The sequence below is a fragment of the Streptomyces sp. NBC_01216 genome (genome assembly GCF_035994945.1).
GTDB lineage: Bacteria > Actinomycetota > Actinomycetes > Streptomycetales > Streptomycetaceae > Streptomyces.
Map to the genome: position 1 here is coordinate 57,466 of NZ_CP108678.1, position 225,613 is coordinate 283,078.

At 71.3% G+C, this 225,613-nt stretch carries 233 protein-coding genes, 1 tRNA gene and 5 pseudogenes (1 of these 239 cut by a window edge); 174 read left to right on the forward strand and 65 right to left on the reverse strand.

Annotated elements, in window-relative coordinates; all coding sequences use genetic code 11:
* Positions 1–51: 51 nt before the first annotated feature.
* The 47 genes and pseudogenes from OG393_RS32680 to OG393_RS32905 all read left to right on the forward strand — a co-directional run bounded on the left by OG393_RS32680 (position 52) and on the right by OG393_RS32905 (position 37,798).
* On the forward strand, positions 52–741 hold the full coding sequence (locus OG393_RS32680) for a cell envelope biogenesis protein OmpA (RefSeq protein WP_327378682.1): 690 nt from the start codon (positions 52–54) through the stop codon (positions 739–741).
* 36 nt (positions 742–777) lie between these two features.
* The gene (locus OG393_RS32685; protein WP_327378683.1) at positions 778–1,257 is read left to right on the forward strand and encodes a hypothetical protein; all 480 of its coding nucleotides are present in this window, start codon (positions 778–780) and stop codon (positions 1,255–1,257) included.
* 80 nt (positions 1,258–1,337) lie between these two features.
* Positions 1,338–1,625 carry a hypothetical protein gene (locus OG393_RS32690; protein ID WP_327378684.1) on the forward strand — a complete coding sequence of 96 codons (288 nt, stop codon included), beginning with the start codon at positions 1,338–1,340 and terminating at the stop codon, positions 1,623–1,625.
* On the forward strand, positions 1,622–2,626 hold the full coding sequence (locus tag OG393_RS32695) for a hypothetical protein (RefSeq protein WP_327378685.1): 1,005 nt from the start codon (positions 1,622–1,624) through the stop codon (positions 2,624–2,626). The genes OG393_RS32690 and OG393_RS32695 overlap by 4 nt, the downstream gene beginning before the upstream one ends.
* 120 nt (positions 2,627–2,746) lie before the next feature.
* Positions 2,747–4,066 (forward strand): Eco57I restriction-modification methylase domain-containing protein, encoded by a 1,320-nt coding sequence (locus tag OG393_RS32700; protein ID WP_327378686.1) that lies wholly within the window; start codon positions 2,747–2,749, stop codon positions 4,064–4,066.
* A 68-nt stretch (positions 4,067–4,134) separates the two neighbouring features.
* Entirely contained in the window at positions 4,135–4,287 is a 153-nt protein-coding gene (locus OG393_RS32705) for a hypothetical protein (RefSeq protein WP_327378687.1), read from the forward strand.
* A complete protein-coding gene (locus tag OG393_RS32710; protein WP_327378688.1) occupies positions 4,284–4,622 on the forward strand; it encodes a DUF3263 domain-containing protein in 339 nt (112 codons plus the stop codon). The genes OG393_RS32705 and OG393_RS32710 overlap by 4 nt, the downstream gene beginning before the upstream one ends.
* A gap of 120 nt (positions 4,623–4,742) precedes the next feature.
* Entirely contained in the window at positions 4,743–5,012 is a 270-nt protein-coding gene (locus OG393_RS32715) for a hypothetical protein (protein ID WP_327378689.1), read from the forward strand.
* A 654-nt stretch (positions 5,013–5,666) separates the two neighbouring features.
* Positions 5,667–6,062, forward strand: coding sequence for a hypothetical protein (locus OG393_RS32720; protein ID WP_327378690.1), 396 nt, complete (start codon positions 5,667–5,669; stop codon positions 6,060–6,062).
* A 22-nt stretch (positions 6,063–6,084) separates the two neighbouring features.
* Positions 6,085–6,567: a hypothetical protein gene (locus OG393_RS32725; protein ID WP_327378691.1), complete on the forward strand. Its 483-nt coding sequence runs from the start codon at positions 6,085–6,087 to the stop codon at positions 6,565–6,567.
* 330 nt (positions 6,568–6,897) lie between these two features.
* Positions 6,898–7,128, forward strand: coding sequence for a hypothetical protein (locus OG393_RS32730; protein ID WP_327378692.1), 231 nt, complete (start codon positions 6,898–6,900; stop codon positions 7,126–7,128).
* Between the two features lie 128 nt (positions 7,129–7,256).
* A complete protein-coding gene (locus OG393_RS32735; RefSeq protein ID WP_327378693.1) occupies positions 7,257–7,970 on the forward strand; it encodes a hypothetical protein in 714 nt (237 codons plus the stop codon).
* 101 nt (positions 7,971–8,071) lie between these two features.
* Positions 8,072–8,965, forward strand: a complete 894-nt coding sequence (locus OG393_RS32740) for a hypothetical protein (protein WP_327378694.1) — start codon at positions 8,072–8,074, stop codon at positions 8,963–8,965.
* A 70-nt stretch (positions 8,966–9,035) separates the two neighbouring features.
* The gene (locus tag OG393_RS32745; RefSeq protein WP_327378695.1) at positions 9,036–10,019 is read left to right on the forward strand and encodes a DUF4007 family protein; all 984 of its coding nucleotides are present in this window, start codon (positions 9,036–9,038) and stop codon (positions 10,017–10,019) included.
* A complete protein-coding gene (locus OG393_RS32750; protein ID WP_327378696.1) occupies positions 10,009–10,395 on the forward strand; it encodes a hypothetical protein in 387 nt (128 codons plus the stop codon). The genes OG393_RS32745 and OG393_RS32750 overlap by 11 nt, the downstream gene beginning before the upstream one ends.
* Positions 10,392–11,195: a deazapurine DNA modification protein DpdA family protein gene (locus tag OG393_RS32755; RefSeq protein WP_327378697.1), complete on the forward strand. Its 804-nt coding sequence runs from the start codon at positions 10,392–10,394 to the stop codon at positions 11,193–11,195. The genes OG393_RS32750 and OG393_RS32755 overlap by 4 nt, the downstream gene beginning before the upstream one ends.
* Before the next feature lie 355 nt (positions 11,196–11,550).
* Positions 11,551–11,934: a hypothetical protein gene (locus OG393_RS32760; RefSeq protein ID WP_327378698.1), complete on the forward strand. Its 384-nt coding sequence runs from the start codon at positions 11,551–11,553 to the stop codon at positions 11,932–11,934.
* A gap of 290 nt (positions 11,935–12,224) precedes the next feature.
* A pseudogene (locus tag OG393_RS35570) lies at positions 12,225–12,473 on the forward strand (hypothetical protein); the annotation flags it as partial.
* Positions 12,474–12,564: 91 nt separating this feature from the next.
* Entirely contained in the window at positions 12,565–12,948 is a 384-nt protein-coding gene (locus tag OG393_RS32765) for a hypothetical protein (protein WP_327378699.1), read from the forward strand.
* Between the two features lie 79 nt (positions 12,949–13,027).
* On the forward strand, positions 13,028–13,453 hold the full coding sequence (locus OG393_RS32770; RefSeq protein ID WP_327378700.1) for a hypothetical protein: 426 nt from the start codon (positions 13,028–13,030) through the stop codon (positions 13,451–13,453).
* Between the two features lie 139 nt (positions 13,454–13,592).
* On the forward strand, positions 13,593–14,105 hold the full coding sequence (locus tag OG393_RS32775) for a hypothetical protein (RefSeq protein ID WP_327378701.1): 513 nt from the start codon (positions 13,593–13,595) through the stop codon (positions 14,103–14,105).
* Positions 14,106–14,385: 280 nt separating this feature from the next.
* On the forward strand, positions 14,386–14,946 hold the full coding sequence (locus OG393_RS32780) for a hypothetical protein (RefSeq protein ID WP_327378702.1): 561 nt from the start codon (positions 14,386–14,388) through the stop codon (positions 14,944–14,946).
* 172 nt (positions 14,947–15,118) lie between these two features.
* The gene (locus tag OG393_RS32785) at positions 15,119–15,382 is read left to right on the forward strand and encodes a hypothetical protein (RefSeq protein ID WP_327378703.1); all 264 of its coding nucleotides are present in this window, start codon (positions 15,119–15,121) and stop codon (positions 15,380–15,382) included.
* Positions 15,383–15,814: 432 nt separating this feature from the next.
* Positions 15,815–17,887 carry an NAD-dependent DNA ligase LigA gene (gene ligA / locus OG393_RS32790; RefSeq protein WP_327378704.1) on the forward strand — a complete coding sequence of 691 codons (2,073 nt, stop codon included), beginning with the start codon at positions 15,815–15,817 and terminating at the stop codon, positions 17,885–17,887.
* A gap of 80 nt (positions 17,888–17,967) precedes the next feature.
* Complete coding sequence (locus OG393_RS32795) at positions 17,968–18,345, forward strand: hypothetical protein (protein WP_327378705.1); 378 nt, start codon at positions 17,968–17,970, stop codon at positions 18,343–18,345.
* Positions 18,346–18,518: 173 nt separating this feature from the next.
* Positions 18,519–19,655: a hypothetical protein gene (locus OG393_RS32800; protein WP_327378706.1), complete on the forward strand. Its 1,137-nt coding sequence runs from the start codon at positions 18,519–18,521 to the stop codon at positions 19,653–19,655.
* An 81-nt stretch (positions 19,656–19,736) separates the two neighbouring features.
* The gene (locus OG393_RS32805; RefSeq protein WP_327378707.1) at positions 19,737–20,222 is read left to right on the forward strand and encodes a hypothetical protein; all 486 of its coding nucleotides are present in this window, start codon (positions 19,737–19,739) and stop codon (positions 20,220–20,222) included.
* Positions 20,219–20,467 carry a hypothetical protein gene (locus OG393_RS32810; RefSeq protein ID WP_327378708.1) on the forward strand — a complete coding sequence of 83 codons (249 nt, stop codon included), beginning with the start codon at positions 20,219–20,221 and terminating at the stop codon, positions 20,465–20,467. Before OG393_RS32805 ends, OG393_RS32810 begins: the two co-directional genes overlap by 4 nt.
* A complete protein-coding gene (locus OG393_RS32815; RefSeq protein ID WP_327378709.1) occupies positions 20,464–20,973 on the forward strand; it encodes a hypothetical protein in 510 nt (169 codons plus the stop codon). Before OG393_RS32810 ends, OG393_RS32815 begins: the two co-directional genes overlap by 4 nt.
* 56 nt (positions 20,974–21,029) lie before the next feature.
* Positions 21,030–21,278, forward strand: a complete 249-nt coding sequence (locus OG393_RS32820; RefSeq protein WP_327378710.1) for a hypothetical protein — start codon at positions 21,030–21,032, stop codon at positions 21,276–21,278.
* 467 nt (positions 21,279–21,745) lie between these two features.
* Positions 21,746–22,726: a hypothetical protein gene (locus tag OG393_RS32825; protein WP_327378711.1), complete on the forward strand. Its 981-nt coding sequence runs from the start codon at positions 21,746–21,748 to the stop codon at positions 22,724–22,726.
* 133 nt (positions 22,727–22,859) lie between these two features.
* On the forward strand, positions 22,860–23,582 hold the full coding sequence (locus OG393_RS32830; protein ID WP_327378713.1) for an HNH endonuclease family protein: 723 nt from the start codon (positions 22,860–22,862) through the stop codon (positions 23,580–23,582).
* Positions 23,579–24,619, forward strand: coding sequence for a hypothetical protein (locus tag OG393_RS32835; RefSeq protein ID WP_327378714.1), 1,041 nt, complete (start codon positions 23,579–23,581; stop codon positions 24,617–24,619). Before OG393_RS32830 ends, OG393_RS32835 begins: the two co-directional genes overlap by 4 nt.
* On the forward strand, positions 24,606–24,965 hold the full coding sequence (locus OG393_RS32840; protein WP_327378715.1) for a hypothetical protein: 360 nt from the start codon (positions 24,606–24,608) through the stop codon (positions 24,963–24,965). Before OG393_RS32835 ends, OG393_RS32840 begins: the two co-directional genes overlap by 14 nt.
* Before the next feature lie 489 nt (positions 24,966–25,454).
* Entirely contained in the window at positions 25,455–25,916 is a 462-nt protein-coding gene (locus OG393_RS32845; RefSeq protein WP_327378716.1) for a helix-turn-helix domain-containing protein, read from the forward strand.
* 244 nt (positions 25,917–26,160) lie between these two features.
* Entirely contained in the window at positions 26,161–26,736 is a 576-nt protein-coding gene (locus OG393_RS32850; RefSeq protein ID WP_327378717.1) for a hypothetical protein, read from the forward strand.
* Positions 26,730–27,689, forward strand: coding sequence for an ATP-binding protein (locus OG393_RS32855; RefSeq protein WP_327378718.1), 960 nt, complete (start codon positions 26,730–26,732; stop codon positions 27,687–27,689). Before OG393_RS32850 ends, OG393_RS32855 begins: the two co-directional genes overlap by 7 nt.
* Positions 27,690–27,707: 18 nt before the next feature.
* Positions 27,708–28,394 carry an SAF domain-containing protein gene (locus OG393_RS32860; protein WP_327378719.1) on the forward strand — a complete coding sequence of 229 codons (687 nt, stop codon included), beginning with the start codon at positions 27,708–27,710 and terminating at the stop codon, positions 28,392–28,394.
* Positions 28,394–29,215 carry a hypothetical protein gene (locus tag OG393_RS32865; protein ID WP_327378720.1) on the forward strand — a complete coding sequence of 274 codons (822 nt, stop codon included), beginning with the start codon at positions 28,394–28,396 and terminating at the stop codon, positions 29,213–29,215. Before OG393_RS32860 ends, OG393_RS32865 begins: the two co-directional genes overlap by 1 nt.
* Positions 29,212–30,777 (forward strand): CpaF family protein, encoded by a 1,566-nt coding sequence (locus tag OG393_RS32870; protein WP_327378721.1) that lies wholly within the window; start codon positions 29,212–29,214, stop codon positions 30,775–30,777. The genes OG393_RS32865 and OG393_RS32870 overlap by 4 nt, the downstream gene beginning before the upstream one ends.
* Positions 30,774–31,703: a type II secretion system F family protein gene (locus OG393_RS32875; RefSeq protein WP_327378722.1), complete on the forward strand. Its 930-nt coding sequence runs from the start codon at positions 30,774–30,776 to the stop codon at positions 31,701–31,703. Before OG393_RS32870 ends, OG393_RS32875 begins: the two co-directional genes overlap by 4 nt.
* Entirely contained in the window at positions 31,700–32,599 is a 900-nt protein-coding gene (locus tag OG393_RS32880; protein WP_327378723.1) for a type II secretion system F family protein, read from the forward strand. Before OG393_RS32875 ends, OG393_RS32880 begins: the two co-directional genes overlap by 4 nt.
* Before the next feature lie 27 nt (positions 32,600–32,626).
* Positions 32,627–32,824 (forward strand): hypothetical protein, encoded by a 198-nt coding sequence (locus tag OG393_RS32885; protein WP_327378724.1) that lies wholly within the window; start codon positions 32,627–32,629, stop codon positions 32,822–32,824.
* Positions 32,821–33,243: a TadE/TadG family type IV pilus assembly protein gene (locus OG393_RS32890; protein ID WP_327378725.1), complete on the forward strand. Its 423-nt coding sequence runs from the start codon at positions 32,821–32,823 to the stop codon at positions 33,241–33,243. Before OG393_RS32885 ends, OG393_RS32890 begins: the two co-directional genes overlap by 4 nt.
* Positions 33,240–33,677, forward strand: coding sequence for a TadE/TadG family type IV pilus assembly protein (locus tag OG393_RS32895; RefSeq protein WP_327378726.1), 438 nt, complete (start codon positions 33,240–33,242; stop codon positions 33,675–33,677). The genes OG393_RS32890 and OG393_RS32895 overlap by 4 nt, the downstream gene beginning before the upstream one ends.
* Positions 33,678–33,761: 84 nt before the next feature.
* Complete coding sequence (locus tag OG393_RS32900) at positions 33,762–34,133, forward strand: hypothetical protein (RefSeq protein ID WP_327378958.1); 372 nt, start codon at positions 33,762–33,764, stop codon at positions 34,131–34,133.
* Positions 34,134–34,138: 5 nt separating this feature from the next.
* On the forward strand, positions 34,139–37,798 hold the full coding sequence (locus tag OG393_RS32905; protein WP_327378727.1) for a LysM peptidoglycan-binding domain-containing protein: 3,660 nt from the start codon (positions 34,139–34,141) through the stop codon (positions 37,796–37,798).
* A gap of 75 nt (positions 37,799–37,873) precedes the next feature.
* Here OG393_RS32905 and OG393_RS32910 read toward each other — a convergent pair whose 3' ends face one another.
* Entirely contained in the window at positions 37,874–38,527 is a 654-nt protein-coding gene (locus OG393_RS32910) for a hypothetical protein (protein ID WP_327378728.1), read from the reverse strand.
* Positions 38,528–38,829: 302 nt separating this feature from the next.
* Between OG393_RS32910 and OG393_RS32915 the strand changes: the two genes are divergently transcribed.
* A complete protein-coding gene (locus OG393_RS32915; RefSeq protein ID WP_327378729.1) occupies positions 38,830–39,483 on the forward strand; it encodes a hypothetical protein in 654 nt (217 codons plus the stop codon).
* 317 nt (positions 39,484–39,800) lie between these two features.
* Positions 39,801–40,460: a hypothetical protein gene (locus OG393_RS32920; RefSeq protein ID WP_327378730.1), complete on the forward strand. Its 660-nt coding sequence runs from the start codon at positions 39,801–39,803 to the stop codon at positions 40,458–40,460.
* On the opposite strand, the gene OG393_RS32925 is transcribed toward OG393_RS32920, so the two are convergent.
* The 4 genes from OG393_RS32925 to OG393_RS32940 all read right to left on the reverse strand — a co-directional run bounded on the left by OG393_RS32925 (position 40,453) and on the right by OG393_RS32940 (position 42,357).
* On the reverse strand, positions 40,453–40,608 hold the full coding sequence (locus OG393_RS32925) for a hypothetical protein (RefSeq protein WP_327378731.1): 156 nt from the start codon (positions 40,606–40,608) through the stop codon (positions 40,453–40,455). The two genes, OG393_RS32920 and OG393_RS32925, sit on opposite strands and share 8 nt — an antisense overlap.
* 36 nt (positions 40,609–40,644) lie before the next feature.
* A complete protein-coding gene (locus tag OG393_RS32930; RefSeq protein WP_327378732.1) occupies positions 40,645–40,824 on the reverse strand; it encodes a hypothetical protein in 180 nt (59 codons plus the stop codon).
* Positions 40,825–40,888: 64 nt separating this feature from the next.
* Complete coding sequence (locus tag OG393_RS32935; RefSeq protein WP_327378733.1) at positions 40,889–41,584, reverse strand: GNAT family N-acetyltransferase; 696 nt, start codon at positions 41,582–41,584, stop codon at positions 40,889–40,891.
* A gap of 41 nt (positions 41,585–41,625) precedes the next feature.
* Positions 41,626–42,357 carry a hypothetical protein gene (locus OG393_RS32940; RefSeq protein ID WP_327378734.1) on the reverse strand — a complete coding sequence of 244 codons (732 nt, stop codon included), beginning with the start codon at positions 42,355–42,357 and terminating at the stop codon, positions 41,626–41,628.
* Between the two features lie 301 nt (positions 42,358–42,658).
* On the opposite strand from OG393_RS32940, the gene OG393_RS32945 reads away from it, so the two are divergent.
* From OG393_RS32945 to OG393_RS33025, 17 genes and pseudogenes are all read left to right on the forward strand, one after another.
* Positions 42,659–43,237 (forward strand): hypothetical protein, encoded by a 579-nt coding sequence (locus OG393_RS32945; protein WP_327378735.1) that lies wholly within the window; start codon positions 42,659–42,661, stop codon positions 43,235–43,237.
* The gene (locus OG393_RS32950) at positions 43,234–43,713 is read left to right on the forward strand and encodes a hypothetical protein (protein WP_327378736.1); all 480 of its coding nucleotides are present in this window, start codon (positions 43,234–43,236) and stop codon (positions 43,711–43,713) included. The genes OG393_RS32945 and OG393_RS32950 overlap by 4 nt, the downstream gene beginning before the upstream one ends.
* Before the next feature lie 32 nt (positions 43,714–43,745).
* On the forward strand, positions 43,746–44,381 hold the full coding sequence (locus tag OG393_RS32955) for a hypothetical protein (RefSeq protein ID WP_327378737.1): 636 nt from the start codon (positions 43,746–43,748) through the stop codon (positions 44,379–44,381).
* The gene (locus OG393_RS32960) at positions 44,378–44,569 is read left to right on the forward strand and encodes a hypothetical protein (protein WP_327378738.1); all 192 of its coding nucleotides are present in this window, start codon (positions 44,378–44,380) and stop codon (positions 44,567–44,569) included. Before OG393_RS32955 ends, OG393_RS32960 begins: the two co-directional genes overlap by 4 nt.
* Positions 44,566–45,204 carry a hypothetical protein gene (locus tag OG393_RS32965; protein ID WP_327378739.1) on the forward strand — a complete coding sequence of 213 codons (639 nt, stop codon included), beginning with the start codon at positions 44,566–44,568 and terminating at the stop codon, positions 45,202–45,204. The genes OG393_RS32960 and OG393_RS32965 overlap by 4 nt, the downstream gene beginning before the upstream one ends.
* 99 nt (positions 45,205–45,303) lie before the next feature.
* A complete protein-coding gene (locus tag OG393_RS32970) occupies positions 45,304–45,888 on the forward strand; it encodes a hypothetical protein (protein ID WP_327378740.1) in 585 nt (194 codons plus the stop codon).
* A 97-nt stretch (positions 45,889–45,985) separates the two neighbouring features.
* Complete coding sequence (locus OG393_RS32975) at positions 45,986–46,651, forward strand: hypothetical protein (RefSeq protein WP_327378741.1); 666 nt, start codon at positions 45,986–45,988, stop codon at positions 46,649–46,651.
* 414 nt (positions 46,652–47,065) lie between these two features.
* Positions 47,066–48,097 carry a hypothetical protein gene (locus OG393_RS32980; protein WP_327378742.1) on the forward strand — a complete coding sequence of 344 codons (1,032 nt, stop codon included), beginning with the start codon at positions 47,066–47,068 and terminating at the stop codon, positions 48,095–48,097.
* Positions 48,098–48,177: 80 nt separating this feature from the next.
* Positions 48,178–48,300 (forward strand): annotated as a pseudogene (locus tag OG393_RS32985) (AAA family ATPase); the annotation flags it as partial.
* A 483-nt stretch (positions 48,301–48,783) separates the two neighbouring features.
* A complete protein-coding gene (gene dndC / locus OG393_RS32990; RefSeq protein ID WP_327378959.1) occupies positions 48,784–50,331 on the forward strand; it encodes a DNA phosphorothioation system sulfurtransferase DndC in 1,548 nt (515 codons plus the stop codon).
* Complete coding sequence (locus OG393_RS32995; protein WP_327378743.1) at positions 50,328–50,720, forward strand: hypothetical protein; 393 nt, start codon at positions 50,328–50,330, stop codon at positions 50,718–50,720. The genes dndC and OG393_RS32995 overlap by 4 nt, the downstream gene beginning before the upstream one ends.
* 44 nt (positions 50,721–50,764) lie before the next feature.
* Positions 50,765–51,385 (forward strand): hypothetical protein, encoded by a 621-nt coding sequence (locus OG393_RS33000; RefSeq protein WP_327378744.1) that lies wholly within the window; start codon positions 50,765–50,767, stop codon positions 51,383–51,385.
* Between the two features lie 38 nt (positions 51,386–51,423).
* A complete protein-coding gene (locus OG393_RS33005) occupies positions 51,424–52,092 on the forward strand; it encodes a hypothetical protein (protein ID WP_327378745.1) in 669 nt (222 codons plus the stop codon).
* 147 nt (positions 52,093–52,239) lie between these two features.
* On the forward strand, positions 52,240–54,096 hold the full coding sequence (locus tag OG393_RS33010) for an RNB domain-containing ribonuclease (RefSeq protein WP_327378746.1): 1,857 nt from the start codon (positions 52,240–52,242) through the stop codon (positions 54,094–54,096).
* Positions 54,097–54,156: 60 nt separating this feature from the next.
* On the forward strand, positions 54,157–54,462 hold the full coding sequence (locus tag OG393_RS33015; RefSeq protein WP_327378747.1) for a hypothetical protein: 306 nt from the start codon (positions 54,157–54,159) through the stop codon (positions 54,460–54,462).
* Between the two features lie 140 nt (positions 54,463–54,602).
* Positions 54,603–55,019 (forward strand): hypothetical protein, encoded by a 417-nt coding sequence (locus OG393_RS33020; protein ID WP_327378748.1) that lies wholly within the window; start codon positions 54,603–54,605, stop codon positions 55,017–55,019.
* A gap of 60 nt (positions 55,020–55,079) precedes the next feature.
* Complete coding sequence (locus tag OG393_RS33025) at positions 55,080–55,379, forward strand: hypothetical protein (protein ID WP_250305234.1); 300 nt, start codon at positions 55,080–55,082, stop codon at positions 55,377–55,379.
* A gap of 32 nt (positions 55,380–55,411) precedes the next feature.
* On the opposite strand, the gene OG393_RS33030 is transcribed toward OG393_RS33025, so the two are convergent.
* Both OG393_RS33030 and OG393_RS33035 read right to left on the reverse strand, forming a co-directional pair.
* On the reverse strand, positions 55,412–56,002 hold the full coding sequence (locus tag OG393_RS33030; RefSeq protein WP_327378749.1) for a hypothetical protein: 591 nt from the start codon (positions 56,000–56,002) through the stop codon (positions 55,412–55,414).
* 282 nt (positions 56,003–56,284) lie between these two features.
* The gene (locus OG393_RS33035) at positions 56,285–57,178 is read right to left on the reverse strand and encodes a hypothetical protein (RefSeq protein WP_327378750.1); all 894 of its coding nucleotides are present in this window, start codon (positions 57,176–57,178) and stop codon (positions 56,285–56,287) included.
* A gap of 302 nt (positions 57,179–57,480) precedes the next feature.
* Between OG393_RS33035 and OG393_RS33040 the strand changes: the two genes are divergently transcribed.
* Together OG393_RS33040 and OG393_RS33045 are read left to right on the forward strand one after the other, a co-directional pair.
* Positions 57,481–58,056 (forward strand): hypothetical protein, encoded by a 576-nt coding sequence (locus OG393_RS33040; protein ID WP_327378751.1) that lies wholly within the window; start codon positions 57,481–57,483, stop codon positions 58,054–58,056.
* Between the two features lie 183 nt (positions 58,057–58,239).
* Positions 58,240–58,443: a helix-turn-helix domain-containing protein gene (locus tag OG393_RS33045; protein ID WP_327378752.1), complete on the forward strand. Its 204-nt coding sequence runs from the start codon at positions 58,240–58,242 to the stop codon at positions 58,441–58,443.
* Positions 58,444–58,692: 249 nt separating this feature from the next.
* On the opposite strand, the gene OG393_RS33050 is transcribed toward OG393_RS33045, so the two are convergent.
* Together OG393_RS33050 and OG393_RS33055 are read right to left on the reverse strand one after the other, a co-directional pair.
* Positions 58,693–60,183 carry a hypothetical protein gene (locus OG393_RS33050; RefSeq protein ID WP_327378753.1) on the reverse strand — a complete coding sequence of 497 codons (1,491 nt, stop codon included), beginning with the start codon at positions 60,181–60,183 and terminating at the stop codon, positions 58,693–58,695.
* A 49-nt stretch (positions 60,184–60,232) separates the two neighbouring features.
* On the reverse strand, positions 60,233–60,757 hold the full coding sequence (locus tag OG393_RS33055; RefSeq protein WP_327378754.1) for a hypothetical protein: 525 nt from the start codon (positions 60,755–60,757) through the stop codon (positions 60,233–60,235).
* A gap of 462 nt (positions 60,758–61,219) precedes the next feature.
* Here OG393_RS33055 and OG393_RS33060 point away from each other — a divergent pair, with 462 nt between their 5' ends.
* The 7 genes from OG393_RS33060 (at position 61,220) to OG393_RS33090 (ending at position 65,248) form a co-directional block, all read left to right on the forward strand.
* Complete coding sequence (locus OG393_RS33060; RefSeq protein ID WP_327378755.1) at positions 61,220–61,678, forward strand: hypothetical protein; 459 nt, start codon at positions 61,220–61,222, stop codon at positions 61,676–61,678.
* Positions 61,679–61,747: 69 nt separating this feature from the next.
* Positions 61,748–61,960: a hypothetical protein gene (locus tag OG393_RS33065; RefSeq protein WP_327378756.1), complete on the forward strand. Its 213-nt coding sequence runs from the start codon at positions 61,748–61,750 to the stop codon at positions 61,958–61,960.
* Between the two features lie 87 nt (positions 61,961–62,047).
* Positions 62,048–62,878, forward strand: a complete 831-nt coding sequence (locus OG393_RS33070) for a hypothetical protein (protein WP_327378757.1) — start codon at positions 62,048–62,050, stop codon at positions 62,876–62,878.
* 247 nt (positions 62,879–63,125) lie between these two features.
* Positions 63,126–63,680, forward strand: a complete 555-nt coding sequence (locus OG393_RS33075; protein ID WP_327378758.1) for a hypothetical protein — start codon at positions 63,126–63,128, stop codon at positions 63,678–63,680.
* Between the two features lie 64 nt (positions 63,681–63,744).
* Positions 63,745–64,374, forward strand: a complete 630-nt coding sequence (locus OG393_RS33080) for a hypothetical protein (protein ID WP_327378759.1) — start codon at positions 63,745–63,747, stop codon at positions 64,372–64,374.
* 242 nt (positions 64,375–64,616) lie between these two features.
* Positions 64,617–64,955, forward strand: a complete 339-nt coding sequence (locus tag OG393_RS33085) for a hypothetical protein (RefSeq protein ID WP_327378760.1) — start codon at positions 64,617–64,619, stop codon at positions 64,953–64,955.
* On the forward strand, positions 64,955–65,248 hold the full coding sequence (locus tag OG393_RS33090; RefSeq protein WP_327378761.1) for a hypothetical protein: 294 nt from the start codon (positions 64,955–64,957) through the stop codon (positions 65,246–65,248). Before OG393_RS33085 ends, OG393_RS33090 begins: the two co-directional genes overlap by 1 nt.
* A gap of 252 nt (positions 65,249–65,500) precedes the next feature.
* On the opposite strand, the gene OG393_RS33095 is transcribed toward OG393_RS33090, so the two are convergent.
* A complete protein-coding gene (locus tag OG393_RS33095; protein ID WP_327378762.1) occupies positions 65,501–66,406 on the reverse strand; it encodes a phosphotransferase in 906 nt (301 codons plus the stop codon).
* 33 nt (positions 66,407–66,439) lie between these two features.
* Positions 66,440–67,834, reverse strand: coding sequence for a helix-turn-helix domain-containing protein (locus tag OG393_RS33100; RefSeq protein ID WP_327378763.1), 1,395 nt, complete (start codon positions 67,832–67,834; stop codon positions 66,440–66,442).
* Positions 67,835–68,116: 282 nt separating this feature from the next.
* Here OG393_RS33100 and OG393_RS33105 point away from each other — a divergent pair, with 282 nt between their 5' ends.
* The 38 genes from OG393_RS33105 to OG393_RS33290 all read left to right on the forward strand — a co-directional run bounded on the left by OG393_RS33105 (position 68,117) and on the right by OG393_RS33290 (position 113,436).
* Positions 68,117–68,668 (forward strand): ATP-binding protein, encoded by a 552-nt coding sequence (locus OG393_RS33105; RefSeq protein ID WP_327378764.1) that lies wholly within the window; start codon positions 68,117–68,119, stop codon positions 68,666–68,668.
* Between the two features lie 40 nt (positions 68,669–68,708).
* The gene (locus OG393_RS33110) at positions 68,709–69,254 is read left to right on the forward strand and encodes an AAA family ATPase (RefSeq protein WP_327378765.1); all 546 of its coding nucleotides are present in this window, start codon (positions 68,709–68,711) and stop codon (positions 69,252–69,254) included.
* Between the two features lie 127 nt (positions 69,255–69,381).
* Entirely contained in the window at positions 69,382–69,519 is a 138-nt protein-coding gene (locus tag OG393_RS33115; protein ID WP_327378766.1) for a hypothetical protein, read from the forward strand.
* 239 nt (positions 69,520–69,758) lie between these two features.
* Positions 69,759–72,863, forward strand: a complete 3,105-nt coding sequence (locus OG393_RS33120) for a lantibiotic dehydratase (protein WP_327378767.1) — start codon at positions 69,759–69,761, stop codon at positions 72,861–72,863.
* Between the two features lie 194 nt (positions 72,864–73,057).
* Positions 73,058–74,896 (forward strand): glycoside hydrolase family 15 protein, encoded by a 1,839-nt coding sequence (locus OG393_RS33125; protein ID WP_442817446.1) that lies wholly within the window; start codon positions 73,058–73,060, stop codon positions 74,894–74,896.
* Positions 74,893–75,426 carry a hypothetical protein gene (locus tag OG393_RS33130; protein ID WP_327378769.1) on the forward strand — a complete coding sequence of 178 codons (534 nt, stop codon included), beginning with the start codon at positions 74,893–74,895 and terminating at the stop codon, positions 75,424–75,426. The genes OG393_RS33125 and OG393_RS33130 overlap by 4 nt, the downstream gene beginning before the upstream one ends.
* A complete protein-coding gene (locus OG393_RS33135; protein WP_327378770.1) occupies positions 75,426–76,748 on the forward strand; it encodes an ATP-binding protein in 1,323 nt (440 codons plus the stop codon). The genes OG393_RS33130 and OG393_RS33135 overlap by 1 nt, the downstream gene beginning before the upstream one ends.
* Positions 76,748–77,173, forward strand: a complete 426-nt coding sequence (locus tag OG393_RS33140) for a roadblock/LC7 domain-containing protein (RefSeq protein ID WP_327378771.1) — start codon at positions 76,748–76,750, stop codon at positions 77,171–77,173. Before OG393_RS33135 ends, OG393_RS33140 begins: the two co-directional genes overlap by 1 nt.
* A 23-nt stretch (positions 77,174–77,196) precedes the next feature.
* Complete coding sequence (locus OG393_RS33145) at positions 77,197–77,526, forward strand: DUF742 domain-containing protein (protein WP_327378772.1); 330 nt, start codon at positions 77,197–77,199, stop codon at positions 77,524–77,526.
* The gene (locus OG393_RS33150) at positions 77,504–78,106 is read left to right on the forward strand and encodes a GTP-binding protein (protein ID WP_327378773.1); all 603 of its coding nucleotides are present in this window, start codon (positions 77,504–77,506) and stop codon (positions 78,104–78,106) included. The genes OG393_RS33145 and OG393_RS33150 overlap by 23 nt, the downstream gene beginning before the upstream one ends.
* The gene (locus OG393_RS33155; protein WP_327378774.1) at positions 78,103–79,305 is read left to right on the forward strand and encodes a cytochrome P450; all 1,203 of its coding nucleotides are present in this window, start codon (positions 78,103–78,105) and stop codon (positions 79,303–79,305) included. Before OG393_RS33150 ends, OG393_RS33155 begins: the two co-directional genes overlap by 4 nt.
* A 15-nt stretch (positions 79,306–79,320) precedes the next feature.
* Positions 79,321–80,556, forward strand: coding sequence for a cytochrome P450 family protein (locus OG393_RS33160; RefSeq protein ID WP_327378775.1), 1,236 nt, complete (start codon positions 79,321–79,323; stop codon positions 80,554–80,556).
* Between the two features lie 23 nt (positions 80,557–80,579).
* Positions 80,580–81,089: a LuxR C-terminal-related transcriptional regulator gene (locus tag OG393_RS33165; protein WP_327378776.1), complete on the forward strand. Its 510-nt coding sequence runs from the start codon at positions 80,580–80,582 to the stop codon at positions 81,087–81,089.
* Positions 81,086–81,736, forward strand: a complete 651-nt coding sequence (locus tag OG393_RS33170; RefSeq protein ID WP_327378777.1) for a hypothetical protein — start codon at positions 81,086–81,088, stop codon at positions 81,734–81,736. The genes OG393_RS33165 and OG393_RS33170 overlap by 4 nt, the downstream gene beginning before the upstream one ends.
* Positions 81,733–82,308, forward strand: a complete 576-nt coding sequence (locus OG393_RS33175; protein WP_327378778.1) for a hypothetical protein — start codon at positions 81,733–81,735, stop codon at positions 82,306–82,308. Before OG393_RS33170 ends, OG393_RS33175 begins: the two co-directional genes overlap by 4 nt.
* Positions 82,305–83,594 carry an MFS transporter gene (locus OG393_RS33180; RefSeq protein ID WP_327378779.1) on the forward strand — a complete coding sequence of 430 codons (1,290 nt, stop codon included), beginning with the start codon at positions 82,305–82,307 and terminating at the stop codon, positions 83,592–83,594. Before OG393_RS33175 ends, OG393_RS33180 begins: the two co-directional genes overlap by 4 nt.
* A gap of 96 nt (positions 83,595–83,690) precedes the next feature.
* Positions 83,691–85,826, forward strand: a complete 2,136-nt coding sequence (locus tag OG393_RS33185) for a hypothetical protein (protein WP_327378780.1) — start codon at positions 83,691–83,693, stop codon at positions 85,824–85,826.
* A 370-nt stretch (positions 85,827–86,196) separates the two neighbouring features.
* Positions 86,197–86,370, forward strand: a complete 174-nt coding sequence (locus OG393_RS33190; RefSeq protein ID WP_079170879.1) for an FxLD family lanthipeptide — start codon at positions 86,197–86,199, stop codon at positions 86,368–86,370.
* An 88-nt stretch (positions 86,371–86,458) separates the two neighbouring features.
* On the forward strand, positions 86,459–89,542 hold the full coding sequence (locus OG393_RS33195) for a lantibiotic dehydratase (protein WP_442817444.1): 3,084 nt from the start codon (positions 86,459–86,461) through the stop codon (positions 89,540–89,542).
* Positions 89,539–90,804, forward strand: a complete 1,266-nt coding sequence (locus OG393_RS33200; protein WP_327378781.1) for a lanthionine synthetase C family protein — start codon at positions 89,539–89,541, stop codon at positions 90,802–90,804. Before OG393_RS33195 ends, OG393_RS33200 begins: the two co-directional genes overlap by 4 nt.
* A gap of 17 nt (positions 90,805–90,821) precedes the next feature.
* The gene (fxlM, locus tag OG393_RS33205; RefSeq protein WP_327378782.1) at positions 90,822–92,897 is read left to right on the forward strand and encodes a methyltransferase, FxLD system; all 2,076 of its coding nucleotides are present in this window, start codon (positions 90,822–90,824) and stop codon (positions 92,895–92,897) included.
* A gap of 76 nt (positions 92,898–92,973) precedes the next feature.
* Complete coding sequence (locus OG393_RS33210; RefSeq protein ID WP_327378783.1) at positions 92,974–94,131, forward strand: hypothetical protein; 1,158 nt, start codon at positions 92,974–92,976, stop codon at positions 94,129–94,131.
* Positions 94,128–94,997: an endonuclease/exonuclease/phosphatase family protein gene (locus OG393_RS33215; protein WP_327378784.1), complete on the forward strand. Its 870-nt coding sequence runs from the start codon at positions 94,128–94,130 to the stop codon at positions 94,995–94,997. Before OG393_RS33210 ends, OG393_RS33215 begins: the two co-directional genes overlap by 4 nt.
* Positions 94,998–95,209: 212 nt before the next feature.
* Positions 95,210–97,243 (forward strand): ATP-binding cassette domain-containing protein, encoded by a 2,034-nt coding sequence (locus tag OG393_RS33220; protein WP_442817445.1) that lies wholly within the window; start codon positions 95,210–95,212, stop codon positions 97,241–97,243.
* Positions 97,244–97,318: 75 nt separating this feature from the next.
* Entirely contained in the window at positions 97,319–98,788 is a 1,470-nt protein-coding gene (locus tag OG393_RS33225; RefSeq protein WP_327378785.1) for an NUDIX domain-containing protein, read from the forward strand.
* 76 nt (positions 98,789–98,864) lie between these two features.
* Positions 98,865–99,905 (forward strand): phosphotransferase enzyme family protein, encoded by a 1,041-nt coding sequence (locus OG393_RS33230; RefSeq protein WP_327378786.1) that lies wholly within the window; start codon positions 98,865–98,867, stop codon positions 99,903–99,905.
* Positions 99,889–101,295 (forward strand): MFS transporter, encoded by a 1,407-nt coding sequence (locus tag OG393_RS33235; RefSeq protein ID WP_327378787.1) that lies wholly within the window; start codon positions 99,889–99,891, stop codon positions 101,293–101,295. Before OG393_RS33230 ends, OG393_RS33235 begins: the two co-directional genes overlap by 17 nt.
* A gap of 360 nt (positions 101,296–101,655) precedes the next feature.
* Positions 101,656–102,867, forward strand: coding sequence for a methyltransferase (locus OG393_RS33240; RefSeq protein ID WP_327378788.1), 1,212 nt, complete (start codon positions 101,656–101,658; stop codon positions 102,865–102,867).
* Between the two features lie 59 nt (positions 102,868–102,926).
* Positions 102,927–103,460 (forward strand): HIT family protein, encoded by a 534-nt coding sequence (locus OG393_RS33245; RefSeq protein WP_327378789.1) that lies wholly within the window; start codon positions 102,927–102,929, stop codon positions 103,458–103,460.
* Positions 103,457–104,839 (forward strand): phosphotransferase, encoded by a 1,383-nt coding sequence (locus tag OG393_RS33250; RefSeq protein ID WP_327378790.1) that lies wholly within the window; start codon positions 103,457–103,459, stop codon positions 104,837–104,839. Before OG393_RS33245 ends, OG393_RS33250 begins: the two co-directional genes overlap by 4 nt.
* Positions 104,840–104,872: 33 nt before the next feature.
* Positions 104,873–107,245 (forward strand): methyltransferase, FxLD system, encoded by a 2,373-nt coding sequence (fxlM, locus tag OG393_RS33255; protein WP_327378791.1) that lies wholly within the window; start codon positions 104,873–104,875, stop codon positions 107,243–107,245.
* A gap of 65 nt (positions 107,246–107,310) precedes the next feature.
* Complete coding sequence (locus OG393_RS33260; protein WP_327378792.1) at positions 107,311–108,108, forward strand: hypothetical protein; 798 nt, start codon at positions 107,311–107,313, stop codon at positions 108,106–108,108.
* A gap of 27 nt (positions 108,109–108,135) precedes the next feature.
* Positions 108,136–108,930, forward strand: coding sequence for a PIG-L deacetylase family protein (locus tag OG393_RS33265; RefSeq protein ID WP_327378793.1), 795 nt, complete (start codon positions 108,136–108,138; stop codon positions 108,928–108,930).
* Between the two features lie 68 nt (positions 108,931–108,998).
* The gene (locus OG393_RS33270; RefSeq protein ID WP_327378794.1) at positions 108,999–109,613 is read left to right on the forward strand and encodes a GFA family protein; all 615 of its coding nucleotides are present in this window, start codon (positions 108,999–109,001) and stop codon (positions 109,611–109,613) included.
* A 183-nt stretch (positions 109,614–109,796) separates the two neighbouring features.
* Positions 109,797–110,852 (forward strand): NUDIX domain-containing protein, encoded by a 1,056-nt coding sequence (locus tag OG393_RS33275; protein WP_327378962.1) that lies wholly within the window; start codon positions 109,797–109,799, stop codon positions 110,850–110,852.
* A 271-nt stretch (positions 110,853–111,123) separates the two neighbouring features.
* Positions 111,124–111,756 (forward strand): M15 family metallopeptidase, encoded by a 633-nt coding sequence (locus OG393_RS33280; protein WP_327378795.1) that lies wholly within the window; start codon positions 111,124–111,126, stop codon positions 111,754–111,756.
* A gap of 52 nt (positions 111,757–111,808) precedes the next feature.
* Positions 111,809–112,768 (forward strand): endonuclease/exonuclease/phosphatase family protein, encoded by a 960-nt coding sequence (locus tag OG393_RS33285; protein WP_327378796.1) that lies wholly within the window; start codon positions 111,809–111,811, stop codon positions 112,766–112,768.
* On the forward strand, positions 112,768–113,436 hold the full coding sequence (locus OG393_RS33290) for a 2'-5' RNA ligase family protein (protein ID WP_327378797.1): 669 nt from the start codon (positions 112,768–112,770) through the stop codon (positions 113,434–113,436). Before OG393_RS33285 ends, OG393_RS33290 begins: the two co-directional genes overlap by 1 nt.
* Before the next feature lie 142 nt (positions 113,437–113,578).
* On the opposite strand, the gene OG393_RS33295 is transcribed toward OG393_RS33290, so the two are convergent.
* Positions 113,579–114,490: a hypothetical protein gene (locus OG393_RS33295; protein WP_327378798.1), complete on the reverse strand. Its 912-nt coding sequence runs from the start codon at positions 114,488–114,490 to the stop codon at positions 113,579–113,581.
* Positions 114,491–115,129: 639 nt separating this feature from the next.
* Between OG393_RS33295 and OG393_RS33300 the strand changes: the two genes are divergently transcribed.
* Positions 115,130–115,921: an IS5 family transposase gene (locus OG393_RS33300; protein ID WP_327378799.1), complete on the forward strand. Its 792-nt coding sequence runs from the start codon at positions 115,130–115,132 to the stop codon at positions 115,919–115,921.
* Here the strand turns inward: OG393_RS33300 and OG393_RS33305 are convergent.
* Positions 115,878–116,423 (reverse strand): hypothetical protein, encoded by a 546-nt coding sequence (locus OG393_RS33305; RefSeq protein WP_327378800.1) that lies wholly within the window; start codon positions 116,421–116,423, stop codon positions 115,878–115,880. The genes OG393_RS33300 and OG393_RS33305 overlap by 44 nt on opposite strands.
* Positions 116,424–116,539: 116 nt before the next feature.
* Here OG393_RS33305 and OG393_RS33310 point away from each other — a divergent pair.
* Both OG393_RS33310 and OG393_RS33315 read left to right on the forward strand, forming a co-directional pair.
* A pseudogene (locus OG393_RS33310) lies at positions 116,540–117,289 on the forward strand (hypothetical protein); the annotation flags it as partial.
* 8 nt (positions 117,290–117,297) lie between these two features.
* Positions 117,298–117,519: a hypothetical protein gene (locus OG393_RS33315; protein ID WP_327378801.1), complete on the forward strand. Its 222-nt coding sequence runs from the start codon at positions 117,298–117,300 to the stop codon at positions 117,517–117,519.
* Between the two features lie 137 nt (positions 117,520–117,656).
* Here the strand turns inward: OG393_RS33315 and OG393_RS33320 are convergent, their stop codons facing one another.
* Positions 117,657–117,953: a hypothetical protein gene (locus OG393_RS33320; protein WP_327378802.1), complete on the reverse strand. Its 297-nt coding sequence runs from the start codon at positions 117,951–117,953 to the stop codon at positions 117,657–117,659.
* Between the two features lie 333 nt (positions 117,954–118,286).
* Positions 118,287–118,766 (reverse strand): hypothetical protein, encoded by a 480-nt coding sequence (locus OG393_RS33325; RefSeq protein WP_327378803.1) that lies wholly within the window; start codon positions 118,764–118,766, stop codon positions 118,287–118,289.
* A gap of 116 nt (positions 118,767–118,882) precedes the next feature.
* Here OG393_RS33325 and OG393_RS33330 point away from each other — a divergent pair, with 116 nt between their 5' ends.
* The 3 genes from OG393_RS33330 to OG393_RS33340 all read left to right on the forward strand — a co-directional run bounded on the left by OG393_RS33330 (position 118,883) and on the right by OG393_RS33340 (position 123,457).
* A complete protein-coding gene (locus tag OG393_RS33330) occupies positions 118,883–121,060 on the forward strand; it encodes a hypothetical protein (protein ID WP_327378804.1) in 2,178 nt (725 codons plus the stop codon).
* 157 nt (positions 121,061–121,217) lie between these two features.
* The gene (locus OG393_RS33335; protein WP_327378805.1) at positions 121,218–122,375 is read left to right on the forward strand and encodes a hypothetical protein; all 1,158 of its coding nucleotides are present in this window, start codon (positions 121,218–121,220) and stop codon (positions 122,373–122,375) included.
* Positions 122,376–122,614: 239 nt separating this feature from the next.
* Positions 122,615–123,457, forward strand: a complete 843-nt coding sequence (locus OG393_RS33340) for a hypothetical protein (RefSeq protein WP_327378806.1) — start codon at positions 122,615–122,617, stop codon at positions 123,455–123,457.
* Between the two features lie 6 nt (positions 123,458–123,463).
* On the opposite strand, the gene OG393_RS33345 is transcribed toward OG393_RS33340, so the two are convergent.
* Positions 123,464–123,964 (reverse strand): hypothetical protein, encoded by a 501-nt coding sequence (locus OG393_RS33345; RefSeq protein WP_327378807.1) that lies wholly within the window; start codon positions 123,962–123,964, stop codon positions 123,464–123,466.
* A gap of 36 nt (positions 123,965–124,000) precedes the next feature.
* Between OG393_RS33345 and OG393_RS33350 the strand changes: the two genes are divergently transcribed.
* Positions 124,001–124,252 carry a hypothetical protein gene (locus tag OG393_RS33350; RefSeq protein ID WP_327378808.1) on the forward strand — a complete coding sequence of 84 codons (252 nt, stop codon included), beginning with the start codon at positions 124,001–124,003 and terminating at the stop codon, positions 124,250–124,252.
* A gap of 10 nt (positions 124,253–124,262) precedes the next feature.
* On the opposite strand, the gene OG393_RS33355 is transcribed toward OG393_RS33350, so the two are convergent.
* Entirely contained in the window at positions 124,263–124,892 is a 630-nt protein-coding gene (locus OG393_RS33355; RefSeq protein ID WP_327378809.1) for a 2'-5' RNA ligase family protein, read from the reverse strand.
* Here OG393_RS33355 and OG393_RS33360 point away from each other — a divergent pair.
* The 6 genes from OG393_RS33360 to OG393_RS33385 all read left to right on the forward strand — a co-directional run bounded on the left by OG393_RS33360 (position 124,891) and on the right by OG393_RS33385 (position 128,379).
* The gene (locus tag OG393_RS33360; RefSeq protein WP_327378810.1) at positions 124,891–125,034 is read left to right on the forward strand and encodes a hypothetical protein; all 144 of its coding nucleotides are present in this window, start codon (positions 124,891–124,893) and stop codon (positions 125,032–125,034) included. The two genes, OG393_RS33355 and OG393_RS33360, sit on opposite strands and share 2 nt — an antisense overlap.
* A gap of 78 nt (positions 125,035–125,112) precedes the next feature.
* Complete coding sequence (amcA, locus tag OG393_RS33365) at positions 125,113–125,223, forward strand: multiple cyclophane-containing RiPP AmcA (RefSeq protein WP_327378812.1); 111 nt, start codon at positions 125,113–125,115, stop codon at positions 125,221–125,223.
* A 76-nt stretch (positions 125,224–125,299) separates the two neighbouring features.
* Entirely contained in the window at positions 125,300–125,986 is a 687-nt protein-coding gene (locus OG393_RS33370; protein ID WP_327378813.1) for a pentapeptide repeat-containing protein, read from the forward strand.
* Between the two features lie 29 nt (positions 125,987–126,015).
* Positions 126,016–126,255: a hypothetical protein gene (locus OG393_RS33375; protein ID WP_327378814.1), complete on the forward strand. Its 240-nt coding sequence runs from the start codon at positions 126,016–126,018 to the stop codon at positions 126,253–126,255.
* Positions 126,252–127,415: an NUDIX hydrolase gene (locus tag OG393_RS33380; RefSeq protein WP_327378815.1), complete on the forward strand. Its 1,164-nt coding sequence runs from the start codon at positions 126,252–126,254 to the stop codon at positions 127,413–127,415. The genes OG393_RS33375 and OG393_RS33380 overlap by 4 nt, the downstream gene beginning before the upstream one ends.
* A gap of 100 nt (positions 127,416–127,515) precedes the next feature.
* Positions 127,516–128,379 (forward strand): hypothetical protein, encoded by an 864-nt coding sequence (locus OG393_RS33385; RefSeq protein ID WP_327378816.1) that lies wholly within the window; start codon positions 127,516–127,518, stop codon positions 128,377–128,379.
* Positions 128,380–128,441: 62 nt separating this feature from the next.
* On the opposite strand, the gene OG393_RS33390 is transcribed toward OG393_RS33385, so the two are convergent.
* Positions 128,442–128,960 carry a hypothetical protein gene (locus OG393_RS33390; RefSeq protein ID WP_327378817.1) on the reverse strand — a complete coding sequence of 173 codons (519 nt, stop codon included), beginning with the start codon at positions 128,958–128,960 and terminating at the stop codon, positions 128,442–128,444.
* 425 nt (positions 128,961–129,385) lie between these two features.
* Here OG393_RS33390 and OG393_RS33395 point away from each other — a divergent pair, with 425 nt between their 5' ends.
* The 8 genes from OG393_RS33395 to OG393_RS33430 all read left to right on the forward strand — a co-directional run bounded on the left by OG393_RS33395 (position 129,386) and on the right by OG393_RS33430 (position 138,047).
* Positions 129,386–130,231 (forward strand): hypothetical protein, encoded by an 846-nt coding sequence (locus OG393_RS33395; protein WP_327378818.1) that lies wholly within the window; start codon positions 129,386–129,388, stop codon positions 130,229–130,231.
* A complete protein-coding gene (locus tag OG393_RS33400) occupies positions 130,222–131,127 on the forward strand; it encodes a hypothetical protein (protein WP_327378819.1) in 906 nt (301 codons plus the stop codon). Before OG393_RS33395 ends, OG393_RS33400 begins: the two co-directional genes overlap by 10 nt.
* A 95-nt stretch (positions 131,128–131,222) precedes the next feature.
* Positions 131,223–132,014 (forward strand): hypothetical protein, encoded by a 792-nt coding sequence (locus OG393_RS33405; RefSeq protein ID WP_327378821.1) that lies wholly within the window; start codon positions 131,223–131,225, stop codon positions 132,012–132,014.
* Positions 132,011–132,811 (forward strand): AP endonuclease, encoded by an 801-nt coding sequence (locus OG393_RS33410; protein WP_327378822.1) that lies wholly within the window; start codon positions 132,011–132,013, stop codon positions 132,809–132,811. The genes OG393_RS33405 and OG393_RS33410 overlap by 4 nt, the downstream gene beginning before the upstream one ends.
* A 41-nt stretch (positions 132,812–132,852) precedes the next feature.
* Positions 132,853–133,887, forward strand: coding sequence for a phosphotransferase enzyme family protein (locus OG393_RS33415; protein ID WP_327378823.1), 1,035 nt, complete (start codon positions 132,853–132,855; stop codon positions 133,885–133,887).
* Between the two features lie 47 nt (positions 133,888–133,934).
* Positions 133,935–136,655 (forward strand): Gfo/Idh/MocA family oxidoreductase, encoded by a 2,721-nt coding sequence (locus tag OG393_RS33420; protein WP_327378824.1) that lies wholly within the window; start codon positions 133,935–133,937, stop codon positions 136,653–136,655.
* A gap of 56 nt (positions 136,656–136,711) precedes the next feature.
* Positions 136,712–137,887 (forward strand): hypothetical protein, encoded by a 1,176-nt coding sequence (locus OG393_RS33425; RefSeq protein WP_327378825.1) that lies wholly within the window; start codon positions 136,712–136,714, stop codon positions 137,885–137,887.
* Positions 137,868–138,047 carry a hypothetical protein gene (locus tag OG393_RS33430; RefSeq protein WP_327378826.1) on the forward strand — a complete coding sequence of 60 codons (180 nt, stop codon included), beginning with the start codon at positions 137,868–137,870 and terminating at the stop codon, positions 138,045–138,047. Before OG393_RS33425 ends, OG393_RS33430 begins: the two co-directional genes overlap by 20 nt.
* A 104-nt stretch (positions 138,048–138,151) precedes the next feature.
* Here the strand turns inward: OG393_RS33430 and gltX are convergent, their stop codons facing one another.
* Complete coding sequence (gene gltX, locus OG393_RS33435; protein WP_442817447.1) at positions 138,152–139,531, reverse strand: glutamate--tRNA ligase; 1,380 nt, start codon at positions 139,529–139,531, stop codon at positions 138,152–138,154.
* A 167-nt stretch (positions 139,532–139,698) separates the two neighbouring features.
* On the opposite strand from gltX, the gene OG393_RS33440 reads away from it, so the two are divergent.
* Positions 139,699–140,472, forward strand: a complete 774-nt coding sequence (locus OG393_RS33440; protein ID WP_327378828.1) for a class I SAM-dependent methyltransferase — start codon at positions 139,699–139,701, stop codon at positions 140,470–140,472.
* A gap of 73 nt (positions 140,473–140,545) precedes the next feature.
* Here the strand turns inward: OG393_RS33440 and OG393_RS33445 are convergent, their stop codons facing one another.
* From OG393_RS33445 to OG393_RS33480, 8 genes are all read right to left on the reverse strand, one after another.
* On the reverse strand, positions 140,546–140,977 hold the full coding sequence (locus OG393_RS33445) for an NUDIX domain-containing protein (RefSeq protein WP_327378829.1): 432 nt from the start codon (positions 140,975–140,977) through the stop codon (positions 140,546–140,548).
* 96 nt (positions 140,978–141,073) lie between these two features.
* A complete protein-coding gene (locus OG393_RS33450) occupies positions 141,074–141,802 on the reverse strand; it encodes a coenzyme F420-0:L-glutamate ligase (protein WP_327378830.1) in 729 nt (242 codons plus the stop codon).
* Between the two features lie 173 nt (positions 141,803–141,975).
* Positions 141,976–142,812 (reverse strand): SDR family oxidoreductase, encoded by an 837-nt coding sequence (locus tag OG393_RS33455; protein WP_327378831.1) that lies wholly within the window; start codon positions 142,810–142,812, stop codon positions 141,976–141,978.
* 132 nt (positions 142,813–142,944) lie between these two features.
* Positions 142,945–143,901, reverse strand: a complete 957-nt coding sequence (locus OG393_RS33460; protein ID WP_327378832.1) for a phosphotransferase family protein — start codon at positions 143,899–143,901, stop codon at positions 142,945–142,947.
* 100 nt (positions 143,902–144,001) lie between these two features.
* Complete coding sequence (locus tag OG393_RS33465; RefSeq protein WP_327378833.1) at positions 144,002–144,559, reverse strand: peptide deformylase; 558 nt, start codon at positions 144,557–144,559, stop codon at positions 144,002–144,004.
* A 264-nt stretch (positions 144,560–144,823) separates the two neighbouring features.
* Positions 144,824–145,294, reverse strand: coding sequence for an NUDIX domain-containing protein (locus OG393_RS33470; RefSeq protein ID WP_327378834.1), 471 nt, complete (start codon positions 145,292–145,294; stop codon positions 144,824–144,826).
* 93 nt (positions 145,295–145,387) lie between these two features.
* Positions 145,388–145,984 (reverse strand): AAA family ATPase, encoded by a 597-nt coding sequence (locus tag OG393_RS33475; RefSeq protein WP_327378835.1) that lies wholly within the window; start codon positions 145,982–145,984, stop codon positions 145,388–145,390.
* 375 nt (positions 145,985–146,359) lie between these two features.
* Positions 146,360–147,190 (reverse strand): class I SAM-dependent methyltransferase, encoded by an 831-nt coding sequence (locus OG393_RS33480; RefSeq protein WP_327378837.1) that lies wholly within the window; start codon positions 147,188–147,190, stop codon positions 146,360–146,362.
* A 137-nt stretch (positions 147,191–147,327) separates the two neighbouring features.
* Here OG393_RS33480 and OG393_RS33485 point away from each other — a divergent pair, with 137 nt between their 5' ends.
* The 3 genes and pseudogenes from OG393_RS33485 (at position 147,328) to OG393_RS33495 (ending at position 149,388) form a co-directional block, all read left to right on the forward strand.
* Positions 147,328–147,948: a nucleotidyltransferase domain-containing protein gene (locus tag OG393_RS33485; RefSeq protein WP_327378838.1), complete on the forward strand. Its 621-nt coding sequence runs from the start codon at positions 147,328–147,330 to the stop codon at positions 147,946–147,948.
* Positions 147,948–148,424, forward strand: coding sequence for an NUDIX domain-containing protein (locus OG393_RS33490; protein ID WP_327378839.1), 477 nt, complete (start codon positions 147,948–147,950; stop codon positions 148,422–148,424). Before OG393_RS33485 ends, OG393_RS33490 begins: the two co-directional genes overlap by 1 nt.
* Positions 148,425–148,550: 126 nt before the next feature.
* Positions 148,551–149,388 (forward strand): annotated as a pseudogene (locus OG393_RS33495) (TrmH family RNA methyltransferase).
* A gap of 7 nt (positions 149,389–149,395) precedes the next feature.
* Here OG393_RS33495 and OG393_RS33500 read toward each other — a convergent pair.
* Both OG393_RS33500 and OG393_RS33505 read right to left on the reverse strand, forming a co-directional pair.
* A complete protein-coding gene (locus OG393_RS33500; RefSeq protein WP_327378840.1) occupies positions 149,396–150,178 on the reverse strand; it encodes a glycosyltransferase family 4 protein in 783 nt (260 codons plus the stop codon).
* Positions 150,175–151,014 (reverse strand): transposase family protein, encoded by an 840-nt coding sequence (locus OG393_RS33505; protein ID WP_327378841.1) that lies wholly within the window; start codon positions 151,012–151,014, stop codon positions 150,175–150,177. Before OG393_RS33505 ends, OG393_RS33500 begins: the two co-directional genes overlap by 4 nt.
* Positions 151,015–151,310: 296 nt before the next feature.
* Here OG393_RS33505 and OG393_RS33510 point away from each other — a divergent pair, with 296 nt between their 5' ends.
* Positions 151,311–152,045 carry a 3-oxoacyl-ACP reductase family protein gene (locus tag OG393_RS33510; protein ID WP_327378842.1) on the forward strand — a complete coding sequence of 245 codons (735 nt, stop codon included), beginning with the start codon at positions 151,311–151,313 and terminating at the stop codon, positions 152,043–152,045.
* A gap of 223 nt (positions 152,046–152,268) precedes the next feature.
* Here the strand turns inward: OG393_RS33510 and OG393_RS33515 are convergent, their stop codons facing one another.
* The 5 genes from OG393_RS33515 to OG393_RS33535 all read right to left on the reverse strand — a co-directional run bounded on the left by OG393_RS33515 (position 152,269) and on the right by OG393_RS33535 (position 156,900).
* The gene (locus OG393_RS33515) at positions 152,269–152,517 is read right to left on the reverse strand and encodes a hypothetical protein (RefSeq protein ID WP_327378843.1); all 249 of its coding nucleotides are present in this window, start codon (positions 152,515–152,517) and stop codon (positions 152,269–152,271) included.
* Positions 152,518–153,124: 607 nt separating this feature from the next.
* The gene (locus tag OG393_RS33520; protein WP_442817448.1) at positions 153,125–153,856 is read right to left on the reverse strand and encodes a restriction endonuclease; all 732 of its coding nucleotides are present in this window, start codon (positions 153,854–153,856) and stop codon (positions 153,125–153,127) included.
* 263 nt (positions 153,857–154,119) lie between these two features.
* Complete coding sequence (locus tag OG393_RS33525) at positions 154,120–154,749, reverse strand: hypothetical protein (protein WP_327378845.1); 630 nt, start codon at positions 154,747–154,749, stop codon at positions 154,120–154,122.
* Between the two features lie 134 nt (positions 154,750–154,883).
* On the reverse strand, positions 154,884–155,219 hold the full coding sequence (locus OG393_RS33530) for an STAS domain-containing protein (protein ID WP_327378846.1): 336 nt from the start codon (positions 155,217–155,219) through the stop codon (positions 154,884–154,886).
* Positions 155,220–155,463: 244 nt separating this feature from the next.
* Positions 155,464–156,900, reverse strand: coding sequence for a hypothetical protein (locus OG393_RS33535; RefSeq protein WP_327378847.1), 1,437 nt, complete (start codon positions 156,898–156,900; stop codon positions 155,464–155,466).
* 204 nt (positions 156,901–157,104) lie between these two features.
* On the opposite strand from OG393_RS33535, the gene OG393_RS33540 reads away from it, so the two are divergent.
* From OG393_RS33540 to OG393_RS33550, 3 genes are read left to right on the forward strand one after another with little or no spacing between them, the layout of a single operon-like run.
* Positions 157,105–157,272 carry a hypothetical protein gene (locus tag OG393_RS33540; protein WP_327378848.1) on the forward strand — a complete coding sequence of 56 codons (168 nt, stop codon included), beginning with the start codon at positions 157,105–157,107 and terminating at the stop codon, positions 157,270–157,272.
* Positions 157,269–157,502: a hypothetical protein gene (locus tag OG393_RS33545; protein WP_327378849.1), complete on the forward strand. Its 234-nt coding sequence runs from the start codon at positions 157,269–157,271 to the stop codon at positions 157,500–157,502. The genes OG393_RS33540 and OG393_RS33545 overlap by 4 nt, the downstream gene beginning before the upstream one ends.
* Positions 157,503–157,533: 31 nt before the next feature.
* Positions 157,534–157,728 carry a hypothetical protein gene (locus OG393_RS33550; RefSeq protein WP_327378850.1) on the forward strand — a complete coding sequence of 65 codons (195 nt, stop codon included), beginning with the start codon at positions 157,534–157,536 and terminating at the stop codon, positions 157,726–157,728.
* Between the two features lie 415 nt (positions 157,729–158,143).
* Here OG393_RS33550 and OG393_RS33555 read toward each other — a convergent pair whose 3' ends face one another.
* Both OG393_RS33555 and OG393_RS33560 read right to left on the reverse strand, forming a co-directional pair.
* On the reverse strand, positions 158,144–158,344 hold the full coding sequence (locus tag OG393_RS33555) for a cold-shock protein (RefSeq protein ID WP_327378851.1): 201 nt from the start codon (positions 158,342–158,344) through the stop codon (positions 158,144–158,146).
* A gap of 215 nt (positions 158,345–158,559) precedes the next feature.
* Positions 158,560–159,438: a hypothetical protein gene (locus tag OG393_RS33560; protein WP_327378852.1), complete on the reverse strand. Its 879-nt coding sequence runs from the start codon at positions 159,436–159,438 to the stop codon at positions 158,560–158,562.
* Between the two features lie 205 nt (positions 159,439–159,643).
* Between OG393_RS33560 and OG393_RS33565 the strand changes: the two genes are divergently transcribed.
* Positions 159,644–159,961: a hypothetical protein gene (locus OG393_RS33565; protein WP_327378853.1), complete on the forward strand. Its 318-nt coding sequence runs from the start codon at positions 159,644–159,646 to the stop codon at positions 159,959–159,961.
* Between the two features lie 13 nt (positions 159,962–159,974).
* Here OG393_RS33565 and OG393_RS33570 read toward each other — a convergent pair whose 3' ends face one another.
* The 3 genes from OG393_RS33570 to OG393_RS33580 form a co-directional block, all read right to left on the reverse strand.
* Positions 159,975–161,276 (reverse strand): competence protein CoiA family protein, encoded by a 1,302-nt coding sequence (locus tag OG393_RS33570; protein ID WP_327378854.1) that lies wholly within the window; start codon positions 161,274–161,276, stop codon positions 159,975–159,977.
* 13 nt (positions 161,277–161,289) lie between these two features.
* On the reverse strand, positions 161,290–161,565 hold the full coding sequence (locus OG393_RS33575; RefSeq protein ID WP_327378855.1) for a hypothetical protein: 276 nt from the start codon (positions 161,563–161,565) through the stop codon (positions 161,290–161,292).
* Positions 161,566–161,660: 95 nt separating this feature from the next.
* Complete coding sequence (locus tag OG393_RS33580) at positions 161,661–161,981, reverse strand: DUF6087 family protein (RefSeq protein ID WP_327378856.1); 321 nt, start codon at positions 161,979–161,981, stop codon at positions 161,661–161,663.
* Positions 161,982–162,184: 203 nt separating this feature from the next.
* Between OG393_RS33580 and OG393_RS33585 the strand changes: the two genes are divergently transcribed.
* Positions 162,185–162,397, forward strand: coding sequence for a helix-turn-helix domain-containing protein (locus OG393_RS33585; protein WP_327378857.1), 213 nt, complete (start codon positions 162,185–162,187; stop codon positions 162,395–162,397).
* Between the two features lie 183 nt (positions 162,398–162,580).
* Positions 162,581–163,471: a restriction endonuclease gene (locus OG393_RS33590; RefSeq protein WP_327378858.1), complete on the forward strand. Its 891-nt coding sequence runs from the start codon at positions 162,581–162,583 to the stop codon at positions 163,469–163,471.
* On the opposite strand, the gene OG393_RS33595 is transcribed toward OG393_RS33590, so the two are convergent.
* From OG393_RS33595 to OG393_RS33605, 3 genes are all read right to left on the reverse strand, one after another.
* Complete coding sequence (locus tag OG393_RS33595; protein ID WP_327378859.1) at positions 163,447–164,763, reverse strand: UDP-glucose dehydrogenase family protein; 1,317 nt, start codon at positions 164,761–164,763, stop codon at positions 163,447–163,449. The genes OG393_RS33590 and OG393_RS33595 overlap by 25 nt on opposite strands.
* A gap of 61 nt (positions 164,764–164,824) precedes the next feature.
* Positions 164,825–165,265, reverse strand: coding sequence for an NUDIX domain-containing protein (locus tag OG393_RS33600; protein ID WP_327378860.1), 441 nt, complete (start codon positions 165,263–165,265; stop codon positions 164,825–164,827).
* 28 nt (positions 165,266–165,293) lie between these two features.
* A complete protein-coding gene (locus OG393_RS33605) occupies positions 165,294–167,060 on the reverse strand; it encodes an asparagine synthetase B family protein (RefSeq protein ID WP_327378861.1) in 1,767 nt (588 codons plus the stop codon).
* Between the two features lie 318 nt (positions 167,061–167,378).
* Between OG393_RS33605 and OG393_RS33610 the strand changes: the two genes are divergently transcribed.
* Positions 167,379–168,770 (forward strand): sporulation protein, encoded by a 1,392-nt coding sequence (locus OG393_RS33610; RefSeq protein WP_327378963.1) that lies wholly within the window; start codon positions 167,379–167,381, stop codon positions 168,768–168,770.
* 38 nt (positions 168,771–168,808) lie between these two features.
* Here the strand turns inward: OG393_RS33610 and OG393_RS33615 are convergent, their stop codons facing one another.
* On the reverse strand, positions 168,809–170,602 hold the full coding sequence (locus OG393_RS33615) for a hypothetical protein (protein WP_327378862.1): 1,794 nt from the start codon (positions 170,600–170,602) through the stop codon (positions 168,809–168,811).
* A gap of 579 nt (positions 170,603–171,181) precedes the next feature.
* Between OG393_RS33615 and OG393_RS33620 the strand changes: the two genes are divergently transcribed.
* The 11 genes from OG393_RS33620 to OG393_RS33670 all read left to right on the forward strand — a co-directional run bounded on the left by OG393_RS33620 (position 171,182) and on the right by OG393_RS33670 (position 183,178).
* Entirely contained in the window at positions 171,182–172,171 is a 990-nt protein-coding gene (locus OG393_RS33620; protein ID WP_327378863.1) for a DNA-binding protein, read from the forward strand.
* 85 nt (positions 172,172–172,256) lie between these two features.
* The gene (locus tag OG393_RS33625) at positions 172,257–173,504 is read left to right on the forward strand and encodes a helix-turn-helix domain-containing protein (RefSeq protein ID WP_327378864.1); all 1,248 of its coding nucleotides are present in this window, start codon (positions 172,257–172,259) and stop codon (positions 173,502–173,504) included.
* Between the two features lie 270 nt (positions 173,505–173,774).
* Positions 173,775–174,839: a radical SAM protein gene (locus OG393_RS33630; protein WP_327378865.1), complete on the forward strand. Its 1,065-nt coding sequence runs from the start codon at positions 173,775–173,777 to the stop codon at positions 174,837–174,839.
* The gene (locus tag OG393_RS33635; protein WP_327378866.1) at positions 174,839–176,002 is read left to right on the forward strand and encodes an enolase C-terminal domain-like protein; all 1,164 of its coding nucleotides are present in this window, start codon (positions 174,839–174,841) and stop codon (positions 176,000–176,002) included. The genes OG393_RS33630 and OG393_RS33635 overlap by 1 nt, the downstream gene beginning before the upstream one ends.
* A complete protein-coding gene (locus tag OG393_RS33640; RefSeq protein ID WP_327378867.1) occupies positions 175,999–176,706 on the forward strand; it encodes an HAD family hydrolase in 708 nt (235 codons plus the stop codon). Before OG393_RS33635 ends, OG393_RS33640 begins: the two co-directional genes overlap by 4 nt.
* Positions 176,706–177,869, forward strand: a complete 1,164-nt coding sequence (locus tag OG393_RS33645; protein WP_327378868.1) for a hypothetical protein — start codon at positions 176,706–176,708, stop codon at positions 177,867–177,869. The genes OG393_RS33640 and OG393_RS33645 overlap by 1 nt, the downstream gene beginning before the upstream one ends.
* On the forward strand, positions 177,866–180,025 hold the full coding sequence (locus OG393_RS33650) for a phosphoketolase (RefSeq protein WP_327378869.1): 2,160 nt from the start codon (positions 177,866–177,868) through the stop codon (positions 180,023–180,025). Before OG393_RS33645 ends, OG393_RS33650 begins: the two co-directional genes overlap by 4 nt.
* Positions 180,022–180,870 carry a phytanoyl-CoA dioxygenase family protein gene (locus OG393_RS33655; RefSeq protein WP_327378870.1) on the forward strand — a complete coding sequence of 283 codons (849 nt, stop codon included), beginning with the start codon at positions 180,022–180,024 and terminating at the stop codon, positions 180,868–180,870. Before OG393_RS33650 ends, OG393_RS33655 begins: the two co-directional genes overlap by 4 nt.
* Before the next feature lie 44 nt (positions 180,871–180,914).
* The gene (locus tag OG393_RS33660) at positions 180,915–181,715 is read left to right on the forward strand and encodes a class I SAM-dependent methyltransferase (RefSeq protein ID WP_327378871.1); all 801 of its coding nucleotides are present in this window, start codon (positions 180,915–180,917) and stop codon (positions 181,713–181,715) included.
* 33 nt (positions 181,716–181,748) lie between these two features.
* Positions 181,749–182,516, forward strand: a complete 768-nt coding sequence (locus OG393_RS33665) for a hypothetical protein (protein ID WP_327378872.1) — start codon at positions 181,749–181,751, stop codon at positions 182,514–182,516.
* A gap of 179 nt (positions 182,517–182,695) precedes the next feature.
* Complete coding sequence (locus OG393_RS33670; protein ID WP_327378873.1) at positions 182,696–183,178, forward strand: NUDIX hydrolase; 483 nt, start codon at positions 182,696–182,698, stop codon at positions 183,176–183,178.
* 134 nt (positions 183,179–183,312) lie between these two features.
* Here the strand turns inward: OG393_RS33670 and OG393_RS33675 are convergent.
* A pseudogene (locus OG393_RS33675) lies at positions 183,313–183,549 on the reverse strand (IS3-like element ISAar44 family transposase); the annotation flags it as partial.
* Between the two features lie 650 nt (positions 183,550–184,199).
* Between OG393_RS33675 and OG393_RS33680 the strand changes: the two are divergent.
* The 3 genes from OG393_RS33680 (at position 184,200) to OG393_RS33690 (ending at position 189,025) form a co-directional block, all read left to right on the forward strand.
* Positions 184,200–185,624 (forward strand): IS1380 family transposase, encoded by a 1,425-nt coding sequence (locus OG393_RS33680; RefSeq protein ID WP_327378874.1) that lies wholly within the window; start codon positions 184,200–184,202, stop codon positions 185,622–185,624.
* A gap of 218 nt (positions 185,625–185,842) precedes the next feature.
* Positions 185,843–187,105 (forward strand): group II intron reverse transcriptase/maturase, encoded by a 1,263-nt coding sequence (gene ltrA / locus OG393_RS33685; protein ID WP_327378875.1) that lies wholly within the window; start codon positions 185,843–185,845, stop codon positions 187,103–187,105.
* 294 nt (positions 187,106–187,399) lie between these two features.
* Complete coding sequence (locus OG393_RS33690; RefSeq protein WP_327378876.1) at positions 187,400–189,025, forward strand: IS4 family transposase; 1,626 nt, start codon at positions 187,400–187,402, stop codon at positions 189,023–189,025.
* Positions 189,026–189,045: 20 nt separating this feature from the next.
* Here the strand turns inward: OG393_RS33690 and OG393_RS33695 are convergent, their stop codons facing one another.
* From OG393_RS33695 to OG393_RS33705, 3 genes are all read right to left on the reverse strand, one after another.
* Positions 189,046–189,783, reverse strand: coding sequence for a DDE-type integrase/transposase/recombinase (locus OG393_RS33695; RefSeq protein ID WP_327378877.1), 738 nt, complete (start codon positions 189,781–189,783; stop codon positions 189,046–189,048).
* A 17-nt stretch (positions 189,784–189,800) separates the two neighbouring features.
* Positions 189,801–190,184 (reverse strand): hypothetical protein, encoded by a 384-nt coding sequence (locus OG393_RS33700; RefSeq protein ID WP_327378878.1) that lies wholly within the window; start codon positions 190,182–190,184, stop codon positions 189,801–189,803.
* 403 nt (positions 190,185–190,587) lie between these two features.
* Positions 190,588–191,091 carry an AAA family ATPase gene (locus OG393_RS33705; RefSeq protein ID WP_327378879.1) on the reverse strand — a complete coding sequence of 168 codons (504 nt, stop codon included), beginning with the start codon at positions 191,089–191,091 and terminating at the stop codon, positions 190,588–190,590.
* 238 nt (positions 191,092–191,329) lie between these two features.
* Between OG393_RS33705 and OG393_RS33710 the strand changes: the two genes are divergently transcribed.
* Together OG393_RS33710 and OG393_RS33715 are read left to right on the forward strand one after the other, a co-directional pair.
* Complete coding sequence (locus OG393_RS33710) at positions 191,330–191,911, forward strand: AAA family ATPase (protein ID WP_327378880.1); 582 nt, start codon at positions 191,330–191,332, stop codon at positions 191,909–191,911.
* A gap of 198 nt (positions 191,912–192,109) precedes the next feature.
* Positions 192,110–192,673, forward strand: coding sequence for a GNAT family N-acetyltransferase (locus OG393_RS33715; protein WP_327378964.1), 564 nt, complete (start codon positions 192,110–192,112; stop codon positions 192,671–192,673).
* Positions 192,674–192,822: 149 nt separating this feature from the next.
* On the opposite strand, the gene OG393_RS33720 is transcribed toward OG393_RS33715, so the two are convergent.
* From OG393_RS33720 to OG393_RS33775, 12 genes are all read right to left on the reverse strand, one after another.
* Positions 192,823–193,071, reverse strand: coding sequence for a hypothetical protein (locus OG393_RS33720; RefSeq protein ID WP_327378881.1), 249 nt, complete (start codon positions 193,069–193,071; stop codon positions 192,823–192,825).
* 23 nt (positions 193,072–193,094) lie between these two features.
* Positions 193,095–193,622: a GNAT family N-acetyltransferase gene (locus OG393_RS33725; protein WP_327378882.1), complete on the reverse strand. Its 528-nt coding sequence runs from the start codon at positions 193,620–193,622 to the stop codon at positions 193,095–193,097.
* Positions 193,623–194,172: 550 nt separating this feature from the next.
* Complete coding sequence (locus tag OG393_RS33730) at positions 194,173–194,364, reverse strand: hypothetical protein (RefSeq protein ID WP_327378883.1); 192 nt, start codon at positions 194,362–194,364, stop codon at positions 194,173–194,175.
* A 346-nt stretch (positions 194,365–194,710) separates the two neighbouring features.
* Positions 194,711–196,315, reverse strand: coding sequence for a hypothetical protein (locus OG393_RS33735; protein ID WP_327378884.1), 1,605 nt, complete (start codon positions 196,313–196,315; stop codon positions 194,711–194,713).
* Positions 196,312–197,373 carry a bifunctional DNA primase/polymerase gene (locus tag OG393_RS33740; RefSeq protein WP_327378885.1) on the reverse strand — a complete coding sequence of 354 codons (1,062 nt, stop codon included), beginning with the start codon at positions 197,371–197,373 and terminating at the stop codon, positions 196,312–196,314. The genes OG393_RS33735 and OG393_RS33740 overlap by 4 nt, the downstream gene beginning before the upstream one ends.
* Before the next feature lie 7 nt (positions 197,374–197,380).
* Positions 197,381–198,400, reverse strand: a complete 1,020-nt coding sequence (locus OG393_RS33745) for a hypothetical protein (RefSeq protein WP_327378886.1) — start codon at positions 198,398–198,400, stop codon at positions 197,381–197,383.
* Positions 198,397–200,886, reverse strand: coding sequence for a hypothetical protein (locus OG393_RS33750; RefSeq protein WP_327378887.1), 2,490 nt, complete (start codon positions 200,884–200,886; stop codon positions 198,397–198,399). The genes OG393_RS33745 and OG393_RS33750 overlap by 4 nt, the downstream gene beginning before the upstream one ends.
* A 380-nt stretch (positions 200,887–201,266) precedes the next feature.
* Positions 201,267–201,722 (reverse strand): hypothetical protein, encoded by a 456-nt coding sequence (locus OG393_RS33755; RefSeq protein ID WP_327378888.1) that lies wholly within the window; start codon positions 201,720–201,722, stop codon positions 201,267–201,269.
* Positions 201,723–202,122: 400 nt separating this feature from the next.
* Positions 202,123–203,397, reverse strand: a complete 1,275-nt coding sequence (locus OG393_RS33760; protein WP_327378889.1) for a hypothetical protein — start codon at positions 203,395–203,397, stop codon at positions 202,123–202,125.
* 29 nt (positions 203,398–203,426) lie between these two features.
* Positions 203,427–204,272, reverse strand: a complete 846-nt coding sequence (locus OG393_RS33765; RefSeq protein WP_327378890.1) for a ParA family protein — start codon at positions 204,270–204,272, stop codon at positions 203,427–203,429.
* 1,963 nt (positions 204,273–206,235) lie between these two features.
* Positions 206,236–206,376 (reverse strand): hypothetical protein, encoded by a 141-nt coding sequence (locus OG393_RS33770; RefSeq protein WP_327378891.1) that lies wholly within the window; start codon positions 206,374–206,376, stop codon positions 206,236–206,238.
* Between the two features lie 244 nt (positions 206,377–206,620).
* Positions 206,621–207,340 (reverse strand): prepilin peptidase, encoded by a 720-nt coding sequence (locus OG393_RS33775; RefSeq protein WP_327378892.1) that lies wholly within the window; start codon positions 207,338–207,340, stop codon positions 206,621–206,623.
* A gap of 390 nt (positions 207,341–207,730) precedes the next feature.
* Here OG393_RS33775 and OG393_RS33780 point away from each other — a divergent pair, with 390 nt between their 5' ends.
* Both OG393_RS33780 and OG393_RS33785 read left to right on the forward strand, forming a co-directional pair.
* Positions 207,731–209,245, forward strand: coding sequence for a DUF2637 domain-containing protein (locus OG393_RS33780; RefSeq protein WP_327378893.1), 1,515 nt, complete (start codon positions 207,731–207,733; stop codon positions 209,243–209,245).
* A gap of 185 nt (positions 209,246–209,430) precedes the next feature.
* The gene (locus OG393_RS33785; RefSeq protein ID WP_327378894.1) at positions 209,431–210,381 is read left to right on the forward strand and encodes a hypothetical protein; all 951 of its coding nucleotides are present in this window, start codon (positions 209,431–209,433) and stop codon (positions 210,379–210,381) included.
* Positions 210,382–210,423: 42 nt separating this feature from the next.
* Here OG393_RS33785 and OG393_RS33790 read toward each other — a convergent pair whose 3' ends face one another.
* On the reverse strand, positions 210,424–211,632 hold the full coding sequence (locus tag OG393_RS33790; protein WP_327378895.1) for a hypothetical protein: 1,209 nt from the start codon (positions 211,630–211,632) through the stop codon (positions 210,424–210,426).
* A gap of 72 nt (positions 211,633–211,704) precedes the next feature.
* A complete protein-coding gene (locus OG393_RS33795) occupies positions 211,705–211,860 on the reverse strand; it encodes a hypothetical protein (protein WP_327378896.1) in 156 nt (51 codons plus the stop codon).
* A 180-nt stretch (positions 211,861–212,040) separates the two neighbouring features.
* Here OG393_RS33795 and OG393_RS33800 point away from each other — a divergent pair.
* The 5 genes from OG393_RS33800 (at position 212,041) to OG393_RS33820 (ending at position 216,495) form a co-directional block, all read left to right on the forward strand.
* Positions 212,041–212,114 (forward strand) — tRNA-Met (locus OG393_RS33800).
* A 133-nt stretch (positions 212,115–212,247) separates the two neighbouring features.
* Positions 212,248–213,078 carry a hypothetical protein gene (locus OG393_RS33805; RefSeq protein ID WP_327378897.1) on the forward strand — a complete coding sequence of 277 codons (831 nt, stop codon included), beginning with the start codon at positions 212,248–212,250 and terminating at the stop codon, positions 213,076–213,078.
* A gap of 124 nt (positions 213,079–213,202) precedes the next feature.
* On the forward strand, positions 213,203–213,382 hold the full coding sequence (locus OG393_RS33810) for a tyrosinase family protein (protein ID WP_327378898.1): 180 nt from the start codon (positions 213,203–213,205) through the stop codon (positions 213,380–213,382).
* Between the two features lie 236 nt (positions 213,383–213,618).
* A complete protein-coding gene (locus OG393_RS33815) occupies positions 213,619–215,748 on the forward strand; it encodes a hypothetical protein (RefSeq protein WP_327378899.1) in 2,130 nt (709 codons plus the stop codon).
* A 303-nt stretch (positions 215,749–216,051) separates the two neighbouring features.
* Entirely contained in the window at positions 216,052–216,495 is a 444-nt protein-coding gene (locus tag OG393_RS33820) for a hypothetical protein (RefSeq protein ID WP_250305373.1), read from the forward strand.
* A gap of 103 nt (positions 216,496–216,598) precedes the next feature.
* Here OG393_RS33820 and OG393_RS33825 read toward each other — a convergent pair whose 3' ends face one another.
* Complete coding sequence (locus OG393_RS33825) at positions 216,599–218,122, reverse strand: serine/threonine-protein kinase (protein ID WP_327378900.1); 1,524 nt, start codon at positions 218,120–218,122, stop codon at positions 216,599–216,601.
* A gap of 191 nt (positions 218,123–218,313) precedes the next feature.
* Positions 218,314–219,012 (reverse strand): hypothetical protein, encoded by a 699-nt coding sequence (locus OG393_RS33830; protein ID WP_327378901.1) that lies wholly within the window; start codon positions 219,010–219,012, stop codon positions 218,314–218,316.
* Positions 219,013–219,346: 334 nt separating this feature from the next.
* Here OG393_RS33830 and OG393_RS33835 point away from each other — a divergent pair, with 334 nt between their 5' ends.
* The 4 genes from OG393_RS33835 (at position 219,347) to OG393_RS33850 (ending at position 223,627) form a co-directional block, all read left to right on the forward strand.
* A complete protein-coding gene (locus OG393_RS33835; protein WP_327378902.1) occupies positions 219,347–220,378 on the forward strand; it encodes a hypothetical protein in 1,032 nt (343 codons plus the stop codon).
* A gap of 714 nt (positions 220,379–221,092) precedes the next feature.
* Entirely contained in the window at positions 221,093–221,563 is a 471-nt protein-coding gene (locus tag OG393_RS33840; RefSeq protein ID WP_327378903.1) for a hypothetical protein, read from the forward strand.
* Positions 221,564–221,889: 326 nt separating this feature from the next.
* A complete protein-coding gene (locus OG393_RS33845) occupies positions 221,890–222,675 on the forward strand; it encodes an aminoglycoside phosphotransferase (RefSeq protein WP_327378904.1) in 786 nt (261 codons plus the stop codon).
* A gap of 151 nt (positions 222,676–222,826) precedes the next feature.
* Entirely contained in the window at positions 222,827–223,627 is an 801-nt protein-coding gene (locus tag OG393_RS33850) for an SGNH/GDSL hydrolase family protein (protein ID WP_327378905.1), read from the forward strand.
* A 114-nt stretch (positions 223,628–223,741) separates the two neighbouring features.
* Here OG393_RS33850 and OG393_RS33855 read toward each other — a convergent pair whose 3' ends face one another.
* Positions 223,742–224,047, reverse strand: a complete 306-nt coding sequence (locus OG393_RS33855; protein ID WP_327378906.1) for a DUF6087 family protein — start codon at positions 224,045–224,047, stop codon at positions 223,742–223,744.
* A gap of 216 nt (positions 224,048–224,263) precedes the next feature.
* Between OG393_RS33855 and hemC the strand changes: the two genes are divergently transcribed.
* A complete protein-coding gene (gene hemC / locus OG393_RS33860; protein ID WP_327378907.1) occupies positions 224,264–225,205 on the forward strand; it encodes a hydroxymethylbilane synthase in 942 nt (313 codons plus the stop codon).
* Between the two features lie 75 nt (positions 225,206–225,280).
* Here hemC and OG393_RS33865 read toward each other — a convergent pair whose 3' ends face one another.
* Positions 225,281–225,613: the end of a carbon-nitrogen hydrolase family protein gene (locus tag OG393_RS33865; protein ID WP_327378908.1), read on the reverse strand. It continues 561 nt past the right edge of the window; the window shows 333 of its 894 coding nt (coding positions 562–894); its start codon lies beyond the right edge, outside the window; it ends in the stop codon at positions 225,281–225,283.

A 225,613-nucleotide genomic window follows, 5' to 3' on the forward strand; every position in this document is an offset into this window, starting at 1 on the left:
CACTGCCACTGATCGGCAGCTCCAGCCCCGCGCCAGCGTGAAGGAATCCTCATGCCCAGCACCATCGTCGAAGCCTCCTCGCAACACCCTGCCTCGCCGTCGTGCCCGGCCTCGGGCGGGCGCGCGGTCCAGGCTGCGGGCACGTCGGTGCCCGTCCGGTGCCGCTCCCGGCCGCTTGTGGGCGGACTCGTCGTCCCGTGGATCTCCTACCAGCACGGCGGACACTCCGCCTTCGGCACCATCGACGCCGTCAGGGCCCAGCAGGCACTGACCGAGCGCCTGTGCCAGGTCTGCGGAGAAGAGCTGGAGGAGCGCTTCTGCCTGGCGGTGCGACCGATGGACGTCCGGGTCGGCTTCGCGTCCGAACCCGCCCTCCACCCGGAGTGCCTGGCGTACAGCAAGCTGCGGTGCCCCATGCTCAACGGGAGCGCCGCGACGTACCGCACGAGTTCCTCGCTGGCCAGGCATCCGGCGGGGCGTCCGTGCGACGATCCCGGCTGTCCTTGCCTGGAGGTTGCACCCGACCAGGGCCGCTCCGCCCGTTCCGGCCGCCCCGCCGACGACTTCGACGCCTGGATGATCGACTCCGCCCACTACCGGATCAAGACGGCCTCGGATCGGCCGAACGTGCTGCTCGGGGTGGACCTGGCGGTGCCGGTCCTCCGCGTCCGCACCATCCGGAGAAACCCCCGGCCCGAACTGGACCGGCTCCGGGCCCTGATCAGCGCCCTGGGCCTGTAGCACCGCGCCCGCCCCGAGAACCCGGAGACACCTCCCATGACCACGACCTCCCACGAACCCCCGACGCCGAGGGCCGTCCAGCACCTCAAGACCGCGTGCGCCGATCCGAACGGCCGGCTGCCCGACAAGATCAGCAAGAAAATCCTCCACGCGCTGCTGACCGACGAGTACGCCTACCGCCCAGACCGCGACGGCTACCGCCTCTCGGTCAAGGACGCGCTCGCCGAGACTGCGGGGCCGGTCTTCATCACGGTGGAGGGCCGCAGAGCCGTCCTGAGCACACCGCAGCTGTACGCCCTGACCCGCCACGTGGAACCGAGCGGCCGCCTAGCGCCGAACGTGACCTGGCAGACGGCAAGCTCCCTTGCCGACCTCGGACTCGCCGAATACCGCGACGCGAACGGGAACCCCAAGCCGACCGACGGCGACACGGGCGTCTCCGGTGCGGTCCACTACCCCTTCCGCACTGCCCTCGGGCAGCAGGTCGCTGAGCTTCCGGAGCAGCCTGCCCGCTGACCCATCCGCACACGGCGCCCGGCCACCGCCGGGCCGGGCGCCGCCCCCCACCCGCCAGCCACCTCCAGGAGGTACCGATCGTGTTCGGCCCTTGCCCGAAGTGCGATGACACCACCCCCTCCATCGCCGCCACGGCATGGATCAACATCGTCGACGCCGACAGCCCCAGCGCAACGCGCATGGAGATCACCGACATCCAGACCGACGAGGTCCAGCATCACTGCGCGAACTGCGGCCACGTGCTCCCGCTGCGCGAACAGCCCGACGCAGACCTGGTCACCTCACTGTTCATCAGTCTGTTCGAGGCCCACGGTCTCGACCCCGCCCGGATCGGCAAGCTGATCCTCTCCGAGGAGATGAGCGCGTGAGCATCGAGGACAGCGCTGAAGCCGCCGAGCACATGCGCGCCGACCTCGCCGACTTCTTCGGCAAGCCCGTCCGCGGCCTGCCCGTGGCCCTCGACTTCATCCAGGCCATGCACCTGAGCCGGACCAGCAAGGACATCGGGGATAACCGGCGGGCCGTCGAACTCCACCGGGAGCGGGTGCTCCAGATGTCCAAGAACCTCGGTCAGGCCCAGGTGTGGGTCGCCTCGCCGTCCCTCACCACGGCCGTGACCGACCACGAGCTGGTCACCAGCCCCGACGGCTACCTCCTGGAGAGCACCGACGAGGCACCCGCGCCGGTCGGCGTCGTGCACTTCCCCGTCCCGATCACCGCCGCCTCCGAGCTCCCCATCCACGGCCTGGCCTGGGAATCCGAAGGGAGCGGGGACCAGCTCCAGTTGTCCGTGACCGCGCTCACCAGCACACCCGACCTGTACGAGGCCCTCCCCCCGCCTCTGCTCCCCTCCCACTGGGCCCGCAGCCCCTACAGCCCCAACGCCATGGTCCTGGCCGTCCCCGAGGTCAGTACGAAGATCCAGAGCTACGGACACCACCCCCACTGGGGCGCGGCACCGGCGTCCATCCTGGTCGGCCTGCTCCTCGCGTTCTGGTCGCTCCGGCCCGCGTTCGAGCACGACGAGCAGACCGTGACGCAGAAGACCGGCCAGGGCCGCAAGCGCCGCGTGAAGTTCCGGCCGGTCCGCGTGATCCGCGAGGCCGCGACCCGCTTCACCGGCGAGCACGTACTGGCCGAGCACGACCGCAGGTGGGCCGACGAGACGCTGCGCTGGAGCGTCGACGCCCGGTGGAGCTGGCGCTGCCCGAACCCCCGCGACCACAAGGCCATCGTCGAAGCCGGAGGGACCTGTCCCAAGGTCAAGGTCCGGGTCAAGGCACACGTCAACGGTCCCAAGGGCCGAGGCCTCGACACCCGCCGTACCGCCCGGATCAGCACGATCAGCACCAGAGCAGCCGGAGCGTGAGGAGTCCCGTCTCAGGGCCTGCCGCGTGAACGGCCTCTCCCAACATCGACTTGAACAGCCCGGAGGCGGTCTCCGCGCGCCATCCGGCGCGGAGACCGCCTCCGAGCGAAAGGAACTTCCGTGTCTTCTTCCGCAGCACTCTCCCCCCGGGCCTGCGAGCGCCTGATCGCCGATCTCACCGGCGAGGTCGGCGCCAAGGCCGCAGTCTCCTGGGCCCACGCGGCCGCCTTGGTCGAGCACGCCACCGCGCACGGCCTCGTCGCCGCGCTGCGCCAGGGCGACGACGGCCCTGATCACACCAGGCACGCCCTGGGCGCGCTGGCCGGCTCGCACCCGGCGCTCGAACCGCTCACCGACCCGCAGGTCCTCCCCCTCTGGGAGAACCCGATCAGCCCGGCCGGCTGGAAGCTGATCGCCCGGCTGTGGAGCGGCGCACCGATCCGTGACGACGGTCACCGCATCGACGGGTACCGCCTGGGAGACGCCTACCAGGCGCTGTCGGCCGACGCCCGGAAGTCGAGGGCGCTGTGCCAGACCCCTCCCTGGGTCGCGGAGCTGCTGCTCGACCTCTCCTTCGAGTCGGCGCTCGACGACGTCGGCGCCGACCGCGTCCGGATGATCGATCCCGCCTGCGGGACCGGGCACATCCTGGTATCCGCCCTCCACCGTGTCCGGGCCTACCGGCCGCGGGGGAGGGCCCCGTACGCCGGGGCCACGGTCGAGCGTTCCCTGGAGCGTGGCCTCCAGGCCGTGCACGGCGTCGAGCTCGACCCCTACGCGGCCGCTCTGACGCGGTACCGGCTCCTCGCGGCGACCGCCGGCATCCTGGGCGGCCCCATCGCGGCCGTGCCCGCCGGCTGGCCCGTGCAGGTCGCCGCGGCCGACGCGCTGCTCGACACCGACGAGCCGCTGCTCCAGCCGGGCCGCTACCACGCGGTGGTGGGCAACCCGCCCTACATCACGGTCCGCGACGCCCGGGTGCGCGAGCAGATCCGGCGCGCCTACCCGCAGGTGTGCAGCGGCAAGTACAGCCTCGCGCTGCCCTTCACCGCCCTGATGACCAACCTGGCCCGGCCGGCCGGAACGATCGCGCAGCTCACGGCCAACTCGTTCATGAAGCGCGAGTTCGGCAAGAAGTACATCGAGGAGTACCTCTCCCGCCTGGACCTGACCTGGGTGATCGACACATCGGGGGCGTACATCCCTGGTCATGGGACGCCCACGCTGATCATGGTCCACCGGGCAAGGCCGCCGCAGGGGGAGACCGTGATCGCCATCCGCGGCAACCGTGGCGAGCCCGGGGTGCCGGAGGACCCGTCCCAAGGTCTGGTGTGGAGAGCGATCGAGGAAGCGGTCCACCAGCGACTGGCACTCGACCGTCTGCGCCAGGGACTCGAAACACACCTCGGGAGAGGTGAATCCACCTCCGATATTGCTTAACGCTACGAGTTCATTTATAGTTTGAACGTGCGCCGCAGCGGCCCACCTTTCCAGTGGAGTGATCCCCCTTGAGCAAGAACACCGCGAACATCGTGCTGGACGCCCTCCGCTACCTCGCCTGGATGACCGCCGCGGCGATGCTCATCTACAGCCAGGCCGAACTGATGTGCCTGGCCGTCGTGGTGGCCATCGGCCTCGGCGAGTGGCAGAGCACCCATTGAGCACGTCACCGGACACCGTCCCCCCGCCCCCGGCAGCGCCGGGAGGCGCGAACGGCGGCAGGCCCGAGACCGAGGGTGCCCGCACGGCCAGACTGGCCCTTGGCGAGCGCGACGCCGCCCTCCTGGACTTCGAGTACCGATACTGGCCCAGGTCGACCGCCGTCGCCCCAGGACCGAAGGAAGCGGCGATCCGAGCGGACCTCGGTATCTCTCCGACGCGCTACTACCAGCTGCTCAACGGGCTGCTGGACAGCGAAGCAGCCCTCGCCCGCCACCCCGTGATGGTCAATCGCCTCCGGGCCGTGCGAGAGAGCAAGCGGATCGCCCGGCAGTAGCACGGCCATATCGGCCGCGCCCGACCCCCGCGACGCCGCCCGGGCGGGATGCCCCGCCGGGGCAGGCCCCTCCCCTCCCCTCCCTCACCCCACCAGCACCTTTCGAAGGAACGAAGTCACATGAGCCTGACCATTCCGCCGGCGATTGTCGGCCGCGGAGCGATACGCATCGAGCTGGACCGTGGGATCCACCCGGCCACCCGCAAGCCGCTGCTGGAGCCGGGCACCACTACGCCGACCTCCCGCTGCGGGGCGTGCGCCTTCCTGGTGGAACGGGTGGCCGGAGACGGCAGGGCGCGCATGAAGTGCGCCATCAAGGTTCAGCGTCGGCGAGGCCCGGACATCAAGCCGGATTTCCCGGCGTGCGTCGAGTTCCGCACCGCCGCGTAGCGGCAACTGCCCGGCGGGGCGCAGCCGCGCCCCGCCCGCTCCCCCAACGTCAAGAGGTGCCTTCATGTCGAGCGTCAACTCCACCCCGACCGCCGGGCGCGTTCGCGCGTTCCCTCCTTCACACCTCCTGGGCGGGGGCCACTGATGGCGGCCGAGCTCACCCTCTCTCGCGGTGAGCCTTGCATCGGATGCGGCGCGCAGGTCGGTACGGAGCACGCCGCCGGCTGCCGGGAGAGCCACTGCCCGCAGACCGGCCTCCCTCAGGCCATCTGCTCTGGCCGGCACGGCCACAGTGGCGGCGGCGTGTGGGCCGGCCTCGTTCCCGGCGAGGGCGCCGCAGTGAGCTTCGGCTGGTTCGCCGAGCTCCGCCCCGGCGAGGGGTGGGTGCCAGTTGAGCCCCGGCCCGACGCCGTGGACTACGGGGCCGACTACATGCCGGACCTCAACAGGGTCTTTTCGCAGGCCCGCTGGAGCCCTGCAGCCCAGAAGTGGGTGCCCCCGCGACCTTCGGCGAGCTGAGGGAGTGGGTCAAAGCGCACCACCGATCAGACATTGCTTAATTCTATGAATATAGATAGTGTGGAGGCACGCCAGCGGTTACCCGACGGGCCGGCCGCTGGTGACCACCCACCCCAACACCCACGGGAGACCACGATGACCTCCGCCGCCAGCAAGCGAGCCGCCCAGATCCACGACCGCCTCTCCGGCCGGGCCCAGCGGGCACGGGAGGACCAGAAGAAGAAGCTGGCCGAACACTGGGACCGGTACAAGGGCATGGACCCGGGCATCATCAGCGCGCCGGGCCTGTTCAAGGGCCTGGAGCTGCGCCAGCAGCTCATCGAGATGTGGTCCGAGGTCGTCGGCCAGTGCGCACTCAGGCACGCCTCGCTGGTCTTCCAGGACGCGATCGCCAGGGCGGAGGCGACGGTCGACAGGGGAGTGACGGGCGGCATGGGAACCCACGTGTCCAACGCCCGGCAGGAGATGTACGTCGAGGCGTGCCAGTACTTCCGCGAGGAGGCGGAGGGCATCTACAAGGCGCTGACCTGAACCCACCCGCTGTCCCCATCGCTTGACCTGGACCGACCACACCACGAACACGGAGGACGCCATGGGCGCCATCGAGAACCACACAGCCCTGATGTACGGGTACCGCCTGGGGGGTCCGGCCGACGGCTGGGCCGGACTGGCGAGCGACCTGACCTGGTACAGCGCCGATAGGGAATCCTGGCTGATGCCTCGGGTTTCGTGGGCAACGGAGGCCATGCGCGAGGAGAACCACAGCGACCACTTCGCCGGAGCGGCCGAGGAGTGCTTGGCGGCTTTCGGGCTGGGCGAACTGCTGCTGCGGACGTACTCGATCGGCCCGGACGACGAGGGTCACATCCTCGCCGCCACCGTCCGCGAGGCCGACGGGAAGCCGCTCCCCCTGGACGTCGCGGTGATGAGCGCCGTCTCGCAGTACGACGAGCCCCTGGCGCGGGCGCTGTCCGTGCTGGAGTTGCGTCCGCACGCCATGAAGCCGGAGTGGATCATGGCGAGCTACTACGCATAGCCCACCTCACCTCAGGTTCGGGGGCTGCCGCCGGGCCCCGAGCCCCAGGCGGGGCCCGCCGGCCACAGCCCGCAGGTCCCGCCCACGACTCACTTTGAAGGGAAACATGGACGACACGAAGTCCGACCGAACGCCGCGGCCCCGGGCCCGGCGGTTCGCCCTCCCGGGCAACAGTGACCTGCCGAACCGCCGCACGCACTTCACCTGGCATCTGGAAGAGGTGCGGCTGCCGCCCGCCCCCGGACCCCCCCGAGCCAAGGAGCTGAGGGCCTCGGACCGGCCTTCGGACGCCAGCCGGGCGCAGGGGTGCGCACCGGAAGGAGGCGCCTGATGGGCAAGTCCGCGCTGCGGCGCACGAAGGTGTCCGCCACCCGTAAGCGCGCCTGTCTCGACAAGCGCCCGTACACGTCGCCGGAGTCGGCACAGGAAGCCGCGGATCGGCTGGCGCGCAAGTTTCCCTGGAAGCACCCCAAGGTCGCCTATGAGTGCCAGTACAGCGGGCGGCAGCCGCATTGGCACATCGGCCGCCCGTTCGACATCCCTCGGAGGCGGCGGCGTTGAGCAACCTTCGAGTTGCTTAAGTCTATGACACTAGGTATTATTTGAGCATCGGTCGACCAGTCGCTCTCGCCCCCAAGGGCCTGCTCCTGGCTCGGCGCTCTCTGCTCCTCCGCGAACGGACCACCCCGATGACTTCACGACACGTCCTGGTCTGCCTGCCCCCGCAGGCCGCCGAATCCGCTTACGCCCTCGCCGCCCGAGCGCTGTGCGCTGTCGAGGAAGCCGACGACGACGACTCCGCCAGCTACCTGATCTCCGAAGGCCGGTACGCCAGCCACTTTCCGCTGGTCGCCGGAGCGCCCGACGACGACCCTCGCCTCGTACGGTCCGCGGCAGGAGAGCCCGGCCGGTGCGCAGGCGGCGTCCTCAGCCTCCTCGACCTCGCAGCTCTACGGGACCAGCGTGCGGCGAAGGCGGCCGACCTCTACGACGCCTGGGAGCACGCCACCGAAGGGATGCCCCCCGCCCAGCCGTGGGCCATGTTCGCGGAACAGTGGGGCAGCCACTCCCCCCGAGCGCACATCGCCTTCCGTGACCAGCCCCGACTCAAGGCCCTGGCCAAGATCAAGGGCGGGCTGGGCCAGGCGGGCCCGCGGCAGCGGCGCGGGGAGGTGGCGCTGATCAGCCTGGACCGGGCCGGGTTCATCGCGAGGGCACGCCGCCGGGCGGTCCCCGGCCACATCCTCCTCGAACTCGACGGCACATGGACCGCAGACCCGGCCGACCTGAACTCGGACGACGACGCCGAGACGGGCAGCACCGCGTACCACGACCACGCGAACGCCTACATCGACGCCCTGCCCGCCGACTTCCTGGTCGTCGGCATCGACTGCCGCCGCTGACGTCCGGCCCGCCGGAGACGGCCCGTCGCCGCCGGGCGGACAGCCCGGCGGCGCCGTTCCGTGAGACTCCACCTCCAGCAAAGCCCGCAACAAGGAGACCCGTGTCCTGGGACCTCATCCCCGGCGAGCACATCGACCGCGCCGCCCTCCACGCCCGCTTCGGCGGCCGGATCCACTCCCGCATCAGCCCGTCGAAGCAGAGCCCGAACGTCCACCTGTTCATCACACCGGACGCCGAAGCCAGTTGTCTCGATGGCTGGACCGGCACTCATCTGCACTTCGGCGGGGAGGGCGGACTCGACGGCACCGACCAGACGCTCTCGCAGGGAAACCGCTCCGTCGTCGAACACGAGCAGGACGGCCGGGCACTGCGCGTGTTCCTCCAGCTCCACGGACGACCGGCCCAGTACCTGGGCCAGTACCGGCTGGACCCCGAGGTGCCGGTCGTCTACGCCGATGCTCCCTTCGACGCACGGCGGCCCCAGCAAGTCAGACGGGCCATCGTCTTCCGGCTGCTGCCGCTGAACGGCACCCCGACGGGCCTGGGCACCGCCGACCCCATCGCAGAACTGAACACCGTCCGCCAGATCGGCCCCGGCACCGTCATGAGGGCCGCCAATCCCAGCCCGGCCGAGGAGGCCGCAGGCAGGCTGCTGCGGGCATACGAGAGCTACGCCCGGTGGGCGTACCAGGCGAAGCTGTCCAGCTTCCGAGTCAAGGTGGCCGGGGCCTTCGCCGAACTCCACGTCGACCTGTACGACCTCACCCGCAACGAGCTCGTGGTGGCCCGCGCGACAGCAGCTCGCCCTGTCGTGCGGGAAGCCATCGGAGAACTGCACGACCTGGCCCGCTACTTCGACGCGGAGCCGCGCCGGGTCCTTCTGCTCCCCTCGGCTCCCGACAAGGACCTGACCGAGCTGCTGCACCGCCAGCAGGTAAGCGCCGTCTGGCCCTCCGGCCCCAGGGCGTTCGCCCGCTCCGAGGTCCCTGCCTGAACCCTGACCATCCGGGTGCCCTGCCGCCGAGCGGCAGGGCACCGTCCACGACAAGGAGAACACCGTCCCGATGACGGATCACCCGCCGCTGGCCGGCTGCGTGCCGGCATTCGGCCGCCACCGGACCTACCCCCCGAGGCAGGGGTGGCTCCTGAAGGTCCACCACGCCGTCCAGGACGACCCGCTGGTCTTCCGCCACCCCGACGCGCCCGTCGTCCTCGGCGTCGGCTCCAGCATGGTGGCGAGCATGCGATTCTGGGCCGGCGCCTTCGGCCTCGTCGAAGAGGACACCGCAGGAAGCGGAGCGGTGACGCCGACCGCCCGCGGACACTGGCTGCTCGACGAAGCCGGCGCCGACACGTACCTGGAAGAGCCGGCCAGCCTGTGGCTGCTCCACTGGTGGCTGCTCAACGGCGCGCCCTGCCTCGTCCCGACCTGGCACTACCTGTTCGCGCGCGCCGGACTCTCCACCTTCACCCGCGCCGAGCTGCGCACCCAGGTCCGCGGAGCAGCCGAGCGCAGCGGCTGGAAGACTCCGGCGGACGACACCGTCGGCCGCGACATCGCCTGCATCGCGACGATGTACGCCCCGCAGGTCGCTTCCTCCGACCAGCCGCGCGCCGGCCTCGAGGACATCCTCACCAACCCGTTCCGCGACCTCAACCTGCTCTCCACCGCTGCCCCGGGGGAGCATCACCGCGGCGACCGCACTCACGTGCTCAGCCTGAACCGCGGGGCCGGACGGCTCGCTCCCGCCGCCGTCCTGGCGTACGCCTGCCTCGACTACGTGGCTCGCCGCTGCGCACCGGCTCCCGGAAGCATCACCATCTCGCGGCTGGCCAACGAACCCGGCAGCCCCGGCCGGATGCTGCTCATCGACACCCGATCGCTCCACAAAGCCCTCGAACGGGCGGCGCGCCGGCACCCGGCACTGTCGGTCGTGGAGTCCGCGGCGGGAGAGGCCCTGCTCGCCTACGCGGCGCCCCCTGCGGAGCTGGCCGACGAGGTCCTGGCCGCCGCCTACCGCCGCCCGGAGGGCCCCGGTGACCACTGAGCTCTCCCGGCCGAGCACCGTCGCCGGTGTGCACCAGCCGTTCCCAGCTCCGGTCTACCGGTTCGAGTACGAGCAGCTGCTCGCCGCCGGTGCCCTGGTCGACCGGGCCGGTCGGCCGGTGAGCGGCGCTCCCTGTCCGACCTGCGACTGGCTGGTGGACACCTTCACCTGCCCCGGCTCCCTGCCCTGCCCGCGCTGTTCGGTCACGGCCGAGCAGCGGTGCATCCGGCCGAGCGGCCACGCGGCAGACCGGTTCCACACCGGCCGGGTGCGCGCTGCCGAGGCCGAGGACCGGGCCCGCGAGGACGCCGGCGACCCGACCCTGCTCGCGCCCTGGCCCGAGCATCCGACACCCGACGAACGGCTCCTGCCATGACTGCCCCCGCCATCACGCCGACCCCCGTCAGGTTCCACCTGGGCGTCCACCAGCCCGCCTGGATGGAGCACCTCGACTTCCCCCTGTTCGTCTCCAACCGGCGGCTGATGAACCGCAAGTCCCTCCCCCGGGCCGCCGGCCCCTGGGCCTTGGACAGCGGGGCGTTCAGCGAGGTCGACCTCTACGGCCGGTGGAAGACCACCGCCAAGCAGTACGCCGCCGCCGTCAACCGCTACCACGACGAGATCGGCAACCTCGAGTGGTGCAGTCCCATGGACTGGGTCTGCGAGCCCTGGATGCTGCCCAAGACCGGCCTCACCATCGAGGAGCACCTGAGGCGCACCGTCGACTCCGTCGTCGAACTGCGCTCCCTGGGCATCAAGACCCGCGTCATCCCGGTCCTGCAGGGCTGGCTGCGCCCCCACTACCTCCGGTGCGCAGAGATGTACGCCGACGCCGGCATCGACCTCCTGGCCGAGCCGCTGGTGGGCGTCGGCAGCATGTGCCGGCGCCAGAACCACTGGCGGGCCTCCCTCCTCCTGGACGAGCTCGCCCGCCTCGGCGGGCGCGGGGCGCCGCTCGTACCGCTGCACGCGTTCGGCTTCAAGATCCAGGGCCTGACGCTGTCCCGCTCGCTGGCGTCGGCTGACTCGATGGCCTGGAGCTCGGCCGGCCGCAGGGAGCGCGGGTGCAGCCCGACCCACAAGACGGAGAGCAACTGCATGTCGTACGCGCTCTGGTGGAGGAACCACCTGATGGAGCGGCTGGAGGACGCGGGGGTGCCGGCGTGCGCGGCGTGACGCCTACCACGGCGGAGATGCGCGGCATCCTCGCCGGCCGGCCGCAGGGCTGGACCCAGCGCTGGCGGTACGGCCTGCCCAGCTGGCGGCACGTCAGTGAGGGCGGCTTCCGGCGCGAGCGGTACAGTCGTCACCGAGATCCCGGAAGCGCTCGCCCGGTCGTTCATCGAGCGCCACCACTACCTGGCCGGCTGGCCGGTTATCTTCATGATGATCTTTCCAGCAGCCACATCAGCCACATGCATGCTGAGCTGGCTGAATCATCGGTATCCAAGGGGTGTTCGGCATCACAGGCACGTTTGTCACGTCATTCCGCGCGGAACGGGCGACGCTGACCCAGGACAGGACAGGATGGGTGATCGTCGGAGCCGACGACTACGCCCTTCACCGTGAGCGATCGCTCTTCCTCGCAGGGCTGCGAGATGCCGGCCGGGCCTACAACACGGAGAGGACCTACGCCGGGCGAGCGGCGCTGTACCTGTCGTACTGCACGTTCCACCGTCTGGAGTGGGCGCAGATCACGGTGTGGCAGCTCGCACGCTTCCTGCACTGGCTGGTGGAGGAGCCGCTGCCGTCACGAGCCCGCAACGGGGGCGGGCCGGAACGTTTCCGCGATGAGAACACCGCGAACGCGATCATGAGTACGGTCTGCGAGTTCCTGAGCTTCGGCGTACGCATGAAGTGGGTCGATCCCGAACTCGCCGGGCAGCTGACCGAGCCCCGCTTTAATGCCAGGTGATCGGGTCGTACTGATCCACTGGCGGGGACCAGACCAGAGACCTGTCGAGGGCGGGATCAGCCGGGTCAAGGATCCAGGTTGTCCGACCCGAGGGGGACTGCTCATGTGCTCGGACGAAGACGACGAGGTTTCGCGACTTGCCGTGGACGCTCTCCTCCATGCTCATAGAGGTCATCCTTCCACGTAGCGGGAGTTCAAAGACGGGTGTGGACGTGTTGAGCGCTCGGTTGCCTCGTGCCTGATGTGACTGCAAGTAAGTCACGGCTCTGACCAGCCTCAGAGCTTGACACATGCAGATAAGGCCGGCGGCCCTCCACCGCTATGGCCTGTGGGACCACGAGCCGCCGCAGGGCGAGGAAGGCCCCGGCCCCGAAGGCGCCGCCCTGGTCGGCGTTCTCGTGCTGGGCTGCCCCATGAACGAACGTGTCCTCACCAGGGCCTTTCCCCGCGTGGTCCCGTACGACGAGAGCGCGGAGATCTCGCGCCTGGCCCTCACCGACGACGTGGCCGCCAACGGCGAGAGCTTCTTCATCTCGGCCGCGATGAAGAAGGCCGCCGAGCGTGGCATCCGGGGGGGTGGTGAGCTTCTCCGACCCGGTGCCCAGGTCACGGCGCACCCCGAACGGAGACATGATCATCTCCAACGGGCACCTCGGCATCGTGTACCAGAGCTGCAACTTCCGGTTCACCGGACGCGGGACGCGGCGAACGCACACGCTGCTGCCGGACGGCACCGTCCTGACAGCTCGGTCCCGGGCCAAGCTGACCAGCCGCGAGCCCGAGCCCGGGGCCGCAGGGGTGGAAAGCCGGCTGGTCGCCCTCGGAGCACCGCCCCGCACGGCCGGCGAATCCCCGGCGCAGTGGCTGCCCAGAGCCCTGGAGCAGCTCGGAGCGCGCCCAGTACCTCACCCCGGCAACTTCCGGTACGTCCTAGCTGTGGGCCGTACACGGGCGGAGCGGTCGCGCACCGTCATCGCGCTGAAGGCAGTGCCCTATCCGAAGAACATTGCTTAATTCCACGAGTGTGCGTATAGTAGAGGTCGCGGCGGGCGAGACGCTCCGCCGATCCGGCCTCTTCGCCTCCAGGAGTGACATGTCGTACATAGCCGCCACCGCGTCCGCTCTCGCCCCGGGATACCCCGTGAGCTTCAAGGTGTACGGCGACCACCCCGTTCAGGACTACATCGCCGAAGGGACGGTCACCGCGATCAAGCGGATCGCCTTCGTGGCGACCGAGGTGTCCCTGGACAACGGCCGCACGTACCAGCTGCCGGTCACTCGTCGGGTGCGCGTGTATGCCGCCTTCCTCAAGGACGGGTACGCGAGCGAGGTGGCGAACTCCGGTCCTGCCATCGACTGGCTCGCCGACGTGGCGCAAGTCTGGACAGAGAGCCTGACCGACCAGCTCAAGGCGCAGCTCAAGTCCAACACCGAGGCCTTTTTCGCGTCCTGGTGGCCCGGGCGTGACCGGCTCATCGCCGAACTGCGGGCTCGGGCTGCGCAACAGCGGACTCGGTGAACAGCGCCCGCCAGACCCGCAACACCGCTTCTCGTAGTCCCCTCCGCCGACCGCCGGGCAGCGCTCCGGGCGGTCGGCGGCGCCAGCACGGCCCTGTTGCGCGCCTGCCGCAGCGCCCCACCCGACTTGGAGCCCAACGATGCCCAAGGCCCTGTCCGACTCTGCGCGTTACGCCCAGGACGCCGTACTCCGCGCCGCCGAAGACGATCTGAAGCGCGCCTTCAGCGCCTTGGCGACCGCACCCAAGGCCCTTCGGCCGGACCTCGGCGCCACGGCTCCTCAGGTCCTTCCGGCGGAGCTCGTCGCCGCGCTGCGCGCTGCCTTCCCCGTGCCCCGGGGCCCTGCCCGCGATGTGTACCCCCAGGTTCCGGAGGAGCTGCGCGTGGACCTCCGCGACGCTCTGATCGAGTTCTTTGCGGACCGCCCGGAGTGCCCGCTGCCGAGCTCGGTCACGTTCATCGTGACCAACGACTATGACGACGGGCCAGCGTGGAACGCCTACGGCGCGACGCTCCGCTACGGCCCCCACCTCGCGGTCGAGGCCCCCGACTTCGATCGGACGTTCGTGGCAGACGCCCTGATCGAGATCGGCGATGACGAGCAGCCGTACGGGACGCCGAGCCCCGTCCTCTTCGTGCCGCTGCCCGCCTGAACCAACGCTCTGGGGCCGTGCGCTCCGCACGGCCCCGGCCATCGCTCCGAGAGGTAGACCGATGACTCCCACCACGGAGATCGCAGTCGACGTCCCCCGCGACGCCGCGCCCCCGTCTCCCGCAGGTGAACCCGATCCCGCACCGGCCGCTACGCCGTGCCCGGACTGTGACGGGAACGAGGGGTGTTGGACATGCTCCACGTGTGCGGACTGCGACGGAAACCAGGACTGCACCACGTGCGGGGGATCCCAGCGCTGCACCCGCTGCCAGGAAACGATCATGGATGACAATCGCGCCGAGAACGGCGACGGCAAGGAGTGCCACTACTGCTTCAACCGGCCCCGGCCCCCTGCTCCCGCCCGGCCGCCGGGCGCCGCACCGGAGTGGCGCAGCCCGCTCACCCGGGCGATGCTCACCAAGGAGCACCTTGAGCCATTGCTGCCGCAGCTGACCCGAAACGAGCTGTACGAGCTCGGTAGCTGGCTGCGTGACGCTGCGCACGAACGGGTCAAGCAGGAGCTGCTCCAGGTGTTGCGGGCCATGTGCGCCAGCTGCCCCGACCAGGCCGGCACCAGGGCGACCAGCGTCGAGTTCGTGACCTACTCGGACGCCCCGGACGGCATGTACTGGGACGAGGAGGTGTGGCTCCTGGGAGCGGATGGTCAGGCATGGCGGTACGAGGAGGGCCCCCCGGAGCAGCACGACGACTCGTCCACCGCGTTGGAGGGCCGGTTCCGGGACCTCCTTGGGGTCTACTCCCGCTTCGACCGGCCGAAGCTCAACGCGAACCTCACCGTTAACCTCTCCAGCGGCGCCTTCGAGGTCACGCCCCCGCCGTAGGCGCAGAGGCGGCCCGTTCGCCCGTGGGCGGAACAGACGTACGCGGGCCCGCTGTCTTCGGGCACCCGGCGCACCGGCATCCGGCTGGTGCGCCGAAGGTCGCCGGCACTCTTCCCGCACCGCCGCGCCGGCCGGAGCCGCGCAGGGCGTCCGCGCATGATCGGAACTCCGCATGACTGCACAAGTGGTGGTCTTCATCGCCTCCAGGAACACACCCACCACCCACCGGCGGGTGCTCTGGCGGGTGAGTGAAGCGGACGCACGCAGGATCTGCTCCGACGAGCGGACCTCGGGCCGCAACCACATGCTCTGCTGGACGGCCCATTCCATCGACGATCCCGAGATCAACCGCTACGTACGCGACAGCGGCGCGTACGCGCAGGTGCTGGCCGACCACGACGTCACGGTCCTCCGCTCGCTCGAAGTCCTTGAGTAGCCGGGCAGGAACCAGCGCTGAAAGCCAGATCGCCGGCCGGTCGCCTGACGGGGCCCGGGATCACCGACGAGTCGCCGGCGGCCTCCAGCGGTCGCCGGTGGCTGCACCACGCCCTCCGGCCCGCCCCGCTGCCAGTCTCCGTCGCCGCCGGCCAGCGCCAGGCCCGGGCGGCCCGGGGAGGCTGCTGCGCGCCGGCACGGGAGACCTGCGGCAGTTCGCCGCGGCTCGGCCACCCACTTCGGGCACACGGAGGATTCGACGATCAAACCGATATTGCTTAATCCTATGAATCGACGTATGGTTTGAACGTGCCGCTCGATGCGGCCCCGCCCCCCGCTCCCGGCTCCACCGCGCGCCCGCAGTGGAGCCGGGCAGCACCGCTCCGACGGAGGAGCGGTCGCAGCAGCCACCACCGGCAAGAAGGACAAGAACGTGCCGAACACCTTGGCCCCCATCACCGACGAGGACTCCTACCTCCGCGCCCTGGACCAGGCCCGCCGCGCCGCGGCGGCGTACTACGGCGGCGGCGACTCGCAGATGGACGACGCCTCCTACGACCACCTCATGGGCGCCATCGCCTCCTACGAGCAGGAGCATCCGGACCAGCGCGCGGCCGAGTCGCCCACCACCCTGGTGGCCGCCGGGGCGCTGCCCGAGGGATCGGTCGCACACACGACCCCCATGCTCTCCCTCGACAACGTCTTCGACTCCGAGGAACTGGCCCGCTGGGTCCAGTCCCTGGGCAAGCGGCTGGGCAGCGAACCGCGCGGGCTCCACGCCGGCCCGAAGATCGACGGGCTGGCGGTGGCGGCGCACTACCACGAGGGCAAGCTCGTCCAGCTCGTCACCCGGGGCACCGGCTCGACCGGGGAGGACGTCTCCCACGCCATCGGCACCATCGACGGCTTGCCGGTCGAGCTGGACATGCCGGTCTCGGTCGAGGTCCGTGGTGAAGTGGTCCTGCTCCAGTCCCGCTTCGAGGAGGCGAACCGCATCCGCGTCACCCACGGCGAGGACCCCTTCTCCAACCCCCGCAACGCCGCCTCGGGCTCGCTCCGCGCGACCGGCCGGCAGTACACCATCCCCCTCAGCTTCTACGGATACGGGCTTCTGCCCGCAGTCGACGGCGAGGCGGGCGGGCTGATCCGCGAGGAGATGACCCACACCGAGCTGATGAAGGTCCTGGGCAGCCTCGGGGTCCAGACCGTGGACGACACCCCGGTCGGCACGCTGACCTCGCCGCTCATCAGGGACATCCAGGAGTACGTCGAGAAGGTCGCCGCGCGGCGAGCAGACCTGCCGGTCGGGATCGACGGCATCGTCATCAAGGCCGACCACCCGCAGGACCAGGCCGCCGCGGGCTCCGGCTCGCGCGCGCCCCGGTGGGCGGTCGCATTCAAGTTGCCCGCGTTGGAGGTGATTTCGACGCTCACCGGGGTTACCTGGACCACCGGGCGCACGGGCAACATCGCGCCGCGCGGCGAGGTCCTGCCGGTCGCGATCGAGGGCGTGACGGTGCAGTTCGCGACGCTCCACAACCCCGGCATGATCGCCCGGTTGGGGCTGCGCCTCGGTGACCGCGTCGTACTCCGCAGGGCCGGCGACGTGATCCCGCAGATCCTCGCTCCCGTCACCTCGGCGCGCACCGGCCAGGAGAAGCCGATCGAGCTGCCCACGGTCTGCCCGGGCTGCGGCGGCGAGATCGACAAGAGCCAGGAGCGTTGGAGGTGTCTGAAGGGCCGCGCGTGCAACCTCGCGGCGTCCATCACCTACGCCGTGCAGCGCGATGTCCTGGACGTCCAGGGGATCGGACCGAAGGTCGTCGCGCAGCTGGTCGCGCAGGAAGCGGTGCAGGATGTCGCCGACCTGTTCACCCTCGCGCTGGGGCAGCTCACTGCGGCGACCGGCAGCGAGAAGACGGCCGTCAAGATCCTGGACCGCCTCGCCGCGGCGAAGCGGCAGCCCCTCGCCCGGGTGTTCTGCGCCCTGGGGGTCCGGGGAACCGGGCGCAGCATGTCCCGACGGGTCGCCGACTTCTTTGGCACGATGGCCGCCATCCAGGCGGCGTCGGCCGCCGAACTGCGCCAGGTGGAGGGGATCGGCGCGGAGAAGTCGGCCTGGGTGCTGGCCGAGCTGGCGGAGCTGGAGCCGGTGATCGCCAAGCTCGCGGCAGCGGGCGTCTATCTCGGCGAGCCCAAGGGCAGCGCCCCGGCGGCCGACGCCTCCGGCTCCGGCCAGGGCGTGGGAGCGGCGCTGCCGCTGGCCGGGAAGACGATCGTGGTGACAGGCTCCATGACCGGCCGCCTCGAACCGCTGTCGCGCACCGGCATGAACGAGCTGATCGAGAAGGCGGGAGGCCGGTCCGGGTCCAGCGTCTCGAAGAAGAGCACCAGCCTGGTCGTCGCCGGAGACAAGGCCGGCTCGAAGAAGGAGAAGGCGGAGCAGCTGGGCATCCCCGTCATCGGGCCGGACGAGTTCGCGCAGATGGTCAGCGCCTACCTGTAACCGCGAGGTGGGGGCCGGGCGCGGCCCGGCCCCCACCCGCCCCCGGCACCAGCCGGCACCCTGACCGCAACGGAGGACACATGAAGAAGACCTCGATCGGCACCGCCCGGCACCTGCACCCTGTGGGAACTCCCGGCGACCTGTGCCGCTGGCACAACCGCGCAGCGCTCGCCACGACGGTGGCCGCCATCGCCCGCCGCCACGGCCTGGACGCGAGCGCCGGCGACGAGGAGCTGGCGGCCTGTGCGGCGGAGGCCAAGGCGGCGCCGCTGAAGGCGCCCTTGTCGGCGGACACCCTGGCGGCGATCCGCTCGGCCCTCGGGTCGGCGCTGGGTCCCGGCAGTGCACCGGCGGCCGTGGCGGAGGCGGTGTTCGGTGCGCTGCCGGACCGGCCGATCCGCCTGGCTGCGAAGGACGGGCAGGAGTTCTTCCTGGTGCCCATCCCCGTCACGCCGTGATTGCTTAAGTCTATGAATTGAGCTAGAGTCGGAACATCTTCGGTGCGAACGGGTCCCCGACCCGACGCAGCCCACCGGTCGCCGCGCACCGGTTCCTCCCCCGGCGGACCGCCTTCCAGCGGTCCACCGGGACGCCCCGGCCTGTAGGGCCCGTAGCCACAGGGATGGCCAAGATGAACCGCCGACACTCCCGCGCGCTCAAGAGCCGCGACATCAGCGAGGTCTTCGTCGAAGCACTGACCGAGCGGGAGAGCGCGCTGCGCGGCAATCACCTGTGGCTCGCCCCCAAGCTCGACCAGCTCTCCACCGGACGGCCGGTCACCCTCCGACACACAGCGCCGCCCGGCCTGACGCTCTCCGAGCAGGCCGACCTGATCGACGTGGCCAGCCACGTGGGGATCTTCCGCATGTGGGCCCGGCGGGGCAGGGTCACCTACGACCTCAACCAGCACCTGGCAGCAGAGTTGTACCGCTCGACCTCCGAGACGCTGCCCGGCAGCATCTTCCGCCAGCTCCCGCACATCAACCCGCTCGTCGTCCTGCCCGAACCCTGGCCGGTCCGTTACAAGGAGTCGGACGGCCTGGTCCGCGGCTTCTACCTCTTCGGCTTCAACCAGACTCCCGAGCAGCAGACCTACACCGACGAGGAGATCGAAGGACTCGGTCTGCTCTTCGTGATCGACCTCCTCGACGAGGAGACCTGGGAGGTGCGTGGCCAGACGTACATACGGATGAACATCCCCACCGGGATGGAGAAGTTCACCGTGGCCCAGGCCGTGGACTTCGCCGCCGCGAGGGCGGAGGCGCACTGGAGCCGGACCCGCGACAAGGCCGCCGCGTATACCCTGTTCGAGGAGCTGCTGCGCCCCGCGCTGAGCGTCCTGATCTACCTGTGCTGCGACAACCGGGACCTGGCCGAGCCGCCCGTCGTCAAGCCGTCGAAGAAGAAGCGCCGGGCGGTCAACAAGAGCCGCGACCCGTTCTTCGTCGAGATCGGCTGGCGTGTCGGCCCCGCCTTGCACGCTGCCCGCCGGGCGACGGGCCGCGTGCTGGACGGCGACGGCATCCCCTCCGGCGTCCAGCAGGCCCCCCACCAGCGGTGCGGCCACTTCCGCCGGTTCCGGATCGGCAAGGCGCGCCAGGGCGAGACCACCCGCTGGGTAATGCCCTACTGGGTCCGCCTGGACCTCCTCCCCGAGGACGCCGACCCGATCACCACCGTGGTCCCCGTGGACGAACAGCGCCACGACCCGCTCCGCACGCGGGGGCCGAAAAAGCGCCAGCACCCGGACACCGCTCTCGCGGCCTGAACCACCTCCGGGGCGGTGCGCAGGACCGGCACCGCCCCGCCACCTGACCTCTGATCCACTCACTCGATACGGAGAATCGCCATGTCCGACCGCTCACCGATGCAGCTGTTCGTCTACGCCGTCCACGAGGACGAGGAGGCCGCCGTGCTCAGGGCCATCTCCGACGAGGCCCTGGGCCTCGAATGGGGAGACACCGAGGAGCCGGAGCCCGCCCGGCTGGTGCTCGGCGCGTGCTACGGCATCCACGAGACCCCGCTCGGTAGCTCGGACGACCTTGCGACAGCCCTCCAGGAGCAGGCCCCCACCGCCGTCTTCAAGCTCTGGCAGGACCCCCACTGGTCTGGCGCGGACGGTCACCTCGTCGCCCACGTGCCCGGAGTCGGCACCTACGAGACCGGCTGCACCGCAGAGGGAGCGCCCCACACCGACGTCGCGGACCTCATCAAGCAGCTGTCCGCCGTTCCCGCAGGAACGACGGTCCAGGACTGGCTGGCCGGCGCCGGAGACCAGGTCCTCGGCGTCACCGTGCTCGCCGCGCTGGAGCCGTACGAGAAGAGCCGCCGATGAGCCCCGAGTCCTTCACCGGACCGGCGGCAACCACCCCGGCCGAGCAGCTGACGGCCCTGGCGATCATCTGGGACGACTACCCGCTCCTCGACTCCGGCGACCCCGCCAAGCGCGACCTCGAACTGGTCCACACCGGGTGTGGAGAGCGCCTGTGCGACGCGGAGTCCGGCGATGTGCTGCCCACGCTGATCGGCATGGTCACCGACCACCACACGGTGTGCGCCGGACGGCGGGCCGAGCGATGAGCAGCCCGGCCCCCACACTTCTCCAGCCCTGGCAGGCTTGCGAGTTCGAGTCGTTTCTGCGCACCGCCCTCGACGAGAGTCCGAGAAGCCAGGGGCAGGTCGCCACCTTCGCCGAGACCGGCTGCGCCCACAGCCGGTTCGGGCTGCGGCTGACCCTCCCCACCGGTGCCGAGGTCTACCTCCAGATCGTGGCCGCCCGTCCTCCGGACGGGCGGGCCGAACCGCAGGGGGTGCCACCGCCGCGATTGCGCGCCGCCGCGCTGCCGGCCGTCGGCAAGACGCCGCTCACCGCCGTCGAGCATTACCTGGTCGGCGTGCTGACCGCGCGGCAGGACCCGTTCATTCGCCGGGTCGAGCCGCTCAGCGCGGCGAACGGGGCGATCCCCTTCGGTCTGAACGTCACCTTCCACTGCGGCGCGGCCGTTTGCTGCTACGTCGCCTACGTCGTACCCGCCGGCTACAGCAGGCCGCTCGGCGGCCCGTACCCCGCCCTTCACCAGGTCTGAACCGGCCAGCCACAACGGCAGGACGGCCACCCCTCCCACCCCTGAAAGGATTCCACATGAGCACCATCGACCGCGAGACCGTGCGTGAGCGGGCCCGGCACCTCAACGCCCGGGTGGCGGACTACCGCCTGGCCCTCCTCGGCGGCGACCCGGCCACGATCGAGAGCGCCCGTGCCGAAGGGCAGCGCGCCGCGCACGCCCTGTTCGACGCGCAGCTTGAGGCCGGGTTCATCACCGCCGAGCAGCACCGCCGACGCACCGCCGATCTGAGCAGCGAGTACCCCGGAACGGAGGCGCAGGCGTGACCCTCCAGCCGTTCCCCCTGGCTCTCGCCGCTATCGAGGCGTTCACCGAACACGTAAGCCGCCAGCGACAAGGGCGAGGCCATCGCGGCGTGGGCGAAACGCGCTTCCGAGCTCTCCCGGGCCGCCGCCGACGCGGCGGCGGAGTATGCCGACGAGTCGTACCGCCTGGGCCAGATCACCACCGGCCTCCTGGCCGACCGGCTGATCGAGGCGGAAGCCTTCCACTCCGGGAACCAGCGGATCGTCCGCAAGGTGCTGGCCGGCGTCGCCCGGGCCCGCGAGGGCGCGGGCAGCCCGCCGTGAGCTGGCCCGCGGAGCCGAGGAAGTACACGGAGTCTTGGAAGCACATCCCCGGCCCGCACGGTCCCCCGGACCCCGTGCAGCGGTGCTGAGGTTCGACCGCCAGCTGTTTTGGCATGATCCCCGTTCAGGAGCGCGATCCCGCGCCGTGACCGAGGGGAAGAATCATGCGCAGCACACGGGGATGGGCCGCCGTTGTCGTGACGGCCATCGCGACGCTGTCGGCGGGGTGCGCCGGTTCCACGTCGGGGGCCGCTCCCGGCGCGGCGTCCGCTCCGGCCACCGTCGCCGCCACGCCGGCCGGGCTCCCCGCCGGGATCACCGAGCTGGGACGTGCCGTCCCCGTCGCGGCGCAGGGCTGGACCTTGGAGGTGGAACCCTTCAAGGAGGCCGGCAGCACGTCCGGCGAGGTACCGGCCGACTGGACCGTCCTTCGCACCACGGCGAAGTTCACCAACACCAGCGACCGGATCACCCTGCTGCCGGACACCGCGCTGACCGTGCGCTACGGACCGCTGGGGCGCCAGGCCGTCCCGGTCAAGGACCGGAGCCTCCCGGGGCTCCCCGCGCACGACGCTGGGGTGAAGGTCGCGCCGGGCGCTTCCTACACCGCCGAGATCGGGGTGGCCGTGCCCCCGCAGGGCCTGGGCCAGCGGGTCACCGTCACCGCCGAGGCCACCCAGGAGGGGATGGCGGAGGCGGACGACCTCTTCTTCGAGGGCGCCCTGCCCGGAAGCGCCGCCTCGGCGTCCGGCTCTCCCGAGCCCATCGGCACGGCGTCGGCGTCGCCCGGCCTTCTCCTGCCTTTCGGCGCCTGGTCGCCGGCGGGCCTGCGGCTCTCCCCGATCACGCTCGGGCCGGACACCGGCGGCAAGCGGACGGCGACGGCCGACCTGACCGTCACCAACGGCGATCCCCGGCCGCGGCCGGGCCTGGGGATCACCCTGCGGGTGATGACCGGCGCCGGCCTGACCGACGCCGCGACCGTCACCCCGAGCCTGAACTACCCCGACGCCCCGATCGCGCCCTCGCGCTCGGCCACCGTCACCGTACGGTTCACCCTCCCCTCAGCCGCTGTCCCCGGCCCGGTCACGGTCGAGGCCACCGACCGCGGCGACCGGATCACCTTCAGCAGCACCCTCGGCTGACGTCGAGGGGCGGCGCCGGAGCAGGGCGCGCCGAACTTCTCGTCACCGGCGGGGCGGGAATGGTCACACGGATGCGCCGCGCGGCACCTCTATGGGATGACGCGCACCTCCGACCAGTCAGGAGCACCACTCCATGCCCCACCCGCTTCGCGCTGCGGCCATCGGCGTCGCCCTCGCTGCGGCAGCCACGCTCACCGCCTGCACCCCCGTCGACACCGTGAAGTCGGCGCCCGAGGCCGCGGCCGGGCCCATGCTGTCGGCCACCGCCGCCCTCCAGGAGCTCGACCGGCTCCCCGTCAAGGGCAGAGCCCCTCAGACCGGGTACAGCCGCGACCAGTTCGGTCCGACCTGGAGCGACAACAGCACCGCGCCGGGAAGCCACAACGGCTGCTCGACCCGCAACGACATCCTCGCCCGCGATCTGACCGACGTCGTGCGGCAGGGCCCGTGCACCGTCGTCTCCGGCACGCTCCACGACCCGTACACCGCGCGCACCATCTCCTTCACCCGAGGCGTCAAGACGTCGTTGGCCGTCCAGATCGACCACATCGTGCCCCTGAGCCTCAGCTGGCAGACCGGCGCGCAGCAGCTGAGTGCGGCCGAGCGGCTCAACCTCGCAAGCGACCCGCTCAACCTGGTGGCGGTCGACGGCCCGACGAACGCGGCGAAGGGGGACGGCGACGCCGCCACCTGGCTTCCGCCGAACAAGCTGATCCGCTGCGGCTACGCGCAGCGCCAGATCGCAGTGAAGGCGAAGTACAGGCTCTGGCTGACCCCGCCGGAGAAGGACGCGCTGCGCCGCGCCCTGGGCAGCTGCCCCGGGCCGGCCCTGCCGGGTGAGGGGGCGTCCAAGTGATAGGCGAGTTCCGGGACGGGCTCCGGCCGCTCCCCTACGGCGGTGACGTGGACCGCTGGCACCGCGAAACGGTCCACGCCCTGCAGTACCACCTCGCCGCGTCGGGCGAGAGCCGGGCTGGCGCCGCGGCCTTCGAGTCCGCCGTCGGCGCGGTGCGGCCGGTGGAGCGGACGGAGTGGGGCTGGGTCCGGTGGGGGTACCCACTGGACTCGGAGGCGCGGTTCGAGGACGCCTTCCCCGCCGAAGTCGGAGTGGTCGCCCCGGCCGCGGGGGCGCGGTGGAAGCCGCTGCTCGCCCGCACGGTGTGGGGACGGCGGCCGGCGCCGTTCCTGCGCAGGATCGGCGGCACCGAGCTGCCAGCCGCGGTGAGCGTGGGGCGTTTGGCCGTGGTCGTGGCCGCGGTCCTGCTGCTGCCCCCCGTGCTGGGTGACCGCCTTTCCGCAGGCGCGGCCCTGATCGTGGCCGCGGCGGCAGGTGTCGCGCTGGCCTGGGGCGGGCCGGGCCTCACCGCGATCGTCACCCGCCGCCATGTGCGGGTCGTGGATGCCACTGCCCCTCGGGCGGAGTACATCCACCGGCTCCTGGCCCTGCATCAGGAGGTGGCCGCGGCGGCAGCAGCGTCGGGCGTGCCCGAGCTCCGGCGCGCGGCCGAGGCCGGACACCGGTTCCTGTGGGATGCCGCCGGCCTGGTGCTGGCCGCCGGCGAGGACAGCGCGGGCCTCGACGTCGTCGAGGGCTACGAGGCCGCCTACCGGCGGCTGGGCGTGGCGGCTGCTGCGGCTCTGGGCGAGCACGAGTGTCTGGAGCACCGGCTGGCGGACCTGGACGACGCCGGGCCCGGGGCCGAGGCGCCGGGTGCCTACCTCGGCAGTCGGCGGTCCCGGCTCATCGAGGACGCCGCGCCAGCGGAGCTCCTCGACGAACTCGCCGCCGGGCTGGACGAGCTGGCCGCCGGCCTGCGGGATGCCCAGCAGGCCGTCGCGCGCACAGCCGATGGGACGCCTCGCACCGGGGAGCAGCGCCATGGCGGCCGGTAAGCGGTGGGCCGCGGCGGCGACCGCGCGCGAGGGAGCGCGCGATCCTCTGGTGGCCGAGCGGGCGCGTCTGGCCGCGGCGTCGTTCGCCCAGGGTGTGGTGTGGGCCGTTCTGACGGTGAGCTTGCTGGGGACGGTGGTGACGGCTCCCTACCTTCCGAGCCCCTGGGGCCGGCCGGTGTTGCTGCTCGCCCTCCTGGGCGGCCTGGTGTCCGGACTGGTCACGCTCTACCGCCTGTTCATCGGCTTCCTGGCACTGCTCACGCTCGGCCGGGTCGCCGTTCCCGGCCGACTGGGCACACGCTCGAAGTCCGCTGCGGAGGCGTCGAAGCCGCAAGAAGGGTCGTGATCTCCGCCACAGGCGGCGCGGGACGCCTCGGCGGCATTCAGTTCCTTGCCCGGCAACCGGGTGGGCCCTTCGGCGTGGCTGAAAATAGGGGGTAGATGGGTGCCCCACCGACCACTGTCGGACAGATGGCCAGGTCAGCGCCACGCTGGAACAGATCGGGCATAAGCGACAAAACGCAAGATCATCGTCAGAATAGATCTTGACGGCCGGAAAAGGCCGTGCAAGATTCGTATAAGTTACCGGTCAGATTCAGTCACGGGGCGAGCACTATCCGCACACGTACGTGCGGTCGCGGGGAGGGGGGTCGTGTGCATTTCAACGGAATGCTGACTCCCTATCAAATTCGGGGCGCAAGCCAATCCGAAGAAGTGCGGACGTACTTGGCGGCCGGGCAGCGTGCATCCGCTACGTCATCGACGGCTTCCCGCACGGGCGAGACCAGCCCGTCCGGCGAGGAATACCTCGAGATCCCCGTCGAGACGGAGCTACGTGGCGAACCGCGGAGTATCAGCTTTCAGCGCCACGGCCCTGCGCCGACTGCGCACCACGGCCTCCCTGTCGCAGGACGACCTGGCGGCCATGGCCCGCACGCGCGGCGCACGGGTGGCCGGCACCCACATCTGCCTGTACGAACAGGGCCGACGAAAGCCCCAGTTGCCGACGGCCCAGGCCCTAGCCGACAGCCTGAGAGTGCCACTGGACGCGCTCTTGTCGACCGGCAGGTCGGACGATGTGCAGAGGCTGCGGCTGTTGGCCGGCTGGAGCCAGAGCGCGCTAGCGCACCGGCTGGGCATCGCCCAGGCCCGGTGGTCGCGGATCGAGCGGGGCCTTTCCTCGCTCGACGAGTCCAAGGTCCGGCTGGCCGCCGAACTGCTGAAGGTCACGGTCGAGCAGCTGTTGCGCTCGCTGGACGCCGCCACCGGCAGCCGGCCGCCGCGCGGCCGTCGCTAAAAGCATGTGACGTCTCTGCAGCGGGCAATTTCGGCTCCTTATCCATTTGATCACCCACTCCCATGCGGAGCGCCACGTCCGTCCGCCGCCCGCCCTTGGCATCCATTACGGGTGCTGCCAGCGGAAATTCGCGTGACGTCCAGCAGCGCCGCCGCATAGCCCCACCGTCTGCCTCCCCGAGCCCCTTCAAAGGCCCCGGGAACCCACGCCACCCATCTACTGACCGCGACTCACACACGGGGATATGCCAGTGACATTCACCACCAGGACTCGAATACGTACTGCTGGCCTGACCGTCGCGATGATCACCGCCGCGGCCTCTTCGCTCACCGCCTGCAGCGAGGGGGCGCCGGCCAAGCCGACGGCCACCTCGAGTCCGTCTCAGTCCCCCACGGCGGACCCGCAGGCTGCGGCCAAGGCCGAGGTGCTGGCCGTCTACCGCAGCTACTGGGATGCGCAGATCAAGGCGTACGCGAAGGCCAGCCCCGTCGACACGGGCCTGGACAAGTACGCCTTCGACAAGGCCCTCGGCAAGACCGAGTCCGAACTCGTCGCACTCAGGATCGGCGGAAACGTCCTCAAGGGTGAGCCGAAGATCTCTCCGGACGTCACGGCGGTCAGCCTGGACGAGTCGCCGAAGAAGGCCACGATCACCGACTGCGTCGACGTCACGAACTGGAAGATGTTCAAGGAGAAGACCGGGGACGAGGTGAAGCTGCCCAAGGAGCGGCTCACCCGGTTCGTCACCACCGTCTCCGCGCGGACCGTCGGCGACAAGTGGATGATCGTCGAGACCCAGCAGCAGGAACGCACATGCTGACCCGCAAAGCCGCAGCCGTCGTATCCGCGCTCGCAGGCATCGTCTACCTGCTCCTTCCCTCCCAGGCTTGGGCCGATGGAGGCGGCACCGACGTCGGCGGGTGCAACATCACCTGGATCTGCACCGGCGTCGAAGTCCCCGGACACCCCGGTGGTGGCGGCGGAGGCGGTGGAGGCGGCGGCGGTGGTGGAGGCGGCGGCGGCAAGGGCGACGGCAAGACCTGCGAGACCGGCGCGAAGGAACGCCCAGGAAGCCCCGGCTGGGAGTGCTACATCCCCGGCGTAGGGACCTGGAGTGAGTTCTACGGCTGCTGGATCCGGAAGCTGGACCCGCAGCCGCCGAAGTCCGACCCCGTCTGGCAGGGCAACACCACCGGCGCCATCTACGGCTTCGCGTGCATGGCTCAGGTCCATGGCCGCCCCACCCCGGCCGACGGCTTCGCCCGCTGGTCCGCGACGGATCCGCTCGGGCAGACCGGCCCCTCCGCCGCGGAGCTGGCTCAGCGCGCGCTGAGCATGATGCGACTGGACGGCGCCAAGGTCGGCAGCGCACCCCCGGCCGGGGCCAAGGGCCTCATCGGCATGCCGGTGTGGCTGTGGACCGCCCAGACGCCCAACACCTGGGGGCCGCTCTCGACCACCGCGTCGGCCGGCGGTCTGTCGGTGACGGCGACCGCGCACGTCAAGTCCATCACTTGGGGCATGGGCGACGGCACATCCGTGACCTGCACCAAGCCCGGCACTCCGTACGAGAAGTCCTACGGCAAGCAGGAGTCCCCGGACTGCGGCCACACCTACACCAAGGTGCCCGACGGCGGCTCCTACAAGATCACCGCGACGAGCGCGTGGGTGATCGAGTGGACCGCCACCAACGGTGAGACGGGCACGCTGCCGAACGAGACACGCAACGCTGGAACCGCGATCAACATCGGCGAGCTCCAGGTCGTCAACTAACGAGGAAATCCAGTAACCATGGCGACGACGTTCGCGAACAAGAAGACCGCCGAGACGGCACCCGCAGCAGCGGGGCCGCTGCCGATATCGCAGGACGCTCCGCGCCGCCGACGGCGGCCGGTCGTCGTCGGCGCCGGCCTGGCGCTGGCCGCGGTCGGCGCGCTTCTCGCCGTGTGGCAGGTCGACGAGGCCGGCAACCGCGTGCCGGTGATCGCGCTGGCCCACGACGTCAAGGCGGGTGAGACCGTCAAGAAGACCGACCTGGTCGTGGCGCAGGTCGCTCCCGACGCCGCGCTCGCGCCGGTGCCCGTCAGCCGCAGCAGCGACATCGTCGGCAAGACCGCGGCCGCCGACCTGCCCAAGGGAAGCCTCGTCACCGACGCCTCGGTGCACGAGGGCACGCCGGTCGCCAAGGGCCGCGACACCGTGGGCATCCTGGCCAAGCCCGGACAGCTCCCGGCGCAGCGGCTGCGCACCGGCGACGAGGTCACCCTCGTCCACACGCCGCAGGACGACGCCCAGGCGGCGAAGTCAGGTTCGCAGAAGGCCCCCGACAGCATCAGCGCCGTCGTCGTGGGTCTCTCGTCCCCCGACGCGAACGGGGCGGTCGTCGTGGACGTTGCCGTCGCGGGAACGGACAGCCCGCCCCTGGCCACCTGGACGGCCAGGGGCGCGGTGACCATCGTGCTGAAGGCGGCCAGCTGATGTCGGTCATCGCGCTGGTCTCCGGCAAGTCCGCCGGCGTCACCTGCTCCGCGCTCGCCCTCGCCCTGTCCTCGCCGAAGCCGTCCCTGCTGGTGGAGGCCGACCCGGCGGGCGGCACCATCCGTGCGGGATACCTCGGCGGAGAAGGCAACGCCTCCACCGGTCTGCACCGCCTGGCGGCCGCGGACCGCCAGGGCACGCTCGCCAGGGAGTTCAGCCAGCACTTCGTGAGCCTGGACCGCGACAACACCGGTCAGCGGCTGCTCCTTCCGGGGCTGACCGACCCCACCCAGGCCGCCTCGCTCAGCCGCACCTGGGAGCCGATCTCCCGGCTGCTCGGCGTGATGGACCAGACCGGCCACGACGTGATCATCGACGCCGGCCGCATCCTGACCGAGTCCGAGACCCGGCTGTCCACGACCCGCTACCCGACACCGCTGCTCCACCGCGCCGACGCCGTGCTCATGGTGGTGCGCACCACACAGGCCTCCATCGCGGCGGCGGCGCCGGCCATGCGGGTTCTGCGGGAGGAACTGGCGCATCACGGAACGGGGTCCGACGCGCTCGGCCTGCTGCTGATCGAGGAGGGATCCTTCAACTCCAGCCAGGTCCAGCAGCATCTGCAAGCCCCCGTGGTCGGCATGCTCGCGTGGGACGCCGACAGCGCCGATGTCCTCACCCACGGGGCGTACAAGAAGCTGCCGAAGTCGCTGCTGCGCTCCGCCCGGCCGGCCCATCAAACCATCAACGAGCTGGTGACCAGGCGCCGCGTCCAGCTGCAGCCGGCCGCGCTGCCGACCTTTGCCGGGAGGGCATCATGACCGACACCCGGCCGGAGTCCCCGGCCACCGACTACACCGCCCTGTTCACCCAGGCCCTCGGCGAGCACCCCGCACCGGGTGCGCCGGCCCTTCGGCCGGTCCCTGCCCAGGTGTCGCCGGCCAGCGTGCCCAAGAGCGTCGTCGGCGTCCCCGATACGTCGACCCCGGTCACACTGCCGGTCGGTCACGAGGTGCTGGCCGAGCTGCGTTCCCGCGCCAGCATGAAGATCGGCGAGGCCGCGGGCGCCGACGCCTCCATGACCGAGGAGGACCGCCGGCAGCGCGGCCAGTCGATCATCGTGCAGGTCGTCTCGGAGTGGGCGACGAAGTACGCGGCCAGCGGCCAGGATCTGACCGCTCAGCAGGAGCGCGCTGTCCGCGAGGCCGTTTTCGACGAGCTGTTCCGCGCCGGCCGTCTCCAGCCGCTGCTGGACGACCGGCACGTCGAGAACATCATCATCTACGGCGACAAGGTCCGCGTGGACTACGCCGACCGCCCGACGCGGACCTGGGACCCGATCGCGAAGACCGACCGCGATCTGATCAGCCTCATCAACCACCTCGCCCGGATGCAGGGGCAGGGCGAGCGCGCGCTGACGCCCGCCACCCCGAACCTGAACCTCCGGCTGGCCGACGGCTCCCGCCTTGCGGCCTCGGCATACGTCACGCCAAGGCCGAGCATCGTCATCCGACGCCACCGCACCCGCAACCAAGGCCTGGACGACCTGGTGCGCTGGGGCACGATCGACGCCTCGCTCGCACACTTCCTGAAGGCCGCAGTCAAGGGCCGCAAGAACGTCATCGTGGTCGGCTCCCAGGGCGTTGGAAAAACGTCTCTGCTGCGGGCCATGGCCCGTGAGATCCCGAGCAAGGAACGCGTGGGCACCCTGGAGTCGGAGTACGAGCTCTACCTCCACGAGGACCCCGACGGTCCGGAAGTCGTCGCCTACGAGGGGCGCGAGTCCAACGGCGAGCGCGGTCCGGACGGCAAGCTCCAGGGCGAGCTGACCCTGTCCGACCTGTTCCCGCAGCTGCTGCGTATGTCGCTGCGGCGCGTGATCGTCGGCGAGGTCCGCTCGAAGGAAGTCGTGCCGATGCTGCACGCCATGAACGAGGGCGAGGGCGGGTCGATGGCCACGCTCCACGCCCGCAGCCCGCAGCTGTCGATCGAGCGTCTGGCCACCCTGTGTCTGGAGGCCGGCATCGGCATGACCGAGGCCCTGGCCTACCGGCTCATCGCCCAGGCCGTCGACCTCGTCGTGTATGTGCGCCTGGTCGACGAGACCGAACTCGTGGGACCTGGCGGCCAGCACGGACGCAAGCACCGCTTCGTGTCCCACGTCATGGAGATCACCGGCATCGGTGAGGGCGGCCGACCCTCGCACCAGATGGTCTTCGCCCCGCGCGAGCAGGACGGACGGCGCGAGCCGCGGGCCGTGCCGCACGGCAACATTTCCCAGGCCTGCCTGGATGACCTGGTGCGGGCCGGGCTGGACCGCAGCATCCTGCAGCGGCCGTGGGGCAGCTGGGGCGCGCCGCTGGAGACGGTGGTGCCGCTGTGACGCTCACCCTCAGCTCTCTGCTCGCTGCGTTCGGCGGGCTGGCCGCCGTCGGTGGTCTCGTCCTGGCAGTTGCCGGGGGCGTCGGCTGGGCGCCGTCGGCCACGGTGCGGCGCCGCAGCCGTCTGGAGCGCAAGGTCCGTGCGCTGTTCGTCAAGGACGCCCGCACTCCTACCTCCTGGTGGGCGCGGGGCCAGGCCCGGATGGCCGGAGCCGTTGTGGCGGGCCTGGGCGTGTGGCTGTTCACCGGCTGGCTGACCGGTGGGCTCGTCACGGTCGCTGTCGTGCTCGGTCTGCCGTGGCTGCTCAACACCTCCGGCAGCGGCAAGTCGCAGATCGACAAGCTCGAAGCGATCGAGGAGTGGGTGCGGCGCATGTCCGACATTCACACCGTCGGCGTGAGCCTGGAGGCCACCATCCAGCGCAGCCTGGAGACCGTCCCGAAGGCGATCCGCGAGGAGGTCCAGCTTCTCGTCTCGCGGCAGCAGGCCGGCTGGGTGCCTCAGGACGCCTACCGGGCCTTCGCCGACGACCTCAACGACGCCATGGTCGACGAGGTCGTCGCCCTGCTGATCCTGCACGTCGAGGACCGCGGTAGCGGCCTGAGCAAGGCCATGCGCGAGCTCGCCGACGCTCTTCAACACGAGGTCCTCGCGCGCCGCGAGGTCGAAGCCGACCGGCAGAAGCCGCGCACCAACGACCGCTGGGTGACCATTTTCTGCCTCGGGATCTTCGGCATCACGGCGTTCTCCGGCAGCTACGTCGAGCCCTACAACACCCTCACTGGGCAGTTCGTCCTCGTCTTCGTGGCGGTCGCGTTCGTCCTGGTCAAGATCTGGATGCGTCGCATGGCGATTCTCGAGCCCGCGCCCCGGTTCCTGTCCCCTGCCGACCGCTCCGGCGGCCAGATCACCGAGGAGGCGTCGTGATCTTCTCCCCGTACGCCGTCGTCGGCGGCGCCGTCGCGGGCCTGGGCCTGGTGATCGCCGCGCGCGGCATCCTGCCCGGCCGGCCCGACCTCGGCGACGTCCTGTCCCGGATGGATGCCACCCGGCTGGAGAACCTGGACCGCAACCGCGCCAGCCAGCCCAACACGCTGATGGAGAAGGCGGGCGCGCTCCTGCTGCGCACCGCCGGAGAAGGTACCCTGCGCCTGCCCCGCCAGCAGCTGGAACTCGTGGGCCGCTCCCCCGCCGCCCACCTGGGCCGCAAGATCGGCCTCGCCCTCTACGGACTGCTGCTGCCCGTCCTGGCGGTGAGCCTGGCCAACCTGGCCGGCTACCCGTTCCCCTTCGCGGTCCCGGCGATCGCCGGCCTCGGTCTCGCGGTCGTCTTCTGGCTCCTGCCCGACCTCCAGCTCAAGCAGCAGGCGGTGGAGGCGAAGGAGGACTTCCGGCACGCGGTCAAGGCATACCTCAGGCTCGTCCAGCTGGAGCGTGCCGCGGACGCGGCCCCCACCCAGGCCCTGAAGAAGGCCGCCGAGGTCGGCGAGGGCTGGGTCTTCGCGAAGATCCGCGACACCATCACCCGCGCCGAGCTGGAAGGCATCAGCCCGTGGGAGGGCCTCAAGCGCCTGTCCATCGAGCTCGACGTCCCCGAACTCGGCGCACCGGCCGACATCATCGCGATCGCCGGCGAGGAGGGCGCGGCCGTCGGCGACACCCTCGGCGCGCAGGCCAAGTCGCTCTCCGGCGCCCTGGTCACCTCCGCGAAGGCCCAGGCGAACATGGCCAGCGAAAAGATGGTCATGCCCGTCGCGATGCTCGTCCTGATCATGACCGTCTACATCGGCTACCCCGCACTCTCGCGGATCATGGCCAGCTAACTCCCGCACAAGACAAGGAATCTCACGATGGGAACTGACCCCAACTTCGCGTTCATCAAGGCCTTCTTCGGGGCCCAGGTCGACCGGCTGCGCAACGCACGCGACGACCGCGGCGCCATATCCATCGAGACGATGATGATCGTGGCGGGCCTCGTGGTCGTCGCCGCCATCGCCGCCGGCGTCATCCTCACCAAGGTCAACGAGAAGGCGAAAGAGATCAAGTGACACGCCTCCGCAGGGCTGTCGGCCGTTGGTCCCGCGCGTTCGCCGAGCGCGACGCGCGGGACCGCGGAGCCGTCTCCCTGGAGATGCTGATCGTCTTCCCCGTCGTGCTGCTGGTGATCCTGCTGGTCGTGCACGTCGGGCTGTGGTGGCATGCCCGCAATGTGGCGATGTCGGCCGCCCAGCTGGGTGTGGAGTCGGCCCGCGTTCGCGGGGCATCCGCCGGCACCGGTACCGCCGAGGCCCGCGACTTCCTCTCCCGAGCCGGCGGCAGCATCTCCGGCCTGTCGGTCAGCGGCAGCAAGGGTGCGACGGTGCGTGTCCGGGTCACCGGCTACGTCGACACGATGATCCCCGGCCTCAAGCTCAAGATCGACCAGCACGCGGACGCGGCCACCGAGCGCATCACGGAGGCCCGGTGACCATCACCCGACGGCTCAAGGACGACCGCGGCGCGCTGTCGCTGGAGGCGGTCATCCTGTTCCCCGTCCTCATCCTGGTGCTGCTGCTGGTCGTCGCGTTCGGCCGCATCGGGTCCGCCGGCAACGCGGTCGACACCGCCGCCCGCAACGCCGCGCGCGCCGCCTCGCTGGAACGCAGCGGCGGCTCGGCCAGCAACGCGGGGTCGCAGGTGGCGCGCAGCGTCCTGGGCCAGCAGGGGCTGGAGTGCACCTCCACATCCGTGTCCATCTCCACGGGCGGGTTCTCCGCCGCGATCGGCGAGCCGGCCTCGACCACGGCCACGGTGACGTGCACGGTCCGGCTCTCCGACATCGGACTGCCCGGCTTGCCCGGTTCCAAGACTCTGACCAGCAGCTTTACCTCGTCGATCGACTCCTACCGCCAGCGCGGCTGACAGGACCACCGCATGACTCCCGCCCGACCCCCTCTCGTCGCCCGGATCCGCCGCGCCCTGCGCGACGGCCACGACCGCGGCGCGATGAGCCTGTTCGTCCTCGTCACCGTCGTGGCGCTCTTCCTCGTGGCCGCCCTGGTCTACGACGGCGCCGGCAGGCTCCGGGCGCTCACCCACGCCGAGGGCGTCGCCCATGAGGCGGCGCGGGCCGGCGGGCAGGCCGTCGACGCGGGCAAGGCGATCTCCGGCCAAGGCATCACCGTCGACCGCAACGCGGCTGTTGCCGCCGCGCGCACCTACCTCAGCCGCGCGGGAGTCAGCGGCACGGTGAGCGTGAGCGAGGACGGCGCGTCCCTGGAAGTGGACGTGACGGGGTCGTATCGGGCCGTGTTCCTCGGCGGGGCCAGCGGCACGGTCACCGGCCACGGCAGCGCCAATCTCGTCTACCGGGGGTGACGGTCATGAACAACCGCAGCATCGCATCCAGGCTCGTCCGCGCGCTCTTCGCCCTGGTAGCTCTGATCGCCCTCCTGGTCGGCGTGCCCGCCGTCCTGCTCGGCATCGGAGTCCTACCCGACCATCTCCCGGGCTTCGACGAGATCACCACGGCGCTCACCAGCCCCGACTCCGGTCAGCTGTTCCTGGGTGCCGTCACCCTCATCGGCTGGTACGGCTACCTCAGCTTCGTGATCTCGGTCGTCCTGGAGACGGGCGCCGCGCTGCGCCACGTCCGGGCGCCGCGGATCCGCATGCTGGGCGGGTCCCAGCAGCTCGCCGGCGCGCTCGTCGGCGGCATCCTCGTGCTGCTGCCGACGGGTACCGCGATGGCCACGCCCGCCAGCGCTGCCCCTGCCACCGTGGCCACGGCCAGCGCGGTCGCCGACACCCACGCCACGGCGGCCCCCGCGGCCAAGGCCTCCTCTGCTTCTTCGGCCTGGGACGGCCCCGTCCACCATGTGCAGGACGGCGACACCCTCTGGGACATCGCGGAGAAGCGCCTGGGTGCCGGCATCGAGTGGCACCGGATCATCGACGTCAACGCCGGCGTACACCAAGCGGACGGCTCCCTCGTCACCGCCGACACCACCGTCCTGCAACCGGGCTGGATCCTGCGGCTTCCCGCGGATGCCTCGCCGATCCCGACCGCCGATCAGGGCGGAACCCAGGCGCAGACTGCCGGATCCAAGGCCGCGGCCGAAACCCACACCGTGCGCGCGGGCGAGACCCTCACCGGCATCGCCCAGGACGAGCTCGGTGACGCCGATGCCTACCCGAAGATCGTCGAGGCGAACAAGGGCGTGGAGCAGGCCGACGGGCGTACCCTCGGCGACCCCGACGAGATCTACCCCGGCTGGAAGCTGCAGCTCCCCACCACAGCCGGCGCCGACCACAGCGACCCGAGCAACTCGAAGCCGGAAGAGGCGCAGCCGCCGCACGAGCAGTCCGCCGAGCAGGGCAAGGACGAGGCGCGGCCCGGCGCAGAGCAGACGCAGCCGCCCGCCCAGGACAAGCCGGGCCCGGAGGCCGAGCAGGGCGGGAAGGGCGACACAGCCCAGACCCCCGGTGGCCTGGGCGCGGATAAGGACCGGCCGGGCGGTGGGCTGCCGACTGCCCGTCCGGACGCCCCGGCCGAGCAGTCCCAGACCCCCGTCGCAACACCGTCCGACGATGCCGACGACTCCTCCGTCGCGTCGGTGGCCTTGGCCGCCACCAGCCTGTTCGCCGCCGCCGTCCTGGGTGTCCTCGGCGGTCGGCGCGCGCTCCAGCAGCGCCGCCGGCGCCCGCGGCGGCGCATCCCGATGCCGCAGCAGGCCACTGCCACGGCCGACCTGGAGAAGCAGCTGCGGGTCGCCTCCGACCCCGAGGGCCTCGACCTGGTCGACTTCGCCCTGCGCACCCTGGCGGCCAACTGCGCCAAGGCCGGGCAGCCGCTCCCGCCGCTGGAGGCCGTCCGCGTCACCGCCAAGGGCCTGGAGCTGTACCTGTCGGCGCCGACCCCGCAGATCGCGCCGTTCACCGAGATGGAGGAAGGCCCGGACCGCTGGTGGTGCCCGGCCCGCGGCGCCCAGCTCCTGGACGAGGACCAGGCCCGCGACACCATGCCCCCTTACCCGGCGCTCGTCAGCCTCGGGGAGACCACCGACGGCGAACCGGTGCTCGTCAACCTCGAGTCCGTCGGCGCGCTGCGCCTGACCGGCACCGGCGCCGACATCCGCGCCGTCATGCTGGGCATAGCCGTTGAGCTGGCGTCCTCCGGCCTTTCCGACGACACCACGCTGCTCCTGGCCGGCCTCGGTGAGGAGCTCGCCGGCGTCTTCCCCATCCGTGTCGAGTACCAGGAGGATCTGGCGCAGGCCCTGCCGGAGCTGCGCGCCCACGACGCCCTGCAGCGCCGGGCTCTGGAAGCAGGCGACCTCGACGATCTCGCTCAGGCCCGCCTGTCCGAGGACGGCGGCGACACCTGGATCCCCAAGGTGCTGATCGCCCCCACCGCGCCCAGCGGCGACGAGGCGGAGGCCCTGGCCGATCTGCTGTCCTCACGGCCCCGCACCGCGACCGCGATCGTCACCGAGGCCGGTGACGAACTCGAGGTCGCCGGCGCGTGGACGCTTCCGGCAGCGCCCGGCAGTCTGGTGCAGCTGCCCGGCCTGGATCTGACCGTCACCCTGCAGAGGCTGGAGGAGGAGGCGTACCTGCCGCTGATTCAGCTGCTGACCACGGCTGCCCGCACCGACGACGTCGCCGCCCCCGCCTGGACCCACGCGCCCGACGGCACCGCCGTGGTGAACGGCCCGAGCCCGGTCCCGCAGCGGGGCGACTCCGCCCTCGCGCAGGACACAACGGAGCCCGACGCCGACGACGAGGGCACCGAGGTGGAGGATGCCGACGGGCAGCAGCCCGCAGCGCCGCCGGTCGCCCCGATCGTGCGTGCGGTCAGCTCGGTCAGCTTCGCCTCCGTCACCGCAGTGCCCGATCTCGGCCTCGGCGCCCTGGCTCCCTCGGTCACCGGCGCGGGCGGCAGCGACCTCGTGGAGGAGCTCGAAGCCGAAACCGCACAGGAGGGGGAGGCGTTGCCCAAGGAGCTCTTCGACGAGACGCTCCAGGAGGTTCTCGACGAACGCGACACGGAGGACCCCGAGGAGGAGGCGACGGCCGAGCCGCAGGAGCCCGAGGACCTGGACGAGCTCGCCGGCGAACAGCCGCAGGAGGAATCCGCCCTCGCCCCGGCCGCCCTCGGACGTCCGGAGGCCCGCCCGGCCAATCCCGCAGCCGCGGCCCCCGCACGGCCGGCCGCCCGGGTCACCGCTGTCACCTCTGGCGTGCTGGCCGCTCTGAACACACCGCCGGACCCGCCGTCCGCCCCGCAGATCCGCGTCCTTGGACCCGTCGACGTGATCAGCACCCTCGGCAAGGTCGAGTCGTACCGCCGCAACGCGCTGACCGAAATCGCTGCCTGGCTCGTCCTGCACCCGGGCAAGTCCCGCCACGAGCTCGACGAGGCGATCTGGCCCGGCCAGCGGATACTCGCCGACACCCGCAACACGGCGATCTCCAAGCTGCGGGCCTGGCTCGGCCGTGACCCGCTCCTTGCAGCCGACGATCCCTCCGGCGCCTACCTGCCGACGATCAGGGGCGGCGTCTACCGTTTCAACGACCAGGTCACCAGCGACTGGCAGGAGTTCCAGGCGTATTACCGGGAAGGGATGCACTACTCCGGCACGGAGGCCGACACCGCGCTGGCCAACGCGCTGGCGCTCGTCCGCGGCCGCCCGTTCAGCGACATCAACCAGTCCAAGTACGCCTGGGCCGAGTACGACATCCAGGAGATGATCTCGGCCGTGGTCGACGTCTCGCACGAGCTCGCCACCCGGCGCATGGCGGTACGCGACTACCGTGCCGCGCTCGCAGCGGCCTCCCGGGGACTGGTCTGCGACACGATGAGCGAGCTCCTCTACCGGGACCTGTTCACCGTCTACAGCGAGACCGGTGACCGCCAGGGGATGGAGCGGACGGCTCATCAGCTGACGCGCATCGAAATCGAAAGCGGGTCCGATTCCGCGCCCGAGACGGTGGCCCTGATCAATGCGCTGTTGGACGCGAACCGCATCGCGTCCGCCTGACCGGGCATGCGAAAGGGGCCTGTCCGCACCGGACTTCCGGTACGGACAGGCCCCCGACGTTTCGACCCGCTTCGTTCAGCCGTCGGCCGCGAGGCCGAGCGCGGCCACCAGGGCCTGTTCGAGGAGGGGCAGGAAGTCCTCTTGGCAGGTCCCGAGCGTGAGAGGCCGCTCGGACGGAGTGACCAGGTCCCAGCCGTGAGGCTGGAGACGAACCACGAGACAGGGCTTCGGAAACTGGTCGCCGAAGCGCATCGGCCCGGTCCGGGGCGCCATGACGAGCACGTGCAGACCGGCCAGCGGCACGCCCTGCGATCGCACGGCGCGCACCGCCGCACCGATGCGGTCAAGCTCCCGGGCCACCGCCGCTGTCTCTTCCGGGGTGGACGAGCGCTCCACCCGCCAGCCGATGTTGACGGGATCCTTGCCGGGCCTGAAGTCCGGCCAGCTCAGAGAGGGATGCACGCTCTGCATCCACGCGCCCATCGCGGTCCGTGCATGGCGCTCGTCCCGTCCGCGGCCTCGCTCCGACCACCAGCCGAGAACGCCCTCCGCTCCCCCGGCTGCCAGAGCCGCGGCACTCTGGGCCGCCACGACCCGCTCTTCCAAATCCGTGACCTCGCGCTCCAGGGCCGTCACCCGGCCGCGCACGGTCTCGAGCTCGGCGCGCGCGGTGGCGAGTCGCTCACCAAGGCGCACCGGGTCGTCGATCGTGCCCGTTGGACCAGCCATCTGCTACTGCCTCTTCTCTTGAGTCGGGTGCCAGCACCTCCTGACGCAGAGCACTGGACCCGGTCGCATTTCGTCCGGATTCCGGGCTCGGCGCGGACTGTTCACCAGGAAGGCCATGCCGGTCGGCCTCTGCTCGGCGGGTGGGGCCCCAGGCAGGGCGACAACTCAACACTAGATCAACTCCTAGAGTTAAGAAATCCCCTTGTTTCTGCTGCATCTACGAGAAGAGCCGGGCCGAATGGAGGCGCCGTCGACGCCGCCCGGCCGTGGATGCGCGTCGCCGCTCTGGGAGGATCGGCGGCGTGGAAGAGATGCGAGCCCGTCCCGGGTGGAAGCAAGTCCCGATGCCGCCGGCCGTGGCCAGCCTGCCCCGCGACAGCCGGGGATATCCGGTGGGCTGGACGACGCTCTGGGAGCCCCGCGACGCTCCGGGCCGGTCGTCGGTAATCCGCAGCCCCGAGGAGGGCGCGGTGCTGTGGTGCTACTGCGCGACCGGCACCGGGACTCCGCTGCTGGGGCAGATGTGCCCCCGGCGTCAGCGCACGGCGATGGCCCGGCGGCGCTGCCAGCTGTGCGGTACGTCGATCGACCGGGACGCGAAGGTGGTCTTCATCGCCGGCGAGTCGGAGGGGACGGCCGCCCAGCTCGTACGAGAACCACCGCTGCACGCGGCGTGCGCCGCCTACGCCGCTCGCGTCTGCCCCTACCTGGTGGTCGGGAACCGTGCAGGGGCGCTGCGCGTCGCCGAGGCAGCGTCCTACCAGCTGTTCGAGGAGCGGGTCCGGCCCGACAGCCTGGATCCGCAGGCGGACATGCTCAGGGAGGTGTTCCCCCTCGGAAGCCGCGCGGCGCTGCGGTTCGGCGCGCTGGAGAACCTGTTGGCGGCTCCCGCGGGCACCTGGGTTCCCTTCGCGACGTGGTTCGCCGGCCTTCCCCCTTCATCTTCTCAGGGCTGACCCTGCGCCTTCCCGGCCGCACGGTCACAGATCGCGCCAGTCGGAACGGGCCTTGTCCCAGACGTGCCCGAGCCACCACACGACCCGGCCGGGTTCGACCGTTCGACCTGGCAGCCGCAGTCCAACGAACCCGACTCCTGGCGCAGTTCAGCGCCCTGGGCGTCTGAGCCGCGGGCTGTTGTGGAGGACGCTGCGGCCGGCGCGTGTCCTTCGACATACTGATCTTGCCCGTCAGGTGACGGGATTCTCCCCGCGTGCGCGGGGATGCGGGGCCGCCGCCGTGGCGGTTCCGAGCACATCCCTGCCCTGGAGGAGCCATGCCCCGACGTACCGAACCGACCGCGCTGGACGTCCACGCCGCGTGGAACATCACCCTCGACCTCGACCGCCAGGGCGATATCGTCCCCGACAACAGCAGTCGGGGCCTGGAGGCCGAGGTCTTCGTACGGACCCGCGTCATGCCGCACGGCTTCGAAGGGGTGGAGCGCGGCGCGGCCCGGCTGCTCGAAGTGGTCGGGGGCGTCGTTTTCGGCATCGAGCCGCCGCTGCTGGCCGTGAAGCCGCTGGAGTTCTACACCGACCCGATCGTGGGCTCCTCCGTCACCGCTGGGAGCCCCAAGTTCGTGCCGGACCGGCGGGAGGAGTGCGCCGAGCTGGTGCGCGACCTGGTGGCCGCCTCGGTGCCAGGGCAGGCCGGTCCGTCGCCGCTGGAGGTCTGGGACGACTGGGCGGCCACCTACTCGCGGACGGCCCTGACCCCCGCATCCGGTACGTACTGCTGCGCGCCGTCCTGGTGCTCGCCGCGCTCGGCGACACCGCGACCGGCGCGAAGGGCTTCACGCAGACGGTCGTGGACAACAAGCTCGCCGCGCAGTTCCCGCTCCAGTCGTAGGGGAGTCGCTAGGGTGGCCAGGCCGCCGTGGCCTCCGGCTGGGAAGTCGTCTTCGGGCGCGAACACTGTCGATACCCCTAGATAACCGTCGCACCGTCGCAGGCGCCCGACTCGGCGTCGCCGCTCGGGTAGCGGGGGGAGGCGGGGATCCGGTGCCGGGCGCAGAAGTCGGTCCAGGCGCGGAGGAGCTCGGAGTCGTAGGTCTCGGCGGTGGCGCAGCGGAAGCGGGGCATGGGGCTGTCCTCGGCGGGTGGTTGGGCGGCGGGTGCTCAGTCGCGGTCAGCGGTCCCGGCTTGCCGCAGCCCGGGTTCGGCGGGCGGTTTACAGAAGGAGGGTGAGCACGGTACTTCCCGTACGCGGTAGCGGTGCCAGGCGACGCGGTGGTCGCACAGGATGCGCTTCGTCTCGCCGTGGATGCAGCGTTCGGCGATGTGCAGGTGGGGCGGCAACGGGGGGCTCCTGCCGGCGGGCCGGGCCGGCTGGGTAGGCCGGGCCCGGCGGTCGGTCGTCTCGTCAGTACTGGAGGCGGGTGCCGTCGAACACGGCATCGGCGGGGAGGGATGCGCCGGGCAGCAGGCCGGTGATGACCCGGTGGGGAGCGCCGGGGACGTCGGCGAGCCGAACCGCCGGGTGCAGCGGCTTGGCCGACATGCGGGTGTCGTCGGTGGTCATACCAATGAGGCGCTGCTGCGGGAGGTGGACCAGGAGGGCGTCGCCGATGGTGTAGCCGTGGTGGCGGTAGAAGCCGTCCAGGGCGGGCTCGTGGTCGACCGTCACCAGGCCGTACCCGGCTCGCGTGAACCGCTGCTCGGCAGCGCCGATCAGGGCGGCGGCCACGCCCCGGCGGCGGTGGTCGGGGTGGACTGCCACGCCGTTGATGATGCCCAGGCTGCGGACCATGTGGTCCAACAGGGGAAGGCTGTCGATGCCGGGGTGGGTGAACAGCCAGCGCGGCGGGCCGCCGAACAGCGCGCCGATGAAGGTACCGGTCTCGTTGTCCTCGGCGACCAGGGCCAGATTCCGGTCGTGGGAGAGGGGCGGCACGGGCGGCGAGGCCAGGACGACCCGCGCGAGGCCGAAGGGGTCGGGGTCGAGAGGGTCGGCGAGGGCGATCACCGGCATGAAGGCCTCGGTGTCGGCGGGGCGGGCCTCGCGCACCGTGAAGGCGGCGTTGCTGGTGGAGGGTCGGGAGCCGGGAAGCGGTGCCATGGCAAGGGTCTCCTGAGAAGTGAGAGGGATGGTCGTCGCGGTCAGCGGGAGGCGCGGCGGTCCAGGGCGCGCAGCACGTCGGAGAGCGTGCCGTCGGAGACGGTGTGCATCGGATCGCGGGTGGTGCCGCGCTGGGGGTCGTAGGCGTAGACCCGGGCCTTCGCGCCGAACGAGCGCATCAAGGTGTGGGCCGTCTCCAGGAGTTGCGCCTCGTCGGGCAGGCTGCCGAAGTCCGGTTCGGTGTGCAGAACGGCGAAGCGGCGCCGGTCCGCGAACGGGAACTCGCCCCGGTGCATCCGGCCCGGAACGAAGCCCCACTGCTCGTGGAAGTTGTCCCAGTAGGCATGGACGGCGGCGGCGGGGTGGCCCTGATAGGGCTCGCGGGTGATGGTCGCGCCGGGCTCGCCGAGCAGCCAGGTGATGCGGTGGGGCTTGTCCCACATGGCGCCGCTGTCCATGAAGAGGCTGTCGTTGGGGGCCGTGGCCGTCCAGACCTCCGGCTCGGTCCACTCCCCGCCGTCCGCACCGGGAAGTTCCTTGGGGCCCACCCCGGCGACGACCGCCGTACTCGTTCCATCGCCGTTGTCGCGCAGCCAGGCGTACTCGCCGGCGGTGGCGGTGAACCCGGACCCGGGGCTCCACTGCGGGGCATCGGAGAACGCCGCTTCGGGGAAGGAGAGCACGACTGTGACGCGGCCGCGGCGGTCGAATCGACGGGGGTTCCAGGTCTGGTTGATGGCGGCCTCTATGTGGCGGCGCAGGCTTCGCTTCATGTGCGGTAACTCCTCGGCTGGAACAGGGCGCGGCAAGGGACGAGTGGACGCGCGCCGGTAAGGGCGGGCCAGGCCGAGAAAGGTCATCGGCGGCCGATCAGCTGCCGCCTCGTTCGGCGACACCCACACAGTAACCCAGATTCATGGACTTAAGCAATAGTCCAAGGCTCTTGACCTTCATTAATCTCACTCATAGAGTTAGGCAATCATGCTGGGCGCCTTCGCCCCGCACTCGCGGCACGCCGCCGGACCTCCGCGCAGGCACCGCCGTCCCGGTACACACCCCTGAGGACTCCTCTTCATGCTCTCCGCGCACCCCTGGGACCACACCCAGGCCGTCACCTCGCTCGCAGCCCCGACCGGCGCAGGCGACCGGCACCGCTGGCAGGTCGCCGACACCGGCCGCACCTTCGCTGTCCACGGCTCCCACGCCTTCCCCGACCACCCCATGTACGACATCTACGAGACGACCGACGGCGCCCCGCCTCTCCCAGCCGCCCGCCTCGCGCAGCTCCACTCGCTCATGCGGGCCCGACTGCTGATCGCCAAGCTGACGCGCCCCGCCTTCACCACGGATTGGACGGTGTGGGAGACCGCCCTCGTCATCGGCGAGGGCATCGACCTGGCCACCGCCCCCGTACACCAGCGCGGATCCTGGACGTTCACCTTCGACTACGCCCTGGACACCGAACGCCAGGGCTACCGGTACGAGGCACAAGGCCCCCTCCTCGAAGCGGCGTTCCAGGCCGCCGCCGACTTCTTCCACGACAACGAGGTGACCGACCCCGAGGCCAACGAGGACGGCATCCTCGGCATCGTCCTGGCCTCCTACACCCGCCGGTGCCCTCTGCCCACCCGGACGGCCGGAGCGCGGCTGTGACGACCTACTGGCGGCGGATGGACCGCACCGCCATGACTGGCTCCCTGGTGAACTGGCCGACCCGCCTCGACAGCTACGGAGGCTGCGGCACCAGCGTCTACGCCGTGTGGCCGGAGGCGGCCGACGAACCGATGCTGGTCTGCTCCCGCGGCCTGCTGTTGCACGCCCTTCTGCATGAAGAGCCCATCGGCGACCCCGGCCCGTGGGCCGCCGCCTTCCCCGACCTCGACGACAACGACTTCGAGGCCGCCGAGCGCTCGACCGGCCTCCTGGCCGCCCTCCTGCTGGGCACCACGGGCGCGAGCTGGGCACTGCGCGAACCGGACGCCGACCCGGCCACGCCGATCGCCGAGTGCTTCGCGGGCTTCTGGACCGCCGGCGAGCAGGACCTCACCGCCGCAGGCCGCGCGGTCGTGGACGCCCTCATCCAGTCCTACGGCCGTCCCCCGGTGTTCCTGACCGTCCAGGACACCTAACCCTCCCCCAACGCCCCATCGGAGAAGCGAACATGCCACAGCACCCCACCCCCGAGACCGACCCCGTCACGGCACTCGCCGCCGACCTGATCGGCATCAGCGCCTCGTTCACCCCCCTCGAAGTGGAGGGCCTCGTGCGCACCGCAGCCGAAGCCGTCCACGGCGACCCGGACGATCTCAGCACCCTCCAGCTTGAGCTGGCCGCCCGCGCCCACGCCCTGATGGCCGAAGAGGCCGAGGAAACCACCGACACCGCCGAGGAGACACCAGCCGCCGCCTATACCCGGATGCTCGCCCTCCAGAATCGGCTGCGCGCCGAGGCCGAGGCCGCCGCCGAGGAGTTCACCGCGCTCCTGCGCATCCTGCTTCCCCACGCCGCGCACGTGGTGCTGCAGGTCCGCGGCAACGACACCTTCAGGATGGACCGCGCGGTCACCGCCAACGGGACGACCGTCCACGACTTCGACGACCCGCTCCCCGACCTGCCCGAGGACCTGGCCCGCGCCTGGGGCAAGGACCCGCGCTTCGAGCTGGACCTCGACCACATCGTGGGCGAGCTCCAGGCCGCCGGAGCGACCTTCGGCGATCTGCCCGAGACGGCCCGCGACCTGGACGTCGACGACCGGTACGAGTACCTACCCTCCATCGACCTGGAAACCGTCGCATGACGAGACCGCCCCTCCCGCCCCCGCCGTCGGCGCACCACCCACCAGCCCTGCTCCGTCAGCCGCAGCATCGTGACCCCGAGCTGGGCCGCGTGCTGCTTCACACCTCCTTCTTCCGCCGCTTCCCCTCCGTGGGCAGCGCTTCGCGTTCCCGTTCCACCACCGCCTTGCGAGAGGACCAACTGCTGTGACCCGACTGATCAACACCGGAAGTCACGCCCGCCGCCTGCTCAGCCAGGAGGCCCGCGTCGCCCTCGGGGCCGCCCTGGTCGCGCTTGAACACAACTTCCACGAGTCCGTCGCCTGGGGCAGCCTGCCGATCACCTGGATGCAGATCCGCCTTCCGCATCCGGAGACGATCGGTCCACAGCCCGCCAGCCAAGCGGTCGCGGTCGAAGACATGGACGTCCCGGCCTGGGCCCACGACGGCGGGCCGAAATTCCAGGGCGCGATGGAGGAGTACGGGCAGGCACTGCTCGACGACTCCGCAGGTCTGGGCCCCGACTCCCGGACCGACCCGATGGGCCCGGTCGTAGGACTGCTCGCCCTCGCCGAACGATGGGCGCTCGACCAGGACGAAGTCATCGAAGGCGTGGACGTCATGGACACTCCCGCGGCCCGGCAGCAGCGCAACCTGACCGCGGTGCTGGCCGACGGCACGATCCTGGCCATCACCCGCACCGCGGGCGAGCCGACGACGCACCGCTCGCAGAACCACATCTCCCGGTGCCCCCGTGGCCGCACCCTGGCCCCCGCGCTGTGGCTGATGGGGCAGGGCACGGGCGTCTTCCCGCTGGAGATGCCCCCGCCGGTGAAGCGCGTGTAGATCAGCCGTGCGGCCCGGGGCGCTGGAACTCCCCGGGCCGCACGGCGAAGTCCGGGGATTGTCTGGTGCCGGGCTTGTCCGAGCGGCGACAATGACGGCATGCGTTTCGACCTGACCGATCTGCTGCACGCGACCGCCGAGGTCCTGGACGCAGCCGGCCCGCTGGAGCCCCTGCGGCTCGCGCTCGCCGGCCGGGACGTGCAGGTCACCTTCGCGGAGTTCACCATGATGGCGGACCAGCGCAGCAGCATCGACCGGCTGGCCGCGGCGACCGGGGCCGACCCGGTGCTGTCCGAGCTCGGCGCGAACGCCTACACCTACACCCTGACCGCGGACCTGCCCGGCGGGATGGTGCTGGTCGCGGGGACGCACCCGACCCTGAACCGGTCCCGGCCCGAACGCTCGACCTCCACCGCCGCCACCGCGGCGCTCCTGCGGACCCTTCTGCCCTGGGCGCAGACCCTCTCCAGCCTGCCGGTCTCGGTCAGCGGACTGGAGGTCACCGACACCGCGCACCGGTTAGCGGTGCAGCTGCTCGTCGACGGCGCCGACGACCCCAAGGCGGCGATGGTCGCGGCCTCGACGGGGGTCACCGCGCTGCGGACCGCCCCCGCCGTCCCCTTCGGGATCGACGGCCGCGGACGCCTGCCGTCCGGGCAACCGGTGCTCATCAGCGTCATGTAGAGGAGGGCCGACCACCCACCACACGGAAGTGTGCACCTGAGTGGACACTCGGCAGAGCCGTGTGTACCTTCGTGCTCACTTACCGTGAACAGGCGAGGTGGCTGTGCCCGTACCCTTCGACCAAGTCCTGCCCGCCGGGGACATCCCCGACCTCGAGGACGCCCCGCTGTGGCGCGACACGCGGGGCCAGCCCCTGCACAGCCAATGGGGCGGCGCGACCTACGAGGTCCGCAACCACCTCGACGGCTGCATCGTGGTGTGCCGCACCGCCGAGCCGACGGCGACCAACTACCCGCTGTCACAGGAGGCCGAGTACGCCTTCCACCGCGCCCTGGCCGACACCGTGTTCGCCGACGCGGCGATCAGCAAAGGCTGGGACGCTGACAACCGGGCGGCGGCCGGCGCGGAGCCCGGCGGGAGCCGGTGGGCCGCGGCCTGGGTCAGCAACGGCGTGCCGGGCTTCACCGAGCACGACACCTGGGACGGAGCCCACCGCGCTGCGGCCGAGCGGCTGGACGAGATGGCCGACGGCCTCGTCCTGACCGGGGACACCCTCACCGCGCAGATCGCCAGCGCCCACCTGAGGCGCTGCGCGAACCAGGTCCGGGACGTGGTGCTGACCGCCGAGCTGGGCGACGCGGTCCGCCTGGGCAAGGCATGGATGAAGGAGGAGCGGCTCGTCAAGCAGATCGCCGCCGGCCTGGACATCAACCGGCGCTTCCTCTACCGGGTGTTCGACGGCACGGAATGGCGCCGGCGGTGACCAGGCCGCCCCGGCCCCCTGCCCGTCCGGCCTCAACACCGGCCGGCCGCGCGCGCCGGCAGCAGGCAGACCGCGCCGCGCTGGACCGGTTCCTGTACGGCATGCCGTACGCCGATCTGCTCGCCCACGGCCCCAAGCTGCCCCTGAACACCGCCTGGCGGCACCTGCTGCACCGCACCGGCGCGGTGGACGCCGTCCGGGCGGCGTGCGGCGGATGGGCCCCGGCCGTCGACGCCCCGGAGTCGGAGCAGACGATCACCGCGCTGGTCCCCCGCACGGGCCCCCGCGCCGACACCGTCGTCGACGTGGTCGCCGTGGCCGGCGCCACCATCGCCGGCACGCGGCGCCGCGACGAGACCTTCGCCCGTAGACGACGAACGGTGGGCCGGAGGCCACGGCGCCCTGCGCGACCTGGTGCCCGCCGACATCGGCGCGGTGCGCAGCCGGCTCGCCCCTCCCGGCTCCCTCCTCGCCCACCACGGCCTGGCGACCCCTCCCCAATTCCAGGACGCACGCCTGCTGCGCGTCTCGGCCGGCCTGGCCGCGTACAGCTCGGTGCCGCACTTCGTCCCCGGCCCGCTCGCCGAGGACGCCGCGACCACCGCGCTGATGGACGCGCCGAACCGCGCGGAACTGACGCTGCCCGCCCCGTCGGTGCTGCTGTTCCACGACGGCGTGCCGTTCGACGCGGTGGCCAGCGACAGCGACCTGGTCGAGGCCGCCAGTGAAGGGCGCCTGCCACTGGGCGATGCGCCGGTGGTGATGGGCGGCGTGCTCACCGCCCGCGAGGACGGGCGCCTGGACGAGGGGCTGGGCTGGCTTCTCACTGCGGCCACCGACCGGCGCACCGGCGTCCCCCTCTACTCTCTGGTGCCGGTGCCCTACGGCGCCCATCCGGCCGGGCGCGCCCTGTACGGCTACGCGGCGCTGCTCGCGTTCGAGAACTGGCGGCCGCCGCCGAAGCTGCCCCGGCGGGACGGGTCGGGCCGCCGGGACAGGGAGATCAAGAAGCTCGCGCGGACCAGGCAGGCCCGCGACGGCGCCTTCCACGGCGTCCACCTTCTCGACTACACGCCCCCTCCGGAGGAGCCGACCCCGCGGACGCGCCCTGCCGCAGGGGCGGGCGAGCTCGCGGCCGGCACCTGGCGGCGCGCCCACGTCCGCCCGCGCGTGCGCTACGGGATCCGCGACGAAAACGGGCGCAAGGTCGGGCCGGTCTACAAGGAGAACGCGGTGCTCGGAGTGACCTACGAGTACCGCCACCGGTGGGTGGCGCGAACCCGGATCAGGCCGGACCTGCCGCTGGCGGACCGGGAGACGGTGTACGCGGTTGGGCGGCCCCGGTTGGAGGGCGTGAGCCCCGGCCGCGCGAAGCCAGCCCGAGTCCGCCCGTCCGGCGATGGGCGCGGCCACCGGGTTGCCAGGCAGGGCGCAACAGATCCATGAGTTGCTTAACTCAATGAGTCCGATTATGGTTGTGATCGCCGGGCCGGTTGCAGTCCGGCCGCCCCGAATCGGGAGTCTCCTTGATCACCAGCCTTGCGATAGACGGCTTCAAGTCGTTCCAGGACTTCGAGGTCGAGCTCCCCTCGGGGCCGCTCACCGTGCTGACCGGCCCCGCCAGCACCGGCAAGACCAACCTCTTCGACGCCCTCACCCTGGTCTCCCGGACCCTGATGGACGGCTTCGAGGCGGCCACCGCCTCCAGCCCCCGGCTGGCCGCCGATGCCCTCCTGCTCCAGAGCGAGCGCGAAGGGCAGCCCCGGACCGCGCAGACGATGCGGATCACGGTGCAGGCCCTGATGCCCGGCGTGAGCGGACCGGTCTCGGCGGAGCTGCGCGCACTCCGGGCCTGCGACGGCCGCACGGCCGCGCGCACCGGGGCGGCGCAGCACCTGATCCCGCTGGACGATTCGGCGGAGCTGATGGACACGCTCCGGGAGCAGGCCCGGCACTGGCAGGCGCTATCCGACGGTACGGGCGACACACGGCGATGCTGCGGCGGCTCGGCCCGGAGGCGGCGACCCGGCTGGATGCGGACCTCGCGGCCCTGGTGCCCGGCCCGGCGCCCGGCCCGCTCACCTCCGCCGGCGCAGACCCGGCCACCACTCCCACGCACTGAAAGGTCAGCCATGCCTCCGCCCGTCCTGGTGCCCGGCCTCGGCCCCACACGCCGCAGCCCGTTCGGAGACCTCACCCCCCACCGGTACCTGGAGCTGCTCCTTGAGGAGATCCGGGAGTTGTACCGGGCCGACCAGGTGCCCTGGGTGGTCGGCTACAGCGGAGGCAAGGACAGCACCCTGGTCACCGCCCTCATCTGGTGGGCCCTGGCCTCGCTGCCCCCGGAGGAGCGAACGAAGACCGTCCACGTGATCTCCACCGACACCCTGGTGGAGAACCCCCTGGTGGCCGCGTGGGTGGGCCGCTCCCTCGACGCGATGAGCGAGGCCGCCGCCGCCCAGCAGCTGCCGATCGAGGTGCACCGGCTCACCCCGGCCGTGGAGGACAGCTTCTGGACGTGCCTGATCGGGCGCGGGTACGCAGCGCCGCGGCCGAAGTTCAGATGGTGCACCGAGCGGCTCAAGATCAAGCCGTCGACCCGGTTCATCCGCTCCGTCGTCGCCGCCCACGGCGAGGCGATCCTCGTGCTGGGCATCCGCAAGGCGGAGAGCGCGGCACGGGCCAAGTCCATGACCCGCCACGAAAAGGGCCGCGTGCGCGAGCGGCTCTCGCCCAACGGCGACCTGCCGAACTCGCTGGTCTACAGCCCGATCGAGGCCCTGACCAACGACGAGGTGTGGATCTTGTTGATGCAGTACGACAACCCGTGGGGGCACAGCCACAAGGACCTGCTCGGCCTCTACCAGGGAGCAAGCCCGGACTCCGAGTGCCCGCTGGTCGTCGACACCACCACCCCCTCGTGCGGCGACAGCCGGTTCGGGTGCTGGACGTGCACGATGGTCAGCCAGGACAAGTCCCTCAAGGCGATGATCGCCAACGACGACGACAACGTGTGGATGCGCCCGCTGCTGGAACTACGCAACGCGCTCGACATCGACGACGACCGGCACTTGAGGGACTACCGCAGGTCGAACGGGACGCTCATGCTCTTCCACGGCCGGCTGGTGCACGGCCCCTACACCCAGGCCGCCCGGGAGGACTGGCTGCGCCGGCTGCTGCGCGCCCAGCACCAGATCCGCACCCGCGGGCCCGAGTACGTGCGCGACCTGGCCCTCATCAGCGTGGAGGAGCTGCACGCGATCCGGCACGAGTGGGTTGTCGTCAAGCACGAGGTCGAGGACCTCCTCCCGGCCATCTACCAGGAGGAGACAGGCGAGCCCTTCCCCGGCCCGGCCGTCCTGGACGGCGGTTTCGGCTTCGACGCCTACGCCATGGCCGTACTGCGGGAGGTCTGCGACGGCGACGAGAGCCAGTACCAGGGAGTCCGCGCGCTGCTCGGGGTGGAGCGCCGCTTCCGCACCGCCGGGCGCCGCGCCGGGTACTTCGAGGCCCTGGAGAAGACCGTCACCAAGTACATGTTCACCGACGAGGACGACGCCCTCCAGTACGCGATCGCCCGCGAGCGGATCCGCTCCGGCCTCTACGATCAGAGCGGTCCCGAGCCCCCGGGCGCAGGCGGGGACGACGACAACCCGTACGGATCGAAGGAGAGTTCGTGACCGAGCAGCCGCCAGCCGCACCGCACCCCGACCACCGGGGCCTGCCCGCGCTGTACATGGCCGAGCTCGCCGTGCACCGGGAGCGCTGGCAGCTGATCGTCGTCGCACCGGGCCCCGAGGTCGTCATCGACGCGGTCGACCTCGGGCCGGCCGAAACCCTCGCCGTCGCCGACCCGGACGGCCCCGGGCGCCACCTGATCGTCCCGAGCCCGGAGCCCCAGCCTGTTCCGCCGCTCACGGACGCGATCGGGCTGCTCCCCTCGGTGGGCTACACCGTCGACCCGGCGGCCGGGGCCGACCCGGCCAAGCTCCACGGCTGGACCCAGGTCACCCACACCATCTGGACCGCCCCTTGCCATCCGGCCGCGCCCCCGGCGCAGCGACTGTAGCGACCGGGCCCCCGAAGACCTTCGACGAGCAGGAGAGCGACGGCATGACGACCGCCGAGCCCGACCCGACCTGCCCGGACTGCGCCGAGCAGCTGGAGTACGACACCGCCAACGCCGTCTTCGTCTGCGGCAACGGGCAGTGCGCGTTCCTTGGGATGGAGAAGCCGGTGTGGAGCGCGCTGGAGGAGGCCGGGATGCTGCTTGCCCCGGTCACCGGGCTGCCCCGGCCGACGCGCCAGGGCCTGCCGGTGCCCTGGGTGACCCCGTGGAGCGCGGCACGGGTGTGGTGGCGCGCCATGGACTCCCGGCTCCTGGCCCGCGCCCACAACGAGTGGCGCTGCCAGGTGTGCGGAGACCTCCTCCCCGAGCAGGCGTGGGTGCTGGCCACGCCCTCCGGCGTGGTGCTGCAGGCCGCGCTGCACCAGGTGTGCAGGGATCTGGCGCGGGCGTCCTGCCCGCACCTGTCCGGCCCGGCCACCCGCAGCAGCGCCTACCTCGTCACCCGCGCCGAGCTGACCTGCGACGGCCGGCCCCTGCTCCAGGCCCCGCTCTCCGACCCGTACTTGCTCCAGCAGTGGGAACTGGCCGCGCACGCGGTACACCCCGAGCACGACGACGCCCCTTCCGACCCGGCGGCCCGGGCCGCGGCCGCGGCGCCGGCCTGACGCCCGCCCCGGGCAATCCGACCATGCAGGAGAGCACGATGAACGAACGGTCGCCCGATGCGGCCGGCCGCGACCGGCCCGGCCCCGCCGCGGGACCCACCGGACCCGCCCCGGCAGCCGACGGCCTCCTGGTACCCGCCGAGACCACCTTGATCCGCTACCTCCGGCAGCGCGCCGCAGAGGTCGACCCGACTTCCGAGCCGGTCCTGGACAGGTGGAGGTACCTCTCCCCTTTCCACCTGGTCCTCGACGTCGGCCGGCTCTTCACCCCGGCCCCGCTCCCACCCGGAGCCGGCCCGCTCATGGTGACCTTCTGCTACACCAACGCCGCTCAGACGATCGAGGACCAGGAGGACCCGGCCCTGGTGTACGTCGAGGGGTTCGCCAGCTGCACTGTCGACAGCACCGTCCACCACGCCCCCCACGCCTGGGCCACCGGCGGCACCCACGCCATCGACCCGACCTGGCCCGCCGATTCCGGCTGCGCCTACCTCGGCATCCCCTTTGCGGACCCCGAGATGTGGCCGCACCCCCTGTACGGCGACGGAATCCTCCGGCAGCACGCCACCCTGCTGCCGATCCTGCGCGACGGGCTGCCCGCGGACGCCATCGCCGACATCGGCCGACCGCTCCCGCACCCGATACGCCCGGCATTCACCCGCCGCGCCGAATCCGCGGGGCCGCTCAGCCCCGCCCCCTCCGTCTGATCCCCGACCTCCGCATCCGCCGTCCGTCCGCCGAGAGCCGAATCCCCGACGCAGACAACTCCGTTGGACACGATGCGAAAGACGGACTGCCCCGACCGGGGCACCCTCACCGCCGAACCCACTTTCGTTCAGGAAGGACCCGAACCGTTGTCCCACCTTCTGCCCGCCGAGCCCCCCGTCCTCTCCGCACGGGCCCCTGCCGTCATGATCGACCGCCCCGGCTCCGTCGACCGCGACGACGCCATCGGTGTCGAGCGCGTCGACGACGGCTGGCGCCTGACCGTCTACGTCGCCGACGTGGCCTCCGGCGTCGCGCCGGGCACTACGGTCGACAAGGAAGCCTTCACGCGCCGCGAGTCGGCGTACGGGGGCTGGCGCGGCACCCAGAAGATGCTGCCCCGGCCGGTGGAGGCCCGGCTGACCCTGGCCGAGGGGAGGCCGTGCGCCGCGATCGCGATCCGCGTGCACGTCCTCCCGGACGGGGAGGTCGGGCGCGTCGACGTCGAGCGCGCGACGGTGAGCGGCCTGGTGGCCCTGAGTCACTCCCAGGCCGCCGAGGCGGTCCGCGACCGCGCGCATCCCCTCCACGAGGTCCTGCGTGAGGCGGCGGCGGTGAGCGAGGTCCTGCTCGCCCGCCGGCGCCGGCAGGGGGCGCTTGCCCTGTACGACCTCCTCAGCGGGTGGGCGACCAGCGAGGACGGCGTCGTGGTCCGGCTCGCCTCCTTCGAGCGGACCATCGGCTACAAGATCGTCCAGGAGTGCATGATCGCCGCGAACACCGCGCTGGCTTCCTGGGCCGCGGAACGCGACCTCCCGCTGCTGTTCCGCAACCACTCCGCCGCCCGGGTCACCGCCCCGCGCCAGACCCTGCTGGACGATCTCGACCTGGCCTTCACCGACGGGTCCGCCGCCCGGCTGGAGGCACTGCGCGAACGCACCCTGATGACCCTCAGAGCCGCGGAGTACGCACCGTTCATGGGCGGCCACTGGGGCCTGAACCTGCCCGGCTACGTCCACGCCACCTCACCCCTGCGGCGCTACGCCGACCTGGTCGTGCAGCGGGTCATCTCCAGCCACCTGGACGGCGACGACTCCCCCTACGGAGAGGACGCCCTGCTCGCGATCGCCGAGTCGCTGAACACCGGCGCCCGCCAGGACCGCGACGCCGAACGGGACTCACGCAAGTCCGCTGCGCACTCCGCCGCCCGCCGCGGTGCCGCAGCGACGGAGGCCGACTACACCGGCCTCGACGCACAGGCCTTCCACGCCCTGCTCAAGCGCGGCTGCAAGGAGGACATCGCCGGTGCGCCCCTGGTCGCCGAGACGGCCCGGCGGGCCGCCGGCGGACAGCTCACCTCGCTGGAGCTCCAGATGGTGCTGCTCGTCGCCGGCGGGCCCAACTGGGAGACGGGGCGCAGCGCCTGCCTGAACGCCATCGCGGCCGCGCCCGAGACGGCCGTGTCCATCCTGTCCGTCCACGCGCAGGTCAACGGCCTGCCACCGGTCGAGTTCACAGTCCAGACCTTCGGCCAGGCCCCCACCACCGTCTTCGCCGCGCAGGCGTCGTGGCCGACGGGCGACAGCCCCGTTGAAGGAGCCCGACGGTCCGCGTCGACGAAGAAGGCGGCCCGGCACCAGGCGGCACTCAGCCTGCTCGCCGTGCTCGCCGACCTGCCCGACCCCTCCCTCGACCTCGTGCAGCCCGCCCCCGAGACCCCGCAGCTCCCGGCACCCGAATTCGGCGCCGAAGCGGCAGAGGGCCGCTCGCCCATCTCGGTCCTCAACGAGTACCAGCAGACCAAGGTCATCAGCGGCCTGAAGTTCACCATGAGCGCCGAGGGCCCCAGCCACCTTCCGACGTTCACCTGCACCGCCCAGGCCACCCACGGCGGCGAGACCGTCCTCGCCTCCGCGTCGGCCTCGACCAAGGCGGCGGCCAAGACGGCAGCGGCGGCCCGTCTGCTGGAGCGGGTCGACGCAGCGCGGGCCGAGCACGCCGGTTGATGCGTTGATGCCGGGCCCGGTACTGCGCGGGCCGGGCCCGTGCGCGAGGGGAGGCGGGACATGACGGCAACGGCCGTAGCAGATCCGTGGCCGCTCGTGGTCCGGGTGACCGGCGGCCGGATCAACCACCGGGCCCGTCCCCGTGCGACCCGAGCAGGCCGGCCGACCGGGTGGCTCGACCTCGCCTGCGGTGGCAGCTGCCTGGCCAGCGCGATGGACAACGACCTGCGGGAGACCGAGTGCGCCCGGTGCGCCGAGCGGGCCGGGCGGGACCGCGCCCCCGAGCGGTGGCAGACCGCTACCGCCGAGCGTCGTGCGCAGCAGGCGGCGGACCGCGGCCAACACCCGCTGCCGTTCCCGGTATGACGACGAGACAGCCGTCAATCTTCCGCGCGATCCCCGACAGGGGCGGGGCCTCGGAACCGGCCCGGCGGCCGGGCTCCAGACCGTACGATGGGCCACAGCCAGCCGGTGACTTGTGACCGGCACGATTCCTAGGAGGCACGGTGACCGCGCAGCCGTCAGCCGTTGGCAGGGACTACCTTTCGCCCGACGGGCGCCAGGGTGTCCTGGCGGGCCTGGAATCCGCCACCGTCGCAGAGCTGCGCGCGGGCACGCCGGTCCACCTCGACCTCGCCCGGTTCGATGTCTGCCCGAGGCCGCTGGCCCTCCTCGACGGGGACTGGATGGCAGCCAACCCCGACATGGGCCTGATGGCGATCGGCCCCGTGCTCGAGCTCACCGGGCCGGAGTTCGACGAGCTCGCCGCCGGCCGCGTCGTGGAGCGGGAGGTCGACGGGACTGCGCTGTGGGAAGCGTTCCCCGTACGGATCGCCCAGGCCGAGACCACCGGCGAGCTTCAGGAGCGCTTCGCCGCGCTCGACGAGGGACGCGTCGACTCACAGGCCGGCCAGCAGCTCTAGGCCGTGGCGTGATGTCAACGTGCACACTGACGGTTTCCCGTTCGACCGAAGGACTGAGCCGTGCCCGACCGACCTGAGATTGTCTGCATCTGCGGCTCTATCAAGTTCATGGACGAGATGCGTGCGGTCAACCGTGATCTGACCCTCGCAGGTGTCATCGTCCTCGCGCCAGGCGAAGCGGACGAGGCGATCACCGACGAGCAGAAGACCGCGCTGGGCGTCCTCCACCTGCGCAAGATCGACCTCGCCGACCGGGTCAGGGTCGTCAACCCCGGCGGATATGTCGGCGAGTCCACGAGCAGGGAGGTCGCATATGCCCACGCCACCGGCAAGCCTGTCTCGTACACCGATCCCGTCTGACCAGTAGACGCTTCGTGAGGCCGAGGGCGGGTTCAGCAGCCGTGTGATTCCAGGATCTGCCGGGCCTTCGCATCGGTGGGGGTCAACGCGTGCAGCCCGCCGCGGACAGCGTGGTCCAGCACCAGCGGCGGGTAGGTCCTGTCCAGCGGGGTGACCGTCATCTGGCCCGGGGCCTGGTTGTCGTAGGTGATCTGCGAGGACTTCGGGAACTCCCGGTCGCTGCCGTACGGGGTGTTGTGCAGGCACTGGCCCGGACCGCCCAGCTCCCGGTGGTAGCGCTCCATCTGGTCGGGGAACACGTACGCGGCGGCCTTCGGAGCCGCCGCACCCACGCAGCACAGCACCACGGTGGCGAGGATGATGTGCCACCAGTGCGCGCCGAAGCGGCGGAAGATCGCCCTGGCCGCGAAGAACACCCCGTACGTCGAGACGACCGTCACGGCGCACACCACGGCGAGGGACACGTTGCGGTGGTTGTGGAACAGCTGGGACTCGAGCACGAAGTACCCGGCGGAGACCATGGCGACCCACATCGTGCCCACCGCGATCCCGCCTGCCGGCGCGGTGTAGTTCGGCTTGCCGTGCGCGTCGGCCGAGACCTGGATTCGCGAGCTGAAGGTCACTTCTCCCCCTGGGCCCGGCCAGGCCGGCTCCTCTGCTTCTGCTGGTCGTTGCACCTTACGGCACCGCACCGTCAGGCCCGGCCGGAATCCCGAAGCTGGGCGGTCCACCGTTGTACACCCCTCCAGGACGCAGCGTGTAGTGCCCGGCGGGAGCTGCCGGCCGCCGTCGGCGGTGGGGTGGGGGTGGGAGGCGCCTGTGGAGCGCGGCACTGGGCGGTCCGGGCACGGGCGCGGCCCGCGCGCCGGCACGAGCCGGTGGGCGGGCCGCGGCGGGGGCGTGGGTCAGGTCTCGCGGGCGCTGAGGATCAGTGCCCGTTCGCGTACGAGGTCGCCGTGGACTGCGGGGTCGGTGTCCACCGGCAGGGTCTCCATCGCCTTGCCGATGGAGACCAGGGCTTCGTCGAAACGGCGCAGGCGGCGCAGCGCCGCGGCCTGGCGGAAGAGCGCGACGGAGTCCGGGCCTTGGTTGAAGGGCGGTCGGTCGAGGAGGTCGAGAATCCGGTGGGGCTGGCCGGGGAGGTCGTGGCCGAGCCACAGGCCGTGCAGCAGCGCGTGGGCGACCTTGGGATGGTTCCCGGACTCCTCCAGCAGCGGGTCGATGAGGTCGAGCGCGGCCGGATCGGAGCGGCCGAGGAGGGCGAAGGCGTGCAGGGACCGGCTGAACGGGTCCAGGTCCGTGGTCCGGCCGCGGCGGGCGAACAGGTCGGTCAGCGCCTGGCAGCGGAAGTCGTAGCGCAGGCCGAGGCCGTACAGGTGCAGCCGGGTCCGCGCGGTGAGCGGCGGCGCGGCGCCCAGGGCCTGCTCGGCCGTCAGGTGGGCGAGCGCGCTGCTTCCGGCCCGGCGGCCCTGCCAGGCGAGGTCGGTGAGAAGCTCGGCGGACTCCTCCCAGGAGGGGCGGATCACCTCCGCCCAGCGCTCCGCGCGGGCTGTCCACGGCCGATCGAGGTGGTCCGCGATGTCGTAGCCGGCGATCTCCAGTACCGCGCCCCGGGTGAGCGAGGTGAACGCGGCCCGCTCGAGGACGGGGCGGATGTTGGGCGAGCGCAGCAGCCGCCGGGCGGCTTCCCTGCGGGCCCAGCCCGAGTAGGCGGGCAGCCGGGAGTAGGCGATCACGGCCGCGACGGCGTCGTCGAGCCAGTCCTCGGAGCTGGGAAGGTCGAGCACGGTGTCGGTCATGGAAGGGCCCTTCGTCCGGTGGGTGAGGAGCGGTACGCCCACTAGAGGTGTGAGAAGGGCCTGCGGTGTGACCAGCTGTCCGCGGCCCGGCGGTGGACGGGCCCTGGGCGGTGTCGGTACCGATCGCTATGCTCGGCTCAGCGCACCTCGCTGTGCGCGCCGGCCCGGGCCCACCCCCAGGATTTCGGTGAATCGTGCTGCCGCGCGGGGGTGAGCGACGACCGGTGCCTTCTTCCGAACCGCACCCTGGCCTGCTCGTGGTGGGACGAACCGCAGCGCCAGGACGCGACGAAGGAGAAGCGGTGGCCCCGTCCTCGCCCAACACCAGCAACCACCAGCGCATCGCCCGCGCGCTGAACAGCTCGACCATCTGCGGCTACCAGAGGGCCCTCCAGCGTGTGAAGGCCGCGGCCGACGCGGGCCGGCTGCCCGCCAGGCTCGGCCAGGCGGGCCGTGAAGAAGCCGTGCGGATGCTCACCGAGAGCCACCCCCAGCCCACCCCGGCCCCGACCACCGCGGCGAGCGCTCCGCCAGTGGACACGCAGCCCTCCGCCACGGTGCTCGGGCTGGTCCGCGGGGGCCTGGACAAGACGGTCGCCGTGAGCGACGTCGGTACGTTGGCCCGGCAGGGCCACCAGGTGCTGCCGGTCGACCTGGGCGACCTGTCACCCACCGAACTGCTGCTCACGGTGCACGGGGCGATGGAGGGGCGCCGGGCCTTGCAGCAGAAGGAGCGGGTCGTCGAGGCCATGCGCGCGGAGCGGGACCGGAAGCTGAACCCGTTCCTGCTCCCCGCTGTACCGGAAGGTCTGCGCGAGCAGGTGGAACGGCTGGCGGCGCAGACCCGGCAGAAGCCGCGGAGCGGCGGGCCGCAGTGAACCGCCGCCGACCGGGCCAGCCTTGATGAAAACGTGGCTGAGAACTCGGTGGCTCCTGCTGGCATGTGTCCCGCTCGCTCGGGGAAGCATCAGCCCATGCCTCGGAGCAGCAACGACAAGGTGCCGTGTTCCTATGTGGTAGCTGGTCAGTGGCCGAGAGCTGTCCTGGCGGACGATGCGCCGGTGAGTGCCGCGTATGGGCAGGCAATGGCCTCGAACCTGGCCGAGGCCATGAAGATCAGGGGATTTGGTCTCCGCCGGCTCGGTGAGGAGGCGGGTGTCGCCCACACCACCATCGGCCGAGTGCTCCGCGGCGAGGTACTGCCCGATGTCGGCACACTGGCACGCCTGGAATGCGTACTCGACACACAGATCTGGCCTGCCTGATCGCACTGTCCACCCAGCAAGGCCGACCACTGCTCAGTTGGCCGGACAGCTACGTTTCCCCGAACTTCCCCACCGCGTTTCCCTCAGCGACCTGCGGATGCGGTAGGGCTTGAACAGCGGAAACAGAGTTTTCATCAAGGCCCGGCCGGGCACCCTCAGGACTTCCGCAGGGTGCTCTTGCCGGTCCGCAGAACGGCCCCGGCGCGGTGGCCGGGGCCGGGGGGCGGGAGCGGGCCGGTCGAGGCCGGGCTATGCGCCGGTGGCGGCCCGCTTGACTCCCCCGCGTCGGCCGAGGCCGTAGACGACCCGGTAGACGTCGGGCATGTCGAGCTGCCCGCTGGTACGGCGGCTCATCACCCCGGCGTCGATCAGCTCCTCCAGCAGCTGCGGGAGGCTGGCGGGGCTGCGCGGGCCGGTCCGGGACCGGCCGGTGCCGCTCCCGGCCTCCCGCGCCGATTCCTGGAGCCGCTCGGCCAGGCTGCTCTGCTGCCACAGGCCGAAGACGTCCTCCTCCCAGATCGGGACCTGCTGCCCGGCCAGCGGCTCCATGGCGAGGCGGACCCACGGCAGCGCCTGGTGAAGCTCCGTGGCCCGCGCCCCGCAGCGCACGCTGCGACGTAGATCGCCGTGGTGCAGCGGCCGGTCGTGTCCGGGGTGGTTGCGGCCGGTGTCCTCAAGGGCGGTGGCCAGCGCGGTGAGAAACGGACGCGGGGTGATCGCTCCCAGCGCGTCCTGAAGGTGGTTGGGCAGGCAGTTGTAGGTGTAGCCCGTGCGGGCGTTGGCGCCCATGAACCGGCCGGCGAGGGTGGTGAAGAACTCCTCCTGCGTCTTCGGGTCGCCGCTCAGCCCGCAGGGCGCGAGGTACCGGCCGTCCTGGCTCTGCTCCCAGGTGGGCCAGGCCGCGCGGAAGGCGGCGGCCTGCGCGCTGTCATGGTTGCCCAGGAGGTGGATGAACAGGCCGTACAAGTCGGTCCTGCCGATGCGGCCGAGGTAGTCGGACCGGCCCCAGGAGAGGTCGGCGGCACGGCCGGTCAGGAACCCGCGGTCCGGGCGCGGGACACCGGCCAGGGCTCCGTCCAGCATGTCCGGGCGGATGAAGACCTTCGCGCGCAGCCGGGTGGTGCGGCGGGAGAGGGTGACGGCGAGGTTGAGCACGCCGGAGGCGAGGTGCTCGGCCAGCGCGCGGTCGGGGTGGAGCTGGTCCAGGGCGTCGAACAGGACGAGCCGTACGGTGTCGGTGGTCCGCGCGGAGGCTTCGACCTCGGCCAGGGACCGCTCGGTGGCCCCGGGGTTGCGGGTCAGCCAGTCGACGCGCTCGGTCCAGGTGGTGAGGGCGGCAAGGTCCGGCACGCCGAGCGCGGTCAGCGCGACGGCACTCCACAGGACGGTCGGCTGCACACCCCACCCCGTCAGGGCACGCAGCTCCCCTGCGGTCGGCTGGCCGGTGTCCGGGCGCGCCCCGAACGCGGTGACCGCCTCCGTCCGCGCCAGTCTGGGCATGCGGTACTCCCGCGCGGCGATGGTGCGCAGCTGCGGATCCGTCAGGGCCCTGGCCCAGAACGTCTTGCCCTCGCCCGGCCCTCCGCGGACGACGATGCTCTCCAGGTACAGAGCCGGGCGGTGGACGCCCGGGGTGTACATCAGCGGAGCCGGGAGGGTGAGGGCGTCGGTGGCGAGCGCGGCCGAGAGCGCGTCGTGCAGCAGTGTCCGGAGTTCTACGATCGGGAGAGTGAGGGACATCGGGGCCTTCCAAGGTGGGTTCCGTGGGTCGGTAATCGTTCCGTTCCGGTCACCACCAGTGCCGGAACAAGAAGTCGCCGCGCGGGATTTCGCCGCGACGGATGAGATCGGCCAGAACCAGTTTCAGCGACGGAGAGAAAGCGCGATCGGCGAAGAATCGGTCCTCGAACACGGCGTTCTCAAGGTCTTGCGTTTCAGGCGGGTTCGCCTCGACAGTGGCTGGCGTGTTCTCGTCAGCGATGCGGATGCTCAGCCAGTAGTCCAGCTCAGTCATGCCGGTCTTGACGACGCTCTCGCGGGTACGGGAGTCCCAGCCCAGATACACCTCGGTGTCGTCGAGGCCTCCGAGCGCCTCCTGGTAGTCCTCGTCGGAGGTGAGTTCGTACCGCTTCACGCTGTCATTGCGGATGTGCTCGTCGTCCCGCTGACATCCGCGCAGCGAGCTGTACGGCTTGCCGTAGACGCGCTCGGCAATGGCTCCGATCGGGATGTGGCCGTTCTCGGCGGTCGCACAATCAGCGTGTGGCTCCAGCACGTAGATGCTGTAGGGCGTGTATTCGGGTACATCGGGCATGACGGATCTTCCTCATGGGTGGTGAGTGTGTGATTGCCGGGAGGAGCGCGTGCAACTCGGGAGCTGCTCCTCCCCAAACATAAGGCAACTCATAGAGTTAAGCAATATGCGTGACGCCCCGGCCCCGCCCTTACCCTCGGCGACCGCCCTGCGCGCCGGGAAGACGCCGGCAGCCAACGCCGCGCCGGACACTGCGACCGCAGCGCCCGTACGCGCCCGCCGCCGCCGACCGAGCGCAGCGCCACCGGCCAAACGGGAGGTCGGCCGCACAACGTGCCGCCGGCTGGGCGCGGCGGGGGCGCGAGGGGAGGTGGGTCTCGACATCGAGAACATTGCTTAACTCCACGAGTTTCTGTATTGTTTGAGATGTCGCCGGGTGAACAAGTGCCCCCATCCGGGCCCGGGCCGTGCGACTCCCGCCCCTCCGCTGCGCCTTCTGGCCGCCCACTTCTGGAGGCATCCGTGCCCGAGACCGTCCGCCGACCGGCTCACGCTGGCCGGACCCCATCCAGCCGCTGGTGGCGCTGGAGCATCCTGTGCGCCGCGCCCAGCGCCGCTGTCGCCCTCGGCAGCTCCTGGCTCTACGAGCCGCACACCGCCGCCGACGCCCTGATGGCCGCCACCCTCTCCAGCGTCGCGGTCTACGTGTTCGCCACCACCATGCCGCTGCGCCGCCGCACCACCACCTACCCGGTGCGCCGGGCCACCCTGGCCGTCGTGGAAGCGGACCCCGACCCCGAGGGCGGCAGCCCCAGCGACACCTACGAGCTGCGGGTCTACGGCGTCAGCGTGCTGGTACGGCTGCGTCGGCACTGGAAGGGCGAGCACCTGGTCCCGTACGTGCACATCGACCACGAGGCCGACCGGCCACGGCTCCTGCTCGTCGAGGTCGACAACAAGGGTGAGGCCGAACACCGCTGAACCCGACCCGCCACCGCGCCCGCGGCCGGGCCGCCCGCAGCGCCCGGCCGCCCCACCGAAGGAGCAGACGTGCAGCCCGAGTTCACCGCCGGAGAGCGCATCAAGGTCGTCCTGTGCACCGGCGAACACGACCCCGTCCCCGCCGGGGCGACCGGCACCGTCACCCACTGGGATCCCCACCCGCTCCTCCGGCAGCTCGGCGTCGCCTGGGACGCCCCGCACGACCACCGCCGCCTGATGCTGACCCTCACCGACGACGGCGACCGCGTCACCCGCATCTGACCCGCCCCGCTGCTGGGCGGCCCGAGGCCGCCCGGCAGCACCCCGCCCGTCCGTCCGTTCACCCCGAACCCCTTGAGAGACGCTCCCATGCCCGCGAACACCCCCGCCCCCGTAACCCTTGCCGAGGTCCGCGCCGCGATCGCCCTCGAGTCCGAGTACGTCGTCCACTTCCGCGACGGAAACACCTGGGTCCGGCCCGAGTCCGCCGAGCACCGCCAGCTCCACGGCGTCGACGTCTGGCACACCGTACGGCGCGGTCCCCGCTACGAAGCCGCGGTGCACCTCTTCGAGGAGGGCGTCCTCACCCTCACCAGCCCCAGCGCGGCCATGCGGTTCATCCCGACCGCGACCTACGAGGCGCGCTTCTGCTCGGCCGAGGACTGCGAGGAATCCACCGCGGACGGCGAAGGGTGGGAGGGGCTGTGCGGCAACTGCGCCGACCGCGACGAAGCCGAACGCGAAGCAGAGACCGAGGCGGCCGACGCCGGCACCCCGCCGGGGCCGGCCGCGCTCCCGCCCTACACCACCGCCGATCTTCGCCACGCCGCCGCCACCGTCCACCACATGTTCCTGCTCGCCCTCGACTCCCAGTCCGGCGTCGGCGAGAGCCTCTGCGACCAGCCGATCCCCCACACCGCAGACACCGACGAGCCGCGCACCTGGCAGTCCCTCGGCGACGAGGCGGCCAGCACCGCCTACCGCGCTGTGGGGCAGCTCCTCGACAAAGCACCTGACCTCGCCGGATGGGCCATCGGGCTGGCCACCGACGACCTGGTCCCCGAGCCCGAGCCCCTCACCCGGTGGAAGGACGACCAAGCCACCGTCCGCGTCCACCTCGCCTTCGCGGACCACGTCCCCGCCGACCGGCGCGCCGCGATCTACGACGCGCTGCGCCTGGTCCTGCGTTCCGACCTCTGACCCCCGCCGGCCCGCGGCCACCCTCACACCCCGGACCCCGACCCCCGTGAACACACCCGAGCACCGTGCCCCACTCCCCGGCGACCCGCTCCCGCGAGACCAGTTACCCGTCCCGCGCTCCCACCGCCGCTGCCCAGCTCCACCAGAGCACCGAAGACGAGCACGGGAAGGGAGCGGCAACGGCGCCCCGGCGCTCCCGCCGCCCCCGCCCCGCCACCACCCCGCACCCACCGCCCTGGAGGCCTCCGTGACCACCCCCCATCCCCTGCCGGACCAGTGGGCGATCAACGTCAACCCCGTCGCCAACCTGGCGATCCTCACCCTCCTCGACGCCGACGGGACCCACCGCGAAATCGGCTTCCACCCCCTCACCGCACCCGGAACCGCGCAGCGCGCCATCCGCGCGCTGGACGAGATCACCGACCCCGAACTCCGCGCCAGCGCACAGAAGCTGATCGACAGCTTCTACCAGCGCACCGCCCAGGCCAAGGCCAACGCCGACGCCTTCGGCACCGCCGTCCCCGACCAGCAGCACCTCTTCGACCGGCTGCGCTCCGAACTCCCGGGCACCCCGGTCGACCTCGGCATCGACGACGAGGCGCTGACCATCGTCCTCACGCTCACCGCCGCAGGGCCCACCGCCGGAGCACTGCTCACCCTGATCAACCGCTGGCCCGGCACCACCTCCCCCACGGGCCTGGCGTACGGCGTCACCCAGGACCTCACCGACGGCACGCTGACCGTGACCTTCGACCAGCCGCACGCCGAGAAGGTCCTCACCTGGTACCGCGAACAGCCCTGACCCCCCGCAGGCCCCGACCGTCAGCCCCGTACGAACACCACCAGCACTCGAAGGAAGCACCACCATGGAGAACTGGGAGAGGCGCACCGTCCTCATGCCCGCCACCCCCCTCGGCCTGTGCGAGGACAAGATGGCCGACGCCATGGCCACCGCCCTGGCCGCCATCGAACAGCGCGAGGGAGAACGCCGCGGGTGGGACAGACCCGCACGGCTGTTCACCATCCACCTGGCCGACCTCGACACCCGCTCGATCGAACTGCGCGTGGTCCCGGGCCGGCTCTGGGGCGCGCAGGTCCGCAGCCCGGCCGACGCGATCGCCCGCACCGCGCGGCACCTGCCCGCCGTACCGCCCGCGGTGGAGCACCGCTCGTACGCCGACGCCCCCGTGGCCGGCATCGCCGCGATGTTCGAAGGCTGGGGCCGGCCCGCCGACCGGGAGCCGACCGAGTACGAGCAGAGCTCGATCGCGCAGGGCCGGCGCGTCAACCACCTCGCCCCCGACCGGATCGAGGCCCGCCTCGTCTACGCCGTGGACATCAACCAGGAGGAGTTCTACGTCCGACGCCGCCGCGGCCACCAGCCCCAAGTGGTCTCCACCGCCCAGCACGACCAGACCACGGTAGGCGCCGGGCTCGTCCCTCTCGGCCTTGGCCGGATCGCCCACGCGCTCCGCGAGGGGCACCCCGTCTTCTGACTCCCCTCCCGGCTGCTCCGGCTCCACGCCCGGAGCAGCCGGGACCACTGGCGCAGATAGGCAGATCAAACCCCCCCAGGTGGAGATTGCTTAAGCCTACGAGTTTGGGTAAGGTGTACTCGTACCGGCCGTGATCCACCCGGCCCTCCCTCGGTGTAGATCGGCCCGGCGCGCCCCATCGCCCGGCCAGCATCCGCCGGACCCCACCCGCCCTCTCGCCGGGCCGACAGAGAAGAGCGATCATGCAGTCTTGGGAGAAGCGCACCGTCCTCATGCCGAGCAAGCCCCTGGGCCTCTTCCAGGACGACCTAGCCGACGCCATGGCCACGGCGCTGCACGCCATCGAGGCGAGGGAAGGAGAACGGCGCGGGTGGGATCGACCTGCCCGCCTGTTCACCGTGCACCTGGAAAGTGTCGACGCGCGCTCGATCGAGCTGCGCATGATCCCCACCCGGTCATGGAACGGCCGGGACATCAACCCCGCCGACGCGCTCACCAACGTCGCCAGAAACCTCCCCCACCCCCGGCTGACCTACGGCGGCGCGAGTACGCCGACTCCCCCGTGGCGGGCGCTGCGCTGATGTTCGAAGGCTGGGGACGCCCCAACGACCGCGAGCTCACCGAGTACGAGCAGCGGGCCGCAGAACTGGGACTGAGGGCCAACCACCTCGCGCCGGACCGCATCGAAACACGGTGCGTCTACGGCGTGGACATCAACCAGCAGCAGTTCCACGTCTTCCGTGCCCGAGGCGAAGAGGCACGGGTGTACTCCAACTCCGAACCTGACGGAGGCTCGACCAAGGGATCCGGGCTAATCCCGCACGCCCTGAACCGGATCGTCCACGCACTCCGGGAAGGTCACCAGCTGTTCTAAACGACCTGGGCCAAAGTCGTCACGTCGTGGCCGTAGGTCGAGCAGAAGGAATCGCATTCGGCGGGAGTGACCGCACCGGTCGTCCACGTCCGTACAGTCGTGGACACCAGGTCCCACCCGGGCGGTCCGGTAGAGAGCGGCTCCAGATCCATCGGCAGCCGCCTGCCCTGCTCAAGCCGCGCGACGTGCGGATCGACAGGGCGAGGAGCACCGCATCCCCCAGCCTGCGGTGCCCGCACGTACGGCTTGGGGTCAGAGAATGCTCCAGCCGAGGAGCTGGTCTTGGCGGCGAAGCCCATCCACCCGGCGTTGGACCTCTTCCAAACTGCTGGGGGCGTGGTGGACCTTCCGCGCATTTGTCGTGATCATGCGCAGCTCACGGATCGCCGCCAGGGTGTTGTATCCGGGCCAGCGCGTGACGTCCCACCCGTACGCGTCGGCGAAGGCCTTGTAGTGCTGTTCTCCGTGACCGAAACGTCGGCAGTGAACCTCTATGGTGATCAAGTCCCATTCTGGCTGTCCGAGCGCCACCGTGTCCCAGTCGCACAGCACCGCCTCACCATCGCCCACGTGCAGGGCATTGCGGTGCTGTGGGTCTCCCTGGATCACGCCCTCCGGGAGTTCGAACTCCACGGCACTCAGATCGGACTCGAGTTGCGCAGCGTGCTCACCCAAGAACGACAGCGCCTCCGAGGGCAGGCAGGTGATCGCAGCAAGAGACCGGCGGATCGCCCCTAGGTTGTCGTGGACGGGCAGGGAAACGGGTGGGGTCGCCAGAGTGTGGAGTGCGTAGAGAGGCTTGGCGAGCTGGGCTGCGGCGAGAGGTTGAGCCGGCTGGGGCAGGTACTGCCAGAAGGTGATGGCGTGCTGGTCGATGACGACGGGCTGGTCGACCGAGTGCAGGGGAACGGTGGGGAAGCCGGCGTCCATGAGCCAGCGGACGAACTGGACGGTACGTGCCACGTCGTCGACGCGCGATCCGCGTCGGGCGATCTTGACGACGACCTGCTCCCTCTCAAGGAGAATGACCGCGTTCGTGTGCCCGCGGAGCAGGCGGGCGTCGGAGGAGTCGAGGCCGACGGCCGTACACCCTCGCTCCAGGACCTGGTACATCTCGGACTCGTCGTACCCGCCGGGGGCCGGCGCAGCTTGTGTCATGAGGTCCAGGCTCGCCGACGTGTACGGCCGCTGTCACATCTGTCCGGGAGGAAGCGCGAGGATCTCACGCAACTCGCGTGCTGCGCGACCTGACTCCGCGCCCGGCGGCAGAGCCCCGATGACCTCTCTTGCCCGTTCTTCTACGATTGGCGTGCGGTGCTCCGGAACGATTCGTAGGAACGTACTGGCTGCCAACTGGCAGGCCTCGGTCGGGCTGCCGTCGTGTGCAAGGCAGAGGGCCGACTCAAGACTGAGCAAGGCCGGATCGATGCCGGTCTTCGAGGGGTAAAGGCGGAGGGCCGCCTCCTGGACGCGACGTGCCTGGCTCGTTTTCCCGAGAGCCGTCAGGGTGCCGCTCTCGTAGAGCCTGAAGCGCCGCTCGGGGAAGCCGAAGGCATCGTTGTCGGCTGAGGCTCCGGCTCCGCTCTGCTCGAACGCAGCGGTGGCGATCCTAAGTGCTGCCTCGGCTCCTTCTGCATCTCCCAGTTTGGCCAGTGCGCGTGCTTCGGCTGCCGAGGCGAAGGCAGCCGTCGCGCTGGCACGTCCGCGGCTGATGATCCGGGCCTGCCGGGTCAGGGCGACCGCCTCCTCCAAGGGTCCGTAGTAGAATGGGAGCATCGCAGCTTGCGCCCGCACCCGGGCGCGAAGTTCGGTGTTGCCGCTGTCGTCAGCGGCGTTCCGCGCCGTGGCGTACCAGGTCCGGGACCGGTACAAGTGACCGAGCTTCATGAGGGCGTCGGCGACCAAGGTGGCAAGCATGGCGGTCAGCTCGGACAGCCGGACCTGGACGGCGGCCGGCTGCCTTTGCGCCGCAAGGTCCTCGACCTCCGCGAGTTGGTCCAAGAGTACTTTGATCATGGGCGCCGGAGCCGTGTATACGTACTGCTCTCGTGTCCAGAGCACCTGTTCGTCGAGCATGTCGAGCTGGGTCGAGCTGATGGTGCCAGCCGCCAGGGTCCGGTCCACCGAGCGTCGGGCGGCGTCGACTTGCTGTTCCAACGCGTCGCCGGTGAAGGGCGCCCGCACTACATTGGGCGAGGGCAGGAGGCGCCCCGTCATGACCAGGGCGGCTGATTGCGACGGCACCGCGGCCTCCGCGCTCGTGAACCCCAGATCCTCGGGTGCGCAGTAGCCGTAGAACTCGCACAGGAGCCTGAGGGTTGCCGGGCGCGGTTGGCGGCCCTTCTCCCAGTGTCCTAGCTGGTCGCCGTCCACCCGCGGGGCGTCGGCACGTCCGGCGCTGACCTCGTTCAAGCCCTGGGCTGCCTCCTGCAGCGTCAACCCGCGGGCAAGGCGCTGGGCCCGTAGGAGAGAGACCGCGCAGTGGGTATGAATGACGTGGGCGATCTCGCCGTGTGACGCACCCCGCCGGGTGGCCTCTTGTCGTAACCGCTTGGCACAGGACGGGCCGTGCGGCGTGCGGTCCATCAGCACCTCCTCAGCCCGGATCGATTTCTGAAATCGTAGTGACGAGCCGTCGACTACGCGTCAAAACCAGTGACTTCTTCACTGATCAGTGACCAGATCAGTTACTTCAGGTATCCGGGGTCACTGATCAGTCAACCGTCGCGGTTGCCCTTCGCCAGCCTCAGGCGAATCCTGCTGATCTCGGAAGCCCGACAAGCCGTCCGTTGGCCGGAGGACCTGACGCCCCGGCAGGCGGACTCACGGCGGGCACCACCCGTCATGCGGCCTCGGAGCCGATGGCGGGTGGCGCCCGCCCACCAGAACCGGGAGGTGGACGCGTTGACATCCTTGAAGAGCTGGGAATTCCTGGCGGTGCTGGCACACGGCGATGGGATTGAGCGAGTCGCCGTCGAGATCGAGAGCCGGGAAAGCAACGTCGGTCAGGCCCGCCGCTTCGTTCGGCGCCAGCTCGAGCTCTGGGGTCTGCCCGAGGATGACGACCTCGTCGACCGAGTGCTGTTGGTCATCAGCGAGCTGGTCACCAACGCAGTCGTGCACGGTCGAACCCGACCGCCGGAGGAGACCGAGTGCGTGGGGGTCACGCTCGCCTTCAAGCGGGGCTTCGCCCTCGGGGTCATGGTGACGGACAACTCCGGCAACATTCCGAAGGTGACGATCCGCCCGTCCCCCTCTGCCGTCTGCGGGCGCGGTCTGGTTCTCGTCAACGCAGAGTCCGATGGCTGGACCGCGGCCCCTCGCGGCGGCCAGCAGGGTGTCAGCGGGAAGGCGGTGTGGGCCTTCTTCCAGTGCCCGCAGCCGGCTGCCCTGCCCGAGCTGCTGCCCCAGTCGGCGTGACCGGGAGCGGACGTGGATTCGAGTGCTCACAGGAGAGTGCATGATCGTCGCCTTAGGCGGCCGACCCTTCACCGGCAAGTCCACCCTCGCCCGTGCCTTGGCGGAGGCCTTGCCGGGGGTCTTGCTCGACACGGCCGCACTGCGGAAGGTCCTCTTCCCCAACCTGGTCGCGGCTCCTCCGGAACTGAACGACTGGTTGTACGAAGGAGTGCTGAAGGCGGCGTCGTGGAACCTCGACACGGCGCCAGGGACGATCATCGTGCTCGACGGGCGCCCCCTCACTCGGAACCGAGACGTTCTGTCTCTGCGCCGATTCGCTTCGAGCCTTGGCCACGTACTGCACATCGTCGAGTGCGTATGCCCCGACGAGGTGGCGTCGGCGAGGGCCAGATCGGCAGCAGCCGGCGTTCCGGATCCGCTACCCAGACCGAAGGATGCCGGCACGGATCCCATCCCGGAGCCGAAGGTCGTGGTGGATACCTGCCAGCCGCTGGAGCGGTGCGTATCGACCACCCTCGGCGCTGTGTCCAGCCCATCGAGGAGCGGGGCGGACTCCACTTTGCCGGAGTCCACGCACCCGACATGACCAGGCCTTTGACAGCTGTTCACAGCTGTGAGCAAACGTCCATTTCGAACCGCTTACAGTCGTCGTCCCCTCAGGGCGCCGCTGGTGTTGCCGGCCGGCGATGTTCCGCACGAAGTAGGGCGAGGCGATGGGACTGACGGCGGACGCAACGATTCTGCTGGTGGTCGTCGTGGGCGGGATGGGCGTTCTGGTGATCGTCGGGCCGCAGTGGAAGCGGTCACGGCCCGACGAACCAGAGCACGACGCAGAGGCAGGCGAGAAATGATCAACAATCGCCCTCCGGCCCGACAGGCGGACGATCTCCGGCTTCAACACGCGGAGCGGGCAACCAACGACGGGCGCGAGACCGGGTCGCTTCTCCGGCGGATCGAAGTCTGTGACGCGGTCGTGCCCGACACGGCCGACGCGCTCGACAGGTTCTTCCTCACGGGCCGCAGGTCGACCGTCTGAGAAGCGGGGCCGGACGGCGGCACGGTAGCCAGAGTTCACGACAAAGGGAGAGGCATGAGCACCGCCAGCAACAGACTGCGCTTCGTGAGCGCACCGCCCGCCTTGCTGCGGGCCGTCTGCCATCCGAGCGGGCGCTTTGCCCTGCCGCCGGTCCCTTCCGCGAGCGGCACACCGGACGAGGCCCAGGCCTGGATCCAGCAGGCGTGGGTGCTGACGGAGCTCCGCGACATGGTCCAGCACGCCAGCCCCGACCTGGCCCGGAGCCTCGACGCTCTCACCGCACAGGGCGGGGTCGATCCGGATCGGATCCGCGGCATGCTGCTGGCACTCGCGGCCTACTGCCAGCGCGCCGTGAACCGCCCTGTGCCCTTCGGGCTGTTTACAGGGGTGCTGGAGGCCAGTTTCGGCACCGCGCCGGTGGCCCAGTGGGGCGAGGAGCACCAGGCCGTGGCGCGGGCGGGATCGCAGTGGCTCACGGACATCATTGGCCGGTTGGAAGCGATGCCGCGCGTTCGTGAGCGGCTGTGGCTGGTGTCGTCGAATGTGGCTGCGCGCCGCGGCGGCCGGCTGGTCGTCCCCTGGCAGCAGCGGCGCCTGGACGTGAAGGGGACCGAGGTGCACGAGGTCTCGTTGCGTCTGGAGCCGGAGGTACGGGTGCTGACCGACCTCGCCGCCTCCCCCGTCCCCTACAGCGATCTGCTCCACAAGATCCGGGCCGAGTTCCCCGAGCACTCCGAGTCGGCCGTGAGGGGACTGCTCGACGAGCTGGTCGCCCGGCGAGTGCTGATCACCTCTCTGCAGCCATCGGCTATGGAGATCGACGCCCTGGGGTACGTGCTCCGCGAGCTCGCCCGCGTGGACGCTGACCGCCTCCCCGAGGCCGCCGATCTCGTGGGCGCGCTGGCCAGCATCCACCGGCTCATGGCCGCCCACAACCAGACTGCCGGCCAGGCCCAAGGCCCCCTGCGAGCCCAGATCCGGGAACGGATGGCCCCGCACGTACCAGGCGACGACCAACCCGTCGCGCTCGACGTCCTGCTGGACGGGACGGTCGTCCTGCCTCACGAGGTGGCGCGAGAGGCGGAGAAGGCCGCCGAGATGCTCGCCCGGATCAGCCCGGAACCCGACGGACACGAGGCCTGGACGGATTACTGCCGGCGGTTCCTGGACCACTACGGCCCCGGCATGCTGGTGCCCCTGCTCGAGCTGACCGGCCCCACCGGGTTAGGACTGCCGGACGGCTACCACACCACACCAACGGCCGGCACCGCCTGGCACCGCATGTGCCCGCGCGATGCCGTCCTCCTGGCCACCGCCCAGCACGCGACGCTCACCGGGGAAGACATCGTCCTCGACGACGAGCTGGCCGAACGGATCGCGGTCGGCACGCCGGACGCCACGGACCTGCCCCGGCACCTGGAACTCCTCTTCGAAGTCCACAGCCCCTCCCTAGACGCCCTCACCTCCGGCACCTTCACGCTCGCCGTCCGCGCCGCCTCGCGAGGGTGGGGCTATTTGAGCGGGGGACGATTCGCCGCGCTGCTCGCGACCCGGCCCTCCAGCCCCCTGCTGGACGAGCTGACCAACCGGCCGACCAGCACGGACGGCGCGCTGACCGCCCAGCTGTCCTTCCCGGGCCTTGCCCCCTCCGGAGTCCACATCACCCGCACCCCGCGGCTGATGCCCGCTGTCATCGCGCTGTCGGAGTACCGGGAGCCGGCCGACGACCTGATCGAGCTGTCCGACCTGGCAGTCATGTGCGACGGGCAGGCCCTCCACCTCGTCTCTCGCTCTCGCCAGCAGGTCATCGAGGCAGGCACCCCGCACCCGCTCCAGATCGAGTGCCAGACCCCGGCCCTCGTCCGCTTCCTGGACGAGCTCGTCCGCGGCCAGGCCGTACGGATGACCGGCCCCGTGGGGACGCTGCGCCCCATGCACTGGGGAGCCGCCCGTCACCTGCCGGTCCTGCCCCGCGTCGTCACGGGGCGGAGCGTGCTGAGCCCCGCGATGTGGCGACTCAACTCCTGGGACCTGCCCGGCCCCCGGGCCTCGATGGCACAGTGGGAGGACGCCATGGAGATCCTCCGCGAGCAACGCGGGATCCCCGACCGGGTGCTCGCGGAGCGCTTCGACCAGCGTCTGTCCCTCGACCTCACCCGCCCCGGCGACCTCGCGCTGCTCCGCGAGCAGACCTCCGACCAGCAGTTCGGCCCCCTCCACCTCGTCGAGGCTCCCGCGCGCGATGCCCACGGCTGGGCCGGACGTCCAGTCGAGGTGGTCACGCTCCTGCGCGCGGCCGGCCCGCCCCGGCCCGCGCCGGACCTCAGCATGGTCATCGGCCTCTGCCCCCGGGCGCACGCCATCGGCGCCTCCCGGTACGTCCAGGCACAGCTTCACGGACCGATCCAGGGCCGGAGGGATCTGCTCGCCGACCACCTGCCCGCGCTCCTGGCGGACCTTGGCGACGTGGCGTGGTGGGTTCGCCCGCAGAATGGGCTCGCCCCGTACCTGGAGCTGACCGTGCGGGTCGACGACCCGGAGACGACCGGGGCAGCCGCAGGCCACATCGGTGCCTGGGCCGCCCCGCTCATGGGGTCCGGTGCGCTGCGCGACCTTATCCTCGTGCCCTACCGCCCGCACCCCGGCCGGTGGGGCGACGGACCGCTGCTGGAGGCCGCGGAGGCAGTGATGGCGGCGGACTCCGCCGTCAGCGTCCACCAGGCGGCGGTGTCCCCTGGGGCCGGAGCCGACCTCCGAGCGGAGGCGGTCGTCGGGCTTCTCGGCATCGTGGAGGGATTCCTCGGAGGCCGGGAAGCCGGACACACCTGGTGGGTCGGCCGGCCGAAGGACAGTACGGGCGGCCGCCTTCCGCGGGACGTCCAGCAGGACATCGGCGGCCTGGTGGAAGCCGGGCCCGACAGCGCGGCGGTACCGTACTGGGCCGCACGGCGGGACGCGCTCGCCGCCTACGCCGAGCTCGTCCGCGTCGACGACAGCATCGACGCCGACCGCGTGCTGGACGAACTCCTCCACGAACACTGTCTGCGGACGTCCGGGCCGGACTCCCGTTTCGAGGTCATCGCCCGGCGCCTGGCCCGCGCGCACGCCATGACCGCCTTGGCGACGAAGTCGCGTCCCACGAAGGCCCCGCCGCCGTAGGGCCTCTCGCCCTGCTTTCTGCTGATGAACGCGGCCAAGCCGCCCATACACCGTGCCCACCCGCAACCGCCCGGTCTCCTCCGGGCCCGTAGAGATCGGACACCATGGAAAGCCGCCTCATGTCTCCGCACCAAGCCCTGCCTCTCGGGGCAGCGGTTGCCGGTGCGCTGATCCCGACCCCCAGGAACGCTCTGGTGCGGCCCCGGCGAGTGAGACGGATCGAGGACCACGGCTTCATCGGGAACATGCGGACGGCCGCCTTGGTCGACCGTGACGGCGCCATCGACTGGATGGGCCTGCCCCGCTTCGACTCCCCGGCCCACTTCACGAGCCTGCTCGGGACCGAGACGCATGGGTTGTGGCGCATCGGCCCGGCCGGTGCGGACGGTGCCGCGCCCGCAGCCGCGGATCGGCGGCGCTACCTGGACGGCACGCTGATCCTGGAGTCCACCTGGATCACCCCGACGGGCACGGTCCAGGTTCTCGACTTCATGCCGGCCACCGATGGGGCGCCGCAGCTGGTCCGCATCGTGCGCGGCGTCAGCGGCCGGGTGCCGATGCGGTCTCTCCTGCGGGCGCGCCCCGGGTACGGAATCCGCGTGCCGCGGATCGAGGTCGACGGCAGCCGCGCGAGCGCCGACCTCGGCGACGGCCGGCTCTGGCTCGACACCGCCGCCCCCACTCGTGAGGCCGACGGTGACCTGTCGTCGGAGTTCACCGTGTCCGCGGGCGAGCGCGTCGCCTTCACCCTGTCCTGGGAGCAGGGCCAGGACGCCCCGCCGCCGCTGCCGGACGCGACCGGGCTGATGAAGGCGACCGCGGACTTCTGGAAGGACTGGATCTCCCAGTCCACCTACACCGGGCCCCACCGGGGAGCCGTCGAGCGGTCCCTCATCACGCTCAAGGCCCTCACCTACGCGCTGACCGGCGCCATCGTGGCCGCGCCGACGACGTCGCTGCCCGAAGAGATCGGCGGCGTGCGGAACTGGGACTACACCTTCTGCTGGCTGCGCGACTCCGCCCTCATCGTGGAGCAGTTCGTGGACTGCGGCTTCGTGCAGGAGGCCAGGGACTGGATCGCCTGGCTCCGGATGGTCATCGGGGACCACCCCGAGAACTTGCAGGTCATGTACGGGGTAGGCGGCGAGCGCGACCTGCCCGAGACCGTGCTCCACTGGCTGCCCGGCTTCGAGAACTCGGCCCCGGTCCGAATCGGGAACGGCGCCGTCAAGCAGCTGCAGTTGGACATCTACGGCGAGGTCGTCAGCGCCCTGTACGCGGCGCAGCAGCGCGACCCGAGCCTGACGGCGGTTGTCGCGCCGCTGATCACGGACCTGGTGGGCTGCCTGGAGACGTGCTGGGAGGAGCCGGACGAGGGGGTGTGGGAGGTTCGCGGCCCGCGCCGGCAGTTCGTCCACTCCAAGGTCATGGCCTGGACCGGCTTCGACCGGGCGGTGCGGCTCATCGAATCCGGGGCCTGCCAGGGTCCGGTGGAGCGGTGGCGGGAGATCCGGGACACGATCCACGAGCAGGTCTGTCACGACGGGTACGACGAGCAGCGGAACACCTTCACGCAGTCGTACGGCTCGTCGGCACTGGACGCCTCCCTGCTGCAGCTGGCCATCACCGGCTTCCTGGCCCCGGACGACAAGCGGCTCATCGGCACGATCGAGGCGATCCAGCAGGAGCTGTCCATCAAGGGCGGGTTCCTGCTGCGCTACCACACCGAGGGCGAGGCGCCGGGTGTCGACGGCCTGCCCGGTGACGAGGGCGCCTTCCTCATCTGCTCGGGTTGGCTGGTCACCGCTCTCGCTCTCATCGGGCGCGTCGACGAGGCCGAGATCCTCCAGGACGGGCTGCTGCGGGCCCGCAACGACCTCGGCCTGCTCGCCGAGGAGTGGGACCCCGTCAACGAGCGGCAGCTGGGGAATTTCCCGCAGGGCTTCTCGCATGTGGCGCTCCTCCAGTCCGAGCTGGCCTTGGAGGCCGCGCGGTGTGGCCGGGAGCTGGTCGGAGCGGGGGCCGGGCGATGAGGGCGGCGGCCGTCCGCCCGGCCGGGTTCGCGGCTGCTGGCCCCGGGGCCGTGTCGCCCTCGTACGGGGCCTGCCCCAGCACGCAGGAGATCACCGTCGACGACCTGTTCCCCCTGGTAGCGGCGGGTGAGCCGTGCGAGGCGGTGATCGGGGAGCACTTCGACACCCTGACGATGCCTCGCCGCGCCGCGCTGGAAGTCATCAGCCGCTTCGAGGGGTTCCGGCCTCACCCGGTGGGCGCCGCCGTGGCCCGCGCGCTCACCGACGAATGGGTCCTCATCCTCCCGCCCGGCTCCGGCTACGGCATGCACTGGAGCTGGCCGGCCGAGCACCGCGACGAGGGCCTCCTCGAGGTCCCGCCGCGCACGGCCGGACCGGACGAGGACCTGCGCTGGGCCCGCTTCGGCAACGCGCAGGGACGGGTCTTCAGCGCCCCGTTCCTCCTGATGGCCACCTTGTGTCCGCCGCACGCGACCCGCCCTCCGTACTTCCTACCTGCCCGAGACGACCGCACGCCCGTGGGGATCTGATGAGCACTCTGATAGAAGCCGCAGCGGTCGCCGTGCCGTCGGCGCTGGCCCTGGCCGGCGGCGGCGCGGTCTGGCACTTGCGGGGGTCCCTGCGCGCGGAGCGCCGCCGGTCCGACAGGTTGCAGCGGCATGCCGAGAACCTGACCCGGCAGTTGCGGGCCGCCGAGCTGATCCTGGGGCAGGTGGCCGACGAGGTGGTGCCTGCGGTCCAGGCGGCCGTCGTGAGGCCTGGCGCCGGACAAGGCGTCGACCTCGCGCTGCCGGAAGCCCTGACGGGCACCGTGATCGCCGACCGGGTGCGATTCGTCGTCGATTCGGTGGCCGCGGCGATGCGGCAGGTGCAGTACGACGCGGAGACCGCCACCGGTGCTCAGGTGTCCCAGGTCAAGCAGGACGCCGAGGCAGCGGCCGCCGAAGCCCAGCGTGCTGCCGAGGAGGCCGCCCAGGCGGCGGTCCGCAGCTTCGCCGCGTCCATGGTGGTGATCGCGTCGAAGGTGAGCCGGCAGATCAGCGAGGGTGTGCGCCGGCACGCGGGCGGGGAGGCGTACGAGACGCTCGTCACCATCGACCGTCTTGTCCAGCAGTTGCTGCTGGTGGCGCAGAACTACGTGATTCTCGGCGGGGGGAAGTTGTCGAGGCGCTGGCCGGCCACCACGTTCACCGACGTGGTCCAGGCGGCGATGGGCCACCTGGAGGGGTTCGAGCGGATCAAGCACGAGGAGTCCGATGTCGCCCTGACCAGCCGGGTGGTCGGGCCGGCCGTCCACACGATCGCGGTGCTCCTCGACAACGCGCTGAAGTACTCGCCCTCGTCGGCCTCCGTAGACGTGCGCCTGCTCAACGGGCACCACGGCCTCACGGTACGAATCGACGACGCCGGCCTGCAGATGAACTGCGAGGCCGTCATGGCCGCCCGCCAGACCCTGAACGGTCAGAAGACCGCGCCGGTCACCCAGCACGGGGCCCACCCGCGCACCGGGTTCGCGGTGGCCGCGGTCCTGGCCCGCGGGTACGGCTTCAGCGTGGACCTGGAGGCCCCCAACGCCTACCGGGGCACGAGCGTCCAGATCTTCTTCCCCAGCCACCTGCTCACCCACGTCCCCGAAGAGCAGGCCGCCAGCGCGCAGACCGCCCCGCCGGTGCCCGCGCCGACGACCACGTCTACCGGCCTGACCGTCCGCCAGCGCGGCGCGGCCCTCACACCGCGGCAGCCCGCCGCCAGCGCCGAGCACGCCCGGCCGGGCCGCGCGAGCGTGGTCGCCGCCTGGGCCACCGGCACCGAGCGCGCCCGCCAGAACCCTGACACCCCCGAAGGAGCCTGATGTTCACCGACACGCACGCCAACACGCTCGGCTGGCTGCTCGACGAACGGCTCGCCACCCTCGACGGAGTCCACTGCGCTGTCCTGCTCACCACCGACGGCATGCTGCACTCCCGGACGTCCTCCATCGCTCACGACCAGGCCGAGCGGCACGCGGCCATCGCCGCCAGCCTGCGCGGCGCCGCCCGCACCTACGGCGAGGAGTTCCGCGGCGGCGGGCTGCGTCAGCTCCTGCTGGAGCTGCACGAGTACGTCTGCCTGATCACGCAGGCCGGCCCGAACGCGCTCCTGCTGGTGCAGTCCACCGGCCCGGACGTGGATCTCGCCGCGATCGCCCATCAGATGGGCGAGCTCGCGGTGAGCGTCGGTGGCCGGATGGCCGTGGAGGCCCGGACGCCGGTGCGGGACGCGCAGGCCGCGGGGTGAGCGGGCCGCGGCGGGACCCGGACATGGTGCGGCCCTTCGTACGGACCGGAGGGCGTGACCGCCCCAGCCGGCCGGACGTGCGCCTGGAGTCCCTGGTCCTCGCCGCGACGGGCCCGGCCGACGGGCTGCGCCTGGACCACCGCCGGGTCCTGGCCCTGGCCCAGGGCGTACGGGGCGGCCTGGCGGTGGCCGAGATCGCCGCCGTCCTTCAACTTCCGCCGTCCACCGTCCTGATCCTCGTCTGCGACCTGATGGACAGCGGCCACCTGAGCAGCCCCGTCAACGCCCGCGACGACCAGCCCGACATCGACATCCTCAGGGAGGTGCTCCATGGTCTACGAACCAAGGTCTGAGATCCGACCCACCACCGCGGTGCACTCCGCGAAGATCGTTGTCGCGGGCGGCTTCGGCGTGGGCAAGACCACCTTCGTCGGGTCCGTGTCCGAAGTGCCGCCCCTGCACATGGACGAGCCGCTCACCCAGGCCGGCGCCAAAGTGGACGACCTCGCCGGCGCCCCGGAGAAGAAGACGACCACCGTCGGCGTCGACTTCGGCCGCATCCACATCAGCGCGACTCGGGTGCTGTACCTGTTCGGGACGCCGGGCCAGACCCGGTTCCGGCCGCTGTGGCAGAGCCTGACCGAGGGCGCCCTGGGTGCCCTGGTCCTCGCCGACACGCGCAACCTCGATGCCTCCCACGAACACCTGGCTCTCCTGGAAGAGCACGCCGTCCCCTACGCCGTGGCGATCAACCGGTTCGACGGCGCCCCCGCGTATCCGCCCGAGGAGATACGCCAGGCCCTCGCCCTGGACGCGGACACCCCGCTGACCGAATGCGACGCCCGCGTGGGCCGCTCCGGCTACCTGGCCCTGATCGAGCTCGTCACCTACCTGACCTCCCGCCACCTCCACTCCCTGGAGCGCCGCCCGTGACCACCGCCCCCGGCACCGCCCCGCCGCCGACCCGTATCGCGCTCTACGAGGCCGAGTTCGCCGCCGACCCGCACGCCGCCTACGCGGCGATGCGCCTGGCGTACGGGCCGCTCGTACCCGTCGACCTGGCGCCCGGCGTGCCCGCGACCCTGGTCATCGGCTACGACCAGGCCCGCCGCATCCTCAACGACGAGCTGCGCTTCCCCGCCGACCCCCGGGTGTGGGAGCAGGCGGTTCCCGACACCTGTCCCGTGCGGCCGATGATGGAGTACCGCCCCAACGCGCTGCGTTCGGCCGGCCCCGCGCACTCCCGCTACCGGGCGGCGAACGCCTCCGCCCTCGACGCCGTCGACCAGCACCGACTGCACTCCCTCGTCCAACGGGTCGTCGCCGAGACGATCGCCGAGTTCCGCCCTGTCGGCCGTGCCGATCTGCTGGCGCAGTTCGCGTGGCCGCTGGCGTTCCGGATCCTGAGCGCGCTGCTGGGCTGCCCGGACGAGCTCGGCCTGCGCATCGCGAACGGCATGGCCAAGATCTTCGACGGCGTGAACGCGGCGGCCGGCAACCAGATGCTGGCCCAGGCCGTGTCCGAGCTCGTCGCCCTGCGCCGCAGCCAGCCCGCCGAGGACATCACCTCCCGGCTCATCGCCGACCCGGCCCGGCTCGACGACACCGAGATGGCACACCAGCTCGTCACCCTGTACGGCGCCGGCATCGAACCCCTGACCAACCTGATCACCAACACCCTGTTGAAGATCCTCACCGACGAGGACTTCTCCGCGACCGTGCACTCCGCCGGCGCCTCCGTGCGCGAAGTGCTGGACACCGTGCTCTACCACGACCCGCCGCTGGCCAACTACTGCATCACCTACCCGCCGCAGCCCGTCCGTCTCGACGGCATCCTGCTGCCCGCCCACCAGCCGGTCGTCATCTCCATGGCCGCGTGCAACAACGACCCCGCCCTGGAAGGAGGCGGGTCCGGCGACCGGGCCCACCTGTCGTGGAGCACCGGCCCGCACGCCTGCCCGGCACGCTCCCTGGCCTACCTCATCGCCGAAACGGCCGTCACCGACCTGCTCGACGCGCTGCCCGAAATGGACCTCGACTGCCTTGTTGGCGAGCTGACCTGGCGCCCCGGCCCGTTCCACCGCGCGCTGACCCGGCTCCCGGTCCGCTTCCCCGCTCCCGCCGCAGCCTGAAGGAGAAGTTCTCCCATGCCCCAGCCCGCCACCCCGATCGTCCTCGACCCCACCGGCGCCGACCACCACGGCGAGCACAAGCGCCTCCGCGGCCACGGCGCCGCGGTCCGCGTCGACATCCTCGGCGTGACCGCCTGGTCGATCACCGACCCCGCCCTGCTCAAGAGCCTGCTGAAGAACCCCGACGTCTCCAAGGACGCCCGAGCCCACTGGCCCGGCTACCAGGAGGCGATACAGACCTGGCCGCTCGCGCTGTGGGTCGCCGTCAAGAACATGTTCACCGCGCACGGCGACGACCACCGGCGGCTGCGGCGCATGATCGCCCCCGCCTTCTCCGCGCGCCGCATCGACGCCCTGGCCCCCGTCGTCGAGACCATCGTGGAGGCGATCCTCGACGACCTCGACGCCCTGCCCACCGGACAGAGCGTCGACCTGCGCGAGCACCTGGCCTACCCGCTTCCGATCGCGGTCATCGGCCACCTCATGGGCGTCCCCGCCGACCAGCGTGCCCACTTCCGCAGCGTCGTCGACGGCGTCTTCGACACCACCCTCACCGCCGACCAGGCCGCCACCAACACCACGAACCTGTACGAGGTCCTGGACCAGCTCATCGCCACCAAGCGCGCCGACCCCGGCGACGACATGACCTCCCTGCTCATCAGGGCCCGCGACGACGACGGAGACGGGCGCGGCCTGTCCGACGCCGAACTCCGCGACACCCTCCTGCTGATGATCAGCGCCGGATACGAGACCACCGCCAACGTGATCGACCAGGCCATCAGCCTCCTGCTGACCCACCCCGAACAGCTCGACCAGATCCGCGCCGGCCACGCCGACTGGGCGGACGTCGTCGAGGAGACCCTGCGCCTGGAACCGGCCGTCAAGCACCTCCCGATGCGCTACGCCGTCAACGACATCGTGCTGCCCGACGGCCAGACCATCGCCAAGGGCGAGGCGATCCTCGCCTCCTACGCCGCGGCCAACCGGCACCCCGACTGGCACGGCGAGACCGCCGACGCCTTCGACATCCGCCGACCCGCCAAGGACCACCTCGCCTTCGGGCACGGCGTGCACTTCTGCCTCGGCGCCCCGCTCGCCCGACTGGAGCTCGCCACCAGCCTGCGCAAGCTCTTCACCCGCTTCCCCCACCTCGAACTCGCCGTCCCCGCCGACCATCTCAAGCCGCTCAGCTCCCTGATCAGCAACGGCCACGAGCAGCTGCCCGTCCGCCTCCGCCCGTTCGCGGCCTGACCATCACCCGACCAGGAATCCAGATGACCACCACCGTCGCCGCCCCGATCACTCCGCTCACCCGGGCTCAGAAGCGGGTCGCCACCCACCTCGTGTGCGGGCTCACCAACCCGGAGATCGCGGGCGAGGAACACCTGTCCGGCGACACCGTGAGCTCCCACGTCCGGGTGATGCGCGAGAGCCTGCACTGCCCTCCGCGCTCCTCCCGCGCGGTTCTCGCCCACGCCCTCCTCAGCCACCAGCAGGTGCCCCCGCCCCCGCCCTCGCTGCTGCGCCGCGCCTTCGAGCCGGACGCAGACGACCAACTGCTCATCCGCGCCATCGCCGAGCACTCCCGGCCGGACGACATCGCCCGCGCAGCACGCATCCCGGCCGGCGAACTCCGCACCCGGACCGACGGCCTCGTGCGCAGGGCGGGCGCCAGCAACGCCGCGCACCTCATCGGACTGGCCCACACCCACGCCATCCTCGGCGGCGAAGGATCCACCGCCGCTGAGCAGCCCCCGGCACAGCCCGCCGGAGCGGCGCGATGAACACCACCGCCCCCGCCGGCACGGCGGCCGACCGCGACGGCCGGGCGACGTGGGCGTACGAGATGCGGCCGATCGTGACGGCCGCCGACCGCGAGGCGGCCGCCGTTCTCGTCCAGGACCGCGGCCTGTGGCTCGCCCGGCGCGGTCACGACGCGCCCGCCCTCCACGTCGCCGCGTTCCGGGACCACCGTACGGAGGCGGTCGGCCTGTACGAGGACGACGGCGGGGACGAAGTCCTCGTCGGCTGCCTCCTCCTGCACCGGGAGCCGGATCTGCGGTCGTGGGCCGTCGACGACCCGGCTCCGGCCCTGAAGGTCTCATTGGCCTACACCGCGCCGGGCCGCACCGACCGTGTCGGATGGCTGATGACGCTGTGGCTCGCCGCCTACGCGGCCCGTACCGGCATCGACTGGGTGTACGCCGAGGCACCGAGTTGGAGCACCGGGCCGGACGGAAGCGGCGGCCGGCTCCTGGAGTATCTGCGCGACCTCGGCTGGCACGTCCTCGGCTCCGGTCGTACCCCGGACGGTCACCGGGTCGCGCGGATCCGCCTGCCTGCCGCTGCCTCGCCCGGTCTGGCTGCGCTGATCCACTCCACTGTCCCCGCCGTGACGCGACGCGGGCCCGAGGAGGACAGCGAGCGATGAGCACACTCACCCAGGCTCCCGTTCTCGTGCCGCCCCCAGGCCGCGTCCTGCCACCGCGAGCGCGGGTGCTCCGCCCGGCCCCGGCCGCGGCCCCGCCGCTGAAGGACCCTCACGCACTCGCCGCCTGGCGGGACAACATCAACCGGACTGCCCTCGCGCGCTCCGGCGAGGCCCTCTCCGTCGTGCTGTACGCGCTGACCGGACCCGGCGAAGACCCGCACACCGACCTCGCCGCCGCCCAGCACTACGCCGAACGGCACCGGCTTCTCGTCGTGGACCGGATCGTCGACACCCTGGCCCGCGACGACCAGGCGAGCACCGACCAGCCGGAGCTCCGGCGCGGCTACGCCCGCACCTTGCACCTCTTGGGCGACCCGGCCTCCCCCGTGCGCGGGCTCGTCACTACCAGCCAGACCGCGGTCACCCGCGTCGGCCGCCTCTACGAAGCCCAGCTGGACAGGTACGCCGCACTCCGCGCCGCCCTCTTCCTCGTCCGTGCCGAGACCGAGATCTCAGCGATGCCGTCAACCACCCTCCTCCCTCTTCCTCAGGCCCTCGGAGGCGCACTGTGACGACGGCCTCCGACACCGCCGCCAACCTCGCGGCACCGGGCGGAAGCTCGACCGCCCGGCAGGCCTTAGCCGCGCTCCTGGTCGGTGAGGGCACCAGCTACGCGGGGACCGCCGTCCACCAGGTGGCCCTGCCCGCCCTCGCCGTCCTGCAACTCCAGGCCACCCCCGGCCAGATCGCGCTCCTGGCCTTCGCCGCGAAGCTCCCGGCGCTGGTCGCCTCGCTGCCGGCGGGCGTCGTTCTGGACCGGTACCCGATACGCACCGTGCTGCTCGTCACCGACCTCGCCGCGGCCACCGTCGTTTTGGCGATACCCGCCGCTGCCGTTCTCGGCCAGCTCACGATGCCCGCCCTCTACGCCGTGGCCCTCACCCTGGGCACTCTCTCCGTCCTCCACAGCGCCGCCGCGATGGCGGCGCTGCCCCGACTCGCCGGACCCGGGCAGCTGCACCAGGCCCATGCACGGCTCACCGCGGCGATCACCGTCGCCGGAACCGCCGGGGCAGCGCTGGGGACCCTGCTCGTCGCGGCAGTCGGGCCCGCCCGGGCGATCCTCGCGAACGCGGCGTCCTTCCTCGTCTCCGCGTGGTGCGCGACCCGCACCCGCGTCCTGCCCGTCCCCACGGCACGGGGCAAGAAGCCGCCGATGGCCGGCGAGATCCGCGACGGTCTCCTCCACAGCGCCCGCCACCCCCTGCTGAGCCCCCTGCTCCTGGCCTTGGCCGGTACCGGCTTCGGCACCGGTCTGACCAGCACGTACCTGGCGTACTACCTGCTCACCACGGCGCAAGTCGGCGCGACGGGCCTCGGCATGATCATGGCGGCGAGCAGCTTTGGGGGCTTGACCGGAGCACTGCTCGCGCCCCGCCTCGTCCGCTGCCACGGCCCGGGCGTCGTGCTCAGCATCGGATTGACGGTCTACGCCCTCACCCACGCGGCACCACTCTTCGCCGGACCTGGGCTCGTGTGGCTGGTGGCCCTCGCCGCCGCCGGGTGCGCGCAGCACGCCGCGGCGTGCGCCGTGGGCACCACTCAGCGCTCCGTGCAGCAGTCCGTCAGCCCGCCCCATCTCGGCGCCCGGACCTTGCAGACCTCCTTCTGGGTCGTCGCCGGCAGCGAGACCCTCGCCGCTGGCGCCGCCGGTCCCCTGGCCACTCTCACCAGCGTGCCCACCACCATGCTGACCGGCCTCGTCCTGCTGGTCCTGTCGTCCTGGGTGCTGTGGCGCTCGCCCGTAGGCCGCTTGACCGTCATGCCCACGCCCGTGAACGCGAGGACCGGAGGCTGACCTTCCACGCTGCTCGCGGCACCGGGCCGCGGCCGCCCGCGCGCGGCGAGAGCGAGATCTGACCTCCCACCGGACACGACGAAAGGCTTCTCGGTGATGACCGAGCCGACCCCCGGGGCCCCGCGCCCGCCCACGACGGTGACCAACACGATCGCGGACTCCGGCCTGCACACGGCCGTTCAGGCCGGCACGATCGGCTCGGTCCATCTCCACCAGCCCCAGAACACCCCGCCGATCCCCCGCCAGGTGCGGCCGGTCCCGGCTTCGTGGACCGATCGCGAGCGGGAACTGACCGGGATCACCGCGTGGATCACGGCGCAGCCCGACTACGTCGTACCGGTCGTCCTCATCCACGGGCCCATCGGTGTCGGCAAGACGTCCTTCGCGGAGCGGCTGGTCCACAGCCTGACCAACCACTACCCCGGCGGCCAGCTCCATGCCGACCTCGGGGGCGCGGGAGGGCCGGCCCGCGTGAGCGACGTCCTGGGCCGCCTCTTGCGCGCCGTGCAGCCCGGTCCGCTGCCCGCCGGCGAGGAGCTCGCCAACTGGTGGAGGTCGGCGACCGCCGCCCGGTCACCGGTCTGCCTGCTGCTGGACGGCGTCACCCACGCCGACCAGATCCGCGCCCTGACGCCCGGCGGTGCGGGCCACCTCGTAGTGGCCACGAGCCACCGTCCGCTCCCGGAGCTCTCCGCCGAGGGCGCCGCCCTCCTCGCCCTCGGCCCGTTCGACCACGGCGCCGCCCGCGCCTACCTGTCCCGCTGCCTGGGCCCCGACCGGCTCCACCAGGAGCCTGAGGCGGTCACCAGGCTCATCGCCCTCACCGCCGGCCTGCCCGCAGGTCTCGCCCTGAGCGTCACCCAGCTCACCCGCAACCCCACCCGCCCTCTGTCCGCCGTCGTCGGCGCCCTCGACGCCAGCCGGGCCCGGACCGCCGCCACCACCACCAGCCCTGGAGCCCTCGTGTCCGCCGCGCTCGACACCGCGTACTCCGACCTCGACCGCACCGCCGCCCGCCTCTACCGCAAGGGCGCGTTCCTGCCCGGCGACACGATCGACAGCCACCTCGCCGCCGCCATCACCGAGCGGACCCCCGCCGAAGCCAGTGCCGACCTCGCCGACCTCACCGCCTCGGGTCTGCTCGTCCGGGACACCGACCACCCCGTCCGCGGACCCGTCTTCAGGTACCCGGGCCCCGCCTTGGCCCACGCCCGCGAGCACGCCGCCCGGGAGGAGACCGACGGCGCCGACACCGAAGCTCGAGTCCGCGCCACCGACTGGTACCTCGCCACCGCGACCGCGGCCGAGCGGCTGCTGACCCCCAGCCACCGGCACCTCGACCGCACCTACGTCTACCCTCCCCAGCACCCCGCGGAGTTCGCCGACCGGCAGGCCGCCCGGTCCTGGCTCGACGCCCAGTCCGCCGACCTCATGGCCACCATCCGCTCGGCGTACGCCGCCGGCCGGTACGGGGCGGTGTGGCAGCTCGTCCACGCCATGTGGCCCTGGTGGCGCGCCGCCAGGGTGTACGACCTGTGGATCGAGGCGCACCGCCTCGGCCTGGAAGCCGCCCACCTCTACAACAACGCGCTCGCCGAGCAGGAGATGCGCAGCGCCCTCGGCGTCGGCCTGCGCGGCATCCACCGTTTCGACGAAGCGATCGGGTGCTTCACCGAGGTCCTCGCCGGGGCCCGTACTCGGGAGGACGCTCGAGGCGAGGCACAGGCGCTCCACGAACTGGGCGCGACCAACTTCGAGGTTGGCCGGGCCGAAGAGTCCGTCGGCTACCTGGAGCAGGCCCGCACCCTGCGCGAGCGCCGGGAGGACCGCCGCGGCGTCGCCCTCACCGACATCCTCCTCGCCCAGGTCCACCTCGGCCGCGGCAACGCCTCGACGGCCATCGCCGTCCTCGACGCCGCCCGCGCCGCCCTCATCGAGGTCGCCGACCCGCACGACGCGGCCCGCGCCCTGGCCTGGCTCGGCCGAGCGCACTCCCTGGCCGGTCATCACGAGGAAGCCGACAGGGCGGGGCGAAGGGCGCATGGGGAGTTCGTCGAGCACGGCGCCCCGCAGTGGACCGCACGCAGCCTGGAGATGCTCGGCCAGACCGCGGCGGCTGCCGGGCGGGCGGAGGACGCGGTCTCCCTCTACACCCAGGCTCTGGAGCAGTACAGCGGCCTCAGCACCGTGGACGCGGAGCGCGTCCGCCGCCAACTGGAGGTGAGCCAGTGAACTGCGGAGTCGCGAAGTTCGCACGCCCCTTCGACTGGAGCGGACGGCAATGCGGCCATCCGGCCCATCCGGGAGCTCATCGCACTGGCCGGCCGGTTGTACGGGGTCGTCTACGGCCTGCTGGCCGAGTCCGGCGCGGCCTTCCGCACTCTGGCGGCGACCAGCGGTCCAAGCGTCACCGGACCGCGCGCTCAGCCTTCCTGCCCCCGGACCACCTGCCCTGGTGAAACCGGAAAAGCTTCCCGCCGCATTTTCGCGTCGGGTTGGCCAGAACCCGGCGGACGGAGCCAGCCCTCCGGCTACGCTCCGGCCGCCAGCCTCTGGCAGCGCCACCAAGTCAGCAACACTCGTTCATCAACAAGGAGTTGACATGACGCGCAACATCGCGCAGAGCACCACCCAGGTCCAGGAGCCCGTGGCCCAGGAGGACGGCTTCACCCTGAACGTCGGCCTGCTGGAGGTCTCCGACGCCGCCGGGCTGACCAACCTGACCGACGACAACTGCGGCACCACCTGCGGCGCCTGCACCACCAACGTCGCCTGACCTGGCCCATCCGGCCTGCTGGCCGGGGCCGCCACACCGATGGTGCGGCGGCCCCGGCCGCCTTCCCACCCGGCTCAAGGAGGCATTCGTGACTGCACCACCGGCATTCCGGGCCGGCGCGACCGCCCTCGTGCGCGCCGTCGCTCGACCGGCCCAGGTCGAGGCTCCCTTCCCGGACTTCGACGACCGCCCCCTCCCCGACGCCGGTCAGGAAGACATCACCGCCAGCCGTCTCGCGTGGGTGCGCGCCGTCTGGAGCAACGCCGCCCTGGTCGAGGCCGTGCGGCACGCCAGCCCGGACCTGGGAGCCCAGGTCAAGACTCTGTGCGAATCCCCGGCTCCCTCCGGGCGCGACGTGCGGCGCGTCGGGCTCTCCCTGGTCCGTTACCTGCTTCGGGCAGGGCACCGGGCCACGCCGTTCGGTCTGTTCGCCGGCGTGACCACGGCCGCCTTCGGTGACAGGACGGCCGCCGTCTGGGGCGAGGACCATGTGGTTGTCGCGCGGGCCGGCGCTGAGTGGCTGTCCCGGCTGGTCGAGCAACTGGAGGGGAGCGGAGAGCTGCTGCCGTGGCTGTCCGTCATGGTGAACAGCACGGCCTTCGTACGGGACGGGAACCTGATCGTCCCGTACCAGGACGACGGGCGACGGGCGGTGGAGGCGTCGGTCGAACTGTCCGCCCCGGTGCGCAGTGTCCTTGCCGCGGCGGGGACACCGATCCGGTTCGAGGACCTGGCCGGGAAGCTGGGGGCGGAGTTTCCCGGCGTGGTGCCCGAGCGGGTCCACGGACTGCTGGCAGGGCTGATCCGGCGTCGCGTGCTGATCACAAACCTCCAGGCGCCGGCCACCGAGACCGACGCCCTCGGCTACGTCCTCGCCCAGCTCGACGCGGCCCGGGCCGGCGCCCTCGTCCCGCTCGCCGGAACGGTCAGAGAGCTCCGCGCCATCCGTGCGGGACTGCACCAGTGCGCCTCGGCGGATGACCGGGAGGCGGTGGCCGCCCGGATGCGGCGACTGGTGCCGGGCCTTCACCGCCACCCCTTGGCGCTCGACCTCCGCCTCGATGCACACCTCCGGCTCCCCGGCGAAGTGGCGCGCGAGGTCGAGCGGGCCGCCACCATCCTCACCCGGCTCAGTGCCCGCCCGTACGGGGGCCGCGGGCTGGGCGAGTATCACCAGCGGTTCTATGAGCGGTACGGCATCGGCACGATGGTGCCCCTCCTCGACGTCGTCGCCGACAGCGGCATCGGCTACCCCGACGGCTACCCCGGGGCCCCGGCCGGCGCCCACCGACGGCGGATCTCCCCCCGGGACGACGCCCTGGTCCGCCTCGCCCAGACCGCCGCGCTCGACGGGCACGACGAGATCGTGCTCACCGACGAGATGGTGGACGCGCTGGACGTGGGACCGAAGGAACCGCGGGTGCCGCCGCACCTGGAGCTCGGCGTGCGGCTGCACGCGGCGAGCATCGACGAGATACAGCGCGGCCGGTTCACCGTGGAGGTCACAAGCGTGTCCCGTGGCGCCGGGGTGAGCACGGGCCGCTTCGCCAGCGTCCTGGATCCCGCCGCGCGGGAGACGCTGTGCGCGGAGCTGGCCGACCTGCCCACCGCCGATTTCGGCACCGACCCCGCCCAGCTCTCCTTCCCTCCGCTACTGCCCGACACCGCGCACGTCACCCGAACCCCCCGCATCCTGCCGCTGCTGATCAGCCTGCAAGAGCACCGGCCGTCCGCCCCAGACGTGCTCACTCCTGCCGACCTCGCGGTGGCCTGCGACGGCCGCCGGATGTACCTGGCCGCCCCGGGTCTCGGCCGTCGCATCGAGGCCGTGGGCATGCACGCGCTCAACCTCACCGAGCACACCCCGCCGCTGGCCCGGCTGCTCACCGAGCTCTCGCGCGGCCAGTGCGCCCAGGTGACCACCTTCGACTGGGGAGTTGCCGCGACGGCGCCGTTCCTCCCGCGCCTGCGCTACGGCCGCATCGTGCTCTCCCCGGCCCGGTGGCGGGTGGAAGCGGCCGACCTGCCCGGCCGGGACCGGCCCACGGCAGAGTGGAACCTCGCGCTCTCCGAGTGGCGCATCCGCCGACGCCTGCCGCAGCATGTGCAGCTCGTCCAGGGCGACCGGCTACTCCCCCTCGACCTCGACCAGGCCGCCCCCCGCAGTCTGCTGCGCCGGCAGCTCGACCGCGCCTCCTTTGTGGTGCTCACCGAGGCGCCGGGGCCGCAGGCGTACGGCTGGAGCCAGGGCCGGGCCCACGACATCATCGTCCCCCTCAAGGCGACCCGGTCCGCCGAGTGGCCGCCGCTGCCCCAGCCGGCCCCGGCCCGCACCCTCGCGCGGGCCCAGACGCAGATGCCGGGCATGTCCTCGGTGCTGCTGGCCGCCCTGTACGGGGACCTGCGCCGCCAGGACGCCGTGCTGACCCGGCACCTCCCCGACCTCCTTGGCCGGCTCGGCTCTCCCCCGTGGTGGTTCATCCGCTTCCGCGACCCCGACCAGCACCTTCGCCTGCGCATCGCTCTGGCGGACCCCGACAGCTTCGCGGACGCCGCCCGCACGGTGAGCGCGTGGGCCGACGAACTCCGCACGGACGGGCTGCTGGCGGACCTGCGCTACCCCACCTCCTACCGGGAGATGGGCCGCTGGGGCTCCGGGAGTGCGTGGGACGCCGCCGAGGAGGTGTTCCGGGCCGACTCGCGGGCCGTCGTCACCCAGCTCTCCCAGCCCCGGCGCCCGCAGCAGCGCACACTGGTGGCCGCCCACACCTTCGCGATCACCTCGGCGTTCCTCGGCAGCCCGCAGGCCGGCGCGCGCTGGCTGATCGACCACATCCCGCACCGGGCGCCGAAGCCGATCCCAAGGCCGCAGTTCACCGAGGCCGTCCGCCTGGCCGACCCGCGCGACAACTGGGCTGCACTCCGTGCGGTCCCCGGCGGCGAGGCGATCGCCGCGGGCTGGGCCGACCGTAGCGCCGCGCTTGCCGCCTACCGCGAGCACCTGCCGGGCCCGGACACCGAAGGCATCGCCCTGGACGACGTCCTGACCTCCCTGCTGCACACCCACTTCGTACGGCACGTCGCGGTCAACTTCCCCGAGGAGGAGATCTGCCTCCACCTCGCCCGCGCCGCCGCCCTGGCCTTCAACGCCCGCCCCGGGAGGACCCGGTGAACCACGACACCGCCCTCGGCCTGTCCGCGGGCATCGCCGACCGGCTCGCCCACCCCGACACCGCGCCCGCCACGGTGAGCACAGATACCGTCCGGCAGCACCTTGCTCTCGGGCCGATCGGCATCGCTCTGCTGCACATCGAGCGGGCCGCAGCCGGCCTCGGGCCCTGGCAGCGCGCCCACGACTGGCTCGCGGCCGCCACCCGCCGGCCGTTCACCAGCGGCGCCGACAGCCACCCCTTCTACGGCGCCCCCGCGCTCGCGCACGTCCTGGCCTGCGCCGCCGAAGGTCTCCCCGGCGCCTACGCACGCGACCTCGCCCTGCTGGACCGGCAGGTCCTCGACGACGTCCAACGCCGCCTGGACGCCGCGCACCGCCGGATCGACACCGGGCAGCTCCCGGTGCTCGCCGAGTTCGACGCGATCCGCGGGTTGACCGGCTTCGGCGGCTACCTCCTGCGCCGCGACCCGGCGGGCCCGGCCCTGCGATCGGTTCTCGACTACTGCGTACGCCTGACCGAACCGATCACCCATGAAGGGGACACCCTGCCGGGGTGGTGGACGCTCACCGGGCCTTCCGGGCGGCCGGACGACCGTTTCCCCGGCGGCCACGGCAACTCCGGCATGGCCCACGGCATCGGCTCCGTCCTGGCCCTGCTCGCGCTCTGCGCCCGCCGCGGCACCGCGGTCAGTGGCCACCGCCAGGCTCTGCGCACCATCCTGGCCTGGCTCGACCGCTGGGAGACGACCAGCGCGCAGGACCGGACCTGGCCGTACTGGGTCATCCGCGACGAGCTGCGCACCGGTCGGCTCGCGCCCGCCGGTCCCCGGCGTCCCTCGTGGTGTTACGGCACCGCCGGCGTGGCGCGCGCCCAGCAGCTTGCCGCCCTCGCGCTCGGCGATCCCGCCCGCCGAGCGGTCGCCGAGAACGCCCTCCTGGACGCTCTCACCGACCCCGAGCAGTTGTGGGCCACCACGGACTTTGGCCTGTGCCACGGCTTTGCCGGGCTCGCTCACCTCACCGTCCGTACCGCCGCCGACGCCGCGCCCGAGACTGCGAACCGGCTCCGTGCCGTTCTGCCCGACCTGCTGGCCACCCTGCTGCCGCTCGGCTCGAAACCCGAGGACGCGGGCGCGGCACTCGTCGATGGCCCCGGCGGCGCCGGGCTCCTTGACGGCGCCGCCGGTATCGGGCTCGGCCTCCTCGCCGCTTCCGGTACCGCCCCGCCCCGGACCCGCTGGGACTCCTTCCTGCTCGTCTGACTTCCGAGAGGACCTTGATGCCCGCCGACCACTGGCAGCAGCACCAGATCACCTTCCCCGACCGGCAGACCGCGCGCGCCGCCATCGCCGACCGTCTCGCCCCTGTACTGCGCGAGGCGGAAGCCGACCGGCAGCTCAGCGGCTGGTGGTTCATGAACAAGCAGCCCTGGCCGCTGCGGTACCTGGCCGACCACCCCGCTCCGGCCGTATCGGCGCTGCTGGACGACCTGGTCGCGGACGGCGTCGCGTCCTCCTGGACGACCGGGATCTACGAGCCGGAGACGGATACCTTCGGTGGCCGGCCCGCCATGGCGGCCGCGCACGACCTCTTCCACGAGGACAGCCGCCACCTCCTCGCCTACCAGGTAGGCCCCGGCCACCTGGACCGTCCGGAGATGGCCGTCCTGCTGCTGAGCAGCATGATGCGCGCCGCGAACCTCGACTGGTTCGAGCAGGGCGACGTGTGGAGCAAGGCCGCCGCCCTGCGCCCCGGCACCCCGGTTCCCGGCTTGTCCGAGACCCTGCTGCCGGCGATGCGGAAGCTGATGACCACCGAGGCACGCAGCCTGTGCCGGGCGGGCGGGCCGCTGGACGGCCACACGCAGTGGATCGCCGCCTTCGAACGGGCGGGCACGGCCCTCGCCCACCTCGCCGCGCGGGGCGAACTGACCCGCGGTCTGCGCGCCGTCATCACCCACCACGTGATCTTCCACGCCAACCGGGCCGGCCTGCCGGCCGCAGACCAGCACACCCTGTTCCACATCGCACGAGAGGCAGTCATGGGATCGAGTGACAACACCGCGTCCACCAAGGCCAACACCCCCGCCGCCGATAGCGTCAGCGCGGTGAACACCGACACGCTCACCACACCCGAAGCCGACGCCGAGCGCCTCCGCAACGCGCTGGTCGACCAGATCAAGACCGAAGGCCACGCCCGCACCCCCGCCGTCGAGGATGCCCTGCGCACCGTCCCGAGGCACCGGTTCGTCCCCGACGCGCCGCTCACCGACGCCTACGCCAACGCGCCGGTGAACATCAAGTACGACACCGACGGCACCTCGATCTCCTGCGCCTCCCAGCCCAGCGTCGTCGCCCTCATGCTCGACCAGCTCCAGGCCCAGCCCGGCGAGCGCATCCTCGAACTCGGTGCCGGCACCGGCTACAACGCTGCCCTGATCGGCCACCTCGTCGGCCCCGACGGACACGTCACCACCATCGACGTCGACGACGACCTCGTCGAAGGCGCCCGCGCCCACCTCGCCGACACCGGCTTCACCAACGTCCAGGCACTCACTCGCGACGGCGCCCTCGGCCACGCCGAAGGCGCACCCTACGACCGGATCATCGCCACCGTCGGCGCACACGGCATCCCGCCCGCCTGGCTCGAACAGCTCGCCCCTGGCGGCCGGCTCGTCACCCCTCAGCGCCTCAAGGGCAGCGTCTCGCGCTCCATCGTCTACCAAGAGCGCGACGGCCGCTGGATCTCGTCCGGCTCGCAGATGAACACCTTCATGCCGCTGCGGCGCGGCATCGCCGACGACGACCGCCGCGTCATCCCCCTCTCCACGCAGAGCACCGTGCGCCTCCAGGCTCCCGCCGGGCAACAGATCGACGCCGAAGCCCTCGCCGGCGTCCTGGAACAGCCGCGGACCGAGCAGTGGACCGGGATGAAGGTCCGCGCCATGGAGAGCCCGGAGTGGATGGAGCTCTTCGTCTCCTGCTCGCTGCCCTCCGGCCTGATCCGCATGCTGTTCCCCCAGACCGCCAAGGGCACCGTGCTCACCGAGGACCCCTACCCCTCCTCCACGGCCGCCGTGGACAAGGGCGCGCTCACCTACCTCACCCGGCGCCTGCTGGACGAGAAGACACCCGAGGGCGGCAAGCTCTGGGAGTTCGGCGTCGTCGGCCATGGCCCCGGCAGCGAGGAACTCGCTTCCCAGGTCGCCGACGCCATCCGCACCTGGGACCGCGAGTACCGCGGCCGGGAAGCCGCCTTCGAGCTCCTGCCGCTCGACGCGCCCCCCGTCGACCAGCCACCCGGCACGTTCGTCCTCGACACCCCGCTCAACCGCGTCCTCGTCACCTGGCAGTAGCCCCCCGGCGCGGGGCCGCCGCCGATCGGCGGCGGCCCCGCGCCTCCCCTCGCCGTTCCCTCCCCGGGAGTCCCACATGGACCCGTACGCCTCCATAGTCCGGCGCTTCCCCCTCGTCTCCCGCTTCCGCCCCGCCTGCCTGCCGCTCCCGCAACGCGTCCGCGCCCTGGTCGAACTCTCCGCCACGGCCCAGACGAAGGCGGACCAGGGCCTGGCGTCCGCGGTCTACAACCAGGCCGCGCTCCTCGCCTCCGACCTCGGCCTGCCCGACCTCGCCCGCCAGTGGTGCCACCAGCACGCCGCCGCCTACCTCCACGCCACCCCCCTCCCCGGCATGACCGCGATCCGAGCCCTCGAACCCGTCGTCAACCTCGCCCGCCTCCAGATCCGCGCCGGCAACACCGACGACGGCCGCCACCGCCTCCTGAACCTCTACGACGCCGTCAGCAACGCCGTCCCCGCCGAGTTCGAAGGCGTCCGCATCCCCGCAAAGCTGACCACCAGCGACACCGACCGCGACGAGGTACGCGCCTGGCTGTGGCGGGTGATCCTCGCCGACGGCACCCGCACCCTGACCACCGCCGGCCGCTGGACCGAGGCCCTGGCCCACATCGAGAAACACCACGGCCTCGGACTGCGAATGCTGGACGGCCGGCAGGTCGCCGTACTCGCCGCCCTCCACGGCGACCCCGACCACGCCACCGGCCTCGTCGCCCAGACGACACCCGGCGAACCCTGGGAGAACGCCGTCACCACCTGCCTGGCCGTGATGTGCCGCCAAGCCACCCACCGCCCCGTCGACGACCTGCTCCCCGAGCTGGTGAACAGCTACGTGCAGCGCGAACCCGATATCGGTACGACCGTCTTCGACACACGCCTCGGACTGACCGTCCTGGACCTCCTCAACCAGTCCGACAGCCCCTCAGCACACCTCGTCGCCGAGGAACTGCACCGCCGGACCATGGCCGCGACCGACGGCTACGCCGCCCGCGAGTGCCTGGCCAACCCCCGGTTCACCGCCCTCGTCTCCTCCGGGGAAAGGAACGCCGCCCGCGACCTGGTCCACGCGTGCGGGCTGGACGACGGAGGACTCCCTCAGACCTTGGCCGCCAGGTTGGTCCATGCGCTTCGGGCCAGCAGCGGAGTGATCCGTGAAAGCGTGGCGTCCTTACGACCCGTTCAGCAGATGCCCCAGAGCGAGGCGTTGCTCGACGAGAAGGGCGCCGCCCGATGAGCGCCCCCACCGAGCAGCTCTCCCTGATCGCCCCGGAAGAACCCCCGCACGCCCCGGCCGACGACGCCGTACGGATGCTGCTGTTCAACGCCGAGCACGCCTCCCCGGAACGCTCCCGCCGTCAGGCCGCCTGGGTCGCCGCCCAGGAGGACGCGGACATCGCCGTCTTCACCGAGGTGTCTTCCACGCAGGGGGGTGCCGCTCTCGTCACCGCGCTGGGCGAGCGCGGGTACGCCACCGTGATCGCCCAGCAGCTGGCGGAAGCCGACTACCGCACGGTCATCGCCTGCCGCACCGCCGCCGCCCACCCGGTTCAGAGCCCCGTCGCCGTCACACCCCATCGCGCCCCGGCCGCCCGCGTCACGATCGGCGGCCACGACATCGGCGTCCTCGGCCTGTACGTGCCCTCCCGCGGCCCGAAGGACCAGCGCAACGTCGCCAAGCGCGCCTTCCAGGAGGCGGTCACCGAGAGCCTGCCGCAGCTACGCGCCGCCTTTCCGGACATGCCCATCATCGTGGCCGGGGACCTCAACGTCATCGAGCGCGGCCACCAGCCCCCGCACAAGGTATTCGGCGAGTGGGAGTACTCCTTCTACGACTCCTTCCAGGCCGCCGGCCTCACCGACGCCTACCGGCATCTCCACCCCGACAAGGTCGCCCACTCCTGGTACGGACGCAGCGGTAACGGCTTCCGCTTCGACCACCTCTTCATCTCCACACCCCACGCCGACCGCCTCCTCGCCTGCGACTACCACCAGGAAGCCCACGAAGAGGGGCTGACCGACCACGCGGTCATGACACTGGGCCTGGGGCTGCAGTCCACCCCAAGCGGACAGGGTGAAGCCCCAGCTACGAGCTCTGGCTGACCGCCAACCGCCGCAACGCCCGAACGTCGGCGTTTCGGCCAACCGCCCCCGAGCCGCGTGCCCTTACGCGGCAAGGGTCGGTGCACCGCGCACCTTCGGAAACCCGCTGAATCACAGGGTGCACAACCCGTCCGAAAGGAACAGGTGCTCGAAATCGCGCGGCGTCGTTGAACACGGCGACGCCACCACCACGTCCACGAGGGGGGAATACATTGACGCCAGTCGAACCAGACAGCGACAAGACCGCGAGCGGCCCGAAGGCCGAAGCCACGGACAACATCTCGGACGCCGAGCGTGAGCTGTACGGCGGCCGGCTGCGCTACGACCAGTCCTACGTCCGCCACGAAGGCCCACTGACCCGGCTGAAGTTCGGACACATGGCGGCCGCGCTGCCGCACATGGTCGGCATGGTGCTGCGCACCGGCTGGAAGGCGGACCGGCGCGCCCTGATGGGAGTCGTTGCGGCCGAGCTCGGGCAGGGCGTGACGGCCGGGTGGGGGCTGGTGGCGGTCAACGGCGTCCTCGCGCAGTTGTTCGCCGACGGTCCGACTGTGGACAAGCTCCGCGACGCTCTTCCGTCTCTGGTGGCACTCGCGATCGCGGCGGTGGCCGGCGCCGTCCTGACGGCATGGTCGACGGCCATGTCCGGCCGGCTGGAGCCGCAGGTGGAGCGGGCAGTCTCCGCCCGCTACTACACAGCCGTCACCGGTGTGGAGGTGGAGGCGACCGAGCGGCCGGAGGTCCAGCGGATCCTAGAGGCGGGGAAGTTCGGCACGGACTCGGCCCGCAGCATGCTGCGGCTGTCGGTCGGCGTCGGCAATGTGGTGATCGGCATGGCGGCAGCCGCGGTCGTGCTCGCGGCGCTGCACCCTGTGCTGCTGCCGATGCTGCTGGCGATCGCCCTTCCCAAGGGGTGGGGCGCGGTCCGCTCCGCGCGCCGGGACTACCTCTCCCGGATGAACTGGGTCGACCACCGCAGGGCGATCGCGTCCCTGCTGGCCTACCTCACCCGCCCGCACGCCGCCGGTGAGCTCCGCGTGCACGCCGCCGGCACGAAGCTGCTGTCCAGCTACGAGGAGATGTCCAGGCAGATGGAGGCGGAGCAGCGGCGCCTGGCCCGGGCCCAGGCATCGACGGACCTGGTCGCGGGAGCGTTCGCCGGCGTGGCGTCGCTGGCCTGCTACGGCGTGCTGTGGTGGTTGCTGTCGACCGGCGGTCTCCCGCTCGCCGTCGGCGGGACCGCGGTGATCGCCATCCGTACCTCGACGGCGCGGCTCACATCGCTGGTACAGCAGGTCAACCGGCTGTACGAGGAGCTGCTGTTCCTCACCGACACTGAGGACGCCATCGCAGTGGCGGGCGAGAACGCGATCCCGCTCACCGGCACGCCACTGCCCGTGCCGGTCCGGGAGGTGATGACGGAGGCGGTCTCGTTCACCTATCCGGGCGCCGACGGCCCCTCCCTGAAGGACGTAAGCGTGCGCGTGCCGCGGGGAAAAGTGACGGCCCTGGTGGGCGCGAACGGGTCAGGGAAGACCACACTCACCAAGGTGCTGGCCGGGCTATTGCTGCCCTCCGACGGGGACGTGTGGTGGGTGGGCGAGTCGGGCGAGCGGGTCGAGCTGCGTGAGGCGGACCGCACCCAGATCTTCGCTGAAGTCGGTGTGCTGGCGCAGGACTTCCCGCGTTGGGAGATGACGGCGGCCGCGAACGTAGCCATCGGGATCGGCGACCGTCCCCGGGACATGGACCGCGTCCGCAAGGCCGCCGGCGAGGCGGGCGTGCTCGAGCTGGTCGAGGGCCTGCCGCACGGCTGGGACTCGATCGTCTTCAAGGGCTACGAGCGCGGTGTCCAGCTCTCGGGAGGCCAGTGGCAGAAGCTGGGATCCGCTCGAACAAGGTACCGACAGGCGCCGTTCCTGCTGGTCGACGAGCCGACCAGCGCCCTGGATCCCCACGCGGAAATCGCCGCGTTCGAGGGGCTGTGGTCCCTGGCCGAGGAGGGGCACGCGGTCGTGCTCGTCACCCACCGGCTCGCAGCCACCATGCACGCCGACCACATCTACGTCCTCGATCAGGGGTGTGTCGTCGAGGACGGCACCCACGAAGACCTGATGTCCCGCAAGGGCGGCCTGTACCAGGGGATGTTCACCGCCCAGGCCGCGCAGTACGGGCTCGCGCCCACGGCCGACCCGGTTCCCCGGCCCCGGGGCACCCAGCCGTCCAGCCACGAGACGGCGAGCTGACCCACCGGAGCACCTTCCCCCCAGTCCGACCCGCCACCCCGCCCCCCCCACCACACCGAAGGCGAGACACCGCCCATGCCACCCAGCTCCACCGCGATCCGCAAGACCATCGAGGCGTACCTCGGCCGGCACTCTGGCGAGCGTGCCGCCCTGGGCGGCCTTCTTGCCGCTCTGGACCGGCCCGTCGACGCGACCGCCCGGACGACGCTGCCCGGGCACGTCACGTGCAGTGCCGTCGTCATCGACCGGCAGGGCCGGGTCCTGCACATCCGGCACCGGGCCACCGGCGGCCTCGTACTCACCCCCGGCGGCCACATCGAGCCCCGCGACCGCACACTGCTCGCCGCGGCACTGCGCGAGGTGTCGGAGGAAGCCGGGATCGCGCCGGGCTCCCTGTGCCTGACCCGGCAACTGCTCGGGTCTCCGATCGACATCGACGTCCACGACATCGACGCCAACCCGGCGAACGGGGAACCGGCCCACCGCCACTACGACTTCCGCTACGCCTTCTACCTCGCCGGCGAGGAGCCGCCCACAATCGCGCTACAGGACGAGGAGGTGTCCGACGCTCAGTGGCTCCCCCAGCCGGAGGTCACCTCGCCGACACTGCGCGCAAAGCTCCTCGCGGCACGGCTGAACGGCCAGCCCGAGCCGGTGAACGCTTCCGCGCTCATCCATGACGGGGCTGGCCGCTACCTGCTCCATCTGCGCGACCACAAGCCCGGCCTCATTTGGCAGTCGGGCGCGTTCGCTCTTCTCGGAGGCGGCCGCACGCACGATGACCAGAGCCTGAAGGACACGCTGCTGCGAGAGCTGTCCGAGGAGGCCCCCGACCTCCGCCTGGAGGGCCTGGAGCCGTACGCCGTGGAGGCGGCCACCAGCGTCGACGGCCTCAGCGTCCCGGTCCAGGTCTTCGCGGGCCGGTGGCGTGACAACCCCGACCGGCTCCGGCTGCATGAGGGCGTGTTGCTGAGGTGGTTCACCTTGGACGTTCTGGACCGGCTGCGTCTGAGCCCGGCGACGCGGGACTTGATTCGCCGGCACGCGGCCGAGAACGCGTCGGACGGCGGGCCGACTGTGGTCCCTGTTCCGTGGGCTGGGGGCAGTCGGACCGTGCTGAACGGTGTCGGTGTCCACCTCCATCTGGAGGACGACGAGGGCCGGGTGCTCCTGGGTTTGCGCCATCCCGACTCGGCGTACGCGGGAAACACGTGGCACTACCTGGCGGGGAAATGCGAACAGGAGTCCGCAGTCGCGTGCCTGGTGCGGGAGGCGCGGGAGGAAGCGGGGCTGGTGATCGAGCCTGAGGACGTGGATCTCGCGCACGTCGTCCACGTCGTCGACTCCCCGGATGGGCAGCCGTTGATGCAGCTCGTGTTCCGTGCCCGCCGCTGGAAGGGAGAGCCGAAGGTCCTCGAGGGCGACAAGTGCCTGACCTGGCAGTGGTTTCCGAACCATGAGCTCCCGGAGCGGCTCGTCCCCTACACCCGGACGGCCCTGGCCGGAATCGCCGAAGGCCGTATCTACTCCCAGTTGGGCTGGTGAACGGCGTGCGCACTTCTACCGGGAGCGGGGGGCGAGCCCTGTCCGTCCGCAGGTCGGCACCGTCGGGGGTGCCGGGATGAGCGCCGAGTCCGACGTCATGGTCGTGGCCGGGATCCTGGCGCTGCTGTACCGGATCACGCCGGCCGCGGTCAGCGAGGGCCCCGCGGGAACGGCGACCCGCAACTACGTGGCCGGGGACCGTGCGGACAGGCGGTGGTTCGTGAAGGCGTACCCCCGTGGGACCGACATGGAGGCGGAGCGGAAGGCCCTGGCCCTGGGCGAGTCGGCCAGGGCGGCCGGGGTTCCGGTGCCGGCCGTGCGGCGGACGGTGACGGGCGAAGTGATCGCGTCGGCGGGCGGGCTGTCGGTATCCGTGACGGAGTACGTCGCAGACGCGGAGACAGCCGAGGGCGGGCTGTCCGGCGGCCGGTGGGATGCCGTCGGCGAGGCCGTCGGCTGTCTCCACCGAGCCCTGGCCCGCCACCCCGTCGGACCACCGCGCCCGGTAGCGGCCCGCGAGGTGTGCGACGTCGCACGAGCCGGGCGGCGGCTGAGGGAACTCCTCGCCCGCTGGGCCGCCGTGCCGCCTGCTCCGGGAGAATTCGCCTCCTGGTGCGCCCAGACCACGCAACAGCGGCTTGCCGCCCTTCCCGACGCGGCGGCCCGCCTGGAAAAGCTGCCGGCCACGCTGACAGCGCAGATCGTGCACGGGGACCTCGCCTCCCCCAACCTGCTGCTGCGTGGCGAGGAGGTCGCCGCAGTGATCGACTTCCGGCCCCCGGGGCATCGCAGCGCCGCCTGGGAGCTCGGCCGGATCGTGCTGGACCCGCGCACCGTACTGGCCCGCCCGGACGAATGGATCCCCGGCCTGGCCCGCGCCGTTGACGCCTACCGGGCGGCGAACCCGGAGCTTGCTGCCGAAGACCTCCTCGCCGTGCCGCGCGTCGCCGCCGGGTACCTGGCCTGCTCAGGCTTTCCCCTGTCCGAGCCGCTGGACGACCCCGCCTCGGTCACCCCGGCGCTGGAGGCGTACGGGCGCGCCCGGCACGAGGCCGCGTGCGTGCTGTGGGAGCGCCTGGACGAAGCCGAGGAGGTGCTCCGTGACGTCCTGCGTTGAGCCCCCCGCCCCACCCGCCTCTTCCTCTGGTGACTCCCTGTGGCGGCACCGGGACTTCCGCCGGTACCTGACCGGCCAGACCGCGAGCGTGGCCGGCAGCTCGATCACCCAGATGGCGCTGCCGGTGCTGGCCGTGCTCCACCTGGACGCCACCACCGCCCAGGTCGCGTGGCTAGCGTTGCTCGGACAGCTTCCGCCCGCGCTGCTCGCCCTGCACGCCGGCGCGCTCGCCGACCGGTACTCCAAGCGCCGGCAGATGATCACCGGTGACCTGGTCAGCGCCGCCGTGCTCTCCACGGTGCCGGTGGCGGCCGCGCTGGGCACGCTGACTCTGACGCAACTCATGATCGTCGCCGTGGTCCAGGGCGCGGCGAGCGTGCTGCACGACGCGGCGGCCATCAGCCTCCTTCCCAGCCTCGTCGACCGGTCCTTGATCCAGCGGAGCAACAGTCGCGTGGGCGCGTTGTTCGCGGTCGCCGCGACCGCCGGAAGCCACCTCGGCGCCACGCTGACCGCGGTGCTCGGCCCCGCCCGGGCCCTGCTCGGCGACGTCGTCTCCTTCCTGATCAGCGCCGGATGCACCGCCCGCATCCAGGCCCGCGAACCCGCCCCGCATCGCCCGGAAGCCCGCCGGCTGCGCGAGGAGATCGGCGAGGGCCTGCGGTACGTGCACGGTGACGAGCGGCTGCGGACCCTGACACTGGTCAACGCCAGCACCTCCTTCGCGCTCGGGCTGCTCAATACCCTGTGGGCCCTGTACCTGCTGCGGACGCTCGCGGTGAGCGCGACCGCCTTCGGTGTGCTTCTCGGCCTGGGCGCGCTGGGCGCGGCCGCCGGGGCACTGACCGCCCCGTCGCTCGCCCGCCGGTGGGGCCCGGGGCCGATGATGCTGACCGCGCTCGCGATCACCCCGCTGACCCAGATCCCGATACTGCTCGCCTCCCCCGGACGCGGCTGGCAGATCACGATCGGAGCGGCGCTGTTCCTGCAGCTCGCCTGCGCCGGCGCCGCGGGCACTACCCAGCGCTCGATTCGTCAGATCATCACCACGGCCGGAATGCAGGCGCGGATGCAGGCCGTGAGCACGTGGCTGACGGCCAGCGCCCGCCCCCTGGCCGCGCTGCTCGCTGGCGGCCTGGGCACGTGGATCGGAGTGCGGCCCACCCTGACCGCCGGGACCATCCTGCTTCTCGTGCCGCTCGTAGTCCTCGCCCGCTCCCCGCTGCGCGCACTGCGACACATGCCGGACCAGCCGCCCGCCGCGCCCCGGACCAGCAGCGAGCCCGTACCCTCGCCGCCCTTCCCGCGGACGGCCCCGCCGGCCGTGCCCACGCCCGCACATACGGAAGACGCCCCTCACGGCCACTCGCCCGGAGGAGACGCCACGTGAACAAGGTGCCGAACACGGCGGCGGTGCCGCTTGCCGTGCCCGCCCGAGCCCCTGGAGTGCACTGGGCGCAGCGACCCCGCCCAGTTCGCCGCGCCCTTCCTGGCCCCGCAGCCCCCCGGCGACACCTTTGGGGCCGGGGACGCCCGGCCGGGCTCGAAGAGAGCGTAGAGCTGTGCCCCGGGCGGCTGACCGGCCCGCGCGTATGGGCGCCGCGATCCACGGAGGGGTCTGCTACGTGATGCGCGATCCGATACAGCGTCCCCTGGTGCTCTCGCACGCCGGTCTCGCCCCCAGCACTGCTGTGGGCCACGCCGGTCCGCCGCCTCACCACCATGCCGACTTCCGTGAAGGACTCCGCTCATGCCTCTCGACCTCCGTGAAACGACGAGCCGTCGGCGCGCCGACATGGCCGACCGGCTCACTGCCGACGGCGTCCTGACCGACAAGCTGCTGCGCGACGCGCTGCTTCGCTTGCCGCGCGAGGCCCTGCTCCCGCACGCGTACGTCCGGGTCAGCGGCCCGGGTGCGGACCCGATCGACTGGCGCCTCCTCGACGGCTCCCACCCCGACGACCAGGAGGAGTGGCTCGACCTCATCCACAGCGACGAGTCGATCCTGCTCCAGCGCGACGGTGAACCCCTCGACGCACTCCCCCACGGCCCGGTGACCGGGGGACACATGACGTCCATGTCCACCTACACCCCCGCCACCGTCGAAGCCCTCCAAGCCGTGGGACTCGGCCCCGGCCACTGGTATCTGGAGCTCGGCCCCGGCCCCGGCGTCTCTTTGGCGCTCGCCGCCGCCGTTACCGGCCCCGGACTCGCCACCGGCGTGGAGCGGGACGGACACATGACGGCCTTCGCCCAGCGGAACCTGGACCGGCTCGGTGTCGGCGCGACCGTTGTCGAGGGCGATGCGCTCGAAGGGCACGAGCCGCGGGCGCCGTACGACCGGATCCACTCGGGGATCGGCGTTCCCTGCGTCCCGGCGCCGTGGGTAGAGCAGCTCGCACCAGGTGGCCGGTTGCTGACCACGCTCGCGACCCGTACGCCGAGCTGGCCCGGGCAACTCCTGGTCACCCGTACCCCGGCCGGCACGGTCGAGGCGGTCCTGCGGGGTCGGCCACGCGGGTACCGGCCCGTGCTCGGCTACCGGTGGCTCAGTGCCCTGGGTCACCGCGCCCGCATCAAAGCCGACCCCGGCAGGGCACGACCGACCCGGCTCGCCCCGCCGCCGGACGACGCCTACGGATTCTGGCTCGCCGCCGCCTATCTCGCGCCCGGTCTGGTCCGGGACTTCCAGGCCGAGAGCATGACCATCGTCGCGCCTGACGACGACTCCTGGGCCGTCGCCGGCCCCGGCGACGGGACTGTTCGCGTCTGCGGGCCGCGTGATGTGTGGGCTGAGCTCGAGGAGCTCCACGCCCGCTGGGAGGAAGCCGGCCGGCCGGAGTCGTACACCGTGGACCTCACCGCTGGCACCGGGGCCCAGACCGTCACGTCCGGTGCGGGGCCGAAGGCGCTGACCTGGACGCTCCCGGCCCTCGCCGGTATTCCCCGGCCGAGGCCGTGACCTCGCCCGCGCGAAACGCCCTTACCCCGCCCCCCAGCCGCTCAGCGAACGGAGTACGGATGCCCCAGCATCACCACCCCCTTCCTCCCCAAGCCGACAGTTCCCCCGTGCTGGCCGGCTGGCCCGAGGACTTCCCCCGCCACCGCTCCGGCGACGGGTGCCCCATGTGTGCGAACGACTACGCCTCGGCCGACATCGGCTGGGGCGTGCTGCTTCGCCGCGGTGAGGTGGCCAACGCCTATCTGTGGCGCAGCGGGTGCGTTCGCGGCTACTGCGTGCTCATCCACCGCGGCGCCCCGCACGTCGCCGAGCCCACCGACCTGCCGGGAGCCGACGCCGCCGCCTACTGGCGCGACACCCTCGCGCTCGGCAAGGCCCTGACGGCCTTCTACGAGCCGGTGAAACTGAACTACTCCACCCTCGGCAACGTCGTACCCCACCTGCACAGCCATATCTGCCCCCGGTACGCCGGTGACACCGATCCGGCCCCGGGCGGGCCTCTGCCGTGGGAGTTCCTCGACGGCGGACGCCAGGACGAGGCACAGTTGCTGGCCGACGCCGCAGCGCTGCGGACCCTGTTGGGGGACGCATGACCGGCGGCCAGCGGCACACCGAGCCGCTCGACGTTCACCTGATCGCCGTTCGCGACGGCGCGGCCGGGCCCGAGGTGCTGCTGTCCCGGCGGGCCGGAGACGTGTACGCGGCGGGATGCTGGCATCTGGTCAGCGGGCACCTGGACGGCCCGTGGGAGGACGTGGTCACGGCCCTGGTGCGCGAGACCCGGGAAGAGGCCAGCGTCATCGTCGATCCTGCCGACGTCCGCGCGGCCGTCACCGTGCACCACCGCTCCCCCGCCGGCGGCGCCCGCCTCGGGGTGTTCTTCGAGGTGAAGCGCTGGGACGGCATCCCGCAGGTCATGGAACATCGGGTCTGCGACGCCATGGAGTGGTTCCCGTTCGACAACCTGCCGGAGCCGATGGTCGCGTACTGCCGGGCCGGGCTGGACGCCTACCGGGCCGGCGCGCGGATGGCCGTGCACTTCCAGGAGCCCGGCGACCCGATCGCTTACACCCCGGACGCCGACCGCACGGTCCTGGTCCCCGAACCCGGCAGCCCCGGCGCGATCCCGGAGGAGGAGGTGCGTGCCTTCGCCGAGCGGGCGGTGGGCCGGATCACCACCTGGACGGACGCGTCCTGGGCGCGTGAGGAGAGCCGCGTATGGCGGGCGCGCGGCGCCCAGGGCGGCACCTGGTACGTCAAGATCCACCAGAATGGCCGCTTTCACCAGCGCGAAGTCGCCGCACTCCGGGGCTGGGTCGCTGGCCTTGGCGAGGCCGCGCCCCGCCTGGTGGCCGCGGATGCGGATCTGCGGGCCGTCGTGCTCACCGTGGTGGGAGGCCGTTCCCTGCATGGCGCCACGTACTCGCCCGAGCAGCAGCGCCGGATCTTTCACCGCATCGGGCAGCTCGCAGCCGCCATCCACACCAGCGCCCCACCACGCCCGGCCGCCGGCACCCTGCCGCTGGGGAAGCTGGAGCGGCACCTGGACGGCGCCCGCATCCACCTCTCGCCCGGGGATGAGGACTTCATCCGCGCTATCGCCGAGAAGGCCACCGGCTTGCCCGCCTTGGAGGCGGTCCCCACCCATGGGGATCTCCAGCCCCGCAACCTGCGATGGGACGAAGACGCCGATGCGCTCTACGTGATCGATTTCGAGCGGTCGGAGGAAGGCCCAGCCATCAGGGACTTCGTGCGGCTCTCCGATGTCTGGCACGGCCGCCCCGACCTCCTTCACGCCGTAATGGACGGCTACGGCCGCCCCTTCACCCCAGAGGAGGAGGCCCAGCTCACTGCCCTGTCCGTCCTCGATTCCGTCTCCGGCATCGCCTACGGCACAGCCCACGGCGATCCCGAGCTCGTGGAGCGCGGCCGGCGCACCCTGGCCCGGCTCCGCGCCGCCCAACGCCCCTGACCCCCACCTCTACTACGCACGAGGAGCAGCACGTTGACGTATACCACCCGCGACCAGTGGGAAGAGCACTTCAGCGAGGGCAAGGACTTCCGGCAGCTCGGTGAGCGCGAGCGGGAACTCCTCGCCGAGCACACCCCCGTCCCCGACGGCGGCGGCCGAGCGCTCGACGTGGGCTGCGGCACCGGGGAGCTGGCCGCCTACCTCGCCTCGCTCGGCTACACCGTGGACGCATGCGACTTCACGGACAGCGCGATCGCCCGGGCCCGTATGGAGCATGCCGACGTCGAGGGCGTGCACTGGCTGCACCTGGACATCGAGCACGCCTACCCCGCCCCGCTGCACAACGAAAAGTACGACCTGATCACGCTCCGCCTGATGTACCCGTTCGTGCAGGACAGGAGTCGCGTCCTTCACGGGCTGGGTGAGCGGCTGCGCGACGGCGGCGCTCTCGTCATCATCACCCCGGTGGCGGAGACCACGCCCGAAGAGCGGCGCGGCATCGCCCTGGACGAGGACGAGATCGCCGTGCTCGCCGTCGGATGGGAGACTGTGGAGCGGCTGGACGCGGACGGCCTGGCCTTCCTGGTCCTGCGCGGACCCTGCCACACCGACACGAAGGCCGTCGAGAAGCGGCCGACCACCGCCCATGCCCTCACCGGCGCCCTCGCGGTCGTCACCGACGACGCCGGCCGGGTCCTGCTCGGCCGGTCCCGCCGCGGCATGCTCGAACTGCCCGGCGGTAAAACCCGCGGCCCGGAGGACTTCGCCGCCGCGGCCGTCCGCGAACTCGGCGAAGAGACCGGCCTGCTCGCCGAGGAGGCGGACGCGCACGTGGTGTCGATGCTGGTCGACGACAGCCACGGCATCCCTCGGCTCACGGCCGTCGTACGTGTCACCAGCTGGTCCGGCCAGCTCGCCAACCCCGAACTTGACAAGTTCGCTCGCTGGGAGTTCCACGATCTGCACGCTCTGGCCTGCGTCGGGGACGTGTTCGTCCCTGCCGCGGCGGCGCTGGATGCCGTGTGGCCCGGGATCATTCCCGACCTGCCGCCCGTGGTCTCCTACCCCCTCGCCATCGAGCAGCCGCCCGTGCCGGGTGAGCCTGCCGAGGCAGTCCGGCTGCGACAGGCGATGGCCCAGACGGTGATCGACGGCGGCTGGGCCCCATCCGAGCCGGTCCAGCAGGCGCTGCGGACCGTGCCCCGCCACCGTTTCGCCCCGGAGGTGAACCTCGAGGCCGCGTACGACGGCGGCGACCGCGCCGTCATCACCCGCCGCGACGAGACCGGCACGGCGATCAGCTCGGTGTCCGCGGCCTGGCTCCAGGCCGACATGATCGAGCACCTCCACCTCAAGCCGGGCGCGATCGTGTTCGAGGCAGGCTCCGGCGGCTACAACGCCGAGCTGATCGCCCACGTCACCGCCCCCGACGGTCGTGTGGTCACCGTCGACATCGACCCGTGGGTCGTACGCCGCACCCGCGCCTTCCTCACGGAGGCCGGCAGCGGCCGCGTCACCGCAGTCGAAGCCGACGCCGCCCTCGGCGCTCCCGCGCACCTCGTGCCCCGCGGCGGCTTCGACGGCAGCATGATCACCTACAGCTGCTGGGACATCGCCCCGGCCTGGCGCCAGCAGCTGGCTGAAGGCGGGCACCTGGTCCTGCCGCTGGAGATCGGCGGCTACAGCAGGGCAGTCACCTTCGAGCGGCGCGGCCAGGTGCTGCACGCCCGCCACTTCACCTACTGCGGATTCGTCCGCGACCAGGGACAGCAGGCCCGCAGCATCCCGGTCGTGTCCCTCCTCGACGGCGGGCTGACGCTCCGCTTCGAGCACGGCACCGCCGCCAAGACGGCGGGCCTGGAGGAGGCACTGCGCGGGCCGCGGCATGAGCTCGCCACCGGCGTGACGATGGGGGCGAACTCGTACTTCGGCTCCCTGCAGCTGTACGCGGCCACCACCCTGCCCGCCTTCTGCAGGCTGGCCGCTCACCAGGACCCAGCCGAAGGGGTGACCGTCATCGGGAAGGGCCGTGACGCGCCCGCGATCGTCGGCGACGCCTCGCTCGCCTACGTCACCCACGTCCAGACCCAGGACGGTGAACACCCCGACGGAAAGCAGTGGGAGTGGATCGTCCACGCCTTCGGCGAGCAGGGCCCTGAGCTCGCCGAGCGACTTGTGGCCACGGTCCGGGCCTGGGACCGCCACGTGCGCGCCGAGGACAACGACCAGCATGCCGATCCCGTCCTGACCGTCTACCCGGCCGGGACGCCCGACGATCTGCTCCCCGCCGGGGATGTCTTGGACAAGGAGCACTGCCGCCTGGTGTTCCGGTGGCCTGGGCGTGACGCCCTGCCGCCCCGCCCCGTTGGGCGCCTGGGGGCCGGCGTCGTGGCAGAGGGGGTGTGACGGTGGAACCGGCGGTACGCGAGGCAGTGTTCACCGCGCCAACGGAGCGCGGTGACCGTGAACGGATGAGGCGCGCGCACGCGACCGCCGCTCTTCAGTTCCAGGTGTCCGGCTCAGGGCCGGACGTGTGGGGGTGGCAGGGCCGCACCCTGGGACGCCGGGCCGGGAACTGTTGGCTGCGGGTGGTCTCCGCCGCGCCGGACAAGGCCGGCGGACGGCTGTGGGAGGGCACGGCGGCTGCGGACACGCTCGTGCCCAGGTCGGTACCGCGGCCGCGGCTTCGCGGCGTTCTCGATTGGACCGCGTCGGACGCCGCTTACCGGGCCGAGCTCACCGAGTACGTGCCTGTCCCAGCGGTCACCAGCGGCAGTCCCGCCCTCTCCCGGGACATCGCACTGCCCGACGCCTGGTGGTCGGATCTGAAGACCGCGCTCGCCACGCTCGCGGCAGTGCCCACCGACCGGGAATCCGTACGGCAGGGCTGGGTCGACCGGAACTTCCGCCGCTTCCTCGGCATCGACCCGGTGCGGGTCCGTGAGACGACGACCGGGCACGCCGACCTGCACTGGGCGAACGTCACCGGCGTACCCCTGGTCCTGCTCGACTGGGAAAACTGGGGGCGCCTACCTGTCGGCTACGACATCGGCCTTCTGCACGCGTACACGCTCGCCGCGCCCGCGACCGCCGCCCGCATCCGGCAGGAGTTCGCCCACGTGCTGAGCACAGATGCCGGCCGGACCGGCGAACTGGTAGCGCTCGCCCAGCTCCTCCAGGCCTGTGCCCGAGGCGTCCACCCCACCCTTGCCCCACTCATCGCCCGCCGGGTCGAGCACCTCACCGGCACCCCCGTACCCGCTCCCTGACCACCCCGCCCCTGCCCGGAGGCCCCTGTGACGCAATCGAGCACACCCTCCCTCCTCGGAGTCTTCGCACACCCGGACGACGAATCCCTCCTCGCCGGCGGAGTCCTCGCCCAGCACGCCGCCGCCGGCGCTCGCACCGCGGTCGTCACCGCCACCTGGACGGCCAGCAGCCATCGCGCCCCCGAACTCGCGGCCGCCTTGAACGCCTTGGGCGCCGGCACGCCGCGGCTGCTCGGCTACGCCGATGCGCGCAACCCCGACTCGGCACCCGGTGGTGCCGTACGCCTCGTCGATGCGCCCCTCGACGAGGCTGTCGGCCGCCTCGTCGCGCACATCAGGCACTTCCAGCCCGATCTCGTCGTCGGACACGATGCCTTGGGTCAGCTGACCGGGCACCCGGACCACCGGCGCACCCACCAGATCACGCTCCTCGCCGTCGAAGCCGCGGGCCTGCCGCACCTGTATCCGGAGGCCGGCGAGCCGTGGCAGCCCGCCGCCTTCTACGCGGCCACCCATCCTCAGTCCGGGATCGCCGACCTCGGTCCGCTGCTCAGCGGGGTCGGGAAGACCCTGCTGTCCATGCCCGACGAGTACGTGAGCGCCACCGTGGACGTGACGGCCTGGCTCGACCGCAAATGGGCTGCGATCAGCTCACACCGCAGCCAGCTCCACGGCGAGCGGCCGCTTCCCGCGCTGTTGTCCCGTGCCGACCCCGGGCGACGAGACCGCATCCTCGCCACCGAGTACTTCACCCGTCTCGGCCTCCCGCGCGGCGGCCAGGTCGCCTCAGCACTCACGGCCAGTCCACCGGGCCCACGGTGAACCCGCTTCACGTCACGACCCAACCAGTGGTATCGGCCGGGGCCGATGAAAGACGGACAAGGAGTCCCATGCCCAGTTCAACCCACCATTCCGGCCAGACAGACCCTCCCGCCACCCCGAGCAGCCCGCCGCCGGGGAACACGAACCCGGCCGTCGATGCATCCGGCACAGCCGTCGCGCTCAGGACCGGACACTGCCCAACTTGCCCAGAATGCCAGGGAGATCACCTCGTGAACGCCACCCCAGCCGCCGACACCCAGGGAGCCGATACATCTGGGGAGCGCACCGGCGGCTGTCTCTGCGGTCGCATCCGCTTCACCACTCGGGGTCCAGCAGTTTTTGCCCACGCCTGTGCCTGTCCCCACTGTCAAAAGCTCGGCGGCACACCCGTGATGTGGTGGGTGGGCTTCGAGACGGTCACCTGGACAGGTGAGGGCGGCGAGCCGACCTGGTACGAGACCTTCGAAGGCGAGGCGAAACGCGGCTTCTGCCCGACCTGCGGCAGCCGCATCGCGGCGATCGACAGCGACATCCCGGAGATCGGCATCAACGTCACCGCTCTCGACGACACCAGCGGCCCAGACCTCGTGCCGATCCACGCGTCCTTCCGCGACGAGGCAGTGCCTTGGATGACCATCGTCCTCGCTCCCGAACCGCCCGCTTCGCAGCCCGCCTCGCCATGACGTCTTCACACCGCCGACGGCACGCCTTCGCAGCCGGTGGACCCGGCCACTCGTACACGACAACGACGCCGATCTCACCGCGCAGGACAGCGAGGCGGCAACTGCCCCCGCAGCAGCCCGAGCCCACGACCTGATCGGAATGAGATGACGACGACCTCACCTGACGAACCACCCAGCGTGGCGATGAACGAAGAGGCATACGGAGCCCTGCGCGCCTCGCACGCCCTGTGGGCCGGCACCTCTGTGCTGATCACCGACCGGCGAGGACGGGTCCTGCTTCAGAGCGTGACCTACCGGCCCACCCGTCTGCTAACCGGGGGCGCCGTCGACAAGGGCGAGTCCCCCGCTCAGGGCGCCACCCGCGAGATGGAAGAAGAGCTCGGCGTCCTGGCGCCCGTCACCTGCGGGCTGGCCGTCGACTGGGTCTCCCCCACCGGCCGCACCACGCCGCCCGCCATGCGGTTCCCCGGCGAGCTCTTGCACGTCTTCGACGGCGGCGTCTGGGACGAGGACCAGATCGCGGCGATCCGGCCCCGCCCGGGCGAGATCGACGGCATCGACTTCGTCGAGCCCGCTGAGCTGCCCGCTCTGATGTCTCCCGGCGACGCCCGACGGGCCCTGTCCGCGCTCCGCGCCCGCATCAACGGCGGCGGCCCCGCATTCCTGGAGGACGGGCTCCCCATCGCCCCCACCGTCCTGGACCGGGTCGGCGTTCTGCGTACCGCCCGAGCCCGCCACCACTTCCCCTTCCACCACGCCCGCCGCGTCCCCGACGGCCTCGCGGTCCGCCAGTCCTGGGCCTGGGCCTTCGCCCCGGACGGGCGCGTCCTCGTGCTCCTCGAACCGGACACCGGCGCAGCGTGCCTGCCCGGCGGCACTCCAGAACCCGAGGACCGCGCAGACCCCGAGACCACGTTGATCCGTGAAGCGCGCGAGGAGGCCGCCGCCGAGCTGACCGGCATCCGGTACCTCGGATACCTGTCCGACCCCGGCGACCCCTGCGCGCGCGTGCGCTACGCCGCCGCCCTCACGAGCCTCGGCTCCACCACCGCTGACCCAGCGACCGGTCGCACCTACGTCCGGATCCTGGCCACCCCGGAGCAGGCCGTGGAGTTCTTCGACTGGGGGCTACCCGCGGCCGAGCAGCTCCAGGCGGTCCACCAGGCCCGCGTCATCCTCGGCATTCCCCGGGCCGGGCGCCAGCCCGTCACCGAGGTCAGCGCCCCGATCGCCTGGTAGCCCAGCACCACCCGAAGCGAAACCAGCTGAATCGAGGAACCCCCATTCCCGACACCGTTCCTTCCGCCGACCGGCCATCTGCACCCCGGCGCCCGCTCAGGAAGAGGCGGCGCCACCGGGGCACCGTTCCTGGCCGGCGCGGGCGACTGCACTACCGCGCCGCCGAGCGTGGAGACACGCCCCACCAGCCGCGCGGGTCCGCGCGCTGCCGACGAATCAAGGAGCCCTGTTGAACACGAACCCGCGGGATACCGGCAGTCCCCTCATCTTGATGAGCGACCCGCGCGTGGCCGCCATCCCCGTCGTGGACTGCGGCGAGCCGCTCGTCGACGTTCGCGGGACGACCCTGCTGGTTGACGAGCGCAGGTCCGACCCGGCGGGCGCTTTCGCACATCTTCGCCAGGGAGTTCTCGACCGGCTCCTTCACGCCCAGTCGCTCCTGCCCGCCGGCCTGCGCCTGCTGTTTGTCGAGGGCTACCGCCCGCCCGACCTACAACAGCGCTACTTCGAGGAGTACGCGGACGAGCTCCGTGTAGCCAACCCGGCCTGGACACAGGACCAGGTGCACGAGGCCGCCAGCCGGTACGTGTCCCCGCCGCAGATCGCACCGCACAGCGCCGGCGCCGCCGTTGACCTCACCCTCGTGAACGCCGACGGAACCGAGCTGGACATGGGCACACGGGTGAACGCCAGCCCGGAGGAGTCCGACGGCGCCTGCTACATGCACGCGGCCTCGATCAGCAGCCACGCCCGGACGAACCGGGCCACTCTCGCCGCCGCCCTGTCTGCCGCCGGCCTCGTGAACTACGCAACCGAGTTCTGGCACTGGAGTCACGGCGACCGGTACTGGGCCCTGATGACCAACCAGCCGGCGGCCCTGTACGGGCCGCGCACCCTTCCGTGACCGGGCCGCGTTTGCCCGCGGTCACAGCCCCTCGAGCAAGGAGAAGTCGAAGGTGTCACGCTCTATACGGTTTGCCAACCTCAACGCCTACAAACTCGGGCACAGCCTGATCGGCGGCGACTCGTGGAATGCCCGGGTCAACACCATCCGGGAGATCGCCCCGGACGTCCTCGCGCTTCAGGAAGTGGTGGTGGACGAGACCCGGCCGCCGTCGGAATGGGCGGTCGAGGCGTCCGCCGTCGTCCAACAGCTGGCCGCCGAGTGCGGCCTGAGCGCGGCCACCGTCCGCGCCGACGGGACGCCGGGCCCGACGGCCATGGCCAGCAACGTCCACCGTGGCTGGTACACGGCGCTGCTATGGAACCCGGAGACTGTGGAGCCGGCACCGGGAGGGTTTCGGCCGCTGGGTGCTCCGGACTTCTGGCACGGGTACACCACCTGTGCGTTCGACGTCGGCGCCGCCGAGCCGGTCATCGTCGGCTCGTACCACGGGGACCCGTTCCGCGGTGACCTCCGCCGGCACGAGGCCTTCCGCGTCAAGAGCGTCTTCCGTACGACCGGGGGCGCCAAGCCGGGCCTGCTGCTCGGCGACTTCAACGCTCTGTCTGCGGCGAAGGTCCCCGGCTCGGACGGCGAGCGGTACTACGACGCGGAGCCGTATCTCGACCACGACCACGACGACCTGGAGTACCAGCTCCTCGACAGGACGATCGGCGGCGAGCAGCTGGCCGATCGCCGGCAGACCGAGGTCCTGCTGCGCCGCGGGTTCATGGTGGATGCCGCCGCTCACCTGGGGGTGCCGTGGCAGCCGACCGTCGGGCACTGGGAGGACGGGCGGGGGGACCCGGACCCGTGGGGCCCGCGCCGTATCGACCTGGTGCTCGCCACCCGGCCCGTGGCGCCCGCGCTCGTCGACTACACCACGCACAGCAGCCCGGCCGCCAGGGATGCCTCGGACCATCTGCCGGTGATCTGCACGATCGACCCGTCCAAGATCAGTGAGGAGCGGTGATGCGCCGGTTCATGGGGCCTACCCGGCTCTGGGGCAGCGAGGACGGACCGGACGAGGACTGGATCAAACCGCACGTCCTGTGGCTCCCACAGGACCAGCCGCAGGTCATGGCCTACTTCGCCCGGATACGGGAGGTCGTGTCCCGCTTCCCGGACGTGATCACGCCGATCGCGGACGAGGACCTGCACATGACGATCCAGTCCGTGCGCCAGCTCAACACCGACGGCATCCGGGTGGACGACGCGCAGCTTGCCGCAGCGGCCCGCTCGGTCCAGGCGGAGCTGGACCAGATGGCCCCGTTCGACATCGAGATCGGGCCGGCCCGGGCGTCGGGCTCGGCCGCGATCGTGGAGATCTGGCCCGAAGAAGGCCCGGCGGAGCTCAACCGCCGCGTGCGCGCGAGGTTGGAGGCGGCCGGGATGGTCCTGCCACCCGTCGAGGAGTACTTCTGGCCACACATGTCCGGGGGCTACGGCGCGCGCGACAGCGATACCCCGGAACTGGCCGCACGCTCAGACCAGTTCGCCTCCGCCATCGGCAAGGGCATCCGCCCGGGCCTCCGCACGTCGGCGACCGTGAGGGCGGTGTGGCTGGTGTGGGAGCGGCAGCGGCCTGAGCTGAACACCTACACCTTCTCGCGCGAGCACGCGTTGTACCTGAGGGGGTGACTCCGACAGCCGGTCGCGGTGTCGCTCGCTCCCGGGGAGCGGGCGGCACCGACCGTGCGCACCGTACCGGGCCTTGAGAAGGCTGTTCGCCGGAGCCACGCCGCCCTATGCCTTGGGCGCTGATGCCATGCGACGCCCGTCTTCACCTGCCGATCAGGTAGCGGACGCCCTGGTTGTCGTCGGGGTTGGTCCACAGGCTGTTACCGAACACGGCCTTCGCCTTCGCCGTCTCGCCAAGACGCCGCCACGTCAGTCCCAGGCCGTGCAACGCCCGGTGGAAGGGTCGGTTGTCCAGTTCGCCCCAGGCCAGCACGCCGTGGAACGCCGGCGGCAGCGACAGCTCCGCAACGGCGACGGCCGTTTGGTAGAAGCCCAAGGCCTCGGACAGCGCGGAGTCGTCGGACCCGCCGCGCTCGAACGCGTGGCTGCCCAGATGAGCCCAGCAGTCGACCTGCCGCAGGTCCTCGCGCACGGCCTCGAGCAGCGCCTCGCGGTAGGCGGTGTCGTTCCCCGTGCGCTCCCGCAGGTCGAGTGCGCGGTCCACGGGTGGAGAGCCTTCCCCGACATACGGGTCGGGCATCCGGTAGTACGGGCGCGGTCCGGCCTCACGCACCGCGCGCCACCAAGTCCAGGACGGCTTGTCGCCGTGATCGGCCGCGGAGGAGGGGCGAGCGCCCCACCCGCTCTCTGAGCGCGGGTCGTAGTCCTCGCCGCCGAAGGCGGGGCCGGCTGGAGTGATACCGGCGCGCTGGATGCGTTCGAGGATCCGGCGGGTGTCGCACCGCTCGTAGCGGTCGGTGATCTCGGACAAGTACACGTATCCCCGCCGGCGGTCATCCTGTCCGTCCTGCACAGGCGGCGGCACTACACGGCGCAAGCTGTCGAGCAGGCCGGACAGCACCTCCTCGGCCTGCTTCCCGGTCAACGGCCACGACAGCCCGGACACGCGCACCGCGTGAAACACGGGAGACCAGAGCGCGTCCTCGTCCAAGCCGCTGCGCTTGGCCAGTATCGTTCGCAGCTCGCTCTCGCTCACCGAAGTAGTGGCTGGCACAACGACCTCCTCGCTTGTTCGTGGTGTGCAATGAGCGGGTGATTCACCGGGAGCGTGCCCACCTGCCATTGCCCGAACGACCGTAGCGGCCCAGGCTCCTGGCCAGGGGCGAATCTGTCACCTTCACGCTCCCGAGCAGGACCTTGTGCGCGCGTCATGGGACGGGCCGAGGGCGCAAGAGGTTGGCCAGCGGTTCACGGTGGAGGTGGCGGCCTGCGCCACCAACGGCGCAGTACAGTGGTGGACTTAGCGTGCTGCGATTGGGACTTGGTACGTTCAGGCGTATGACGCTGCGCTCGGTGGATCTGCGTAAAGAGCCTGTGGAAGCCGTGCTGGACCGTGTCGAGCGGTCGCTGGGGGTGCGCCTGGCTCAGTAGCTGTTGTCGTTCCGATCTTGAGGGGTGGGCGTCGAACGGGAGTCTCGATCGGGTGATCGCGGCTGGCCGTGGGCATGAAAGCAGGGCCTCTTGGTAGCTCGGGGTTGCGAAGCCGACCGAGATCCAGGAGACCCTGTTGCCGCAGTTGTACGTGCTCATGCCGGTGGAGTTCAACTCGGCTGCTCCGTCGTGTGATTGTGTCGCTCACCGGTTCGGGAATGCGGCCGATCACCCGGAACGTGTTCGGCGGTATCCCTCGGACATGACGGACGAGGAGTGGGCCGTGGTCCGGCCGCTGCTGCCGGTGCCGGGCTGGCTGCGGGGCCGGGGCGGGCAGCCGGAGGCGTACTGCCACCGGGCGATACTGGACGCGGTCCGCTATCTCGTGGACAACGGGATCAAGTGGCGGGCGATGCCGGCCGACTTCCCGCCGTGGGACCGGGTCTACGCGTTCTTCCGCCGATGGCGCGACCATGCCCTGGTCAAGGAGTTCCACGACCGGCTTCGCGGCCGGGTCCGCCAGGAGGCGGGCCGGGATGCGGAGCCGACGGCAGGTGTGATCGACTCGCAGTCCGTCAAGGCGGACGCGGTCGTCGGCGCCGACAGCCGCGGCTTCGACGGCGGCAAGCTGATCAACGGACGCAAGCGGCACGTCGTGGTCGACACCCTCGGCCTGCTGCTTGGAGTGATGGTCACCGCGGCGGACATCGGTGACCGCGCCGCCGCGAAGGTGCTGCTCGCCAAGGTGGCCGACGCGCAATACCGGCTGGAACTCGTCTGGGCCGACGGCGGCTACACCGGCAGCCTCGTCGAGCACTGCCTGGCCACGCTCGCCCTGGTCCTCGCGATCGTCAAACGCAGCGACGACACGCGCGGCTTCGTGGTCCTGCCCAAGCGGTGGATCGTCGAGCGCCTCTTCGCCCACCTGATGCGCACCCGCCGCCTGGCGCGCGACTACGAACGCTCCACCAACAGCGCCGAGGCGATGATCTACTGGTCGATGACAATGATCATGACCCGTCGCCTGGCCCGGTCGCATCCTGCGCGAGCGTGAACCGGCCCGGCTGACGCTCGGCCAGCCAGCCCCGCGCGACCAGGCGTTTCGCCTTCGACCGCAACGCCTCCACCTTCGACGGCACGGTGTCCAGGCCGAACAAGACGGCCATCTCCTGGCAGGTCAGCGGCCCTTGATGGAGGCGATGCCGGTCCGAGAGGGCCTGCAGGATGCGCTGGTAGTCCATCGACAGCACCGACGCGTCCAGCCCCTCGCGCCACACCGGCACCTGCGACTTCGGCTTCGCTGCCATTGACGCCGGTGCTGCCTCCTCGGCCTGCCCCTGGGCCGGCATCGCCCGTTCGGTCCGGGCGTGATCTCCGGTCCCGTCCACCGGACCCAGCACCTCGCCGACCCGCGATCGGGCGATGACCCACTCCTTCCAGTCCCGCTCGGCCGCGGCCAGCTCGGCCTGGACGCGGTCGGCCTCCTCCCGCAGCTCGTCCACACGACGACGGGCACCCAACTCACGCTGTTCGAGCAACCCCACGACCGACGGCATCCACGGCCTCCCCAGGAACGATGACACGACAGGCCACCACTCCCACGGGAGCACCGAACCTATGCCTGACCAGCGAAAACACCGGTCTCAGGTTCGGTACGACAACACCTACTCACGACACTGTGGTGCGTAAGCGCCGGTCGGTGGGAGCGCGTACGGACCGCGGTACGTGGGTGCGTGTCGAGCGGCGAGGGCTCGACCGGATCGGGGTCCAGGGCGGGGACGGTACCTCGTCCGCGGAGGCCCTGTCCGGGATCGCGAAGCCTCCCTGGTTCGCCGGCGTGGTGTGGCGGGACGAGACGGAGCCGGTGATGTGGCGGGCGGACGAGACGGAGCTGCTGCCGGCGGCGCCGGTGGGCAGTGCCGTGGTGGCGAAGGACCCGCAGCTGCCCGAGGAGTGGTGGGCCGCGATGAACGCCTCCCTGGATGCCCTCGGTGCGCAGCGCACCAACCGGATCGCGACTCCGGACACCGAGACCATCACGCCGGAACTCGTCACGGAGACGATCCACGGCGTCTTCCCCGGCGTCGACGCGGCCCTGGGCGAATGGCGTCCGGCACACGCCGATTTCAACTGGGCGAATACGACAGCGCCGGCATTCTGCATGTTCGACTGGGAGGACTGGGGCATGGCCCCCCGCGGCCTGGACGCGGCGAGCCTGTGGGGTGCCTCTCTCGCCGTCCCCGCCCTCGCTGACCGAGTCCGCAGCGAGCGGCGTGACGATCTGGAGAGCCGGGACGGCAAGCTGATGACGCTGTTCGTCGCGGCGAAGATCCTCGGTCCCTACGCCGACCCTGACGACTTCCGGCTGGAGGCCGCCCGGGAGACGGCGGAGCGAGTGGTGAAGGAACTTCAGACGCGCTGACGACGGGCTTGGAGGAGCTGCCGGACCATCTGGTCATCAACCTCGTACGACAGGGCGCCAACCAGCTCGTGCAGGTGGTCGACGTTGTCCGTCCCGACCGCGATCGCGTCGACCGGGGGGCAGGCGAAAGGGAGAGGTTGGCGGTCTCACCTGCCGTCGGCGGCCGATCCGGCTCGGTCGTCGACGGCACGGAACGCGTGGCCGAGGCCCTCGACTCCAGCTCCTCGTGAAAGGCGAGTGGTGTAGTCGGTCCCACGCCCGGCGCGGAAGGCCAGGGGGCTCGCCACCGCGCTGCCGCGTCCAGGTCTGGGCTCGGCAGCGCGGTGAGGCCGCTAAGCCGGCGGATCCACCGGGGCCGGGCGGCCGGTCAGCGGTCCGTCCACGGTGTGGTGATGTGGCCGACCAGCTCGTACCACTGCTCGATCGTGATGACGAGCGTCTGCTCGCGATGCGAGGACATGCGCAGGGAGATCTCCTCGCCGCCGGGCAGCAGGGCGAACTCGACGTGGTCCTCCTCCCGGGTCCCGACGGGGTAGTACCAGTCGAGGCCGTCGGTGTCCTTCACCGTGGCGACGGTGCGGACCTCCACGGCTGCGGCCAGCGCCTCCAAGGCGGCCTTCGGGATCCGCAACTCCGCCTTCTCGGGCCCGGGTATCTCCGGCACGATGAACACTCCCTCTCCCGGCTCGGGTTCTGGCGCGTCACGCCGCCGACCTGCGCTGTGCAGTCTCGCAGACCGCGGCATTCGCCGACCGGTGGCTGCTGGCCTGGGGCCGGACGACCAGCCCACGGAACGGCCAGAGCAGGCTCAGGCACTCGCCGAGGCGCTACTCCGGCACGATCAGGACCACACCGCAGCGAGCGCGGCACTGAGCAGCGTGCCCGACGCTTGGGCTTCTCGTTCCTATGCGCATGAGCAGTACGCCCTCTGGAGGGCCACGGCCTGACGCTCCGGTCGCCGAGTCACCGAGTCCCCTGGCATAGCGCCTCGGTCGGCTCAGGCCGTCGCTGGCGTGGCCGATCCGGTGGCGCGCAGGTGCTCGATGGCGCGCGCGGCGAGCCCTGCCCCGTTGTCGGCGTCGTAGCCGGTGATGTCGACCGCGTCGTCGTCGAAAACCAGCTTGAGCGAGTGCCCCCACAGGTAGTCGATGGTCAGGGTGCCGTCGAGCTCGATGTACAGGGTGTCGCGGGTCGGGGCCTCGCGGATGCTCCGCGTCTTCGCGGCGTCGATGAACACCTGGGCGTCGGCAGGGGTGACGGTTTCCAGCGCAAAGGGCGCCAGCTGACCTGCTGCTCCGAAAGGCTTCGTGTGATTGTGCAGCACGGCCAGCGCGTCGGCTCGCTCCAGGCCGGCGATGTTGATCCGCGTCCTCGATCCGACGGTCTGGCTGGATGAATCCGGCATCGATCCCCACATCTCAAGGCGGTTGGCTTCATGGACTCTAATGGAGCCGCGTGGCCGCGCCGCCTGGTTCACGCCAACTTCGCAGGCCGCCCGGCTGGCGACCGTCCTCGCCTCTGCGTAGGGCGGCGGACCACGGCACTAGGGTGACGTCGAGGACACGTAGCGCGAAGAGGGAGACGGGGTCGGCAATGGGGGCACACGAGCACGGGCCGGTGGAACTCCCCGGGGGCCCGGTGGACACCGAGGGGCGGGCGGTCAACGAGCCGCTGCTCGCGGCGTTGACGGGAGCAGCGGTGGGCGGCTGCACGGAGTGTGTGCAGCGGCTGCTGGAGGAGGTCGCGGCCGACCCGGCGTGTGTGGCGCGCCTGGTGGAGGTGACCCGGCTGACCGCGATCCGCACGAACGGTGGCGAGCTCCCCGGATATATGACCGACGACGGTGATCCGTCCGGCCCGGCCGTACCGGAGTTCAAGCGTCTGGTGCGCGCTGTGACCGCCGCCGAGCCGGTGACCGTGGTGTGCGAGCAGATGACGAGTGCCGAGCGGCGCGCGGCGGCCGGCACCGCCATCGAGATGCTTGTGGGGCAGCTGACGGTCGCGAACTCGTTCGGACTCGATGACAGCGAGACCCTGGCCGAGATGTGCTGCGCGGTCGCCGCCATGCTGGTCGAGTGGTGGTTCTCCAAGGCGCCCCTGGCCCGCCGGGAGTTCACCGAGGCGTGGAAGAAGCACGCCTTCGGCCATCGGGAGGCAGGGCTGCCGGGCGACGGCACGAACGCGCTGGCGCTGCTGCTGGGCGCGCTCCTGCACCACCAGGCCCGTCAGGACCAGGTGGTCGTCGAGGACTTGAGGCCGCTGGTATTCACCCGCGTCCTGCCCACGCTGGAGAGCCCAGAGCAGGCCGGAGCCGTGCTGGCCGCGTTCGTCGCACCGCCCCACACCGACACAGTCACCGTGCCGATCAAGCGCTACGCCCGCGGCAACCCGGAGTTCCTCGTCGAACTGTGCCGCTACCTTCGCTCCGCGATCGCCGTGCACGTGAAGGACTGCCCGCACGGTCTGCGTGAGAGTGGCCACGCCTGCACCCTGGCGCACCGCGGGCCCGCCCTGGGCCAGGACGCGGGCCCGCAGGTCGCCACACCGACGCCGGAGGAGGGCATGCGGGTCGCCCTGCCCTGGATCGGCTTCCACGAGGACGAGCCGGCCGAAGACGCGCCCGCTGGCCACGACGCCCGCCACGTGTGGCAGATCAACGTCGACCGGATCGTGCTGAAGCGGTGGGACGCGGACGCCGCGCACTGGAACGAGGCGATTTCCGAGGACTCCTCGATCAGCGAGCCGAACTACCGCCACGAAGTCGGCCTGGAACCCTTGTGCTGCCCGTCCTGCGGCAGCCACGGCCCGTTTCTCGCCGAAGGCTCCTGGGGCGATCCACTGACGCTGCACTGCCGCTGCGGTGTGACCACGATGTCGCCGCTCGACGCCGGCCCTGACGACCTGGGCCGGCGTCTGCTGAAGCGGCTGATCTTGTGCGAGGCGGATCCTGCCTACGCGGCCCGCCGACTGCTCGCGCCCCTGGCGGAGTACCGGGAGCGCGAGCGGAGGAATCGGGAGAGCAGCTGGTACCGCGGCCCGGACGAGGAAGCCGTGACGATGGCCAGGACGGTCGACCAGGACAGCGATGACCTCGTGACGACCCTGACCGACGCGCTCAAGCCCCGCCTGCCCAAGCGACACGAGGGAGGCACCCTCACCCTGCTGCTCCTGCAGATCCTGGAGGCTCTGTCCGCCCCCGTCGTCCGCGACAGTCCAGATGGCCAGCACCTCGCCGAAGCCGTACGCGACTTGCTGTCCGATCTGAAAGAGGAGAGCGACCGGTGGGCCCCGACCCGGGCGCCGGTCGTGGACCGTCTGCGGACCTGGCAGGCCGAAGGCGGCCCGCAGCTGTGGCAGGACGCCTGGGTGCGCACCCTGGAGATGGCCCAGCGCTACTTCGCCCGCAACCGGGTCGGCGACGGCAAGATCGTTGACGGCTGCGCCAGCGTGACCCTCGCCCAGTACCTCCTGGCGGGCGAAGCCGGATGCGGCGTCGACCAGGTCACATCGGACGACGTACGCGGTCTGATGCGGCCGGGCGAAGGGCAAGAAGCGGACCGGGATCCCGCACCGATCACGCACCGGTGGGCCGAAGGCCTCCGGGCACTGGGCCACGACCTCGATGCCGCCGACGACCCGGTCGCCAGGCTCTGGCAGCACCTGAAGGCCGACGGGCCCACCGGCATGTTCGACGAGCAGCGGGAACCCGCCCTGATCGTCGGCTTGGATCTTCTCCTTGGCGAGCGGTCCTTCTACCGCGTTCACCTCTGACACGCCCGGTGGACGCCCGTGCCGCCGCGGACGCCTGGGACGCCGGACATCGGCGTCCACCCGAAAGCAGCCCGCCCCGGTCTAGCCGAACGCGCTGGCAAGTTCGGGGAGTTCATCTTCTAGGATCACGTACCGACCGACCGTCAGGAGCCAGCCCATGCCCCCTCGCGCACCGGCCCCCGATACGTGGGACGCCGCCGTCCGGCGGGCCGCCGACGTGACCGCCGCGCACAGCATCGGCGGCATGGACGAGAACTGCTGGGACGATGTCGCGATCCGTGGCATTCTCGCCATCACGCTCTACGCCCTGCACCAGCGCGATGGACACCCCGTCGACGCCGTCCGCTGGCAGCAGGTGCTGTGGCAGCTGCGCGACGACCAGCGGGTGACCGAGCTGGCGACCTCCGTACTGCCCGGTGCCGGGCACGATCTGGCCCGCACCGCGGCTCCCGGTGATCCGGTGGCCGACTGCTGGATGTGGCTGACCCGGACCTGGAACCCCCACGCCCCCAGGATTCCCGTCGCGGAGAAGCGGCAAGCCGTCCCGGCGGCGACCGTGCCGTCGGACCTGGCGAAGCTGCCGCAGGCCCCGGAGCTCCGGTGGGGCGGTATGACGCGAGGGATCGGGCGGGGCCTGCCCGACCCCGCGCTTGAGGTCTGCACGGACTGGGCGGCGGACGTCGTGCAGCGGGCGATCACCGCCGACGCCTACGGTCACCACCGCCATGACCGCGTCGCGGTTATCGCTGGGGCGCACGCCGGCCGCCGCGGGTACGTCGTCGAAACCGGCTGGCACTTCGACGACGCCACCGAGACCGTCCAGGGCCCGGCCGGCTTCGTGCTCGACCTCGACGACGTGGAGGGCACCATCCGCGCCGACGCCGACGCCGTGACGGGCTCCTCGGACCGTAACTGGCCGCGCCGCCCCGCTGGCTGCCTCAAGGACGCGCCTCCCCCGGATCTGCATGACCCACTCCCTCCGGCGAAGAACAGCGCCGAGGACCTCGCGGACATCCTCGCCCGGGCGGCCGACCCCGGCATCGTGCCCGAGCCCCTCCGAGCGAAGATCGCCGCCGCGTACGCGGACCATCACCTGGAGCTGGACCGACAGGCCCGGCCCGCCCCCGGCCGGGTCAGCTGGCAGGTCCTGCACCACTGGTACCAGCTGACCGAGCACTACGCGGACGACCAGCGCGTCGACCTGTACGAGGTCGTCGTCACCCGGCACCTCCACGATCCCGAACCCGCCCACCACCTCGCCCTGAGCGAGGACGACCTGCCGGACCTGATCGCGCGCTGCACCGCCAGGGAGTGAGCCCGACCGGCCTCCCGGTCGTACGGCTGTGCGCTACGTTGGGCGCGGCGCAGGACATGCACGCGCCGAGACCGCCCGGCGCCGCGCCCACGCCGCACCGCCCGGACAGGGTCGAAGGCTCGCCGGATACGGTCCGGCACCCGGACCGGTGTCCGGCGAGGGCCCATGATGCTTCGCTCTGACCAGACACGGACTTCAGGGCGGGACGGCGTGGGCACCCCGCCCGCTGGGAGTCGGTCATGACCAAGCGCGGAAGCAACGACCGCAAGGCCAAGGCACGCCGCATTGCCAAGGCACGCGGCATCCGAGTCACCGAGGCGCACAGCCTCCTGCTCCAGGCCAAGAACCGAAACGACCCCCCGCCGGCCGACGCCCCGGCCGGGAAGCCGGCGGCCACCGGTGAGACGCACGAGCTGAGGATCCACCGCACGGCCGCCGACGGCACGGCGGAAGTCCTCGACGGCGACGCCGCCGCCCGCGCGGTGTGGTCGGACGGCACCGGCGCCCTGACGGCCGGATGCCGGTGTGGCTGGGTCAACCCCCATGCCGGGCCTCGGTTCCCGGGCCTGCCCGCTCCCCACGGCGTGGAGCCCAACGAGCAGAAGCACTGGCGGTGGTACCAGCTGGTGGCCTGGGCCGAGCACGCCGGCGACGCGGAAGGGGAGCCGTCCTCGGACGAGTTCGTCCAGGACCCCAGCGTCACGGTCAACGACGTGACCCGCCAGGTGATCTTCGACCTGCGGCTGCTCCTGCACCACGCCCAGCACGACCGCGAGGCCGTGGCCACCGCCTACGAGTCGATCGAGACCCTGCTGCGGAACGCGCGAGTGAGCGTCGCCCACGAGCGAGCGCGAAGTTCCGTCCACCAGCCGGATGCCGACCGGGCGGAGCAGGACGGGGCCGCGGTGGTGTCCGGGCAGATCCCGGTGAGCCTCAGCGTCCTCCTTCGGCGTACGGATTCGGGGCGCAGCGGCGGGTACTGGGAGCTGCTCGCCGTCGAGTTCGCTGCCGCGGAACTGCGCCGCCTGGTCCTGCAAGAGAGCCGGCGCCCGGTGCCGACCGTTTCCGATGGGCCGGCGTGATGGCGGTCAGGCCGTGGCGGGCAGACGGCGAGCATAGAGGTCGTGTCCGGTGACCGCAGCCAGCTGCGGTTCCAGGGCGGCCAGCCGCTCGGTGAGCGCGGCGGAGCGCTGACGGGCCGTCTCGTAGCGCGTCCAGGCCCGTACGCGGTCCGGGTCGGGGAACTCGCGGTCCAGGGCGAGGACGGCGTCGTCGGCGCCCGGCCGCGCCGTCTCGGCGCAATGGGCGGCCCAGCTCTCGTGGAGCAGGGACACCTCGGCGCAGGCGCGGTTCGCCTCGAAGGCCGGGAAGGTCAGCTGGTGGGTCGGGCCGAGGACGTTGAGCAGCGTGGTGAGCGCGGCCTCGATGTGGACGCTGTGCTCGACGGTCGCGCCGACGACGCTGTCCGGCTCGGCGGCGGTGGGCCGGGCGGGGCTGCGGGTGGCGAGTACCAGCTGGGCCTGCCACACAGCGCTACGGATCTGCTCCTCGAGCGCCCTCGTGCTGCGCCGCTTCACGTTCCACCGCATCCGCGGCCCCCTCCCGGTCGTTGCCTGGTGATCGCCGTGGCCACTCTGCCAGCCCGTCCGGTGCGGTACCAGCGGCCGTTTCCGTCATCCCGCGAGGTGCCGAGGCTGGGCACGGGATCCACCGCCCTGTTCACACTGGTCGCTCAGGTTCCGGCGGCGATCCTGGCGCGCATGCTGGGCATCCACGGCGCGGTAGCCGTGCAGTGGCGGCAGGCCAGCGGCGGGGACTGGGCGGCATACGCGGCCGACGTCGCCGGCCGACCGGTACCCTCACGCCCGGCGGACTGAGCGGCGATCCTCAGCTGCCGCCGCTGAGCGGGATCGTCGCGACGTGGTCCCACGTGATCGTCTTGGCCTGCGCGTCCGCGGTGACGTCCACGAGGTGAACGGCGTCCACCCGCATCGGGGCGTGTCCCGGGCGAACTCCGTTGCGCAGCTTCCTCTGCACGTGGTCGGAGTCGCATTCCTCGGCCGCGTATCCGAGCGTGAGGTGCGGGACCTTGGCGGGATAGCCCGTCGCGTTGGGCCCGCGCATCGTCTGGATCGCGGCGCGGACGGTGGTGTGGAGGTCGTTGAGGGGCTCGTCGGGATGGACGTCGGCGATCACTCCGGTCGCGTACGACTCAAGCGATCCGATCATGATGTCGAACGGCTCGACGTCCGCGAGGCGCTTGCCCAGCTCCGCTACGAGGGCGTCGCGTTCGGCCAGTGTGATCTCTGCTCCCACGCGGTCGGTGATCTGGTCGACGGTGATGTGAAGCCAGCGGTCCTCCACGCAGGTGATCGGAAACTCCCGCAAGACCGCCCGTCCCCGGGCGACAAGCGCCGCCAGCTCGCGGTCCTGATCGTGTGGGGTGAGATACACGTGGAGCAGGGTCTCGCCCTCTGGCCACACGTCCTGGGCATGCTGGAACACGAACGGCTTCATGACCATGCACCGTAGCCTCTCGCCCCTGAACGCGCGCCGCTTGTGGCCGAGTTGGACCACCGTGACCAGGGCCTGCCGGGTCTCCCGGCAGGCCCTGGTCACGGCCCTGTCCACGCTCGCAACCAAGGAGGCTGTTGTATGAAGATCCTGGACCGACTCGCCACATCCGGCACCCCCGTCGTGATGGAGTTGATAGCCACGCACGACGCCCCGCCCCCCGGTGATCGTTGAAGGAGCGTGGGACAACCGGCCCACGTGGGACAACTGGGCGAAGAACCCGGCTTCCTTCGACAACCGCCCGACCTGGGACAACTGGAACAAGAGGAAGTGAGTCGTCCCCGCTGCTGGCACGCCCCTGGGCGTGCCAGCAGCGGGGACGACCGAGCCGCTGTGCTGAAAGGCTGTTGATGGACACCCGCACGATCCGCCGTACGAGCGTCACGCTCCCTGCCCTGAACGAGCCGGGCCTCTACCTCTCCAGCGTCACCTCGCTGGAGGGCGGCCGTGGCCGGGTGGCGGAGTTCCACTACGCCGACGCCGACCTGCGGGACCTCAACCTGGCCGACACCCACCTGATGGACGGGCGGATCACCGGCCTCAAGGCCCAGCGCGCCCGGCTGGAGAAGCTCCGCGTCGACTCCGTGGAGTTCACCGGCTGCGACCTGGCCTCCCTGCAGTGGACCGACAGCAAGATCACCCGGACTGTCTTCCGCGACTGCAAGCTCATGGGCGCCGCACTCGAAGACGTCACGCTCGACAACGTCCTGTTCGAAAACTGCAAGATCGACTACAGCACCCTCACCCGCGTCCGGGCCATTGGCCCCGTGATCTTGGCCAAGTGCTCGCTGCGCGAAGCCACCTTCGCCGCCGCTGACCTCGCCGCCGCCCTGATCAACGACTGCGATCTGCGCCTGACCGAGTTCGACGGCGGGAAGTACTGCGGCCTGGACCTCCGGGGCAATGACCTCTCCCAGCTCTGCGGCCTCGCCTCGCTCAAGCAGGTCGTCATCGACCGCGCCCAGACGCTCCAGCTGGCGGAGGCCCTCGCCGTCGAGCTCGACGTCACCTTCGGTGAAGACCTCGACGACAAGTAGCCCCATACCTGCCCCAAGGAAGCACGGCCATGGGCCCGCGACTCGTATTCGACACGTTCGATGACATACGAGGCCGGTGCGACACCGCACCGGCCCGGCAGGCCGGCAGCGAGCTCGGCTACGACCACGGCGCCATCGTCCCCAGCGACGACTGGGTACCCCTCACCACCGACCCGGTGAACAAGACCATCACCTGGGAGCGCGTCGCCCCGCCGGTCCCCCTCGCGGGCCGCTCCCGAGCCCTGGAAGGAAGCACCGAGAGCCCGTGAGCGCCCCCAGCGACGTGCAACCCGTCTACACCGGGGAGGAGCCTCCCCAGATCTACACCGCGAGCCTCTACCTGGCCAGCGCCCCACTCGATCCGGAGTCCTGCCGGAACGTCCTCCGCGAGGCGGTGCTCCAGTGGCGACAGCCCGGCACACTCGTGGTGCTGCTTCCCCACCCCCGCGGTGACGCCTCCCACCCGGACACCGCACGCCGACTCGCCTGGGAACGGACCCAGCGCGACCGCGCCGACGAGATCATCCACTGGCACCCCCATCCCGGCCCCGCGGCCGAAGCCTGGCCGGGTGATGACCTGGACGACGGCCGCTCCGTCCTCGGCTGCCCCGACAGCACGGCCGACGCCCGGCGCCTCCGTCTACTCGCCGACGATCTCAAGGTCCCCACCGCCGAGACCCTGCACCGGGCCGTCGCCCTCGCCCTGGCCCGCATCGGCCCCGGCGCCCCTCGCGCCGCCGGACAGCGCGATGTTCCACTCCTGCTGTGGCGAACCCGCTCCTTCCGGGCCTGGCTCGCCGCCCAGGAGGACGCCGGCAACACTCTGCTCGGCGGCCGGACCTCTTGGACCTTCCGCGTCGGCCCCGACCGCTCCCACGTCCTGCTGTGGGCGTACGCCGCCCGCATCCACGTCGCGGCCGAGGATCGCGTGAAGGACAACGAAGTTGTCCTGGGACGGCCGGACCTCACCAGTGTCGTCGCCTACCGGCCCGCGCCCCGCTGGCAGGACACCGAGGTCGTGCTCGTCCGCGAGTTCCGCTCCCCCGCCCGCACCCCGGATGCCTACATCCGCGAAGTCCCCGGAGGATCCAGCGCCAAGCCCGGTGACCCCAGGCTGGTGGCTGCTGCCGAGTTCACCGAGGAGACCGGCCTGCCCCTTTCCCCGGCGCGGCTCCACCTCGTCGGCACCCGCCAGGCGGCTGGCACCCTGTCCGCCCACACCCAGACCGTGTACGCCGTCGAACTCAGCGCGGGCGAGCTCGAGCAGCTGCGGGCCGACACGATCCGCCACGGCAACGCTGAGGAGAGCGAGCACACCTACGTGGAAGTCGCCCGTCTCGCCGGCATCCTGCGCCCGGACGGCCCCCATGCCGTGGACTGGGCGACGCTGGCCGTCATCCTCCAAGCCGTACAGCCGCTGATGCGGTAGCCAAGATCACCAGTCCCGTCATCCACGGGATGTACCCGGTCGGCCACTGATAGCGTCGGTGTGAGCCAGCCGACGCCAACAGGGGGCGGGAAACGTGAATATGAGCGACGTGATGGGCCAGCTTCCTCGACCGATCGTTGAGCGGATGGGCCGCATGAGCGGCATGGCCATGCGCGCCATCATCGCGCTGATCGACGAAGAGCCGGACACCTTCGCCGCCCTGGTCGAGCGAATCGGCACCTGGGACGACGATCCCGGCAGGGCCCCGTACCCGATGGCCCGCTACGAGTTCCCGATCAAGGAAGTTCTGCGGATCGTCAACGACTGCTTCACCGCCATCGAGGAGCGCGGTCCCCTGCCCAACGAGGCGGTGGCGGAAGGCGCTCGCGGCATCGTCGAGCGCCTCACGCCCGAGGAGTACCGCGCGCAGGCACTGGCCAGGCTGACCGAGTTCCCCCCGGGCAGGGAGCCGATGGACCTCTCCGGCGGCGAGGGCGGCGGCCCCGTGGACTTCGTCATCGCAGCGGCAGCAGGCGCGTGGCTGTGCGGCGGGGCCGGCGGGCGCATGGCGACGCTGGAGAACATCCGGCTGATGCTGCTGCAACAGGCACGCCAGGCGGAGAGCATGGCCACCGGCGCCCCGGAGCGCGAACAGGTCAACAAGATCAGCGACGACGACGCCCTCGCGCTGCTCGCCGACCTGTACGACGAGGACTACGCCCGCCTCATCCCCGGCCCGCGGCAGCGCGGCCCGTGGGAGTGGGACATGCTCGCCGTCCTCAAGACCCACCTGCTGGAGACACCGGCGGACGCGACCACCCCCGAGCAGCGCGAAGAGCTGAAGACCAAGCTCCTCACCATCTTGCAGGCTGCCGCGGCCACGCAGACCAGGAGGCCGAAGCCCACGGTCCGGCCGGTCGGAAAGCGGGTCCAGCCCAAGCGCCGGCCGAAGAGGAAGCGCTGATCCGGACTGGCGGAGAAGGACGCGGGCGCGTCCGCGCCCGCGCAGCTCCGCGTTGCCCGCGTTCAGGCGAGGGTGTCGAGCCAGCGCTCGCAGTCGGCCCTGAGGGAGGACAGTTCCTGGTCCAGACTCTCGGACAGCTGCGGCACGCCGCTCGCCGCAGCGTCACGGAGCTGGGTGACGAGCCGAACGGCCTGCTGGGCGGGCATGAGAGCAACGAGCCCACCGAAGAGGCCGAACCGCAGCGCCTCCTCCAGGGCGTCGAGGTCGCGTCGCATCTCTGCGTGCTTGACGGCCTCGGGGTACTCGAAGAAGAGCCGGATGGGAGAAAGCCGGCGGCAGACCGTGGTGCAGGCGCGCCGGATCAGCCGCAGTCCCAGGCTTGTGAGCGCGATCGCGGCGATGACGGTCCCGCTGACGACGACCCCGTAGATGAACGAGGGCTCCATGATCATGGCGAGAACCGCCGCGATCCCGAGGAGCACCAATCCGACCGCAGCGGGCAGCAGCGCGATTCTCCGAAGCCGGGCGCGTATCACGGTGTGATCGCCGCTGTGCCGTTTCTGCAGGTGGGAGCCAGTCACTCCAGCACCATACCTGCCGACTGGCCTGCCCCATGGCGTACGTTCGTCAGTTGGTGACCTGGTGTACCCACGTGTTCGCCCTGAGTCGGGGCGGGGTTGCGTTCGGGTCCTTTCGTGCCCGAGAAGGGGGCTCATTGATGGTCGTTGACGCTGCACTTGGTGCCACGGGCCCTGCTGGCGGTCTCTCATCACCGAAGAGACGGAGCGCTTTGGTACTTGAGGGGTGGCGGTTACAGGTGGTGGCACCGTCGAACAGTGTTCTCGGGTCCGTCGTGGGGATGCTGGTTCCGGCGTGTTCCGTGGAGGCGTCGGGCGTGGGTGCGCAGTGGAGGCTCGAGGTCGAGTGGGGTGTGCTGCCGCGGGGGGTCGAGCATGCGTCTGGTGCCGGAGGGCTGGTTCTGGAGCTTCCGTACGGAGGTCGCCGCTTGGCGGTGGTCGGGATGGCGGAGGGCGTGATGAGGCTGGTGGCGTGCTATCGGCCCGGGGCGCCGCCAGCCGTGATGGAGGTCGATGCTGTCGCGGGTGTGACTCGGTTGGTCGTGTCGCCTGGTGACACGGTGGAGCTGCGGTGGGCGGACTGGCTGGCCCGGGTCTTCTTCGCCTCCCGGCTGCTGGCGTCAGGGTGGCGGATGCTCCACGCTTCGGCGGTTGAAGTGGAGGGGAAAGCGCTAGTGTTCCTGGCCGGGCGGTGTGGGGGGAAGTCCACGCTCGCCCACCGTGCGGTGCGGGAGCTGGGTGGCCGGTTCCTGGCCGACGATCTGGTTCTGATCGGTCCGGGCGGCGTGGTGGTGGGCTGGCCGACCCGTGTCGCTGTGCCTGCGTCGCTGGTAGGGAGTGCCACCGGCGGGCGGCGTGACCGTTCGGTGGTGGCCGGGGTGGTGCGTGAACGGATTTTGTTCACTCCGATCGAGCACCGCGCTGCCCTTGGGATCTCGTACTCGCCGCCCGTCCGGCTCGGTGCAGTGGTGGTTGTCGACGGTTCCGGCGCGGCCGGGGAGGGCGTTCGGGTGCGCGAGGCGGGGGACGGTGTGCTGGAGCTGGCGGTGGTCGGGGCGGCGGACATCACGGAGCAGATGGTGTACGTGAGTGACCCGCTGGGCGTGATGGGGGGAGCGCGGCTGGCGGACCAGTCGGCCGGGATGGGGCCTGTGGAGGGGTTGTTCTCCGGAGTCCCCGCCGCCGTGCTGCGGGTAGCGGTGGAGCAACTGCCGACGGCGCCGGTGTGGCGGGCTCTGGAAGGCGTTGTCCCCGGGGTCGGCCGATGCCGGTGAACACCTTCGTGGAGCGGGTGTACGAGGTGGTGAGCGCCGGACGGGTGCTTGAGGTGAGAGCGGGTTCGGAGTTCGTCTCCCGGTGGGACGAGATCGCGCGGCACTTGCCCGGTGTGCCCCGTGACGGCCTGGGGCCCGGCTCGGATACGTCGACGACCGCAGTACGGCTGCCCCGAGGGGCGCGGGTCGGCGATGTGCGCCGGCTGTTGAACGCCCAGCTGCATCTGCTGCACCTCGCCCATGGAACGCTGTGCCTCCACGCCGTTGCTCTTCGGGACCCGGCCGGCGGCCGGGTGGTGGTGCTGCTCGGTGGGCATGGAGCGGGCAAGACGCTGGTCGCCCTGGCACTGTTCCAGCGCGGCTGGCGGGCGATGGCCGGGGACGTCACGCTCATGGACTGCTCGGCAGACGGCCTGTCGCCTCGCGTCGTGGGCGGCACGGCGGCGTTCCTTGCCCGCCCCGGTCCGACGCGGCGTTGGTTCCCTGACCTTGTGCCGCGGGTGGCCGACGAGGACCGCGTGGACCTGAGCTGCCTGCCCGGGCTGTGGGAACCGCCGTCGGAGCCGGGACTGGTCGTTGCGGCGGTGCTGGTCGACGTCGACGGTGATCCGGCGGCCGGTGGAGGCGCGGTCGAGGCGCTGGACGGTCACACGGCTGCCACCGTGTGGTGGCGGGCCAGCGGCCATCTGCTGGAGCGTCTGCTCGACGACACCCCGGTGGTGCTGCGCCTCCTGGAGGACGACGCGGCCGCCACCCGGCGGCTGTCCCTGGTACGGGACCTGGCCTGCAAGATCCCCCTCCACGCGGCGTGGGGGGCACCTGCACCGATCGCGGACCGGATCGAGCGCCTCGCCCACATCGGAATGCTCAGACCGGTCGCGGAGGGTTCCTCATGATGTGGCAGGAGGGGGTGCGCGGGTACGCCGGGGCCCGGGTGCGTGTAGGACGCGGCCGAGCGGAGCTGTTGCCGGCGGTAGGACCCGGGTCGGGCATGGTGAGGGGGCAGTTCAGCGTCCTCAGCCCGGGAACCGAGCGTCGGCATCTGGCCGGCGCGGACCGCGAGGCCGGATACATGACGCTCGGGCGTACGGACGAGGCTGCGGGATGGCTGCTGGCCCCGGTGCCACACGGAGCCGCCTTCGACCCGGCGTACCCGGGTGCCGTTACGGCCCCCGCGGGTGTGCCGCCGCGCCTTGCCGCGCTGGCCCGGTTTCAGCAGATGGCGTGCCTGGGCCTGGACCGCGTGCCTGTCGTCGACGTGGACGGCGCCCTCGTCGTCGGCTCCGGGCCGGTTGCTTTGGGCTGCGTACTGGAACTGCGCCGTCGCGGGGCCGCCAAGATCCGGGTGGTGACCTCGCGCAGCCGGGCGCCCATTGGCCAGGCCCCCGGGGTCACGTGTGAGCGGCCGGACACGGCTGGGCGGGGGCATCTGGTCATCGATGCGACCGGCGATGCCCGGCGCGCGGCCGCCCTGACCGCGCCCGGCGGAGTCCTCGGATTGCTGGGCACACCTGGGGCCGGTAACGCGCTCGGGGCGCTGGAGGTGCACCGGGGCGGTTGGACGGTGGTGGGCATGCACGAGCTGGCGCCTGGGGCCCCCGGCGCCTACCAGGCGGCCTACACCACCGTGGCGGCCTGGCTCGCCGAGTATCTCGACCCGGCCCTGGCCGGCCTCTGGTGCCGAACGGTACCGGGAGAGCACGCGCCAGAACTGTTCGCCCTGCTGGACGCACCCGGCCGCCCGGTCGAGCCCGTCCTGCTGCTGGACTGGAGGACCTCGTGACAGCGATTGGCGTCGGCCTCTACAGCATCGGTGTACGCGGCCTCGGCGTGCCGGAGCTGCTGGAGTGGACGGCGGCCCAGGCGATTCCGTTCGTGCATCTGCGGGGCGGGCCGCGCGGATACGACCTGGCCCGGCAGAAGCGGGCGACTCTGGAGTCCTGGCGCCGGTATGCACGGCAGTTCACGCCGGTCACCGGGGTGACGGCGGATCTGGACCTGGCCGACCTGTTCGCCGCTGACGAGACGGACCGCGCCCGCGCCCGGGCGGAGCTGGAGCGGCTCGCTGCCGCCGCCGCGGTGCTGGGAGCCGGGTGGGTGCGGCTGCTGGGCCGCACCGTCCCGCAAGGCGGGTTGTTTCAGGCCATGCACGGCGGCGAGCTGCCGGACGTCGCGCTCCCGCTGCTGGTCGAACTCCACCACCCCCTCTGGCTAGAGCCCGCCGCGCTGGACGCTCTGGAGGTACTGCTGAAGCGATGGCCCCGCCTGCGGCTGCTGGCCGACACCGCGCAGCTCGCCGCTGCCCTACCGTCCGCAGGCCAGGACGCGGAGGATGCGCTGCAGCGGGCTCTCGGGTTCGCCCGAGTTCTGCATCTGTCCGACGACGGCTCGGGCCTTCACAAGGCCGACCACAGGATGGTCGCGGCGCGGGCCGCGCAACGGATCGCGGGCGGGCAGGGCATCGAGCTCGCCGTGGAGTGGACCGGTCACCCCCGCACGGCCCAGGTGTGTCTGGAGCGCTACCAGTCCGCCTGCCGGTGGTGGGCCGAATATGGTTCCACCTCTCCGGTGAGGCCATAGAGTGGTCCTCCGGTCACGACAGGTTACAAGGAGGGGTCGTGTTGGATCCGGACGCGCACGCTGATCTCGGCTCGGTCCTCGCGGGCGCCTACGCCTTGCCCGCTGTAGTCCTTGAGCGGCTGCCGATCGGCCAGGTTACCGTCAACTACCGTGCCCAGGCCGGGGATGAGGTGCTGTTCGTCAAGCAGTACCAGGACGGCGCGGACCTGGCGGCCGAGCAGGAGGCGGTCGACCAGGCCGCCCTGGCCGGCACGCATCAGGTGCCGGTGGCGAGGGTGCGGCGCTCGACCGACGGGCGCAGCATCGTCCAGCAGGATCGGGTCACGGTGTCCGTGTGGGAGTGGGTGTCCGGCGCGGTCGTCGACAACGGGCTGAACCCGGCCCAGCAGCGTGCCGCCGGCGCGGCGCTGGGGCGCATCCATGTGGCGTTCGCCGATCACCCGGCCGGGGCCAGGCCGTCGTCGAAGCTCGACAAGTGGATGCACCCGGACATTGACAAACTGGAAGCCACCACCGTCAAGCTGCTGGGCATCGCCGGTGAGCGCGCGCAGCGCGACGCTTTCGACGAAGCCGCGCTTCGGACCCTGGCCGAGCGGCGCGCGGTGCTGCACCGCGTCCCTGAACTCCTGGCCGGCCTTCCTCAGCTGACCTGTCAGGTCCTGCACGGCGACTACTCCGCGGTCAACCTGCTGTTCGACGGCAACGCGTTGACAGCCGTGCTGGACTTCCTCCCCCCGGACCCGTTCCTGGTCGCCTACGAACTGGGCCGCATCGCCTTCGACCCGCGCACCGTCGTCCTGAACGACGACTGGATCGCCGCCGGCGTGAACCTCGTGACGGCCTACCTGGACGCCAACCCCCGCCTGCCGGCGGCCGACGTCATCGCGTGCGCTCGCGTGGCGCTCCTGCAGCTGATGACCAGCCTGTACGGGGTCAAGCAGCACTACCTCAAGCCGGGCCTCCTTCAAGACGACCTGGATCAGTTCTGGCTGCTGCGGCACGCAGCCGCCCAGCGGCTGCTCGAGAACCTGGCCGACGTCGAAACCGCACTCGCCCAGGTGGCCCGCGGCCGCTGACGGCTCCCGACCGGGCGGGCGGCGGCAGAAACCAAGGGAGGGGCACGATGGCCACGACAGCCTTACCCGCGGCCGAGGGCGATTGGACGGTCCTGCGCGGACCGGTCGACTCCGATGCGGTGATCGCCTCCGCCGCCACGGTCGCCGCACGCCATCAGCTTCGGTGCGACCATGCGGGCCCCGGCACGATCCACCTCACCAGCGGTTCACAGATTCTGGTGACGGTGCGGTGGAAGACGCTGCCGCCCCAGGTACCGCGCACGCTGGGCTTTCAGCTCCCGCCTCCGGCCGCCGTGGACATCCTGATCGACCCCCGCCCCGGCGCCGACCGGCTCGCCGCCGAACTCCATGACGCCCTGTCCGCCCGCGCCCTCCCCTACACCGACACCGAACTGGACGGCATCCGGGCCGCCATGCCGCTGCTGGAGCGCTACAGCACCCCGCAGCAGGCGTTCGACGGCTGGGCGTTGCTCTTTCGCGACCACTATCTCGAGCACAGCACCAGCTTCGTCCTGGCGATGGAGCGGGCCGGAATCCCCGCCCAGTGGATCTTCACCCTGGACAAGGGGGATCGCACCTGGAACAGGGAGCGGGTCCACGCCACCTTCCTGGCACGCGGCTACCGCAGCGACATCCTGGACAACACCGCCGTCAATGATCCGGCCGCGCACCAGCGCGACCTCGCCCGGGTCCAAGCCGAAGTCGACGCGTTTCTCGACGCCGCCCACGCGGCGGACCGCCGGGTCCTGGTCGTCGACGACGGAGGGCTGCTCGCCCGCGGCTACGGCGCGGCCGGCGCCCCACGCCGTGCGGATGCCGCGCTGGAACTGACCGTCAGCGGCATCAAGCGCATCGCCGCGGCCGGGCCCCTGGCCATCCCCGTCCTCAACCTGGCCCGCTCCCAGGTCAAGACCCGCCTCGGCTACCGAGAGATCGCCGACTCCTGCCTACGCCGCCTGCGCGCCCTGCTGCCGGACCGCAAGATGATCGGCCGCCAGGTCCTGCTACTCGGCTACGGCACGCTCGGATCCCGGCTCGCCGCCCAGCTCCGGGCGCTTGGGTGCCGCGTCGACGTCGTCGACACCGACCTGCCGGCCCTCATCGACGCCGCCGAGGACGGCTTCACCACCTACCGCACCGCCTCCGACGCGCTGGCCTCCACCACGCCGTTCCTCATCATCGGCACCACCGGCGAACTCGCCCTCACCCCAGACGACCTTCACCACCTGCCCGACGGCGTGCTGCTCGCCCCGTTCGCTACCCGCGACTTCTCCGCCCTGACCGAAGGCCCGCACCGCCCCCGCGCCACCGACATCCCGGGCGTCGGGATGCGCTTCAACCTCCCGGACGGGCGGACCGTCACCCTGCTGGGCAACGGCCGCTCCATGAACCTCTTCGAGGCCGACTCCATCCCCAACCAGGGCTACGACGCCTACCGCGCCGGCACCCTCGTCGCCGCCGCAGCGCTGTGTGCCGACCCCGGTCGCGTTCCCCCCGGACTCCACACCGCCCCCGCCGACACCACCATCGCAGACGCCGGACTCTGGGAGGCGTACTACGACCTGTACGCCGCGCCGAAACCTCAGCTCCGCCAGCCCGCTGCCGTCCCCGCCCCGCGCCTGGCGAAACCGGCCTCCGTGACCGGCCTTCAGCGGGCCGCAGTCGTCGGCTACGGCGTGGCCGGTCGGCTGCACACCGCGATCCTCACCGAGCTCGGCGCCACCCCGGCCGTCATCGACCCCAAGCACCAAGACCTGCCAGCGGCCGTGCGCACCTTCCCCCACGAGGTCAGCGAACTGTCCCCGTCCGTAGCCGCGGACATCGACCTGTGGTCGATCTGCTGCCCCACCGCCGAGCATCTGCCCGTACTGCGCGCGGTACTCGCCCACAACCCGGCCGCCCGCGTCCTGATGGAGAAGCCGGCCTGCCGTGGCCACGAGATCGACGCCTTCACCCGCCTGCTGGCCGAGCACCCGGCCGCGCGGATCGTCGTCAACGACCAGTACCGACATTCCACCACGCTGCCCGCGTTCACCGATCTCATCACCTCGCTCGAGCCCGACGCGCCCATCGAGAAGGTCTCGGTCCTCTTCACCAAGGACCGTCGCCCCGACAGCGCCTCGGGCCGCTTCATCGACCGCGACTACGGTGTCCTCGGCTACGAATGGCTCCACATGCTCGCCGTCGTACGCGGCATCCTGCCTGCGCCCGCGTGGGGGAACTACCTCGCCTCCGACCCGGCCACCACCACGACCGAGCCGACGTACGACCCGCGCCTGTTCGTCGCCGCCCTGACCGAACGCACCCACCTGCCCCAGCCCGGTATCGAGACGGGGCTCCACCTGGAGCTCACGTCCTCGATCCTCGGTCCAGGCCAGGCCGACGACACCGCGCCCGCGCCCCGACCGCCCTGGTGCCAAGGCCTGCGTGCCGCCGACGACCGCTACCGGCACCTCACCGTCCACGCGGGACGGACCCGGTTCACCCTGCACCTCGAACCCGTCACCGCGCCCGGCGGCTGGCAGCTGGAACGCAACCACCACCGCCTCACCGCCGTACGCGACGGCATCCTCCTGCACGACGAAGTCCTCACCGACTCCCCGCTGGACACCTCCGTACGCCATGCCGCCACGGTCCTGTTCGGAGATACACCCCCGCCGCTGCCCGACCTCACCCCCTTGCGGCGCATCGCCCTACTGGCCGACGTGCTGCGCGAGAGGTCACCCCGCAGCCACCACGTACAGAACGAGTCCCCGACAAGCGCGTAGCCACGCGTCCCCCAACGCGGCCCGGCAGGGCCCGGACCACCGGAAGGGCTCGGCTCATGACGCACACCCTCACGCTCACGGCAGGCCGACGCGCCGTCAACATCCGCTCCGACAGCTCTTCCGTCACCGACTGGGCAGCCCAGTACTTCGGCCCCTACTGGCTCGCAAACCCCTCAACCGGCACCAAGGGACCGACGGTCACCGCCACCGACGCAGACCACCAAGCATCCGCCCCCCTCGCCCATCCCCAGCACGCCGTCTTCGCCCGTGAACGCATCGGCTACACCCGTCACCCCGACGGCACCGTGACCGCGCACACCCTGTCCGACCCGGTGCTCGGCTACCACTACAACGCCGTAGAGCAGCACCTTGTGATCACCAGCCGTGAGAACCTGACAGCCTCATCCCGCCCCGGCCGGCCGACACGGCTGGCCACCGCGACCACCCGCTTCGCCCGCGAGATGATGCGGGCCCAGCTCATCGCCGAGGGATGGGTCCTGCTCCACGCCTCCGCAGCCACCTTCCCCGGCGGACGGACGCTCCTGGCACTCGGCGACTCCGGCGCGGGCAAGACCACCACTGCTCTCACCCTGGCCTCCCACGGTGCCGCACTGCTCGCCAACGACTGCTGCTTCGCCCGGCCCCACCCCGACGGCACGCTCCGGCTCCTGCCATGGCCCTCCGCGGCCGCCATCGGCCTCGGACTCCTCAAGGCCCTCCCCCTCTCCACCGCAGCCGGCCATCACCTACAGGCCGGTGAGCCACCCCACCCCACCCAGCACCAGCGCGTCACGGACGCGCTCATCAACGGACAGATCAAGCCCCTGAGATCCGAATCCGGGCGGGAGCTCAAAGCACACATCTGGCCCGAACAACTCACCCGGTGGCTCGGCCTGACCCTTGCCACCTCCGGGACCGCGACCGCCGTCCTTCTCCCCCGCATCACCCCGTCCCACACAGCTCCGGCCTGCATCGACACCAGCCGCGACGCGCACGTCACGACCGACGCCTTCGTCACCTCCGACACAGAGCGATACCCCGACCTGTTCGGCTTCCACAACGGCAGCAACGCCGGCCTGCCCAACGCCCAGGCCGCGGTCCTTCAACACCTGAACCGCCTGCCGAGACACGCCATACGCCTGAGCTACAACCACGAGGCGAACAGGGGGTTCCTCACCACGCTCGCCGCGCCGTTCGTCCCCGCACACGGCCATGGTCGACGCCATCCTTGAACGGCAGGCGCATAACGCGCAGTTCTGGGCCGAGCTCATGGCCTCTCCCGACACCGCACCAGCCGAGCCCGAGGTACTGGCCTCGCGGATCGAATGGGGCCGCAGGGAGTTCGCGTTCACCGCCGCGAACCGGTCGGTGTTCGAGGACGCGCTGGTCTGAGCCAGCCTGTCGTGCTCACGCGTGGGCGGGCAGGCCCTGGCCCAGTTCGATCAGGCCTACTTCGCCGAGGCGTGGAGCAACGTGCTCGCCGAGATCACCTGACCCTAGCGATCCTGGCTCTCCAGGCGGCCGGCTGCAGCATCCAGGCGAGCCAGGGTCCGATCCTGTCCCAGGACCTCCACCGATTCGAAGAGCGGCAGGCCGACCGTCCGGCCCGTGACAGCGACCCGCACCGGCGCCTGCGCCTTGCCCAGCTTCAGGCCCTGCTCGGCCGCGACGGCTTCCAGGGCGGTCCGCAGGTGCTCGGTGGTCCACTCGTCCAGCGCGACCCACGCCTTCCTCGCGCCCGCGATCATCGCCTCGGCCCCCGGCTTCATGGCCTTGGTCCATGAGGCTTCGTCCTGCGGGGGCTCCGGCAGGAACAGCCAGTCCACGTAGGCGGTGATCTCCGACAGCACGGCGATGCGGGTCTGTGCGTGCGGGGCGACGGCCTGCCAGGTGGCCTCGTTGTACTCCTCTGCCTGCCAGGGTGCGACGTCGCCGGACAGCCACGGCCGGCACGCCTCTGCGAAGGCCCGCGGGGTGAGGGCTCGGATGTAGTCGCCGTTGAAGGCGGACAGCTTCTTCACGTCGAAGAAGGCGCTGGCCTTGTTGACGTCCTCCAGCCGGAACAGGTCCGCGAACTCGGCGAAGGGCCGGATCTCCACCCCGTCCGAGGGGCCCCAGCCGAGCAGCATCAGGTAGTTGACCAGCGCGTCAGGGAGGTAGCCCTCGCCGAGGTAGTCCTCCAGCGCCACCTTGTCACGGCGCTTCGACAGCTTCTGCCGCTTCTCGTTCACGATGACCGGGAGGTGAGCCCACACGGGCGGCTCCGCACCGAGCGCCTCCCACAGGACCTGCTGCTTCGGCGTGTTCGACAGGTGTTCCTCGCCGCGCACCACGTGGGTGATGCCCTGGTCGATGTCGTCCACAGCGTTGGCCAGGAGGAACACGGGGCTGCCGTTGCCCCGGGCAATGACGAAGTCCTCCATCGCGTTGTTCGGGAACTCCGTACGCCCGCGCACAAGATCGTCCACGACGGTCGCCGCGTCGTCCGGAGTGCGGAACCGCAGGGCCCTTCCCTCGAAGAATTCAAGTCCGCGGTCCCGGCAGTGGCCGTCGTACCCGAGGTGCTGCGAGCCGGTGCGGGCCACGAGCTCGTCGCGGGTGCAGTCGCAGTAGTACGCCTTCCCCTCGTCGTAGAGACGGAGGGCGGCCTTGCGCTGAGCGTCCTTGTTCTTCGACTGGAAGTAGGGCCCCTCGAAGTGCGGATCGTCGGCGTTGATACCGATGGCGGCGAGGGCGTTGATGATCCCTTCCACCCACTCCGGACGGTTGCGCTCCTCGTCAGTGTCCTCGATCCGCAGGACGAACTTCCCCTGTTCGCTCTGTCGAGCGATGACCCAGTTGAAGAGCGCGGAGCGGGCTCCGCCAACGTGGAACATGCCCGTCGGCGAGGGGGCGAATCGGACGCGGATCGGCTTCATCGGCCCAGCGTAGCGGTCCCGACAGACCGTCAAGAACGGCCAATCCTGCCCTCCTACTGGGTGGCGTAGGCGGCACGCCGGGCGCCGGCGCATCCGCGCAGGTGGCGGCCGCTGTAAATGGTGACGTGACGAATTTCGCGGCAGCGGCCCCGTTCTACGCCGCCTACCGGCCCGGGTACCCGAGCGCGGTGATCGCGGTGATCCGTGACCGCTTCCGGCTCGATGGGACGCAGCAGCTGCTCGACCTCGGGTGTGGTCCAGGAACGCTCGCGATCCCGCTGTCTCGGCACGTGAATGTCGTCCACGCGGTTGATCCCGAGTCGGCCATGGTCACCGAAGGCGTTCGGATCGCCGCCGTCGAGAAGGCGGTGCGTGTCGCCTGGCGGGTGGCGTGGGCGGCAGACCTCCCGCTGCTCGGGCTCCCTCCGATCGCGGTGGCTACACTCGGTCGGTCCTTCGGCTGGATGGACAGAACACGGGTGCTGTCCGATCTTGACCACCTGATCGAGCCCCACGGCGGGGTGGTGTTCGTCGGCAGCAGCGACGCAGGCGCCCGGCCCGACTGGTTGGACGTGATCGAGACCGTGGGTGCGGAGCATCTGGGTCCGGGCTACCGCGACCGTCACGGACCGAACCATCGCGGGGTCGATCCGGAGGTCGACTTGTCGTCGTCGCCGTTCCCGCAGGCGGACACGACCGTGTTCGATCAGTCGCTCACGTTCGGGCTGGACGACCTGATCGGGTTGCAGTTCTCGATGTCGTACACCAGCCCAGGGGTGCTCGGTCCTCGAAAGACTGCGTACGAACGGGACCTGCGCGCAGCCCTGCTGGCGTGCTCACCCTCTGGGGTGTTTCACCACGCGCGTCGGGTCGTGTGCACGGTGGCGGTTCGCGGATGAGGCCGTTGGCAGCGTGGCGGTTCGCCCGTTCAAGCGAGGGTGTCGAGCCAGCGCTCGCAGTCGCTCCTCCCGGCTACATGGCGAGCAAGTCTCCCCGGTCGAGGGCCTGGCACAGTAGCGTGGCGATCTCCCTGGGCAGCAGGTTCAGGTCGGCGATGGCCCTGGTGGTGAGGGGGACTTCTTCGAGGATGTACTCGCCTCGGTCGGTCCGGGCGAACTCCGGTCCGGTCCGGTTCTCGAAGTCCCACGTGTCGATGCGGGCCAGGTAGAAGAACTCCTTCTCGCCCTTGGTGTTCTCCGTCTCGTGGAGCAGGCGGACGATCTCAGCGTCGCCGGCGATCTCTTCGCGGACCTCGCGCAGGAGCGCTTCCTCGCGGGTGGCGTCGATTGCCTCAACGCCACCGCCGACGATGACCCAGTAGGAGGCGATGCCGGGGCGGACGCGTTTGATCACGAGCGTGGTGCCGTGCGGCGTGACGAGGACGGCGCGAACGCGCTCCTTCATGGGGCTCCTTCGAGCAGAGGATGGGGGGCGGCGGCATACGGCAGGACTGTGGTGAGTCGGGTGCCGATGGTCTCGGCACACCCGTGATCAGCAGCGTCACGGCCGGTGGTGGAGCATGGAGCAAACGCCCACCTCGCTGGCGGTGTAGGCGATGCCGCGCAGTACGGCCACGGGCGCGCCCCGGCCACGCTGGCCGAGGATGATCCCCGCGGCGGCGGCGATGAGGTCGGTGAAGGTCTCCTCTTGCTTCTTGCCGCCGTGCTCCGTTACCCGAAGAGGTGCGACGCCGGCGGCGCCGATGGAGATGGTGGTGGCCCCGCGTCGGTCGGCGCGGCCGTCGGAGTCCGCGATGACCACGGCGAGGTGTGCGCCGGTGTAGGTGATCAGGGCGTCGCGCAGGGCGCGGGCGGAGGCGTCCGGGTCCACGGGCAGCAGCCAGGCGCCCTCGGTGCCGGCGCGGTCGATCCCGGCGGAGGTGAGCTGATAGCCGAGGATGTGCCGGGCGATGATGGGGCCCTTGTCGGTGGCCAGGAAGTGCTCGCTCGATGAGTCCAGGATCAGTTGCACGATCTCCGCGGGCTTGCCCGTCTTGGCGGACAGTTCCAGGGCTCTGGGCCCGGGGACGACGCTGGCGAGGTCGACGTACCGGTTCTCTGCGATGGAGACGACCTTGCTGGCGACCACGACGATGTCCCCGTCTCGCAGTTCGATGCCGGTTCGGCTGAGGACGTTGGTGATGGTGCCCGCCAGGTCGTCGCCAGGCTGGAGCTCGGGGAAGGGCTCCAGAGCGAAGGCGGAGAAGCCTGAGGTCGGGGCGGCGGTCATCGGCAGGGCTCCTGCGGGGTGGGGACGGCGGTGTGCGGGTGGGCCTGCACGCGGCAAGCGTGTCAGCCCGCTGCTGGTGAGCCAGTCGGTCACGCGCTGGCGGTAGTGCGGCCACAGTCAGCGCGTCGGGCGCTTGTGTACCGGTGACGGTGGGTAGCCATCAGCCGACCAGGTCAACTCCGGTCCGCTCCACTCAGGAACTCGCGGGCGCCACGGAGGCGCGTGCCCAGCTTCTGCTGAGTGGCACGGCTGTCGAGTCGTACGTCGAGCCCGCCGGGAAGTCCTGTATCAGAGCGGCGCGCGGAGGGCAGCCGAGCGGGGTCGAGGCCGTCGCGGCGGGCGATGAGCTCGCCCAGCTCATGGCGGCTCAGAGCGTCCGGGCCGGCGAGGTGGAAGACGCCGACGGCGTCGGAGCGGGTGATCTCCCACAGGCCGGCAGCCAGGTCCTCCACGTGGACGGGACAGCGGATGTCGTCGGTGAACAAGGCGCCCTGCCGGGTGCCGTCGGCCAGCGCGTGCACCAGCTGCTCGTGCTCGGAGCGGCCTCCGCCGATGATCAGGGAAGTCCGGGCGACGGCCGCGTCGGGGCACAGGAGACGTACAGCGGTCTCGGCGGCCGCTTTCGCGGCCCCGTACGGGGTAAGCGGGTCCGGAAGGCAGGACTCGTCGTAACGGTCGCAGCCCGTGCCGGAGAAGACGGCATCGCTGGAAACGTGCACCAGACGGATGCCGCGCTCGGCCGCAGCCAGGGCGAGTCTCATACCGCCTTCGGCGGTGATCGACCAATCCGCTCCGCCGCTCGTCGCGTTGATCACCACGGCCGGAGCCACCGTGTCGAGGACCTCCTCCAGGCGGAGCGGGGCGCGAAGGTCGAGGTGATGCCAGGTCACCCCGCCGCGGTCGCCGGGGCGGGAATGGAACGTGGCGACCGGGGGCCGGCCCGCAGACGCCGCCTGGCGTACTAGCTCAGCCCCCAGGAAGCCGCTACCGCCGATGATCAGCACAGTCATGCCCCCTCACGCTACGGGCAGGCACCGCCGCCCAGAGCCGCTTCGGCAGAACTCGCCGGTCAGCCGGCCGAGGAGGCGCAAGCGGCGGAACCCCCAAGGACCTCCTCGCGAAGTCCAGCTGGGGGAAGGCCATCAACTGCTCCAGCCCAGGTCGCGCAGGACGGTGACGGCCCACTGGTAGTGGCCGGTGGCCTGGATCGTCTTGGCGCCCTCGGGATACAGGTCGCAGGTGAGGATCGCGATGATCTCTGCGTACGCGCGCAGCAGATGGCGGCGGCCGGCGGGGGTGCGGTCGGCGGCCTGGTCGAGCAGGCGCCGCCAGACGGTGAGGCGGTCGGCCTCGTACTGGCGGTAGTAGATGCAGGCGCCGGCGACGTCGTAGAGCGGGTCGCCGGTCATGGTGAAGGTGCCGAAGTCGATGACCGCGGAGACGCTCCCGGCGGTGAGCAGGAGGTTGTCGGGGTAGAGGTCGCCGTGGACGACGGCCTCGGGCCCGATGTACTCGCTGTCGAGCAGCGTGCGCAGGTCCTTAACGACGGTGGCGAAGTGGGGGACGTCGGCGCTCAGGATGTCGTGGACGGCCTTGAGCCGGGCGTCGAGCAGGCGGCGTAGAAAGGGGTGCCAGCCGAGGCCAGGGTCGGCGCCGGGTGTGCCGGGGTCGGCCAGCAGCATGCGGGGGCCCGCGTCGCCGGGTGGGGGCAGGGTGCCGAGGGCGGTGACGGCGTCGAGGTAGAGGGCCTCGGCCTCGGGAGTGGTCAGGTCGCAGGCCTCGCCCATCGGCCGGCCGGGCAGGAGCGTCTCGCGGGTGGCCAGGAGTGGGTTGTGTTGCTCGACCGAGCGGATCTCGGGCAGGGCGTAGGGCACCCGGTCGCGGTCGAGCCGGTCGTAGAAGCCGCGCAGGGTCTGCAGCCGGGCGGCCTGGGTGCCGTCGGGGTCCGCGTACACCTTGAGCACCTGCTCAGCGTCGAGGAGGTAGACCTTGGCCTCGGTGCCGGTGGCGATGAGGTCGGCGGCGTTGAGGCGATGGGCGGCGAGGAGGTCGCGTTCGGCCTGGGCGGTGATGTCGCTGACGTCGCGGCGGTGGATCACGGGGTGACTCCCGGAAGCGATGGCGATGGTACGGCTGGCGGGCCGGTTGGATTTGAAGGAGAAAGTCACCGGACAGAGTTCGGAGGCACCGCGTCGGCCTTCACTGCTCGTAGGTCCATGGCCGGCCAGTCTGGCGGTATTCCTCGACGGGGATGGGTGCGACGCCAGCCCGCATCCGCGCGGTGTAGAGCATGCCGTTCAGGTGGTCGATCTCGTGGTGGACCAGTCGGGCGAGTCCGTGCTCGTAGACGGTGGTCACCGCCTGGCCCTCCGGGGTGGTGGTCTCGACTGTGATCTTCAAGGGCCGGGGGACGAGGCCGCGGACATCGAAGAACGACAGGCAACCTTCGAACTTCTCGTCCATCTCCTCAGAGGTGGCGGTGATGCGGGCGTTGAGCAGCACGATCGGGTCGGCCCCAGGGGGCTGGATGACCGCTGCGGACCGGCTGATGCCGATCTGCGGGGCGGCTACGCCAAGGCCCTTGCCGGAGAAGTCGTGCGCGCGGCGGATGCGCTCCATGGCGTCTAGGAGTTGCCCCACGGCGGTGTCGGCGCTCTGCCACTCATCGGGGAGGGTAAACGGGCGGGCAGGCTCGCCCAGGCCGGGCGCGCCGTACTGAACGACGCCGAGATCGCGCATGTGCTGGCTGGGTCGCACCGGACCAACTCCCCCTTCGCGGACGGTCATAGGAAGTCTGCCCCACGGCTTGCCACCAGGCGGCTCGTTTCGCCCCCAACCCGCGGTGACCGGCCCGTGGCCGTTCACCTTGGTGTGGGCGAGGCCGGAGGTGAGGAGAAGGGCGTGTGCGCGGACTTCAGGGTCGGTGGCCAGTGCCGCATCGGCGAGGAGGTGGAGGCGCCCGATACAGGTCCAGGCGCGGCTGGTCGGCTGGAGCGGCCCCGTCGGCGTACAAGGCCGATGTCAGGAGATGTCGCCGAGGTAGCGGGTGGGGGACTCGGCGTGGGCGAGGTCGGCGATCAGGGGGCGCAGGCCGTGGGGCAGCAGGTTGAGGCCGGGCACCTTCTCCAGCTCCACCCATTCCAGGCCGGTCTGCACGTCGTCCTCGGCGTGGCCGCCGAGCTTGTCGGGATCACCCTCGGGCCGGCACAGGAAGATCGCTTCGACCCGGTGGTCTTCTGGGGCGCCGCCGTGGTTGGCGCCGATGTACTCGCGCAGCCACAGCAGACGCTCGGGTGTGACGTCCAGGCCGGTCTCCTCAAGGACCTCGCGGCGGACCGTGGTGCCGAGGGCCTCGCCGGGGTGCTGGCCGCCGCCGGGCAGGAAGTAGCAGTCCTGGCCCTCCCAGTGGGCGCGCTGGAGCAGGACGCGGCCGTCGTGGAGGACGACAGCCTTGGCCGCGTTGCGGACGGTCGCGGTGACGGGAGCGCTCATGCCGGGTTCCCTCTCGTGCTGGTCATTGGGTATTGCCGAAGCCCGTACCTTGTGCTCGGCCCGTGGCGGATCGGATCCGAGCGCGGGCGCGATTCAGTGCGGATCAGCTGACCGGCCTCCGGAGAACGTACGGCTGCGGACGGGCGCGAGGGCGAAATCGGCGATGTCGTGGAGGCCCGGCTGGTAGCCGTCCGAGGTGTCCACGGTCAGGGCTGGTACATCCAGAGAGATCGGCACGAATGAATCGAGGGAATGTTCTCCGGCGGCGATGGCATCGAGCAGGTCCTGGTCGCCGTGGGCGGCCCGGTGCCTGTCTTCCTTGGTGCGCTGGACGATGCGGTCGTGGGCAATATCGGCCGCGGTGGTGCAGTGGATAACGCGGACGTGTGCGAGGCCGGTGAGCGGCTCGAGGTTCGGGCGCCACAGCCGGTCTTGGAAGGCGGCTTCGGCGACGAGCGTGACGCCGGCCTTCAGGAGCACGTTGAGCGTGCCGAAGAAGGCATGGAGGGTGGGGAGGTTGAGGGGGTCCTCGCCGCCGCTCTGGTAGCCCGAGTGGGACAGGACCATGCCCTGTTTGATCTCGTCACGGATGATCGCGGGGCATCCGAGGATGCGGGCGAGCCCATGCGCAAGGGTGGTCTTCCCCGTTCCGGGTCCGCCGCTCACGACGACGAGGGTCGGTGTGCTCATCGCGTGTACTCGCAGGTCAGCATGGGGTTCCTGTTCGTGGGCGTCGTCCCGTGAGGGCAGGGGGCTGGACGTGGTGTTCCTTACGAGCCGGAGAGCGATGATTCCGGGCTCGCGGGACAGTTTGGTGCATTCGCGCGGGTGGTGTTGGGCCATCGTGGTCGACGACAGCTTCTCGTCCGCCCGCGCAACGCCCAGTACCGCCAAGACCTCCGGCAGCGCCGGGCCGGCGACCACCGCCGCCGGGACGGAGGGTGGCTTCGCACCCCGTCGGCCGGTGCCGCCTCCCTGACGCCCCCCGCATCTACTGCGAGAAGGACCAGGGGGACGGCCCGGAGTGATACGGGTTCCCTGCTGCAGGTCGCAACCGCGGGTGGTTCATTCTTGGGCTCGTCCGGTGACGAGAAGGTGCGCGGATGCGTCGGCGAACTCGGGATGCTCGTCGGCAAGCCGCGCCGTCTCGACGGCGCCGGGCAACAGCGGCGAGTCGTGGAGGGCTGCGCCGGCAGTGCGTTCGGCGGCGCGGAGGTAGGCCCAGCCGGGGCCTTCGATCCCGGTCACGGTGATGCCGGTCAGGCCGGCGTCGGCGGCCTCGGCCGCGAGCTCGGCGGCGGTGTGGAAGTGAGCGGTGGTGAAGCCGCGGCTGCCGTCGTACGAGCCGCTGCGCAGGACGGTGGCGACCTCGCCGTGGAGAAGCTCGGAGGTGAGCTCGGCGTGCACGGTGTAGTCCTGCAGGAGGCTGTAGCGGCTGATCCCAGCGGCGGCGACCAGGGCGCCGGGCTTCACCGCTCTGGCGGCTTCTTCGAGGGCGCGGACGCGGTCGGCTCGGGTGGTGAGGTGGTAGAGCGGCCCGAGCAGCAGGACGGCGTCGTAGGAGCCGGTGGCGACGGCGAGGTGCCGGGCGTCGCCGAGTTCGGTGGTGCATCCGGGGGCGTGGACGGCGGCTTGGTCGAGGTGCCGGGAAACAGGGTCGACCAGGTGGACGGCGTGGCCGTCCTCGATGAGCCACCGGGCGTGGGTTCCAGGACCGCCGCCGACGTCGAGCACCCGTGCGGGAGCGGGCGGAAGGTGGCGGCGGAGGAGCTCGCGGGTGCGGAGGAGTTCGAGGCGGCCGCTGGCGGTGGTGTGGAGCCGGCCGGCTTCGTCGTACTGGGCGGCGTAGTAGGTGACGATCTCGGACGCTGTCTGCACAGGGCTCGGTGTCGACATGACCGGAGGGTACGAGCCGGAAGCGGGGCGAGGCATCCGGTTTCCCGGGCGCTTTGTGGAGTTCGGTGTGTCCCTCACGGCCGAGCGGTAGGGTTTCGCATTCACGCTGGGCGACGTTGCACGGGAAGGGCGCGGTGATGCGGGAGGGACAGCCCGGGCGGGATTGGGAGCCCGCCGGCTTAGCCGAAGTCGTCACCTTGTTCTCGAAGACGCCCCGCCCGTGGTGGGTGGCTGGCGGCTACGCCGTGGAACTTGCTGTGGGCCGGCCGTTTCGGGAGCACGATGACATCGACGTCCTTCTGCTGCGCCAAGACCAGCTCGAGGTTCAAGAGGTCCTCGCCGGGTGGGAGTGGTGGGCTGCGGACCCGCCGGGATCTTTGCGCCGATGGCTGTCCGGAGAGCTGCTGCCGGTCGGCGTGCACGACGTGTGGTGCCGGCCTGGTCCGGGTGCGCCGTGGCGGATTCAGGTGATGCTCGATGAGGCCGACGGCGAGACCTGGGTGTCACGTCGCGATGCCCGGGTCCGACGGCCTGTGGAGCGGCTCGGGGCAAGGGCCGCGGACGGTACGCCGTTCCTGGCGCCGGAGATCCAGCTGTTCTACAAGGCGAAGAGTCCTCGGCCGAAGGATGAGCAGGACTTCACCGAGGTACTGCCTCACCTCGCCCCAGAGGCGCGGGCGTGGCTGGCCGAGGCGCTTTCTCTCGTGTACGGGCCGCACCCGTGGGCCGCGATCCTGCATAACAGGAAGGGAAGTTGATGCCGCAGAAGACCGCCCCGTCCGGCTACTCCTACGCCGCGCACTACGCGGACGTGCACCTGATCATCCGCCGGGGGGACGAGATTCTCATGAGTCGCCGCGTGGAGACGCATCGCGTATTCCCGGGCATGTTCCAGGTGCCGGCCGGGCTCATGGAGGAGGGGGAGCCCGCCGCCGTGGCGGCTGCCCGCGAATTCGCCGAGGAGACCGGCGCCGCCGTCGACCCGGCCGACGTCCGGTTCGTGCACCTGATGCACCACGTATCGACGCACGCCGGTGACCAGCGGATCGCGTTCTTCTTCGAGACAGACCGGTGGCACGGCGAGATCGGCAACCCCGAGCCGGACAAGTGCGAGGGCTGGACCTGGCACAAGACAGCGGTACTGCCCGAGCCGATGCCGCCGTACCTCGCGGTCGCGCTGCGGCACATCGCCAGCGGTCTCCCCTACAGCGAGTACGCGTGGCCCGCGGCGTAGAGCGCCGTTGGCGCTGCCCGTGAGCCGGTATGAGTGGTTGTGCCGGTGTAGTGTTTCGAGCTGCGCTGGTGCAGACTCCGCCGTGGTCGGAACGCATCGAAGAAGTCGGCTCATCTTGGAGGACGGGTGCCAGCGATCCAGCGGATCACCTCCCGCAACGCGAAGTTCCAGCTGTGGGAGGCCCTGCTCACCAATCGGAAAAAGCGCAACCAGCTAGGCGAGTTCCTGGTCCAGGGGGGTTCGGCCGATCTCGTTGGCTGTTGAGTACGGCTGGCCGATCCACGCGCTGCTCTACGACGACCGGCGGAAGTTGTCGGGCTGGGCGCAGGAGCTGCTGCGGACGACCCGGGCGGAGCGGATCGTGATGGCGCCGGAGCTGCTGGCGGAGCTGGGCGAGAAGGCCGAGGGTGTGCCCGAGGTGATCGCGGTGGTCGGCTTGCCAGCGGACGACCTTGGCCGGATCGAGGTCGGGCCGGACTTCCTCGGTGTCCTCTTCGACTGGCCGACCACGCCGGGCAACATCGGGAGCATCATCCGGTCGGCGGACGCCTTTGGCGCGCACGGGATGATCGTTTCGGGTCACGCCGCCGACGTCTACGACCCGAAGGCCGTGCGGGCGACCACCGGCAGCCTGTTCTCGCTGCCGTCCGTCCGGGTGCCGGGGCCGAACGAGGTGATGGCCTGGGTGAAGCAGCAACGTGCTGCCGGTTACCCGCTGGTGCTGGTGGGCACGGATGAGAAGGGCGACGCCGATGTCTTCGACTTCGACCTGACCCAGCCGGTGCTGCTGCTGGTGGGCAACGAAACGACGGGGCTGTCCAGTGCGTGGCGGGAGCTGTGCGACTTCACGGTGAGCATCCCGATGACGGGGGCGGCCAGTTCGCTGAACGCGGCGAACGCCGCGACCGCGGTGCTGTATGAGGCTTCCCGGCAGCGGATCGCGGCCGGGAAGAGCTCGCGCTGACCACAGGTCAGGTCCAGGTGCCGCCTGCGGCGGCACGGCGGTAGACCTCCAGGTACTGCCCGGCGATCACGTGGTGGCCCCAGCGCTCGATGGCGGTGGAGCGTAGGTGCTCCGGGGCAGGGAGACCGGCCAGGATCTTGGCGGCCTCCTCCCCAGTGGGCGTCTGCTCGACCGGTAGGGCGATGCCGACGTGCGGGGCTATCTCGGCGAGGCATCCGTTGTCGGTGGCGATGACGGGGGTGCCGCTGACGGCGGCCTCGGCGACGACGGTGGCCCCGGGCTCGATCCACTCGCCTCCGAAGGGGCCGCCGAAGGGCTGGGAGAGGACGAGCAGGGCACGCGCGGCGGCGAGGAGGCCGGTGCGGCGGCTGCCTCCGACCTCGCCGACGTACTCGGCGGTGCCGGGGTAGTCGGTGAGGATGGCGTGCAGGTAGTCCGGCTCCCACGCCGGTCCGGCGAGTTTCAGCGGGAGGCCGGCGGCCTTGCAAAGGCGGCGGCGTCCCGCGCACCCTTGTGCACGGAGACCCGGCCGAGGAACAGCAGGAAGCCATCCTTGTTCTCCCGGTAGGTGTAGCGGTCGGGGTTGACCGGCAGCCGGATGACCGGCGCGTCCGCGGACCCGGCGGCCCGGCGCTGGGCGTGGGAGAGGTAGACGCCGTTCGCCGTGTGCTCGGGCACGCCATTGAGCACTGTGCATCGTGAAGTTGCAGGTCGCGGGGCTGGTGTGCGCGAATGTCAGCGTGCTCGTGCTGGTCAGCGGCGGGTGTCCTTGGTGAAGATCGTCGGTCATCGGGCGACTTCGCGGTTCGTGAGGACCAGCAGGGCCCTGACCAGTTGGGTTGCCCACTTCGGGTCGGTGCGGATCTTGCCGAGCACGCGCCAGTTCTTGAGGTGGGCGAAGCCGTGCTCGACCGGTGCCCGGACGGCGGCCAGGGCCTTGTTGGACAGTTTCTGGCCGCGGGTCAGGGGCCGGTTGCGGGCGGCCTTGTAGCCGGTGATCACTGCCGGGTCGGCGTCCGGGCCGCTGTCGTCGAGCCCGACGAAGCCCAGATCAGCGATGGCTCCGAGACCGGCCGCGCGGAGGTGAGCGGTGAGGTGGTCGTGCCGGCAGGCGGTGATCTCCGAGGTCCGTCCGGGCCGGGCCGTCGAGACCCAGAGTAGGCGGCCCTTGTCGTCGGTGAGTGCGATCACGAGCAGGCCGTGGCACTTGCTCTTGCCGGAGTAGTTCTTCCGGTTCGCCGTTCCGGTGCGCCGCCGGGTGCGTATGAGGGAGCCGTCCAGCAGTACGACTCCGCCACCGGATCGGGCGATCTTCTTCAGCGCGCGGTCCAGGCGCGGGGCGTGGGTGGCCAGCAGAGTGACGACCTCACGGACCCAGCGGGTGACGGTGGTGCGGTGCACCCCGTTCCCGCCGGCCAGATCGCCGGGCCTCTGGTCACAACGCAGCACCGCCAGCACGATCCCCGCGATCCTCCCCGGAGGCAGAGCCCGCCACCGTGAGCCGATCTTCTTGCAGTGGCCGCGTATCAGAGTGGCGAGATAGTTCAGGGTAGCGCTCGACAGCGGCAGGCGAGCGGTGTAGACGAGGCCGTCAGGGCCCTCGGCAGAACTGTTGTTTTTCTTCACACCAAACTCAACTGACGCCGGGGGCCCGCCGGTTACGCCCCTTGCCGTCCCTGGGCCGGCGCTGCCGCACGCGCGGTGAAACTCTCTGCCGGGCCGCTTGTGCAACCAGCCGAGAACGGCGGACTTGGCCATCTTCGCCCGCGGAGGCTCCAGCTTCCCGTGCAACCCCACCTCAAGCCCCGGTTCCTCACCCTCCGTCGAGTGTGAGTGGGAACGCGAGGTCGGATTCCCGCCAGCAGGGTGGGAATCGGGAAGCTTTGATTGAACTCGCAACCAATTGATGCGGGAGGCACGGCATGGACGGTAAGGCAGTGGCGCTGGTGACTGGTGGGAGCCGGGGGATCGGGGCGGCGGTCGCGCTGCGGCTCGCCGAGGACGGTTTCGACGTCGCGTTCACTTATGTGCGCGGCGAGAAGGCCGCGGCCTCGGTGGCCGGGAAGGTCGAGGCGCTCGGAAGGCGGGCTCTGGCCGTACAGGCAGACTCCGGGGATCCGGCGGCTGCCGGAGCAGCGGTGGAACGGACCGTGCGGGAGTTCGGACGGCTCGACGTGCTGGTCAACAACGCCGGTGTGGGGGTGCTCGGGCCGCTGGAGGCACTGACCGCAGCTGATGTCGAGCACGTACTCGCGGTCAACGCGCGCGGAGTATTCCTCACGACGCAGGCAGCGGCTCCGCACCTGGCCCCCGGCGGGCGGATCATCACCATCGGCAGTTGTGTGACCCAGCGGGCGTCGACCCCGGGCGGGACGCTCTACGCGATGAGCAAGTCGGCGCTGATCGGGCTGAACAAGGCGTTGGCCTGGGAGCTGGGCGGGCGCGGAATCACCACGAACATTGTCCACCCGGGGCCCGTGGACACCGACATGAACCCCGCCGACGGGCCGTACGCCGGGCCGCAGGCCGCGATGACGGCCCTCGGGCGGTTCGGCATACCTCGGGAGGTGGCGTCCCTGGTGGCCTTCCTTGCGGGACCGGAGGCCGCGTATGTCACGGGCGCCGAGTTCGCCGTGGACGGCGGGCACTCCGCGTAGCCGTCCGGGCGGGCGTGATCGTCGAACTGGCCCCAGGCGTCCCCGGCTAACCACCGTGGCGTCCGGCCGGTGTCCCAGTGAGCAGGATCCCGGCCCCCGACTCAGTCAGTGCGATCCGCAGCGTGAAGCCACCCAGTCAGACGATCTTCGTCATGGACACCTGACCCGGACCTGGCCGAGTTTCCCGACGCCTGCGCACACCAGACCAACTGACCTGCACTTTTCACGATGCACAATGCTCATTGAGGTGGTGGGTACGGACGGCGGGCCAGTCGGGTTCGGCGGGCAGCAGCTGGCCGTTGGTGTGGTCGTGCACCACGTCCGGGCCGAACGCGCGGAGCACGGCCCAGGTGGTGTCGAGCGTGGTGGCGTCGGAGACGGTCAAGCCCGGCCGGGTGGTGCTGCCGGGTGCGCCGACCAGGAGGATCTCGCGCCCGGCGGCGAGCAGGGCGTCGATGAGAGTGGCGACCACCTCTGTTTACCCCGGCATCGTGATCCGCATGGCCGCCCGCGGCATCACCGTGCGCCCGCTCGGAGATGGCCTCGTGGAGGTCACCGGTCAGGCAGGAGCGCCGCTCGTCGCCTTCACCGTCGCCGAGGGCCTGTCCGGTATCGAGTACCGTGCACGCAGTGCGGCTGAGCCCGATATCGCGCCTGCTGCCCCAGGCCTCGCCCTTACCCGGCGCTGGCCGCGACCTGCTCGATGTACGTCTCCAGCGACGGGAAGCCCCACGCCGCCCGTACCCCGTGGCGACCTCGTCCGAGTTCGCCACGGGGTACGGGACGAGCGTGCCGTCGGGCCCCTGCGTCAGCTGGGTGCCGAAGATCTGCTGCTGCCCTCGGGCGATCCGTACCCGGTCCTCCAGCAGAGCGCCGTGCTGCGGGTCGGCGTCACCCGCAGTCACGGCGGCCGAGAGCAACTCCAGGCACTCTTGCTGGAAGTCGGGCTGCCGGTCGGCATGCTGGGCCATTCACTAGTCAAGTCATCTGTCGGAAGTCGTGTTGTCGCGTACTGCAACAACCGCGCCAACGGCAGCTCTTCAACTCAACTGCGCAGAGGTGCTCGGACGCCGAGTGGGTCACTGCGTCGAGTTCTCAATGCCGAGGACGTCGTACAAGTGCTGGCCGTGGGCCCACTTCTTCAGCTCGGGGCGGCCAATAAGGATGAGCTGGTGATGCTGGGCGAAGTCGACCGCCGGCTGGGTGAAGCCGTTGAGTCCGATCATGATCGGGAGATCGGCTCCGTGGTGGAGGCGGGCCGTACCGTTGAACTTCTGAACGTGCCCTGAGCCGACCGGATTCTGATACTGCTTGCACTGCAAGATCAGGAGTCGGCCGTCGTCATCGCGGGCGGTGACGTCCACGCCGAGATCTCCGGCACCTCCGACCCGACGCGTGCCGCGGAACCCGTCACGAGCCAGGAGGTCGGCGCACGCCTGCTCGAAGCCCGTCGCGCTCATCGCGGCCAGCTGCTTCATCTTGAAGGTCAGCACATCTGGATCCACCGCCTCGCTCGGGGGAGCGCTGGAGACGTAGTCCTCGTCCGGATCGTCGTAGACGTGCGTGCTTGTGCCGGCGCCGAACAGGAACGAGAGCAGCCTCGTGAGGAGGATGAGCGCGACCAGCGCGCCGAAGACGATGAGGCCGGTCCACCAGGGGTGATCGGCGATCAGCCCCCACAGATCCACGGTGATCCACCGGCTGACGTCCTCGGTGAGCCATTCCCAGAGCATCTTGCCGATGGCCAGCGCCAGGACGGCGTACAACAGGAACTTCAGCAGCGGGTCGAGAGATCCGTCTTCGTCGAACACCACACCTCCGGAGCGTTGATGATGGGGAAGTGCCTGAGCCCCGCCGGGCGGCCCGTCTGAACCAGCCGTGACGGGCGCGTGCGGAGAGCCCGACCAGCGCAGTACCGGTTGCCGACCAGCGCCGCGCGACCGATGTTCCAGCCCGTCGGCGCCGCCTTCGGGTCCCGGCTCTTCGACCGCCGCTGTAGCTGCTGACGAGCAGCGCTAGACAGCCCTGGCACTCAATCGGTCACAACGTGTGACGGCGAACCATCGAGCGACGCTTACCGGTCGGACAGGGGCGAGCGGGTCAACCACCGCTTGATCAGCACGCCGGGCATCCGGACCGGCTCGTAGGGCGCGATGGACTCGGCGATGACCTCGGCCAGCTCGTCGAGCGTCTGCACCGTGTGCCGAGGCGGGGTGATCCAGATCCGGGGTTCCGCGTCCGGGCCGTCCTGGTTGGGGATCAACTGCGCGTACAGGTGCTGGTGTCCGCCCGGGTCCTGCTCGTAGCCCCAGGTGCTGTACTTCTCCCAGCCGGGCAGCCAGAACGGGTGCGGGCCGCCGCGGGTCAGGTCGGGCTCGGCGGGCCGGGGCTTGGGCGGGCGGGTGTACGACGGCCCGTAGACGATCTCCCACAGGCCGTCAGAGTGCTCGAGGACGTCCATCTTCACGTGCTGTTTCAGCCCGCGCAGCTGCTGGCGGAACTCCTCCGGGGCGAGCCCGGCCCGGACGGCGAGGGCCGGGACGTCAGAGTCCTGAAGGTGCAGGCCCATGATGTCGGGAACGTCGTCGGGACGGCGGTGGTCCCCTGGTGCGTCCGTGAGTTCGGCCAGCAGCTGCAGAACGGCGCGGACGGTCGCGTCGGTGATGCCGAGACTGTTCACGTACGCGGTGGCGTGCCTGCTCATCCTGCTGGTCCTCCCCCATTCGGGCCGCGGCGGCCGGAGATGTACCGATCACGCTACCGACTGAGCAGCTGGCATCGTGGGCGTCATGGATCAGGTGGCCGGATCACGCCTGCTCAGCGGGGCATCGGCCAGATCTACTCGATCGAGGTGAGCGCGTCGAATCCGGCGTGCCGCAGAGTCCGCTGCACGTTGCGCCGGGCGCCGCGGACCTGGACCGCGGTCGTCCGCGGCAGGCGTGTGACTGCTCGCACCAGCGCGTACGCACAGGTCAGATCAACGCGAACGAGGCCGATCATGTCCAGAACCCAGGCGCGTGCCTGAGACAGGCACGGATCGAGGAGCTTGCGCTCCAGGTCCAGAACGGTGTCTGCGGCCAGATCGCCTGTGAAGCGCAGGGTGGCGCAGCCGTCTGCCTCCTCGATGCTGAGCGGGGCTGCCGCGGCGGCCCCGGCGGGTGAGTCGGCTGCCACGGTGAACCTCCTCGTCCGGTGCTTTTCCTTCCAACTGTGCCCCTGCGGCCGGTGGAACCGAAGCCGGCGCCGGCGACTGCTGATGCTCGGCCGGGGACTATCAGCCACCCACGGCCAGGCGGGCCGTGAGGGCTGCCTGTGCTGGCGCCGCCTCACCTGCCTTGGCCGTTCGGTGGCTGGGTGGACGGGGCGGGACTTGGTGTGGTGGACGCGAGCCGTGGTCTACGGCGTCGACCGCACCCGGTCAGTGGCCGGCGCGCAGGGAGACGACGATGTCCTTGTCCGTGTTGCGGGTGATGAACAGGCCGGAGCCGTCCGGTGTGGTCAGGTAGGGGACCTCGGTGCCGACGCTGAGAACCTTCGGGTCCCCGGTCACCGTGCGGAGGTTCAGCTGGGCCGGGACGGGTTCGGTGTCGCTGCCGATGGAGTCGTCGCGGACGGCGCCGTACGCGGTGCCGTCGTCGCGGATGGAGGCCAGGACGATGGTCTTGCGGTTGCCATCGCCCTGAAGGCAGATGCCCCGCTTGGACTGCAGGTCGAACGCGAGGGGGCCGGCGGCTAGGTAGCGTCCGTCGGGCGAGGTGATGACGGGGAAGTCGCGGCTGGAGCTGGTCTCGTCGGGGACGTCGTAGTCGCAGACGACCTGGGCGGTGAGCGTGCCGGTGGCCAGATCGTGCACGGACCAGACGGCGTTGTCGTCCCGGCCGTACCTGCCGCCGGTCTTCCAGCCGGCCAGAACATACCCATGGGCGGACCCGTAGACGGTGCCGTTCCACGAGTCAAGGATGCCGGTGGTGGCGGCCACCTGCTTGGGCCGGATGGAGTCGCTGAACCACTTCCCGGGAATGCCGAAGCCTCCGCCGCCCATGCCGACGAGCGGGCCCTGGGGGGTAGCGGCCATGACGCGGCTGCTGTTGCAGGCTGCCGCCTTCTCGCACTGCGGCAGGAGTTTGTTGGCGTCCTCGTAGACGGTCGTCTTGCCCGTGGTGACGTCCACCGCGGCCGACGAGCGGGGGAACGCGCCGCTCTCACCCCAGGCCACCAGCAGCCTGCCGCCGGACGCCTGCACGCGGATCTGTCCGGGGGAGGCGGAGACGGGGACGTCGATCTCCTTGACCGGCTTGACCGCCGCGCCGGAGGCGTCGGCCGGGTAGAGAGCCAGGCGCACCACCTCGACACCCTCGTGGAGATCGTCCTTGCCGCGCATGCCGTGCGCGTACGCGACCACATAAACCCGGCCGTCCTGCTCGAAGCCCATCACGTCGGGGATCTCGGCGGTCTCACCGGACGTGCTGTCCCCCTGCGCACCCTCGACGGGAGTGGGCGGGTTCCGCGGCGCCGAGCGCCAGGCGACCTTGCCGTTGCTGCCCGACCGCGCGGTGATCGTGTAGCCGTTGGAGGCCACCTGCATCACCGCGACCGTCTGCGTGCCCGGAACGTTCGTGACCGGCAGCGTCGTCACCGACTGCGGCACCCACGACAGCCTCTCATCCCAACCCTTCGCCGCGTCGTAGGCCGCCGGCACGCTCAGCTTGGCCAGCGGCTCCGCGCGGTCCAGCGGACCCGGACCGCCAGGCTTGGCCGAACCGGAATCCGACCCGGAGCCCGAACAGCCCGTCAACACCGTCAGCACCAGTGCCCCGGCCACCGCCGCACGCGCTCGCATGATCCCCGCCCTCATGATTGCCATGATCCGATCAGCTCCGAACCCTAGCAACGCACCTCGAACCCCTTCGTCCTCCAGCCCCGCGATCAAGCCACCTTCTGCGACATCGGCCGACCAGCGCCCACAGGGGGCAAGACGGGACGCGGCAGGAGCGCGTCTCGCCCCCGGCCCGCCCAGGGCCGGGAGTATTCTCAGCCCGGTGAGGGGGAGCATCAGCTCATGATCTACGCAAGCCACCGCACCAAGGGCGCCCCGGTGCTGGGTGCCCTCCCCGGGCAGGAAGGCCCCTTCGGCCACCGACCCGCCCCGGGTGAGGACGAAGACCTGGCGCACGCCGAGGATCAGGCCGCCGACGTGCCCGCTCCCCGGGCCGGGAGCGAGCGGTGACCCTGTGGCGGCAGGTGCTGGCCGCACTCAGTGACGACACCCTCGACGACTCAACTCGCGAGGAGATCGTGGCCCGCGGCGCCGCCCAGCTCGCCGTCCGCCGCGCGCCCGAGGGCCAGCAGGCCACGCCCCAGGCCGTCCTCGACACCGCCTTCCACGGGTTCAATCTCCTTCTCACCGTCGAACAGGCCCGCGAAGCTCTCCGCGAAGTCGGCCGCGTCCATGAGTGACCCGCGCGGCGCAGAAGGCGTTGAAGCCGGTGTGACCACGACCATGCGGCTCACGCCCCACGTCGGCGTGCAGCGCACCGGGAGCGAAACGGTTCCCCGCCCCGAACCGGAGCCGATGTTCGCCGAGCTCGCCGCACGATGGGCCAGCGCCGGCCGGACCGTGCCCGGCCGACCGGATGAGGAGTGGACGCTCCTCGCCCGCCGCTCCCCCTGGCCCCTACGCTGACCGCGCGGTTCGGGTACGGCCCCCACCCCCCCAAGGAGCCCGCCGGCACCGTTATAGCGCCGCGCTCCCGGGCTGCCGGACCGGCACACTGTGGTTGGGCCCACCGGTCCGGCAGCCCGACCAGTCCACCATCCCAGCTTGGGGCGCACGCGACGGCGCCCGGTAGCACGAAGGCCCTGACCGCTCGGGGACGATCAGGACCTTCATGGAGCCGACACGGCCACGTTGCCAGGGTGCCATCGGGACCGCGGCCGTACCGGCCGCCGCGGGGCGTCCGGAGCAGTGCACGCGTCACCGGCTCAGCGAGCCTCGCGTCCACAGGGTCGCTCGTCGCGCTGGTGCTGGCCGGATGTCTGGAGGGGAGGGTTCCGTGACGGTGGCCATCGCACCGCCCAGCGGTCCGGGCCGCTGGAGTTCAGACGGCGCTGACCGCTGTGGCCTGCGGGCCCTTCGTGCCGTTGGCGACCTCGTAGGCGACTCGCTGGCCTTCTTCGAGGCTGCGGTAGCCGGTGGCCTGGATCTCGGAGTAGTGGACGAAGAGGTCGGGGCCGGAGTCCTGCTCGATGAAGCCGAATCCCTTTTCCGCGTTGAACCACTTCACGGCTCCCTGCGCCACGCTCGCTCCTGGATGTTGTGCCGGTTGCAGCCGCCATTGTCGGCGCACGCGGGTGCCTGATGGACCGGCGACACACCTCGGCGACGAAGGTTCCTCGACGGCAGCGGTGGCGGCACGGGCCGGAATACGTGGAGCAGCCCGATGGGTTCTGCGTGGCCGTTCTGCCAGGCCGCTCCGAGCTGCAGGCCGTCCGCTTCACCGGACCGCCTGGCGGGTCACTTCATACCGCGCTCTACGAAGTCGGCGAGCCGGATCAGTCTGGCCTTGTCCTTCCAGACCTCGCCCCCGCCGGAGATCAGCGGGGTGCTTGTGCGCCAGTCCGACACGGCGTCGAGCACGGCTCGTTCCAGGGTCAGGGCTTCCTGGTAGTCCCCGGTGGTGAAGGTGTCCACGATCATGGCGCCGGCCGACTCGTGGGTCGTCAGCCGGCGATCGCTGCCCATCGTGGTGACGCCGACCTTGTAGAGGCCAAGGCCGTAGTAGTGGGCGATGTAGACACGGTGGGGGGCGCCATCATCCCGAACACCGCAGCAGCGCGGGCACGACTCGTTATCGAGCATGTCGTCATGCCGCTCCAGCGCGCCGTCGATGGCATCTTTCAAGTGGAAGGGGTACGACTTCAGGTAGCCGGCGAACTTCTCGACACCATCGGGCCGCTCGGGCCAGTCCAGCGCGTCCAGCGCTTCCATCAGTAGATGGTCGCGCTCCCGCTGCCCCAGCTCTCGCCGGTCAACCAGCCACCGGATCGCCAGCGCCTGCGCGAACTCCTGCAGGTCGGCGGTGAACTGCGCAGACCTCGCGTACCACCGGCACGGGTGGTCCCAGGGAAAGCCTTGCCAGCCGTGCCGGTGCTTGAGCTGTCTGCGCAGTCGCCGCTCCTCCGCACTCCGAAGGTCCGACCCGTAGCGGCGGCGGCTGCGCAGCGGCTTCAGGCGAGCGATATCCGCGAAGTGCTGATCGACCTTCGACCGCTCATAGCTGGTCCAGGCGGCCCGCCGCTCGAGCAGGTACTTCTCTCCCTCGGCCTTCGTCAGTCTTCTGAGCTGCGGGTACTTCGATATCGCGTTGGCCGGTATGCGGTCGTGCCATGCCATGGGTGCGGTGCTCCTGTGGATCTTGGTTCGGCGGCGACGCTACCTGGTGGGTACGGCGTTGGCGGCCTCCGGGGCCCTGGGCCTGGCATGCCGAGCTACGCGGCCGCGCGGGTGAAGCGCCCGCTGGCGTGTCCTCCACCCCTTGCTGCCGCTGGGCAGTCTTGAATGTCTTGACATCCATGACTTTCAAGAGCACGGTACGGGCATGACTGAGATCCCAGCCCCCACGGGGGAGTGCTTTTGCGGGTGCGGGTCCGACGCCCGGCCCGGCAATTACTTCAGGCAGGGCCACGACAAGAAGGCCGAGGGCGATCTCAACGCGCTCTATCACGGCGACCGAGTCGTCCAGCGGCTTGTCGACCGCGGGTACGGGCCGGGCGGCCACAACCTGCATCAGGCGGCCATCGACGTGGGTGTGCGGGAGGCGTGCGGTGTGGTGGAGGGCTGTCCGGCCAGCGGACGGCCCGGCAGCGCGGAGCTGAGAAGGCACCGAGCCACCCACACACGTCCCGCCGGCAGCTGACGGGCAACCTCCCTCACTGGGAACGGGGCTCTTGCTCGGGCAGGATGATGATGCGGGTGCCGTTGGGTGCGGTGCGGCCGAGGATGCGCAGCTCATCGAGGTTGCGGACGAAGATGATCAGTCCTTTGAGTTGGTCCCAGTCGACGAGCTGGGGCCGGGGTCGCAGGACGGCGCAGGGGCGGTCGCCCGCGTACAGGGGTGTGCCCAGGGCCCAGCGGCGGTCGCCGTCGCGGTAGCGCAGTTCGGCGTTGGCGCCGAGCAGCAGGCGGGCCTCGGCCAGAGCGGCGGCGTGCAGGTGTTCGCGTTCCCGGTTGGGGAGGTTGACCTGCCACGTCGGCTCGGGGTGCGGAGCGGTGGGGCTGGCCTGCTGCGGCACGGTCGGCTGTCGGTCCGCTGGCTCGGATGGGGGCGCGGCCGGAGCAGGAGCGGCGAGTTGGCGGGCCCGCCTTGCTCGGTACTCCGCTTCCCGGCGGCGGCGTTGCTCGTTCTCTCGCAGCCGCTGCTGTTCTTCGAACGCGGCGACGGCGCGGTCGTGGGCCTGCTGGTAGGCCGCTGCGGCGGTGATGTACTGCGGTGCGGTCCACACGCCGGTCCAGGCGTGCTGCTCGGTGTGCAGCCAGCTCGGCAATCGGTGAGAGACGGCGCGGCCGGTCAGCGCCCAGGCGGTGAAGGGCCGCAGGTTGGCTGTCGTCTCGTGCCACTCGCCATGGCCGATGGAGCGGCACAGCACGTGCTCCTCACACCTGTCGACGGTGAAGCGGGCCAGCCCGCCGGCGACCGTCCAGTTCGGCTCGTCGTCGCTCGGCGGCCGGACATGGACGGAAGGCACTTCTCCGACCCAGGGCCGCAACTTGGTGGCGACCCAGCACACCCGTACGCCGTCCTTCGCGAAACGCGCGGTGCGCTCGCTGATCTCATCCACGGTGATCGGGGACAGCTGCGCCTCCCATGCCATGCGCGCGGTGCCGTCCGGCGAGGTGGACATGACGTCGGCCCGCCAGTCCCCGTCGGGCCCGCGGATCTCGAGCTCGGCGTGGTACCCGGCCGCGCGCACGGCGGTGGCCAGTTCCAGCTTCAGCAGATGGTGCTCCATGGACTCCCCGGCCAGCGCACAGGTGGGCGCGCCGGGGTCGTGCGCGAAGAACCGCAGCCCGTACCGGGAGACCTTCGCGTGCATCGGGTGCGCGCACTCCGGACAGACCATGATCACGCGGGGGCGGGTGCGGTGGACGGCCTCCCACGCCCAGCCGCAGCCGAGATCGTACTGGGTGGCATCCAGCCGGCCGCGCCCGTCGTGCTGCGCGGTGAAGCCCACGGTTCCCTCCTGGTCAGGACGTCTGTGATCCGGGACGCGGCTGCGCGAGGTGGCTGCCGGAGACGTCGACGGTGAGGTCGAGACGGACGCCGGGCTGGTCGGAGGCCGGTTCGCAGTCGTCCGGGCACAGGTAGAAAGGGACGAGGTTGACCGACGTCACGGCCACCCCTTCGTGCTCGGCGACCCACCGGCCGGCGGCCGTGAGCAGGGCGGCGACGTCATCGCCGGTGATGGACACGGTCTGGACGTTGAGGGCGTCGACCGTGATCTGCGGCGGGACGATGGGCATGCGTCTCCTTCACGAGGGTCGGGCGACTGGGCCAGGAGGAGGCGGGGTGCGCCCGGGCGTCGAGCGCCGTGGAGGCGCCGCGTCGGTGCGGGCGCTCAGCGGCCTTCCTCTGTCGGGGCCGTACGGCGGTGCCGCCCCTTGCCGGGGCCGAGCGCAGGGCGATCCCACTCGGCGGGCTTGTCCTGCACCGGCTGCGGTGGATACAGCAGGGCCTTCACGGCGTTCAGGTCCTCGGCGACACCGATCGTCTCCCACTGCGTGCCGGTCCACTCCTGAATGACCCGTGGAGCGTCCGGCTCGACGTGCGCCGCTCGATGCGGGCCCTCGGTCAGCGGCACCGCCCGCCGCTTCCCCGTCGCGGCGGCCCGGCGCTCCTCGCGCCGCCGTGCCCACTCCTCCAGCGGTTCTTCGTTCATCCGAGCATCGTGGCGCAACTCCGCTGCGCGTCGCCACCCTTGGCCGAAATGGTGCTCCCTGTGCATTCCGTCCTGTCGGTCTCTCTCCCGCTGCCGAGGATCGAGGCGGCCAGGGGCGCGCCTTCGCCGAAACGGTGGCCCACGTCTTCACCCCACGCGATCATGGGGGGGCATCGCCCGCCCTCGCAGGAAGGAATCCGCTCATGTCCAACAAGACCCCGGCCCGCCGGCTCGCGCCCGGCGCGGACCGCGACAAGCTCGCCGCCGACCTGAAGAAGAAGTACGACGCCGGGGCCAGCATCCGGGCTCTGGCCGAGGAGACAGGCCGCTCGTACGGCGGCGTGCACCGCCTGCTCGAAGACGCAGGGGCCACGTTCCGCTCGCGCGGCGGCGCCCCGCGCCGTCCCGAGTCCTGACGATCCCGCCACCTCGAGTCCCTCCGGCCACGGCAGGGGCCAAGGCACGCTCGGCGGCTCCACCCGAGGGTGCTGCTCTTGCCCGGCGGCGCCCGGCCGGTGGGTCGAGGCGGGCACGGGATGTCGGTGCCCTGTGGTGGAGTTGTCGCCCGGTCTGTGACGTCAACTCGAGAAGGAGCACCGGTGGTTGAGGACAAGGCACATGGCGGCGAACGGCCGGAAGACGGCGAAGCGCCCGCCGACTTAACCCAGCGCACCGCGGTCCCGGACGCCGCTCTGGACGCAGACCTCCTGCTGGACTTCCCGGATCCGGCCCGCGAGCCTGCTGAGGCCGGACGGCGGGTCTCGCGTGAAGGACTGCGAGATGGCGTGCTGATCGGCGCGGCGGTGGCCGCCCTCGCCGCGGTGGTCGGGTTCGGGATCTGGCTGGGAGCCTGGCTGAACGAGCACTGGGGGATCTACGCCGTCGTGCCGCAGGTGGTGTTCATGCTGCTGGCCGTCTGGGCTCTGGCCGGCGACCAGCGCCGCCGCTGGGAGGAACGGCGGGCTCAGGGCGTGCGGCTGTCGCTGGAGAAGATCGACGCTCTGCACCACCGCGAGTTCGAGTTCGCGGTGCGGGACCTGATGCGCCGCGACGGCTTCGAAGCCGAGCGGGTCGGCGGAGCGCACGATGACGTCTGCGACGTCCGCGGTGTCGACGCAGATGACCGGATCTGGGTCGTTCAGTGCAAGCACAGGCGGGACGGCTGGGAAGGCAAGGCGATCGGTGTGGAGGTCTTGCAGCGGCTCGCTGGCACCGCGAAGACGGTCCACGGGGCCCGGTTCGCGCTCATTGTCACCAACGGCCGGTTCACCCTGTCGGCGCTGGAGCGGAGCGAGACGTACGGCGTCCACCTGATCGACCGGGGCCGGCTTGAGCTGTGGGCCGCCGAGGGCCGGCCGCTGTGGACGCTGCTGGAAGGGGTCAAGGCCGCCCGGCGGCTGCCGGGTCAACGCCGTCGGCGGCCCGGGTCTGCCCGGGCCGCCGGCGCGGTGTCGGCCTTGAGCCGTCAGGGTCGGCCGAGGGCCCGGTAGATCCACCCGGCACTGCGCCAGTCGTCGGCGTTGAGGGTGCCGCGGGCGTCGATCACCTTCGCCTTCGCGACGCGGGAGGCGAGGCGGGCGGGGTCGATGTGCCGGTAGTGGGGCCACTCGGTCAGGTGCAGTAGCAGATCGGCGTCCTGCGCGGCGGCGATCGGGTCGTCGGCGTAGTCGAGGGCGGGGTGGAGCTTGCGGGCGTTGTCGAGGGCCTTGGGGTCGGTGACGGTGACGCAGGCGCCGAGTTCGTGCAGGGCCTGGGCGACGGCGAGGGCGGGTGAGTCGCGGATGTCGTCGGTCTCGGGCTTGAAGGCGGCGCCCCAGACGGTGATCCGCTTGCCCCGCACGTCGCCGCCGAGCTCCTGGCGGGCCATGGCGGCGACGCGCTCGCGGCGGCGGGCGTTGACGGCGTCAGCTTCGCGCAGGATCCCGGCGGCCGGTGCGGCGTCGAGCTCGTCGGCGCGGGCGATGAAGCCGCGCAGGTCCTTGGGCAGGCAGCCGCCGCCGAAGCCGAGCCCAGGGCGCATGCCGCGGCGGCCGATGCGGTGGTCGTGGCCGAGGATGGCGGCGAGCTCTTCGACGTTGGCGCCAGAGGCTTCGCAGACCTCGGCCATCGCGTTGACGAAGGAGATCTTGGTGGCGAGGAAGGAGTTCGCGGCGCCCTTGGCGAGCTCGGCGGTGGCCCAGTCGGTGACGATCGTCGGCGTACCGGCGTCGATGATCTTCTCGAACGCCTCCCGCAACGCGGCCTCGGCCCGGGAGCGGCCAGGGCCGAAGCCCAGGACGAGCCGGTCGGGGCGCAGGGTGTCCTCGATGGCGAAGGACTCGCGCAGGAACTCCGGGTTCCACGCGACCTCGACCAGGTCGCCTGCCGGGGCCAGCTCGTGGAGCAGTTCGGCGACGCGGGGTGCGGTGCCGACGGGGACGGTGGACTTGACCGCGACGACCGCCGGCCGGGTCAGGAGCGGGGCCAGCTGGCGGACGGCGTCGAAGAGGTGGGTGAGGTCGTAGGAGCCGTCGGGCTGCTGCGGGGTGCCCACGCCGATGAAGTGCAGGTCGGCGAAGCCGGCGGCCTCGGCGTAGGAGGCGGTGAACCGCAGCTGGCCGAAGGCGGTGTGCTTGGCGAGGAGGTCGTCGAGGTCCCGCTCGTAGAAGGGGGCCTTGCCGGTGGACAGGGTGTGGACCTTGTCGATGTCGCAGTCCATGCCGAGGACCTGGTGGCCGAGTTCGGCCATGCAGACCGCGTGGGTGGCGCCGAGGTATCCGCATCCGATGACGGTCATCTTCATGGGCGTGCTCGTCCCTTCGGGTGGGGCCGCCCGGCCCCACCCTGTCCCCGTCCGTCGGGGGTCAGGAGGGCCGAGCGGCCAGATGGCGGTGGATCCCGGCCCGGATGAACGGCGGGATCGTGAGGATGTCGAGGTGTTCGGGGGCGAAGAACTGGAGCTTGACGCCTTCGGCGAGCGGCAGCTGCGTCTCGTCGCCGTCCCAGCAGGCGGAGAAGAACGTGATCAGCTGCCCGGAGCCGTGCACGTCGCGGATCTCGAACAGCTCGGTGAGATTCCGGGGCTTGAGGCCGGCTTCCTCGTCGAGCTCCCGGACGATCGCGGCGGCCGGGGGCTCGCCGGCATCGCAGCCGCCGCCCAGCAAGCTCCAGTGGTTCGGCCAGGCGATGACGCCGGGGAGGTCGTCGCGCAGGTGCATCAGCAGCTCGCCGCGGCGGTTGGTGATGAGGGCGACGGCCCCGCGGGCGGTGGCCGGCCCGTAGGCGTCGGTGGTGTCGGAGTGCATGCCGACACGGTAGTGACCGGAGGGATCGTCATGCTGCTGTCCTGACCGTCTGATCGGAGAACCAGGCGGCGGCCATCAGGGCCTGCATGCGGGTGCGGTCGAACCGGCCGCCCGGGGCGAGTCCCGTCTCCAGCAGCGGTCGCCAGGCGGGCGGGGCGTCGGCGAGCGCGGTCTTGATCGCCGCGTCGGCCCAGGCCGCGAGCTGTCCGTTGAGCCAGGCCGGGACGGGGCTGGCGAAGCCGAGCTTGTCCCGGCTCGCCCAGACCTCTCGGGGCAGGCCGAGGGCCTTGGCGGCGTCGCGCAGGATCCGCTTGCCCTGCGCAGGGTCGGAGATCTTGTAGGAGGCGGGGAGGCGGTAGGACAGCTCGACCAGGTCGCGGGCCAGGTACGGGGAGCGGCGTTCGAGAGCGTAGGCGGAGGCGAGCTTGTCGCTGGTCATCACCAGCGGCCGCCAGGCCGTGGCCAGGTCGGCGAGCGTCAGCCCGCGAGCGAGGTCTCCTCCGGCCCGGGCGAACGCGTCGGCGACCAGGTCGCGGACCCGTCCGTCCGGGTCGGGCCCGCGCAGCACCAGACGGGTCACCGCCTCCGCCGGGGTGAGAGGCTGCTCGGCCGGGCGCAGGAGCTTGCCGGCCAGCGGCCGGTACGCCTCCAGTCCGGCGGCGAGCACCTTCTCGGGCCCGAAGAGGACGAGGGCCTGGCGGACGTAGCCCATGAGGAACTCGTCCGGCCCGAGCCCGCCGACCACCACACGCAGGCCCAAATCGGCGATCTTCCGATAGGCCATGTGCTCCGAGAAGGTGGAGGCGTTGCCCATCGGGTAGTCCAGGGCGCGCACCATGTGCGGCAGGGCACGGGTGAAGTCGGCCGGGTCCGGTTCGACCACCACCAGCTCGGCGCCGATGTCCCGGGCGATCACCGCGGCGGTGTCCGACTCGTCCAGGCGGTCCTGGCCCGGGTAGCGGACGGTGACGCAGACCGGCGGCCGCATCAGGTACGCGAGGACCGCGGAGTCCAGGCCGCCCGACAGCAGCAGCGCGAAGTCGCAGGCCGGTACGCGCAGCGGGATCTGCTCGGCCAGGACGGTGGAGAACTTCGCCAGGGCTTCGCGGTAGGTGCCGGTGTACGGGGCGCGGTCCTCCAGGTGCCACCACGTCATCTGGTCGACGGAGCCGGTGGGCACGTCGAACGTCAGCAGCGTGGCCGGGGCGAGCAGCTGGATGCCCTGGAAGGGGGTGTCGGCGCCGACCGGGGTCTCGATCGCGGTGACCTCGGGCCGTAAGACCAGCGGCGCCGGGCCGTACCCGGTCAGGGTGGTGACCTCGGAGGCGAACGCGAGCCGGCCACCGTCCAGCCGCCAGTACAGCGGCTTCTCGCCCAGCCGGTCGCGCGCCAGGAACAGTTTCGCGGTGCGCGGGTCGTAGACGGACAGGGCGAACATGCCGTCGAGCCCGTCCAGGCACGAGGGGCCGATCTTGGCCCAGGCGCGCAGCAGGAAGTGGGCGTCCGACTCGCGCTCGCCGATCTCGATGCCCCAGGCGGCGGCCTGCCGGCGCCAGTTGTAGATCTCGCCGTTGAAGGCCAGCACCAGCCCGGTGCCCGCGTCGGTGTAGGGGCCGGGGTCGGCGTGCGGGTCGACGATCAGGAGCGTGTTCATGGCCAGCACCGCCCGGCCGTCCCTCGTGGCGGTGTGCATCGTGCCGTCGGGGCCGCGGTAGCGCTGGGAGGCGCCCATGGCGGCGATGGTGCTCTCGTGCCGGGCGGCGTCTCCTCCGGCCAGTCCTGCGATTCCGCACATCCTGGTTCACCCCCGAGCGTGAAGTCGTCGTGGTGCCTGGGACGGCCGCCGCCGGAGAGCTCTAAGCAGTCCGGCGGCGGCCGGTGCCCTCATCTCACCGTCCGGCCGCCGGGGCCGGGAGGGCTCACAGGGGGGCTCACAACTCGCAGAAGCGGTTCGCTGCAGCCCGGTGAGGCAATACCCTCAGTTGCCCAACGTGTGCGAGGCGTACGTGATGCCCGTTCGGGAGCGGGCCTGCCCAGGCTGCAGGATCAGGCCGGGCATACGCCGTCTGTCGTGTGCGAGCACCTTCAGCACCTGGTCAAGAAGGGGGACACGGTGGCCTCGACCGCCCGCCGGACCCGTCCGCCCAACGCGGACCTGGCCCGGCTCATCGAAGCCTGCGGCGCGAGCAAGAAGTCCCTGGCCCTGCGGGTCAACCAGCTCGCCCACCAGGCCGGGATGGACACCGACTACTCGCACACCTCCATCGCAAACTGGTGCCAGCGCGGCATGATCCCGAAGTGGCCCGTGCCCACCCTCCTCGCACAGGCGATCGGCGAACGGCTCGGCCGCCCCGTGGATCTCAGCGAGATCGGTATGGGCGAGGCCGAGACACCGGATGCTGATGTGGGGTTGGATTTCCCCCGGGACCGCGCGGAGGCGGTCCGGGTAGCCACCTCGTTCTGGAGCAGCGTGAACCGCCGCGACTTCCTCACCGGATCCGGCTTCGCCGTGTCCGCCTTCACCACGCCGGTCACCCGCTGGCTGGTCACCCCCGCCGACGAGGCAGCCGACCACACCGGCGGCCAGCAGGTCGGCCGCGCCGACCTCGACGAGCTGAGGGACGCCGCCGACGAGGCCCGCCGCTGGGACTCCAAGTACGGCGGCGGGAACTGGAAGGCCAACTCCGTCACCGCCTGCCTGACCGAACGCGCCGCCCCGCTGCTGCGCGGCTCGTTCTCCGACGCCGTCGGCCGCGAGCTGTTCTCCGTCACCGCCGAACTCTCCCGCCTCGCCGGGTGGACAGCGTTCGACGTCGGCCAGCACGACGCCGCCCAGCGCCACTTCATCCAGGCCCTGCGCCTGGCCCGGGCCGGCGGCGATGTGCAGCTCGGCTGCTACGTCCTGACCACCATGGCCATGCAGTCACTGCTGCGCGGCTTCGCCTCCGAGGCCGTGGACATGGCCCAGGGCGCCTTCGAGCGTGCCCGGGGGCACGCGGCGCCGCGGGTGCTGGCGTTCACCAAGCTCATCGAAGCCCGCGCACACGCCCGCGACAACGACCCGAAGGCGGCCTCCCGCGCGCTGGCCGCTTCCGAGGACCTCCTCGGCCAGGCCGACGTCCGGGCGGGTGACGAGCCGGGGTGGATCGACTTCTACCACCATGCCCGGCTGTCCGCTGACGCCGCTGAGGTCTTCCGCGACCTGAAGAACCCCAAGGCCGCCCTCGCCTGGAACCAGCAGGCCGCCGCCATGCCGACGGGGGTGTTCACCCGCTCGGTCGGCATGCGGCTCGCGATCGTCGGCACCGCACACCTCCAGGCCCGCGACCTCGAGCACGGACTCGACCTGGGCAACCGGTCCGTCGACATCCTCGCCCGCGTCCAGTCCGCGCGCGCCAAGGACTACGTCCGCGAGTTCACCGGCGCGCTCGCCCCCTGGCGCCGGGAGCCGGCCGTCCGTGATTTCCTCCACCGTGCCCGCACCGAACTGAGCATCGCGGCCTGACCGGGTGGCCGGACCACGGCCCGCCGCCGGGGCGCGGCTTACTTCCTGCCGGCCCGTGGGAAGCGGGAGACCTCCACAGCCCACTGCGCCACCGCTTCCAGCTCTCCCCGCGGCTGGGGCCGGCCGGCCGCAGCCGCGATCCGGGGGTAGGCCGGATGCATGTCGTGATCGGCACCCGTGACGAGCGCGGACAGCAACGGTGCGGTCCCCGGACGGCTCCGGTCGACGTCGATGAGCACACCCGTTTGCCGACTCCGCTCGAGGGCGGGCAGATCTGGCGGGAGCTGGGCGCGGACCTCCGCCCAGGTGAGCGTGGTTCCGGTCGCTGCGGCCTTCTGCAGGATGCCCTTGACCGCGGCGGCCAGCGGGTCGAGCTTCACGCGCGCCCAGCTCTCCGGCTTCCCGCCCGCCGGGGGCTTCGTGCGGGTACGGGGCGGTGCGGCCTCGGTGCGCACCGGTCGCCGCCGTCGTGCCTTGCGAACCCAGCGGTCGACCCGGTCCCACTCGGGGCCTCTGAGGAGGGAGCCTGCGATGTTCGCCGCCCACGTCAGCTCCTGAACCAGCTTCGCCAGCTCATCATCGGCCAGGAGGTCGCTCTCGCGAGCGAGCCGCTTCAGCAGGGAACGGGCTCTTGCCGCCGCCTCCTCCGTCCGGTTCGGCTTCCTGCTCGTGGAGGGCCCCGGCCGCTTCGGGGCCGCCGGCGCCGGCCTGTGGTGCAGCTGTCGGCGCAAGGCCGCCTGGGCCGCGGGCTCACCGGCATAATCGTGCTCGCGCAGATAGGCCCGGGCCGCGGCCAGGATGCGGTGCTCCTCGGCGCTGGCCCCACGCCGGGTCAGGGACGCGGCCTGCTGAATCCCGGACCGGACATCCCACGCCCGCCGTTCACGGACCGCGGTCTCCAGGTTCCTGAAGATGCGGCGCTGGTACTCCTCGTGGGTGGCCAGCCACCCCTTCGCCTCCTTCAGAGCCCGCTCTGCCTCGGCTCGCGCCGTCGAGCTCAGGCTGTCCAGGAAGGAGCTGCTGCCGTTGCAGAGCCGGCGCACGTGATCCACCGTCCCCGTTCGCTGCGCCGTCTCCAGGCCGCGGACGAACGTGACCACGCTCTCCGGCAGAGCACCCCGGCCCGTGGACGGCGCCGGTGCGGCCAGCCGGCTTCCAGCGGCGGAGCGGTCCCGCAGGATGCGGGAGGCGGCAGGCGTGAGCAGGCCCTCGTCCGTCCACGCGCACTCGCTGAACGGGACCCACTCGGTGGGGTGGGCCAGGCTCTGCGTTCCGATCCAGACCCGGCGGGTCGCGCCGTCGCTGTCACACCGCACCCGGTAGACATACGGGCAGCCCGCCAACCGGGCAGGGTCCGGCACCACACCGGGTCCCAGGACCACGGTCCGCTCGGTGTCCTCCCAGTCGGGCCGGACGGAGCCGTCCATGTGGATGCGCAGCGCGGGGCCGTCCTCCAGGTCCACGTCGACCACCGAGCCGATCGGGGGCGGGAAGGCGAAGCGTCCGGCGCGGCCGTGGTCCAGCAGCGACCGGGACATGGCCGACTTCACATACAGATGGTCCGCGCTGGATTCGCCCACGGCCGGCCGGCGGCAGGTGTTCGGGATGCCGTTCGGCTGAGGGAAGTGCTGGAAGTGGCACTGCCGATCGACGTAGAGCTTCGTGGCGAGCTGGGCGCCGCAGCCGCCAAGCAGCACTCCGCACCAGAACGTGTCGCCTTCGTGGGAGTGGCGGAAGGCATCGAGTTCGATCGCCTCGGGTGGCAGGACGACAGGCACATCGGAGTGCTCGTCGCCGATGACCGCCGTCTGCACCAGCCTGGAATCACGCACCCGTGCTGCCCCCTATCCCCTTCTGAACCACGATAGGGGCAGAGTGCTGGCGCTACGGCCGGTCTGCTCGTACAGGGGCTGACGGGTGCGCGTTCGTGTCCGGATGTCGGCGGCTGTTCCCCCTGGCCGAGACGCTGCTCGACGGACAGCACCGCCATGGTCCGGTCTGCGCGGTCAGGCGTTGAGCGCCTTGCGGAGGGTGTCGTGGCAAACCAGGCAGCGTCAGCCCGACGGCCTCTGGACAACTTCGGCCTGATGCAACTGGCGCGGGGAGCATGGCACCGTCGAGGTAGAGGAGTTCGTATACGCCCCAACCTGGCATATTCGCTTTGGCCGGTTCGACGTGGCTACTGTGTCGCACCAAAGCCCATGTGGTCCCGTAGAAGTGACCGCGCCGCGATCGGCGTTTGCCGCCCGAGGAAGAGCACGGAGCCCGCGAGTAGCCATGCGAGCACCCTGGTGACGCAGGAGATGATCGGTGAGGGTCCCACTCCTGGAGGGCTTCACCTCTCCGAGTGGCGAATACGTCGAGGCCTCACCGTGGCCGGTTTGAGCTTGCGTTCCGGCCTCCCTGAGAGGTTGATCGGAGACCTCGAGGCGGGGAGGGACTGGGTTGACCAGCGCCGCGTGCTTAGTGCGATCGCCAACGCCCTTCGGCTGGATCCGGCTGAACTGACCGGCCAGCCCTACATGCCAGACGAGGCCGACCACTCCACGGTGCACGCGCTCGGGTGGCACGCGCGTCGGTATCTGGCTCGCTCGCTCTCCGCGGATGATGCCGTCGGGGAGGCCAGCCGGGAGGAACTGGCCGCGCTCGTCGAAGGGCTGCAGACGGCCGATGAGGCTGGCGACCTCGCCTCCGCCGCTCTGAAGGTCCCGGGGCTGCTGCAACTGGCTGGTCTGCCGCAGCCCGCCGACGCCGATCTCGGGGTCACCACTGCTCGTGCAGCGGCTCACGTAGCCGTGAGCCGGCTCCTACGCCGCCTCGGATACTGGGACCTCGCCTGGAGTGTCCTCGCTCGGGCATGTCCTCCCGCAGAAGCACGCTCAGCGGTGCTGGCGGAGGAGGTCAGGCTGCTGTTGGACCTGGGGCAGGCTGGGCCAGCCGTCGCCAGGGCCACATGGATAGAGGCCGACGCTCCACCAGAGGTTCTACTGCCGTTGGCCGTCGCGCACGCGACGCTCGGGAACGAAACAAAGAGCGAGTACCTGCTCGCGTCTGCTCAAGCGAAAGCCGTCGATGCGCGGCAACGATCCCAGGTTGCGTGCGCCAGGGCCTTCGCGGCGGCGGAGTGCGGTGCTTACGACCACGTGCTTGAACAGGCAGCGGGCGCTACCTGCCTCCCGGCTGGCGACCGCTCCGCTCTGCTCGTCCTAACCGCGTCCGCGCGGGCCAGGCTCGGCGAATACGGATCGGCGGCCGAGGATCTGGCGGCCGCAGAATCCATCGCGCCGTTGCACACCCGTCTGGATCCGCTGGCACGCGAGCTCCTGTGTGTTCTCCCCGTTCGCGCTCAAGAACACGCCGCGATGCTGGGCGAGATCGCAGCGCGGTTCGGCATGAAGTGATCACGGCCCGTTCGGGGAATGCCCGGCTGCGACGGCCGGACCTGGCCTAACCTACGCAGTGATCCGGGAGAGTGGGCAGGCGATCATGGACGAGCGGCAGCAGGAGCAGGCCAAGCTGATCGGCAAGCGAGTACGGACACTCCGGGGCAAACGGGGGCTAACCGTACGAGCGCTGGGCGGCCTGGCTGGCGTCTCGAACTCCTACCTGTCGATGATCGAGAGCGGTCAGCGGCTCTTGAAGGACCCCGCGTACATCAACGCGATCGCCGACGCTTTGAGGGTCGCGCCGGCCGAACTGCTGGGACAGCCCTTCCTGCCGGTGGACCCCCACGCTACTCAGGCTCACGCTGCCATCCCGGAGCTACGGCTCACGCTGATGGGTATGACGTTGGGCAGTCCGCCTGACCGCCCGGCGCCCGAGGAGCCCCTGACGCGTCTGGCGGCGCGGGTGCGGCAGGCGAACCGGCTCTATCACGCCGCAGAGTACGGGGCCTTGGCGGTCAAGCTCCCGGCGCTGCTGTCGGACCTCCAGGCGGCGGCCGCGGCGAGGGAGGGACGTACGCGGCTACGGGTGCTGCGGCTGCTCGCCGATGCCTACCACCCCGCGTGCACCCTGATGCTCAAGTCGCTCGGTTACACCGATTTGGCCTTCATCGCGGTCACCCGGGCCAGCGAGGCCATCGCCGAACTCGAGGACCCGGTCTACACCGCCCTGAGCGGCTTCTTCGCCACGCACATCCTTATGGCGGCCGGGAGCCCGCAGCAGGCCTTGTCCAAGGCAACCGCCACGGTGAACCTGCTGGAGCAACACCTCGCCCTGCCCCATGCCGAGGCCCTGCTCGGTGAGCTTCACCTGATTTCTGCCACGAGCATCACCAGGGATCCGAGTAGGCCGGCGGGTGACCGCACTTCCGACGTCCGTTCCCACCTAGCAGAGGCGGCGCGCCTGGCAGACGGAATCGGAGAGACGCGCGCCTTTCATCTGAACTTCGGCCCAACAAACGTCAAGATCCACCGCGTCAGCCTCAACGTCGACCTCGGGCACCATGGCGACGCCGTCACGGCGGGTGCCGACGTGCACCCTGAAATCATCAGCGCCCCTGGTCGGCAGGCGGCCTACCATTCCGATCTGGGACGGGCCCTCGTCTACGTCCGCGGGCAGGAGTCGACTGCGGCCGAGCGGTTCCTCCGGGCGGAACTGATCGCCCCTCAGCGGGTTCACGCGGATGCGCTGATCGGCGACTCGGTCAGCCACCTTCTCGGAAAACGGCTTCCCGCCCATGTGCAGCGCGACCTGGCTGGGCTGGCTCACCGAATGGGCATCAGCAGATAGCGATCAAGTAGTCCGCGCGGCCGCGCAGCGTCCGCGTGCCTTTCTCACCGATTCGACGCGGGTAGTGGAACGGCGTCCTTGTACGCATGGCTGCACGATGTAGCCAGAGAGGCACTGAGTGTTCACAGCTGTGAGCAAACAGGGGGGTGTCTCCGCCTACGGTCTGGCACCGGCTTCACGGGAGGGTTCTCCGCGTGAAGCCGGGACGCACGACTCCGACGGGCGCCGGCTTTTCCGGTGCCCTGCTCCGTAGGCGAGAGAGGGAAGCCGATGCTCGAATCCGTCCGCCACCTGGAAGAGGTGGCCCGCGAGTGGAAGATCAACCCCGAGGACGTGCTGCTCATCGCGCTGAACAGCTGCGGGGCGCGTTCGCCGCTGGACAAGCCGCGGATGCGGTTCCAGCTGGCGCTGGACTCGCGGCCGGCCGACCCGTCCTACCTGATCCTCTCGCTGGGCCGCGAGGACTCGCCGTTCGAGATCGACGAGCGCGAGCTGCGGCTGCACGGTGAGCGGGTCGGCACGGTCAGCGGCATCGAGGACGATGACGCCGTGCTGGGCTACTGGCGCAACGGCACCAAGATGCTCACCCTGAACTCCAACCAGCGGTCCCAGTGCGTCGGGTGCACGTTCTGCCCGAACACCCTGGAGGGCGCGTCGGACCCGGCGATCCGCGAACTCGACCTGCCCGGCTACTTCGCCACCCTCGCGGCGAACTCCGGGATGCCGGACCTGTCGGGGGTCGAGACCGTGACGGTGTGCACCGGGTGCTTCCTGTACGAGCACCTGGCCTTGGAGCACCTGGAGGGCGTGCGCGCCGCGATGCGCAGCACCGGCTGCGAGGGGACGCTGCACTTCCTGTCGTCGGTGCTCACCAGCGAGGCGGGCCTGGACCGGGCCGCCGGGCTCGGGCCCTTCCACCTGACGCTGACGGTGGAGTGCTTCACCAACCGGGCGAGCATCCTCAAGCAGTCCAAGGCCGCGCTGACGGTGGACCAGATGGTCGCCACGCTCGGGGCGGCGAAGGAGCGGGGCATCACCACGGACTTCACCTACATCGTGGGTCTGGACCCGATCGAGGAGGCCGTGGAGAACCTGAGGCGGCTGGTGCCGGTGACGACGACGTTCCCGCGGTTCCAGACGTTCCAGGCGCACAACCCTTTCATGGACGTCTACCGGGCGCCGGGGTCGGACACGATCGAGTGGAACCTGGCCATGCGCCGCGCGGTCGAGGAGCTGTTCGCGGAGACGGGGCTGCGGCCGCAGTGGTGGCAGAACTACCGCTCGCCGTGGGCGTACACGTTCGCCGGGGGGCAGCTGACCGGGGCGCGGATCTGATGGCCGGCCGGGACGGCGCGGCCGTGTCGGTGGTGCGGGCGGTGCGGGTGTGGCCGGTGGTCGGGCAGCCGGCCGGTCTGCCGGAGGGGTTACCGGATGCGGTGGCCGCGGTGGCGGTCGCGCCGGCGGGTCCGTCGTGGGCGGAGCACCGGACCCGGTTCGCGGTCGAGGTGGTCGGGGACGGGGTCTCGGGCTGGCACGCGCCGGTCGGGGAGGGCGTGGCGCGGCTCGTCGTGGACTCGCTCGCCGACGGGCTGGTCGGGCACGATGCGGCGGCGCCGCGCAAGCTCGGCTACCGGCCGCGGACCAGCAGGCACCAGCAGGGGGCGCACGTCCGGCAGGCCGTGTCGGCGGTCGAGCTGGCGTGCTGGGATCTGGCGTCGCGGGCTTCGGGCCGGTCGGTGCCGGAGCTGCTGGGCGGCACGGTGCGGGAGCGGGTGCCGGTGTACGCGTCCGCGCTCGGGCTGGATCCGGCCCGGCCGGAGGCGGTGAAGGCGGCGGAGTGGATCGCCGGGCAGGGGTTCTGGGGGCAGAAGTGGCCTCTCACCAAGGAGCTGCTGCGCCAGGGCCCGCGGGCTGTCGCCCGGGTGCTGGGGGCGCTGCGGGAGGCGGCGGGCGAGGGCAGGTTCATGGTCGACGGGCTGCGCCGGTGCCGGCTGGACGAGGCGCTCGCCCTGCTGCCGGTGCTGGCCGACCTGGAGGTCGCGTTCGCCGAGGAGCTGCTGGAGCCGGGCGGCTTCGCCTGGGGCCGGGTGCGGGCGGCCGGGGCCGGGGTGCCGATGGCGGCCGGGGAGCACGCGGTCGACGAGCACGAGCAGATGCGGCTGTTGACCGGCGGGTCGGTGGACGTGTGGCAGACCGACCCGGGCTGGTCGGGCGGGCTGGCCCGCTCCCTGCACACCACGGAGGTCGCCGCGGACCTGGGCATGGCGACGTTCCCGCACGGCGACCGGCTGTGGGCGGCGCTCGCGCTGGCCGGCGCGTGCTGCCGGGACAAGGTCCCGGCGGTGGAGTGGCACCTGACGCTGGAGCCGCTGCGGCAGCAGGTGTTCACCGAACCCACCGAGGTGCAGGCGGGGATGCTGCCGTCCGGGCCCGGCGCCGGGCTCGCCCCGCTGCCGGTCACCTCCTCGCCGCTCCCGGCGTGGGGGATCGGGTCATGAGCGACCGGACGTGGTCCGGGGTGCGGGCGGTCTGCTTCGACATGGGCGGCACGCTGGTGCGCCCGGAGCCGGTGGCGACGACCGGCCAGGTCGCCGAGGTCCTCGGCATCTCCCTGGAGCAGGCCCGTGCCTTCATGGGCAGGAGCGCCAAGCGGCGCCTGGTCTCTCCGCAGGGCCTCGCCCAGGAGATCGCGGCCGACTTCGGGCGGCCCGCGCTCGCCGGCGCGCTCACCGAGGTGCTGGAGCGGGCCCGGCGCCGGGCCGAGGACCCGCAGCTGTACCTGGACGTGCCGGACACCCTGGCCGCGCTGCGCGCGCGGGGCTTCGCGCTGTACGCGATGACCAACGCGCTCGGCTCCTCGGTTCCCGAGCAGGAACCCGTCGTGTTCCGCGAGCTGCTGGACGGCGTCTTCTACTCGGCGCGCACGGGCGCGATCAAGCCGGAGCCGGAGGCCTTCGCGGCCGTCCAGCAGGCCAGCGGGCTGCGACCGCAGGAGCTGCTGCACGTCGGCGACTCGGTGAACGCCGACGTCCGCGGGGCCGCGGCGGCTGGCTGGCACACGGCCTGGGTGGACCGGTACCACACGACCGGCCCGCTGATGTCCGCCGCGCCCACGCTTCGCCTGCACTCCCTCAACACCCTCCTCTTGCTGTTGCCCGCCCGGGCGGCGGCGGAGGCGATCACATCGGAGGTGGCCGGCTGATGGAGCCGTCCCGTACGTCCCGCCCGGCAACACCCCCTGTCCACGACCCGCTGACCGCGTCCGTGCCGCTGTTCGACCCCAGTCGGCTGCCGCTGCGCACCTGGTGCGAGGGCAGCCGGGAGGACGCGGTCACCGGCCTGGTCGCCTTCCCGGACTTCCACAGCCACATCCCGCGCTGCCTGGCCGCCGCCCTGGAGGCGGGGCGGCTGGTGGCACTGGCGATCGGGGACGTCGACGGGCTGAAGGACCACGTGGAGCGCACGAACTCCACCAACCCGACCTCCTATGGGCACCTGGCCGGCAACGAGGTCATGGCGACCGTGGGGGCCACGACCCGTGAGTGGTTCCGTGAGCAGCCCTTCGACTCCGGCTGCGCGGCGACGTTCGGCGGCGACGAGGTGATCCTCGCCGCGGTCGTGGATGAAGCCGCCCAGTTCCACCAGGCCCTCGGGATACTGCGGGACCGGCTCGGCGCCGCGCTGCCGGTGACGGTCTCCTTCGGCCTGATGTTCGTCACCGCCGGGGACCTGCCCAACGAACGGGAGAGGGGGTGGAAGCACGCCTTCACCGACAGCCTGCTCGCGGCGGTGGACCGGACGCTGTTCACGCACAAGGCGGCGCGGCGCGCCGGAGGCGGCCAGGGCGGCATCATCGCCGTCACCCGCCCGCCCCAGCTCCCCGAGCCCGACGCGGCGGGCCCGGACCCGATGGTCCTGCTCCCGCTGCCGGCCGCCTCCGACACCGCGCATGTGGTGGCCCGGCCGGAGCGGATCGGCGGCCGGGACTTCCTGCTGCTGCCCTGCCGCGGACCGGTCGGCCAGCGCGGCGCCCAGCTGCGCGTCACCTTCCCCACCGGCAGTTCCAGGACCGTCGTGGCGTACGCGCTGCGCGGGCAGGCCGCGGTGCCGTACGCGGCCGTCACGGACGGCGTGACCGGCGTGCCGCTGACGGTGCAGGGCGTGCGGGACCGCACCCCGCGCAGCGTGCCCGAGGATCTGGCCGCCGCCCTGGAGCGGGCCGGGCTGGACTGGGCGGCGGTGCCCGCCCACGAGCAGGCGCAGATCCTCCACCTGGTCACCGAGGCCGGCACCGCGGAGATCCGGGCCGGGCGGGTCACTGCCGCCGTGGACGCGGCCGCCGCGCGGAAAGGAACGGCTCGGTGAGCGAGACCGTCATGGCTCCCGGGCCCGCTGTTGCGGCGGGCCCGGGGGACTTCCCCGACTGGAGCCAGGCCGCAGCCCACGCCGCGGCGCGCGTGCCGGACGCGGCCGTCACGGCCGCGTGGCGGGCGCTGAACTACCTGTGCGCCGCGCAGCTGTACCTGAACGACAACGTGCTGCCCGCCCGGCCGCTGCGGGTGGAGGACGTGAAGGAGGCGCCGAGCGGACACTGGGGGGTGTGCCCGCCGGTGAACTTCATGCTCGCGCACCTGGGGCCGCTCACCGCATGGCGTCCCCCGGGCAGCGAGGTCCTCGTCGTCCACGGCGCCGGGCACGCCGGCCCGTCGGCGCTCGCCCACGCCTACCTGACGAAGACCCTCACCCTGACCGGCAGCGGACCGGGCTGGTCGGCGGCCGACATGTGCGCGCTGGCCGCGGGCTTCCCGCACACCCGCTCCTACGGCGGGGAGATCACCCCGCTCATCCCCGGCGTGCGCTACACCGGCGGCCAGCTCGGGCCGGCGCTCGCCGTCGCGCAGGGCATGGTCCTGGACGCCCCGCACCGCCTGGTGGTCGCGCTGCTCGGCGACGGGGAGCTGGAGACCGGCGCCGCCGCGGCGGCCTGGACGGCCCGGCGGGCGCTGCTCGGGTCCGGCCTGCACGGCGCGGTGCTGCCCGTCGTGCTCGCCAACGGCCTGCGGATGGGCGGCCCCTCCCTCTTGGCCGGGCTCGACGAGGACGAGCTACGCGCGTACTTCACCGGCCTGGGATACGAGCCGTTCCTCCACGACGGCTCCGACACGGCCGGCTTCCGGACGGTCCTGGCCGAGGTGTTCGCCCGGCTGCGCCCGCTCGGGATCGCCCGCCCCCAGCCGGTGCTCGTCCTGACCATGCCCAAGGGCGCGACCGGGCCCGAGGAGGTCGCCGGCCGCCGGATCGCCGGAACCCCGGCCGTCCACAAGACCCCGCTGAAGGACCCCGCCCACAACGGGGAGGAGTTCGACGCGCTCGCCGCTTGGCTGGCCTCGTACGAGCCCGCCGCGCTGTTCACCGACCGGGGACTGCCGTCCGACCTCGTACGGCAGGCACTGCCGCACCCGCCGCCCCGGCCCCGCCCGGCCCCGCCGGTGGCCCCGCTCGCCGTCCGCGGCACGGAGGCGTGGCCACTGCTCAGCGCAGTGATCCGCGAACGCGCCGCCGCCGGCGCCTTCCGCCTGTTCAGCCCGGACGAGGCCGCCTCCAACCGGCTGCACCTGGCCGACGGACCCGACGGCGGGATGCCGGAATGGGCGAGCGAGATCCTCAACGAGGAGATCTGCCACGCCTGGCTGCAGGGCTACACCGAGACCGGCCGCGACGCGCTGCTGGCCACGTACGAGGCGTTCGCCGCGGTCAACACCAGCCTGCTCGTCCAGCACCTCAAGCACCGCAGCGCGCGGACCGCGACCGGCGCCGGCGGGCTGGCGAACATCAACTACCTGATCACCTCGCTGGGCTGGCGCAACACCTACACCCACCAGAACCCCGGGCTCGTCTCCGCGATGCTGGAGACCGAGAACCCCACCGTGCACGTCTACACCCCGGCCGACGCCACCCGCGCGGCCGCCGTTCTCGCGGTCATGCTCGCCGGCCGGGACCGGGCGAACTTCCTGCTCGCCGACAAGCACCACACGCTCACCTTCCCCCCGGACACCTTCCGCGAGGAGCTGACCGTCGGCGCCGCAATCTGGCCGCACCAGAGCACCCCCGGCTCCGGAAGCCCGGACATCGTCCTGGCCTCCGCCGGGGACGTCGCGGCCCGTGAGCTGTCCCGCGCGGCCGGACGGCTTGCCGATGCCCGCCCGGATGCCCGCATCCGCTACGTGCACGTCAACGACCTCACCGTTCTCGGGCACCCGGACACCTGGCCCGCCGCACTGCCCGACGCCGCGTTCGACCGCCTGTTCCCGACCGGCGCCCCGGTGCTGCTGGCCACTGTCACGCAGGCCCCGGCCGTACGAGCCCTGCTGGCCGGCCGCGGCGAAGCCGCTCGCGTCCGCGTGGTCGGCTACCGCGACCCCGGCCGCCCTCTGCCCTCCGCCGACCTGCTGGAGCACTGCGGCATGTCCGCCGCCGCGCTCACCGCCCAGGCGCTCTCGATGCTCAAGGAGCCGCGATGACCACCCCGCTCGCACCCGACCCCGAGCAGCTGGCCGCCTTCGACCGCGACGGCCTCCTCGTCCTGCGCGGCGCCCTCACCCCCGAGGTACGAGACCGCGCGGCCGAGGCCGCCGTACGACTCCTGGCCACCGACCGCTCCGCGGGCCGGGACCGCTCGGTCGACGGCAAGGACGGCTTCCGCGGCGTCCTCGCCCTGGACGACGCCTTCCTCCCGCTCCTCGCCAACCCGGCCGTGCTGCCCACGCTCATCGGCCTGCTCAGCCCCAACATCCACCTGATGTCGAGCAACCTGATCTCCATGCCGTCCCTGCCGGACGAGCAGCGCACCATCCGCGTGCCGTCCCGCCACGGCTGGCACCGCGACATGTCCTCCACCGTGGCCGACCTCGGCGTCGAGCACACGCCTCGTCTGGCGATCAAGGTGGCGTACTTCCTCACCGACCCGGGCCCGGACGCCGGGCTCACGATGTTCGTGCCCGGCAGTCACACCCGCACCGGGCCCGTCACCGTCCCGGAGGGGGACATCGACCCGGCCGGCGCGATCACCCCGGACTTCGGCCCCCACGACGTGGTCCTCTTCGAGAACCGCACCTGGCACGCCGGCGGCCTCAACCGCTCCGGCCACGACCGGCTCGCCGTGATGATGCAGTACGGCTACCGCTGGCTCAACGCCGTCGACGACCCCGACCCCGGCCTCCTCGACCGGCCGGACCTGGACGACGTCGCACGGCAGCTCCTCGGCGCCCGCGACCGCCACCCAGACGGCTCCGTCGCCCGCGAAGGCTCCGGCGCGCGCCCCCTGGCCGACTGGTGGAAGCACCTGAACACCGCCCCGGCTCGTTGACCGAACACCCGACCCTGACCGCACCCCCGCGAGAGACTGGACCCGTGACCTCGTACACGCCCGACGAACTGTTCGCGTCCACCGCGCCGTACTACGCCGCGCACCGGCCCCGCTACGCGCCCGAGTTCTACACCCTGCTCGCCGACCGCTTCGGCCTCGATGGCACCCAGCGCGTCCTCGACCTCGGCGCCGGCCCCGGCATCATCGCCCTCGACCTCGCACCCCTCGTCGGCGAGGTCATCGCCGTCGATCCCGAGAAGGGCATGCTCGAAGAGGGCCGCCGCCTCGCCGCCGAGCAGGACGTCACCAACATCGACTGGCGCGAGGGCGACTCCACCACCCTCCCGACGATGGACATCGGGCCTGTCCTGCTCACCGTCATGGGCGCGGCCTACCACTGGATGGACCGCGACCAGGTCGCCCGGGACCTCGACCGGATCATCGAACCGGGCGGAGCGATCGTCCTCGCCTCCGGCGGCGCCCCCGGCGACCTCGAGCCCGCCGACTGGCGCCACGTCGTCGACGAGGTCCGCACCCGCTACCTCGGCCCCGAGCGCCGCGCCGGCTCCGGCACCTACTCCCACCCCAAGGAGCGCCACCAGGACGTCCTCGCGCGCTCCCCGTTCTCCAAGGTCGACACCGCGCGCTGGGACCACACCCTGACCCGCACAGTGGACGAGGTCATCGGCTGGGTGTTCAGCCTGTCGTACTCCAGCCCCGCCCAGCTCGGCGAGCAGAAGGACGCCTTCGAGGAGGACCTGCGCGCAGCGCTGCTCGCCTTCGCCCCTTCCGGGCGGTTCGACGAGGTGATCCGCACCGAGGCGATCATCGCCACCAGGCCCTAACCCGGCCAGGGCCGACTCGGGCATACTACCCGCGTGACAGCACCCAGGATCGGCGACGTAGCCGAAGCGCGCGTCGCCCGATACCTCCGTGAGCGGGGTTACACCTTCGAGGTGGAGCCCGAGTTCGGCATCGGCCGCCACCCCGACTACCTGATCACCGCGGGCGAGCACACGCTCGTCGCGGAGGTGAAGGCGTTCGAGACGTACGGCATGTTCGAGAACGCCGTCCCGGGTCAGGTGATGTCCCGCTCGCTCAGCGAGGCGCTCGCGCCGATCCGTAAGCAGATCAAGAAGGCCGCCGGCCAGCTCAAGGGCCTGCGGGACCGGGGCTGGCCGCTGGTCATCGTGCTCGACAACCCCGGCGGCCGGCCGATCCCGTTCGACTCACCGCACATGATCCTGTCCGCGATGTGCGGCGATCTCACTGTTCAAGCCCCGGTCCTGCCAGACGGGGTACTGGGCGACTTCCGCGGCGTCGCGGGCCGCAACGGCAGCCTGCGCAACGACCACCCCTACGTCAGCGCCGTAGCGGTCGTGCGCCGGGAGGACCACGCGGCGCAGTGGGCGGGAGCCTGGTTCGAGGAGAACCGGGCTCAGTTCGGTGACGACGTCCTGGCCCTGGTGGCCGCGTTCACCGAGGCGAGCCAGGACGCGCCGGAGGGGGACGAGCTCTTCCTGGAGGTCTACGAGACCCTCAGCACCGAGGCCGTCCCGCTGCCCCGCGACGTGTTCAACGGCCCTCGAGACCGCCGGTGGATCCCGAACACCGACCGGTCCGCGCTCATCCCCATGACGGACTAGAGCTCCGTGGGCCAGCAAGAACTGCTGGAGCAGCGTGCTGCTCTCTCGTGTTTCCCGCTCGCCGGGGTGGGCCGAACAAGGCTTCACCGACTGCAAGGGTGCTCGACCACGCTCGGCGGCGGCAGTACGGGGGGTGTGAAAGCCGTTCGCTGGCCTCTCGGCCGCTCTACGGTGGGGACATGATTCCTGATTTTGTATCAGATCTCCGGAAGGCTGTCGGTCCCGACTGCCTTCTCTGGCTCCCGGGTGTGGTCGCGGTCGTGCGCGACGAGAACCGGCAGGTACTGCTGCAGCGCCGGTCTGCTGCCGGCCTGTGGACGCCGCTGAGCGGGATCGTGGAGCCGGGAGAGGCGCCGGCTGCCGCGGTGGCACGGGAGGTTGAGGAGGAGACCGGACTGCGGGTGCTGGTCGAGCGCCTGGCCGCGGTGACGCATTCTCCGCCGGTACGGCACAGTAACGGCCACCGGGCGCAGTACTTCGAAGTCGTCTTCGCGTGCCGCCCGGCGGACCCTGACCAGTTGCCGCAGGTGTGCGATGACGAGTCGGTGGACGTCGCCTGGTTCTCGCTGGACGCGCTGCCGCCGATGAGCGAGCGGATGCGGGAAATCATCGGCTTGGTCGAAAAGGATGAGACCGCGGCCTGGTTCGCGCCGAACGAGTGACCACTAGGCACGCCCGCCGTCGAGCACCGCGGCGAGGCTCAGCAGTTAGGCCGGCACAGCCTCCGTACGCAGGGCGAACTTGCTCAGGCCCGCCGCGCGCGGAAGATTTCAAGTCCAGTGAGACGGTCGTGAGGCTATGAGGTTTGTGGTGTGGGTTCGCGGCGCTTGGCCGGGTCGTTGATCCATGCCTGCTGGGGTATCCGGGGTGGGCGGGGGCGGCGGCCGAAGCGTTCGGGGTGGCGGGCGTATGCGTCGGCGAGGGTGACGGCTCGCTGGTCGCGGACCTCCTCGGCGGTGCCGAAGTGCACGCTGGCGGGTGTGTGCCAGCCGATGCCCGAGTGCCGGTGCTCGTGGTTGTTTGTGTCCTGAACGCGAGAAGACGCTTTATGTAGGTGAAGCTGATTCTGCGGTGCTGTGCGAGAGATGAAGGAATTGTTGGCCCTTCGGAGCCGCCCTGCGGGGGGAGGCTTCAAACCACCTCATGCTGCGTCAGTTGAATACTGTCGTGGTGAGCGATGAGGAAAAGGCGTCGTAAGAGGCGTCAGGTAGGGACCGGGAAGACGAGCGCAAGCGAATCGCTGCTGACGTGTCGTAATGACTTAGACGACATCGAAACCGGGGTGTGCAACCAACTCCGGGATGAGCCTGGCGGATACCCGTCTACTGGCCAGGTGGTGTCCGGCATATAGGCGACGTGAGTCCGGTCTGCCGCTCTCGCATGGAACAGGAGAAGGCGCGTCTCGATACTGCCCGACACATGAGCCGGGCGAGAGGGAGTGTCCCAAGCGGCAACCACCGCAAGGGATCGAGTACCGAAGCGGGACGCGCTGGCGGACCGGCTCGTAGTAGTGACGAAGCCCCTGTAATCGGGGCGGAGCGAAGGGGCCGGGTCGTTCGTGACTGACCCTGGCTCTTCAGCCGAATTGGCCGACTGATGGCCTGAAAGCAGAGAGGTGCCGCTGACCTGCGAGGATGCGACTGTCGAGGAAGCATCGGTAGCAGAAGTCAGGGCACCTTTCTGGTGAGTGAGCGTACAGGGTGGGACCGGGGCCTGGTCGTACGGGCCGACGGTAAGGGGCTGGTCGGGCATGCGGGGGTGGTGCTGTTGCGGCGCCTCGCGGATCGGGCAGGGCTGACCGAGGCGCTGGCCGGGGCGTTCCCGCAGGGCGGGTCGGGGTGGCGGGACCGGGCGGTGGCGTTCGTGCAGCTGGGCATAGCGATCGCGGTCGGAGCCCGCAGCATCTTGGAGGCCGAACAACTGGCCCTGCACCATGAACGGTTGACCGGCCCGCGAGTCTCCGACTCCACGACGCATCGCACCCTGGAGCTGCTGGACGGCGACCGGCTCGCGCAGGTCGCCCGGGCGCGGGCGAAGGTCCGCCGGGTGGTGTGGTCCTGGCTCGCGTTGCGGCCCGGCGGGTTTCCCTGGCTGACCGTTGCCGGGAAACGCCTGCACAACTGGGTGATCGTCGACATGGACGCCACCATCATCACCGCCGCCTCGAAGAAGCAGGGTGCGGCAGCGACATGGAAGAAGACCTTCGGCTTCCACCCGCTGGCGGCCTGGTGCGCGAACACCGGCGAATGCCTGGCGATGCTCCTGCGCCCGGGCAACGCGGGCTCGAACACGGTCAGTGACCACAAGAGGGTGCTGGCCGACGCGCTCGCACAGATCCCCGGCGCCTCCACCGCGAAGATCCTCGTGCGGGTCGACGGAGCCGGCGCCACCCACGGCCTACACGAACACCTCACCGCGCTCAACACCCGCCGCCGCACAGTGAAGTTCACCACCGGCTGGACCATCACCGAGGCCGACGAACAGGCCATCGCCAAGCTTCCCGAAGCGGCCTGGGAGACCTCCCTGAACCAGGACGGCACCGTCCAGGAGGGCTACTTCGTCGCCGAACTGTCCGGGCTGAGTGAACGCGAGGGCTGGAGCGAGGGCCTACGGCTGATCGTGCGGCGGGTGAAACCCTCCAGCCGGCACACGGCGAATCTGACCGGCTTCGAGAAGAAGACGGGCTGGAAGTACTCGATCACCGCGACGAACATCCGCAAGATGACCCGGATCGCGGGCTCCCACCAAGCGCAGTGGCTGGACGCTCTGCACCGTCATCACGCCGTCGTCGAAGACGAGGTGCGGACGAACAAGGCGATGGGTCTGCACAACCTGCCCCTGAAGTCCTACCAGGGCAACACCGGCTGGATGCTCGCGGCGAACCTCGCTGCCGACCTCGATGCCTGGCTCCGCCTCCTGGCCCTCCACGACCAGGACGGCCTTGCCGACGCCGAACCCGACACCATGCGCTTGCGGATCTACCACCAGCCCGGACGCCTCGCCCACCACGCCCGCCGCCGCTACCTCCGCCTCGATCCGGCATGGCCCTGGACCAGCGCGTTCACCCTCGCCTGGGCCCGGATCACCGACCTGACTGCCGTCACCTGACGACCGGCCCCCACCCCCACGAGGACCAGGAGGGAGAGCTCGCACCACCCCACCGGGAGGCGTGGAACCCCGGCGCAGCCGCAGCGACACGCGACGGCCCGACCTCACAACGCGAGGGACATTACGGGCGAACCATCACATCGATCAACGTGAACTCACCGCTGACGAATCGAGGCTGAGTTGATCGCATCAACCGGATGTTCCCCGGGAGGAGTTCGATGGACCAGTTGAAGTCACAGACCAAGCCGTTTGAGATTTCGAAGTGGGAAGTTAAGGAGGCGTGGGAGGACGTCAGGGCAAACAAGGGCGCTCCGGGGGTGGATGGACAGAGCATCGACGACTTCGAGAAGGACCTGAAGAACAATCTCTATAGGGTCTGGAATCGAATGTCATCGGGCTCCTATTTTCCGCCTCCGGTCCGCATGGTGGAGATTCCCAAACCGAAGAGCGGCGAGACAAGAATCCTGGGGGTTCCGACTGTCGCCGATCGCGTGGCGCAGACTGTGGTGGCCCGGCATCTGATGCGACGGGTGGAGCCTGTATTCCACCCTGACTCTTTCGGATACCGGCCCGGACGGTCCGCGCTGGACGCGGTCGAGCGATGCAGGAAGCGGTGTTGGAAGAAGGACTGGGTGATCGATCTCGACGTCCAGAAGTTCTTCGACAGCGTGCCCTGGGACCTGCTCGTCAAAGCGGTGGAAGCTCACTCCGATGCCGTATGGGTGGTGTTGTATGTCAAGCGGTGGCTCGCCGCCCCGCTGCAACTGCCCGACGGCAGCCCGCTGACCCGTGAGAGGGGAACCCCACAAGGCGCCCCGGTATCTCCCGTTTTGGCGAACCTGTTCATGCACTACGCGTTCGACCTGTGGCTGGACCGGGAGTTTCCCACCGTCACGTTCGAGCGCTACGCGGACGACGCCGTGATCCACTGCGTCTCCGAGCGGCAGGCCCAGCACGTGCTGGCCGCGCTCACGGACAGGATGGAGGAGGTCGGGCTGCGACTGCACCCGGCCAAGACCCGGATTGTGTACTGCAAGGACGGCAAACGCCAAGGTGCCTATGAGTACACGGCGTTCACGTTCCTCGGGTATACCTTTCGCGCCCGCAAGAACCGGGACAAGCACGGCAGGCTGTTCCTGTCGTTCGACCCGGCGGTCAGCAAAGACGCCCTGAAGAAGATGAGCGCGCAGGTCCGTTCCTGGCACCTGCACACGCGCTCGGATCTTTCCTTCACCGAGCTCGCCCGACGTATCAACCCGGTCGTGGCGGGATGGATCAACTACTACGGGCGGTTCCGTCCGATGGAAATTGATCCCCTCCTTCAGCGCATCAACGCCTACCTGGTGCGCTGGATCCGTCAGAAGTACAAACGGTTCGCGGCGAAGCGGAAGGCCCTCGCGAAACTGCGGGAAATCGCCAAGCGATACCCCCGCATGTTCGCGCACTGGCGCCACACCGCGAGAGCCGCGTCGGCCTGGTGATCAGAACGACAAGAGCCGTATAACGGGAGACTGTTACGTACGGATCTGTGAGAGCCGAGGGGTGAGATTCCCCTCGGCTACTCGGCAGTACGCGATGAACGCGTCGAACCACTCGCGGGCATGGGCCAGCGAGTCGAAGCGTTCGGGGTAGTCGGCAATGCCGCGTAGTTAAGCCATGGCGGAGCACGTCAAACCGCACCGGCACATGGATTTTGACGATCTGTCGTACGCAGCAACGGGACCTCCGGTAGAGCAGAGAAGCCGACCAAGGTCTTCCTGCCCGGAGAGGTCCCGTTGCCCAGCCAGTGTGTCACCACTACCGTCACCCGAACCATCACGGTCGCCTCCGGGGTCTTTGCGCCCGGTCACCTCGGCGAGCTGACCCAGCAGGTCCCCTTCGAGCTCGTCGACGCTGTCCTGGACGAGACACTGACGACCCAACAGCGTCTTCGGCATCTACCGTCGCGCGTCGGCGTCTACTTTCTCCTGGCCCTGGCGCTGTTCCCGACACTGGGCTACGCGCGGGTGTGGGACAAACTGACCGCCGGCCTGCACCAACTTCCCCTGCACAGACCCTCGGAGAAAGCGCTTCGAGACCTGCGCCGCCGCCTGGGACCAGCACCGTTGAAGACGTTGTTCCAGGTGCTGGCCGGTCCGCTGGCCCAGCCGCGAACCCCCGGCACGTGCTACCGCTCCTGGCGCACGGTGGCCTTCGACGGATGCAGCTCGCTCAAGGCCCCCGACCAGCCGCGCATCCGGGCTCTGCTCGGCAAGGCCCGGCACCGCTGGGGCGTGGCCGGATACCCCGCCCTGCAGCTGATGGCCCTGTGCGAGACGGGAACCCGCGGACTGCTCGGTGCGGTCTTCGGCCCCACCAGCAGCGGGGAGGTGGCCTACGCCACCAGGCTGCTGCCCCTGCTGTCCCCGTCGATGCTGCTGCTGGCCGACCGGGGTTTCGACAGCAAGGAATTCCTCGCCGACGTCGCCGACACCGGGGCCCAATTCCTGGTCCGGCTGCGCTCCCAGCGGAGCCCGGCGGTGCTGACCGTCCTGCCCGACGGCTCCTACCTCACCCGCCTTGGCCGGCTCAAAGTCCGCATCATCGAGGCCGACATCACGGTGACCACCCGCGACGGGCAACACGTGGGTGACCGCTACCGGCTGGCCACCACACTGCTCGACCACCGCAGCGACCCCGCCACGGCACTCGTGCGCCTCTACAACGAGCGCTGGGAGATCGAATCCGCCTTCTATTCGCTCCGCCACACCCTGCTCACCGGGCGTGTCCTGCGCTCGTGCGACCCCTTCGGCCTCGAACAGGAACTCTGGGCCCTCCTGGCGCTCTATCAGATCCTGCGCAGGGCCATGGTCGAGGCCGTCGAGTCGGCCCCCGGCACCGATCCCGACCGCGCCAGCTTCACCGTCGCGCTCGAAGCCGCCCGCGCCCAGGTCACGACAGCCCGCGGGATCCGGCCCCCGGACAGCGGCACCACGGCCCAGGGATCGATCACAGACGCAGTGATCTCCGCGCTTCTGCCACCACGACGCCCGCGTATGAGCGCCCGCAAGGTGAAGTCACCGATGACCCGCTACCCGGGAGTCGCCACCGATCCCAGGCCCGCGACCAGCCAGGACATCACACACCTGGCCATCACCGTCCACCAAGCCGTCCTGGCGCCACCACCTGCTCCGCGAGCTCCCGGCCGCCGCGCACTCCTGCTGCGGCTCCTGCGCACCGATCCGCACCGGACCTGGCAGTGCCGCGAGATCGCCGAGGGCATCTCCTGTTCGAACATCAGAAGCCTGTGGACGCAACTCCGCGACTGGACCAAGGAGGGCATCTTGCACAAAGTAGCGCGCAACACCTACGAATTAGCACCGGACTGGGTCTGTGCGAATCCATGTGCCGGTGCGGTTTGACGTGCTCCGCCATGGCTTAACTACGCGGCATTGGGGTAGTCGGACATGTACTTCGTGGTCTTGAAGTGGGCCTCGCTGTAGGGGTTGTCGTTGGAGGTCTTCGGCCGCGAGTGTGACCGGGTGACGCCGAGGTCGGTCAGCATCTGGGAGACCTTCTTGGAGGTCATCGAGGTGCCGCGGTCGGCGTGCACGGTCTCGGGCACGATGCCGTTGCGGATGATGGTCTCCCGGATCAACTCCTCGGCGCGTGCGGCTGATTCGGCGGCCTCAACGGTGTGGCCGACGATGGAGCGGCTGAAGATATCGATGATGACGTAGGCGTGGTACCAGACGCCCTTGACCGGTCCGGCCGCCTTGGTGATGTCCCAGGTGAATACCTGCGAGGGCCCGGTGGCGACCAGTTCGGGCACCGACTTCGCCGGGTGGGTGGCCTGGCGGCGTCGCTCGCCTGTCTGTCCCTTCTCGCGCAGGATCCGGTACATCGTGGAGACGGAGCAGTGGTAGCGCCCGGCATCCAGCTCGCGGGCCCAGATCTGCGCGGGAGGAAGTTCGGCGTGCTCGGCGCTGTTCATCAGCTCCAGTACCGCCGCCCGTTCCTCGGGTGTGAGAGCCGAGGGCTGGACCTGTGGTTTCCTGGGCTTTCGCTCTGGTGGGGGCCGCAGCCGGCGGTAGTGGGTGGCCCGGGAGCGGCCGGTCAGCCGGCAGGCGGCCGTGATACCGAGCTCGCCCTCGACGCCGGTGAACGCGTCGTCGGCCACCGGGTCGGCGGCAGCGATCAGTCCGCGCCCTCGGAGATCATTTCCAAGAGCGCGGAAGCTTTTCCCATAACTTCCAGCGCGGCCTTGTTCCGGGCCAGTTCCTTCTCCAGTCGCTCCACCTGGCGGCGCAGCTTCTCGTTCTCCGCTTCGGCTGCCGGCTTCTTCGGCCTCGCCGGGCTGGTGCGCTTGTCGACCAGCTTCTCCAGGGCCCCGGCATCCCGCGCGGCCCGCCATTCCTTGACGTGCGAGTGGTACAGCCGCTCGCGGCGCAGGACCGCGCCCTTCTCGTTCTTGGGCGCGGCGTCGTACTCGGCCACGATCCGCAGCTTGTACTCGGGACTGAAGGTGCGGCGCTTCGGCCGGGCAGCCGGGTCGGGTCCGGCGGGGTTGGTGCTGGTCATGAGGGGGTGGTTCTCCTGTCGTGCCCTCTCAGACTAACCCGACGAAGCGGGACGTCTCACCCAAGGCTGACAGAGAGGGCGGTCGATGGGCTTCCACGTCACCCGCCGGTGCTGCGCGGACGTGGGCTGCTGCGCCATAGCCATCGTGGATTCGTCTCCTGTGCCGATCGTGGTGAAGCCAGCCTGGCAGGAGGGCACACCATGGCGTCGGGGAATCTCGCCTTAAAGGCCAGTCGCCTTTCCGCTTACAGCTGTGCTGACCGCACGGCGGCCGACGGTTCGCGGACGCCCCTGCTACGGGGATGGCGCTGGGCGAGGTCGGTGACGATGGCGTGGATGCTTGGGCGGTTATGGGCAGCTACGCCACGGGGGGGCGGTGAGACTTCCTGCTCGGATCGCATCGTCAGAGCCAGCCCAGTTCCACGATCTCCTCTCCCTCCCCCTGAGGGGCCTCGAACCGGGCGAAGAAGTCGTCCAAGGCCTCTGGCGTCACCAGCAACGAGTTCGCGTCCCCACGCTCGTTACGCTCCGCAAGCCGGCGCAGCAACTCCTCACGGCCGACCGGGAAGTACAGCAGCCTCCACCGCCCACCGGCCGACTCCACCAGCTCCTTCATCGCCTCGCGGTCCTTGCGCAGCCACAGCCCGTGGTCCCACACCACATCCCGACCCGCCGTCACCAGCCCCACCAGCCGCCGGCGCATCTCGTCGACGACCGGGGCCTCCTTCTCGAAGTAGGTGTCCTCCCGGTAGTCGACGCCATACCGGCCGTGCCGTTCGAAGACCACCTCGTCCACCGACAGCCGCACCACGCCCCGGGGCTCCAGCACCCGCTGGGCGTACGTCGTCTTGCCCGAGCCGGTGAGACCCACCAGCAGGAACACCACCGGAGTCTCGCCCTCGGCCACCACCCACTCCTTCAACTGTCTCCCGCGTTCCCCGGCAGTCTGCCACCGCCGGCCCACCCGGATCCCCCGGAACCGGCCGCCGCCTCTCGAAGGAGCCGCCCGTGTCCGCCCCGTACTCGCGCGCCTATGTCCGCCAGGCCCCCGGTACCCTCGCCAAGGCCTCATGGCCGTCCGGCTCACCAAGCGGCAACCTCGGACCTGCTCTGCGCCCCGCCTCCACCACCCTCGGAGTCCACACGTGCCCGTCCGACCCCCGACCCTGGCCGTGGTCAGCGGCCCGCCGGCGACCGGGAAGACCACCCTCGCCCGGGAACTCGCCCGGTCCCTGGGCTGCCCCGCGATCCTGCGTGACGAGATCAAGCAAGGGATGGTCATGAACCATCCCGGTCACGACGCCGACGGCGACGACCCGCTCAACATTCCGGCCCTGAAGGCGTTCTTCGCGGCGATCACCGTCCTCCTGCGAGCCGGCACCACCGTCGTCGCCGAAGCTGCCTTCCAGGACCGCCTCTGGCGCCCCGGGCTGGAGCCGCTCACGGAGCTCGCCGATCTCCGGATCATCCGTTGCACCACCCCGGCGCCAACCATCGCCCAACGCATCACCGACCGAGCCCGTGCCGACAGCCACCGAGCCGCTCACGGCGACAAGGCCCTGCTCGCCGACATGGCGGCTGGCGTGTACGACCCCGATCAGTTCGTCCCCATCAGCCTGGACGCCCCGAAGCTACTGGTGGACACCTCCGACGGCTACGCGCCCGGCATGGCGGAGATCCAGAGATTCGTGCTGTGGACGGATCCCGAGGGGGACATAAGCTGGTGATTTCACGGTGCCGGCCCTCCCTGCTCGCCTCCCGGCGCCGGGGTGTCCGCTGGTGCCACGGAATCGCGTCCGACCCGATCCCGCTCCACGCCCGGATGCAGACTATGAACAGCGACGACGTCGCCGAGCCGTCCTCGACCCGCGCCTACACCCCCGTGCTCACCATCGGAGACCGCCATCACCAGCCCCGCTGACCCGATCATCTGGCTGCGCACCGAGACCTGTGGACTCGGCCCCTACCGCGCCGACCTCGTCGAGACCTACTGGCGCTGGGAGCAGGACCCCGCCCTCCTGGTCGGCTACGGACGCCAGGCCCCCGAGTCCCTGGAAGCCCGCACGGAAGGCATGGCCCACCAACTGCGCGGCGAGAACATCCGCTTCACCATCTACGATCTCACCGACAGTGAACCCACTCCTGCCGGTATTGCGACCCTGCTGCCCGACCACAGTGTCCGCACCGCCGAGTTCGTGATCATGCTCGGTCCGGAGGCACGCGACCGGGGGCTGGGCACCGCCGCCACCCGGCTGACACTCGACTACGCCTTCCACGTCACGAATCTGCGGACGGTCTGGCTGAAGGTCCTCGCCCCGAACACCGGGGCGATCCGCGCATACGAGAAGGCCGGCTTCCAGCACGTCGGCCCGATCCGCCAAGCCGGGTACTGGCTCGGCCAGGTATGCGATGAGATCGTGATGGACGCCCTGGCTTCGGAATTTGGTGCCCCGTCAAGCATCACCCCCGGAGCCTCCAAGCCTTCCTGAGCGCCCTCGTCCGTGGTGTGACCTCGTGGAGTCGGTAGACCCGGGGCAGGTCGCGGCGTAGCGTCAGGGGTGAGGTCCCGCCGTATCCCCCGTCGGCGGGACCTCCTTGGTTCCAGCCGGTGGGGCGCACACGCCCGCTGCTTTGTTCGTCAGCCGCGAGGCTCGGGGCCGGCCTCCGTCACCAGGGTGATGCGCTCGGCGCAGACGGACGGGTCTCCCGTACGGTGCCCCGGCTCGAACACCGCGACGGTGTAGCTAGCGATCCCGGACGGCAACTGCAGGAACATGTCGTTGATGCGCGACTTGGTGTGCTCCAGGGCATCGGACGCACGGGGTTGGTCGACGGTCAGCATGCGCGGCCCGACCCCAGGGATATCCACCTCGACGTTCCACTTCATGCGGCCATCCTGGCAGGGCCGGGCTACGTGAGCAGGCCGCTGCGCGGGGGACGCGCCGCTGGTTGCAGGACGACCTTCCTCAGCGCCCGGTTGATGTCGGGATTGCGGCCGGGGACGTACGAGCGAACCGGTGTGTAGCCGCATGCGGTGTACAGGGCGAGGGCGGCGAGGTTGTGCACGCCGGTCTCCAGCAAGAGCTCGGTGTGGCCGCGGCCGAGTGCGTCTTGTTCGAGAGCGGCGAGGATCCGGCGGCCGAGGCCTTGCCCGCGGGTGGGCGGGGCGACGTACATCCGCTTGATCTCTGCGGTGGAGAGGCTGCGGGCCCGCCAGCCCCCGCAGGCCAGGGCCGGTCCGTCCCCCAGGCCGGCGACCAGGAACAGGCCGTGCGGGGCGTCGAACTCCACGCTCTCGGTGGCCTCGGGGTCGTCGGCAGTGCCGTAGGTGGCCAACTGCTCCTGGTGAAGGGCTTGGGTGAGGGCGCGGGCGTCGGCGGTGCCGTACCGGACAGCGGTAAGCGTCCATCGGGGGTCGGTCTGCAGCAGCGAGGTCATGGTGTTGATGGTGCCGCGCGAAGAGGAGTCCAGTGCATCCCCGTGTCCGGCGGCGCGCCGCCCGGCCAGCGGTTGGGCGGACCGTAGTGAGGAGGGTGCGGCACCAGGCGCTGCGCTCAGTCGGCTCCAGGCCGAGGCCCGGGACCTCGGCCGGCCACCGTGGGCCGTGCCAGCCCTGCTTGGTGACGCAGGCGCCTGCGGTGACGCTGCTGGATGACGCTGTGGCGGGTGCCCGATGCCCGCGCTGACGTGCGGGTTCCCCTCTGGCTAGGTGGGCGACAGACGCTGATGACGCTCTGACGCACCATGTCTCCGGTCCACTTTCCTCCTTCCCTCCCCTTCTAGTGAGATGGGGTATGAGAGCGTCATCAGCGTCATAGCCACACAGCCACGCACAAGAACATGAAGGTCAAAGCCAGTTCAGGGTGGGCAGAGAGTGCGTCATGGGGAGCGTCACCGCTGCGTCACCGCTGTCCCGTGACAAGTGATCTTGACCAGTTGCCAGGTGAGTTTGACCGCCTGCTTCGGCCTTGCGAGCACCGATCTATGGTTAGCAGTGAATCCGTAGGTCGCCGTCGTGACAGAGGACGACGACCTGGTCGCCAGTCTCGATGACGTGCCAACGTTGCTCCCGGGCGTGGCCAAGAAGGGCGTCCATCCCGCCGTTGTTGTCCACGTCCCTCCGGGCGCGTCGGACCACGCCGCCAGCAGTGGCCTGCCCGGCTTGGAACATCTGTTGCATCCAAGGAGTCAAAGGCATAACTCGACTGTAGGTCGGGGAAGGTCAACCCGCCTGTCCCACCAAACCGAGCGGTCAAACTCACCTGGCAATCGGTCAAGATCATCTGCCAGAGGACAACCGCCTGCCGGACGCGACGACCGTCTCGCGTCCGGCACCGCTGGGCCCACGGTGGTCTCCCCCTCCCCCGCGGGCCCCGGGGTGCCGGACGCTGTGGGAGGCGCTCCTCGGACTGGACCGGCCGGGCTTCCGCGGGTGTCCGGGCATGCGGACGGCCCGCGCGTCCAGGCGGCGACGGCGGGTGAGGGTGAGGGGTATGGGGGCCTGGGTCCGTCGGGCGGGTATTCGGTTAGGTGCGCGGCTCCGGGGTGGAGTGGAGGGTAATGAGGAAGCCGCGCCCGGAGCCGGTGCGGGGCGTCTTGCGGATGTCGATGCCTCGGCCGCGCAGCGCGGGGGCGAGGGAGGTCAAGCGGGCGGAGAGCAACGCGGTCGTCTTGGGCCAGGTGTCCGGGAGGGGGCCGGGTGGCCGGAGGACGGTGTCGATCTGGCCGGTGGTGGCCTGCCATTCGGTGGTGTACGCGGCGCTGGCCCAGCGGGTGAGGGCGGTGGCGACCGGGTCGGCGTCGATGACGTCGTCGGTGACTTCTTCCTGAGCGCCGGTGTAGGTGGCCAGGGTGTCCCAGCCGGTGACCGCGTCCAGGGCCCACAGCAGTTCGGCCCAGTCGGCCATCCGCGGCCGCTGGTCGAGCTGGGCGGCCGCGTCGGGTAGGCGCGCCCACACTGCGGCGGCCAGATCGAGCAGGCCGCCGAGGATGCGGCCGTGCGCGGCACGGTAGCTGCGCCACAGGTCGGCCTCGCTGCGCCGGGCCTTGGGGTCGATCATCTCCAGGGTGAAGGGGAGCAGGCGTTCGGCGAGGTCGGGCTGGAGGGCGCCGACGTCGATGCCGGTCAGCACGACGGGGCGCTGGTACGCCCAGGAGGCGACGTCATCATCCGTATACATCTCGCGTTTGGCGACGGAGGCCCCGGTGACGGTGCGGCACAGGAAGTCCGACAGCCACTGGGGGATGCCGGCGATGTTGTCCAGGCCCATCGTCCAGCCGGCCGAGGCGGCGACCGCGCCGTCGTCCTCGCTGCGGGGGACGTTGCGGACCTCGGCCCGGATCCCGTCGAGGACCCGCAGCAGCTGCCTCGCGGAGGTGGTCTTCGCGGTGCCGCGTTCGCCGTTGAAGTACGCGACGGGGCGGGGCATGTTCGGCCGCAGCCCGGCCAGCAGCCAGGCGACGGCCATCCGCCAGGACGGTTCGGCCAGCGCGGACAGCTCGCGCAGCAGGCCCAGGCCCACCCGCCAGCCGCCCGGGTCGCGTTCGGGCATCGGGAGCTCGCCGGTCAGGCGGGTGCGCCGCCACAGCGGGCCGTCGCCGACGGGCGGCGTGATCACCGACCAGGTGCCCGGTTCGATGCACACGCTCTGTCCGTCCGTACGGCCGAGGTCGAGCCAGGTCACCTGCTCGTCAACGGGGTCGGGGGCGATCCGCAGGTGGACCGGCTGTTCCGGAGCGTCCAGGGCAAGGGCGTCCATGGAGGCGATCGCATCGGTCAGGCACCCCTGGGACGGGGCCCTGCCGGTGCGCAGGACGTAGGAGCGGTTGAGGAGTTGACGCAGGCTGCCGGTGCCGCCGAAGCCACCGGCGGCGCGCAGCGGGCGGGCGATCGGCGGGCCTTCGGCCGGGACGGCGTACGCGGTTTGGTCGCAGCGCACCAGGACGTACTCGTCCATGCCCAGGTGCAGCAGGACATCGGCCTGCGACATCTTCGGCCCGCGCTCGGGGCTGGGCTGCTCGTCCGGTGCCGCGGCTGTCGACTCCCCCGCTTGGGCGGGCGGTGCCGGACGGGCGGGTCGGGGTTCGCCGGCCGGGAGCGGGAGCGTCACGCGGGTGGTCAGGTCGGTCATGGCCGTGCTCCGGGGCTCGGGATGGTGCGCGGCGAGCGCATGCCCGCCTGGAGTGCGCGGCGGAGGGTGGACTGGGCCTTGGCTTCGCCGGGGTCGACCCCGGCGAGCGCGGCAGCCTCGGTGAGGGCCTGGTGGACGTCGTCGAGCTCCAGCAGTCCGGCGCCGACCAGCTGGCCGAGTCTGAACCCGGCGCGGTTGAGCTGGTCGTTGCGGCCGGAGCGGGCGCCGGCGACGGTCTTGGTTTCCCGGCGCAGTGCCGCGGCGGCGTACGCGGCCGCGTCGCCGGGCCGGTGGCGTACGGCGGGGCGGGGAAGCCGGATCCGGGCCGGCGGCGGTTCGGCGGGGTCACGGCGCCGCATTCCGACGCGGGCCAGCTCAAGGGCGAGCCAGCGCGGCAGCCGGGCGGGTTCCATCACCGGACCGGTGACCTGGTAGCAGCCGACCGGGGTGCGGGTGGTGGGCGCGACGGCGGTGGACCAGCCGGCCCGCACGTCGATCTGCCAGCCGAGCCGGCCCGAACCCTGGGTGAAGCGGGCGTCATCGGTCCGGTACCAGAGGTGGATCCCGCCCCCCGGGGTGCGCACCGTCAGCGTCGGCGGGGCGTGCAGCAGGCTCTCGGCCCGCCGCACCCGGCACAGCAGCTCCAGCACATCCACCCCGGTGCGCACCCGATCGGCCTCCGGGACGGCGGCCAGGTCGAGGCCGGGCAGCACCAACTCCCGCCCGGGGAGCGGGTGGTGGTGGTCGTCCAGGTCGAGGACCAGGAGACCGGACGGCCCGGTGGCCACGCCGACGGCGAAATCGCGGCCGCGCCACCAGCGGCGGATCAGGTCCGGATCGGTCGTCGCCGCCCGCACCCCGTGGCAGTACCGTCCCGCCGCCAGGCAGCCGCAGCCGCCAGCGCCCAGGTCGGGAAACCCGCAGGGCGGCGGGCCACCGGGCGTGGGCGGCCGGCACCGGCGGCAGTTGCCGGTAGGAGTCTTCGATCCGGGGCACAGCGGATGGACCCACCACCCTCTGCCCGCGCACCGCAAGGCCAGCTCGAGTCCGTTGCTCACGCCGCGCTCACCGCCTCCCGGGCCGGGCCGGGGCCTGCCGGACCAGACCCGGCAGCGGCTCGCCGTCCACCGGCCGGGCCGCGTACTGCACCATCCGCTCCCGCCAGCCTCCCGCCCGCGGCTGGGCCGGGGCCTGGATCTCGGTGCGGACCTGGTCGAGTAGCTGCACCAGCAATGCCTTCGCGCACCGGCGCGCCGCCTCGTCGGCCGCCGCCAGGACCTCAGACTCACCGCGGCGCCGGGCCCGCTCAATCCCGGCCACCCGCTCGGCCTCCGCCCGCGCCTGCGGGCTGTCGAGCAAGACCTCCAGCGCCAACTCGCGTTCACTGGCCACCAGCTGCTCGGCGAGCTCCCGCAGCTGCCAGACCACCGCCGCCTCCGGCAGGCCCTCGGTACGCCACCGCTCCCCCGCCTGCCCGGTCTCGGCCTCCAACCGTGCCCGGCACGAGCCGAGCCGCCCCGCCACGGCGCCCGGGACATCCGCCCGGCCCGCCGCCACAGCTGCGAACCGCGTCGCCGACTCCAGGGCCTGACACGTCGACCGGGTCTCCGAGCAGATCAGGCACAGCCCGCCCGCCTCCGGCGCCCCGCACTCTGCGCACCGCCGGGCCGCCACCTCAGCCTGAGTAGCCATCAGTTCCTCGCGGTGGCGAGCCCACACCTCCTCACGGCGGGCACGCTCCACCGCCGCGCGCTTCCTCCGGACAGCCTCCTCGGCCGCCAGCCGGGCAACCGCCTGGCCCAGCCGACGCTCGACCTCCGCCCGGGACTCCTGCGGCTCCAACGCCAGCAGTTCCTGGGTGACGGCCCGTGCGACCTGGTGCCGCAGGGCACGGCGGTCCTCGATCCGCGCCCACTCCCACCGCACCGGCGCCAGAGCCTCCTCCAGCCCGCGGGGCAGAGTCCCTCGCAGCAGCACCGGCGCACCACCGACACCGGCTTTCCCGTCCTGCCGTTCGACAATTAGGTCGTGGCGCCGTTCCCCGGGGCTGGACGGTGTCCCGGGGGCGCGTGCGGGACGGTTCATGCCCCCACCCCCGCCGGCGCGGCCGCAGAGGTCGCGGGCCGCCGTACGGACACGGCGCGCTCCGGCGGCGCTGGGCGGATGAGAGCACGTACTTGAGCGGCCGCCTGCGCGTACCAATCGGGCTTGGCATCCTCCTCCGGCGCCGACCGGGAGGCCCGCAGCGTATGCAGTCGCTCGTCCAGAAGCGCGTGCGCCGTGTTGAACCGGGCCGTCTGGGCAGCCTCTTCAGCGGCCTCGCGGGCCTCATCCAGGCTGTCGTGGAGGTGGCTGCGCCGCATCTCGGTGGCGAACACCTTCTCGTACTCGGCCTGAGCGGGCGGCTGGCAGGCGAACCGGCTCACCGCCCGGCGCTGCAGCGCGCCCAGCTGGAGTTCCGCGGCCAACCGCGCCGTGAGGGCCACTGACTCGCGGAAGACGTCTCCGCCCGCGGCGAGCAGCTCTTCCACCGCCCTGTCGACCGCTCCACGCATGTCCCGCTCGGTCCTGCGAACGACGTCCAGCTGATCGAGCTCACCGCCCATGCCCCAGGTGGCCACCGCCACGTCGGTGGCCACCGCCACCAGCTCCTCGACACGCCGTTCATCGCGGCACTGCCCGCACATCCCGGCCGTGTTCGGCTTCCCGCACCCCTCGCACGCAAGCGCCTGCCGGGCAGCCTCCTGGGCCGCGCACTGGGCCCGCTGCTCGACCCACACCCGTTCCCGGCCCTGCCGTTCCCGGACGGCCTGCTCGTGGCGGACGGCCGCGGATGCCGCCTCCTTCTGCCAGCACGCGTTCAACTCCGCCTCGAAGACCGATCGGTCAACCCGGCTGCCGGCCAAGTCGGTGGTCGCCTTGGTGAAGGCGCGGGCCCGCAACGCCCGGCCATCCAGAACCAGCATCTGGCAGGCGGCGCAGTCGGCCTGAGTGTCCATCCGCCGCCCGTCGTCACACCGGCGATCCGGGCACAGCGCCCGGCGCGGCAGAGCACGGCCGACCAGCCAGCCCACCGGATCGGTGACGGGCGCCGTGCCCTGCTCGGTCAACCGACGCTTGAGCCGCTCCCGCAGGATCCGCTCGGCGTCCACCTCCGGCCCACAGGCTCCCGAGATCTCGCCGAACTGGGCCCGCACCACCTTCGTGACGTACCGCCGCGTGGTCAGCCGGTCCAGCCGGCCCCACACCATGGCCACCGGCTCCAGCACGCGTTCCAGCCCCTTGGGCACCTGAGCCCACACCGGCGGCGGCCCTCCGGACGCAGCCCGCCACGCCTGAAGAGTCGATGCGGCAGCCGACTCCCGCTCTGCTCCCTGCGTCGGCAACAGATCGGGGTTCTCCCCGCGAAGCGGGCTGTCCTCGCCATCGACCACCGTCACGTCACCGTGGTCATCAGCGTCCGAACCGGGGAAGTTCCCGCCCTCGCACGCGCGTACCGGCTGACGGCGGTACTCCGATGCGGCTTCGCCGGAAAACCCGAGACCTCCAGCACCCTCACCACATACATCAGCCACAACAGCGTGGTCGGCGTGAGGGTCTGCAGCAGCACAACTCGCCTCGAACGACTCAAAGACGGTCTGACCTGCAAAAAGATCGCTCTCAGAGCCGTCGAGATCCCTGGGTGCAGTTCCAGAATCCTCCTCGGTCCCCTCCAGGTCATCCCAGGACAGCTGCCGCCACCCATCTCCCTCCACCAGCTCGTCATCGATGCCGTCGAGCGCAGCACACCGAGCGCAACCCATCGAGGTACCGGCAGGCTCAGGATCCGTGGAGGCGGAATTCTCGAGGTCGGCGCTGCCCTGGTCCGCGGCCGCGGACCGATGCGCGGCCGCGACAGCCGGCACCTCGAGTCGACCCGAAGCGCTCTTCACCGCCCCTGCTGCCATAAGTCGGCCCAGCACCGTCGCGGCGACCGGGACACGGCACCCCAGCATCCGTGCCAGTGTCACCGCGGCCCGGCCGTGCCGAGCCACCGTTCTGGCCAACGGGCCACCAACCATCGGTACCCGCCCGTCCGGGCGCGCATGCAAGGCCAGCAGAACCAGGGCCAGCCGGTCTGACGCGGCACCCCTCCCCCGCCGCGCCGCCAGCAGACCCGGAGGCGTGGCGCACTGCTCCCCCCACCCTGGAGCGAACAACGCCTCCAGGAAGCGCAGAAGCGTCGCCAACTCGGGCTTCGACAACGCCAAGGGTGCGCCGACGTCGTGGCGGGCCTTCCACAGGGCCTCCACCCGGTACTCGACGCCGGTCGGCAGACCGTCGTCGCCCCGCAGCACACGCGCGGCGACAGCATCAACCTCACGGAGAACGCTGAGCACTTCGTGGTCGACCGTCGACTCCGAAACCCCGAGCCAACGGCCCAGCTCCCGAGCCGTGGTCTCAACACGGCACCTGCCGTGGCTGGCCTTCGCCATCAGTACGACGTTGCCGAGACGCACGACATCCTTGCGGCCGCCGAGCCTGGGATCGGCAAGCAGAGCCCGGAGAGCCGTCAACAGCCGGAACCGCATGCCGCGGCCCAGGCGCAGGGCCGGACCCGGTTGGGTGGCCAGCTGGGCAGTTCCGGACCAAGATCCGGTAATCGGAGGTTCTGCTGCTGGGTATTGAGGCGTTTGGGATGGGCTTCGGCCTGCTTCAGGCATGACTGAGCCGACCCTCGTGCGGGTAGCTATGATCTGCTCCAGTCGAGGAGGTACAAGGGAAACCCTCATCGCCATCCGGCACTGCCTGCGGGGGCTGAGAGGCCGGATGTGCAACGGGTATTCAGCTAGGGATGGGGAGCGACGCTCACCTCCTCGACATGACTGGCCCGGGATTGCGGAGTCCCGGGCCAGTCATTTGCATGAAACGGGTTGATCTCGACCGAGCTACCCGAGATGTGACGGCGATGTCACGGTTGCGCCGTTTCTGAGACCTCGCTTGCGCGGAGGCGTTGGGTCGGCAGCTCGTTGAACCACCGGCCCAACGGTGCGTAGTAGAAGGGCTGTTCTGCCAACTTGAAGAACGCCAGGGCCTTGGGCCCTGGACCGGAGACGAGTTCGCACCCTGTCTGGTGAACGAAGAGGCCAGTGTCGTCGTGCATGTCGTCGGGAAGCGCTGCTCGAGCGGTCTCGATCGTTATGGCTTCCCAAACCCGAAGTCCCTGGTCCTTGTTCGCCGGCCGACGCTCCTCGGGCCATACAAGGCGTTTCAAGGCCCCGTACAGGCGGACAAGGACAATGTCCGTTTCCACGGTGTGCTGGGCGTCGATCACCCCTTCCTCCGCGGCATCTCGGGCCACCTTGGGCAGGACGTGCGCTTCCTGGGCCAGGGCGCGGAGTGACCAACCGCTGGGCGCCGTGCTCATGAACAGTCCTCGCTTTCAATCAAGAGCATCCTACTCACCGATCAGGCATGGAGTGGTAATGACAGAACCACTGCGTGTCGGATCTTCGGATTGGCGCTTGCGGGGCTCGCGCATGAAAACGGGCTAGACCTGCACAGATTGGGTGGTTGTACTTCGAGTGCGTGAGCGTGTCAGCGGCACGCCGGTCCTTCGGTGAGCGTGACAGTCTCATGGTGGGTGGTGCTGGGGAGGCGTGCGATATGCAGCAGAGACGGTCGCCAGGGCGCTAGGCCGCATGCATTGGTGCGTGTGTGATTGACCGAGGTATTGCGTGCGTGGAAGTGTGTGAATGAGTGAACGGATAGCAGAAGCAGGGGGTGGCCCGTCCCTGCGGGACGAGCCACCCCCTGCTCAATGGCGTCTAACGAGGGGGAGGGAAGGGCCCTTCCCTATCGGCATCATCGAGGAATCGATCCACCGCAGCCGAGACGACGTCGAGGATGAGGCCTCCGCTTCCGGCTCCGCGCTGCCCGCGCAGATGACGCTTGAGTCCCTTGAGGAACGTGTACATCTCCGGCGACACACCAGCTTGGATGCTCACCCCGGGCGGGTGCTCGCCGGACCACCTCTCGATGAGCCACTCGTTGGCCATGGCCGCGAGCTCCTCAGGGGTCTTGTCCTGCACCAGCTTCAGCGCGGCGTCGAGGTAGTGCCCAGGCATGAGGTTTCGCCCGGAAGAGAGTGCGTCATCATCGGCCTTGTTGAGGAGCCGTGCCTTGGTCTCCCCCTCGATGCGACCAGACCAAGTGGGCCAGTCGCGTGCTGTCCTGTGCCTTATGAACGAAGCGAGTACAGCGGCCTGCATTGGAGGCTTGGCGTCGGCAGCCTTTTTGCGACTGCGGGGCCTGACGGCCGGCTCAGCCGAGGCTGCGGTGAATCCGGGACCATCATTCCGGCGGCGACCCCCAACCGACGGCACCAGTACAGCTTGCGCTCCGGTAGGCACTGCGGACTCCTGCGCAGGTTCGTGCGCAGGGCGTTCCTCGCGGGCCTCGGCTTCGGGCTCGGCTTCGGGCTCGGCCTTGGGCTCGCGCTCGGGTTCGGCTTCGGGTTCGGGCTCGGCTTCGGGTTCGGGCTCGGCCTCGGGTTCGGGTTCGGCTTCGGGCTCGCGCTCGGGTTCGGGCTCGGCCTCGGGTTCGGCTTCGGGCTCGGCCTCGGGTTCGGCCTCGGGCTCGGCCTCGGGTTCGGCCTCGGGCTCGGCCTCGGGCTCGGGCTCGGCTTCGGGCTCGCGCTCGGGTTCGGCTTCGGGCTCGCGCTCGGGTTCGGCTTCGGGCTCGCGCTCGGGTTCGGCTTCGGGCTCGCGCTCGGGTTCGGCCTGGAGTACGGCTTCATTCTCACGGGTCACGGCCGGCGAGGGCACGACGGGCGAGGCGTCAGGTGCGACCGATGCCAGCGCGGGCGATGCGGGACCGCCAGCGGCGTCGTCGCCACCACTCAGCCCGGGCGAGTCGTCGTCGAGCGAGAGGCTGGGAGGCACTACGACCGCCGTTGCTGCCCCTCGTCGCTCCGACTCAGCAGCGTCGTCTCCGAGGAAGCCACCCTCAGTGGCGTCGTTGCCCACGTGCTCGATGGCGCTGAAGTCGAAGGAGCGTGACTTGCCTCGCCCCTTCCGCCGCGGCTTTGGCGACTCCTCCACGCCCCGCGTTGATTCCTCCGGTGATGCCGTCATGACAGACCCCGGATCCTGTCGATGATCTCGACCGTGAGGTCTTCAAACCAGCCGCTTGCAGCGTAGCTGGGCTCATCGATGACGATAGGGCGACTGATGCCGTACGAAGCGGAGATCTGCGGGCTCGTCCTGATCTCCTTCTTGAAGGGTGCCAGTTCGTGCTTTTGGAGGAAGGCCTCGACGGCGTCTGCTTCCTCGGTGCGCTTCGACGGAGGCTGGGCCTCGTTGATCACCGTTCCCAGGAAGACAGGGCGGCAGGCGCCGCCGGTGCGCTCCGGGACCTTCACCACGTTGTTTCGAACTACGCGAGCTCCGTCCGCGGTTGCGAGCCGCGGGTTGCAGACGGCGATCACGTAGTCGCCGGCAGCGAGGGCCACGGAGGCCAAGGCGTCGGCGGAGGGCGGGGTATCGACGATGATGAAGTCGAAGTCATCCTGCAGAGTGAGGAGGAGATGGCGAAGGCTTGACACCGCCTCCCAGCCGCGCTTCGCGATCTCGGTGCGAGCGCGGTCGGTCACGTTCATTACCGAGCCGATCACGCTGAGCCTGCCGGGGTTCTCGAACTCCTTGAGTAGGACGCTCCTGTCGACCATGCGGCTTCCCAGGGACGTCATGCTTGCAAGATCGTCTGCGTCGACCGCGTCGATGTAGTCGAGCAGGGCGCTCCCGATGTCCTGTGGCTTGCGCGCGAACGCGCCCAAGGAAACACCGAGCTGACCCTGCAGCTCAAGGTCGACCATGCCGACGCGGGCTCCCCCGCTGGCAAGACTCGAACCGATGTTGGCGGACGTCGTGGTTTTACCCACGCCGCCCTTCTGGCTGGCGAGGACGATGACCTTCATGGGTGCCTTCCTCCCGTCCCCCAGATGCCTCGCCCTAGCTGTTCGCTTCCTGCCGACGTCGATGGGGGTGGGACTGACAGATTCACGCTGACGGCCCAAAGGTTAACAGCAGTAGTGGTGCGCTCCGTGTGGAACCTGGGGTTTTTCAGCGTGTCGGGTGTCGCTGTCCGGGGACCAGCCGGGCCTGTCAGACCCGTCCCCACCGGCAATGCAGCCCCGATAGTCGGGTTTGCGACTTTGGTCGCGCTCCGCGCTCCCGAGCCGTTGGAGTAAAGCGACGGTGTGCTGCGAGGCGTGCGCCCAAGCGTGAGGTGGTGAGGCTTTCCGCTTGAGTTCTCGCGCTCAGGGATGGTTGGCCGCCCAGTGGTGACGGTGGGTGGAAGCTCGCGCTGAGTGGTGACCTGTCTTCTGTGAGGGCGTGCATTTGTGCTACGGGGTTAAGACGAGCAGGCAGTTGCGGCCGGCAGGGCGCATGCCTGGTGAGGCGTGTTGGGTGAGGTCCACCTGCACGAGACGCTGGAAGCCACTGAGCCCTTGCGCGGTTGTGTTCTTGGGTGAGGACCGGAGTGCCAGAGCAGGCCAGTATTGCCCAGCGCGGCAACGCCCGTGAGTAGGCAGCGGCGTGGTCGTAGAAGTGGTGTGCTGCATGGGGCCGTCTGAGTTAGCTAACGGATGTTCGGCTGTCGGCACTAATGGCCGCAGATAGGTAAGGGGCGGGGGGCGTATGGCATTTTGCGCGTTCGATGCGGTGCCAGCGGGTTAGCGCGAAGCGAAGCCAGGGGGTCTATGGGGGCGACAGTAAGTTCGCGGGTGGCAGTGAAAGTAAAGCCGTCTGAAAGTGCAATCGTCTCTACGGAGGCGCGTGCCTACGTAGAGGCCGACGAAGAGAAGTACGCATCGAAGTAAGTGGCGGTCGTCGTGTGTAGCACCGCACTAAGCGCTGCACGTGTAAACAGAGGAAGAGAAGGAGGCCAGCGACAGGTGAAGGCGGCAAGAGTGAGCGTGCGCCGAGAGGTAGGTATAGGAGCGTCAGTGGAACTGTTTCAGTGGGCGATATCGAGTGAGACGGAGTGCGCGTCGCGTGTCATAGGTGCGCGCTCACGGAAGACGGGCGGCGAGAGCGAGTGAGACGCAAGAAGCGTGGGCGCATCGGGGTGGAGAAGATCGCCAGAGGGTATGCGGGTGTGCGTGCGTGAAAGTGTGTGAATTAGTGAAACTCGGCATGGTGATGCCAGTTGGCGGGCGTGGGGTGGGGCATGGTTTGCGAGGGGTGGCGAGCGGAGCCTGCCTGGCCGGGTGTCGCGGAGCAAAAGTTTGAGCGGGTCCATGCGTTCGTGCGCATGAGTGCGTGCATGAAAGTGTGTGAATTAGTGAAACTGCGCAAGAGGGCGGTCGGCAGGGCTGGGGTTCGGCTCGTTGAAAGTGGCGGATGGAGCCTGTCCAGCCGGGCGTTGAGGGGCAAAGGTGCAGGTGGAAGCAGGCGTGCGCGTGCCGGGGTGCGTGCGTGAAAGTGTGTGAACTTGTGAGCCTTGCGGATCTGTCGCCTCAGTCGTGGACGCCTTGTGTGGCGCGCTGACGCTCTGGTTGTCCCCGCTGGGAGTGGTCTCGGTGAAGTGACCCCAGAGGCGGCCGACGCCTGCGCGGATGTCCAGGGTCCCGGGCTTGAAGCGACCGGCGGGCTGGGAGTGCAGGGCTTTGCACGGCCAGGAGGACGTCGAGTCCGGGTACCTCCTGACGGTCGGAGTCGGTGGCTTGGTTTCAGGCGGCACCTGTGCGGAAGAGGGTCGCGTAGTCGGCGTCGGGGGGAAGGCGGCGTAGGCGTGTCCGGAGTTCACGTCGTGGCTCCGTAGGTCCAGGCGCGTGGGCATTCGTGCTCCCCGTGGTTGTTCACTTCGACGAGGAGCAGGCCGGGGCCGTTGTTCTGGTCTTCGATGTGGACGTACGGGACGTCGGCGTGGGCCCCCTATTGGGCGCGGCGGCGGATGAGGACGCTGATGCCGTGGGCCTGGATCTCGTAGACGTCGCTGGAGGCGTTGTCCTCGGGGGAGGCGTTGACCACGGTGATCGAGGCATCGCGGATGCGGTGGAGTTCGGGGTCGGCCATGGGGGCTTCCCGTGTGGTCGGTGCGGGGCCCGGGTGCTAGGTGGCCGGGTTGAGGGCCAGGAGAGCATCGGTGATGGCCGATGACAGGCGGGAGGGGACGAGGCTGGCGGTTTGCAGCAGCGCGAGTTTGGTGTCGTCGCACGCCTATTATTGTTCGGCTTCGGCAAGGAGGGCTTCGTAGAGGTTGCTGGCTGCGTCGTAGGAGTTCATGGGGCCCCGGGCTTGGCGGCAGCGTGCGTTCGGGTCAGGCGCCCATGACGAAGACGGCAAGTGCTCCGATGATCATGTACGGGCCGAAGGCCACGTGACTCTTCATGGACGCCTGTCCGGTCAGGATCAGTGCGAGGCCGGCGACTGCCCCCAGGGCGAACCCCGCGAAGGCGCCCCAGAGCACGGCGGTCCAGCTGGACCAGCCGAGGAGCGCGCCTACGGCAGGTGCGAGTTTGACGTCGCCCATGCCCATGCCGGCGGCGACGAGGACGAGGTAGACGGCGGTGACCACCGCCGCTGCGGCGAGGGCGCGCCAGAAGCTGCCGGGCTCGCCGGCCAGTGCGGCACCGCCGAGCAGCAGGAGGGTGCCGGCGGACGCGGGCAGGGTGAGGATGTCGGGGAGGCGGTGGACCTTGAGGTCGATGATCGTCAGGGCGGCTCCGCAGGCGAGGAGCCAGTACTGCGCGGCGCCGACCCAGCCGCTCGCTCCGGCCGCGGCGACGGCCGCGAAGGACGCCCCGGTGAGCAGTTCGGGCAGGCCGGCGGCCGGGCCGGTTTTCGAGCCGCAGGAGGGACAGCGTCCCGTGGCTGCCTGAAGTCGGCCGCGGAGTCCGGGGGAGGGGTAGCTGGCGGCGCAGGAGGGGCACGCCGTTCGGTTCGGCTCGCCTCTGGGGACGGCGCGGGCGAAGATCAGCGGCCGGGCCGCGGCGCCTGCTGCGAGGCCGGCGAGGAGCGCGACGACGACGGTGGCCATGGGCGGCATCGAGGCTCTCCAGGCGATCGGGGATGGTGAATCCAGCCACTGGTAGGCAGGTCTACTGAAGCGTAACGAAGGCATCGAGCGGGCCTGCCGGCGGGCAAGATCGTGATCTTCAGTACAAATCGGCAGGTGAAACGGGGTAACGTGAGAAGAAGGGGGTGGTTCGTAGACCTCATCCCTCGTACCGTTCAAAGCCACCGGGGGTGGCCTGAATGAGAGGGAGGTCGATCCGTGTCACACCCGAGGCGTTGATCGCACCTCTATGTGCGATGCGCGCCTGCGCACGGACTCGACGAGAGGGAAGTACGACCGATGACCGCTGGGTCGAGCAGCACTGTCCTTGAGCCGTCCATACCCCTGGCTTCTACCCCGGGGCGCGCCCGGGTGAAGTGGACGAGGGGCCGCAAGGTGCTGTTCGGCGCCATCGGGGCGGGGTCGATCGCGATCGCGACGGCCGGCTTTGTCGGCTCTTACACGGCGGTGCGGGCTCTGGCCGAGGAGAAAGGTTTCGGCTCGTTCGCCCCGGCGTTCCCTCTCGCCGTCGACTTGGGGATCGCGGTCCTGCTTGCTTTGGACCTGGCGCTCACTTCGGTCAACCTCAAGTACCCCCTGCTGCGGTACATAGCCTGGCTGCTCACCGCCGCGACCATCACCTTCAACGCGGCGTCCTCCTGGCCTGATGTCCTCGGCTCCGCGATGCACGCCACGATCCCGGTCCTGTTCATCGCCGTCACCGAAGCGATGCGCAACGCGATCGCGAAGGCGACGTCCATCGAGCTCGACCAGCACATGGACTCCATACGGCCGTCCCGCTGGTTCCTGCAGCCGGTGGCGACGTTCTCCATCTGGCGGGACATGAAGCTCTGGGAGATCCGGTCGTACGCCCTCGCCCTGGAGCGCTACCAGGAGAAGATGCTGCTGCGGCAGGACTTGAAGGCCAAGTACGGGCGGCGCTGGCGGCGGAAGGCGGCCTCTGCCGAGCTGCGGCCGCTGCGTCAGGCCCGACTTGGCATCGCGATCGACCGGAACACTGTCTACACCACGGCGCCGGTTGAGCGGCAGGTTGACGAGGTGCCCGCCCCGGCGGCGGTTGCAGCGGCACCGTCAGCCCCGGCCGCGCCCGCTCTGGAGGCGCCCGCCGCAATTCCGGTGAACGCGCCCGCTGCCGTCCCGTCGGCGCCCGCCACAGCGACACCGCCCGCCACAGCGACACCGCCGGCTGCAGTCACGCTGCCCGCCCAGGCACCGGTCTCCCCGCAGGGGGCCGAGGGGCAGGCGTCTGCGGGAGTGCCCGAGGAACCCGGTGCCGGCCAGGAGCAGGTGCCGGATCCCGCGCCGGAAGGCGGACCGGGTCAGGGGGAGGATCCGTCCGCCGCGGAGCCGGAGGGCATCCCGGCCCCGGCCCCGGCCCCGGCTCCCGCCCCGGCCTCGGCTCCCGCTCCCGCTCCCGCTCCCGCTCCCGCTCCCGCTCCCGCTCCCGCTCCCGCCCCGGCCCCGGCCCCGGCCCCGGCCCCGGAGCCGGAGCCGGAGCCGGAGCCGGGCGAGGTGAAGGAAGAGGACGGTGGCGAGGAGGACGACGAAGAGGACCACGAGGCGGCCGGTATCGGAGCGGAGGAGCCGAAGGTCAACCTGGGCGTCGCCCCGCCCGGTGAGACGAAGAGCCAGAAGGCCGAGCGGATCTACCTGGCACATCAGGAGGCGGGAGTGGAGCTGACCAAGCCCAACCTGGCCCGGTGGGCCGGCTACCAGCAGGAGGGCTCGGGCCGCACCCAGTACAACAAGCTGGAGAAGAAGCACGGGCCCATCGTGGTCCGCGAGGGAGCGGACCAACTGGACCTGGACTGGCGGGACCCGGGGGCGCCCGGTGAGGGCCTGCGTCCGGCCGCGCCGGTGAGCTGACCCCCACCGGGGATCGGGTGCTCGAGCCCGGCCTCTCTCCGGGGCCGGGCAGGGAACCGCGCGTCCGGTGCGGACCGGGGCTGAATGCTCCGGTGCTTTCCCTCCCGCCCGGAGCGGCGGCCAGGCGCCGGGAGCCCGGTGCCCACGGGGCAACGGTGAGCTGGACGCTGCGGTTCACTGGAGGCATGCCGGATTACAGCGCTAGCCCCGTAAAGCGGGCCCGCCGGACGAAAGCCCAGGTCGAGGCTCTGCGGCTGGCGATCTGCGCGATCACGGAAGAGGCGCGGCCGTGCAGCGTCCGGCATGTGTACTACCTCGGGGTGGGACTCCTGTGGGACAAGGACGTCGGCCACTCCCGCAAGAACTACTCGCTGGTCGTCCGCGAGCTGGGCCACCTTCGCGAGACCGGCCGGATGCCCTGGGAGTGGATCACGGACGGTACCCGCATGGTCCGGCAGGAGACTCTGTACGACACGCTCGACGACGCCTTTCAGCGCCAGGTGGAGAGCTACCGGCGCAACCTGTGGGCCTCGCAGTCCCGCCGCGTGGAGGTGTGGGTCGAGAGCGATTCCGTCGGCGGCGTGCTCCTGCCGATCACCTCCGCCTGGGGCGTGGGCCTGTACTCCTGTCGCGGCCAGTCCTCCAAGACCTTCGTCTACGAGGCGGTGCAGCAGTACGCGCATCAGGGCAAGGGTGTGAGTGTGATTTTCTGCGGCGACTGGGACCCCACGGGGCGCTGTGTCCCTCGTTCCGTGGTCGAGCGGATGGAACGCTACGGCAACGGCGACCTCGACCTGGACTTCCGGCAGATCGCCATCACCGCGGACGACGTCCGCTCCGGCCAGCTCACCACCCACGACGTCAACCCCCGGGACGTCAACTACGCCCGCTACCGCGAGGAGTGCCTGCGCGAGGGCCTGGACCCGAACAGCTCGGTTGAAGTCGAGGCCCTGCGCCCCGGGGTGCTGCGGGAGCGGCTCTCGCAGGAGATCGAGGGCCTGGTGGACGACGTGCGGCAGTGGAATATCGAGTTCAGGGCCGAAGACGCGGACCGGGAGCTGCTGCGGGCGCTGCAAGGGGTGGCGAGGAGGATCGGCCGGGGGGAGCCGGCCGTCGAAGAGGATCGAGACGAGTAGCCCCGGTGGTGCGGCGCTCGTGCGGCTGTGTGAGCTGACGGATCAGTTCATCAGGGCGGTGGCGTCGTTCAGGCGCCTGCGCAGTGCCGCCGCGGTGTGCGTCAGCTTGTCCAGCTCGGTCTGGAGCTCGGCGAGGGTCTGCTGCTCGGCGTGGCGGCGGTCCGCGGCCCGGGCGTGCGCGGCGGCAAGGCGCAAGAGGGTGATGTCGGGCCGCTGGGTGTAGTGGGCGGCCAGGGCGCGGACCACGGCCCACCAGCGGCGGTAGGTGGCCGCCGGGACGGGCCGGGTGGCGGCGTCGGCCCGGGAAGGGCGGGGGAGCGTCGCTGGGGAGGAGGGGGTGATGGGCGTCGTGCTGTCGTGGTTCCAGCCCCCGCGCAGCCGGATGCCGTTGACGACCGGTTCGTCGCCGCCGGTGCCGTACTGCACGCTGATGCCGGTGGGGACGGGGTCGTCGCTGTGCAGGTACGGACCGATGACGACGCCGGCGGACAGCCGGGGTCCGTCGACCCGGTAGGTGACGGTGCCGGGCGGTTCGTTGACCGCACTCTCGCGCACCAGCGCCGTGCCGAGTGCCTGGCCGTGTTCGTCGGTGTAGACGAGCCGCGTGACGCCGGCCGGCGCGTTGGGCGGCGGTGGGGGAGCGGCGGCGAGCTCCTTCAGGCGCAGCAGGCGGTCCTGGTGCAGGCGCAGGCGTTCTCGGACGGTGTGGAGGTCGGCTTCTGCCGTGGCCAGGGCGGTGCGGGTGGCGCGGACGGCGGTGGGGGCTGCGAGGCGCGCGACGGCCTGCACCAGGTCGTTCCGGTCGTCACGGATCCGCCAGTGCTGGAGGACTGCCAGGACGGTGTCCTCCAGGAGGGCCGCCGCGCGGTCGGGAACCCGCCTGGTCGCGTGGTTCTCGCCGAGGACGACGGCTTCCACGAGGACGGCGCGGGGGTCGGGGAGGCGGTCGGGGGCGGTGCAGGTCGCGGTTCCGTGCACGCGCACGCGGTGGACGACCGGCTCGTCCGGGCGCGGCCGGTAGGGGCGTACCGGTGCTTCGCCGTCGCCGAAGTTGACCCGCACGCCCGCGGGAAGGAGCTCGCCGGCGACGGCGTGCGGGCGGACCACGAACACTCCGCGAAGGTGACGGGTGTGGACGGCGTAGCGCACGGTGCCGGCCTGCGGGGAGGTGGTGGCCGCGACGGACAGGACGCCGCCTCGGGGGAGGGGGAGCGTGAGCTCTTCGGGCTCGGCGCGGTTAGGGGGAAGCACAGGTGTTCTCCGGGACGGGGTGGTCGGGGGCCGTGGCCGCCGGAGGCATGGCCACGGAGTGGAGGGTGAGGCTCAGGGGCCGGGGCGGCGTTCGGCGTCGGCGAGGTCCTGGGCGGCTTCGCGCAGCCACTCGCGCTTCTCGCGGGCGCGTTCGGTCCCGTGGTGCAGTTCCTTGGGGTTGTGCCCGGGACAGCAGTAGTCCCGGCGCTTGCCCCGACGGGTCATCATGACGGCCATGGTCACGCCTCATGGGGATGGGTACGGGCTGGCAGGCCCAATCGACAAGTAGGAAAAACAATACACTGAATCGTAGAGTTAAGAAACTTGCTTTGGGGGAGGGAGGCGGCGCACCGCCGGAAAAGCAGTGCGGAAAGCCGGACGCGATGGCGTAGAGTGAAGGCACACCGACGCGGGGTGGAGCAGCTCGGTAGCTCGCTGGGCTCATAACCCAGAGGTCGCAGGTTCAAATCCTGTCCCCGCTACTCTCCAGTGGCCCCAGCGCGTCCCCCCGCGCCGGGGCCACTGCCGTTTGCCGTCCCGGCGGCCAGACCGCCGCCGGGCGGCAACGGCCACGGCGTCACGAGCCGGAGTTCGCGGGCCTTCACAATGGTGGGTGTGAACGACGGCGTGGACGAGCACCAGAGCAGGGCAACTGCCCTGGCCCCAGGTGCCGAGGCGCTTCTCGTCCACCCCGTCCCGGCCCCCCGCCCCCAGGTCCGGCCACCGGCCGCCGCCGCACCCGCCACTGCCGACACCGGCGGCCCGGCTCGGCCATCCGGCCGCCGCCCGGCGCGCAGCAGGGTCCGCCACGGACAGCCGTCCTGCGCCGACTACGGCTGCACCCGACCCGTCTGCCTGGCCGCCGCACGCAAGGCGCGGCGTGAGCGCCACCTCGAACGAGCGGCCGGCCGCCGCGGCCGCGTGGACGCCGGCCCCGTTGCCCGGCACGCCGCCGCCCTGCGCGAGCGCGGCATGTCCGCGCAGGACATCGCCCGCGCCTCAGGCGTCGCCGTGACCCTGATCCGCCGCCTCCTCAAGCCACCGCCGCTCCACCCTTCTCAGGTCTCCCAGGTCACCGCCGGCGCGGTGCTGGGCGTGCCACTCCCGCCGAAGGAGCACCCAGCTCCGCTGGCCGGCCGCGGCCAGGTCGACGCGGCCCCCGCCGCCGGCCTGCTCGTCGAGCTCGCCGAACGGGGCTGGCCGGCCCGCCGTCTCGGTCGAGGGCTGTGCGTCAACCCCCGGACTGTCGCCTCCATCCGCGACGGCAAGTACACCCGGATCAGCATCTCCGTCGATCAACGCATCCGCGCCCTGCACGCCGCGCTCCTGCCCCTCGACCCCGTCGCCGCCGGAGTGCGCCCCGGCGACGCCGCCCGAGTCCGCACCTGGGCGGAACGCCGCCGAAAGGCGCCGCCCGCGCCGAGCCCAGGTCTGTGCGCGGCGTGACCGGCCCCACACCACCGCGACCGGCAGTGTCCTGTGACGGGGAGGTGGACCATTTGCCACCGAACTTGGACCGCCCAACCCTCAGACGTAGTTACCGAACGTCCTGGGCAGCGTTGATCACATCATGAAGAAGCTGATCACAGTCGCGGCGTTCGCCGTCGTCTCTCTCATGGGCACCGTCGCTCCCGCTCAGGCAGCGGATGGCCCTCCAGGAGGACCCTTCCGGGAGCAGGGTTCCATCAGTCCGAACGACCCGCTGTTTTTCCTTCACCACGCCTTCACCGGCCTCCTCTGGAGCGAGTAGTGGCAGCACCGCAATCCGGGCGTCTCGTAGATGGGTCGACAGACTTGATGGAGGACCCAGACGCGGCGTAACTCCCTCCAAGTTCGGTGACAAACGGTCCAGGTTCCCTGTCACAGGACAGGCAGGCCGCAGCGCGCCGATCGGCGTCCTTTAACGAGACGTCCCCGGCCGTCACACGAGGACGCCGCTCGACACCTCTATCGGATAGCACCCAGCCATCCGATGTGGAGGACCCGTTGTCCCTCAGCGAAATCGCACAGCTCGCCCGCCGCGACATCAACGCCCTGTACGAGCCCGACCCGGACCGCCCGGCCCCCGGCCCGGACGCGCTGCGCTCCTGGGCCACCGGGGAGAGCGAGCACGACGCCCACCTCGAACTCGACACGATCACCGGGCCCGAGCTGATCCCCGTTCCCACCCGGGCCCAGATGGAAGGCGAGGCCCAGGTCTTCGCCGCTCTCCTCGGCGCCTACGGCCGTCACCGCCCGGCCGTCACCGGCGGCCCGTTCGGCATCGTCGGCGTCATACCGCGCCCCGGCGAGCTCGTGATCCGCGTCGACGCCGAGCAGCTTCACTACTGGGCACGCGCCCTCGCCCACGCTCCCGCACCGGGCGGGCGCGGCGTTCCTCTCCTGCGCTGGGCCAGCAGCGGCGAGGACATCCTGCTCACCCTGCCCGGCATGCGCATCGTCCTCGCCCACACCGGCCCGGACACCTGGCGTACCGCCCTGAGTACGCTCACCGCCCCGGGCGAAGACCACCACGCTCAGGCTCGGCTGCCCGAAGCCGGGACGCCGGCCCTTCCCGCCGAGCACGAGCACCGCGACCACACCCTCGCCCACCTCGATGCCCTCGTACCGCAACTGTCGGCCACCCTGCGCCGCGTCGGCCTGCTGCGCACCGTGGCGGCACGCTGCGCCACCCTCGAACTGCTGGTCACCGAGCACGACGACCACCGCTACCTCGTCGACGCCTCGGGCAACTCCGCCAGCGTGATCCCGCTATGGCAGTCCCTCTCGGCGCCGCTGGAGCTGTGGCCAGGCGCAGCCGAGGACAGCCCGACGCGGCGCGTCGACCCGCGTACAGCGGTGATCCGCGCCGCGCGGACCGGCGGGTCCGTGCTCACCAAGCAGCCCTGGGACACGGACGCCGCGCAGGCCCTGTGCCGACTGGCCGGCCTTCAACCGCACCCGCTGACCCTGCAGGCCGCCGAGGTGGCCCTGACCGCCGCGGAGAAGGTCCTGCCGGATCCCCGCTTCGCGTCGCTCTTCGACGGCGCGGGCTGGAGCGGCAACTGCCGGCGCCACGACGGGGGCGGCACCGCGCACGAGCTTTGCCGCCCCGCCCTGCCGCCCGGCGCCGAGGACTTCCTCGACCGCCAGGACGACGACCTGCGCTCTCTCGGCGAGCTCGTCCGCAGCGACGACCTGGACTGCGTCCGCGGCCCCGACGGCGAGCTGGAGATCGACCCCGCGGTCTGGGGCCTGGAGATCCAGGTCGAGCTGCTGGACTGGGCGCTGGCAGCCTCCACCGCCATCGGCCCGCCGCTCGACGAGACGACCCGGCAGTCCTCGCTGCGCGCACCCGCCGGAGTCCTGGACCTCGAACTCCACGACAGCGACGGAGCCCACAGCTACACGGTCCAGGTGATCTCTGGCGACTTCGCCGAGGAGGAGTACACCGTGGTGTGGGCGAACCAGCCCGCGCCCTCCGCCGGCGCCGCAGCCCTCATGGCCCAGCACGCGGCCATCGAAGCCGGCCCCGCCATGCGACACCGGCGCGACAGCCGCAAGCACCGGCTCCACCTGCCCCAGGAGATCGCCGACACCGCCGCCCCGACCATCGCCGAGCTGCTCCTCGCGTCCGACCCGCACCGCTTCCTGACCTTCTCCGGCATGGTGGAGGGCCTGATCCGCGTCTCGGGACGCCTCTTCACGTCGCCGGGCCCCAGCGCGGGCCACTGGAAGCACTCGGACACACACCCTGAGGACACCCAGGACTACCTCAACTCCATGAGCGCGTACGTCAACGAGTGGTGCGGCATGCCCAGCACGCACGACGGCGAGGCCGCCAACACCGCCTCGGTGGACAGCGCCACCTACCGCCGGCACCTGGCCGCCCAGCGAGCGGCCTTCGACCCGTTCGTCACCTGCTACCTCGCCGCCGCCGAGGAGACCGACGAGGAGCTCGACCTGAACGAACGGCACCGCGCCGGCGTCACGGCACTACGCCAGGCCGACCTGGCTCTCCTCGCGGAGCACTACCCCTGGCCCGTCCCTCCGCGCCTGCTCGAACTGGTCGCCTCCATCCCGCTCGACCTCTACGAGGTCCGCGACTGGTACGAGGCGTTCTGCGAGACCGAGTAGGGGCCTTCCCCATGTAGGGGGACGCCTCGCCGTCATCCGAACAACTCCCGGGGGCGCCGAGAAGGAGGCGCGGCGGGGACCGGCACCTGGTCCCTGCCGCGACCGCCTGCTCGCACCGGCCCTCGCCGTTGAGGAAAGCGTGCTGGAGCCCCAACCGTTCCGGGTCCCCGTTGGCACCCTGGTCAGCGGCACGACGCCCGCACCGGGGGATCAGAGCTCGCCCGTCCAGCCGCTGACGTGGGGCTTGTCACAGCACCCGGCCGCAGTTGGAATCTGGCGGGAGTCGCACGGCATCATCGACGGGTGTTCGCCAAGCTCCGCCGCCGACCCGCCGCGCCAGCCCCTTCCCCCGCTCCGCGCCCTGCGCTGACGGCAGATCCTGAGCTGCCGGCCCGGGCCGAACGTCTTCGCGCGGCGCTCCTTCGGGCAGGAGCCGACCTGGCCGAGCGAAGCGCTCCGGAACCGGCGTGGTTCTCCACCCTGCGTGCGGGCAACACCATCATCCTCAGCGAGCCTCAGCAGCAGGAGCTCACCGACCACCTGGTAGGCCTTGAAGCGGCCAACGCGCTTGATGACGCCGCCTGCGCCGAGGTCCTCGAGATGCTCGTCGTGCTCGGTGAGATGCGGGCCGAGGGCATGGTCCCCCATTGTTCCCCGACTTCGATGATCAAGGACTCCACCGCCGCCGGCCTGCGACAACTGGCTGCCTTCGCGCGCGAAGCCAACGAGGAGATCCAGCGCCGGTAGCACCTTCCGACGCCTGGGGGCGGGGTCGGCACCGGGGCGGTGAGACAGCAACCGCCGCGCTGAGAAGGCCAGCCCGTTCGTCGCTGCAGCTGGCTGTGCGCGCTCACAGGTGCCGCGGGCGCGGGCGAGGTGAGGGCATCAGAGCTCCGACGGCCAGACTGCTCACCACCCAGGCACCGGCCCCGGCCGCGAGGGCGCCCGCGACCGGCCCGTGGATCGCGGAGGCGGTCAGCGCGTAGCCGACGGCGCCGCTGAGCAGCCCGGCGGTGGAGGCGAGTTCGGCCTCCGGTCCGCCTCGGCGCAGCAGCTGCTCGACCAGGGCCCGGACGCCGGCCGCGCCCGCCACGAGCACCGGCCCGGTCACCGTTGCGACCAGTACCGCCACCCACCAGGTCAGCGTGCTCCACCCCAGCAGCACCACCATCGTGACGGTGGCGATCAGCATCGCGGCGAACACCCCGACGACGCTGCCCTGCCCGCTCTGCTGGCCGTGTACGGCGTCGTGCCGCTCCTCCAGGCGCGAGCCGGCCGCGACGCAGCCGCCGGCCACCAGCCCCAGCACAGCGCTCACCGGGCCGGGGAGAGCCGTGAACATGGCCAGCTGGCCGCCGACCAGGACACCGGTCAGCGCTCCGGCCCGCCACGGCGCCGACCTCCTGGGCCCGGCGGCCGCGCGGTCGGCGGAGCCCGTGGAGACCTTCCTGACGACGGGCTGCCGGGCTTGGGCCGCGCGTACCGTGGGCAGCCGGTCCACGGGCAACACGACGGTCTCGACCGGCACGGTGATCGGGGCGGTGGAGGCGCGCACGACGGTTGCCTGAAGGCGCCGGGCGACCTCCGCCGCGTCCGCGGGCCGCCGCTGCGGGTCTTTCTGCAGCAGCTCCGCCACCAGGTGCTCGAGCTCGGCGGGCACCTCGGGCCGGTGGGAGCGAACCGGGGCCGGGGCCTGGTGCAGGTGCTGGGCCAGTACCTGCCACCCGCCGCCGGGGAACGGCGGCGCGCCGGTCAGCAGCTCGTACAGAAGGCACCCCAGCGAGTACAGGTCGCTGCGGGCGTCGATCACCGCATCGGCGCGGGCCTGCTCCGGGGACATGTACGACGGGGTGCCGATCACCGCTCTGGTCCCGGTGAGAGGATGGCCGACCGCGTCGGTCCGGCGCGCGATCCCGAAGTCGCAGACCTTCACCCGCCCGTCGGCGGTGATCAGGATGTTCGCGGGCTTGATGTCGCGGTGCACCAGGCCGGCGGTGTGGGCGGCCTGCAGGCCTCGGCAGATCTGCTGCCCCCAGGCCACGACGTCGCCGACCGCCGGAAGGCCTTCGGCCAGGAGCCGGCTGAGCGGCTGCCCGTCGACCAGTTCCATCACCAGGTAGACGACCCGGCGCCCGGCCACCAGGGCCTCGCCGACGTCGTGGACGGCCACGACGTGCGGATCGCACAGGGCGGCCGCGGCCCGGGCCTCGCCCTCCAGGCGCCGGAGCAATTCCTCGTCCTCGGGGTGCAGGAGGACCTTGAGCGCCACCGGGCGGCCGAGCCGCTCGTCCACGGCCCGCCAGACCTCGCCCATCCCGCCAGCGCCGAGGAGGTCGACCACCCGGTACCGGCCCGCCACCGTGGTGCCGCGCATGATGCCCTCCTCCCGGCCGGCCCTGCAGGGCGGTCCGCACTGCGCCGGCTCCGTGCCGGCGTCCGGGCGAGCCTACGAAAACAACTCCGCGGCCCCGCCCGGACCAGAAGCGGGGCACCCCCGGGGGAGGCCGTGACGACGGTGCCGGCCGCTCCCGGGCACCGCGCGCCGGGCAGCGGCCGGCACCGTCGTCACGGGCGCTTGGCCAGCAGCGCCGACACCTCGCTGTGATGCTGGATAAAGGCGGCCAGCTCGGAGCCCAGCAGCCCGGCGACCCACGCCAGGTCGCCCATCCGGCGGGTGAGCGGCGCGGCCAGCAGCGGCTCCCAGTGCGCGGCCCGGTTGCGCAGCCCGTGGAGGTCACCGATCTTCCGGTCGACCTGGCCGCGGTTGGTCCCCGGCGGGAAGGCCCGGTGCAGGTGCGGCACCCACAGGGTCTTCTCGTGCGCGGAGGACGACAGGTAGCGCCACAGCCCCAGCGACAGGTCGGCGATGATCTTCCCCGGCGGGGCCTGCATTCCGTACCGGCTACGGGCCGCGTCGATCGCCCGGCGGGGCTTGTCGTTGATGTCGACCTGCCGCGGGCCGCGGGGGCCGCCCCGCTTGGTACGCATCAGCGGGGCCCGCAGCGGGCTGGCCGGATCGTCGAGCCAGTGCCCCGCCCCCGACCAGGTCGCGTCCAGAGCGGCGGCGTAGGCGTTGCGCAGCGCGACCTCCAAGTGGCCGAGGTCGTGCAGGACCGCGCACGACAGCTCGCTGTTCCACCGGTAGAGCTCCAGCGCCCGGGTGCGGTCGCCGCCGGCCTCGTTCAGGTACACCCCGTAGCGGGCCGGGCTCAGCCAGGCCTCCACCCACGGGCCGGCGCCGGGGGCCGGGGAAGCGTGCGTCACGTTGTTCCTCCTTCGGATTCGGGTATAGTCATGGGTGAGAAGCCCCGGTGGACCGCTGATCCTCGTGATCATGTCGCCGGGGCTAAGACGTTTCCGGGCCCGGACCGCCTCTGCCGCACGAGCCGCCGCCAAGGACTCCGGGACCCCTGTGAAGCGGGGCCGCGGGTGCGACGGCGGAGCTCGTACACACCATGAGACCCCTTCGGGACGCCCCTCCCGCTACACTGGCACCACGGATTGATCCTCATGTGTCGACACCATGACTGGATAGATGGATGACGATGAGCACAACATACGGATCAAAACGTGGCGATCAAAAGGTGAGAACTCGTCGGTGAACCGCTCCGCAGCTGCTACCGCCAAGGTCCAGGCCCGCCTCGACGCGCTCACCACGCTGCGCACCAGCGGAGCCCTGGCCGCCGTCACCACCGCCAGCGAAGAGCTGTCCGCCCGCGGCCGTACCCCCGCCGCAGTCCGGCTCCGCCGCACCTACCTCCGGCACGACACCCCTCGCTTCGTCGACCGGGAGCGCAACGGACTGCCCCGCGCCGACCAGCCCCCTGCGGCCCGCCTGATCGCCCCGCGCGGCATCGCCGGCCGCCTCCACCTGGTCCTGCTGTTCGCCGCCCACTGCCAGGCCGCCCCCGGCCACCAGTGGGCCAACCGCATCCCCATCGAGCCCGACAGCACCCAGCCCTACTCCTGGATGTCCCTGATCGGCGCGCACGCCCGCCACACCCCCGGCGGCCGGCGGATCGCCAGCCCCCGCGTCAACAAGGCCCGCCAGATCACCGAGGCCATCAAGAAGCTGCACGAGCACCAGCTGCTCGAACTCCCCAACGCCGGGACCTCCCGGCCCTTCCGCGACTTCCAACTGCTGTGCGACAGCGGCGCCAGCACCACCGCCGCCCCCATCCCGTACAAGGTCCCCCGCCCCGCGCTGCCCGGCGTCAACGTGCCGATCGAGTTCTTCACCCGCGGCTGGGTCAACCTGCTGACCCCCAGCGAGATCGTCGCCTACCTCATGTGGCTCGACATCAACCAGAACCCCGTCCACGACGAGCCGTACGTCACCGGCGCCGAGCGCGCCGGCCACTTCGGACTCGGCCGCGACGCCTACGAGACCCACCGCCAACTCGAGGCCTTCGGACTCATCGACGTCGAAGCAGCCATCGGCCGCTACGACGACGGCAAGTACGCCGACTACGGCACCGACGCCGGCCGCCCGATCTGCCACCGCGCTACCCTCACCCCCGACGGCATCACCCGCGACGCGGCCACCGTGATCGAGCCCGTGCTGCGCGCCTTCGCCGCCCACGGAGCCTGGGCCCGACCTCTGAACCTCCGCACAGCCGGCGGATCCTGACAGGTCCCGGCGCCCCGCGCCCGCAACGGACCGCGCCGGGAGTGACGAAGACCAGCCCTCGCCGAGGGCGACCATCGCGGTCAGCGTGCCGCACCGGACGTAAGGACTCACCGTGCCCCAGCGACCCCACCCTGAGGGTCCGGCAGACCCGATCGACGAGGTCTCGCGGCTCCTGGCCTCGGCCGCCGAGCCGATGAACTCCATGATCCTCCTGGACGGCCCGCCGCTCTCCGGCGTCTCGCGGGCCGCGTACGAGGGCCTGCAGCGCGCCCTCCCGCAGGCCAAATTCGCCCAGTTCACCGCCCTCGATCTCGCCCGAGTCGCCGTACAGCCCAACTTCACCAGCCGGTTCAGCGCAGGCAGCCGCTACGTCCTGTGGCTCGACGGCCTCACCCCGGCCGACCTCGTGCTGTTGGGCAGCGGCGTGCTGGACAAGACCCTCCCGCATGCCGTGGTGCTGGCCAGCGTGGACACCGCCTGGCGCGGCCGTCTCCTTGCGGACACCTCGCCCGCCACCGCCCCCGCGCGGACGGTGCTGCTCGAGTACGCGCACCGCATCAAGGTGCCCTTCACCCTGACCGCCCGCGAGCGCAGCTATCTCCGTGAGAAGGGCTACCCCGTCAGCAAGGGCCTCGCCGAGTCCCTCGTCGGCGGCGAGAACCTGGTCAGGCACTACCACCAGGCTGCCCGCAGCGCCCCGAAGGACATCTCCTCGTGCAGGCGGCCATCGACGTACGGCGCTGCGGTATCCACCGCCCCCTCGGCGAGGACGAGTTGTACCGCCTCTGGTGCGCCCGGGGAAGCCACGAGGACTCCCGGCTCCTGTTCGAGCGCGCGCTCGACTGGGCCGGCGCTGTCCCCGACGGGGCCTCGACAGGCCTGCTCTCTCGCGCCGCCGGTGGTGCGTCGCCCGACTGGCGGGTACTCGCATACGCGGCAGGCGCCGACGAGGGGAACCACGGACACAAGCCCCGTCCGCTCGGCGCCCGGGAGTGGAACGAGGTCTCACAGCAGCTGCCGGAGCCGGGGGACCAGTTCAACCTCGGCATCGCCGCCCACCTGCACGGCCGCAGCGACACGGCGACCACCGTCCTCGCGCAGGCCGCCCGGGCTGCAGGCTCGGGCCACCCGGCCGCAGACGCGGCGGCGACCGCTCTGCACCACCTCCGAGCCGGGACCGAGTGAGCACGCGGCCTGGACGGCCGCGGCTGGGTCCACCGCCTTGCACTGTCCCTGCGCGCCGACGGCCAGCCGCGGACACGATCCGGCCAATCCGGGCAACGCATGGGCGAGACGTTGAAGCCAGCGGTACGTTCCCGGCATGACGACGACGTTCCCCGAGCTCAGGCGCCCGTCACCCGGGCCCACGTCCAAGCCGCCGCCGGGCGGGCCGTCCACCGGGCCCCCGACCCGACCGGACAAGAACCCCCCGTTCCCGCCGAACAACCCCCAGCCGCCCAAGCCCGGGAGCTGACGGCTCCGTGTACGTGGAGCGGCTGACGTTCGACGAGTTGCCCACTGCGACCCGTGCCGCGATCGAGGCACGGGTCGGCGAGGACTTCCCGCGGGTCGAGGTGGAGAACGGGACCAGTGCGGCGCTCGCCTGCTGGGCCTGGCCGACGACGGGCTCCGAGATGGTGTTCCTGAAGGGGCTGCCGGTACGGCACGAGCGGATCGGTCAGCTGCGGGCCGAGGTCGCGGTGGCCCCCTTCCTTCCGCAGAGCGCGCCGAAGTTGCTGTGGTGCGAGGAGGCCGGCGGCTGGCTCGTGCTGTGCTTCCAAGGGCTCGACGCGTCGGCCTGGACGTACTTCGGTGACGACAGCGAGCACCTGGACGCCGTTGCCGCAGTTCTGTGCGAGCTGAGCCTGCGGGCCGCACCCGAGGTCGTGCGACGTACGGCTTGGGACAAGTGGGGGGAGTACTGCGACCCGTCCGACGAAGCCCTCCTGACCGGCGACCGTCTCGCGCACTCCGATCCTGCGGCCGTGAACTTCATGACCGAGCGCGATGGCCGGGTGTGGCTCGTCGACTGGGCATGGGCGATGCGCGCCCCCGCCTGGCTGGACACGGCACTGTGGGGCTTCCGGCTGGTCCTGGACGGCAGGCAGACCGCCGAGCAGGCCGCGCGCTGGTGCGCGAAGGTGCCCGCCTTCACGGCGGCCTCACGGGAGGCCGTAGCCGTCCTGGCCGAAGCGGAGGCCCGGTGGTGGGAGGCGTGGCAGCAGTACGGGACAGAGGACCTGGAGCGTACGGTCACCGCGGCGCGGACCTGGGCCCGGTACTGGGCGTCCCCGTAGTCCAGAGCGAGGCCCGGACGTCCCCGGCCGACGCCTGGGAGAACCGGCACCGTCGTGAGGAGGCGACGCCGTCACGTTCGGGGAACGCCCCCATACGCTGGGCCGCCCTGTCCTAACCTGGTGATCGTCCGGACTTCGGGGGTGGGCGATCATGCATGAGCAGCGACCAGACCAGGTCATGCCGACCGGTGCCGGCCAGCGCCCCCGAACCCTGTCCGTGGGCTTCTTCGGCACTTCGATCATGGAGCATCTGGAGGCGTTCAACGCGCAGATGGCCAACCAGGCCGCTCTGCCCGCAGTCGGTTCCAGGGTCACCGTCGAGGGGTGGCGCCGGCGCGGCTGGGTCCACCGCCTTGCCCTGTCCCTGCGCGCCGCCTGGCCCCACGTCGGCTTCGACATCCGCAACCACGCGCTGGGGGGCGCCACGAGCCGCGACATCGCCGGCATCGTCGAACGCGACCTGGCCACCGGCGCCGACTACGACCTCGTCTTCCTCGGCTGTGGCATCAACGACGTGTGGCGGCGCTTCCAGAACCGGCTGCCGGAGGCGGTCGACCTCGACGAGTACGCCCAGCACCTCGAAGCGATGCTCGGCGGCCTCGGCGGCTCCACCCGGACAACCATCGTCATGTCCGAGGCGCCGTTCGGCCCTGTCGAGAGCCCCGGCACCGTGGCCGCGATGAACGCCGAACTCGCCCGCTACAACGAGGCCGCCCGCGCGGCCGCAGCCACGAACGGCGCGCTGTTCCTGGACGTGTGGGCCCCCTTCACCGCCGCCGCCCGGCACCTCACACCCGCCGACGGCGACGACCCGGCCGGCCTGTGGAGCGACGGGGTACACCTGACCGAGCTGGGCGACACCCTGCTGCTCCAGCAGGCCGAACGGCTCCTCGCCGAGCACCGGATCATCGACAGGCTCCTCATCTCCCGCCCGGACCGAGGCACCGCGTAGACCGGCCGGCATGTCCGGCGCCGCCGGGCAGGACGCGTCCGCCGGCCCGGGCAGCACGCCGTCGGCCGGAAGGGCGACCACTCCTCCCGCTCGGTGGCCGGGGCCGCCGACGGGTCAGGTGGGGATCTTCCGGTGCCGTCCGGTCCCCGGCCCCAGCGGGTTGAACCCCGGCACCGGCACCGCCACGGCCGCGTCGAGCGCGGAGACGGCGCGGCAAGCGGCGGAGTAGTCGTCGGCCACGGAGACGGGCTGCCAGCTGTGCCCGTCCCACTCCTCGACGATCCGCGGAGCCTGCGGATCGACGTGCGAGCCCCGGCTCGGACCCGCATGCAGACTGACGACGCGGCGCTCGCTGATCGGACGGCGCCTCGCCTCCCGGCGCGCGTACCAGGCGCTCAAGGGCTCCTCGTCGTCTGGCATCCCTGCTCCCAACGTCTCGCTCGCTTCATCCGAACCGCGCCACGGACCCTACCGAAGGCCCACGCCAGCCGGCCATCGAGCACCTGTTCCCCAATCCGCCAGAAGCGCCAACACCCATGACGCACAGGTGTGTTGCCCCCGACGCGCTGTCGGAAAGCGCCACCGCTCCGGCCGGGTACCGTGGAGCTCACGTCTCGTCAGATTCCGGGAGCCGGTGTGCCCATCCTTGTCGGTTCGCGGGGCAGCGAACTCGCCCGTACCCAGGTCCGCCAGTACCTGGAGCTACTCGCCCCGCTCTGCCCCGGCGTCGAGTTCAAGCGCCGGGTGATCACGGAGGCAGGCGACCGCGACCGCGTCTCACTGCTTGCCGACGTCGCCGGGCGCAGTGCGGGAGGCGCGTTCTCCAGCCGCCTGGAGGCGGCCCTGGCCGCCGGCGAGATCGACGTCGCGGTCCACTCCCTGAAAGACCTGCCGACCAGCATGCCGGACGGCCTGGTGCTGCTGGCCCCGCCAGGGCGGGAGGCGGTGGAAGACGCCCTGTGCGGCTCGACGCTGGCCGAGTTGCCGCACGGGGCCCGGGTCGGCACCGGAGCCCCCCGCCGGGCCGCGCTGCTGCGGGCGGTGCGGCCGGACCTGGAGCTGGTGCCGATCCGGGGCAACGTCCCCGGGCGGCTGGCGGCGCTGAAGGGAAGGAACCGGGTGCACGCCGTGGTCCTCGCGGTCGCGGGCCTGCGACGGCTGGGCCTGGAGGAGCACATCACCGAGGTGCTGCCACTGGACCGGTTCCCCGCCTCGCCCGGCCAGGGCGCCCTGGGCATCCAGATCCGCAGCGACCAGCAGGAGTTGCGGACGCTGCTGGAACGGGCGGCCGACCATACGGTCCACGCGGCGGTCCGGGCCGAGCGGAGCATGCTCGCCGAACTCCACGGCGGGTGCAGCGTCCCAGTGGGCGCCTACGTGACCCACGAGCCGGAAGACCGGCTGCGCCTCACCGGGCAGGTCGTGTCCCTGGACGGAACCGTTCGGCTCACCGCCGCCTCCACCGGCCGTGCCGACGAGCCGGAGAAGCTCGGCGCGGCGGTCGCACTGGGCCTCCTCGACCAGGGGGCACGGACCATCCTCGCGGAGATCCGCCCTGCGGCCGTCGGCGCACGGTAGGCCGCCCCAGGAGCAGCGCGCCGCGATCCGGCACGCCGCCGGGAAGCTCTGGCGGGTCAGGTGCGCGGGGCGCTCTCAGAAGGCCGTGCGGATGTCGCTGCGCGGGTCCCCGGTCACCAGCCGGTCCTCGTAGAGCCCGTCCTGCGCCAGGCGGCGCCAGGGCCGGGCGTACCGAAGAGCTACGTCGATGTCCGGGTCGGTCGAGTCGAGGTCGATGTCCGCGACCGCCAGGGCGGGTTGCCCGTCGGCGGGGCACTGCGCCAGCCACCGGCCGCCGGGTGCAACGATCCCGGACGGCACCGTGGCGCTGAACTGCGCCGGCACGGCGTAGCCCAACCAATAGCTGTACAGCGTCCCGTAAGCCTGGGCGACGCGCGCCCTCGGAGCATCGTCGACCATCACGGAGAG

Coding starts and splice junctions, on each gene's coding strand:
- OG393_RS33345 (WP_327378807.1), bottom strand. CDS start 123,964: ATGCGGTGGAACGTGAAGCGGCGCAGCACGAGGGCGCTCGAGGAGCAG.
- OG393_RS33600 (WP_327378860.1), bottom strand. CDS start 165,265: ATGCACTCCGACACCACCGACGCCTACGGGCCGGCCACCGCCCGCGGG.
- OG393_RS32715 (WP_327378689.1), top strand. CDS start 4,743: ATGAGCCTGACCATTCCGCCGGCGATTGTCGGCCGCGGAGCGATACGC.
- OG393_RS33575 (WP_327378855.1), bottom strand. CDS start 161,565: ATGCCCATCGTCCCGCCGCAGATCACGGTCGACGCCCTCAACGTCCAG.
- OG393_RS33290 (WP_327378797.1), top strand. CDS start 112,768: ATGCGCCGGTTCATGGGGCCTACCCGGCTCTGGGGCAGCGAGGACGGA.
- OG393_RS33470 (WP_327378834.1), bottom strand. CDS start 145,294: ATGAGCGCTCCCGTCACCGCGACCGTCCGCAACGCGGCCAAGGCTGTC.
- OG393_RS32780 (WP_327378702.1), top strand. CDS start 14,386: ATGGATGACAATCGCGCCGAGAACGGCGACGGCAAGGAGTGCCACTAC.
- OG393_RS33300 (WP_327378799.1), top strand. CDS start 115,130: ATGACGGACGAGGAGTGGGCCGTGGTCCGGCCGCTGCTGCCGGTGCCG.
- OG393_RS33055 (WP_327378754.1), bottom strand. CDS start 60,757: ATGCCCGATGTACCCGAATACACGCCCTACAGCATCTACGTGCTGGAG.
- OG393_RS33135 (WP_327378770.1), top strand. CDS start 75,426: ATGAGCACTCTGATAGAAGCCGCAGCGGTCGCCGTGCCGTCGGCGCTG.
- OG393_RS33185 (WP_327378780.1), top strand. CDS start 83,691: ATGACCGAGCCGACCCCCGGGGCCCCGCGCCCGCCCACGACGGTGACC.
- OG393_RS32960 (WP_327378738.1), top strand. CDS start 44,378: ATGACGAGACCGCCCCTCCCGCCCCCGCCGTCGGCGCACCACCCACCA.
- OG393_RS33525 (WP_327378845.1), bottom strand. CDS start 154,749: ATGAGCAGGCACGCCACCGCGTACGTGAACAGTCTCGGCATCACCGAC.
- OG393_RS32860 (WP_327378719.1), top strand. CDS start 27,708: ATGGCGACGACGTTCGCGAACAAGAAGACCGCCGAGACGGCACCCGCA.
- OG393_RS33510 (WP_327378842.1), top strand. CDS start 151,311: ATGGACGGTAAGGCAGTGGCGCTGGTGACTGGTGGGAGCCGGGGGATC.
- OG393_RS33735 (WP_327378884.1), bottom strand. CDS start 196,315: ATGACCGACCTGACCACCCGCGTGACGCTCCCGCTCCCGGCCGGCGAA.
- OG393_RS33750 (WP_327378887.1), bottom strand. CDS start 200,886: ATGCGGTTCCGGCTGTTGACGGCTCTCCGGGCTCTGCTTGCCGATCCC.
- OG393_RS33405 (WP_327378821.1), top strand. CDS start 131,223: ATGGTGAGGGGGCAGTTCAGCGTCCTCAGCCCGGGAACCGAGCGTCGG.
- OG393_RS33595 (WP_327378859.1), bottom strand. CDS start 164,763: ATGAAGATGACCGTCATCGGATGCGGATACCTCGGCGCCACCCACGCG.
- OG393_RS33745 (WP_327378886.1), bottom strand. CDS start 198,400: ATGAACCGTCCCGCACGCGCCCCCGGGACACCGTCCAGCCCCGGGGAA.
- OG393_RS33085 (WP_327378760.1), top strand. CDS start 64,617: ATGCAGTCTTGGGAGAAGCGCACCGTCCTCATGCCGAGCAAGCCCCTG.
- OG393_RS33190 (WP_079170879.1), top strand. CDS start 86,197: ATGACGCGCAACATCGCGCAGAGCACCACCCAGGTCCAGGAGCCCGTG.
- OG393_RS32905 (WP_327378727.1), top strand. CDS start 34,139: ATGAACAACCGCAGCATCGCATCCAGGCTCGTCCGCGCGCTCTTCGCC.
- OG393_RS33770 (WP_327378891.1), bottom strand. CDS start 206,376: ATGGCCGACCCCGAACTCCACCGCATCCGCGATGCCTCGATCACCGTG.
- OG393_RS33115 (WP_327378766.1), top strand. CDS start 69,382: ATGGGACTGACGGCGGACGCAACGATTCTGCTGGTGGTCGTCGTGGGC.
- OG393_RS33535 (WP_327378847.1), bottom strand. CDS start 156,900: ATGAGGGCGGGGATCATGCGAGCGCGTGCGGCGGTGGCCGGGGCACTG.
- OG393_RS33455 (WP_327378831.1), bottom strand. CDS start 142,812: ATGACTGTGCTGATCATCGGCGGTAGCGGCTTCCTGGGGGCTGAGCTA.
- fxlM (WP_327378782.1), top strand. CDS start 90,822: ATGCCCGCCGACCACTGGCAGCAGCACCAGATCACCTTCCCCGACCGG.
- OG393_RS33330 (WP_327378804.1), top strand. CDS start 118,883: ATGGGGGCACACGAGCACGGGCCGGTGGAACTCCCCGGGGGCCCGGTG.
- OG393_RS33810 (WP_327378898.1), top strand. CDS start 213,203: ATGAAGAAGCTGATCACAGTCGCGGCGTTCGCCGTCGTCTCTCTCATG.
- OG393_RS33225 (WP_327378785.1), top strand. CDS start 97,319: ATGCCACCCAGCTCCACCGCGATCCGCAAGACCATCGAGGCGTACCTC.
- OG393_RS33015 (WP_327378747.1), top strand. CDS start 54,157: ATGACGGCAACGGCCGTAGCAGATCCGTGGCCGCTCGTGGTCCGGGTG.
- OG393_RS32800 (WP_327378706.1), top strand. CDS start 18,519: ATGAACCGCCGACACTCCCGCGCGCTCAAGAGCCGCGACATCAGCGAG.
- OG393_RS33145 (WP_327378772.1), top strand. CDS start 77,197: ATGGTGCGGCCCTTCGTACGGACCGGAGGGCGTGACCGCCCCAGCCGG.
- OG393_RS32775 (WP_327378701.1), top strand. CDS start 13,593: ATGCCCAAGGCCCTGTCCGACTCTGCGCGTTACGCCCAGGACGCCGTA.
- OG393_RS33565 (WP_327378853.1), top strand. CDS start 159,644: ATGACTGAGATCCCAGCCCCCACGGGGGAGTGCTTTTGCGGGTGCGGG.
- OG393_RS33425 (WP_327378825.1), top strand. CDS start 136,712: ATGACGCACACCCTCACGCTCACGGCAGGCCGACGCGCCGTCAACATC.
- OG393_RS33095 (WP_327378762.1), bottom strand. CDS start 66,406: ATGACACAAGCTGCGCCGGCCCCCGGCGGGTACGACGAGTCCGAGATG.
- OG393_RS32900 (WP_327378958.1), top strand. CDS start 33,762: ATGAGCCTGTTCGTCCTCGTCACCGTCGTGGCGCTCTTCCTCGTGGCC.
- OG393_RS33825 (WP_327378900.1), bottom strand. CDS start 218,122: ATGCGCGGCACCACGGTGGCGGGCCGGTACCGGGTGGTCGACCTCCTC.
- OG393_RS33625 (WP_327378864.1), top strand. CDS start 172,257: ATGGACGAGCGGCAGCAGGAGCAGGCCAAGCTGATCGGCAAGCGAGTA.
- OG393_RS32945 (WP_327378735.1), top strand. CDS start 42,659: ATGCTCTCCGCGCACCCCTGGGACCACACCCAGGCCGTCACCTCGCTC.
- OG393_RS33795 (WP_327378896.1), bottom strand. CDS start 211,860: ATGATGACCCGTCGGGGCAAGCGCCGGGACTACTGCTGTCCCGGGCAC.
- OG393_RS33585 (WP_327378857.1), top strand. CDS start 162,185: ATGTCCAACAAGACCCCGGCCCGCCGGCTCGCGCCCGGCGCGGACCGC.
- OG393_RS32925 (WP_327378731.1), bottom strand. CDS start 40,608: ATGCCCCGCTTCCGCTGCGCCACCGCCGAGACCTACGACTCCGAGCTC.
- OG393_RS33050 (WP_327378753.1), bottom strand. CDS start 60,183: ATGTCCCTCACTCTCCCGATCGTAGAACTCCGGACACTGCTGCACGAC.
- OG393_RS32730 (WP_327378692.1), top strand. CDS start 6,898: ATGGGCAAGTCCGCGCTGCGGCGCACGAAGGTGTCCGCCACCCGTAAG.
- OG393_RS33485 (WP_327378838.1), top strand. CDS start 147,328: ATGCGGGAGGGACAGCCCGGGCGGGATTGGGAGCCCGCCGGCTTAGCC.
- OG393_RS32935 (WP_327378733.1), bottom strand. CDS start 41,584: ATGGCACCGCTTCCCGGCTCCCGACCCTCCACCAGCAACGCCGCCTTC.
- OG393_RS33730 (WP_327378883.1), bottom strand. CDS start 194,364: ATGCAACAGATGTTCCAAGCCGGGCAGGCCACTGCTGGCGGCGTGGTC.
- OG393_RS33850 (WP_327378905.1), top strand. CDS start 222,827: ATGCATGAGCAGCGACCAGACCAGGTCATGCCGACCGGTGCCGGCCAG.
- OG393_RS33070 (WP_327378757.1), top strand. CDS start 62,048: ATGCCCGCGAACACCCCCGCCCCCGTAACCCTTGCCGAGGTCCGCGCC.
- OG393_RS32885 (WP_327378724.1), top strand. CDS start 32,627: ATGGGAACTGACCCCAACTTCGCGTTCATCAAGGCCTTCTTCGGGGCC.
- OG393_RS33385 (WP_327378816.1), top strand. CDS start 127,516: ATGAGCGACGTGATGGGCCAGCTTCCTCGACCGATCGTTGAGCGGATG.
- OG393_RS33560 (WP_327378852.1), bottom strand. CDS start 159,438: ATGGCATGGCACGACCGCATACCGGCCAACGCGATATCGAAGTACCCG.
- gltX (WP_442817447.1), bottom strand. CDS start 139,531: ATGTTCCACGTTGGCGGAGCCCGCTCCGCGCTCTTCAACTGGGTCATC.
- OG393_RS33855 (WP_327378906.1), bottom strand. CDS start 224,047: ATGCCAGACGACGAGGAGCCCTTGAGCGCCTGGTACGCGCGCCGGGAG.
- OG393_RS32910 (WP_327378728.1), bottom strand. CDS start 38,527: ATGGCTGGTCCAACGGGCACGATCGACGACCCGGTGCGCCTTGGTGAG.
- OG393_RS32830 (WP_327378713.1), top strand. CDS start 22,860: ATGCCCCACCCGCTTCGCGCTGCGGCCATCGGCGTCGCCCTCGCTGCG.
- OG393_RS32805 (WP_327378707.1), top strand. CDS start 19,737: ATGTCCGACCGCTCACCGATGCAGCTGTTCGTCTACGCCGTCCACGAG.
- OG393_RS33765 (WP_327378890.1), bottom strand. CDS start 204,272: ATGAAGGTCATCGTCCTCGCCAGCCAGAAGGGCGGCGTGGGTAAAACC.
- OG393_RS33165 (WP_327378776.1), top strand. CDS start 80,580: ATGACCACCACCGTCGCCGCCCCGATCACTCCGCTCACCCGGGCTCAG.
- OG393_RS33700 (WP_327378878.1), bottom strand. CDS start 190,184: ATGACCAGCACCAACCCCGCCGGACCCGACCCGGCTGCCCGGCCGAAG.
- OG393_RS33580 (WP_327378856.1), bottom strand. CDS start 161,981: ATGAACGAAGAACCGCTGGAGGAGTGGGCACGGCGGCGCGAGGAGCGC.
- OG393_RS33000 (WP_327378744.1), top strand. CDS start 50,765: ATGACGACCGCCGAGCCCGACCCGACCTGCCCGGACTGCGCCGAGCAG.
- OG393_RS33090 (WP_327378761.1), top strand. CDS start 64,955: ATGTTCGAAGGCTGGGGACGCCCCAACGACCGCGAGCTCACCGAGTAC.
- OG393_RS33430 (WP_327378826.1), top strand. CDS start 137,868: ATGGTCGACGCCATCCTTGAACGGCAGGCGCATAACGCGCAGTTCTGG.
- OG393_RS33360 (WP_327378810.1), top strand. CDS start 124,891: ATGACCATGCACCGTAGCCTCTCGCCCCTGAACGCGCGCCGCTTGTGG.
- OG393_RS32920 (WP_327378730.1), top strand. CDS start 39,801: ATGCCCCGACGTACCGAACCGACCGCGCTGGACGTCCACGCCGCGTGG.
- OG393_RS33355 (WP_327378809.1), bottom strand. CDS start 124,892: ATGAAGCCGTTCGTGTTCCAGCATGCCCAGGACGTGTGGCCAGAGGGC.
- OG393_RS32795 (WP_327378705.1), top strand. CDS start 17,968: ATGAAGAAGACCTCGATCGGCACCGCCCGGCACCTGCACCCTGTGGGA.
- OG393_RS33210 (WP_327378783.1), top strand. CDS start 92,974: ATGGACCCGTACGCCTCCATAGTCCGGCGCTTCCCCCTCGTCTCCCGC.
- OG393_RS32865 (WP_327378720.1), top strand. CDS start 28,394: ATGTCGGTCATCGCGCTGGTCTCCGGCAAGTCCGCCGGCGTCACCTGC.
- OG393_RS33005 (WP_327378745.1), top strand. CDS start 51,424: ATGAACGAACGGTCGCCCGATGCGGCCGGCCGCGACCGGCCCGGCCCC.
- OG393_RS33080 (WP_327378759.1), top strand. CDS start 63,745: ATGGAGAACTGGGAGAGGCGCACCGTCCTCATGCCCGCCACCCCCCTC.
- OG393_RS33725 (WP_327378882.1), bottom strand. CDS start 193,622: ATGACCTCGCTGCTGCAGACCGACCCCCGATGGACGCTTACCGCTGTC.
- OG393_RS32755 (WP_327378697.1), top strand. CDS start 10,392: ATGACTGCCCCCGCCATCACGCCGACCCCCGTCAGGTTCCACCTGGGC.
- OG393_RS33400 (WP_327378819.1), top strand. CDS start 130,222: ATGCCGGTGAACACCTTCGTGGAGCGGGTGTACGAGGTGGTGAGCGCC.
- OG393_RS32680 (WP_327378682.1), top strand. CDS start 52: ATGCCCAGCACCATCGTCGAAGCCTCCTCGCAACACCCTGCCTCGCCG.
- OG393_RS33110 (WP_327378765.1), top strand. CDS start 68,709: ATGATCGTCGCCTTAGGCGGCCGACCCTTCACCGGCAAGTCCACCCTC.
- OG393_RS32720 (WP_327378690.1), top strand. CDS start 5,667: ATGACCTCCGCCGCCAGCAAGCGAGCCGCCCAGATCCACGACCGCCTC.
- OG393_RS32810 (WP_327378708.1), top strand. CDS start 20,219: ATGAGCCCCGAGTCCTTCACCGGACCGGCGGCAACCACCCCGGCCGAG.
- OG393_RS33260 (WP_327378792.1), top strand. CDS start 107,311: ATGAGGCGCGCGCACGCGACCGCCGCTCTTCAGTTCCAGGTGTCCGGC.
- OG393_RS33375 (WP_327378814.1), top strand. CDS start 126,016: ATGGGCCCGCGACTCGTATTCGACACGTTCGATGACATACGAGGCCGG.
- OG393_RS33230 (WP_327378786.1), top strand. CDS start 98,865: ATGAGCGCCGAGTCCGACGTCATGGTCGTGGCCGGGATCCTGGCGCTG.
- OG393_RS33635 (WP_327378866.1), top strand. CDS start 174,839: ATGGCCGGCCGGGACGGCGCGGCCGTGTCGGTGGTGCGGGCGGTGCGG.
- OG393_RS32735 (WP_327378693.1), top strand. CDS start 7,257: ATGACTTCACGACACGTCCTGGTCTGCCTGCCCCCGCAGGCCGCCGAA.
- OG393_RS33480 (WP_327378837.1), bottom strand. CDS start 147,190: ATGTCGACACCGAGCCCTGTGCAGACAGCGTCCGAGATCGTCACCTAC.
- OG393_RS32745 (WP_327378695.1), top strand. CDS start 9,036: ATGACGGATCACCCGCCGCTGGCCGGCTGCGTGCCGGCATTCGGCCGC.
- OG393_RS33250 (WP_327378790.1), top strand. CDS start 103,457: ATGACCGGCGGCCAGCGGCACACCGAGCCGCTCGACGTTCACCTGATC.
- OG393_RS33130 (WP_327378769.1), top strand. CDS start 74,893: ATGAGGGCGGCGGCCGTCCGCCCGGCCGGGTTCGCGGCTGCTGGCCCC.
- OG393_RS32870 (WP_327378721.1), top strand. CDS start 29,212: ATGACCGACACCCGGCCGGAGTCCCCGGCCACCGACTACACCGCCCTG.
- OG393_RS33420 (WP_327378824.1), top strand. CDS start 133,935: ATGGCCACGACAGCCTTACCCGCGGCCGAGGGCGATTGGACGGTCCTG.
- dndC (WP_327378959.1), top strand. CDS start 48,784: ATGCCTCCGCCCGTCCTGGTGCCCGGCCTCGGCCCCACACGCCGCAGC.
- OG393_RS32785 (WP_327378703.1), top strand. CDS start 15,119: ATGACTGCACAAGTGGTGGTCTTCATCGCCTCCAGGAACACACCCACC.
- OG393_RS33670 (WP_327378873.1), top strand. CDS start 182,696: ATGATTCCTGATTTTGTATCAGATCTCCGGAAGGCTGTCGGTCCCGAC.
- OG393_RS33655 (WP_327378870.1), top strand. CDS start 180,022: ATGACCACCCCGCTCGCACCCGACCCCGAGCAGCTGGCCGCCTTCGAC.
- OG393_RS32820 (WP_327378710.1), top strand. CDS start 21,030: ATGAGCACCATCGACCGCGAGACCGTGCGTGAGCGGGCCCGGCACCTC.
- OG393_RS33270 (WP_327378794.1), top strand. CDS start 108,999: ATGCCCAGTTCAACCCACCATTCCGGCCAGACAGACCCTCCCGCCACC.
- OG393_RS33140 (WP_327378771.1), top strand. CDS start 76,748: ATGTTCACCGACACGCACGCCAACACGCTCGGCTGGCTGCTCGACGAA.
- OG393_RS33490 (WP_327378839.1), top strand. CDS start 147,948: ATGCCGCAGAAGACCGCCCCGTCCGGCTACTCCTACGCCGCGCACTAC.
- OG393_RS33150 (WP_327378773.1), top strand. CDS start 77,504: ATGGTCTACGAACCAAGGTCTGAGATCCGACCCACCACCGCGGTGCAC.
- OG393_RS33340 (WP_327378806.1), top strand. CDS start 122,615: ATGACCAAGCGCGGAAGCAACGACCGCAAGGCCAAGGCACGCCGCATT.
- OG393_RS32815 (WP_327378709.1), top strand. CDS start 20,464: ATGAGCAGCCCGGCCCCCACACTTCTCCAGCCCTGGCAGGCTTGCGAG.
- OG393_RS32855 (WP_327378718.1), top strand. CDS start 26,730: ATGCTGACCCGCAAAGCCGCAGCCGTCGTATCCGCGCTCGCAGGCATC.
- OG393_RS33160 (WP_327378775.1), top strand. CDS start 79,321: ATGCCCCAGCCCGCCACCCCGATCGTCCTCGACCCCACCGGCGCCGAC.
- OG393_RS33175 (WP_327378778.1), top strand. CDS start 81,733: ATGAGCACACTCACCCAGGCTCCCGTTCTCGTGCCGCCCCCAGGCCGC.
- OG393_RS33785 (WP_327378894.1), top strand. CDS start 209,431: ATGCCGGATTACAGCGCTAGCCCCGTAAAGCGGGCCCGCCGGACGAAA.
- OG393_RS33540 (WP_327378848.1), top strand. CDS start 157,105: ATGATCTACGCAAGCCACCGCACCAAGGGCGCCCCGGTGCTGGGTGCC.
- OG393_RS33500 (WP_327378840.1), bottom strand. CDS start 150,178: ATGACCGACGATCTTCACCAAGGACACCCGCCGCTGACCAGCACGAGC.
- OG393_RS33170 (WP_327378777.1), top strand. CDS start 81,086: ATGAACACCACCGCCCCCGCCGGCACGGCGGCCGACCGCGACGGCCGG.
- OG393_RS32970 (WP_327378740.1), top strand. CDS start 45,304: ATGCGTTTCGACCTGACCGATCTGCTGCACGCGACCGCCGAGGTCCTG.
- OG393_RS32955 (WP_327378737.1), top strand. CDS start 43,746: ATGCCACAGCACCCCACCCCCGAGACCGACCCCGTCACGGCACTCGCC.
- OG393_RS32770 (WP_327378700.1), top strand. CDS start 13,028: ATGTCGTACATAGCCGCCACCGCGTCCGCTCTCGCCCCGGGATACCCC.
- ltrA (WP_327378875.1), top strand. CDS start 185,843: ATGGACCAGTTGAAGTCACAGACCAAGCCGTTTGAGATTTCGAAGTGG.
- OG393_RS33475 (WP_327378835.1), bottom strand. CDS start 145,984: ATGAGCACACCGACCCTCGTCGTCGTGAGCGGCGGACCCGGAACGGGG.
- OG393_RS32765 (WP_327378699.1), top strand. CDS start 12,565: ATGATCATCTCCAACGGGCACCTCGGCATCGTGTACCAGAGCTGCAAC.
- OG393_RS33445 (WP_327378829.1), bottom strand. CDS start 140,977: ATGAAGGAGCGCGTTCGCGCCGTCCTCGTCACGCCGCACGGCACCACG.
- OG393_RS33370 (WP_327378813.1), top strand. CDS start 125,300: ATGGACACCCGCACGATCCGCCGTACGAGCGTCACGCTCCCTGCCCTG.
- OG393_RS33335 (WP_327378805.1), top strand. CDS start 121,218: ATGCCCCCTCGCGCACCGGCCCCCGATACGTGGGACGCCGCCGTCCGG.
- OG393_RS33450 (WP_327378830.1), bottom strand. CDS start 141,802: ATGACCGCCGCCCCGACCTCAGGCTTCTCCGCCTTCGCTCTGGAGCCC.
- OG393_RS33755 (WP_327378888.1), bottom strand. CDS start 201,722: ATGAGCACGGCGCCCAGCGGTTGGTCACTCCGCGCCCTGGCCCAGGAA.
- OG393_RS33280 (WP_327378795.1), top strand. CDS start 111,124: ATGAGCGACCCGCGCGTGGCCGCCATCCCCGTCGTGGACTGCGGCGAG.
- OG393_RS32840 (WP_327378715.1), top strand. CDS start 24,606: ATGGCGGCCGGTAAGCGGTGGGCCGCGGCGGCGACCGCGCGCGAGGGA.
- OG393_RS33645 (WP_327378868.1), top strand. CDS start 176,706: ATGGAGCCGTCCCGTACGTCCCGCCCGGCAACACCCCCTGTCCACGAC.
- OG393_RS33640 (WP_327378867.1), top strand. CDS start 175,999: ATGAGCGACCGGACGTGGTCCGGGGTGCGGGCGGTCTGCTTCGACATG.
- OG393_RS32685 (WP_327378683.1), top strand. CDS start 778: ATGACCACGACCTCCCACGAACCCCCGACGCCGAGGGCCGTCCAGCAC.
- OG393_RS33245 (WP_327378789.1), top strand. CDS start 102,927: ATGCCCCAGCATCACCACCCCCTTCCTCCCCAAGCCGACAGTTCCCCC.
- OG393_RS33275 (WP_327378962.1), top strand. CDS start 109,797: ATGAACGAAGAGGCATACGGAGCCCTGCGCGCCTCGCACGCCCTGTGG.
- OG393_RS32940 (WP_327378734.1), bottom strand. CDS start 42,357: ATGAAGCGAAGCCTGCGCCGCCACATAGAGGCCGCCATCAACCAGACC.
- OG393_RS33720 (WP_327378881.1), bottom strand. CDS start 193,071: ATGAAGTGGAACGTCGAGGTGGATATCCCTGGGGTCGGGCCGCGCATG.
- OG393_RS33630 (WP_327378865.1), top strand. CDS start 173,775: ATGCTCGAATCCGTCCGCCACCTGGAAGAGGTGGCCCGCGAGTGGAAG.
- OG393_RS33775 (WP_327378892.1), bottom strand. CDS start 207,340: ATGGCCACCGTCGTCGTCGCGCTCCTCGCCGGCCTCGCAGCAGGCGCC.
- OG393_RS32825 (WP_327378711.1), top strand. CDS start 21,746: ATGCGCAGCACACGGGGATGGGCCGCCGTTGTCGTGACGGCCATCGCG.
- OG393_RS33100 (WP_327378763.1), bottom strand. CDS start 67,834: ATGGACCGCACGCCGCACGGCCCGTCCTGTGCCAAGCGGTTACGACAA.
- OG393_RS33215 (WP_327378784.1), top strand. CDS start 94,128: ATGAGCGCCCCCACCGAGCAGCTCTCCCTGATCGCCCCGGAAGAACCC.
- OG393_RS33605 (WP_327378861.1), bottom strand. CDS start 167,060: ATGTGCGGAATCGCAGGACTGGCCGGAGGAGACGCCGCCCGGCACGAG.
- OG393_RS33120 (WP_327378767.1), top strand. CDS start 69,759: ATGAGCACCGCCAGCAACAGACTGCGCTTCGTGAGCGCACCGCCCGCC.
- OG393_RS32850 (WP_327378717.1), top strand. CDS start 26,161: ATGCCAGTGACATTCACCACCAGGACTCGAATACGTACTGCTGGCCTG.
- OG393_RS33305 (WP_327378800.1), bottom strand. CDS start 116,423: ATGCCGTCGGTCGTGGGGTTGCTCGAACAGCGTGAGTTGGGTGCCCGT.
- OG393_RS33035 (WP_327378750.1), bottom strand. CDS start 57,178: ATGACCGACACCGTGCTCGACCTTCCCAGCTCCGAGGACTGGCTCGAC.
- OG393_RS33240 (WP_327378788.1), top strand. CDS start 101,656: ATGCCTCTCGACCTCCGTGAAACGACGAGCCGTCGGCGCGCCGACATG.